The organism is Paraburkholderia sp. UCT70 (genome assembly GCF_050434085.1).
Lineage (GTDB): Bacteria > Pseudomonadota > Gammaproteobacteria > Burkholderiales > Burkholderiaceae > Paraburkholderia > Paraburkholderia tuberum.
On the sequence record NZ_JBNPVZ010000002.1, the window covers coordinates 2,922,994 to 3,153,679 of the forward strand.

Sequence of the window (230,686 nt, forward strand, 5' to 3'; positions counted from 1 at the left end):
CGCAACCCAGATTGTTGTGCGCATGAGCAAGCCCTGGCTGGCAGCGAATCGCGTCTCGGTAAGCCTGCTCGGCTTCCTCATAACGTTCCTGCCTGAACAGCGCCACGCCGAGGTTGTAATGCGCCTCCGCGTAGTCCGCCCGATGCGCGAGCGCTTCGCGGTACGCCGCCTCGGCCTCGCTGACCCGATCGAGGTCGACGAGCACCGCGCCAAGATTGAGATGCGCTTCCGCGTAGTCGGGCCGGATAGCGATCGCGAGCCGGCAAGCCAGCTCCGCTTCCGCGAGACGCCGCGTCGCCTTCAGCACACCGGCGAAATTATTGAGCGCCTCCGGATATTGCGGCTTCAGCGTCAGCGCTTCGCGATACGCGGCGTCCGCTTCCGCGAGACGCCCAAGCTCCATCAGCACGCTGCCGAGGTTGTTGTGCAATTCGGCATGGGCACGCAAGCCGCGCAGCGCATGACGATAAGCCACTTCTGCTTCCTGCGGGCGTCGCAGGTCGCGCAGCACGATGCCGTGGTTGTAATGCGCTTCGGCGTGGTCGGGCTGAAGCGTCACCGCCTGCCGATATGCCGCCTCCGCTTCGGCGCGGTAGCCGAGCCCGTAAAGCACGTTGCCGAGTTGATAATGCGCGTTCGCGTCGAGCGGGCGCAGCGACACCAGTTGCCGATACGTCGACTTCGCGGCCGACAGGCGGCCGAGCGATCGGAATAGCGAGCCGAGACTCGCGTAGACGTCCGCGTAATCGGGCTTCAGATACAGGCACTGGCGCCAACGATTCTCCGCGTCCGCCCACTGACCCAGCGCGAACGAACACGCACCGGCGATATTGAACGCATCGGCCCGCTGATCGTTCGGCAAGGCGGAATCTTCGAGCAGCGGCGCGACGAGGGGCAACGCGTCGGCGAACTGCCCGGCCGAACATAGCGCCACGGCTCGCTGGTTGATGTCGGCGATCGAAGAAGCAGGCGTCTGCGTGAGTGTCATGTGTCGTGGCGATGTTTCAGCGGCGGGGCCGTGCAGCGGGTGCGCCGCCGTTGCGCTATTGATTCGATACGCGCACCTCGCGCGATTTCACAGCATAAGTGATTCGCCTCGGCCTCAGCGCCCCGAAATAAGCGCTTTTTCACCGTCTAATCCGCCGTTATGCCCGTCATTGCGAATGAAAGGATCGCGCGGTGATGCTAGAATCGCGCCCGTCTTTTCTTCGACGATCATGACTCGACACTCGCGCAACCACCTGACCGCATGGCTTGGCCTCGTCGCCATGTGGCTCGTCGTGTTCGCACCGCTCATGAGTCAGTTGCTCGAATCGGGCCGCGCCCACGAGCCGATTGCCGCGCTATGTTCGGCGCTTCATCCGGCTGGTGCAAGCAACGTGAGCGATGCGAGCGTCGTCGCTCAAACCAGCCCCGCGCCCGTGCATCTGAGCCACGACGATGCATTCGGCGCCTGCGGCTACTGTCATCTGCTCGAACATCACGTCGCGATGCCGACGCTCGCCGCCGTCGAGCCGCCGGCCGCGCTGCCGCTGTCCGGCACCGCGCCGCCCACGCTGTCCACCCGCTTCACCCCGCTTGGCGCCTTCCCGTCGGGACGTCCGCGCGCCCCACCTGCCGTTTCCTGATCGCTACCGGTTCTGATCGCGCATTCGTCGCTCACATCGACGAGGCCTGCGATCGCCTGTTCAATGCATCGAGGAAACGCTCATGTTCAACTTCGCGCTGCGAAGGCTGTCTTTTTGCGTCCGTCGTGACGCTGTCTTTTCCGCTCATCGCGCGGTTCGTCGTTTCGTTCTTTGGCCCGCGCTCATGCCTGCCTTCGCGCCGGCTTTCGTGCCGGCTTTCGTCGCAACATCCGCGCAGGCCGCCGACGCAATCACCGACGCGACGCTGCCCGCCGTCAGCGTCAATGCGAGCGCAAGCACGAGCGCCGCACCGCGCGCCGTCGACCCGAGCCTGCCCGCCTCCGTCGAAACCGTGACGCGCGATCAGTTCGCGAACTGGAACGTCGTCAACACCGAGGACGTGCTCAAGTACATGCCGAACCTGGCGGTACGCAAGCGCTTTACCGGCGATCTGAATTCGATCATCGCGGTGCGCGGCACCAGCAATACGCAGAGCGCGCGCGGCCTCGTCTATGCGGACGGTTTGCTGCTGAGCAACCTGCTTGGCAATAGCTATTCGTTTCCGCCGCGCTGGTCGATGGTGTATCCCGACGAAATCCAGCAGGTCGACGTAATCTACGGGCCGTTTTCCGCGCTGTATCCGGGCAATTCGCTCGGCGCGACCGTGCTGATCAGCACGCGCATGCCCAAGCAGTTCGAGGCCAACGCCGACGTGAAGGCATTCACGCAGCACTTCAGCCTGTTCGGCGTGAACCAGAGCTTCAACGGCAGTGAAGCGAGCGCGTCGATCGGCGATCGGATCGGCAAGTTCTCGTACCTGCTCGGCGTCAATCATCTCGAGAACACGAGTCAGCCGCTGCAATTCGCAACACTCGCGCATTCGACCACGCCCGCCAAGGCCGGCGACACGCCCGTCACCGGCGCCTATTTCTACAACAACCAGACCAATGCGCCGACGGCCGTGCTCGGTGTGAACGGCGAAGGCATCGAGCACACGGTGCAGGACCAGTTCAAGCTGAAGATGCAGTACGACTTCACGCCGACGCTGCAGGGCGGCTTCACGCTCGGCTACTGGCACCAGACGTACAACAGCGAAACATCGACGTTCCTGCGCGACGCGGCCGGCAACCCCGTGTACAGCGGCAACGTATCGATCAACGGTTACCACTACGCGATTCCGGTGGCCGCGTTCGCGCCGGGTGTCGGGCACAGCGAGAACTGGCTCTACGGCGTGTCGCTGAAAACGCGCAACGCGACCGGCTGGAACGGCGAGGCGATCGCCTCGTATTACGACATCGGCAATGGCGTCGCACGCACCGCGAATGCCGGCGGCCCGGGCAATGGCCCCGGCACCGTGCTGTTCAACGACGGCACCGGCTGGAAGACGCTGGACCTGCGCGGCACCTATACGCCCGCGACGAACCAGCCAGGACTGGCCAATCACGCACTGAGCGTCGGCTACCACTACGACAACTACTTCGTCGACAACCAGACCTACAACACGCAGGACTGGCGCGACGGCGACGCGACCTCGTTCGCCAACGCGTTCACCGGCAAGACGCAGACGCAAGCTCTTTATGCGCAGGACGCGTGGCGCTTTCTGCCGCGCTGGAAGCTCGTCTATGGCGTGCGCTATGAAGACTGGCAAGCCTACGATGGCGCACAGTCGCTGCCCGGCACGACGATCGCGTACAGCGATGCCAGCCAGCGCCACCTTTCGCCGAAGGCGTCGTTATCGTTCGATGTCAGCGACGAGCTGACTTTGCGCGCGTCGATCGCTCGCGCGTATCGCTTTCCGACCGCGAGCGAACTGTTCCAGGGGCAAATCAATGGCTCCGCGATCGTCAACAACAATCCATATTTGCAGCCCGAAGACGATCTGTCGAAAGAGCTGAGCGCCGAATGGGCGCATTGGAATGGCGTGTTCCGCTTCTCGCTGTTTCAGGACGACGTGAAGAACACGATCTTCAGTCAGACCGACACCACCATGATTCCGAACGTGACGAACTTCCAGAACATCGGCAAGGTTCGCTCGCGCGGCGTCGAAGCAAGCTATTCGGGCGAGGACGTGTTCGTGCGCGGGCTCGATCTGCTCGCGAGCGTCGCGTACACGCAGTCGAAGATCCTCGAGAACGCACGGAATCCGGCCTCGGTCGGCAAGTACTTCTACCGCATTCCGCTGTGGCGCGCGAATCTTGCCGCGACGTATCACTTCGACGCGCGCGCGGCGCTGACGCTCGCCGCGCGTTACTCGGGTCGTCAGTACAACACGCTGACGAATACCGACACGAACCCCAACGTGTTCGGCGGCGCCAGCACCTACACGGTCGCCGACGCGAAGTTCACGTTCAAGCCGACGAAGCTCAGCGAACTCGGCATCGGCGTCGACAACCTGTTCGACGCGCGCTACTTCGTCTACCACCCATATCCGGGCCGCACGTTTTATGTCGAAGCGAAGCTGCATATCTAGGCCTGACGCAAGACGCGGCAAACCGCTTGTCGCACACGAACCATCGCCCCATTTGCCCGACGAGGATTTCATGTCCACGACTCAAACCGCTGCCGCAACGAGCGGCCCCGCATATCCAGGCTATAAAACACTGTGGCGCTGGCATTTTTATGCGGGCCTCTTCGTGATGCCTTTTCTACTCGTGCTCGCCATCACCGGCACGCTGTATTGCTTTCAGCCGCAGATCGAGCCGCTGCTTTATCGACAGCAACTGGTCGTCGCACCGCAAGCCGTCCCGAGGCTGGCCGACAACGCGCTGCTCGCGAAAGCGCGCGCGGCGATGCCGCCCGGCTCGATCGCGACGACCGCCGTGATCACGCGCGATCCGCAACGCAGCGCGGAATTCGTATTTCGTCTCGCGGACGGCACGCAGCAGAGCGTCTATCTGAATCCGTATAGCGGCGATGTGCTGGGCACGCTGAGCGTCGAGCATCGCTTGATGCAGGTGGATCGCATGCTTCATCGCAAGCTGCTGCTCGGCAAGCCCGGCGAACTGCTGATGGAACTGGCCGCATGCTGGACGCTCGTGATGATCGGCACCGGCGTCGCACTATGGTGGCCGCGCGGCAAAACGACCACGCGCGCTGTGCTGCTGCCGCGCCTGGCGCTGAAAGGACGTCCGCTATGGAAAAGTTTTCACGCGGTGATCGGCATCTGGCTCGCGCTTGGCGCACTTGCGTTCGTATTGACGGGGCTGCCGTGGACCGGCTCGTGGGGCAAGCAGTTCAAGGCGTTCGCGACCGCGACGAAGCTTGGCGCTCCGCCGGGCGCGTGGGGCGGTTTGCCGTTGCGCTCCATCGTGCCGGGAACGCACTCGGACCACCCGGACCACGCGAGCGCCACGGTCGCGCATGCCACGCACGCCGACATGGACTCGATGCCCGGCATGGTCATGGACGACCTGCCGTTGCCGCTGACGCCGTGGGCCGCGGGCAACGCGAGCGTGCCCTCTTCCGCGGTCACCGACGCGGCGCAGCCTCTGTCGCTCGGCCATATCGTCGCGCTCGCCGCGTCGCTCGGTATCGCGGACGGCTACAGCATCGTGCTGCCGAACTCCGCAGCCGGCGTCTACACGCTTTCCTGGTTCCCCGCGAATCCCAAAGACGAACGCACGCTGTACGTCGACCAATACAGCGGCGCGATCCTGAAGGACATTCGCTACGGCGATTACGGCGCGATCGCGAAGGCCGTGTCGTACGGCACCTCGCTGCATATGGGTCGCTACTTCGGCGTCGCGAATCAGATACTGTGCGCGGCCATTTCGCTCGGTCTTGGCGCGCTCGCTGTGACCGGCTTCGTGATGTGGTGGAAACGTCGGCCGCAACGCTCGCTCGGCGCGCCGTCGCGCGAGCGCGCCGCGCCGCCGATGCGTGGCTGGAAAACCGGCCTCGCGCTTCTTGGCGTCGTTTTCCCGCTGATGGGCGCAACGCTCGTCGCGGTGTGGCTGCTCGACCGGCTGGTTTTCGGCCGTGACTCACGACCCGAACCGCACGGCGTGGCGTGAGATCAAGATGAGCCGGGGCGCACCGCTTGTGTCTCACGAGCGTTTACGATATATTTTGCTCGCTTATGATCGATTCACACCGAAACGGAGACGAGACCCATGCAGCGCACCCGGGAAGATGCAATCAACGGGCTACTGCCCGAGCAGCGCGAAGCACTGATTCTGGAGCGATTGCGCACGCATGGTCGCGTGCTCGCGACCGAACTGGCCGCCGAGCTACAGATCTCCGAGCACACCGTGCGCCGTCATCTGCGCGATCTCGCGGATCAGGGGCACTGCAAGCGCGTGTACGGCGGTGCGCTACTGATGTCGCCCGCCGACAAACCCGCGGCGCTGCGCATGCATGAGGCCGTCGATCGCAAGGCACGCCTTGCCGCGGCGGCCGTATCGATCGTTCGTCCGAAGCAGATCGTGCTGCTCGACGCGGGCACGACGAACGTCGCGATCGCGTCGGCGCTGCCCGACAACGCCGGCCTGACCGTAGTCACGAATTCGCCCGAGGCCTGCGCGCGGCTGCTGAACCGCCCGGGTATCGACGTGATCCTGATCGGCGGCCGCATCGCCGGCGGCGCGGCGGGCTCGCTCGGCGCGACCGCGCTGCTGCAGATCCAGCAGATCCGCGCGGACCTCTGTTTTCTCGGCGCCTGCGCCTTCGACCCCGACGAAGGCGTCGCCGTATTCGACGCAGAGGACGCCGAACTGAAACGCGCGATGGTCAAAGCGAGTAGCCAGATCGCCATCGCACTGACCTCGGAAAAGCTCATGACAGCGGCGCCGTTCGCGGTAGCGCCTGTTTCGGCCGTCGATTATCTGTTCGTCGAAGCGGACGTGCCGGACGCGCGTGTCGCGAGCCTCCAGGCCGTCTGCGATAACGTGATGGCGGCACGCCCATGAACTCACTCGTCAGGGAACGCATCGCGACGCTCGCCGTCTTTCTCGCCAACGGTTTCGGCATCGGTGCATGGGCGGTCGAGGTGCCGCGCATCAAGGAAAGCCTGGCGCTCAGCGACACCTCGCTCGGCATCGCGCTGTTCTGCTTCGCGCTCGGCGCCATCGTTGCGATGCCGCTCGCGGGACAGCTCGCGCCGCGCCTCGGCAGCGGCCGCGCGACCGCGCTGCTCGGCGCGGCATTCGCGATCGCGCTGCCGTTGCCCGCGCTCGCGCCGGGCATGCTGACGTTGTGTGTGGTGCTGTTTGCGCTTGGCGCGTCGAACGGCGCGCTCGACGTGTCGATGAACGGACATGCGAGCGCGATCGAAACACGCTGGCGCGCGCCGATCATGTCGTCGTTTCATGCCGCGTGGAGCGCGGGCGGCCTGCTTGGCGCGGCGAGCGGCGCGATGCTGCAGAAAAGCGGCGTCGGCGTCGTGGGCGGGCTGTTCGCGCCCGATCTGTTCATCGCGGCCCTGATCATTTTCGCCGCGTCGTTTGCGTTGCGCGATATCGGTCCGCGCGCGGCCACCGCGTCAAGCGGCTTCGCATGGCCCGACAGCAGCGTGATGAAACTGGCGCTGCTCGCGTTCATGTGCATGCTCGTCGAAGGCGCGGTGGCCGACTGGAGCGCGGTGTACCTGCGCTCCACGTTGAACCAGGAAGCGAGCGTCGCCGCGATCGGCTACTCCGCGTTCGCGTTTTCGATGGCGGCCTGCCGGATCGCCGGCGATGCATCGGTGCGGCGCTTCGGTTCGAGCAAGGTCGTCGCGCTCGGCGGTCTGATCGCGCTCGCCGGACTCGCGCTCGTGCTGAGCTTGCCGACGGTGCTGACCGCGTGCGTCGGCTTCGCGATGGTCGGCATCGGTCTCGCGAATATCGTTCCGGTGATTTTCAGCGCGGCGGGTCGCTCGAGCGCGACGCCGGCGATCGGCGTGTCGATGGCGGCCACGTTCGGCTATGCGGGCTTTCTGGTCGGGCCGCCGCTGATTGGTTTCGGTGCCGGCGTGCTCGGCCTGCGCGCGGCGCTGGGCGTGCTCGTGATGGCCACGCTGATCGTGTCGCTGCTGGGCGGCAAGGCGGTGCGCGCCGCGCAACCCGCGTAGCCAGCGTTATTTCGCTTTCTTGTCGAGCACGGCAAGCGGCTTGCGAACGGGTAACGCATCGCGCGCCGCATGCTGACCCAATGGCCAGCTGAACGCGCCGAGCAGCGAGCTCGGCTGCGTACCAACGTCGAGACCAGTGGCGGGCCACTCGTGTTTCGCGGGCACCCAACGCGTGCCGAACACGTGATCCCACATCGGCAATAGCTGCGTGAAGTTGTGATTGAAATGCTCGGCGCGAATCGAGTGATGAAGCCGGTGATACTGCGGATTGTTGACCCACGTGACGTAGCGGCCAAGGTCCACGCGCAGATTCAGATGCGCGAAATAGTTGCCGAACATGAACACGATCGAGGTCGCACCGACGATCCACGGCTCGACCTTGAACAGTACGCCGACGAGCGGATAAAGCAGGCAGCCCTTGAGCAGCACTTCTATCCAATGATGCCGCAACGTGATCGTCACGTTGAAATCCACCGCGCTATGGTGCAGCGAATGCAGCTTCCACAGGATGGGCCATGTGTGCTGCAAGCGATGAAACGCGTATTCGAGGAAATCGATCGTCAGCAGCACGATCACGAACGAAGCGAGCGCGCCCCACCCGCGCGACACCAGCACCACCATCCCGCCGCCGAGTGCATTGACGATCGCGACGCTCGCGGCAGCCGTCAGCGGCTTCGTAGCTTCCGCCAACGCCAGATACAGGCCCGCATACGCCATGTTCAGACGCTGCCCCGCGCGCGATTGCAGCAATGCGGCTGGCCAGCGACGCTCGAGCAACGCACCGACGCCCATCATGACCAGCACGAGCGCATAGGCTTGCAGCCACAGGCTCGCGTGGTGCAGCAATGCGGGAAACGGGCTCGACGCTAACATGGAATTCCCGGATGCGGCGGTCGTTAGCGTGATCTTCGCAGCCCGCCGGCCCGCGCGCAAGCGCCCTTTAGCGGGGGCCCGCCGCGAATTCGGCTTCACCCGCAAGCACGGAAAAAAATGGCGGGGTCATCGCTTCACGCCGTCACGATCGCGAGCGGACGTTAGATGCAGCCGTATCGTCCGCTCGCGTCGTCGTTGTTTGTCGACATCCGTTTGGTATTGGCCCCGCCGCATCTCGCAAGTTGCGCCAAGCTCCCCGAGCGCGAACCGCGAAGACTTTTGCTGCCGTCGGCATTTGTTCACTGCGTGAAATCCCGGCTGCAACATGTGTAGTTCTTGTGCATTCGTCATTGCAATGGCTATGCCATGCTGGAATGAAGGCTTGCTACGTATGGAGAAATGCGTGCCGGGGCACTTCGAAGCGGGCCTGATCGCACGCAATGCATCGGAAATGAGACGCCGCGGGGATGCCCCGACGCCTTCGTGCTGGCTCGCACACGTCGTTCGACGCGCGCGGGAATACCCGAACGCGCATTGACGGACCAAGGTTTGCGACCCTTACCAGTCAATATGCCGACACGTCATGCGATGAAAGCGCGCCTGAATCATGCGGACCGGCGTGTCGCAAAGTTGAGACGGCAAGCAGCTTACAGCAGCGCGGTCAATTGCGCGACTCGCGACTCGAACTGCCGTAATTCATCGGCGGCAAGCGACCTCTTCTGCGGCAGGTCAACCTTGAGCGGATCCTGCGGCACATCGTTCACGTGGACCTCGAAATGCAGATGCGGTCCGGTTGCCCAACCGGTCTTGCCGACATAGCCGATCACCTGATCGCGCATGACGCGGCTGCCGGAGCGCAGTCCTTTCGCGAAGTGCGACAGATGCGCGAACGTCGTAGAAAACGGTGTGGGGTTCTGAATGACGACCACGTTGCCATAACCGGTCTGACGGCCGATAAAGCGGATTACGCCGCGCGCGGTGGCACGCACGGGCGTGCCGGCCGGCGCGGCAAGGTCCACACCGTCATGACTTTGCCAACGATGCAGCACCGGATCGAAGCGGCGCAACGAGAAAGCCGACGACACGCGCGTGAAGTCGAGCGGATAGCGCTCGAACGCAGGCCCTAGGCTGACGCCGTCTTTCGAGTAGTAGACCGGTTGGCCGTGAAGATTTTTCTGAAGGAACACGTCATGCGCGGTCGAGCCTCGCATGATGCGCACCGCGAGCGGTTCGCGCGATGCGTCTTTGCTGTTGTCGCTACCGGTGTCGAATACGGCGCTCACGCGGTCGCCAGGTTGCAGATCTCGCGACAGATCGAGTTCATCGTGAAACGCGCGCGACAGAATGGCTGTGGTGGCCCGCATCGACGCCGATGCTCTGCGCGGCGGCCGCGAATGTACGCTCGACCGGCGCTTCCCTCACGGTGTACGCGGGAGCTTGCGCAGCGGGCACGACCGGTGCGGGTGCCGACGCCGGTATCGGCACGCGGGCAACGGCCTGCGTCGAGTCCTTGCTCAGGAGCGAGACGTCGGGGTCGCCGTTGCGCGACCGGGTTACGACAACGAAGCAAGCATGTTCGACAGCCGTCGGACATGGGCCTTGAACGCGTCGCTCGTTTCGCGGTTCGTGGTGGAATTCAGATGCGAGCTTTCGACGAGTTGCGCCTGCTCGTGAAAGTCGTTGGCGATCCTGCGCTTGATATCGTCGGGCAGCGACCGCACGATGGAGACCAGCAAAGCCTCTTCGGCATGCAGCATGCCGAGAATCGAATGTGTGTCCATACGGGAACCTCCGTGGGGAACATCGTCGGTGCCGGCCGGCAGTGGCGCCGGCGCTCCTCATGTTACCCCGTTGGTTCCGCGTTGTTGGTCGTGCGCGTTACTCTGCGATCGAATAGCGCGACGGACGAGCACGCGGCTGCTCCGCCTCACGTTCGACGCGCGGACTCGCGCCGCGGATGAACAGGACCGCGCAAAACGCGACCATGGCCCAGATGCAAAGAATGACGGTCAAAGCGCTCATGTCAGTTTCCGGTACTTCGGGATAGTACGGTGATGCTGCCGCGCAGGCTGTCAATGCAGCGTGGACCGCTCGGGCGCACCGAACAGCAGCTCATCGATCAGGGCGGTCGTGAACGTCAGCTGCGTTTCGAGCGATTGGCGCGCGGCTTGCGCGCCGGCTTCGTCGCTTCGGGCGACGGCCGCGTGTGCCTGCGTGGCGAGACGCACGATGGCTTCGGAACCGCGTTGCAGTTCGCGCATCGCGGGCTCGTCCGGCCCCGGCGTCGGCTGATCCCGTTCCGAGGTGGTGAGTTCCGGCAGGTCGGCGTCGAACCGGCGGGGTTTGTTGTGACGGGAAGACATCCGGAGCTCCTGACGGAAAAGCGCGATATACGCGACGGGACGAACCCAGTGTGCGCCGCCCCCCCGCGTTTCAATTCACCGAACAGAAGCCGAATCTGAAGCCAATCCGGGGGCTTCGGGAAAAACGAGGGTTTTTACGGAGCAATTAGCGCAGGTGGGCCGCAAATCCCGTCGCCGGGGCGTTGGAATTCGCGGCAGCGGCAGGAAAACGTCTACCTTGCCGGCGCGGAAAAGACTTTGAGCGGCCTCAAACTGCCGGAACAACATCGATGCGCAATGCCTCGCCGCCAGCGGCAATCGCCAGCAGGTGATCGACGTTCGGATGCGCGCCCGGACGGTTGCGCGCGTCGGCCGTATGCTCGGCAAACAGCGCGAGGCCGTGTTCGGCCGCCTTCGCGTCGAGCGTGCCGAACGCGCCGCGCAGGTAGTTGTACACCGCGAGCGACCCCTGCTTGCCAGGTTTGTTCTCGATGCTAGCGACCACGGTACCGCTGCCATTGACCAGATCGATGCGTGCGATGCCGTCGATCGCCGGCATTCTGGCGAGATTTTCCTTGAAAACGTTGCTCGGTTCGATCATTGAAACCACTCCTTCCGTTCTAAAAAATGCATGGCGGGCCGTATCTTATCCGATGGGCGGCGAGCGGGCGAATTGGTGGCCACGACGGATCGGAACGCGCATCTGATACCTGGTATTCCTAGCAATTTTTCGCATGGATTCTGGTCTCGACAGATCAAAGAAAACGTTTAACTTGAAACGCACAACGCGCACGAATTCGGCCACCGTGTAATCACTTTCGAAGGAAGTCGGCATGGAGGCGAAAGCAATGCGTCGGCTCCACGACGAGGAATGCTTCGTCAACCTAACCAACTTTGACAAAATTAACCAAATCGATAATCAATGTGGATCACACATAAAATCAGCCTCAAAATCGAAACCTGGAAAGGCAGATCAATCAGAGAAAAATCGAACCATTCCCCGCCCCAAGTAACGAGATCACAGTCTGGTCGCGTTTTGGACCTCTTGCAAACAGCCTTGAGATATGATCTCCTATGACTTACAGAATATTTATGTAACGCAATCCAGCGGCGCCCGGAATCGCCATGCTGCAACACAGCGACGTTTGATTGGGGAGACAGCCAGGCAGCATAAGGAAAATGGCCCATCGCAAGACTAGCAACGAGGATGATTCATTCCTCGGCGTAAGGCGCCTCTGTGCTCATCAATCTATGTTATATGATGACTGATGTTTTAATCATGAGGCGTTATTTCTGGCGGACTGCCAGATTATTTTAAAATCACCAACTCTTGAAAAGGAGCCACAAAAAATAATCATCCAATATTGAAAAAATTAATCAGATATTCAATCAATTAAAATCTGGAGACGAAATGCTTTCCCCGAAGAAAACCACGCTTGCCTTTACCCTCAGCGCTGCCACCGCGCTTTTATTCACCGCCTGCGGCGGCGGTGTGAATGACGCTTCATCCTCTTCCGCCGGCAATCCGTCCACGAGCTCGCCGGCTCCCACGCCCGATCCGTCGAAAAACGGCGCGATTTCGCTGCACGGAATCGTCTACGGCGCGGCCGATACCAGCTTGCCGACCGGCGCGGGCGTTCCGATCACGATGATGGGGCAAATGCGAGCGCTGTTCGATCTGATCAGAAAATCGTCCGATTTCACCCAGGTGGTGATGGATCTCGGCGACGGCAGCCCGGTCCACGTGCTCGATACGAACACCGGCGACAAATTCCTGCCCGGCAAGCTCGCGCTTGGTTTGTCGTGGATCCTGATCGACATGAAAACGAAAGGCGATCCGGCCTACGCCGATTATCTGGCGACGTACCAGAAGATCACGACCGCGATGATGACGCAGATGACCGGCTCCAATTACACGTATGCGAATACGTCCTGGGGCGAGTACTACTATCTCGTCGCGCTCAACAATTTGCAGTCGCACGGCATGCTCAACGAAGTGTTCAGCGACGCGATGCTGAAGACGCTGCAGGCACGCCTGACCTTCTGCGACATGTTCGGCGCGGATGCGAGCGGCAAGACCGACACCTGCCCCGCCGCGGGCACGCCGATCGACGTCGCGTCGCTCAATACCGCGCAGAACTACTACGCGGTGTCGTATGGCATCGCGGGGCTGAGGCAGAAGCTCGGCTGGAGCAATCCGACGTTCTCGTCGTCCACCGACGCGACCGTGGCTACGATGAACGCGCGCGACGCGCTGCTGTACACGCTGACGAAGCACATCCGCAACGATTCGACGGGCGGCTTCTCCGACGAAGCGGCGAACACCCACACGACCTATTACGACCAGGCGCGCTACGACCGATACAGCACGCTGCTGATCGGCGAAGTGACCGAGCGCACGCTGGAAATGGGCAATCAGGCGAACCTGACGCCGGAACTGAAGTCGTATCTGCGCAAATCGGTCGACCTGATTCTTCCGCAGCTCAATACCCATGGCCAAGGCTTCAACTATGGCCGCTCGATCGGCCCATACGGCGACTCGGCATTCATGGAAGTGCTGACCGCGGCGGCCAATGCCGGCGTCCTGACCGATCAGGAAACGAAGGTCGCCTATACGTACATCTACAAGTCGGCTCTGCGCTTCAGCAACTTCTGGTACGACCCGACGCTGCCGACGCCGTCCGTCAACATGTGGGTCAAGGGCCGCGGCACCGATTCGTATCGCGGCAAGCCGCGCGTGATGGGCGAAAACTTCAGCCTGCTGCATCAGTACATGTACGTGAACGCGTGGTGGGACAAGCTCGGCTTCAACGGCAAGGCGCCGCTGTCCGACACCGACATGCAGTCTTACCTCGACGCGTTCCCGCACTACACGCTGACCTGGTACAACCAGCCGAGCGATACCGCGCATCCGTATAGCGCCGCGCTGATCACGGTGCGCGACGGCAAGCGCGTGATCAACCTGAACCTGAGCCAGGCGCCCGACTACAACTCGTACACGCCGTACTATCCGGCGCCGTTCTCGGACAATCTCGCGTATGGCACGACTGACCTCGGCTATGCGCTGATGATTCCGCAGGTCACGTACAACGGCAAAACCTATATCCCGGTCACGTACTACAAGAATCTGAACGTGCAGGAAACCAATGGTCAGGTGGTCGTCACGTTCGACACCGCGAAGTTCAGGCAAGCGGCCAAGAACGCGTTGTACACGACGGATCTCGATCTGCAGGTGCACACCGTGATGACGTTCGCCAAGGGCTCGATCACCCGCACCGATACGCTGAGCTCGGGCACGTTGACGGGCAATCTCGCGGTGGAAACGGACTACACGTCGTTCGCGGACTTCCAGAACACGACGGCGAATAGCGACGGCTACTCGGTCAGCTACACGAATAGCCCCGCCACGAACTACGCCGCCATGGGTTTCGATAGTTGCGCGCTGTCGCAGTTCGATACGGTGAACGGTGCGACGAACCCGCTGTCGACCACGCCGATTGGACAGTTGCACTCCAACTTCGCCTGTACGACCAACCCGTTCGCGTTGACTGGCGGCGCCAGCCGCACGCTGACGTGGACGCTGAAGTACGCCGATCCGGCCTGATAGCGGCAAGCGCCTTCCTTCCTGTTTTCAGGGAGGAAGGCCTCGTTCGATGGTTGATACGGGTAGCAGCCATACCGGTAGCACAAGTTGAACCTCGCGAGCGAAGTCGGCGAAGGCAAGCGGCCTCTCGATAGTGCGCGCGCGGCGCTGAATACCGTTATGCAGCGGGTCAACCCGGCGTCAGCTGAAAAGCGTTGATCGAGAAGTCAGCGTGCGAGCAGCAGTTCGCCACGCCGAAAAAAAGCCCGCTTCCGCGGGCAACCCTTCTCTACGCGGCGGCGCCACGCGTGAACAGAATCACCCCTTCGTCGCGCCAAACGTCAGGCCCGCGACGAAATGCTTCTGCATCGCAAAGAACATCATGACCGATGGCAGCGCCGCCAGAATCGATCCCGCCGAAACGAGATTCCACGCGGTCGTCCACTGCCCTTTCAGCGCGGCCACGCCGACCGTGATCGGCGCGGCGTCATCGCCTTGCGTCAGACACAAGGCCCAGAAATAGTCGTTCCACACGAACGTGAACACGAGGATCGCCAACGCCGCGAGCGCGGGACGAATCAGCGGCAGCACGATCCTGAAGAACACGGTCCACTCGTTCGCCCCTTCGATGCGCGCCGCCTCGACCAGCTCGAACGGCAGCTGCTTGATGAAGTTGCGCAGAAACAGCGCGCAAAAGCCGGTCTGGAACGACACATGAAACAGAATCAGCGCGCTCACGGTATTGAACAGACCGAGTTGCAACGACAGATCCCGCACCGGAATCATCAACACCTGAATCGGCACGAAGTTGCCCGCGACGAACGTCGCGAACAACGTCGAATTGCCGGGAAAGCGATAGATCGCCAGGGCAAAGCCCGCCATCGACGCGAGTGCGATCGAGCCCACTACGGAAGGAACCGTAATCAGCACGCTATTCCAGAAGTAATGCAGCATCGGCGACGTCGTCAATGCCTCGCGATAGTTATCGAACATCGCGAAGTGCTTCGGCCATCCCCAGTAGTTGCCCTCGCTCAGTTCTTCGGTCGAACGCACGGACGTGACCAGCACCGCGATCATCGGCAGCAGCCAGATCACGAGTGCAATCGGCAACGTCAGTTTGTATGCGCGGCGCGTGGCCGGCTTCCATTTGTCGATCGGAATCGGAAACATCAGCGGATCCTCATTGCTCGGCGCGCAGCATTCGCCGCAGGTGATAGACGATGTACACGAGCATGATGCCGAACAGCACCACCGCGATCGCCGCCGAATAGCCGATTCGGTAGTACTTGATCGCCTGGTCGTACATGAAATAGGCGAGCACCGTCGAGCTTTCGAACGGACCGCCGCCCGTCATTACCGAAATCAGATCGAAGCTGCGCAGCGCGCCGATGATCGTCACGACGATCGCCATGAACGTCGTAGGCCGCAACTGCGGCAAGATTACATGCCAGAGCATCGACCAGCCCTGCGCGCCTTCCATTCGCGCAGCTTCGATCTGCTCGGCGTTCAACGTGGTCAAGCCGGTCAGATAAAGAATCATGCAGTACGCGGTTTGCGGCCACAGCGCCGCGAACACGATGCCGAGCGTCGCATAGCGCGGATCGCCGAGCACCGGCACGCCGTGGCCGAGCATCATCGCGAGCAGGCCGAAGGTCGGATCGTAGAACCATGAAAAGATCAGTCCGACCACGACCCCCGACAACACGAATGGCGCGAAAAACAGCGACTTGACGATACGGATGCCCGCCACCGCCTGATTCAGATACAGCGCGACGGCGAGGCCCATCGGCGGCGCGAGCAAAAACAGCACGAGCCAGATCAGGTTGTTCTTGAGCGCCGTATAGAACGTGGGCGTATGGACCAGCTCGATATAGTTCGCGAGGCCGATGAAGGTCGGCTCGGTCATCCCATCCCAGTTGAAGAAGCTCAGACGGATCGTCGAGAGGATCGGCCACACCACGTACACGGCCACCATGAAGCAGGCCGGCGCGAGAAACAGGAACGCGGCGCGCCGCTGCCGCCGTGCGGTCGGCGTGGGGCCGCGCCGGCGCGACGCGACGGACGCGCCGCTCAGCGCACCGCTCGACGCCGGCAAGCCCGGGCCGCCGGGTTCAACAGGACCGTCGACGCTATGACGGCTGACGGAATGCGACACGATCAACCTCCCGATCCAATCCGATGCATCGGACAGCGGCCTTGCGGCCGCCGCCGCTCACTTCTTGTAGATACGCTGACGCGTCTGCTCGAGCTGCGCGAGGATGTTGTCCAGTTTCGACGGATCGGAGACGAACTGCTGCATCCCCTTCATCCCTTCGTCGGCCATTTCCTTCGTCATGTCGCGATCGTAGAACTGCGCAATGCCGCCCTTCGTGTTCGACAGGATCTGGAAGCCGATCTTCGAAATCGGATCTTCAGGTTCCGGCGATTTGCTGTTCGCCGACAACGAGCCGAGTCCCTTTGCGAGTTGCGCACCGATCTCTGGCGTCTCGACGAACGCAAGGAACGTGTGCGCATCGGACTTGTTCTTCGCTTTTGACGGAATATGCAGTGATTCGACCGGCCCGTCCTCGGCGGTCGGCACCTTGGAGTCGATGATCGGGAACTGGAAGTACCCCATTTGCGGCTTCACGTTGTCCGGGAAACCCGCCGCAATGAACGTCCCCATCAGCATCATGGCAGCCTTGCCCTGGAACAGGAACGGCTGCACCGCATCGAGATCGTAGGACAGTGAATTGTTGATGAAGTAGCCGTCGTCGATCAGTTGCTTCCACGTCGTATAGACCTTCTTCACGCGCGGATCGGTGTACGGAATTTCGCCGGCCATCAGCTTCTGGTGAAACGCATTGCCGTTCAGGCGCAGATCGAGATAATCGAACCAGCCGGCCAGCGTCCAGGCATCGCGGCCCGCCACCGCGATCGGCGCAATGCCGGCGGCCTTCAGCTTTTTCGCGGCGTCGAGAAACTCGTTCCACGTTTTCGGCTCGCCCTTGATGCCGGCCTTCTCGAACAGGTCCTTGCGATAGAACATCCCCCACGAGTAGTACACGGTCGGCGCGGCATACTGCTTGCCCTTGTACGACGATGCTTCCTTCGTCGACGCATACATGTCGTTCCAGCCGTTCTTCTGCCAGTCGCCGGTCAGATCCTCGAACAGGCCACGCTGCGCGTAATACGCCATACGCTCGCCGTCGTGCCAGTTGACGATATCTGGCGCGACAGTTGAAAGCCAACCCGGCAACTGAACCTTGTAGGCTTCCTCATCGATGAACGATACCTTCACGTCGACACCGGGATGCGCCTTCTTGAACTCGTCGACCACCTGCTGCCAAACCGCGCGCTGGCCCGCGCCCTTGTACGCGATGTTCAGCGCGAGCGTGCCCGCCTGCGCGGTGCCGACGACCGAGGTCCCCGCGGCAACCGCGGCCAGCGCGAGCGCCAACAGAATCTTGCGTGGTTTCAGTTTCATCCTGACTGTCTCCTTCATTCCATGGTTTTTACGTCGTTGTCGCTTCTATATCGAATGACCGCGTGGAATTGCCAAGGCCAGACTTCTATTGCGAGCGGTAGACCGCTACCCCTTGCGGCGCCACCTCCCAGGAGCCGATCACGAATGCGTCGTCGGAAATGTCGTCGAGCGTGTGGGTTCGATCGCCATAGTTGAACACATACGTCAGTCCGCCGCGACGGCTGATGCGCACGCTGTCGCCGAGTGCCTGCGTTTCGAGGCCCGCTTCCTGCGCAATCAGCGCGAACAGGCGCACGGTCAAGGTGTCGTCGAACAGGCTCGCGAGGTAGTGGAACGCGCCGCTTCGCACGTACGCGGGATGACCGTCCGCGAAACGCGCGCGCACGTCGAATGAAGATGCTGCATCGCTGTCGATGAAATCGCGCCAGTGTCGCGCGAAGCCCTCGGCGGCACCGCCCTGCTGTTCGAGCACCACCGCTTCGGTCACGTTCGGCCGCATCGATTCGACGCGCCACACGCGCAGCGGCAGCACCGAGGTCAATGCTCCAGGCGGCAGATTCGCCGGAATCCGCAGCTCGCGCGTCTTCGAGCCGGTGCGTGGACCGAGCACGACCTGCGCGCCCGAGCGCGCGAGACGTTCGGCGAAATCGTCGGGCACGACCGGCAGCGGCGGTACGACGACGAGGCTATAACCATCGAACGATGCATCGGCCGGCACGACATCGACGTCGAGTCCAAGCGCGCGCAAAGCCGAGTAGTACTCGAATGCGAACCGCGGATAGTGAAAGTCCGCGCCCTGCGGATGAATCTCGAACAACCACTTCGCTTCATAGTCGTAGACGAGCGCGACTTTCGAGCGGATCGACGCATTGGCATCGGCGTTCGCGGCGAGCACCGCGTGAATTTCGGACGCCACCCGCGATGCTTCATTGCCGCCGACGTCGAGCCGGTTGTCGGGCGTATTGAGCCCCGCATGCATCTGCTCCTGCGCGAACGGCGCCTGACGCCAGCGGAAATACGACACGCAGCCCGCGCCGTGGGCGAACGCTTCCCAGCTCCACAGCCGCACCATGCCCGGCAGCGGCGCCGGATTCCATTGCGCCCAGTTCACCGGTCCCGGCTGCTGCTCCATCACCCAGAACGGCAGCTTCGACATGCCGCGATACACGTCGTGATTGAACGACGCGAAGTCCGGATGACCAGTGCGCAACCAGCGCGCCTTGATGTCCGGCGCGAACCACTGCTCTTCTAGCGCGCCGAGCGGATAGCTGTCCCACGTTGCGACGTCGAGATCGGCCGCGACCTTGTAGTGATCGAACTCGGTGAAGAGCTGCATGAAGTTGTGCGCGACCGGCCGCCCCGGCGAATGCGCGCGAATGATCTCGACCTGCATGCGGTTGTAGCGCGCCACTTCGTCGGATGCGAAGCGCCGGTAGTCGAGACGATGCGAAGGATGCGCCTCGGTCACGCTGCCGACCGGCGCGTCGATTTCTTCGAAGCCGCGGTACTCCATGCTCCAGAACACCGTGCCCCACGTCTCGTTCAACGCCTGGATCGTGTGATAACGCGCCTTCAGCCACTCGCGAAAGCGCGCGACCGCGGCCGGCGAATAGCTGACCACCGTGTGATGACAGCCAAATTCGTTATCGGTCTGCCAGAAAGCGACCGCCGGATGCTTGCCGTAACGCTCCGCCACCGCCGTGCAAATACGACGCGAAGCCTCGAAATACGCGGGCGACGAGAAGTCGTAATGACGCCGCGAGCCGAACGCGCGCGGACGTCCATCGGTGCCGACCGGCAGGATCTCGGGATGACGATCGATCAGCCACTTCGGCGGCGTCGCGGTCGGCGTACACATGACGACCTTCAGGCCAGCCGCGCCGAGCACGTCGACGGCGCGATCGAGCCAGCCCCAGTCGTATTCGCCGGGAGTCGGCTCGATCCGGCTCCAGGCGAATTCCGCAATCCGCACCTGCTCGATGCCGAGCGCTTTCATCCGGCGCGCGTCGTCGTCCCACATCGACTCGGGCCAGTGCTCCGGGTAATAACAGACTCCAAGACGCATCCCTATGTCCCCAATGTTTTTCAAGCGTAGTGTTCGACGGATTCGAGCGACGCCGCCGCGAAACCGTCCTCGGTAAACAGATGACAGGCCGTGTGCGGCACCCGCAGGCTCGCGCGATCGCCTGGAGCGAGGCGCGTGTTGCCGGGCGCCTTGGCGATCAGAACGGCGCCGCCGGGTTGATCGAGGTGCACGTAGCTGTGTTCGCCAAGCTGCTCGACGAGCGATACGGTGCGCGCGAGCGCGCCGTCTTGCGACACGCCCGCATTCGTCGTGGCCGATGCATCGACGAACTCGAGATGCTCGGGACGCACGCCGAGTGTGACCGGCTGCGCTGGCTGCAGTCCGGCGCTGCTGACCGGCACACGCACGTTCTCGCCGGTGTGATCGAGCGTGACGAGCACGCCCTGCGCATCGAGTGACGCCACCTTGCCCGGCAGGAAATTCATTCGCGGCGAGCCGATAAAGCCGGCCACGAAGCGGCTTTTCGGGCGGTGATACAGCTCGAGCGGCGCGCCGATTTGCGCGATGCTGCCGTAACGCTCGGTGTCCTTGCCCGAATGCAGCAGCACGATCTTGTCGGCGAGCGTCATCGCTTCGATCTGATCGTGCGTCACGTAGACCACGCTCGCCTTCGCAAACTGCTTATGCAGACGCGCGATTTCGACGCGCGTTTGTCCGCGCAAGGTTGCATCGAGATTGGACAGCGGTTCGTCGAACAGAAACACGCCGGGCTCGCGAACGATCGCGCGGCCGATTGCGACGCGCTGCCGCTGCCCGCCCGACAGCGCCTTCGGCTTGCGCTCGAGCAGTGCCTCGAGTTGCAGGATGCGCGCGGCTTCACGCACCTTGCGCTCGATTTCATCCTTCGGGGTCTTCGCGAGTTTCAGGCCGAACGCCATGTTCTCGAACACGCTCATGTGCGGAAACAGCGCATAGCTCTGGAACACCATCGCTACGCCACGCTGCGCGGCCGGCACGTCGTTGACGATCTTCCCGCCGATCGACAGGTCGCCGTCGGTCAAATCCTCGAGCCCGGCGATCATGCGCAGCAGCGTGGACTTGCCGCAACCCGACGGGCCGAGAAACACGCAGAACTCGTTTTCGCCGATGTCCAGATCGACGTTGCGAATCACCGGCGCACCGTCGCCATACGCCTTCTGCACGCCTCGTAACGAAATGCTCGCCATTGCATCGACTCCGTGATTTAATCGGTGCGAAGTCGGAGATTAAGCGCTTAATCAGCATGACCGAAAAATCGATCGCAAGCGATCGTTGGTCTGTCTCCGATATCGTTTTGTACGTTGGTTCGATGACAGATGTTGCCGCGCCTCGCGCCGCGACGCAAATGTCGGACAGTCATCCCAAATACTGACCATATCATGCCCACCCTCAGCGAAGTCGCGCGTCATGCCGGCGTCACGCCAGCCACGGTGTCCAACGTGCTGCGCAATCGCGGCCGCGTTGGCGAAACGACCCGGCAACGTGTGCTCGAGGCAGTCGCGGCGCTCGGCTATCGCCCGCATCTCGCCGCGCGCGCGCTCGCCGAGGGCCGTGCGCCGACGCTCGCGCTGATGGTGTCGAGCATCGCGAATCCGTTCTATCCGGAGTTCGCGCTTGCGGTCGAGCGCGCTGCGCGTACGAGCGGCCACTTCGTGATCATCTGCAATACCAACGACGATCCGCTAAGCGGCCGCGCGTACCTCGACCAGATCGCCGGCACCTTGTCCGAAGGCGTGCTCGTGACCAACGCGAACCTCGATTTCGCCGATCTGCACAAGACCGAAGCGCGCGGCACGCCGGTCGTGCTGTGCATGTGGGAGCGGCCCACCGAGCCGCCCGGGCTGCCGTGCGTCGCGGTCGATTTCCGGCTGGCCGGCCAACTGGCCGGCGAGCATCTGCTCGAGCTCGGGCATCGGCGCTTTGGTGCGATCGTCGGCAGCAAGGCGTCGGGCATTCACGCGGCGCGCTTCGAAGGTTTCGTCGACGCGTTGTGCGCGGCCGGTGTGACGAGAAATCGCGTGCGGCACGCGGTCGATACGATCCACGGCGGCTACCTGGCGGCCCGCGCGCTGCTTGAAGCCGATCCGCAACTAAGCGCGATCTTCGCGACCAACGATTTGCCTGCGCTCGGCGCGATGCACGCGGCCGCGGATCTCGGCCTGCGCGTGCCGGACGATCTGTCCGTGATCGGCATCACCGACATCCAGCTCGCGCGCGAATCGCGCCCCGCACTGACGACGGTGGCGGTGCCGACGGTCGAGGTCGCCGGACTTGCAGTGGAACTGCTGCGCGAACTGATCGAGACTTCGTACGGACAGCCGGGACGCGTCGAGCGGGACATACCGGCGCCCGTGCCGATGCGGATTTCGTCCGAGCCGAAACTGGTCGTGCGCGCATCGACGGCCGCACCGCGTTCGCGTTGATGTGGCGGTTACAGCCGCGCCGCAACGTTGCAGTTCGTAGCAGTTGGACCAGGCTCGGCCAGCTTGCCGCGCGTCAACTCGCGTGACGAGGCCGGCGCGCACCGACCGCCAACGCAATGCAGGCCAATACCGCGGAAACCGTCGCGAATGCGACGTTCGCCCACAAATGTCCGACCCGGGTCGACAGCAGCGCTATGCCGACCGCCGGCAACGAGTTGCCGGTGTAACAGCAGAGCAGATACGCCGATAGCAATTCGGCGCGTTGGTCCGCGGGCGCGATCCGGTTGATCTCCTGCAAACTGCCGCGAAACCCGAGCGCGGCTGCGATGCCGCACAGCGCCGTCGCCGCACTCAGCACTACGAACGACGCGGCAACCTGCGCCCACAGCAGCAACGCGAGACTCGGCGGCAACAGCCACAGTCCGGCGAGCATCGCGGTGCGGGCGGCGAGTTTCGACGTGACCATCACGGTGATCGTGCTCGCGGCGAACAGTTCGGCGACGAGCGCCCCGCTCAGCGCGGGGCTGTGCAGATGCATGCTGTTCGCGATCAGATTGGGCAACAGCGCCGCGAAAAAGCCGAGCAGCGCGAAGGTCGCGAATGCGGTGACGGCAGGCACGACGAATGCCACGCGCAATTGCGCGGGCACGCCGATGCGTGGCGCGAACGACACCTGTGCAAACGTCCGGACGCGCGCCTGGACCGTTTCGCATGCGAGCGCCGCCAACGCCGCGGTGACCAGAAGCGTCAACAGATAAACGACGAACACCGTGCGCAATGGCCAGGGCGCGAATTCCGCGAGCAGACCAGTCAGCAGCGGTCCCACTCCGAGCCCAGCCAGATTGACCGCCGCGGCGAGACGGCTGGCGGGCGCCTTGTCGGCGCCGGCGTGCAATTCCGCGATCCACGCGGTCGCCGTCGCGGCACCGACGCCGATTGCAAGGCCGCTCGCCGCCCGGGCGACGAAAAGCCACGTCGCATGCGTGGCGAACAGAAAACACATCGTGCTCGCGATCGCGGCTGCGAGCACGAGCAGACTGACCGATCGGCGCCCGGCCTGGTCGGACACGCGACCGAATAGAAACAAAGCGCCGAGATTGCCGATCACGTAGGTCGCGTACACGAGCGTGATCGTCAGATCGGACAAGCCGAACCGGCGTTGATAGAGCGGATAAAGCGGCGTGACCATCGTGCTGCCCGCGTACAGAACGCCGATCGCGAGGGCGGCGGCGATCAGCGATGCGCGGGAGCCGAGTCGTCGCTGCCACCAGTGCGAAGGCATGGGTCTCTCCGAAAGGTTCGCATTCTGTCGACGCGAGCAAGCGCTGTTCCGCCGCAACCTCTCGCAAACATTCAGCGCCCACTGAAAAAGCGCGCTACGCACCGCGAATTGCGTTGAAAAACCATCGTTGACATTTCAACGCGCTTTCAAACGGGCCAGGACTTTCCCCAAGCCGAGAAGCGCCGCTTCGCACTGCAGCATAGCGCCAAAGCGTTACCACACAATGCTCTCAGCCTGCACGCGGTTCGCGGCGCGGCGAATTTCCGCGTTTCACATTTCCTTGACGAGCAGTCGCGCGCCTGCTGTACTAAATCAACCCAAGTGATTTAGGCGATTTCCTTCGGCCCACATTGCATCGAAGCGTCATCGCCAAACGTTAAGCCCGCAGCTTCGCAGTTTCGATCTATCTGCAGTCCCATACGTCGTTGCCAATAACCGGAGGAGCGTCTCATGAATCTGAATTTCCACAGGCGTCCTGTCGCCAGGACAATCGCGTCGATGTGCGCCGCGGCAGCGGCGCTGTGGTGCGCAAGCGCGAGTCAGGCCGCCGACCAGCCCGTCATCGGCCTGATCACGAAGACCGATACGAACCCGTTCTTCGTCAAGATGCGCCAGGGCGCGGACGCGGCCGCGTCGAAAGACGGCGCGAAACTGATCACGGCCGCCGGCAAGTTCGACGGCGACAACGCGAGTCAGGTCACCGCGATCGAAAACATGATGACGGCGGGCGCGAAAGCAATCCTGATCACGCCGAGCGACACCAAGGCGATCGTGCCGAGCATCAAGAAGGCGCGCGCGGCCGGTGTGATGGTCGTCGCCCTCGATACGCCGACCGATCCGCAGGACGCAACCGACGCCCTGTTCGCCACCGACAACTTCAAGGCCGGCGTGCTGATCGGCAAATATGCGAAGGCCGCGCTGAACGGCAAGCCCGCGAAGATCGCCACGCTCGATCTCGCGCCGGGCGTGTCGGTCGGCGTGCTGCGTCACAACGGCTTCCTCGAAGGCTTCGGCGTCAAGGAAGGCGATGCGTCGATCGTTTGCAGCCAGGACACCCGCGGCGATCAGGCGAAAGGCCAGACGGCGATGGAAAACTGCCTGCAGAAAGCGCCCGGCATCAACGTGGTCTACACGATCAACGAACCGGCCGCGGCCGGCGCGTATCGCGCGCTGAAGGCGGCGGGCAAGGACAAGGGCGTGATGATCGTGTCGATCGACGGCGGTTGCGAAGGCGTGCGCAACGTGAAGGCCGGCGCGATCGCGGCGACCTCGCAGCAGTATCCGCTGAAGATGGCCGCGCTCGGCGTCACCGCCGGCGTCGACTACGCGAAAACCGGCAAGAAGGTGTCCGGTTATCAGGACACCGGCGTCACGCTGATCACCGACAAGCCGATTTCCGGCATCGACAGCAAAGACACGAAGTTCGGCCTCGACAACTGCTGGGGCAACAAGTAACGCGCATTGCACAGCGGCCCGTTGCGCGTCGCACCGGGCCGCCAATTGATTTGCAGCGTGACCTTCATGTCACGCTCATGTACCGAGGACTGCCATCATGTCGACCCCTTCCGCGCCCGCCGGCCGGCCGCGCCCGTCTTTCACCGAGCACCTGCCGTCGCTGTCCGAAATCGGACCGCTGATCGCGCTGGTGCTGGCCTGCGCATTCTTTATCTCGCAGAGCACCCGCTTTCTATCGTTCCAGAACCTGTCGCTGATCCTGCAACAGACGATGGTCGTCGCGGTCATCGCGATCGGCCAGACACTGATCGTGCTGACCGGTGGCATCGATCTGTCCTGCGGCATGGTAATGGCCTTCGGCTCGATCATCATGACGAAGTTCGCGGTCGTGCTCGGCGTGCCGCCGATCCTCGCGATTCTGTGCGGCATCGGCGCCAGCACCTTGTTCGGCTTACTGAACGGTCTGTTGATCACGCGCATCAAGTTGCCGGCGTTCATCGTCACGCTGGGTACGCTGAACATCGCATTTGCGCTCACGCAGATCTACTCGAACGCGGAAAGCGTGTCGAACCTGCCCGATGCGATCATGTTCCTCGGCAGCACGTTCAGGCTCGGACCGGCGGAAGTCACGTACGGCACCGTGCTGACGCTGCTGATGTATCTGGCCACGTGGTTCGTGCTGCGCGACACGGTGCCCGGCCGGCATCTGTACGCGCTCGGCAACAACGCCGAGGCCGCGCGACTGATGGGCCTGTCGTCACAGCGGATTCTGCTGTCCGTCTACACGCTTGCCGGCGCGATCTACGGCATCGCCGCGCTGCTGTCGGTAGCGCGCACCGGTGTCGGCGATCCGCAGGCCGGGCAAACCGAGAACCTCGACAGCATCACCGCGGTCGTGCTCGGCGGCACGAGTCTGTTCGGTGGCCGCGGCTCGATCGTCGGCACCTTGCTTGGAGCGCTGATTGTCGGCGTATTCCGTAACGGCCTGACGCTGATCGGTGTTTCCTCGGTGTACCAGGTATTGATCACCGGCATCCTCGTGATTCTCGCGGTCGCCGCCGATAAACTCTCGCACCGCGGCCGTTGATCCCGCACAGGAGCCTTGTCATGTCGACCTCCACCTCCTCTTCCACGTCCGCTGCGATGCCGGTTCTGCAGGCACGCGGGCTCGTCAAACGTTACGGCAACGTGACCGCGCTCGACGGTTGCGATTTCGAAGTGCTGCCCGGCGAGATCCTCGCGGTGATCGGCGACAACGGCGCGGGCAAATCGTCGCTGATCAAGGCGCTCTCGGGCGCCACGGTGCCCGACGAAGGCGAGATTCTGCTCGACGGCAAACCGGTCAAGTTTCGCAGTCCGCTCGATGCGCGCGCACAAGGCATCGAGACCGTGTACCAGGAACTCGCCGTCGCGCCGGCGATGAGCATCGCCGAAAACCTGTTTCTCGCCCGCGAATTGCTGAAGCCCGGCTGGCGCGGCTCGTTGTTCAAGATGATCGACAAGCGCCGCATGCTCGACGAAGCGACCGCGGCCATGAAGGATCTGCAAATCGGCATCCGCTCGATGCGCCAGGCGGTCGAAACGTTGTCCGGCGGCCAGCGCCAGGGCGTCGCCGTTGCACGCAGCGCGGCATTCGCGCGCCACGTGGTGATTCTGGACGAGCCCACCGCCGCGCTCGGCGTGAAGGAAGGCAACATGGTGCTCGAACTGATCCGGCGCGTGCGCGATCGTGGCCTGCCGGTGATTCTGATCAGCCACAACATGCCGCATGTGTTCGAGATCGCGGACCGCATCCATATCCAGCGGCTCGGCCGGCGCGCGGCGCTCGTCAATACGAAGGATGTGCACATGTCGGAAGCGGTCGCGATCATGACCGGCGCGAAGACAGCCGACGTGAAGGCGATCGCATGACGCGCCACTCAATCCGCTGAGCCACGAGGCCGGTACACGACAATGGACACCCCCAGCACCAGCAGGCGTTCGCCGGTCAAACGCACGGTCGGTTCGAATCAGGTCGGCATGCGGCAATTCAACGAGCGCATCGTGCTGCAAACGATCCGCTTGCATGGACCACTGCCGAAGGCCGAGGTCGGCCGCCTCACGCGTCTTTCGATGCAGACGGTGTCGATGATCGTCGACCGGTTGATCGCCGACGGCCTGCTCGAAAAGCACGCACGCGTGCGCGGCAAGATCGGCCAGCCGTCGGTGCCGATCGCGTTGTGCGCGGACGGCGCGTACACGATCGGTATCAAGGTCGGACGCCGCAGTCTCGACGTGCTCGCGATGGACTTCGCCGGGCGCATCGTATGCCGCGACGTATTCGAGTATGCGTATCCCGATCCGCGCGCGCTGTTCCCCGCGCTCGAAAACAAACTCGCGCGCGTGAACCAGACGCTCGGCGCGAAGGCGGGCAAGGTGGTCGGCGTCGGTGTCGCGGCGCCGTTGTGGCTCGGCGGCTGGCGCGACTTTCTCGGCGCGCCGCCCGACGCGCTCGACGCCTGGACCGAGATCGATCTGCGCGCGCGCATCGCGACGATAACCGGCCTGCCCGTCGAGTTCGCCAAAGACACCACGGCCGCGTGCGCGGCCGAACTCGTGATGGGCCAGGGCCGCGGCATTCACAACTTCCTGTATCTGTTCGTCGGCACGTTCATCGGCGGGGGTCTCGTGATCGACGGACGTCTGCATGGCGGTCCGCACGACAACGCGGGCGCGGTCGGTTCGATCCCGCTGCGCGAAGGCGGCGCACGCAAACCCGCGCGGCAGTTGCTGCACGCGGCATCGGGCTTCGTGCTCGAACGACTGTTCAGCGATGCGGGCGCGCCGGCGGCCGCGGCGCATGATCATCGCGCGTTGTCGCCCGAGTTGTGGCGGCATACCGAGCGATGGCTCGACAGCGCGTGCCCGGCGATCGCGAACGCGCTAACCAATGCTGCCGCGTTGCTCGATCTCGAAGCCGTCGTGATCGACGGCGAGTTCGACCGGCTACTGCTGCGCGAGATCATTCGCCGGACCGAGCGCGTGCTCGATCGTTTCGAATGGGAAGGGATGGTGCGGCCGCAATTGCTCGAAGGCGCGATCGGCGCCGATGCCCGCGCGATGGGCGGAGCGATTCTGCCGCTATATGCGCATTTCGCGCCGGTGCATGAGCTGTTCCTGAAGCCGGCGGCGTCGGAGACGGGTTATGACGAGCGGTGAGCGATTCACTGCGCGGCAACTTTCGTCGCAGCAGGCGTCGATCCCGCCGGCGCCGCCGTCACGGTTTTCTGAACCGGCTTATCGAGCAACGGCTGCAACGCCGGTGCCATCGACTTCAGCAACTGCACCGCCAGCGCACTCGTGAAGTCGTAATGCGCGGCATACGGCTCGTGCACCCACGCGGTCAACGTGCCGTAGAAGCGGTCGCCGAGCGCGAACACGAAGGTCGCGCTGCGATTCACCTTGCGCGACTCGATCAACCGCGCGCCCTTCGCGTACACGTTCAAGCGCTGATCGCCGGTGCCGGTCTTGCCATAGACTTCGAGCGTTTCGCCGTTCGGGAACGTCATGCCTTGCGCTAGACGCCTCGCGGTGCCACCCGTCACGACGTCGCGCAACAGCATCCGCACCTCCCCGGCAATCTCCGGCGACACCTGCTGCTGCGGCGCGACCACCGCGCGCCTGAAATGCGTTTCGTACGGCGTATCTTTCGCGAAGTCGATTTGCGTCAGCGTTTCGGTCGGCACCTTGTTGCCGCCGTTCGCGATCACGCCGATCAGTTGCGCGAGCGCCGCCGGACGATCACCCGACGCGCCGATCGCCGCCGCATACGACGGCGTCAGCGACGCGAACGGATAGCCGAGCGCCTGCCAGGATTTGCCGATCGCGTCGAAGGCGCGCAGCTCGACCATGCGCTTGATGCGGTGATCCTGGGTCACGTGATAGCGCGTCTTGAAGAGCCACGAGTAAGTCGACAGGCGCACGTCCTGGCTCGCGGCTTCGATCTGCGCAAGCGTCGCATCCGGATGCGAGCGCAGATAGTTCAGCGTCCATAGTTCGAGCGGATGCACACTCGAAATATAGCCGCGGTCGTTCAGGTTGAAGCGGTTGATGCCGTACTTGTCGTACAGATTCGCGAGATCTTCGTCGTCGAGCATCGAAGCCGCCGGCGTGTTCTTCAGCGCCGCGTACATCATCCTGTTGAACCACGCGTTCGATTGATCCGGCGCGACGCTGCGCAACGCGGTCGCCACTTTCGGGGGCGACTTGCGCACCCCGAGCAGCAATAGCGTGATCTGCTGATCAGGCGTCTTGCCGTGGTACTTCGTGTAGAAACGCTTCATGTACACGCGGCTTTCCTGATCGGCGAAACGTGTCAGGTACATCTTGCGGGTCGCCGGATCGCCGAGCCATTGCGACGACGGCCCGGTGGTCTGCACCATTTCATAGTGCACGATATCGCGCATCAGTCGCACGAACACGAGGTTCACCGAATGCTGGAACGCGCGATGCACGGTCAGGATGCGGCTGTTGTCGTCGGACTCGAAGTTCGCGAAGGTCTGCGCGCCGCCGCCCGTAAAGAACGTTTCGCCCGGGCTCGCCGAGTATTTACGCTCGACGGCGGCGTCGAGCATAGGCTGCAGCGAATGGTCGCGCGTGTGCAGCAGATAGTCGATCGCCCAGCGCGTCAGCCGATCGTTCGGATCGGGCGTGATCGCCTTCAGCTCGACATTGCTCAGCGATGCGTACCGTGTGTGCAAATCGGTGACGATCTGCAGATACGTGATGACGGTGCGCAGTTTCGCGGTCGAGCCGAGGTTCAGGCGCGCGCCGGAATTGATGTCGAACGGCTGGTTCACGCTATCAGTCTGCACGCGCACGAGGTTCGCGTCGCCGTGCCGCTCGAACAGCGTGAAGCTGTAGGCGATCTGCGACGGATCGTCGGACCCGCGCAACATTTCGTAGCCGACGAGACCCGCGGCCTTCGCGCCGTCTTTCGTCGCGGCGGCGGCGAGGCGCTCGGCAACGGCTTGTTGCACGTCATTGTTCAGCGTGCCTGTCGCCTGCACGTCGAGGCGGTCCAGTTCATAGAAACTACGCACGCCGAGCGCGGCGAGCAGATGCGAGCGCATCGACGTGACGGCCTTGCGCGACACGAACGAACCGAGATCCGGTGTGCTGCGCGGCGCGCGATGCAGTTCGACTTGCGCCGCCAGCGCCGCGTCGCGCAACTGCGCAGTGATCACGCCGCCACTCGCGAGCAGCCGCAGATAGCTGTCGGTCAGCCGTTCGAGCTCGGGATAGCCGCGCTGCAGGAAAAACGACGGCGCGCGCTGCGCGATCATCAGCGACAGCACTTCGCGAAACGCCAGACCCTGGTCGGGCAGATTTGCATCGGTCGACGGCGACTTCAGCAGCCGGTTGGTCTCGCGGAAATCGCGCCCATACCAGGCGGCGAGCCCATCGCCGATACCGTTGATTTCGCCGACGCCGGGCTGCGCGGCAAGCGGCACCGAGTTCAGATAATGGACCACGATCTGTTCGCGCGCGGGCAGCGTTTGCGGTCCGTTCAGATAAGCGCGCACCGACGCCGACGCGATTTGCCGCAGCTTTTCTGGCGGCGTCGCGGTGCGGCCCCCCGCCGAGTGACGGAATTTCTCGATCTGCGTCGCGAGCGTGCTGCCGCCGGGCGTCTGCTGATGACGATTGAACATGCGCGCGCCCTGGTCGACGAGCGCGCGGCTGAAGCGCCCCCAGTCGATCGCCGGATTGCGGTTCGGCTGATCCGGATCGAGCAGATAGCGGTCTTCGATGAACAGCAGCGAGTTCACCACGAGCAGCGGAATCGCGCCAAAGCTGTCGTACACGCGACCGGGAAACTGAGCGCTGTATAGCGGCACGCCGGTGCCGTCGAACAATTGCAGGCCGGCCGTGTCTTTTTCGTCGTAAGGCAGGAACAGGCCGTCATCGGCTAGCGAAAGCATGCGTTCTGAATCGCGCGCCTGCGAGCTGATTTCGAAGCCATGTTGCAACAGACGCTGCTGGATAGCCGGCAACAGCGCGTAGCCGAGGCGCGCGTCGTACGGGCCCTTGTCGGCTTGCGGAAAGCGGAGGGAATGACTGGGACCGTCGTCGACCGAAAAAGCGACGTCGCGGGTCAGCTCGGAAAGGTACCGCGCCTGCAGTCGCGAGGTCTCGATCTCGATCTGCACGAGCCGCGCAATCAGCGCCACCGCGAGCAGCAAAAACGCGGCAAGCCCCCATTTGAGCCAACGCCAACTCCGCACGGGCACGGTGCTGGTCACGCGAAGCGGAAACCGAAGCGGTGGCCGATTCATGGCTGCTCTCCCCGAGCGATGGCCAGGGGTGTCGAGCCTGGCTCAGTTCATTCAAACCAGTGTAGCTCGGAACGAGAAACCCTCATCGGTTCGGATTGATGCGACAGTGTCGCGGCTACAACACCTGCTGGCGCCGGATGACAAAACGCGAACCGGCATGAGATATTGAAGCTCTTTTCACACGAATAACAAACCGCCTTTTCGGGCGGTTTTGCCGTTTCTGGCGGGCCTTGCCGAAAGAAAGTCGTTTTTTTGCTGGCATTCTTACCGGCAACCGGGCAGACGGCTGAGCAATTTGATTGCGCCGCGCCTAAATTCGCGCTTTCGTCTGTGCACGCAACAGCGCGATAAACCGTTCCGCCGGCGGCGACAGCACGCCGCCCTTGCGCGTGACGATGCCGAACGTCTGCGATGGCGATTTGAGCCTGACCGGCACGACGCGCAGCATCTTGTGCCGCACGAACGGCCCAGCAATTGCGCTCGGCAGCAGCGAAACGAGTTCGGCGCTGCTTTGCAGCAGTGCAACCGTCACGAACGTGGAAGCCGTGGAAATCGGATTGTCGGGCATGTCGAGGCCGGCGAGATCCATCTCGCGTTCGAGCAGCGCATGCAGCGGCATGTGTGACGGATACATGACCCAGCGATGCCCGGCGAGATCGCGCAACATCATCTCGCGGCGCGGCAACGGCGCATGCTGATAACCGACCACCACCGCCAACGGCTCGTCGCCGAGCGGACGATACTGATACTTCGACGGATCGGCCGCGACCGCCGCTCGGCCGACCACCAGATCGAGCCGCCCGTCGTCGAGCTGCGCGAGCATTCGTGCGCTGGTGTCCTCGACCACTTCGATCGACAGACCCGGTTGCGCCGCATGCAATTGATTCAGCGCGGGCACCACGCAGTCGGGAATCGCGCCCATGATCGCGCCGAGCGCGAGCCGCCCGCCACGCCCCGAACGAATTTCGGCGACGTCCTGGCAGAGCGCGGTGAGGTCCGACGTCACGACTCGCGCATATCGGATCACGCAATGACCGAGCTGGTTCGGGATCATGCCGCTTTTCGAGCGCTCGAAAAGCGGCGCGTCGAGCATCGATTCGAGCTCCTGCAGCGCCTTGCTCGCCGCCGATTGCGTCATCGACATCACGCCGGCGGCTTTGTGCAGCGATTTGTGATCGTCGAGCGCGATCAGCAGATGCAGCTGCTTCATGCGCAGCTTCGACAGCAGGACGTTGAGCGTGTCTTTCATCGGTCGGGTGAGTCGCAAAAGCGATCACGATATGGAAACAATTCAATATACCCGCGAGGCCCAGCGCCGTATAGTCGCCGAAGGAGACATTCATCCAGTTGCGCCGCCCGTTCGCGGGTTCGAGCGCAATCCTTCCATCCCCGTACGGACCGAATCGCCATGAGCCAAGCGTCACACTCTCCCGCCCTGCGCGGCGTCTTCCCCGTCGTGCCGACGATCTTCGACGACGCCGGGCGTCTCGACCTCGAAGGTCAGAAGCGCTGCCTCGATTTCATGATCGACGCCGGCTCGAACGGCCTGTGCATTCTCGCGAACTTCTCCGAGCAGTTCGCGCTGTCCGACGACGAGCGCAACACACTGATGCATCTCGCGCTCGAACACGTCGCGGGCCGCGTGCCGGTGATCGTGACGACCACGCACTTCAGCTCGTACCAGTGCGCGGAGCGCAGCCGCGCAGCGCAGGCCGCGGGCGCCGCGATGGTGATGGTCATGCCGCCGTATCACGGCGCGACGATCCGCATCGGCGAGCGCGGCATCTACGAGTTCTATCGTACGGTGTCCGATGCCATCCAGATTCCGATCATGATCCAGGACGCGCCGGTCAGCGGCACGCCGTTGTCCGCGCCGTTCCTCGCTCGCATGGCGCGCGAGATCGACAACGTGTCGTACTTCAAGATCGAAACGCCGCAGGCCGCGAACAAGCTGCGCGAGCTGATCGAACTGGGCGGCGACGCGATCGTCGGTCCGTGGGACGGCGAGGAAGCGATCACGCTGATGGCCGACCTCGATGCGGGCGCGACCGGCTCGATGACGGGCGGCGGTTATGCCGATGGCATCCGCCTGATCGTCGATGCCTATGCGGCCGGTGATACCGAGGCCGCCGCCGCGCACTATCAGCAGTGGCTGCCGCTGATCAACTACGAGAATCGCCAGGGCGGCCTCGCATCGTGCAAGGCGCTGATGAAAGAAGGCGGCGTGATCGGTTCGGACGCGGTGCGTCACCCGCTGCCGCAGATGCATCCGGCGACGCGCGAAGGACTGTTGAAGATCGCACGCCGGCTCGATCCGCTGGTGTTGCGCTGGGGTCGATAACGCAGAACGAAGCGCGGCGGGGCGCCTGTCGAGGTGCGGGCTCACGCGGGCTGGACGGGCACACGCGATTGCCGCTAACCTAGGGCCTGTTCACAAGCTCGCGCCCCATGCAAAGTTTCTACGAAGCCACCGTCACCCGCTCCTCCGCCTACGCGCCGCTCAACGGCCGACGCAGCGCGCACGTCTGCATCGTCGGCGGCGGACTTGCGGGACTCTCCACCGCGCTGGGACTCGCCGAACGCGGCGTCGAAGACGTCGTCGTGCTCGAAGCGGAGCAGGTCGGCTTCGGCGCATCGGGACGCAACGGCGGCTTCGTGTTCGGCGGCTACAGCCTCGATTGCGCCGACCTGCTGAAGACGCTCGGGCCGACTCGCGCGCGCGAACTCTATGCGCTGACCACCGACGCGGTCGAGCTGATGCGCAAGCGAATTGCGCGCTATCGGATCGATTGCGACGCGACCGATGCCGGCGTGATCCTCGCGAACTGGTTCGACGAACCTGCGCGTCTCGAAGCGCAACGGCGTCTGATGCGCGATTCGTTCGGCGTCGACTGGGAACCGATCGCTGCCAGCCAACTCGCCGCGCAACTGAAAACGAGCCGCTATCACGGCGGCCTGTTCGAGCGCAACGCGTTCCATTTTCATCCGCTCAAGTACGTTGTCGGCGTCGCCGCGGCGGCCGCGCAAGCGGGCGTGACGATACACGAGCGCTCGCCGGTCGTCAGCTTGCGGCGCGACGGCGCGGGCTTCGTCGTCGAGACGCCGCAAGGTGCGCTCGACGCGCGTCACGTCGTGATGGCGGGCGGCGGCTATGCACGCAACGTGTACGCGCGCGTCGAGCGCGCGGTGCTGCCTATCGCCACCTACGTGATGGCAACGGAGCCGCTCGGCGAACGCTTGCACGACGCAATCGCCACACGCGCCGCGATCTATGACACCCGCTTCGCGTTCGACTACTACCGCCCGTTGCCCGACACGCGCATCCTGTGGGGCGGCCGCATCTCCGTGCGCGACCGCGAGCCCGAGGCGATCGCGCGTCTGTTGCGACAGGACCTGCTGAAGGTCTATCCGCAGCTGCGCGACGTGCGCATCGAGCACGCATGGGGCGGCCTGATGAGCTACGCGCGACACAAGATGCCGCAGATCGGCCAAAGCACGGACGGAGTCTGGTACGCGGTCGGTTTCGGCGGACACGGCATGGCGCCGACCACGGTGTCTGGCGAACTGCTGGCCGCGGCTATCTCCGGTGAACGGCCGGTGCCCGATGCGTTCGCGACCTTCGGCCTCACGCGCACGTACGGCGCGCTCGGTCTCGCGGCCGCGCAGCTCACGTACACCGCGATGCAAACACGCGACGCACTCGCCGCGCGCCGCCGGCCCACGCGCCCGGTCGCGTAAGCGCCACGCAAGCTCCTTCGAGATGCCTTCTTCGATGCCCGGGACCCACGCCAGAGGCCCATTTCGCCATGCTAGAATGCGCCGTCACTGCCGCTCGAAACCACAATGAAAAAGGGAAGCAAGGCCGCCGAGCCTGATACCAACGGCATCGTGTCTGGCACGCCGCACGCCGACGCGCGACGTACCGGCGCCAGGCGTGTCGACGTCCGACGTACCGACGCCCGGCGTGTGGATGCCCCACGCAAATACGATCCCGAGCAGACTAAGCGCAACATCCTCGACGTCGCGACCCAGGAGTTCTCCGCGATGGGGCTGACGGGTGCCCGCGTCGACGCGATCGCGGAACGCACGAACACCACCAAGCGCATGCTGTACTACTACTTCGGCAGCAAGGAAGGGTTGTACCAGGCGGTGCTGGAAAAGGTGTATGGAGACATTCGCGCGCTCGAACAGGACCTGCACATCAGCGAACTCGATCCGGTCGAAGGCATGCGCGCGCTGGTCGAATTCACGTTCGACTACCACGACCGCCAGCGCGATTTCGTGCGCCTCGTGACGATCGAAAACATTCACGGCGCGAAGTACGTCGAGCAGGTCAAGACGTTCAAAGGACGCAACGTCACCGTGATTCACACGATCGAGGATCTGCTCGCGCGCGGCATCGCGGCGGGCCAGTTCCGCAGCGACATCGATCCGATCGATCTGCATCTGATGATCAGCTCGCTGTGTTTCCATCGCGTGGGCAACCGGCATACGTTCGGCACCGCGTTTGGGCGCGATCCGTCGCATCCGCGGCTGCGGGCGCGGCATCGGGCGATGATCGTCGATGCGATCTTGCGGTTCGTGAAGAAGGACGATTGACGCCGGTTGCGCGGCGACCGGCTGAAATGGAAACGGGATGTGGTGAAAGCCACATCCCGTTTTTTATCGCTTCGAGAAACGCAGCGCGTTCAGCGGCTTACTGCCCCGGCAAACCGGTGACGGCAGTCGACGTGGTTGCCGCCGCACCGCGACGGCTCTCCGGGGAAGACTCAATCCACCAGCACGATCCGCTTGATATCGCCGACGACGAAGATATACGACAGCGCGCCGATCAACGCGATGACACCGATAAACACCAGCGCGCCCACGAACGAACCGGTCGCCGCGACGATCAGGCCCACCACGAGCGGCGTCACGATCCCCGCCAGGTTCGCGGCGAAGTTGAAGATGCCGCCGGTCACGCCGAGCAGACCCTCGGGCGCGATATCCGACACCAGCGTCCAGCCGAGCGCGGCCATGCCCTGCGCGAAGAACGCCACCGACAGAATCGCGATCACCACGACGTTGCTCTCGACATAGTTGGCGAGAATGATCGTCGACGCGAGCAGCAGACCCGCGATGATCGGCAGCTTGCGCGCGACGTTCGGCGATTTGCCACGGCGCAGCAGCCAGTCGGAGAACACGCCGCCGAACATCACGCCGATCGAAGCCGCGATGAACGGCATGATCGCGAAGAAGCCGATCTTCAGCCAGGCCATATGACGTTCGGTGGCGAGATACGTCGGGAACCACGTGAGGAAGAACACCAGCGTCGAATTGCCCGCGAACTGGCCGAGGCAGATGCCGGTCAACTGGCGATGCTTGAGCAGCTGGCCAATCGTGCCCCATTGGAAGCCGCTCTTCTTCGATGCCGCCGCATCGGGTGTACCCGCGGCCGCACCCGCGACATCCTTGTTGCGTTGCGTGAGACCGCCGCCCGCCTCGATATAGTCGAGCTCTTCCTGATTCGCCGACGGATGATCGCGCGGCTCGCGATACAGCAGCCACCACACCACGCCAAACGCGATACCGACGCCGCCGACCACGAGGAACAGCGAGCGCCAGCCGAATGCGCCCATCAGCATGAACAGGAACGGACTGAAAAACGCGAGGCCGATATATTCGCCGACCGTGTAGGTGCCGGTCGCCATCGCGCGCTCGCTTTGCGGAAACCACGTGGCGACCACGCGGCTATTGGTCGGAAAGCATGGCGCCTCCGAAACGCCAAGGCCGAGACGGAAGGCGAACAGGCCGCCGATGCCCCCCACGAGCCCTTGCGCGAGCGTGCAGAGCGACCAGAACGTCATCGACAGGAAGTATGTGAGCTTGCTGCCGAAGCGGTCGAGAAACAGGCCGCCCGGAATCTGCGAGGCCACGTAGCTCCACGAAAACACGGAGAACAGCAGGCCCATCAGCGCGGCGTTGATGCCGAGTTCCTTCGTCAGCTGCGGTGCCGCGATGCCGAGCACGGTGCGGTCGAGATAGTTGATCATCGTGCCGACCGCGAGCAGCGCGAGGATCTTGTAACGGGCTTTCGAACGGCGCGCGGGGCTCGCCGCCTTGTTCTGCGCGGGCGAGCCCGCGGAGCTGGATTGGAACGATTGCGTCATGTCGTGCTTGTCTCCTCGATCAGCTTGGGTGCCGGTCTCTACGCGGCCGGTTAGCGTTGCAACAACGATTGAAAGTGGGTGTAGACGCGCTCGGCGTCCGGCTCGAGGCCCGTGAAAATACGCATGGCGTCGACCGCCTGGTAGACCGCCATGCCGCCGCCACTCAGCGTGCGGCAGCCAAGCGCCTCGGCCGCCTGCAGCAGCGCGGTGCGAATTGGGAAATAGACGATGTCGGCGACCCACAGGTCGCGGTGCAGCAATTCGGCCGGCAGCGGCAGGCCCGGCATTTTAGCCATACCGGTCGGCGTAGCGTGAATCAGGCCTTGCGCGGCGCAGAGCGAATCTTCGAGCGACGTGCCCGCGCTGACCTTGGCTTTCGGGAAACGCGCCAGCAACTCGTCGGCGAGCGACTGCGCGCGGGCGGCATCGACGTCGAACAGCGTCAGCGACTGCGCGCCCATGTTCAGCGCCGCGTGCGCGACCGCCGCGCCGGCGCCGCCGGCGCCAAGCTGCACGACGCGTTCCAGCGACACGTCCGGCAGGCCGCGCTGGAACGCACGCGCGAAGCCGGACCAGTCGGTGTTGTGACCGATGCGCTTGCCGTCCTTGAACAGCACGGTGTTGACCGCGCCGAGCGCGCGGGCGTCGTCGGACAGTTCGTCGAGCAGCGGAATCACCGCCTGCTTGCACGGATACGTGATGTTCAGGCCGTTGTAACCCATCCGTTCGGCCGCCGTCAGCAGCTCCGGCAGCGCGGCGGTGTCGAGCTTCTGCGCATCGAGATCGATGCGTCTATAGACATAGTGCAGTCCGAGCTTGCTGCCCTCTTCCTCGTGCATCGCGGGCGTGAGCGAACCGCTGATGCCCGAGCCGATCAGGCCGACCAGAAAGGAGTGGGGAGTGGCCCGCAAGCTCGCCTGCGCATTGGCCAACGCGGCGATCTGCGCGTCGGTCCGGGAATTTCCCCTAGTGTTCGCTTGAGTGTTCATTTCGCCGCCCTATTCTTAAGAATCGCCGCCATCCGTTCCAGCGCGAGCACATAGCCCTGCGTGCCGCAGCCGACGATGATCGCGTCCACCACCGCCGACACGTACGAGTGATGCCGGAACGCTTCGCGCCGATGCACGTTCGAGATATGCACCTCGATGACGGGCTTTTCGATCGCGCTCAATGCGTCGGCGATCGCGACCGACGTATGTGTGTAAGCGGCCGGATTGATCACGATGCCGTCGACCTTGGTGCGCGCCGCGTGCAGCCAGTCGATCAGCTGATGCTCGGCGTTCGACTGGCAGAAGTCGATCGCGAGCTCGAGGCGCTCGCCCGCGTCGCGGCACAGCTTCGCGACGTCGTCGAGCGTTTCCGCGCCATAGATGGCCGGCTCGCGCGTGCCGAGCAGATTGAGGTTCGGTCCGTTCAGGACCAGTACGGAGGCAAAGCTCATGACAACGACTCCCGCAAAATAAGGCGCGACTCGAACCGCGGCACCCGCGGCGGTTCTTCGACGCATGGCGAAGTGTGCGCGCATCGGCCGTCGTCGTCATTCGGGGTTTCTACGAATTTGTACCATCTAGTTAGTTTGTATAGACTATCGAAACTCCCGGATAGTGTGGGGTATTCTGGCCTGCGTCTTGCTTCAGTGCGTAACGAACTAGCTCATTTTTGCGCATTGCAGCAAGCCCGGCAGGCCGCGCCGCCAGGCGCGCCGCCGCGGTTTTTCTCTGAGTTTCCCCCTCGTTTGTCCGTTTTTGCAGGAGCCGTTCATGCAACGTTCGATTGCCACCGTGTCGATTAGCGGCACCCTCGTCGAGAAGCTGAGCGCGATCCGCGCGGCGGGTTTCGAAGGTGTCGAAATCTTCGAGAACGACCTGCTGTATTTCGACGGCTCGCCCGCCGACGTGCGCCGCATCGCCGACGACCTCGGCCTGAAGATCATGCTGTTCCAGCCGTTTCGCGATTTCGACGGCGTCAGTCCCGAACGGCTCGAGCGTAATCTCGACCGCGCGAAGCGCAAGTTCGACGTAATGCACGAGCTAGGCACGGACCGCATCCTCGTGTGCAGCAACGTGTCGCCGGACACGATCTGCGACGACTCGCTGATGATCGACCAGTTGGGCGCGCTCGCCCGCACGGCCGAAGCGGCTGGCGTGGTCGCCGGTTACGAAGCGCTCGCCTGGGGCAGGCACGTAAAGACCTATCGCCACGCGTGGAAGCTTGTCGACGCCGTGAATCATCCGAATCTCGGGCTCGTGCTCGACAGCTTTCATACGCTGTCGCTGAACGACACGCCCGACGCGATCGCCGACATTCCTGGCGAGCGCATCGCGTTCGTGCAGATCGCGGACGCGCCGAAGCTTGCGATGGACGTGCTCGAATGGAGCCGCCACTACCGCTGCTTCCCCGGCCAGGGCGACTTCGATCTCGCGAACTTCACCGCACAGGTCGTCAAAGCTGGCTACAAGGGCCCGCTTTCGCTGGAAATCTTCAACGACGGCTTTCGCGCCGCCCCCACCACGATCACGGCCGCCGATGGCCATCGCTCGTTGTTGTTCCTCGAAGAGCAAACTCGCGCGTTGCTCGAAGAGCAACAGCAGCCGCGCAAAACGACAGGCGGCCTGTACCGCTCGCCCGCCGCGCCCGCGCACGTCGGCTATCAGTTCCTCGAATTCGCGGTCGATCACACCACGCGCACGCAGCTAGCCGACTGGCTCGGCAAGCTGCGCTTTCGCCAGGCCGGCCAGCATCGCTCGAAGGACGTAACGCTGTATCAGCACGGCGCGGCCTCGATCGTGCTGAACGCCGAGCCCGATTCGTTCGCGAACGCGTTTTTTCAGCAGCATGGTTTGTCGCTGTGCGCATCGGCGTTTCGTGTCGATGACGCGAGCCACGCATTCGAGCGCGCGGCCGGCTTTGGCTACGCGCCGTTCTCCGGCCAGATCGGGCCGAACGAGCGCGTGCTGCCGGCCGTGCAGGCGCCGGATGGCAGTCTCAACTATTTCGTCGACGAAACGCCCGATCAGCCCACGCTGTTCGAGGCCGATTTCGTGCTGACCGACGTCAACGGCCCGACCGAGGTGGGACCGCTCGAGCGCATCGATCACGTGTGTCTGTCGGTGCCGGCGAGTGCGCTCGATACGTGGGTGCTGTTTCTGCGCACCGCGTTCGGCTTCCTGGCCGAGCCGGGGGTGCTCGTTCCCGATCCGTACGGCCTCGTGCGCAGCCGCGCGCTGCGCAGCCCCGACGGCTCGGTGCGGATCGCGCTGAATGCATCGGTGGATCGCCATACGGCGGTGGCCGAGGCGCTGCACACGTATCACGGCTCCGGACTAAACCACGTCGCGTTCAGTACCGGCGACATCTTCAGCGCTATCCCCGAGTTCGTCGCCGACGGCGTGCCGATCCTGCGCATTCCGCGCAATTACTACGACGACCTCGCGGCCCGCTACGCGCTGTCCGACACGCTGCTCGAAGCGATGCGCGCCAACAATATCCTGTACGACCGCGACGAACGCGGCGGCGAGTTTTTCCACGGTTATACGGAGCAACTCGACCAGCGCTTCTTCCTCGAGATCGTCGAGCGGCGCGGCGGCTATGACGGCTACGGCGCGGCCAATGCGGCGGTGCGGCTCGCGGCGCAGGCGCAGCGGCGCAAGTAACGGGCGGACACCGGAGGCACGACGGCGGCTTCGCCATTGGAAGTCGCCGCGTCGATACGGATTTCGTCTTTTCAGGCACGCGACCTGCGTCCCCGATTGGGACAGGCTCGCCGTCTCGATATAATGGCGCCTGCTCAGCCGAATCGCCGAATCAACGCCAGGAGAGATATGAAGAAGTTCGCTGCAGTCCTGTCCCTTTCGCTACTGCTCAGCGCTTGCGCGTATTTCCAGAAAGACCCCGATTCCGGCGAACCCATCACGGACACGACGACACAGCGTTCCGTCGACGACGTGGTCGCCTGTCTGACGCAGATAGCCAACCACCACAACGCCGCGTTCAAGTCGACCGGGATCCCGCAGGGTCAGATGCTCGACTTCGGCGACTCGAACATCGTCAAGGTACGCAGCGACAACGGCGCGACAACTTACCGTTTCTATGCGGGCAAGCGTCATGTAAGCAACCTGTGGATCGAATCGGCAAGCAAAACCTGCGCGCCATAAGGCTTTGTGGCGCATAAAGGCGAAGTTGCAGGCGCCGGAATCTGATCCATTGCAACGTTCATGTCACGGTGTTACAGGACAATGGAGTCTTAAGAATCGTTTAAGACTTCGTCCGCAAGATCCCCGGACATGTCCCCGTACCAGGTGCGCTCCATGAACCAGCCCGAACCGAACACCAACGAAACACCGGCCAAACGGCCTACTATCCTGCGCCGTCTGTTGAGCCATCACGAGCTCGCGACGCTGCTGCTGCTGCTGCACGCGCCGATCGATGCATCCGCAAAACCCGAAATTCCGCAGCTTTACGAAGCAGGTCTCGTCGAGACCGTTTCGAACGATGCGGGCACGCCGCATATCCGTCTGACGTCCGAGGGTAATGCGGTGTTGCGAGGGCTTGGGGTGAAGTAAGCAGATCGGCTCGCGACCCGGTCATCCGATGCCGCGTCAACGCTTTGCGTTGACGCGGCTTTTTTCTATTCAGGCACAGCCATTGAGCGTGGCCTACGTTTTTGGCGATAGATCAGACCGCCGCGCTTCCGCATCAGTTTCGTAGACATGCGAGGCATCTTTAAGAACGCTCCGATTGTCTGGCACCGACGTACACGCAATAGTCATTGCTCCGCCACCTCAGGGAATTCTGGAGCAAAAACCAATGACAGTAAGCTGTACCTTCGAACTCAATCGGAAAGAGACTTCACGATTCGTCTGTTCAGGCTTTGGCGCGGTCGAGGCCTATTCGGGTCAGAGAGCCGGCAGGGACAATCCCGACAATGTCGCGGATGTGGATGTCGGCCCGATACCTCCCGGCACGTACTACCTGATTGACCGCCAATCCGGCGGACGCATCGGGGGACTAAGGGACTTTATCGGTGAACACTTCGGAAGTAGTGATCGGCACAAATGGTTCACGCTGTGGAATCCTCACGGCGGCGACGTGACGATGATTCAAGGCATCCGGCGGGGTCAATTCCGCCTTCATCCCGAAGGGTCGAGGCATCTAAGCCAAGGTTGCATTACCGTAAAAGATCTGGCTGGCTTTGAGCGGCTGCAGCGCTATATCCGTCGGACTTCGCCAACGCTGCCAATACCAGGAACTAACATGCGAGCTTACGGGCGAGTGGAAGTGCGATGAGATACGCCCAATTGCTTCGATGGTGCATCAGTGCACTTGGGATATGGGTCGCATTGGGCACTGCACTCGCATGGGGCACGCAACAACTATCGTTCCAGATACCGTTATGGTTCGCCGGTTCCGTTCGATGGCTACTGCGTTGCCTATATCCCAATTGGGAGCCCGACGCCTACGATGTCGAGGCCTGGGGCAACTTTGTGCTGATCGTTTCGGGATATATCGTCGCCATCGCATTGGTAGTGCCGGCAAGCGTCATCGCATGGCGGCGAGCACATTGAGCACGATCGTCACAATGGAATTCGGCCGCATCAAGCCTTTCAAGCCTGCCACACCCCATACCCCGCCTCGCGCAGCCCGATCGCCAATTCCACTTCCATATCCTGCGCGCCGCGGTAAGGCATCGGGTTGAACACGTCGTACAGTTCAGGCATCAGACGCAGGCCGTAGTCGCGCACATAGCGATTCGCCTGAATGCCCGCCTTGTGCCGATCGAAGCGCAAGTCCGGGTCGAGCCCCGTCATGCCGACGTACACGCACGGCTTGTCGAAACGGTAACCGGGATTCGCGCGACGAAAGCGCGCCTCGTTCCACACCTTGTCGTCGAGCGCGACGACGTACACGTAGTAGTGATGCGCGCGACCCGCCATGACACGTGCGACGCCGTTCAGCCGCGCAGCGTACCGTGCAGCAACATCCGGTATTCGGTCGGTGTGACGCCGACGGTCGCCTTGAATTGCCGTGTGAACGCGCTGTGATCGGTGTAGCCGCAACGCGCGGCGACGTCGGTAACCTTGTCGTGCGACACCAGCAGCGCGGTCGCCGCATCGAGTCGCGTTTTCAGGAGCACCTGGCGCGGCGTCAGATGAAACACCTTGTGAAAGTACCGCTCCAGCTGCGCGACCGACATGTCCGCCATCGCCGCAAGCTGCTTCAGGTTCAGCGGCTGCACGTAATTCTCCTGGATCGACTGCACGACCGCGGCAAGCCGGCTGTAGGCCGGATGGCTGCTTTCGTCGGCTTTCAGATCGCGGGAGATGCCGGCGAGGCCGACCACCTTGCCCGTCGCATCGCGCAACGGCTGTTTGCAGGTCAGGCACCAGCCCGGTTGACGGCCCGGATACAGATGCAGTTCGAGCTGATCGAGCATCTGGTTGCCGACGCCGACGATCGCCTTGTCCTGCGCGGTATAGATGCGCCCGAAGCGGCGCGGAAACACGTCTTCCGCGGTCTTGCCGAGCAGCGCAGCCTTTTCCTTGAAGCCGCAACGCGAAGCGAGCGTGCGGTTGACGAGCGCATACCGCGCGTCGGCGTCCTTGACGAAGAACACGACATCCGGCATTGCATCGAATACCGGCTCGAGCAACCTGAAATGCGACAGCATGCCGGACAGCGTCGTATCGTCGGTTTCGAGCGGATGCGCCAGCGTGTTCATCGTGCGGTTCCGTGGGTGCGTGCCTGGTTGATTGCGTTAGGTTGCGTTCGCGGATCGCTGCGCCGGTGCGGCCGGGCAGCCTGCTCGTGCGGTTGATTGCGGTCGATTATAGAGCCGCGCGTCGCCCGCCAATATCTACCGAGGGTAAGCGCGGAGCCGTCATGGCGCCGCAGTCAGCGGTTCGGCGGCGCTCATCAGCGTGCCGATTTGCGCCGGACTGAACGGCGGACGCGCCGCGGCGGCCGGCCAGCCGAAGTACAGGCTCGCGGCCGCGCCGCAGATGCGCCCCTGGCAAGGGCCCATACCGCAGCGTGTCTGCAGTTTCGCGTCACGCCAGTCGGCGCAGCGGCGCACCTCGCCGACGCTCACGTCCTCGCAACGGCACAACAGCGTCGCGTCGGCGGGCGGCGTGCGCGCGGCCTCGCCCAATGCGAACGACGCCGCGACGCGCGCGCCAAAGCCCCGCCAGCGAGCGCGTTGCGCGACGAGCGCCGCCAGCGCGGCGCGTCGCGTGCTCGCCGCGCCGCTCGCCACGAGACCGGCGATCTCGCCTTCCGCGCCAGCGAGCTCAGCGCCGCCGACGCCCGTGCACTCGCCCGCTGCATAAACGCGTTCGAGCGAGGTGCGCTGTCCGTCGTCGATGACGATTTCGCCCGCGTCGTTGATCGCGCAGCCAAGCGCCTGGGCAAGCGTGACGTTCGGCAGCAGTCCGAAGCCGCACGCGACGCGGTCGCAATCGAGCGTCGCCTCGCGTTCACCGCGCCGGATCGTCACCTGTTGCACGCGCTGCGCGCCACGGGCTTCGCTCACGATGCTGCCGGTCCAGTAGCGCAGTCCCGCGAAGCCGCGCGTGAGGCTGATCGCCTGACGCAGCTTCGCGGGCTCGCGCAGCAGCGACACGCCGAAACGCGCGACCTCGGCCGCCGATGCCTGCTCGACCACCGCGATCACGCGCGCGCCGGCTTCTCGCGCAGTGGCGAGCGCGGCCATCAGCAGCGGGCCGCTGCCGGCGATCACGATCCGTTCGTCGCGCACCGGCATGCCGCCTTTGATCAGCGCCTGTAATGCGCCCGCGCCGGTCACGCCGGGCAAGGTCCAGCCGGGAAACGGCAGAAGACGCTCGCGCGCGCCGGTCGCAAGAATCAGTCTGTCATAGGTGATCGACACGCCGCCGTGTTCGGCGGATTCGAGCAGCAAGCCTTGCGCGCCGAGCGGCGCGATCACGCGCGTCGATGGCCAGTAGGTGAAGTTTTGCTGCGATTGCAACGCCGCGAGCAACGCATGCAACGCTGCTTGCGGCGGATAGGCGGGCCCCTGGCGCCAGACCTGGCCGCCGGCGCGCGGATTGTCATCGATCTGCGCGACCGTCGCGCCCGCCTGCGCCGCCGCCCGCGCGGCATTGAGCCCGGCCGGACCACCGCCGATCACCACGATGTCGAAGTGCTGCGTCATGCGTGTTCTGTCCCGTTTCGTGTCTGCACGCGCTGGCCGTCGCGGCATAGCGTCTGGCACGCAAGCGCGTGCGCGTGACCGTCGATCGTCACGCGGCACTCCTGGCACACGCCCATCCCGCACAAGGCTTCGCGCGGCTCGCCCTTGACCGACAGCCGCGAGCCGCGCACACCCGCGATCGCGAGCGCCGCGGCTATGGTCGTGCCGGGTTTCACTTCGATGCTGCGGCCGTCGACGGTCAAACGAATGCGGGCCGTGTCAGTGTCGGTCATGGGCCACCTGCTCTGCAAAACGCACCGGTAGATAAGGTTCGCACGGAATCGGCGCGGCATGGCCCGCGATCTGCGCCGCGAGTAGTTTCGCGGTCGCGAGCGAGGTCGTTACGCCAAGCCCTTCGTGGCCGACCGCGAGCCATAGGCGGGATGCGGAGCCAGAGCCGACGTCGGGCGCGAACTCGCCGGCCGGTCCGATCAGCGGCAGGCCGTCCGGCGACGCCGCGCGAAACCCCGTCCACGCGCGGATGCCGCTGAGCGCCGGCAACCGCGGCAGATACTGCGCGGCGCGTTGCAGCATCTGGGCGAGCACCGGCATCTCGACGGCGGAATCGGTTGTTTCGAACTGGCGCGACGAGCCGATCAGCAGTTGCCCGGTCGGACGCGGCTGTACGTTGAACGCGACCGACGTGCCGGTCGCGTGATGCGCGCTCTTGATATAGCCAAGTTCGAGCAGTTGATGACGGATCAGCCCCGGGTAGCGGTCGGTGATCAGCAGATGGCCTTTCTTCGGCTGCAACGGCAGCCACGGCAACAATTGCGCCGCCCCGAGGCCGTTCGCGACGACCACGTGCGCCGCGCTGGTGCACTCGCCGCACGTCAGGGTCACGCCACCTGCACCGAGCGACGCGACCGGCGCTCCAAGTCGCACGCTGATATTCGCCGCATGCGGCGACTGCGTGAGCAGCCATTCAGCGGCGGTCGGCGCATAAACGATGCTGTCGTGCTCGATGCGCAAGCCACCCGCCATCGATGGTGCGAGCGCCGGTTCGCAGGCGCGCAGTTCGGCCGAGTCCAGCAATTGCGCGGCGACGCCTTGGCTCCCAAACGCCGCCTGCATTGCGCGGGCGGCTCGCCGTTCTTCGTCGTCGGCTGCGACCCACAGCGTGCCGCAGCGCGCGAACGCGTCGCGCGCGCGCAGCTGCGGCGCGAGTTCGAGCCATAGCTCGCGCGAATAGCGGCTCAGCGCGAATTCGGCAGGCGAGTCGTTCATCACGACGATATGGCCCATGCCGGCCGCCGTCGCGCCGCCGCCGATGCGCTGCGCGTCGAGCACGTCGACGCGCATGCCGAGCGCGGCCAGTTCCGCCGCGCACGCGGCACCGACGATACCCGCTCCGATGATCAGCGCGTCCGGGCTCATGCGGTCCGGATACCCCACGCGAACGGATCGCGCTCGTCGAAACACAGACGCCCTTCGGCCATGATGTGCGCGTGACCGGTGATGGTCGGAATCACGTGGACGCCGTCGCCCGCCGCGCGATAGCTCGCCTCGAACACGCTGCCGATGATGCTCTCCTGGCGCCAAACCGCGCCTTCGGCGAGCTTGCCGTCGGCCGCGAGACACGCGACCTTCGCGCTCGTGCCGGTGCCACACGGCGAGCGGTCGTACGCATTGCCGGGACACAGCACGAAGCTGCGGCTGTCGAGGCCCTCGCGCGAACCCGGTCCGAACAGCTCGATATGGTCGATCAGCGCGCCGCTCGCGCCGGTGATGTTCTGCGCGATCAGCGCGTCGCGAATCGCCGAGCTGAAAGCCGTCAGGCTCGCGATGTTCGCGGCTTCGAGCGCGTGCCCATGCTCGGCGACGAGGAAAAACCAGTTGCCGCCCCAGCCGATGTCGCCGGTCAGCGCGCCATAACCTGGCACGTCGACCTTCACCGCCTTGTGGTGGCGATACGCGGGCACGTTGCGCACCGCGACGCCGCCGTCTTCGTTCAGCGTCGCCTCGACCATGCCGACCGGCGTTTCGATGCGGTGTCGTCCCGGCCCGATCCGCCCCATGTGCGCGAGCGACACGACGAGCCCGATGGTGCCGTGCCCACACATGCCGAGATAGCCGACGTTGTTGAAGAAGATCACGCCGGCCGCGCAAGTCGGATCGTCGGGCTCGCAGAGCAATGCGCCGACCACCACGTCCGAGCCCCGCGGTTCGGTGACGATGCCGGCCCGCCAGTCGTCGAAGCGGGTGCGGAAAACCTCGAGCCGTTGCGCGAGCGTGCCGCCGCCCAGATCCGGGCCACCCGACACCACGAGGCGGGTGGGCTCACCGCCGGTGTGCGAGTCGATGATGTTGAGGGTTTTCATGTCGCCCATGGTAGGAATCGCGGGCCGGTGGGTCTTGGTGCGCGTACGCGCGGATTGAGACGATTTCGGCATAGCGGCGCGATGCGCGAGCCGCCGCACGCGCGGCGCGCGAAACGTCCCGCTATTCGGTATCGGCGTCGACGACCATCAGTGCAAACACGGTAACCCGGCTAACCGATACGGACAGGTAAGGAGAATGAACACCGCTGGCGAGCGTGACCGGCTGCAACGCGGATTTCAGCATATACCTGGCCGTGGCGACCTCATGCCGTGCGCGCCGACTGCCAATTTTCACTCCCTGAGTACAGGGTCGTGAAGCCGCAGCAACCGGTAGCCGCTTCTGTATACCGGCTGCAGCCGGAAACCATTGTGCGGCTCGATCGCGAGCAGCAGACGCAGCCGTGACACGTGACTGTCGATGGTCCGCGTGAACTCGTGCAGTTCGCGGCCCCACACCGTCGCGAAGATATGGTCGCGCGACATCACGCGATCGACGTTGGAAAAGAACAGCGCCGCGATCCGGTACTGGGTGGGCGACAGCGACACCGGCTCGCCGCGCAGCGTGACCGCCCGGCGGATCGTGTCGAAGCAATAGGGGCCGATCTCGAAACAGGTCGCGGCGCTGAAACGCTCCGGATACGCGCGCCGCAGAAGCGCCGCGACTCGCGCGCGAAACTCGGCGTCTCGCAGCGGCAACGCGAGGTAATCGTCGGCACCGCCGGCGAGCGCGCGCACCATGCTTTCCTCCGAGCCGTCGTTCGACACGAACATGATCGGCACGTGCTCGCCTGCCACGCGGCGCACCGAGCGCAACAGGTCCGCGCCGGCGGACCGCATATCCTGCCAGTCGAGCACCAGCAGATCCATCGTGGAGCGCACGAGCGACCTCGACAACGCAACGCCGTCGTCATAGGCCGCGCAGAAATGGCCGGCTCTTACCAGACTTGATTCAATGGACTGACGCATGACCGGGTCACGCTGAAGAACTGCAACGCGCATGGGATGGGCTCTCGACAAGGACATGCAGTCCATTCTCCGAGCCGCACCCCGGTCCCTCCCTTCGGAGCATTCCGATTTTCCGCCGCTTTCTTCGCCCAACTGGGCGCTTCCGCAGGACTTCCGCTTTCATCCTGTAAAATCCGCGCCGGCCTCCGTCGTCAGCGCACCCGCCCTATCCGGACGGCGCGCCCGTGTCCCGTGCTCTACCCAGCGCCTGCCACACTTCTCGCCCGACGACCGCCGTATGTCCACGCGTCACCCGCCGCGTGGCTCACAATTCATCAAAAGACATGGCAATGCAAGCGACAAATCTGGGTGGAGCGCAGGCTGTCACCCCCCGCCCGCTTGGGCACAGCGATTACAAGACACTCGGTCTCGCCGCGCTCGGCGGAGCGCTCGAGTTCTACGACTTCATCATCTTCGTTTTCTTCGCGCCGGCGATCGGCCAGCTGTTCTTCCCGGCGGCGATGCCGGACTGGCTGCGTCAGGTGCAGACCTTCGGCATTTTCGCGGCTGGTTATCTGGCGCGGCCGCTCGGCGGCATCATCATGGCGCACTTCGGCGACCTGTTCGGCCGCAAGCGTATGTTCACGCTGAGCGTGCTGCTGATGTCGGTGCCGACGCTGCTGATGGGCCTGATGCCCACCTACGCGAGCATCGGCGTGCTCGCGCCGGTGCTGCTGTTGCTGTTCCGCGTGATGCAGGGCGCGGCGGTCGGCGGCGAAGTCCCGGGCGCATGGGTGTTCGTCGCAGAGCATGTGCCCGGGCGGCACGTCGGCTATGCGTGCGGCACGCTGACGGCCGGCCTCACGGCGGGCATTCTGCTCGGCTCGCTGATTGCGTCGGCGGTCAATCGCCATTTCACGCCGGCCGATATTTCCGAATATGCGTGGCGTGTTCCGTTCCTCATCGGCGGCGTGTTCGGCATGTTCTCGGTCTATCTGCGCCGCTGGCTGCACGAGACGCCGGTGTTCGCCGAACTGAAGCAACGCAAGGCGATCGCCGCGGAAGTGCCGCTGAAGGCCGTACTGCGCGATCACGGCCGCGCGGTGATCGTGTCGATGCTGCTCACCTGGATGCTGTCGGCGGCGATCGTCGTCGTGATCCTGATGACGCCGACGCTGCTGCAAAAGCAATTCCACATCGAGCCGGCCACTGCGCTGCTCGCGAACTGTGTCGCGACGCTGTGCCTGACGATCGGCTGCGTGGTGGCGGGTTCGATCGCCGGACGCATTGGCGCGGGTCGCACGATTTTCGTCGGCGGCGTTGCGCTTGCGATCACGTACTACGTGATGTTTCGCCAGTTGGCCGTCGATACCTCCCTGCTCGTGCCGCTGTATGCACTGGCCGGACTTTTCGTCGGCGTGATCGGCGCGATTCCGCTCGTGATGGTCCGCGGATTCCCGCCAGTGGTGCGCTTCTCGGGCATCTCGTTCTCGTACAACGTCGCGTATGCGGTGTTCGGCGGTCTGACGCCGATCGCCGTATCGCTGATGATGAAGTCGAACCCGCTGGCCGCGCCGCTGTACGTCGCGGCGATCTGCGTGCTGGGCGCGCTGACCACGCTGTTCATCAAGGATGCGCCGCGGGGCCATTGACCCGGTGGATCTCGCTTCGTCGATCCACATCTAGCGCGTCGACGCAACGCTCCGACGGCGCGGCTTTCGACGCGCCGTCGCTCGTTCAGGCGACATTCATACTTCACGCCACGCCGAAACGTGGCGCGCTGCATCGTGCTTACGATGCAGTCATGAACTCATCCACACCCTCCTTTTCGGCCGCCCTCGGTCGCGTTCTCGCGACCGTCAGCGTCGGCTTCGTGGTCACGCAACTCGACGTGACCATCGTCAACATCGCGTTGCCACGAATCGGCGCGGACCTGCACGCGAACGTCGCGGGCCTGCAATGGGTCGTCGATGCATACACGCTCGCGTTTGCGGTGCTGATGCTGTCGGCCGGCGCGCTCGGCGACCGCTTCGGCGCGCGGTGCATGTATGCGTGCGGAATCGTGCTGTTCGCGCTCGCGTCGCTGGCCTGCGGGCTCGCGCTCGACGCCCCGATGCTGATCGCCGCGCGCGCGGTGCAAGGCATCGGCGCGGCCGCGATGCTGCCGAATTCGCTCGCGCTGCTCAATCAGTCGTTCGGCCACGAACCGAAGCTGCGGGCACGCGCGGTCGGCCTGTGGACCGCCTCCGGCGCGATTTCGATCGCGGCCGGGCCGGTGGCTGGCGGTCTGCTGATCGCCGCCTTCGGCTGGCGCAGCATCTTTCTCGTCAATCTACCGATCTGCGCGGCCGGCCTGCTCGCGACACTGCTGTGGATTCCGCGTCCGCAAACCTCGCAACGCGGCGTGCCGGCCGCCGCTCGCGGCAACACCGGCGCGACGCCACGCGGCATCGATCTCGGCGGCCAGTGTCTCGCGATCGTCGCGCTAACCGCGTTCGTCGCCGCGGTGATCGAATGGCGGCCGCTCGGGCTCGCGCATCCGCTGGTCGCCGGCGGCTTCGTGCTGGCGCTGCTGGCGGCGGGTGCGTTCGTGTTCGTCGAAGCGCGCGTCGCGCGCCCGATGCTGCCGCTGTCGCTGTTCGGCACGCGCACGTTCAGCGCGGCGGTGCTGTTCGGCATCTGCGTGAATCTGACGTATTACGGCATGGTGTTCGTGCTGAGCCTTTACCTGCAGCGCGTGCGCGACTACACGCCGTTGCAGGCGGGCCTCGCGTTCCTGCCGCTGACGGGCGGCTTCCTGATTTCGAACGTCGCGAGCGGCTGGGTAATCGGCCGCCTGGGAGTGCGCGTGCCGATGATCCTCGGCGCGATCACGGCCGGTCTCGGCTATGGCCTGCTGCATCTCGTCGACGCGGAGACGCCGCTGATTGGCCTGCTGCTGCCGTTTTTGCTGATTCCGTCGGGCATGGGACTCGCGGTGCCGGCGATGACCACGGCGGTGCTCGCATCGACCGAAGCGCGGCGCGCGGGCACGGCGTCGGCGGTATTGAACACGGCGCGCCAGGCCGGCGGCGCGGTGGGTGTGGCGGCCTTCGGCGCGCTCGCGGGCGGTGCGGCCGCGACGCAGATCGTGCCGGGGATGCAAGCGGCGACGGCTATTTCGGTGGGACTGCTGGTGCTGGGTCTCGTGCTCGCGTGTTTCGTGCATCCGGAGCCGCACGCGGCGGCATCGTCTGCGCGCGGCGCGAGCGCCGCGAGTAAGTAAGCGGTGTGTAATGCAGGCGCCTACAGCGACGCCTCCTGAATCGTGCCGGTATCGATTGCGCGCTCGATCAGGCCTTCGTTGCGCGCCTTGGCGATCGCATCCGCGACCAGCTTTTCCGGGTCCTCGATCTCCGCCTTCAGCGTGCCGATGAATCCGGACGCATCCAGAACCACCAGCGTCTTCGCCGACTCGGCGAGGCTGATGATCACACGATGCGGCGTCGGCCCTTCGCCGAGACTCGCGCACAGTTGCGTGAGCTTGCCGCCGATCATTTGCTCGAAGTTCTGAATCATCATCTGCTCCCATGATTGGCGCGGATTGGAAATCCTGCTATGTAGCAGGATGCGGGCCGCGCCGACTGCGCGCGCTCACGCTTTACAGCCCGCTTTACAGGCCGCCGAGTCCGCTGCGCGGCGCGCGCGCATTGTCGATGCTCAGACGCCCCGCGCCGGTGACGAACAGCAGCAGGAAACCGCCCGCGATTCCGATGTTCTTCCAGAAATGAATCACCATGTCGTGCTGCAACGCAGGGTCCGTGATATTCCAGAAGTCGTGGCCGAGCACCGCCGTCGCGACCGTATACACCGCCATGACCAGCGCGAGCGGCCGTACCTTGAAGCCGACCACGAGCAGCAGGCCGCCGAGCACCTCGACCGCGGTTGCGATCGGCGCGGCGATCTGCACGAACGGCACGCCTTTCGAATGCAGGTAGCCGACGAAGCCCGCATAGCCCAGCAGTTTCATCACCCCGCTCCACAGGAACAGCACGGAAAGCGCAAGACGGGCGATGAAAATGATGCCGAAATCGACGGGACGCGACATGGGGGGACTCCTGTAATGAATAAGCAGCAGACCCGAATGCAAGGGCTCAGTTCCCCGCCTCGCTCCTGAGCATATGAGCAATGGCCGCGATTTCCAAGCCCGCTCACGCTGACGGATACGTGGCGACCTCGATCAGGTTGCCGTCCGGGTCGCGGCAATACACCGAGGTCATCTTGCCGCGCGCGCCGTCGCGCTCCACCGGCCCCGCCTCGATAGCGACGCCTTGCGCGAGCCAGTGCGCCTTGACGTCGTCCGGGCTTGCGGTGGTCACGAAGCACAGGTCCGCCGTGCCCGGCACCACCTCGCGCGACGTGAACCAGGCGACGGTATCGGCCGACGCGGGACGCAGGTTGATCTTCTGATTGCCGTAGTTCATCGCCACGCGCGTGCCGGTGCGCGACGCGAACTCGGTGCGTCGCATGCCGAGCATCCGCGCGTACCATGCCGCGCTCACTTCGACGTCGGCGACGTTCAGAACGAGATGATCGAGACTGGCTAGCTGGAAGCTCATGGGTTTGTCGTGATGAATCGAGAAAGGGGGTAGCGACTATGCGCGTGGCGCGTCCGGCGCGAGCAATACGCCCTTCGTGAATACGAAGCAGCCATAGCCGCGCTCCTCGCCCGTCGCGATCACACAGTATGCCTGGCGCGCACGCTCGTAAAACGCGAATCGCTCGATCGACACGAAGCGCACCTCGCGCCCCTCGCCCGCGTTGACCTCGGCTTGCGCTTCGCGCTGCACCGCGGGAATCGTTTGGGGCTCGCCAACCACTTCCATGCGCGACGCGGGATGCTCGATAAAGGTGTCGAGCGGCAGCACCGACAACACCGCGCGGATCGCGCGCGGCGAACTGACGCCGTCGAGACGCAGCGGCTTGCCGAGCACGGTATCGCGCGCGACGGCGTCGGCCGGGAAGTTGGCGTCGCAGATCACGAGCTCGTCGCCGTGGCCCATCGAGCGCAGCGCGTGCAGGATATCGGCGTTCAGTAGCGGGTCCAGATTTTTCAGCACGGGGTCTCCAGGTCGTTCGATTGGGAACATGCTGCGGGGGTAAGGTCGTGAGCTTTGCGCAAGATGACGCGTGTCACGCTTCATCCGCACGACGATCGATTGTAGCAAGCGCGCCGGACGTCTCGCGGCGCTGCGCTCGCACCGCATTGCCAGCGCAGCCATCCGACCAAAGCGAGCAGCACGAGCCCCGCGCCGCCGAGCACCGGCTCGCGCCAACCGAGCAGTGCGATGAACATGAACGCCCGCGCGCCGCCGAGCAGCGCGAAACCGGCGATCGCGCTCGATAACGCATCGAGCGCGGCCGCGGCGCGCAGCAACGCGAGATGGACTTGTGCGGGCTTGGCAGCGGCGGGCTCGTGCATGATCGTCTCCGTGAAAAACGCCTCAGGCGGCGCCGGGGGTTTCGTCGAGAAAACCGGTGACCGCTTGCAGACGCCCATGCGCGTCCACCACGCCGAAGTCCGAGCCCTTCACGATCGCCTCGCCCGCGGGGGTCGTCAGTGCCCACGAGAAGCGCAGGCGATTCGCGAAGCCGTCGACGTCGGTCGTACGGCGAAACGTGTGATGCGGAAAACGCTCATGCACCGCGCGGATCATGGCGTCGATGCCATCGTGGCCCGCGCCCGCCAGCAGCGGGTCGCGATAGTCGGCATCGGCGCTCCACGTTGCCGCGATCAACTCGCGACGCCGCGCGCCATCGGTCTCGTTCCAGGTATCGAAATAACGGTCGATCAAATCGGTATGCGCATTCATCTCAAACTCCTCGATTGACAGGACTGAGCACTTCGCGCGGCATGCGCATCGCATGCGGCGGGCTCGGAATGAAGATTGACTGCTCGCATGCATTGCGTCGATTACGTGAGAGGTAATCAAGCGGAAGCAGCCTTCGCTGTCACGCAGCGCTTTTCACTGTTTTTCTCGCCAAAAAGGCCATTCAGCCGAGTCGTCAAAAAACCTTCGCAGCGCTAACCTCAAGTGACTTATAGAAGCCCGCCGACGACATCGCGAGGCGGGCAATGCAATGAACAGGAGGACCGCTTGGACCGCTTCATCGAGACGCTTTTCTCGCTTGCACGACCGTATCCCCGGAGATACAATCGTCCGCAGATCGAAACACCGCGCGTGTACACGATCAACTGCACCGAAGAGTTCGACCGTTGGCTTCACGGCCTCACCGACCTCAAGGCGAAGGCGCAAATTCTCGTGCGGATCCGCCGCGCGGAACGCGGGCTTTTCGGCGACGCGAAGTTGCTGGAAAACGGCGTGTTCGAGATGCGCATCGATTGCGGGCCGGGTTACCGGGTCTACTACGCGCGCGAGGAACGCATGATGTATCTGCTGCTCTGCGGGGGTAACAAGCCCACGCAGCTGGCGGATATCAGGCATGCCGGAGCAATGTGGACAACCATCAGAAAGGAACGGTCATGAGCAAGATCAAAACGGCGCGCTTCGATGCATCGAAATACCTCGACAACGACGAAATGGTCGCGGCCTATCTGAACGCCGCCCTCGACGAAGGCGACTCCGATCTGCTGCTCGCCGCCATCGCGGATATCGCCAAGGCACGCGGCATCACGAAGATCGCCGCGGCAGCGGGCCTGGGCCGCGAAAGCCTCTACAAGACACTCGCACCCGGCTCCAAGCCACGCATGGACACGGTCCTCAAACTGGCGAGTGCGATCGGCGTCAAATTCACCGCCGTGCCGTTGCGCCTGGCTCCCGCCTGAGCCGGGCACGCGTCTCGTTGACTGAAATTGGCGGGGCATTACCTCTCAGGTAATCGATTGCTTGCACGCTTTGACTATGATCGGTGGCATGAACACACTCTCTATTGCACAAGCGGCTCCATCATCCGCGCCTATCGGCACTCGGGCGGTCGGCGAACTTCTCCGCGAATGGCGGCAGCGGCGGCGCATGAGTCAGTTGCTGCTCGCCACGGAGGCTGACATTTCGACCCGCCATCTGAGCTTTGTCGAATCGGGGCGCGCGCTACCGAGCCGGGAAATGGTCATGCATCTCGCCGAGCGCCTCGACGTGCCGTTGCGCGCGCGCAATGCTCTGCTCGTCGCGGCCGGTTACGCGCCGCTGTTTCGCGAACGTCCCCTCTCCGACCCGCAGCTCGCCGCCGCGCGCGAAGCCGTCGAACTGGTGCTCAAAGGACATGAGCCCTACCCGGCCCTCGCGATCGACCGGCACTGGACCATCGTCGCGACCAACAATGCGATTGCGCCGTTGTTGAGCGGCGCGAGTCCCGAACTGTTGAAGCCACCGGTCAACGCATTGCGCCTGAGTCTGCATCCGCAAGGCATTGCGGCGTCGATCGTCAACTGGCATGCGTGGCGCGAGCATGTGCTGGCCCGCCTGCAACGGCAGATCGATGTCAGCGGCGACGACACGCTGAGCGCACTGCGCGACGAACTGGCCGGCTACCCCGCGCCGCCGGATGCAGACGCCTCGACGCTGGACGATGCAGTCCTCAACCAGATCGCCGTGCCATTGAGGCTGCGTACGCCGCTTGGCGTGCTGTCGTTTTTCAGCACCACCACGGTGTTCGGCACGCCCGTGGACGTTACGCTGTCGGAACTCGCCATCGAGGCGTTCTTTCCGGCGGATCGGCAAACCGCGTCGGCGCTGCGCGAATTTGCCGAACACCAGCGCGGCTAGCCGCTCGCGTACCTCCACTCCACTCACCACGAATAAGTGAGATGTCCGTCAACGTCGACACCCTGTTGATCCGCCAACTCGGACCCGCCGACCGGGACGCCTATTTCCAGCTTCGTCTGCGCGGGCTGAAGGCGCACCCCGCTTCGTTCGGACAAAGCCACGACGAAGCGCTGGCGAAAGGCGCCGGGCAGCATGACGCGACACTGCAGGGCTCGGAGACGGAAGGCACGTTTCTGCTTGGCGCGTATGCGTCGGCCGACGCTCCGCTGATCGGCGTCGTCGGTCTGCTGCGCAATAAAGCCCAAAAGGAGCGGCACAAGGCGAACGTGGTCGGCATGTATGTCGCACAGGAAGCGGCTGGTCGTGGGGTCGGGCGCGCGCTGCTCGGCGAGTTGCTGACGCGCGCGGCGCGAGTCGACGGTTTGCGACAGGTGCAGCTAACCGTGGGTAGCCGCAACGACGCGGCGCGCAGGCTGTATGAATCGCTCGGCTTTCGCAAATATGGGTGCGAAGTCGGCGCCTTGAACGTCGACGGGGTGTTCCATGACGAGGATCTGATGGCGCGGTTCCTCGCGTAGCGCCCCCGGGAATCGCTGACAACGCCTCCTTGCGGCCATTTCCTGCGCCTCGTCAACGTTGTAATGTCGTCCTATTGCACCGACATCGTGTCAGGCAGCCTGCACGGCACTGGCTTCTCGCAGCCTCCGTCCGCAACGTGATCGGTACGCGTCTGCGCCCGCTTTCGGTCTCGGGGTCGAACGCGTGCGCCAGACCGGCTGCCCATCCTCATGGAGCCGTTACAAATCCGACACTCGTTTGCGTAGTTTGTAACGGGGGACGCTTCATACGGTTACAGGCTCCATCCGCCCCTCACACGCCACCCAGCACGAGTATTTATTACCGTCCATTCCATCGCTTTCTGTTCCTTTCTAATCCAAAACAAATTTACCGATCGCCGCGCGGTGCGGACGCACTTCTCGGCCAATCGCGTAGGATTCCCATCCAGCAAGGGTTTTCATGGAATAGAGGCCAGTGTCGAAAGGCTATAAATTCACTTGGCATCATTCATTACAATGGCGTGAAAAACTTACCGAAAAATGATGTAGTTTTTTGAGATATTTTTTTGAGAAGGGATTGATTTCTGGTTTTAGCCTTCATACAATTCGTCCCGAGCTGTTACGAAATGTAACGTCTTGTATCAAATGTTCGCTGTCTGTAGCAAGTAGCAACATGTAGCCGGAGGCCACGTTGCCGGCGAGGCAGAAAAGACATAACGGCGCAAAGCCGACATAGTAATTCGGGGCTTCGGAAACAGACAAAATGGACCGTAGCAGCGAGACGCTGGATTCAATCCGCGAGATCAACTTGTCTTACATCATGCTCGCGCAACGCATGTTGCGCGAGGACAAACCGGTCGGAATGTTCCGGCTGGGACTGTCGTCGGAACTGGCTGACTTGCTTGCCGGGCTGTCGCTCGCGCAAATCGTCAAGCTGGCCGCTTCCGACCAGCTTTTGTGCTTCTTCCGCTTCAACGACCACGCGATGCTGTCGGCATTGACGCAAACGACGAAGCACACCGCAGTTGCACCGACTCACACGGCGATCCTGCTTGCAGGCCAGCCCGCCGAGCAATTTGCCTGATCGAGGTGACTGCAATGCTCAAGCGAAGCCTGACCGAAGATGCACAGGAAGTATTTCGCGCGATCGCGCTGATCGAGCTCGGCGCCCGCATGCAGGTGCTCGAGAGCGAGCTGACGCTGTCGCGCGACCGTATGATCCGCCTGTATCGCGAGGTCAAGGGCGTATCGCCGCCCAAGGGCATGCTGCCGTTCTCGGCGGACTGGTACATGACGTGGCTCGCGAACATTCACGCGTCGCTGTTCTACAACACGTACCTGTTCCTCAAGAACGAAGCGCGCTGCTCGCATCTGGATGCGCTGACCAAGGGCTATCGGCTGTATCTCGAACACTGTCAGCACAGCGAAACCGAGCCGGTGCTCGATCTGACGCGCGCGTGGACGCTCGTGCGTTTCTTCGACGCCGACATCCTGCAGTTGACCAGATGCTGCCGCTGTACCGGCAAGTTCGTCGCGCACAAGCACGACCTGCAGCACAACGTCGTGTGCGGCGCCTGCCAGCCGCCGTCGCGTGCCGGCAAGACGAAGAAGGCAGCAGCCGCGCGCCGGGAAGCGCTCGATGCGGCGCAGGTCGCGCAGGCCGCTTGACCGATCGATTCGCCGTCGCGAGACGCGCTCGACCCGATTCAAACCGAAGCTCACATGATTCCGCGCAGTGATTGAACTGCGCGGATTTTTTTCGCCTTCGCGCCGGGCAAACCGGCGCGCCGAATACCGGTCGTTCAGATCAACCGGCCAGCCCCACCGTCTGGGCAACGAGCCACAGATTCGCCGCACTGATCGCAACAAACAGCGTCCACACGAGCAGGCGCGTCGGCAGCGTGTTGGCGAATTCGCCCATCAGCGATCGGTCGCTCGTCATGCGGATCAGTGGATACAGCGCGAACGGCAGTTGCAGGCTCAGCACGACCTGACTCGCGACGAGCAGTTGGCCAACCGCGCCATTGCCGAGCATCCGCACACCGATCAGCGCCGGGATCAGCGCGAGCGCTCGCGTGATGAAGCGCCGCTGCCAGCACGGAATCTTCATTTTCAGGAAGCCTTCCATGATGACCTGCCCCGCCACCGTGCCGGTGAACGTCGAGCTTTGTCCCGACGCGAGCAGCGTGATCGCGAACAGGAAGGCGGCGAAGCCGGTGCCGACGATCGGCGCTAGCAGCCGGTAGGCGTCCTCGATCTGCGTGACCTGGTCGTGGCCCGTCGCGTGAAACGCGGCGGCCGCGAGAATCAGGATCGCCATGTTGATCAGCGCCGCGATCACGAGCGATGCGATCGTGTCGATCCGTGACATGCCGATCGCCGAGCGGATGCTGGCCGGATCGCGCTTCACCGCGCGGGTCTGCACGATCGACGAGTGCAGATACAGGTTATGCGGCATCACCGTCGCGCCGAGAATGCCGATCGCGAGATACATCGGCTCGCGCGAACTCAACGCCTGCCACGACGGAATCAGCCCCTGCGCGACCGACGGCCAATGCGGCCTCACGAGCGCAAGCTCGATGATGTAGCCGACGCCGATCGTCGCGATCAGCGCGAGCATGATCGCTTCGAGGTCGCGAAAATTCTTGCCCTTCAGGCCGAGCACGATCAGCGTGTCGAACGCGGTCAGCAACACGCCGGTGGTCAGCGAGCAGTTGAACAGCAGATGGAACGCGAGCGCGCCGCCGAGCACTTCGGCGAGATCGCAGGCGATGATCGACAGCTCCGCGAGCAGCCACTGCGCACGCGCGACGCCCGGCGAATAGCGAGCGCTCGACAGTTGCGCGAGATCGCGCCCGGTCGCGATACCGAGGCGCATGCTCAGACATTGCAGTGCCATCGCCGCGAGGCTCGACAGCAGCACGACGAACAGCAGACTGTAGCCGAAGCGCGAACCGGCTTCGATCGCGGTGGCCCAGTTGCCCGGGTCCATATAGCCGATCGATACGAGCAGGCCGGGCCCCGCGAATTGCAGAATCTTCTTCCAGAACGGTGCGCCTGCGGAGACGGCGACCGAGCCCTGTACCTCGGACGGACAGAACGGCGCTGTGGCGGTTGTTGGTAGTTTGAACAGCAAGCCGGAAATCTCTCGAGAGGAATCGACACGACGCCTCGGGCGGGCGTCGCGAGCCGCCTCAAGTGTACAGAGAACCCTCCGGCAATGTCCCGCTGAGCGCCTAGCGGCCGACGTCATGCACGCGGTAGTCGAGCGGATCGTGCAGCGTATGCACTCGCGCGTTGCGCCAGAAACGATCGAGCGCGAGTGGCGCATGAGACGCACGGGCGCCGCAGGCGTCGAACAGTTTTTCGCCGATGTCGAGCGCCGCCCGGTATGCGACGATCTTCGCTTCCGAGGTCGCAAACGCGACCCGCGCACGGTTCCCGGCATCGAGCGATGCACGTCGCTGCCACGCGTCGTCGAACGCGCTGGCGGCGCGCGCGCCCTGCGCAATCCCGACGAACAGATTGGTCAGCACCTGTTGCGAGATCAGCGTGCGCAGGCTTCGCGCGCAATGCGGCGAGCAGTGGGGTGAGATCGAGCGCGGAATCCGTGTGTCGCTGCTCGCGAATCTGCTCGACGCCGTCATGCGCGAAAGTCACTGGCTTGCCCTAAGGTCGTCGTTGGCTGGATCGAACGACGATACGGAGCCGCTCCCACGTGGTCTACGAAGCGATTTGCACAAGGAAAGCGCGAAAAGCGATTTGCATGAAAAACGCCGGGGGCGCTTGCGCGCGACCCGGCGTCGTTGATGAGGTCGATGAAGCGCGTGCCAACAGGGTTAGGAATTCAGCGCTTCGCCACCTGCTGCTGCGCTGACACCGATGCGGCTCCGGCCGCAGAGTCGGAAGCCGCAGCCAGCGAAGCCGCCGCGCCGCCGGAAGCACCAACCGGCACCGGCGCCGCCCCCACCGCCGTATCCCCCGCCGTCACATCGCCCCAACCGCCACCGAGCGCGCGAATCAGATTCACGGTCGCGACCGCCTGCGTGCCCGCCAGATGGCTCGCCTGCAATTGCGACTGCAGCACCTGCCGCTCGCCATCGATCACGTCGAGATAGCTGACCGCGCCCTCCGTGTACTGCGTGCGCGACAGATGCGCGGCGCGCTGCGACGCATCGACCGCGTCGTTCTGCTCGCGCATCTGGTCGTCGAGCAAGCGCAGATCGGCAAGATTGTCCTCGACTTCACGGAACGCCACGAGCACCTGCTGGCGATATTGCGCGACGTCCTCGTCGTACTTCGAACGGGCCTGCGCGAGATTGGCCTTGCGGCGGCCGCCGTCGAAGATCGGCACCGTCAGCGCGGTACCCGCGAGCGGACCGAGGATGAACGCGCGGCTCGACCACATGAACAGATCGCCGAGCGTCGCCGATTCAAAGCCGAACGCGCCCGTGATGTCGAGCTTCGGGAAGAACGCCGACTTCGCGAGCCCGACGCGCGCATTCGCTGCCTGCATCGCGCGTTCGGCTGCCGCGATGTCCGGCCTGCGTTCGAGCAGCGCCGACGGCAAACCCGGCGGCACGCGCACCGCCACCGGCGCGAGCGGTTCTTCCGCGAACGAGAAATCCGCGGGCGGCTTGCCGAGCAGAATCGCGAGGCTATGCTCCGAGGCCGCCCGTTGCCGCGCGACGCCGACCGCATCGGCACGCGCGCTCGCGAGCTCGTTCCGCGAGCGCGACAGATCCAGCTCGCTGATATCGCCTTCCTTGAAGCGCCGCTCGACCAGCTTCAGCGTGTCCTCGCGCAACGCGACGGTGCGGCGATACAGATCCTGGTCGGTGTCGAGCTCGCGCAATTGGAAGTAGTTCTGCGCGACATCGGCCTGCAACGACAGCTGCACCGAGCGAAACAGCGCTTCGCCCTGCTGCTCGTCCGAGCGCGACGCGTTCACGTTCGAGCTGACCCGCCCGAACAGATCCGCTTCATACGACGCGCCGACCTGCGCGCGCCAGATCGTGCCCGTCGTGCCGCCCGCGCTGTCCGGCAGGAATTGCGAGGCCGCCGACGCGCGCTCCCGGGTCGGGCCGAAGCCCGCGTCGAGCTTCGGGAACCAGTCGGACTTCGCCGCCTGCGTGACCGCGCGTGCCTGCTGCACGCGCGCGGCTGCGGCCTTCAGGTCCTGGTTCGCGGCGGCGGCCTGCTCTTCGAGCGCGTTGAGCTGCGGGTCGCCGAACACCTTCCACCATTCGCCACGCAGGGCGTCGTCGGCGGGCTGGGCTGGCTTCCATGTGCCGGTGTTTTGCGCCGACGCGGCCGAACCAGCCGCCACTCCCGACGCCGCCGCAGCCGACGTCGCCATCGCGGGCGCTTCCTTGAACGCCGCCGGCGTATCGACGTCGGGACGCTTGTACGTCGGCTCGACCGAACAAGCGGCCAGCAGGGCAATCAGCAAACCGCTCGCGGCCGCGCGGCCCCATCCGCGCAAAGATACAAAGCGAGATTCAAAGCGTTTCATTGTTGTTTTCTCCTCAGGCGTCCGTAACGGGCGCGCCATAGCGCGGCGAATCTTTCTGCGCGACGTGAATCGTCCCGCCCGCGAGCGAACGCAGCACCACATAGAACACCGGCGTCAGCATCAGGCCGAACAGCGTGACGCCGAGCATGCCGAAGAACACGGCGATGCCCATCGCGTGACGCATCTCCGAGCCCGCGCCGCTCGACAACACCAGCGGCACCACGCCCATGATGAAGGCGATCGACGTCATCAGAATCGGCCGCAGACGCAGACGGCTCGCTTCGATCGCGGCCTGGAGCGGGCTGCGTCCGTCGTGTTCGAGCTCACGCGCAAACTCGACGATCAGGATCGCGTTCTTCGCGGACAAGCCCACCAGTACCATCAAACCGATCTGCGTGAAGATGTTGTTGTCGCCACCGGTGAGCCACACGCCGGTCAGCGCGGAAAGCACGCTCATCGGCACGATCAGGATCACCGCGAGCGGCAGCGTCAGGCTTTCGTACAGCGCGGCGAGCACGAGGAACACGAGCAGCACGCTGATCGGGAACACCCACATGCCCGCATTGCCGGCGAGGATCTGCTGATACGTGAGGTCGGTCCACTCGAGCTTCACGCCGCGCGGCAGCACCTCGGCGGCCACGCGTTCGGCCGCGGCCTGCGCCTGTCCCGACGAAAAGCCGGGTGCCGGGCCGCCGTTGATGTCGGCCGCCGTGTAGCCGTTGTAGCGCACCACCATCTCCGGTCCGTAGGTCGGCGTCACCGTGACGAGCGACGACAACGGCACCATCTCGCCCGCCGCGTTGCGCGTCTTCAGTTGCAGGATGTCGTCGGCGCGTTGACGGAAAGGCGCATCCGCCTGCACGCGCACCTGATACACGCGACCGAAGCGGTTGAAGTCGTTCACGTACAGCGAGCCCAGATAGATCTGCATCGTGTCGAACACGTCCGTGACCGGCACGCCGAGCTGCTTCGCCTTCACGCGATCGAGATCGACGTTCAGCTGCGGCACGTTGATCTGATAGCTGGAGAAGGTCGGCCCAAGTTCGGGCGTTTGCGCCGCGCGCTTCACGAATGCTTCGGCAGCCTTGTTGAGTTCCGCGTAACCGAGCGCGCCGTGATCTTCGAGCTGCATCTTGAAGCCGCCGAGTGTGCCGAGCCCGAGCACCGGCGGCGGCGGGAACACCGCGACGAACGAGTCCTTGATCGCGCCGTACTGCTGGTTCAGCGCACCGGCAATCGCGCCTGCCGAGAGCTTCTTGTCGCCGCGCTCCTTGAACGGCTTCAGCGTGACGAACACGATGCCCGCGCTCGAACTATTCGTGAAGCCATTCACCGACAAACCAGGGAAGGCCACCGCGCTTTCGACGCCCGGCTGCTTCAGCGCGATCGCGCTCATATCGCGGATCACCTTCTCCGTGCGGTCGAGTGACGCACCATTCGGCAACTGCGCGAACGCGATCAAATACTCCTTGTCCTGCGCGGGCACGAAGCCGCCCGGCACGACCCGCGCCACCAATACGGTTGCACCGATGAGGATTGCGTACACCGCGAGCATCGCGCCCTTGCGGCGCAGCACGCCGGTGACACCACGGCCGTACGCTTCGGAACCACGATGAAAAACCTTGTTGAAACGCTTGAAGAAGCCGCCGAGCACACGGTTCATCACACGCGTCAGCCAGTCTTCCTTCTCGCCGTGGCTGCGCAGCAGTAGCGCGGACAACGCCGGCGACAGCGTCAGCGAATTGAACGCCGAGATCACCGTCGAGATCGCGATGGTCATCGCGAACTGCTTGTAGAACTGGCCCGTGAGACCCGTCATGAACGCGAGCGGCACGAACACGGCGACGAGCGTCAGCGCGATCGCGATGATCGGCCCGCTCACTTCGCGCATCGCCTTGTAGGTCGCATCGCGCGCACTGAGCCCGCTTTCGATGTTGCGCTCGACGTTCTCCACCACGACGATCGCATCGTCGACGACGATACCGATCGCGAGCACCATGCCGAACAGCGACAACGCGTTGATCGAAAAGCCGAACGCAAGCAGCAGCGAGAACGTACCGACGATCGACACCGGCACCGCGATCAACGGAATGATCGACGCGCGCCACGTCTGCAGGAACACAATCACGACGATCACGACCAACGCGATCGCTTCGAGCAGCGTATGGATCACCGCCTCGATACTCGAACGCACGAACTGCGTCGGGTCGTAGACGATCCGGTATTCGACGCCGGCCGGCATGTCTTCGGCGAGTTCCTTCATCGCCGCGCGCACCTGCTCTGAAATCGCGAGCGAGTTCGCACCCGGCGCCTGATTGATCGCAAGCGCAACCGCGGGCTTATTGTCGAGCAGCGACCGCAGACCATATTCCGACGCCGCGAGCTCGATCCGGGCGATATCGCGCAGATAGGTCACGCCGCCGTCGGGCGCGGTCTTCACGATGATGTCGCCGAATTCGCCCTCGGTCTTCAAACGGCCGCGCGCATTCACCGACAACTGCAATTGCGTGCCCGGCACCGACGGCGACGCACCGATCACACCGGCCGCGACCTGGATGTTCTGCTCGCGGATCGCGTTGACGACTTCGGTCGCCGTGAGACCGCGTTGCGCGACTTTTTGCGGATCGAGCCAGATACGCATTGCGTAATCGCCCGAGCCCCACAGCTGCACTTCGCCGACGCCCTGAATCCGCGCGAGCCGATCCTTCACGTTGAGCAGCGCGTAATTGCGCAGATACGTCATGTCGTAGCGATCGTTCGGCGAGATCAGGTGCACGACCATCGTCAGCGTCGGCGAACTCTTGATCGTCGTCACGCCGAGCCGCTGCACGTCATCCGGCAGACGCGGCAGCGCCTGATTGACGCGGTTCTGCACGAGCTGCGTCGCGAGGTCGGGATTGGTGCCGAGCTTGAACGTGACGGTCAGCGTCAGATTGCCGTCGCTATTCGCCTGCGACTGCATGTACAACATGTTCTCGACACCATTGATCTGCTCTTCGAGCGGCGCGGCGACCGCTTCGGCGATCACCTTCGGATTCGCGCCCGGATACTGCGCGTGCACCACCACCGAAGGCGGCACCACTTCCGGATACTCGGAAATGGGCAGCTTGAACAGCGAGATGATGCCCCCGAGCAGGATCAATACCGATAGCACGCCTGCGAAGATCGGGCGATCGATGAAGAATTTGGATATGTTCATTGGAAGCTCTTAACGTTGGAGCATGCGCGTTGGAGCATGCGGCTCACGAATTGCCTTTCGCGCCGGCCTCGGCCTTGGCACGCGACTGCGCGAGCGCTGCGCTGTTCGGGTCGTCGTCGGTCATCATCGGCACCATGTGCGCGCGCACCATGTCGCCTGGACGCACGCGCTGAACGCCGTTGACGACGATCCGATCGCCCGGCTTCAGGCCGTCGTTGACGACGCGCAGATTGCCTTGCATCGAACCCGTCGTGATCCCGCGATAAACGACGTGGTTGCCCTGATCGACGACCAGCACGAACTTCTTGTCCTGGTCGGTGCCGACCGCGGCATCGTCGATCAATAGCGCCGGATGCGGTGCGCTGCCCCCCACCTTGACGCGCGCGTAGAGGCCCGGAATCAGCGCGCCGTCCGCGTTGTCGAACTTCGCGCGCACGCGGATCGTGCCCGACGACGTGTCGAGCCGGTTGTCGACCGACTCGATCGTGCCGCTGCGCGAGTAGCCGGATTCATCGGCGAGACCGAGTTCGACCGGCACCTTGCCGCCGTCCTTCGCGCGGCTCAGGTATTGCAGGTAGGTCTGCTCGTCCGCGTCGAACGACGCGTAGATCGGCGACACCGACACGAGCGTCGTCAGCGGCACCGAACTGGCGCCCGCCGACACCACGTTGCCGACCGTGATCTCCGCGCGCGACACGCGGCCCGACACCGGCGCGACGATCTTCGTGTAGCCGAGATTGATGCGCGCGGTTTCCAGCGCGGCTTGCGCGGCCTTCAGGTTCGCGCTCGCCTCACGCGCGGCGTTCTGCTTCTCGTCGTAGTCGCGTTTGGCAATCGCGTTGTCGACGATCAGCCGTTGCGCCCGTTCCCAGTCGCTTTGCGTGTAGCCGGTGCGTGCCTGCGCGGCCGCGAGCTGTGCTTCCGCGCGATCGACTTCGGCCGCGTACGGACGCGGATCGATCACGAACAGCGTGTCCCCCTGCTTCACGAGCGCGCCGTCCTTGAAGTTGACTGACACGATCGTGCCCGGCACCTGCGAACGCACGTCCACTTTCTGCACGGCTTCGAGACGTCCCGAATAGGACTGCCAGTCGGTGATCGTCTTCTGCATGACGGTCGCCACGTCCACTTCCGGCACGATGGTGGGTGCGGCCGGCGAGCTCGCATCGACACGAATTGCGCCGAAGGTGCCAAGCCCGGCAAGAACGACGACGACCACGGCGGCTAACGCCACGCGGCGGCGGGAAAGAGGAAGGATAGTCATGTGTAGCTCCCGGTATCGTTGATTGAATTTCTGTTTATCGATGAGCGCGCGCGTCGAAGCGCCACTGGAAAAAGCGCACCGCTTCCTGCAAAGCGGACGGATGATCGGCGAGCGCCGCGTGCGACACGCTCGGAAAGCGCACCACCTGGGTCTGCACGCCCGCGTCGATCAGATTGCTTGCATACTTCTCGGCCTCGACGTGCAGCACGTCGTTCTGCGCGGTCGCGATCAGCGTGGCCGGCAAGCCGGCGAGCCGCGACGATTCGAGCGGCGCTGCATACGGATGCATGCGCTGAGACGCTTGCGGCAGATACGCGCGATAACACGCGGCGCACTCGCGCGCGGTGATATCCGAACCGAGCCGCTGCTCGTCGCCGAGCCGCGTCAGGCTCGGATCCAGCATCGGGCCGAACAGCGCCTGCGCGCTGATCGGCACGTCGCCACGATCGCGCGCGATGAACGCGAGACAATTGGCGAGTTGGCCGCCCGAGTCATGGCCCGCCACGCCGATCTTTCTGCTATTGCCACCAAACGCCCGCGCCCGCGTCTGCACCCACAGCGCCGCGCGATGCGCGTCTTCCGGCGCGGCCGGAAACGGAAACCGCGGCGCGAGCGAATAGCCGACCGACACCACGAGCGCCGGTAAGTGTTCTGCGAAATACCGCGCGGCGAAGTCCGCGCACTCGATCGAACCCTTCGTAAAACCGCCGCCGTGAAAATAAAGCAGTACCGGCAATGCGGTTTTTTTCGTCAGCCGATACAGGCGCAATGTAATGGGTTGAGCGTACCCATCGATTCCCACGTCGGTGACTTCAAGTGTCGGGTCGTTGGCCTCAGCGCCAGTGTCTTCGGCGGAAACGCCGGTGGAAAAAGGCGGGTACGGCGATTTGAATGCATCCATGTCGAGCCGCGCAAATGCGCATAGAACTTCAATGGTGCGAATTGTGGGTTCGGCAGACTCGTAAATAAATGCCTATAATCCGGCAACACAATTCGGTGCCTTTGAACAATCCCGTTGTGATTGTTTTCGCGGACTCCATTCCCGCCTGTGCACCTGCCCCTTCTGGAGGTTTGCAATGGACCGGCTTCAGGCCATGCAAGTGTTCACGCGCGTCGTCGACACCAACAGCTTTACCCGCGCAGCGGAAACGCTCGACCTGCCGCGCGCATCGGTTACTACGATTATTCAGAACCTCGAAGCGTTTCTCGGCACGCGGCTGATGCACCGGACCACCCGCCGTCTGTCGCTGACGCCCGATGGCGCCGCGTACTACGAGCGCTGCGTGCGGATCCTCGCGGACGTCGAAGAGACCGAGGCGAGTTTCCAGAGCGGCAACAAGAAGCCGCACGGCAAGCTACGCATCGACATGCCGGGCTCGATTGGCCGTCTGCTCGTCATTCCGTCGCTGTGCGAATTCCACACGCGCTATCCGGACATCGATCTGCAACTGGGCCTGACCGACCGGCCCGTCGATCTGCTGCAAGAAGGTGTGGATTGCGTGGTGCGTGTTGGCGCGTTGCAGGATTCGTCGCTGGTCGCGCGCCGCATCGGTCTGTTCGAGGGCGTGACCTGCGCGTCGCCCGACTACATCAAGCGCGCGGGCGTGCCCGCTTCGCTCGAAGATCTCGACAATCACAAAGCCGTCAACTACTTCTCGAGCCGCACGGGACGCACGCTCGACTGGGCGTTCCTGGTGAACGGCAACGAAGTGGAAGTGAAGATGAAAAGCATCGTGTCGGTCAACGACGCGGATGCCTACGTGACCTGCGGACTCGAAGGCTTCGGCCTGATTCAGCCGGCGCGCTTCATGGTGCTGCCGCATCTGGGCTCGGGTCAGCTCGTCGAAGTACTGCCGGACTTGAAACCCTTGCCGATGCCGATTTCGGCAGTCTATCCGCACAGTCGTCATCTGTCGCCGAAAGTCCGCGTTTTCGTAGACTGGATCGCGGAGCTGTTCGATCGTTGCCCATTGCTGAGCGGACGCGGCACTCTCGACGCCACCTGCACGAAGCGCACGTTCGAGCAGCGCGAGTCCGCGCCGGCACTCGACACGCCGGTGATGACCGAATGGGTCGCATGAAGTACGGGAAGTGAAACAGTGAATTCCAGCCGCGGCGCCAATGCCGCGGCAACTGTGCAATCGCACGGCCCCGGTGAAGCCTCGTTCGCGATTGTTCCTGAATCGCGACAATTCATTTCGCAAAACCGCGATTTATCCACACCGCGTCGACGTCTACATTTCACCCTGTCGCAGCGCCATCGCGCTGCCAATGAATCGACAGGAGTGAATCATGAAACGCAATCTGTTGGCAGGCCTCGCTCTGTCGCTGCTCGTCAGCGTTCCGGCATTTGCGCAAGGCGGCGGCGGTATCGGCCGCGCGGGAACGTATGACACGCAACCGGCACCGACCGCGAGCACGAAGACACGCGCCGAGGTCAAGGCCGAACTGGTCGCCGCGTATCGTGACGGCTCGCTGCCCTCACTGAATCGCACCTCGTATCCGGACAAAGGCCTGATCGGCCAGACGCAAGCCGCGCGCATCGCGTTGCAGGAAGGAACGAACGTCGAAGTGACGCGCGTTGCGAAGGGCCAGTAACGAGTTAGAAGAAGTTGATTCAGAACCCGGCGCGCTTGCGGCGCAAAACTGCGCGCCTCTTCATCAAGGAGCACATCATGACACCATCGGAACTCGACAACTGGAATACCGACACGCCCGTGTGGACACCGTATCGCCCGGTACAACACTGAGCGTTGGCTGTCGCTCACGGCACTCGCCGTCATGCGCCCGCGAAGTGGCTTTGCGGGCGCATTTGCATTGAAGCGATCGAAAGCGGGTGCGGCCCGTGACGACGCGCTTGCCGTCGTTTCCCTATAATCGAACGTCCTTCCCTCGCAGCGGGTTTGTGCGCTTCACTATAGGAGCAACACGATGGATTATGTGAAACTCGGCCGCACCGGCCTCGATGTATCGCGTCTCTGTCTCGGCTGTATGAGTTATGGCGTACCCTCGCGCGGCACGCACCCCTGGTCGCTCGACGACGAAGCCGCGCGGCCCTTCATCAAGCAGGCGCTCGATCACGGCATCAACTTCTTCGACACGGCCAACGTCTATTCGGACGGCACCAGCGAGGAAATCGTCGGCCGTGCGCTGAAGGACTTTGCGAAGCGCGATGAGATCGTGCTCGCCACCAAGGTCAATAGCCGCATGCATCCGGGCCCGAACGGCGCGGGGCTGTCGCGCAAGGCGATCATGGCGGAGATCGATAACAGCCTGCGGCGGCTCGGTACCGACTATGTCGACCTGTATCAGATCCATCGCTGGGACTACGGCACGCCGATCGAAGAAACGATGGAAGCGCTGCACGATGTCGTGAAAGCCGGCAAGGCGCGCTATCTCGGCGCGTCGTCGATGTACGCATGGCAGTTTGCCAAGGCGCTGCAGGTGGCTGAGCGCAATGGCTGGACGCGCTTCGTGACGATGCAGAACTACGTGAATCTGCTGTACCGCGAGGAAGAGCGCGAAATGCTGCCGCTGTGCGAAAGCGAAGGCATCGGCGTGATTCCGTGGAGTCCGCTTGCCCGCGGACGCTTGACGCGCGACTGGGACACCGAAAGCGCGCGCTCCGAAACCGATGAATTCGGCCGCACGCTGTACGCGCACACGCAGGAAGCGGATCGGCGTATCGTCGAGCGGGTCAGCGAGATCGCGAAAGAGCGCGGCGTGCCTCGCGCGCAGGTTGCGCTAGCGTGGGTGCTGCAGAAGAAGCCGATTACCGCGCCGATTGTCGGTGCTACCAAACTGCATCATCTCGACGATGCGGTTGCGGCGCTCTCGTTGAAGCTCAGTGACGAAGAAGTTCACCGGCTCGAAGAACTGTATGTGCCGCATGCGGTGGCGGGGTTCGAATAAACGCTGTGAAGCGTACTGGCATCCAGTCGGGACGGGCGGAATGACCCGCGATCGCAGCGCAGGTCGCTTCGCCTGCGCTCGCCTCCTCTCGTCCGCGGGCTTCATGGACCCGATTCATGCCCGAGTGGAGAAGTCTTCTTTAATTGCGCGGCACATCCGGTTCGAAGAACACCCAGCGCACCTGAGGAAACGTGGCCTGCAGGTCGGCCTCGATGACGTTGATCGCATCGACCATCGCGCGGCCGCTCGCATAGTCGATCATTTCCGCCTGCACCGCCACCACCACGTGACGCCCCCACTGCAGCGTGATCATGTTGATGATGCCGCGAATCTCGGGACGCGCGCGCAGATGCGCGTCGATGGCGCTGCGCACTTCCGGGCTCGCCGATTCGCCGACGAGCATCGACTTCACTTCACGCGCGACGAGCCACGCGATCGTCATCAGCAGAAGACCGACCCCCACCGAGCCGAGCGCGTCATACACGGGGCTGCCGGTCACCATCGTCGATAGCACCGCGACGAAGGCGATCGCAAGACCGAATAGCGCGGCGATATCTTCGCCGGCCACGACCAGCAGATCCGATTCGCGCGTCTCGCGAAACCAGTGCCACAGATTTTTATCCGGATGCGTCTTGCGAATCTCCTTGACCGCGCCCCACAACGATAGCGATTCGAGCACCACCGACACACCGAGCACCGCCAACGCGACGAACGCATATTGCAACGGCTCGCGCGCAATCAGTCGATGTACGCCCTCATACACCGAAAACGCACCGCCGACAAAAAACAGCAGCAACGCAACCAGCAGCGAATAGAAGTTGATTTCGCGGCCGCTGCCCATCGGATGCAAAGGGCTCACCGGCTTGCGCGCTGCGCGCAGTCCGAATAGCAGCAGCAGTTGATTGCCGCAGTCGGCGGTGGAGTGAATCGCTTCGGCGAACATCGATCCGGAGCCGGTGAACGCCGCCGCGGCGAACTTGCAGACGGCGATGCCGAGGTTGGCGGCAAGTGCGTAGAAAATGGCTTTCGGCGATTCTTCTTTCATCTGCTGGCGGGGGTCGGTGAGTGGGCTGGGTATTTTTGGGTATTGCACGAGCGAAGTGATCGGCAAGTACTCGATATTATGGATGACAACGACACACCCGCTTGCAGGAATCGGACCTGATGTGCCGTCGTGCCGCCAGCTCCCCAGGCGTCCTTTGCACCGTTCGTGCGGCTCACGCCCTCTCGAGCGCCGCCATCTCCCGTACGACAACCAGCAGCACCGAAAGACTCGCGCCGCCCGTCGCGCGCAGATCGGTCAGCAGACGCGTATAACGCTCGAGCTGTGCCGCGCGATTGTCGCGCCACGCTTGCACCAGCGAATCGGGCGTCGACGCATCGGTCGCGCCGGCCAATGCGCTCGTGGTCAGCGCGCGCTTGAGCCGCGCGAGTTCGGCGAGCGCCGATGCGCGCGCGAGCATGTCCCAATGCGTCGGCGCCGGCAACGAGGCGGCGCGCTCGCTGATCCAGCTGTAATTCAGCAGCGTGCCGAGCGCGAAGTAGACGCCCGCGACCTGTTCGAGATTGCGCCCGCACGTCGACGCGACTTCGGCGATATCGAGCAGAGCGGCCGACACCTCGCCGCTCGCGATCCGCACCGCGAGATCGCTATCGACACCCGCATCGACGAACACCCGTTGCCGCTCCGACAACGCTTCGAGGTCCGCGCCAGGCAACAGCGCCGGCCATTGTGGCGCGAGACGCTGCGCGGCGTCGCGACAGCGCGCGAGCAGGCCGGTCACGTCGTCGCCGGCCGCGCCCGTTTGCAGATGCCGCAGGAACCACAGCGCCGAACGTTCGACGAGCCGCGCGACCTCCGCGAACATGCGTGCCTGCACGTCGTCGGGAACGCGGTTGTCGAGCGCGTCGATGCTGCGCCAGATCTGATCGAGATCGAACACGTCGCGCGCCATGATGCACGCGCGCACGATGTCGCCGGGCTGTGCATCGGTCTCCTCCATCAGCCGATGCACGAACTCGCAGCCGACGCGATTCACGAGCGCATTGGTCAGATGCGTCGCGAGGATTTCACGGCGCAGCGGATGGCGCTGCATCGGTTCGCGGAAACGCTGCCGCAGAGGTTTCGGAAAGTACTCGATCAACATATCGCTGACGAGCGGGTCTTCCGGCATCGACGATTCGAGCAGCGCGTCATAGAGCCACATCTTGCTGTACGCGAGCAGCACCGCGCGCTCGGGTGTCGTCAGTCCCTGCTTCGCGGCCGCGCGCTCAGCGATGTCCTCGTCGGTGGGCAGAAACTCGATCACGCGATTGAGCCGCCCCGCCTTCTCCAGATAGCGCATCAGGCGCGCTTCGGCATCGAGCAGCTCCACGCCAAAACGGCCCGCGATCGACAAAGCCTGGGTCTGATAGTAGTTGTCCGTCAGCACGAGCAGACCGACTTCATCGGTCATTTCGGCAAGCAACGCGTTGCGCTGCTTCTCCGTCATCTCGCCGTCGGCGACGACGAGGCCCAGCAGAATCTTGATGTTGACCTCGTGATCCGAGCAATCGACACCGGCCGAATTATCGATCGCATCGGTATTGATGCGGCCGCCGCGCTGCGCGAACTCGATGCGCCCGAGTTGCGTCAAGCCGAGATTGCCGCCTTCGGCAACGACCTTGCAGCGCAGATCCGCGCCGTTCACGCGGATCGCGTCGTTCGCGCGATCGCCCGCCTGCTGATTGGTCTCGCGGCTCGCCTTCGCATAGGTGCCGATGCCGCCGTTGTAAAGCAGATCGACCGGCGCCTGCAGAATCACGCGCATCAGCTCGGCCGGCGAGAGCGCCGCCGCGCTGATCCCGAGCGCCGCCTGCACCGCCGTCGACAGCGGAATCGCCTTCGCGCTGCGCGGGAACACGCCGCCGCCGGCCGAGATCAGCGACGGATCGTAATCGGCCCAGCTCGAACGGTCGAGCATGAAGAGCCGCGCGCGCTCCGCCATGCTCGCCGCGGGATCGGGATTCGGATCGAGAAAGATATGGCGGTGATCGAACGCGGCGAGCAGCTTGATATGCGGCGACAGCAGCATGCCGTTGCCGAACACGTCGCCCGACATGTCGCCGACACCGACCACCGTGAAGTCCTCGCTCTGCGTGTCGACGCCGATTTCGCGGAAGTGCCGCTTGACCGACTCCCACGCGCCGCGCGCGGTGATGCCCATCTTCTTGTGGTCATAGCCGACCGAGCCGCCCGACGCGAACGCGTCGTCGAGCCAGAAACCGTATTCCTGCGAGATCGCATTAGCGTAGTCGGAAAACGTGGCCGTGCCCTTGTCGGCGGCGACGACCAGATACGGGTCGTCGGGATCGTGGCGCACCACGTCAGGCGGTGGCACGACGTCGGTGCTCGCCAGATTGTCGGTCACGTCGAGCAGGCCGCGCAGGAAGGTCTGATAGCACGCGACGCCTTCGCGCATCCACGCATCGCGCTCGCTCTGCGGCGGCGGATTCTTGACGACGAAGCCGCCCTTCGAGCCGACCGGCACGATCACCACGTTCTTCACCATCTGCGCCTTCATCAGGCCGAGCACTTCCGTGCGGAAATCCTCGCGCCGATCAGACCAGCGCAGGCCGCCGCGCGCGACGCGCCCGCCTCGCAGATGGACGCCCTCGACGCGCGGCGAATAGACCCAGATCTCGAACATCGGTTTCGGCTCGGGCAAGCCGGGCACCTGGGCGGGATCGAACTTGAACGACAGATACGGCTTCGGTTGGCCCAGAGCGTCATGGCGGTAGTAGTTGGTGCGCTTGGTCGCCTTGATCACGCCGAGGAACTGCCGCAGGATGCGGTCTTCGTCGAGATTAGGCACCTGGTCGAGCGCGCTGTCGATCGTCTCCAGACAAGCGTTGATGCGGGCCTCGCGTACCGCGCCGAGCGCCGGATCGAAGCGCGCGATGAACAGGTCGACGAGCATGCGCGCAATCGCCGGATTGCCGGTCACCGCGCGTTCGATATACGCGTCGCTGAACGTCGAACCGACCTGTCGCAAGTACTTCGCGTAAGCGCGCAGAATCGTCACCTCGCGTGCATTGAGCTGCGCGCGCAGCACGAGGCGGTTGAAGTCGTCGCTTTCGATCGTGCCGGTCCACACCTGCTCGAATGCCTGTTCGAACAGATCCTTGACCCGCTCGATGTCGAACTCGGTATCGTCCGCGAGTTCGAGGCCGAAGTCGTGGATCCACGCGGGCATCGCACCGGGCGCCTCGATCAGATAAGGCCGCTCTTCGTCGACGCGCACCCCCAGATGTTCGAGCATCGGCAAGCTGCGCGACAGTGCGATCGGCAGCCCCGCGCGATACACCTTGAAACGGAACGCGCGCGGTCCCGATTCGATCGGCCTGTATAGGTTCATCGCGAGCCGCTCGCTGCCCTGCACGCGCTCGATCAGTTCGATATCGCGCACGGCCGTGCGCGCCGGATAGTCGTCGCGATAGCCGGCCGGGAACGAATCGGCGTAGTGCTGCAGCAAACGGTTGCCCTGTTCTTCTCCGTACGCGTCGAGCAATGCATCGGCCAGATCGTCCTGCCAGCGTCGCGCGACCTGCACGAGGCGCGCTTCGAGCTCGCGCGTGTCGACGCTCGGCATGCCGCCCGCCTTGGCATGGACGACGAAATGAATTCGCGCGAGCGTCGACTCCGACAGCAGCGGCGTGAATTCGACGTTCTCACCATTGAATGCGTCGGCGAGCAGGTTCGCGATGCGCTGCCGCAGATCGGTGTTGTACTTGTCGCGCGACACGAACACGAGGCACGATACGAAGCGATCGAAGCGATCGCGCCGCACGAACAGCCGCGTGCGCTGATGCTCCTGCAAACGCAGCACGCCGAGGGTGGTGTCGTACAGCTGGTCCTCGTCGGCCTGGAACAATTCGTCGCGCGGATAGGTCTCGAGCACCGTCACCAGCGATTTCGCCAGATGACCTTTCGGCAGGAATGCGGCGCGTCTGACGATATTTGCGCATTTGCGCCTCACGATCGGAATCTCCGCGGCCGACACGAAATAAGCGGTCGACGTATACAGGCCGATGAAGCGCCGCTCGCCCGTCACCTTGCCATCGGCGCCGCTCAGCTTGATGCCGACATAGTCGAGATAGCCGGGCCGGTGCACCGTGGCGCGCGAATTGGCCTTAGTCAGAAAGATCGGCAACGACCCGGAGATGATCTCCGTGGCCGCCGGCGGCAACGGCGTGACTTCCGCCGCGCCGCCCGGCTGCTGCGCATCGCGCAGAATGCCGAGACCGGAGCCCGCGACCGCCCGCAAACCGTAGCCGCCGTCGTGCTGCACCAGTTCGTAATCACGGTGGCCGAGGAACGTGAAATGATCGGCGACCATCCATTCGACGAACGCGCGCGCTTCGACGCCCTCGGGACCGGTTTCGCGCACCTTCATATCTTGAATGGTCTGCTTCGCGCGTTCGATGATCTTCGGCCAATCCTCGACCGCCGCGCGCACGTCGCCGAGCACGCGCGCGATGTCGTCGCGCAACGCGTCGAGTTTTGCGGCATCGCCACAACGATCGACCTCGAAATGGATGCACGAGGTCAGATGCGAGCGCGTATCGCCGGCTTCTTCGGCACCTTGGCTCACGCGCGCGATGCTGCCGTCCGGCGCGCGCCAGACCCGAAATACCGGATGGACGACCGAATGCAGCGCGAGCCGATGCCGGTTGACCGACATCGAGACCGAATCGACGAGGAACGGCATGTCGTCGTTGACGATTTCGATCACCGTGTGATCGGAATGCCAGCCATGCTGTTCGAGGATCGGGTTATACACGCGCAGCCGCTGCTCGCCCGGCACGAAGCGCTGCGCGGTCTGCCAGTGGGCCAGCGCCGCGCCGTACAGATCGGCGATCGAGCGGCTTTGCAGATCGCCCGCGTCGACGAAATCGTAGTAATGCCGCAGGAAGGGTTCGACGATATTGAAGGTCGGCTCCGGCAACCGCCCCCGCGCAAATTCGACAACATCGTTCAGCAGGTGTGTGACGGCTTCTTCGTTCTTTGCTTGCATGATCGACTCCCCTGGCTGGCGGCAATGGTGAGTATCGCGTGATTCGCAGGCAACGTCTGACTTGGAATTATGCGCCTGCCGTACGCGATACGGCCGTTTCGCGCAGTCAGGTAATACCCGCTGACCGGTCGTCGAAGAATCGCCAGGCTCTGCTCGCATCGCTGCGGCGCGGCAACGTCGTGCGTGGCTCAACGCGCGGGCTTTGCGGGCGCCGGTGCCGGCGCGGCCGCATCGCTATCCTCGGCGCGCTGGGTGAGCCACGCGCGAATCTGCGCGGCCGTCCACGCGGGATCGTCATGGGGTAGATCGTGGCCGGCCCACGAATGCTTGCGATGCGGCGCGCCCCACGCCGCCGCGAGCTTCGCCGAACAGACCGGGTTGACGAGCCCATCGGCTTCCGACGACAGAATCAGCAGTGCACACTCCGGCGTGGCGGGCGCCGCGCTAAAGCACGCGGCCGCCCACAATTGCCGCAGCGCATTCGCGCGGCTCACCGGCGCGCTGCGGCGAATCGCGGTCCAGGCAGCGAGATCCGCGCCCAAGGCGTGGAGGTTATTGCACGTGAGTCGATGGATGCCGCTCTCGGCATCGGCGGCATCGCTCCAATGCGCCGCGACGCCGAGCAGACCAGGCCACGCCGACGGCCGCAGCCGCTCGTGCATGCGGCTGAATGGCCGCATGCTCGTATTGATCAGCACGAGCCGTTCGATCTCGCCGGGATGACGCTGTGCCCAGTGGGTCGCGACCATGCCGCCGAGCGACATCGCGAGCACGTTGTAGGGGCCCGGCACGCCCGTTTCGAGCGCTGCCTGCCGCACGAATGCGACCATGCCCGCGACGCTCGCGGGCGCGCGCCGCCGCACGTATTCACCGTTGCCAGGCAGATCGAGCAGCAGCAAACGCAAGCCGGTCGTGCTCGTTGCGGCTGGGGTTGCATTGCGCAAGCGATCGCCCGAAATTTGACCCAGGGTTTCGCGCAACGCCGCCGGCAAGCGCCCCCAATGCCGCGTTTCCCGCGTCAGTCCGCGCAGCAGAATCCATGTGCTCATGCGCGATCCGGCCTGTACCAGTGATCGAGCGCGCTTTGCAGCAACTGCTCGCGACGGTTGCCTTGCGGCAGCCAGCGCTGCGCCGAAAACGCCGCGCGCGCGAGGAAGTCGAACAGGTTCGCATGGCGCCGCAGCACGCGCGCGGTGCGATGCTCCATGACCGGATTGAACATGCCCTGCCGCGAAAACAACTGCCGCGGGTTTTTCTTGATCCACAGCCACGAGCCGAGTTCGAGCGTCATCGGCAGAAAGACGTTCGGCGCCGGCGTGCGGTCATACGCGTAGTCCCACAGATCGCCGTGCACCAGATACTGATGGCTTTGCGGCTCGAACGTGTAGCCGTGATGCGGATGCGCGTGTTCGAACATGCTCTTCAACACGTACATTTCGGGCAGATGCGGCATTTGCCGGCGGGTTCGGGCGTACGGAAACCAGATGCTGTCGCTCCAGCCGTAGCCGGAATGGCAATCGAGCGCGATGCTCAGCGGCCGCGCGGCGAGCTGCGTCTCGACTACATGCAGCAGCGCGGCCGCCTCGACCTCCATCGGCTCGCCCGCGCGGCCGCGATACCAGGGCAACCACGCGCCGACGCGCTGGCCGCCCGCCAGCAGTGGCACGCGCGCGTCGGCGTCTTGCGGTGCGTTGCGCATCAGGTCGACGCCGTGCGGATTCGCGCGCGTCGCTGCCCACATGCCGCCGGGATTCGCGATCGGTAAAAAGATCAGCCGGATGGACTGCAATTGCCGCACCAGCAATTCGTCCCATTCGAGCCGAGAGAGCAGCGCGCGCATATAGTCGAGGACGAGTTGCGAGCCGATTCGCTCGAGCCCGTGAATCCCCCCGAAAAAGCCAATGGCTGGCGCGAGCGGATCGGATGAACCGATGCTCGCGGTGTAGATGGAAAAGCGCCGGCCGCGTACCTCGGTCTCGCAGACCGCGCGGATTTCGAAGCTCGCCCTGCCCTGGTCGAGTATCGACTTGAGATCTTCATATTCGGCAAAACTGTCCGGAAGAAAGCTCAAAGGAGTCGGCATGACGGCATGACCGGAGTGTCGGGATTATTAAGGACGGCCGGAAAACCCGCACTATAGCCTGGCTGTGTGTCAGCACGCGCGAGCGCGCACGTGTGCAGGCGAATCGTGTCATCCGTATGTCACTTTCCGTTCGAATCATTGACTTCGCTCTGACTTCGTTTTGCCATCCCGACGACACATGACACAGCGGAAAACGCGACGCACAAAGATGTAGTCGTCTAGACGTTGCGATGCCTTCACTCAACCGTCACAGTCGCTTCCTAGAATGAGCCCACACCTGCCGGCAGTGGCCGGATGCAAGAGGGAATACAGATGGAAGCGATCCGTGAAGCTATTCGAATCGAGCGTTTGAGCAAGACGTTCAGTAACGGCCGCAAAGCGCTCGACGAAATCGATCTGCGCGTCGCGCCCGGTGAAATGGTCGCGCTGATCGGCGCGTCCGGCTCGGGAAAATCGACGTTGCTGCGGCATATCGCGGGCTTTACCGCGTCGGACGCGCAGCCGTCGCAAATCGAGATTCTCGGCCGGCCGATCCAGCAGAACGGCCGCATCGTGCGCGAGGTGCGCAGCATTCGCCGCGACATCGGCTTCGTGTTCCAGCAGTTCAATCTGGTGAACCGGCTGTCGGTCGAAACCAACGTGCTGATCGGCGCGCTCGCGCGCCTGCCGTGGTGGCGGCGTCTCTCCGGCCGCTTCCCGCGCGCGGAACGCGCGCTGTCGCGGGCCGCGCTGCACGAGGTCGGGATCGGCGAATATGCGCGCGAGCGGGCCGCGAACCTGTCGGGCGGTCAACAGCAACGTGCCGCGCTCGCACGGGCGCTCGTGCAACGTGCGCAAATCGTGCTCGCCGACGAGCCGATTGCCTCGCTCGATCCCGAGTCGTCGCGCCGCGTGATGGACATGCTGCAAGCGCTGAACGTCGAGCACCAGATCACGGTGCTGGTGTCGCTGCATCAGGTCGACATCGCGATGCAGTACTGCCCGCGCACGGTCGCGCTGCGTCGCGGCAAGGTGGTCTACGACGGCCCTTCCAGTGCGCTGACACCGGCGCTGCTAAAGAAACTCTACGGCGGCGATGCGCGCGAACTGCTCGACGACGCGACGCACGACGCAGACGAAACTCACGACGAGCCTGACGCCCCCGACACCGCCGCCGCGCGCTACGCGTTCGCGTTGAACGCCGCGCCGTCGAACTGAACCGCGCACGCTGTCGCGCGCTTTTGATTCTCTCCGTCCACTCAACCGGATCTCAACCGATGAAATTCCTGCGCTCCCTGATCACGCTCGCGGCCGGCGCTGCCGCTTTCGCCTGCATCGCCGCGGCCCACGCCGAGGACATCAACCTCGGGATCATCTCGACCGATTCGTCGTCGGTGCTCAAGCAACGCTGGGAACCGCTGATCGATGACATGAAGAAACAGACCGGCCTGAACGTGAAGGCATTCTTCGCGACCGATTACGCGGGCATCATCGAAGGCATGCGCTTCAACAAGGTGCAGGTCGGCTATTTCGGCAACGCGTCGGCGATCGAAGCCGTCGATCGTTCGGGTGGCGAAGTATTCGCGAAAGCGCAGCACGCGAACGGCGACAGCGGCTACTACTCGCTGCTGATCACCAACGTGAACAGCCGCTTCAAGACGCTCGACGACGTGTTCAAGGACACGAAGAGCGTGACGCTCGGGTTCGGCGATCCGAACTCGACGTCGGGCACGCTGGTGCCTGGCTACTACCTGTTCGCGAAGCACAACGCGCCGGTCAACACGTCGTTCAAGAGCGTGCTGCCGTCGAGCCACGAAGCGAATCTGCTGGCCGTCGTCAACAACAAGATCGACATCGCGACCAACAACAGCATGATGATGGAAACGCTGAAGCGCGAGCATCCGGACAAGTTCGCGCAGGTGCGCGTGCTGTGGACCTCGCCGCTGATTCCTTCGGACCCGCTCGTGTGGCGCAAGGATCTGCCGGAAGCGACGAAGGACAAGCTGCGCAAGTTCTTCCTGAACTACGCGAAAACCGATTTGCACGAAAAAGCGGTGATGGCCGGCATCACCGAGTACAGCGGCTTCGAGGCATCGTCGGATCGGCAACTGCTGCCGATTCGCGAGATCGTGCTGTTCCAGCAGAAGCAGAAGATCGAGAACGATGCACATCTGTCCGATAGCGACCGCAAGACGCAATTGGCCGCTCTCGACGCGAAGCTGAGCGCGCTCAGCAACGCACAGTCGAAGCAATGAACTCCGCCGATCTGACCACGTCGCCCGCGCGCTCGAGCGAAGCGGCCGCCGCGCAGGCGGCGCAAGCGAAAGGTCGTGCCGGCAAGCGCAACTGGTGGTCGTTGCTCGGCTGGATCGCGGTGCTCGCGGTACTCGGCGGCGCGTGGCACGGCGCCGACATGCGGCCGCTCGATCTGCTCAGCGACTCGGCCAACATGGGCCAGTTCGCCGCGGACTTCTTCCCGCCCGACTTCACCGAGTGGCGCAGCTACGTGCACGAGATGTACGTGACACTGGCGGTCGCAATCTGGGGTACCGCGCTCTCCCTCGTCTGCGCGGTGCCTTTCGGCCTGATGTCAGCGCACAATCTCGCGCCGCAGTGGGTCGTGCAGCCGATGCGCCGCCTGATGGACGCATGCCGCGCGATCAACGAAATGGTCTTCGCGATGCTGTTCATCGTCGCGGTCGGCCTCGGGCCATTCGCCGGCGTGCTCGCGCTGTGGGTGCATACGACGGGCGTGCTCGCCAAACTGTTCGCAGAAGCGGTCGAGGCGATCGATCCGCGCCCGGCCGAAGGCGTGCGCGCAACCGGCGCGACGCGCCTCGACGAAATCGTCTATGCGGTGCTGCCGCAAGTGCTGCCGCTGTGGATCTCGTACGCGCTGTATCGCTTCGAGTCGAACGTGCGCTCGGCGATGGTGGTCGGCATGGTCGGCGCGGGCGGCATCGGCGTCGTGCTGTACGAAGCGATCCGCTCGTTCAACTACGCGCAGACGGCCGCGGTGATGATCATGGTGATCGTCGTCGTGACGGTGATCGATCTCGGCTCGGCGTGGCTGCGTGAACGGGTGATCTGAGGATGGCGCGCGTCGCGCGCGCGGCACTGAGCGGCCGAATTCAAAACGGACAGCACGGGCGAAGCGCACTGCCGCTCCTCCCGTTTTTTTCCGCGTCACCTGCACTCGGTGCTGCAGGGGGGTGATCTCGATCACCGGGCGATGCCAACACTTCTTCGGCGCCTCATACCGCCGCTTTCCACCGCACAAAGTCCCTTCGCTTCGATCATCCACTCCGCCATTCCGGCTTTGTTGCTGCCGCTGCCGGCGCTGGCCGCGTGGCCGTATATCGTTGCGTCGGCAGTGCTCGAATGGGGCTATCTGCTCGCGCTGATCCGCGCGTACAGAAGCGGCGATTTCGGTCAGGTCTATCCGATTGCGCGCGGTCTTTCGCCGATGCTCGTGCTCGTCGGCGCACTCGTGTTCGCGGGCGAGGTGCTGAAGCCGCTCGCCGCGCCCGGCATCGCGCTCGTGTCGTGCGGCATCGTCTCGCTCGCCTTTCGGCGCTGACGAGCAGGTTGACGAAGCCGAAATCGTAGGTCGCGCCCGCACCGAGGATGCGCTGCTGGTCGGTGTCCGCGCCCGTCGGGCTCACGACGAACGGTGAACTGAAGCCTCAGCCCGTGCTGTCGACCGCGCCGCTCGTCAGACTCGACGGCGTCGCGTTGCTGCACTTCGGAAGTGACGTTAGTTGTACACGCTGCAATCAACGCGTGTAATTCACCACCGGCACGGAATACGAAGTCGGCGCGAAATCGGTGCGGCCACTGCGCTGCGACGAGCCATTCGACGGCGCACCGTAGCCGCTATTCTGCGCAGCCTGGTTTTGCGCCGCGACCTTTGCTTCGGCCGCCTGGATATTGGCCGGATAGTCGATCACGTTCGCATTGGACGGATCATGACCGGCCTTTTCGAGTTGAATCAGTTCGGCGCGGACCTGGGCGCGCGAGAGCGGCTGATCGGCCGGATTCGACTGGGCAAACGCCGCGAGCGGCGCGGCAACGAGAGCGGCGATAGCCCCTGCTTCGATCAGTGACCTGATGGACTTCATGATTTCCAACCTCCCGAGATGGCTTCATGCGATTGCCGCGGAGCGTGGTGCGACCATCGGCCATCCGCAGCGGTTAAGCCAGTTTAGAAGCTGGTCGAGCCACGTAGTAAGCCCTGAACCATGAATTCACTGTTGCTATAGCGGCCACAATTCGAGGCCACCACGTTCCGGCGCAGCCTCAACGCGATGCACTACACTGATAACGCCCAACGACGCGCCGCAGCCATCGCATTCGATCGAGGAGGTAGACGCTCATGTCGCATCCCGTTGCCCTGCCCACTTACCGCGACAACGTGCGCGCCGAATGGGTCGATTACAACGGCCACATGCGCGACGCGTTCTACCTGCTGATCTTCAGTCTCGCGGTCGACGGGCTGATCGATCTGATCGGCCTGCCCGATGCGGTGCGCAAAGAGCGGCATCGATCGATCTACACGCTCGAGGCGCATCTCAACTATCTGCATGAAATCAAACAAGGCACGCAGGTGCGTGTCGACATGCGCGTGCTCGGCTACGACGCGAAACGTATTCACGTGTACGTCGAAATGTTTGCGCTGGACACGACGCAAAGCCAACGCACCGGCCCCGTCGCCGCGGGCGAGCAGATGCTGCTGCACGTTGATACCAGCGGACCGCGCGGCGTTGCTTTCGATCCGGACGTCAAAGCGCGCGTACACGAACTCGCGCAAGCCCATGCGGCATTGCCGCCGGCGCGTTTCGCGGGACGTGTGATCGCTTTGCCATGCGCAGCGCAAACGGGAAACACTACTCAAACGGAGTGACCATGCTCGAGCCGGAAATCGCCGCCTTTATCGAGCGAGCGCGCGCGCTCTATCCGTCGCATCATGCGGCGATGACGCCGCGCGAGCAGCGCGAGCTGTATGACCGCTACGCCGCGACGTTGACGCCGCCACTGCCCAGCGAACTCACCACACGGGACGCAAGCTTTCACACCGACGCGGGCCATGCGATCCCGCTACGGCTCTACCGGCATCCAGCGACGGCAAGCGAACACGGCACGATCCGCGGCACGGTGCTGTATTTTCATGGCGGCGGCTTCGTGCTCGGCTCGCTGAACAGTCATCAGATGGTGACGGCGCGCCTCGCCGCCGACACCGGCCTCGACGTGATCGCGGTCGACTACCGGCTCGCGCCTGAGCATCGCGTGCCGGCCGCGCACGACGACTGCCTCGAGATCACGCGTGCCGCGTTGAACCACCGCCTGCCGTTCGACCTCCCGGAGCGCGCCGCATTGCAACTCGCGGGCGATAGCGCCGGCGGCACGCTCGCGGCAAGCGTCGCGCTACGCCTGCGTGACGAATGTGCGAGCGGGGTGCGCGGCATCGCGCTCGTCTATCCGATGCTCGGCACCGAGCCGCAATTGCCCGCGCGCGACACCGAGTCCGATGCGCCGATGCTGACGCTCGCGGACGTGCATAAGTTTCGCGACGCTTACTGGGGAAAAGGAGAGGAAGCCGACCCAACGCCCGGCCCCGCGTGGACGATCCCCCTCGCCGCAACCCGCTTCGACGAATTGCCGCCGACGCTGGCCATCGGCGCCGAGCACGACCCCCTACGCGACGACGCGCGCGTGTTCGTCGAGCGGATTCGCGAAGCTGGTGGAGATGCCCGGCTGCTGGTCGGCACGGGGCTCGTGCATGGATGCTGGCGCGCGCTTGAAACAAGCCCCGGCGTGCAGGCCATGCACAGGGCTGTATGCGAATTTCTCCGCGAAAACGCACGCCATTAGCGCGGCGATATGCACCGCCGCGCCCGACGCGTTATCGCGGCTCAGCGATTGCGGTCGCTGCGCCACTGCGCGAACGTGACGAGATCGAGGCCGACGTCGGCCGGCTCTATGCGGGTCCAGCCGAAGAACGCGTCGTCCCAGCCAGGAATGCTTTGGGGCGTCAGCGACCGGAACTTCATGCCGCAACGATACGCGAGGTCCGGCCAGAACAGCGGCATCACCTCGCGCGTGGCGAGCTGGCGCAGCAGGTCGGACGGGCCACCCTCGTCGGCGACGATCTCGCCCTGGGAGACCCAGTCGTTCTCGGCCCACGCGACGAACACGCTCGGGTTGCCTGCGGCGTCGAACATCAGGATCACGTTCTGCTCGGGCCGCCAGTAATACTCGACGATGCCCTGAGCGGCCACCACTTCGTCGATCACCTTGCGCGTGCGCGGATCGCAGTAGGTCATGCCGTTTTCGCCGAGCGCGAGCCAGCCCGACTCCGCGCAATGGCGGCTTTTGGCGTCCTTCAGGAAATGCGTGAGGCGATTGGCCGAATCCGCGTCGGTCTTGCGCAGGTACAGGTCGACGATGCCGGCGTTGAAGGCCTTCACCGCGACGGTTTCATCGGCGACGCCGGTGAGCAATACCTTTGCGCAACGCAGGTGCGAGATCGACGACAAAAACTCGACGCCGCCGATGCCCGGCATGTCGTAGTCGACAACGACCGCCGCCACTTCCTCGAAGCGCGACGGCTGCGCGACGATGTCGCGCTCCGCCGAGGTCTCGACGAAGCGCTCGACGCCTGGTTCGCTCAGACACGCCGACGCTGCCGCGAATTCGAGCGAATTCTCGCGTGCGTGCTGGCGGATATAGTTGAGGGCCGCTTGCGGACGCGTGAAAAACAGGTTCGTGTAGGTGCCCGGGAAGAAACGGCGGAGCGCGTCGAGGTAGCTGTCGTTGTCGTCGACGAAAACCACTGTGGACGGATAAAAAACGGGAGGTCGAATAAAGTTGTTCATATCTTCACGTGTTTCCCACGCCGCCGCGAAGGTCCCCGACCGACCGGTCGGTCGATCTGACGTTTCGCCAGGCGACTGCCCAAGGAATGCCGGGCGATGCCTCGCCCGCGGGTCCGCATGATCAATGGGTTCTTGTCGCTACTACCGGTGACCGCCTGCCGTCGCTGTGCGCGCCGCTATCGACGCTGTTCGCGCGTCTCGGGTGGCGCGGCCCTGCCGGCATGTGCGCTGCGAGCCAGTCGCTGCAAGTCGCTTTCACACGCCGGATAATCGAACCGTGGCTGCCGGTCGTCTGCAACGGTTCGTATAGTACAGGCTCCGCGCATTGGCGGCACAACTTAAATCGCATTCCTGCAGGCGCCGGCCGCACAATTGCGGGGGACTAATTGGTCGAAAAAGAAAATCGCGGCACGCGGAAAAAATGTCCGCTTCCGTCGTGCCGGCGAATGACTTTAGCGGCAAGCGCGCGCCGTTCGTGCCAGGTCCGTTCGGACATCAATCATCGTGACGCGCCGCAATATGCCGACAAGAAGCGTCGATGTCGAAATGGTCGTTTATCATCAGTCAATCGCAGTTGCTTAATGGTTGTTGATTAGATATGACGAATACCGGCAAGATGATGATAGTCGGGCTGCTCGTGGTCGACGCGGGCGTCGCCGGTTATCTGCTGTACCCCAGGGACGATCAGGCGCCGGCCGTGACCGGCGCGGTGACCCGCAGCGTCACCGGCGCGGTGGAATCGGAACCGCAGACCGATGCGACGCGTGCCGCTGGCGCCAGCGTGAGGCCTGCGCAACCCGTGAGCCCGCCCGCGCCGCAATCGGCGCTGCCGCAGATGGAGTCGGCCACTCCGGCTCCGGGAGCCGCTCAGGCACCTGCTGCGGCGCCCGCCCCCGCCCCGTCCCTGTCCGCCACAGCGGCCGCGCCCGTGCCGAGCGTCACGCCCCAGTCGAGTCAGACCGCGAGCGGCCGCATCGATAACGCGGCGCCGCCCGCGGCCAATCCGGCCGCGGGCGCGCACACCCCCTCGAAGTCGGAGTCGTACGCACAGCAAAAAGCTCAACCGAGGCCGCAGTACGGGCCGCGCATCGACCAGACCCACGCGCGCCGGCGCGACGACACGCACCCGAATGGCGCCAACCCGGTCGCCGCGATGCTGACGGACCAACTGGTCAAGGAATCGGCGAAACCCGACCCGTCGCTGCCGATGCCGTCCGGCGTCACCGTGCCGTTGCAGTCTGCCAATCCCCCGGGGGCTGGCGCGGGTAGCGGCCGCGGCACGAATCCGGTCGCGTCGGCGATGACCGATCGGCTCGTCCGCGAATCGTCGAAGGTGGGACCGACGCAGCCCGCCGCGGAGCCGCCGATCATCAAACCCTGAGCGACGCGGGGCTCACGGCCGCGACGCCACCTCGTCGAGGTGCGCGAACAGATCGGCCGGATCGTCGTAGACGCGCAACGCCCCCGCGCGCTCCAGTTCCTCGGCGCCATAGCCACCCGACAGCAGGCCGACACCGAGCGAGCGGCAGCGGCGGGCCGCAAGCATGTCCCAGATGCTGTCGCCGACCACGACCGTGTGCTCGATCGACACGCCGAGCCGCTCGGCCGCGGCGAGGAACAGGTCGGGATCGGGCTTCGCGTATTTGACGTCGTCGCGCGTGACGACGACCGCCTTTGCCGGATCGACGCCGAGCGCCGCCAGATTCAGCGCGGCGGTTTCCATCCGCCCGCTCGTCGCGACGGCCCACGGCGTGCCGGCCTGTGTCAGCGCGTCGAGCAGTTCGCGCGCGCCCGGCAGCGGACAGACCTGGGCGCGCATCCGCTGATAGGCGGCCGCATGCGCGTGCCGCAGCCGTTCGGCGCGTTCGACGCTGATCTCGCCGTGTGTCTCACGCAGCAACTGGTCCGTGAACAGCCCACCGCTCATGCCAATCTTGCGATGGATACGCCAGACGGACAGCGGGATACCTTCGCTGTCGAGCGCCTCTTTCCACGCCAGCACGTGCTGATAGACGCTGTCGACGAGTGTGCCGTCGAGGTCGAAAAGAAAGGATGTCTGGATACGCATGCCGGCCTCCGGTGATGATGGGTTCAGTCACTATGCCATGTGTCGATGAAACGGCCAGGGCGGCCCGTCGCCCTTGACGACGCTCACGGCCTCTACGCGATGTGCGCAAATTCCCACAGAAGGGCGCGTATTTGCCCCGGTTTCGCTTTACCACGGTCTCACGTTTGAGACGATGAACTCGTTCGGCAACAAGGCCGGCAACTTCGCGAACAACCGCTCGTACGGCTTCGGCCTTTCGTACGCGCAGGGCCCGCCGGCCGATTCGGTGTTGTCGCACGCGATTCTCAACACGCTGCCGCCGTCGTCGACGAATGCGCGGGTCGCGGTCACGGTGGGCATGCGTCACGCGTTCTGATGCTGCGCGCCGCGACAGTGCGATGCCCTCACGACTGCGCCGCCGCGATCACCTGCGACGCGAGCGCATGATGCTGGCCGCGTCGCGAGCGGATTGCGTGAATCTCCTCGATCACGCCGTCCGCGCGGCCGAGCCAGCGCAAGCCCCTCGATAACGTGAGCTCTTCGGCGCCGAGCTCGGCGAGCGGAAACACGCCGAGCCCGCGCGCCGCGAACACAGCCATCAATGCGCTGTCCTCGAATTCGCCGACGACGCGCGGCCTGATTCCCTGGGACTCGAACCATCGGTCGAGCCGCGCGCGCAGCGCGCCGTGACGGGTTGGCAGCAGCACGGGCAGGTCACCGAGACAGAGCGGAAAGCCGTCGCGCGCCGACTTGCGCACGACCTGCGCGGGCCCGTACCAGTCGACCGGCGAGCCCGCGACGCGCTGGCTCAGCACGCGCAGATCCGCGCGGTGCGGCGCCGGCTGACAGGCGAGCACCAGATCGAGCCGATGCAGCGCAAGCTCCGACAACAGCTGCGCGGGCTCCCCCTCGTGACACAGCAGCCTTAGCGACGGCGTGGCGAGCACCGGCGCGAGCAACGCATGCGCGGCGAGCTTCGAAATCCCATCCGACAGCCCGACCGCGAGCCGCACCGAGTCCGCGCCGCTCGCTTCGCGCATCTCGTCGAGCAACGCCTCGCCCAGCAGGAAGATCTGCTCCGCGCGATCGAACGCCTGCTCGCCGGCCTCGGTCATCGCGACGCCACGCCCGGCCGGCTTCAACAGCTGGCGCCCAAGCGCTTTCTCGAGCTCGCGCACCTGCGCGCTGATCGTCTGCACGGCCATGTCGAGCCGCCCGGCCGCGCGCGCAAAACCGCCCTCCTTCACGACGAGCCAGAAGTAGTACAGGTGACGATAGTTGAACATGCTGATCCGATACTTCGAAAAAACCGAAACGTCGTTCAGGTTATCACTGGTTCATTCGAACCGCGAATAGGCCCATGATGGCTGTTCCGCCGCTCGCGGCGCACTCGATTCCGCCACCTCATGGACTCCCTGTTCGCACTCGTTGCCGATCCCGCCGCGTGGGCCGCGCTCGTCACGTTGATCGTGATGGAGATCGTGCTCGGCATCGATAACCTGATCTTCATTTCGATCCTCAGCAACCGCTTGCCGGAAGCGCAACGCGCGCGCACGCAGCGCATCGGGCTGCTGCTCGCGCTGGTGATGCGGCTGCTTCTGCTCGGCACCATCGCGTGGATCACGAAGCTGACCGCGGTCGCGTTCACGCTGTTCGATCATGGCTTTTCGTGGCGCGACCTGATCCTCGTCGGCGGCGGCCTGTTCCTCGTGTGGAAGGCGACCACCGAAATCCGTCAGCACATGATCCCCGATGACGAAGTCGCCGCGAAAACCAGCTCGACCGTACAGTTGACCGTGGCGGCCGCGATCGGCCAGATCATCCTGCTCGACCTCGTGTTTTCCGTCGACAGCATCATCACCGCGGTCGGCATGACCGAGCACCTGCCGATCATGTTCGTCGCGGTGATCGTGTCGATCATGGTGATGCTGTTCGCGGCGCAGCCGCTCGCGCGCTTCATCGATCGCAATCCGACCATCGTGATGCTGGCGCTGAGCTTCCTGCTCGTGATCGGCATGACACTGATCGCCGATGGTTTCGGCTCGCACGTTCCGAAGGCGTATATCTATGCGGCAATGGCGTTTTCCGCGTTCGTCGAGGCGATGAACACGCTCGCGCGGCGCGCGAAAACGAAACGTCTGGCAAGCAGCGAGGAGTGATGCCGTGATGAAATGCCCAGTCTGCAAAACGACCGATCTGTTGATGACCGAGCGCCGCTCGATCGAAATCGATTACTGTCCGGACTGCCCAGGCGTATGGCTCGATCGCGGCGAACTGGACAAGCTGATTGCGCAGGATGACGGCGACGGCTCGCGGCGCGGCGAGCGTGCCCTGGAAAGCGAGCGGCAGCGTTACGAGGAGCGTCGCGACGAACATCGCGGGTATCAAAAGAAGCGCTCGATTTTCGATGTGTTCGACTTCGACTGAACGCTTCGGCGGCTTGGCGCACGCAAATTCCAACCGCCGTTAGCGCATCAGCGCGCCTTCTTGCGAGCGCCCTTGCCGGTCGTCGCGGCGCGCGGCGCTTCCTTCTCGAGCGGTGCGCCGCCGTTCATCTGCTCGAGCCACGACAGCGTATCGACATACGACAGAAATTGCTTCAGATATTCCGGCGACAGCTCGCGCATCAACGACAGCGCGCGATGTACGAGGCTGCTCGAATTGAGCGGTCCCGCGTTGCCTGGCACCTGCGCGAGCGACTGGCGCAACTGCTTTTCGGTGCGGACTTTGGACCAGACTTCGCGGAAGTAGTCGACTGCGGGCAGATCGGGATAGGCGGCGGCGTGCGGAGCATCGGCGCGCGCGTGGTGGCGGGCGAGGCGTTCGATCAGCGCCGCGAGCGTGGCGTCGTTGGCCGCGTTGGCTTCACCGGACGTGGCTTGCGACGCGCTCTCGGCCGCAACGGCACGCTCGACCTCGGCCGTATATTCTGCCAGCAGTCCTGCCAATCGTTGCTCGAGCACTCGTCGCGGCTCGCCGCTGTGCTGTGCCGCGCGCCGCGTAAGCGCGTCGAGCAGATGAAAACGCACCGGATCGAGCCGAGCCGCGCCGCTCGCGCGCCATGCATCGAGCCTCGCGCGAGTCGCGTGGATCGCGTCGTCAAGCACCGGACTTCTCCGCTGCCGCCGTACTCGACGGCCGCGGCACCGGCGCGATTTCAACGCGGCGGTTTTTCGCGCGGCCGGGTTCGTCGGCATTCGAACTGACCGGCTGCTCCGAGCCGAACGCCGCCGCAAACACCGACGACGCCGGCACGCCCTCGTCGATCAGCGAGCGCGTGACCGTCAACGCGCGCTGCGCCGACAGCTCCCAGTTATCCGCAAAGCGTCGATTGCCTTCGCGCAGGCGTTGATCGTCGGTGAAGCCGCTGACCATCAGGATCCGATCGCTCGCGTGCAGATACGCGGACAGCGGCCCGGCGAGACTCTTCAGCAGCGCGCGACCCTCAGGCTGCAGCTGGGCGGAGTTCAGCGCGAACAGCACGTTGCCGCTAATGCCGATGCGCCCATTGACGAGCGTCACGCGCCCCGCCGCGAGCGGTCCCGCGAGTGCCTGTTCGAGCGTCTTGCGGCGCTGCGTTTCGGCCTGGCGCTGCTTGACCTCCTGCTCGAGCTTGCTCGACAGTTCGAGCTGCACGCCGATCACGCTGACCAGAATCAGCACGAACGCGCCGACCAGCACCGACATCAGATCGCCGAACGCGGCCCAGATCGGCGCGGAGGTTTCCACGCCACCGTCGATGTCCTCGCTCATACCGCGTCGGCTCCGGCGGTCGCGCGCTGCGCGGCCAGCAACTGCAGGTCTTCGACGATCTGCTTCTGCGACATCACGCTGAGGTCGACCACGTCACGCGCCTGCGCGACGTAGTAGGCGAGCTGTTCGTCGCTGCGCGCGAGCGATTTGTCGAGCGCTGCTTCGATGCGTTCGAGATGTGCGACGAGCTTGTCGTTCGCTTCGCCGAACGTGTGCACGGCCGCGCCGAATGCTTCGCCGAGGCTCGCGACTTCGACCGCGCTGCCGGTGACCTGCGCGGCGACCGTGCCGAGCTTGCCGGTCTCGTGCTCGAGGTGTTCGGTGAAGCGATTGCCGACGCGTTCGAGCAGACCCGCCGACGTCGAGACCAAGGCATCGACGGCCGTGCGTTGCTCGGTCGACGCATGGTTGACTGCGTCGAGCAGCGTCTCCAGCGTGGCGAGCAGACTACTGCGCTCTTCGAGCATCGCGGTGTCGCGGACCATGCTGTCGGAGAGCTTCTGGCGCAGCTCCGCGACGACTTCGGCAGCGACCTTCGGCGCTTCCGACGCCGCTTGCACGAGGCGCTCGATTTCGGCGATCGTCGCGCTGGCATGCGTTTGCGTCTGCGCGGAGATATCGCGCGCGGTTTGCTCGAGTGCGTCGCAGATTTGCTGCTGACGGGTCGCGGTTTGCGAACCCGTTTGCTGCCATTGTTCGTCGAGCTTTGCGGTCATCGCGGCGAGCGATTCGGTCCATGCGGCGAAGCGCTGTTCGTCGCGCGCGGCGAGTTCGGCTTGCAGGTTTGTCGCCGCCTTCGGTGCTTCAGCCGCGGCTTGAACCAGTCGATCGATTTCCGCGATCGTCGCGCTGGCATGCGTTTGCGTCTGCATGGAGATATCGCGTGCCGTTTGCGCAAGCGCGTCGCAGATCTGCTGCTGATGGCTGGCGGCTTGCGCACCGCTCTGCTGCCATTGTTCGCTGAGCTTCGCACCCATCGCGTCGAGCGCCTCGGCCCACGCGCCCAAACGCTGCTCGTCGCGCGCGCTCAGTTCGGTCTGCAAGTTCGCATGCGAGCTACCGACCGCGCTCAGCAACGCCGCGGCATGCTGCTCGAACGTCGCGGCGGCGCGCGCCAACGCCTGTTCGTTGTTGGCGGCGAGTTTGTCGCCCGCGCTTTGCTGCTGAGCCAACGCGTCGCCCCAGGCCTGCGACATGCCGCTCGCCGTCGCTTCGAGCCGCGCGGACACGCCGTCGAGCAGCGCGAGCGAGCGCTGTTCGAACGCTTCGGCAACGCGTTCGACCGAAGCGCGCTGTTGCGCGGCCAACTCGTCGCTCGCCTGCCGATGTCCGGCGAGCGCGCTGTGGCAAATCTCGGCGACGTTCGCGCTGGTCGCCGCGAAGCCGCTCGACATGCCGTCGAGCTGGCGCTGCACGGCCTGGGTCACCGCGTCGTGCAACGCGGCGGTTTCGCGCGAGAGGCCGGCCATCGTCGCTTCGACGACCGGCTGCAGGGCCTTGCCGGCGGCCTGCGCGCTGCCGGCCACGCTGTCCTTCAGCGACTGCTCGATCACACCGGCGAGACGCAGATAGGCGGCTTCGGTGCGGCCGTAAAACGCGTCGAGGCTCGCGATCTGCCGCTCGTTCGACGCCGCGCTCTGCTGTTCGAGCGCGCTCATCATCGTCTGCAGACGTTCGACCAGTAGCGGCGTCGCTTCGGCCTGGCGTTGCAGCAGCCGGAAGCTTTCTTCGCGCTGATGGCTCTGCGAGTAGACGCGCAAAGTCGTCGCGATCTTCGCGTCGAGCTGTTGCGCCGCTTCGAGCCGCTCGCGGCGGGACAGCGCGGACAGCAGCCCGAGCATCGCGGACGTCGCGACACCCGCGATCGACGTGCCGAACGCGAAGCCCAGCCCCTTGACCGGCGCGGCCAGCGATGCGCGGATCGCCTGCAGGTCGCTCGCGCTCTCCAGCGCAAGGCCGGTGCCGCGCAGCGTCATCACCATGCCGAGCAGCGTGCCGAGCATGCCGAGCAGCACCAGCAGACCGACCAGATACGGCGTCAGCGCGGGTCCCGGCAACGCGACGCGCTCGCCTTCGACGCGCAGCCGCACGCTATTGCGCAGACTCGGATGGACAGCTTCGAGAAACGCGCCGAGGCTCGGCGGTGGTCCGGACAACGCGGCGAGCGTGCCCGTCAGCGTGGCGGTCGCCTGACCATAGCGGCGCAATTCGAGCGCGCCTAGCACGTAGAAGACGCCGATCAGCAGCGTGACGGCGAACGCGAGCGGATTGGAAGCGGCATAACCGACGGCGATCCAGCACGCCGCGGAGAGCCCCGCGAGAAATACAACGAGATCGATACGATATCTGGACATGGGGTCCCAGTTAGCAGGCGCGAAGAGCCGCGAGCAGCCCTTCGACCGGTTGAAAACGAACCTCCAGCTCGGCCAGCAAAACGCTCTGCATGTCCTTGCGGAAGACGTCGAGCCACGCCTCGGACGCGAGCGGCACGGCAGCGTTGCCGCCATCGGTCCACCTGGCGAGTCGCGTGGCTGCGGTGCTTGCGTTGACGTGAGCCAAGGCTGATTCCAACTGCGTGGCTGCAGCGCCGGCTTCGACTTCGGCCGACTGCTGCCGCGTGGGATCGGCATCGGCGGCAACTTCGGCCGCTGCTTCCGCCTCCGCCAACCTCCGCTTCTCACCCTCGCGCAAGCGCTCGAAGTGCCCGCCGAGCAACCCGGGCACCGCGCCGAGCAAACTCCGCTCGCGCTCGCCGAGCGCACGCTCCATCACCGCATCGACGACCGCGAGCCGCGCGAGCGACGGCGCCTGCGTCGCCAGCAGCGCGCGCAGCCGGCCACGCAACGTGCCGATCGCCGTTTCCATCGACTGCTGAAGCGCGAGATAGCGCTGTCGGAACACCGCGTAGTCGGCCTGCGTGTCGACCGCCACGCGCGGCGCCGACATCCGGGCGGACGACGGCGGCGGGCCACGCCGCCGTGAGCCGGCGAGCACGCTATCGCTGGCGATTGCGCTCACCAGCGAGCGGCGCACGCGCGTGCACTCTTCCTCTTCCGCACGGCCGAACGCGCGCGCGCCGCCAGCGACGGACGGCGGCTTGCCATCCAGCGCCGACGACAACGCGATCGCGTCGGTCCAGCCGAGCCACTGGCTCAGCCGATCCGCCAGCGATTGTCGCGATTCGGCGACGTCGGCCTCGGCGAGACGGGCCAGTAAGCGAACGAGCGCAGGCCCAGTGAAGGCGCTGCGCTGAGGGGCTTGCAACATACCACCGGCCGCAAAAAAGTCAGCAGTTTACACGCTGACGCCAGCGAGTCCGAAGTCACCCGCTCGATCGTGCGTCGAAAGACACGGTTTTGCCCGATCGAACCTGGCATTCGGGCGTTTTCCCGAGCGCGGTTTTTTTGCCAATAGCGAAGTGGACCTATCCCTGTATAAGATGAAAGCTGGCGCCTCGCTGCGCACTGGAACACGGCGGAGCGTCGACAACACACAGAACACACGCAAGGCGGACAGGGAGCATGAAATTCGATACCGTGGTGCTCGGCGCCGGCATCGTCGGGGTGTGCGTCGCCGTGCATCTGCAGAAACGCGGCCGCGCGGTTGCGCTGATCGACCGTAAGCAGCCGGGCAACGAGACCTCGTTCGGCAACGCCGGGCTGATCCAGCGCGAAGGCGTCTATCCGTACGCGTTTCCGCGCGGGCTCGGCACCCTGCTGCGCTACGCGCGCAACCAGTCGCCCGACGTGCGCTATCACGCCGACGCGATGCTGCAGGTCGCGCCGTTCCTGTGGCGCTACTGGCGCAACTCACATCCGGCGAGGCACGCGGAAATCGCGAAGTCGTACGCGACGCTGATCGAGCATTGTGTCAGCGAACATCGCGCGCTTGCCGCGGACGCCGGTGCCAGCACGCTGCTGCGGCCGATCGGCTGGATCAAGGTGTTTCGCCATGCCGCCGCGCGCGACGCCGAAACCACCCTCGCCGAACAGTGGCATCGCGAGTACGGCGTCGAGTTCGAAACGCTCGACGCGCCGCGCCTGCAACAGCTCGAACCCGATCTCGACAAGCGTCTGCAAGGCGGGCTGCACTATCCGCAATCCGATTCGGTCAGCGATCCGAACGCGCTCGTCACCGCATACGCGCGGTACTTCGAAGCGCTCGGCGGACGGTTCTTCATCGGCGATGCCGATACGCTGCGTGAAGGCTGGCAGGTCGAGACGCGGGACGGGGCGATCACGGCCGAGTCGGCGGTGATCGCGCTCGGACCGTGGTCGGATCGCGCGAGCACGCGGCTCGGGTATCGGCTGCCGCTCGCGGTCAAGCGCGGCTATCACATGCACTACGCGCCGCGTCGGAGCGCGCGGCTCAACCATCCGATTCTCGACGTCGAACACGGCTATGTGCTCGCGCCGATGGCGCGCGGCATCCGTTTGACCACGGGCGCCGAAATCGCGCGCCCCGAGGCGGCCAAGACGCCGGTGCAACTCGACACGGTCGAGCCGATCGCGCGCACGCTGTTTCCGCTCGGCGAACGTCTGGATGCCGAACCGTGGATGGGACGCCGCCCGTGCACGCCGGACATGATGCCGATCATCGGGCCCGCGACGAAACATCAGGGACTGTGGTTCGCGTTCGGCCATGCGCATCATGGTCTGACGCTCGGACCGGTGACGGGGCGGCTGATCGCCGAGATGATGACCGGCGAGCAGACGCTGGTCGATCCGCGGCCGTTTCGAGTCGAGCGGTTTTAGCCGGATGGTCTGAGGCCTGCTCGAAATCCCCGCCTTCATCGCGCAATTATCGTCATCTCACGGTAAAGCCACCCTCACGGCACGCCTCCAACCAAGCCACCAGCCGTCGAAGCAATAAAAAACGCCGCGGGCCGACAGCCCCGCGGCGTTCTTCATCGAGCCGGACAACCGTCGATCAGGCCGTCACGGCAGCCCGTCGCGGCGACACTGCCGACACCGCGAAGCTCACGACGATATTCGCGACGAGCGCGATCAGGCCGATATACAGCGGATAGTTCTCGTGGCCGAAATGCAGGCCATACACCGGCTTGAGCCCTTGCGAAATCGCGAGGCCCGTGCCGAGCACGATACCGACGAGCCAGCCGACGAACAGACCCGGCGTGTTCAGACGGCGCGTGTACAGCGTGAACACGATGGCCGGGAAAATTTGCAGAATCCACACGCCGCCGAGCAGTTGCAGATCGATCGCATACTGCGTCGGCAGGAACACGATGAACAGCAGCGCCCCGAACTTGACGACCAGCGAAACGATCTTCGCATTGGCTGCCTCCGCCTTGGGCGAGATGTTCGGCGACACCAGCGGGCGCCACAGATTACGCGTGAACAGATTCGCCGCGCCGATCGACATGATCGCGGCCGGCACCAGCGCGCTGATCGCAATCGCGGCGGCCGCGAAACCGACGAACCACGACGGGAACAGCATGCCGAACAGGGTCGGCACCACGTCGCTTGCCGACTTCACGTTCACGCCAGCGGCGATCGCCATATAGCCGAGCAGCGCGATCAGGCCGAGCAGCACCGTGTAGGCCGGCAGGAAGATCGCGTTCTTGCGCACCGTCTTTGCCGACGCCGACGACAGCACCGCCGTCATCGTATGCGGATACATGAACGCGGCCAGCGCCGAGCCGAGCGCGAGCGATGCGAACGCCGTGTACTGATTCGGCTTCAGCAGGATACCGGTCGCGCCACCCTTCGCCTGGAAGTGCGCATCGGCCAGTTCGAACACGTGCCCATAGCCGCCGAGCTTCACCGGAATCAGCCATACCGCCGCGATCACGACGATATAGATCATGATGTCCTTGACGAACGCGATCATCGCCGGCGCGCGCAGGCCGCTTGCATACGTATAGAGCGCGAGGACCACGAACGCGACGATCAACGGCAATTCGCCGCTGACGCCGAGCCCCTTGATCACGACCTGCATGCCCACCAGCTGCAGCGCGATATACGGCATCGTCGCGACGATGCCGGTCAGCGCGATGGCCGCCGGGAACCACTTGCCGCCGTACTCGCCGTGCACGTAGTCGGCCGCGGTGATGTGGTTCTTGGCGTGCGCAACCTTCCACAGCTTCGGCATCACTGCGAACACGAACGGATAAACGATGATCGTGTACGGCAGCGCGAAGAAGCCATACGCGCCCACCGAATAAACGAGCGCGGGCACCGCGATCACCGTATAGGCGGTATAGAAATCGCCGCCGACGAGGAACCACGAAATGACCGTGCCGAACTGCCGTCCGCCGAGACCCCACTCGTGCAGCTGCGTCAGATCGCCGCGTTTCCAGCGCGCCGCGAAAAAGCCCATCACCGTGACGAGCACGAAGAACGCGATGAAGACCGTCATCGCAACCGGGTTCACAGGATTCAGATCGCTCATTTGAGACCTCGATACACGATGTAAATCAGCAGCGAGGTCAACGGCACCCACAGAAACTGATACCAGTAGAAGAACGGAAAGCCCGCGAGCGGCGGATGCGTATCGTTATAGAACGGCAGCCACAGCAGCGCGATATAAGGGATCAGCAAAATGAGCCAGAGCCATGAACGGCCGGCCGAGGGGGAGGTCTCCACGAACGTCTCCTGAGTATTATCGACAGCGCGCGCGATGGCTCGTGGCCCGACGCGCAAATGCCCGGTTGCCTGAGGTCAGGCGGAACATCGGGGAACGTCGCACACTCGAGCGCCAGGCCACGCGCGGCGCGGTATGCGACGGGCATGTAGTATTCGCCTTCGCGCGCTTGCTTTCAAGCGCGCAACTACGTAAGCCGTCTACGTAATATTACGTAGCCCGTTGACTGGCTTTTTTCAACGATGAAACTCAAAGCAAAGATAGTGCTGCTCGCGATCGTGCCCTTTCTGGTGGCGATCGCCAGCATCGAGACGGGCGTGCGCCGCGAAGCGACCGCACTCGCCGAGCGGCAGCACGCGGCCACCCAGGCCGCGTACATGGCGAGTAAGGAGATCGAGCTAAAGCACTACGTCGAACTCGCGACCACCGCGATCGCGCCGCTCTACGAAGCCGGCGGCGACAACGCACGCGACGACGCGCTGCTGCGCACGCGTGCGCTCGCGGTGCTCGAAAAGATGAATTTCGGCGAGGACGGCTACTTCTTCGTGTACGACCTGCACGGCCGCACGCTGATGCATCCGCGCGAGCCGGACCTGGTGGGTCGGGATCTGTGGTCGTTGCGCGATAGCCAGGGCACGCCGACGATCCAGCAGCTACTCGCCGCGGCCGCGCGCGGCGGCGGCTATGTGCGCTATCTGTGGCATCGGCCGTCGACCGGCAAGGAGGAGTCGAAACTCGGCTACGTGGTGCCGCTCGAACGCTGGGGCTGGATGCTCGGCACCGGCATCTATCTCGACGACGTCGACACGGCGCTCGCGCACATCGACGCGGAGGCCGCGGCCAATATCGATCGCACGATGAAGTGGATCGACGCGATCGCGGTGGCCGGCCTCGCGGTCATTGCGCTGTGCGCACTCGTGCTGAACGTGACTGAATATCGCAGCGCCGACGCGAAGCTGAAGCGGCTCGCGCAGCAGGTCGTCGAGTCGCAGGAAAACGAGCGAGCGCGCCTGTCGCGCGAATTGCACGACGGCATCAGCCAGATGATGGTGTCCGTGAAGCTGCTGCTCGAATCGGCGCTCGCGCGGCTCGAACGCGGCGACGCACGCGTGCCCGCCGCCGAGGCCGCCCTGTCGACCGGACTCACGCGGCTCGGCGATACGCTGCGCGAAGTCCGGCGCATTTCTCATGCGCTGCGTCCGTCGATGCTCGACGATCTCGGCGTCGCGGCCGCCCTCGAACAACTGACGCGCGAACTCGGCGACGAGTCCGGCATCGCGATTGGCTTCACGCAGATCGCGCATACGCATGCCGCCACGTTGCCCGACACGGTCAACACCGTGCTGTTTCGCATCGCCCAGGAAGGGCTGACGAACATCGTGCGACATGCGCAGGCGTCGAGCGCGGCGCTTGCGCTCGAGGTTTCGCGCGATGCGGTCGCGCTGACGATCTCCGACAACGGCCGCGGCTTCGACGTGACCGAAGCATTCGTCGGCGGTCGTGAAGGTGTCGGCCTGCGCAACATGCGCGAACGGCTCGAAGCGCTCGGCGGCACGCTGTCGCTGAACTCGCAGCCGGGGCACACCGTCGTCGCCGCGCGCGTGCCGCTGCCCACGACGCATGCAACGGTGCCGTCCCTGCAGGAACTCTCATCATGAACGACACGACCTCTCCTTCCATCGCGCGTTTGCTGCTCGTCGACGATCATCCGCTCGTGCGCGACGGTCTGCGCGCACGGCTCGAAGCAGTGCGCCACTTCGAAGTGGTCGGCGAAGCGGGCGACGCGCAGCAAGCGCTCGCGCTGGCCGAACGAAAGGCGCCGCATCTGGCGCTGATGGATGTCGGCATAAAAAGCGGCATGAACGGCATTGCGTTGGCGGGCCTCTTTCACGAGCGCTTTCCGGCGATTCGTGTGCTGATGCTGTCGATGCACGACAACCTCGAATACGTGACGCAGGCGGTGCGCGCGGGCGCGGGCGGCTACGTTCTGAAGGATTCGCCGGCGCTCGAAATCATTCAGGCGATCGGCGCGGTACTCGACGGCAAGACGTTCTTCAGCGCGGAGATCGGTGCTCGACTGATCCAGGCGTCGGCGACGCAATCGCCGGTCGAACGCTTGACGCCGCGCGAGCGCGACATTCTCGATGCGCTTGCCGAGGGACTGTCGAGCAAGCAGATCGCGCAGCGCAACGATCTGTCGGTGCGAACCGTGGAGACGCATCGGCTGAATCTGAAGCGCAAGCTCGATATCGAAGGACAGGCCGAGTTGATCAAGTTCGCGGTCGAGAACCGGCGCAACAAGCGTTGAAGTTCGCGGGCGCGCGATAATGAGCGGTCCACACCTGGAGCGACCACGACATGAAGCGCGTGTTCGAACGGAGTCTTGCCGGTCTGATGATTTGCGTGGCCACGGCTCGCGTTTATGGCGAACCGGCGCGCGTCAATCGCGGCCACGATCCATTCCTGCAGATATCCAAAGCGATCGCCGATTGCCCAACTCCGCTTGGCCCATTCGAAACCGAAAAGGAATGGCTCGACGATAGCCATTACAGAATCGAACGCGGCAATAGCTGCTGGATCGAAGGCCGTTGCCGTTTGCCGAACGCGTATCTGTACGACGCGGAGATCGCCGAGAGCGTGCAACGGCGTCTCGCGAATCTGAACGTCGCGACGCACTGGCGCGAGCAATCGACGCTATGGCTCACGCTGCAACGCCGCTTCATCTACGTCGAAGGCTGCGTCGCGCCGGGCTTCGACAAGAAGACTTTCCTCACCGAACTCGCCAAAACGGCGGACGTCGAGCGCGTGATCGACAACACGATCACCGATCCTCACGCCGCGCAGTTGCCTTACCGCACCCAGGCGGACCCGGACAAGCCCGTGCTCAATCCGGGCAATTAGCGCGGTAGATGGCGATGTCTTTGCCTCTGCCGTCTACTGCCTGCTATATCGACAAACATCGATAGCAACGCAGAAATCGTTCGTTTGGCCTTTATGACGTCATTGCTAACATCAGCGGCCCTACCTGACGGCCCGCAATAACAATGACAACACTTCGATTTCGCCGTACCAACTTTCGCCCTACTTTGCGTCTCGGCGTGATCGGCGCCGCCGTCGCGAGCCTCGTCACGCTCGCCTCGTGCGGCGAAGACAACCTGCCGAGCGCGTCCGCCGCGTCGAGCGCCGCGCCCGCGTCCACGCCGGTCGTCGCGCAGAAGCGGCCGAACATCCTCTACATCATGGCCGATGACCTCGGCTACTCCGACATCCACGCGTTCGGCGGCGAAATCAACACGCCCAATCTCGATGCGCTGGTGCAAAGCGGCCGCCTCCTGACGAATCACCACACGGGCACCGTCTGCGCGATCACGCGTTCGATGCTGATCTCGGGCACCGATCACCATCTGGTCGGCGAAGGCACGATGGGCGTGCCGACCGACGAGCGCAAAGGACTGCCGGGATACGAAGGCTATCTGAACGATCGCGCGCTATCGGTTGCGCAGTTGCTGAAAGACGGCGGCTATCACACGTACATGGCCGGCAAGTGGCACATCGGCTCGGGCATCGTCGGCAGCGCGACGGGCAGCGGACAGACGCCGGACCAATGGGGCTTCGAGCACAGCTACGCGCTGCTCGGCGGCGCCGCGACCAATCACTTCGCGCACGAACTGGCCGGCTCGAAGAACTACACCGAAGACGGCAAGTACGTGCAGCCCGGCCAGCCGGGACAACCGGGCGGCGTGGGCGGCAGCCCGGCGGTGTTCTATTCGACCGACTTCTACACGCAGCGCCTGATCTCCTACATCGATTCGAACAAGGGCGACGGCAAGCCGTTCTTCGCGTACGCGGCCTATACGTCACCGCACTGGCCGCTGCAGGTGCCCGATCCTTATCTTCACAACTACGTCGGCAAATACGATGCCGGTTATGACGCGATCCGCGATGCGCGTATCGCCCGGCAGAAAGCGCTCGGCATCATTCCGCAAGACTTCGTGCCGTTCGGCGGCGCGTCGGAGACGCTGGCCGCGAGCCCGGCCACGGCGAACAATGGCACCGCGAGCGCGAAATACGTGAGCGCCGTGCACAGCGCCGCGCAGGGCTACACCGATTACGGCCCCGGCTATGTGAACAAGAAGTGGGACAGCCTGTCGCCGGCCGAGAAGAAAGCGCAGGCTCGATACATGGAAATCTACGCGGGCATGGTCGAGAACCTCGATCACAACATTGGCCTGCTGATCCAGCATCTGAAGGACATCGGCGAATACGACAACACGCTCATCATGTTCCAGTCGGATAACGGCGCCGAGGGCTGGCCGATCGATTCCGGCGCGGACCCGACCGCTACCGACACGGCGAACGCGGCCGATCCGACCTACTCGCAACTCGGCACCGACAGCGGCAAGCAGAACGCGCAACGTCTGCAATACGGTTTGCGCTGGGCCGAAGTCAGCGCGACGCCGTTCCGCTTGACCAAGGGTTATTCGGGCGAAGGCGGCGTGTCCACACCGTTGATCGTGCATCTGCCGGGCCAGACTTCGCAGATGCCGACGCTGCGTGAATTCACGCACGTGACGGACAACACCGCGACGTTCCTCGCGGTCGCGCACATCGCGCCGCCGACCACGCCCGCGCCCGCGCTCATCAACACGCTGACCGGCGTCGATCAGAACAAGGGCAAGGTGGTCTACAACAACCGCTATGTGTATCCGATCACCGGACAATCGCTGCTGCCGCAGCTCGAAGATCAGAGCACGGCGCCGGTGCATAGCGCGTCGTTCGGCGACGAAGCCTATGGCCGCGGTTATCTGCGCAGCGCCGACGGCCGCTGGAAAGCCCTGTGGACCGAACCGCCGCTCGGCCCCGTCGACGGTCACTGGCAGTTGTACGACATGAGCGCCGATCGCGGCGAAACGCAGGACGTGTTGGCGCAGAACGAGTCGATCATCGATAGTCTCGTGCAGCAGTGGAACGACTACATGACCAGCGTCGGCGGCGTCGAGCCGTTGCGTCCGCGCGGCTACTACTGAGCACACGATGGCGTTTTCATTCAAGCTCAAAGGCGGCGTGGCGCTGTATGGCGCATACGCCGCGATCGCGGCGGTCGCATTCGCCGCCGCGTTTGCCGCGCCTTCCATCAGTGCGGCGAGCGCGGCGGTATTCGGCGGTGGCCCGTCCAGCGGATTCGACAGCCTGAACCGCTCGCGTCCACTCGTCGCGCTCGGCTCCGAACAGCAATGCGAGCGTTACTCGGGCCTGCCCGCGCGCTGGCGCGACGACCCGCAAGCCGGCATGGTGCATCTGCATGGTGGCGACTTCGTATTCGGCAGCAAGCTCGGCTACGAAGACGAGCGCCCCGGCGACGGCAAGACGCACGTTGCCGGTTTCTGGATCGACCAGACCGACGTCACGAACGCGCAGTTCGCCGCGTTCGTGCGGGCGACCGGCTACGTGAGCGATGCGGAGCGTCAGGGCGGCGCGGTGGTTTTTCACACGCCGACGCGCGAAGAAATGAACGCGCGCGATCTCGCGTGGTGGAGTTGGGTCAAAGGCGCCGCATGGAATCATCCGACCGGCCCCGGCAGCACGCTCGACGGCCGGATGAATCAACCGGTGACGATGGTCACGCAGGCCGATGCGCTCGCGTACGCACACTGGCTCGGCCGCGATCTGCCGACCGAAGCCGAATGGGAATACGCGGGCAAAGCCGGCCATGAAGGCGCGGACCTCGACACCGCGCCGCGCGACGCGCGCGGCAAGCCGAGCGCGAACTACTGGCAAGGCGTGTTTCCGGTGCTCGACACCGGCGAGGACGGCCATGTCGGCCTTTCACCGGTCGGCTGCTATGCGGCGAACGACTTCAGGCTTTACGACATGATCGGCAATGCGTGGGAGTGGACCAAGGACGTGTACAGCGGTCCGCACCAGTCGCATACGAACGGCGATACTGCCGCCGTGGCGCCAATCAGCCGCCGCCACGATACGCCGATGGTCATCAAAGGCGGCTCGTTCCTGTGCTCGCGCGACTACTGCGTCAGATATCGCGCGGCGTCGCGCGAGCAGCAGGAAGCCGATTTGCCGGCTTCGCATATCGGCTTTCGCACGGTGTCGAGGAATGCGTCATGAAGCGATATGCGATTGCCGCGCTTGCGCTCTCGGTGTTGCCTGCGTTGCTTCCTGTACCCTCGCACGCCGCCTCGCGGACGATCAGGGTCGGCGTGAGTTCGGGCCCGCAAGCCGAGATCATGAACGAAGTGCGCCGGGTCGCCGCGACCGAGGGTCTCGCGCTCGACGTCGTGGTGTTCGATCAGCCGTCGCGGATCGACGCGGCGCTCGTCGCGAAACAGATCGACGTCGCGAGCTTCGAAGACGAATCCGCACTCGACGCACAGCGCAAACTGCATGGCTACGCACTGACGAGTGTGGCCACGACCGTCACGTTTCCGGTCGCGCTGTACTCGCGCAAGCTGACGAACCTCGTGCAATTGCAGCGCGGCGCGACGATTGCGATTCCCGACGACCCCGCCGGCACGGCACGCGCGCTGATCCTTCTGCAAAACGAAACGCTGCTGACGTTCCGCGATAGCGCGGGCCTGCACGCGACGCTCGCCGACATCACGAGCAACCGCCTCCATCTGAAGATTCGCGGGGTACCGCGTGCGCGTCTGTACGACACGTTGAACAGCGTCGCGTTCGCGGTGATCGACAGCGACACAGCGGCGCGCTCAGGTCTTCGTCCCGCTCGCGATGGTCTCAGTCTCGAAGACGCGCGCTCGCCGTATGCGAACGTGCTGACCGTGCGCGACAGCGATCGCCACAACGCATGGGTCGCGCAACTGGTCGCCGCCTATCATTCGAACGACGTCGCGCACTTCATCCTCACGCGTTATCAGGACTCGGTACGTCGGCCGTGGTGAACACCTTTTCGTTTTCCTGCTCCGCGTGCGGTCGATGCTGCAACAGTCCCCCGTCGATGACGCTGGCGGAGTTGTTTCGCCATCCAAACCGGTTTATCGGCTGCATCGCAATTGGACGCGTGGCGCGCAGGCGGCCCGGCGAAAGGCTGCGTGTCGGTCGACATGAAGCCGTGCTCGACGAAGCCGATTGCGCGGGGTCCGAGGCGCTGGCCGATACGCTGCTGTATCGCGCGGGCGACACCTTCAGCATCGTCGCGCAGGGCTTCGACTATCCGTCGCTCGCGCGCTGCCCTGCGCTGGCGGACGACGGGCGCTGCGCGATTCATCTGCAAGGCAAGCCGCTGACGTGCGAAGTGGTACCGCTCGACCCGCTCCTCCCGAACAGTCTGCAACACCTGGTATTGGCGGAACGCGGCGACAGCGCCGTCTATGTCGGCAGTGCATGCATCCAGGAAGGCAAACGCGACGATGCGGCGTTGCTGGTCGACGAGGGCCGCCTTGCCGATCCGCATGCTGAAGATGCGCTCGCGCGACGGCGTCGCGCGCTCGAACAGGAGCGCGCGATCTGGACGCAAGCCGTGTTCGACGCATTGCGCGCCGACCTGTTCGATTCACCCGCCGCGCTCGCACGCATACCCGCGGGCGGTTTTCTGACGATCTCGCTCGTGCCCGCACTGCTTTGCGTCGCGGCGGTATCCTCGCGCTGCCGCGAACTGTGCATCGACTATATCGACAGCCAGTTGGCGCTGATCGAACGCAGCATCGCGCAAGCGCTCACACGACGCCGGCTCGACGATCGTCCGGTCACGCAACAACTGCGCGGCTTTGCCAATGCGTATCAACACGCAAAGGCGCGCCTCGTCGATGTGGCTGCCGTTGAGCGCCGCAACGGCAAGCGAGCAGCGCGCCCCGACGTCGAAGCGTATCTGAGCAGCTCCGTTGACTGATCCGTCGGCGCTTCGTCTCGTTCGCACCGGCATTCAAAGCTGCGTGTCCAGTAGCCGCACGAATTTTTCGACGAGCTTCTCGGTGAACGAACGCCGCGTCCATGCTTCGAGCGTGACGCGCTTCGACTTCGCGATGTCGTCGTCGAACACGGCGGTCTGCTGCGTGGCGAAATCGCGGTCGTAGATGTTCAGGTTCGCTTCGTCGTTCAGCTTGAACGAGCGGCTATCGAAGTTCGTCGAGCCGACCGACACCATATACTCGTCGACTACCAGCAACTTGCAATGGAACATGGTCGGTTGGTACTCGTAGATCTCGACGCCCGCTTTCAGTAGATCGCCCCAACATGCACGCGACGCTTCGCGCACCGTGTGCGTGTCGATGCGCTTGCCCGGCGTGACGATCTGTACTTTCACGCCGCGTTTCGCGGCTTCGACGATCGCGTTGATGGTGAGCTTGTCGGGCACGAAGTACGCGCTCGCAAGCTGCAAACTGCGCGTGGCGGCGGTGATGGCCATCAGATACATCAACTGCATGTCGTCACTGCCGCCCGACGGCGAACTGCTGAACATATGCGCGAGACCCTGGCCCGCTCCTTTCGGCTCGGCATCGATGTGCGGAAAATACTCGGTACCGTGCAATACGCTGCTGGTCGCCTTGATCCAGTTGTCCATGAACACGGCCTGCATATGGCCGACCACTGGACCCGTCACGCGAAAATGCGTATCGCGCCAATGCTTTTCGTCCTGCGCATTGCCAGTCCACTCCGGCGCTATCCCGACCCCGCCGGTAAAACCGATCCGGCCGTCGATCACCAATAGTTTGCGGTGCGTACGGTCGTTCATGCGACCGAGTCCGGTCCAATGCGGCTTGTGATACTTGACCACTTCGGCGCCGGCCTCCCGCAGCAGTTGCAGAGAATGCCGATCCATTTTCGACGAACCGACCCAGTCGAGCAGTACATGCACGGCGACACCTTCGCGCGCCTTATCGGCAAGCGCACGCGCAATCTGTCCGCCGATCTCGCCAGACCAGTAAATGAACGTTTCAAATGTGATGGTTTCGCGCGCCGACCGAATGCCCTCGAGCATCGACGGAAAGATCTGGTCGCCGTTGAGCAGCATCTCGAAGCGATTACCCGGCACCACGGGTGGACCGAGCAATAAACCCATCGAACGAAGGAATTGCGGATCTTCGCTCTTATAAAGCCGCTCGATTCTGTGTTCTATTTTCTTCTCGCCGCTCGACAGATTGGCGATCAGGAGAACGATCACGAGCGTGACGAACGCGGTAATAGAAATGGTCAGCATGCGTGGCCTCGATGGCAGGCGGCGGGTCACGGCATACGAGTCCCGCATCCGACGGGGGAATGCCGCACTCGTGCCTGGCTTTCACTATCAGCCCGTCATGCACGGCGCGTGCCCGGCTCAGGACCGCGCCTTGCTTTCTAGTTCCAACGCTTTATCTGACCAATGCAAACGCCTCGCGGCTTGCGATTTCGCCCGCGCCGAATACGCCGATGACCGTAAAGTCCGACGCCACGCATTCGAACGTCGATGCCTGAAACGTAATGACGAAATGCCGCCGCGCCGGTGCCTCGGGAGCAATGGCGACGGAGTCTGTCGCCACGGCGGCAATCTCGGCGCACAACGACGAATTGACGACTTCATGCACCGCGCAGCCGACGAGACCTTGGGCCGCGAGCGGATGAATGGCGAGATCGTCATCGCCCGGCGGCCCGAGACGGTGAAAGATGGCGTCGGCGAACAGCACCGCGCAAAAAGGATCGTCGTCGGGATCGAATGGCCCGAACCGTTCAAAGTCCGACTCCGCGAGCGGATAAGTGAGGATCACGCGGCGCTCGCTGGCGACGATGAATGGTTCGGCGGCATCGGCTGCCGGATGAGGAGCGGAGTCCAGCAGGAAGACCTGATCTTCCTGCCGGGGTGCATCGAAAGTGCTAACCATCTACTTCACGACTCCACGGCTATTACGCGCTTGCTTGCGTCTCTGGCGTTTGGGGAGCCGCCGCGACGGGTGCGGCCGTACTCTTTGCAGCAGCCTTGCGCGCCGGTGCTTTTCTTGCCGCCTTCACAACGCTTTTGCGGCCGGCGGTCTTCTTCACCGCGGCTTTCCGGCTTGCCGGAATTGCCTTTCTGGCTGCGGTCTTTTTCACGGCCGTCTTGCGCGTTGCTTTTTTCGCCGCGGTCTTCTTGCCTACTGCACTCGCGGTCGCTTTCGCCTGGCTGCTCTTTGCCGCCGTTTTCGCCGCTTTCGGAGCGGCAGCCATGCTCGCGCCATCGATCAGGAATTTGCTGCGGTCCTTGACGGCCGCGAGCCATGCCGGCGCCGGACCGCGGCCGCTCCAGGTCGCGCCGGTTTTCCGATTCAGGTACTTCGGCGGCTGGGCGCCTTTCGGCTGCCCTTTGCCGCGCTTCGCGGCGGGAGCAGCCGCGGGCTTGCTTGCGCTCGCAGCGTCGATCAGGAACGCCGTGCGGTCCTTCACGCCGGCGATCCAGCCAGGCGCGCGGCCGTGCCCCGTCCAGGTCGCGCCGGTTTTGTGGTCGCGATACTTCGCCGGGGTTGCCGACCTGGCGGCTTTGCTCGTGCCCGCAGGTCTTCCGCGACCCGCCGGATTGCCATTCAGACCTCGCGCGGCACGTCGTGCCTTCGCCTGTGCTTCGATATCGGCAGTCGTGAGACCGTGCTTGAGCATCAATTCGCGAATCTGGTCGACCGCGGCTTGTGCTTTTCTGGCAATGAGAACGTCAGCTTGCTCCTGGAGCTTCTTAAGCTTTGCTTGGATTTGCTCTAACGAAGGCATTTGATTGCTCCTTATGTGGTAATCGTCGAACTATGCCATGAATGACGGAAGAAAGGCAGTGTATTGACCTATCCCGAGCTTCAATACATCGATACGAGCACCGATGTGGCGTTCAAATAACGAAGCTTTCAGGTTTTCTACCGGGTCATCGAAGCTTTCTTCCTTTTCCTTGCCTCCTGATTCTTCTTTTTCATTTCGGTTCCACCACCACTCAGATCGGTGTAAAAACGACGACCTGGCGATCGGCAATGTACCTCACACTCCGTATGAAGCGGTAGTGTTGACCGTCCGCCGTTATCCGGTTCAGGCCCAGGCGGGTCAATACCAGCATTTCATCTGCCTGGAAAGCGTCGACGACGCCGGAATCCGTTAAATCCTCCAATGCCCCGGATGGATTTCCGACATAAACGCTGCGCGCCTGCTTGCCGATCCGCATCACGACCACGCTTTTTCCCTCGTCGAGCGCCAATTCGAGAAAGCTCGCGAGGGTGCGCAACGACTCCGGCGTGCAAGTCCTGGTCTGATAGATCGCTGCATTCGATGGCGTCATTTGTGTTTCCCCGTCATCCGCACCGGCGACAGAAAGGGGCGCCGCCGTGCTTTCTGGCATTAGTCGCTTCTACTATAGCCAGGCCTTTGGATATTCAAAGGAGAGTAGTCCACTTTTTATCTGAAAACGGTCTTTTTTCGTGGCCCGCTATAGCGAACGGATTCAAGCATGCGCGAAACGCCACTGACGACGCGTGCAAAGACACCGCCCCGGCTCCGGTAACGTGCCGTTACCGATCTTGCAGCACCCGTTGCTCCTGTACCGGCCAAGTCCATTTACACTTCGTATCCGTGCCCAGCGGCGGACGTATGGCCAATAGAGAGTCCTTTGTCAGCCGCCATGCTCGCGGCGGCTATTGAAATGGACGCCGGGCCACCCTAATTCCGATCCACTCAAACACGATGGTACTTGCAATGAAAGCTGGTTTTATTCGGACCGCCCTCGGGGCAATTGCAGTCTCGTTGGCAATGGCCGGCACCGCGAACGCGGCCGGTTGCCTGAAAGGAGCGGTAGTGGGCGGCGTCGCCGGGCACTACGCGGGACATCACGCGGTGGTCGGCGCGGTCGGCGGCTGTATCGTCGGACGGCATATGGCCAAAAAGCACGCCGAAGAACAGCAGGCGGCGACTCAGGCTGCGCCGCATCAGCAAGCCCGAATGCAGTGACTGGAGAATACGGGCGCCACCGCAAACGTTCGCACGAGCGACGCGGCAATGATCTTCGAATCTCCGTTCGCGGCGACGCGCCCTGCTCCGATCACTTAGGCAATGCGTAATCCGCGCGCGGGCAAGATCTCCTGAGTGGTCACGAAACGGTGCTGTTTGACCGCGTCGTGAAAGAGCCGGTAGTCGCTCTTCTCGAAGGCGGTCGTCCACTCCGGTCTGTCCCCGGTGTCGTCATCGCACAACAAACCGGTGGCCTGGTACTTCCACGAACCTTGTCCTTTGGCGATATAGCCGGGCACGGGTTCTTTCAAACCTGGAATACGGCCTGCATTCACCCATTCGCAAACGGTTCTCAGACGCAGGTTGTCGTCGGGTTCGCGGTTCGTATCGAGCAGCCGGGTCAGTGCGTCTTTAACGTCGTCCGGCATGCCTGGCTGGTTTTCGAAATCTTCGCGTCCCGCCAGATAAGCTCGCACGACACGACAACTCATGTCCGCCGCCTGCACGAAATCCGGCAAATTATGTCGTGAGATGAAGTGATTGCGGCCGTCGATGTAATGCCAGCGCGCCCATGGCTGGTCGGGATAATGCAACGCGGCGCCGTGGCCGACCGGCAACGCGATCGTCAGAACGTCCTCCTCGACATGCTCGATCAGATGCGCGACCGCTAGTTCGAGGCTCGCGAGCCAGCCTTTGCGCGTGCAATCCTGTGCCTCGAGAAGATGCACGCGATTCCACGGGCTTTCGATGCCCGCGAATCCCTGGTGCGCCCACGTATCGACATAGGTATGAAGCGTCACGCCGAGCCGGTGCAACGCGGTCTCCGAATCGCGCTGCCGGATCGCGCGCCGCACGACTTCGCGCGCAACTTCACTGTCGGGCCGGCAAACCGCCTTTTCCTCGAGACTTTCACCCTCGCCAGCCGGCAGAAAATGGAACGGCGTCCACACGAGCCGGTTCTGGTCGTTCTCGGTATTGACGTAATCGAATAACTTGTGCGCGGTCGCGAATCGTTCGAATGTCTCGCCGCCTTTGAACCGCAGTATTCCGCTCGTCGTTGCGTCGTCGACATACTGGCAGGCATGCGCGATGGTTTGCGCATCGCCGGCCGTCATGCCGCCGACGCGCGCGGCAATGTAGACCACGCCGTAATGAAAGTCGATGTTCATGGCAAGCGCTCCTGGCGCGCATAATCACGGCCGGTTGGTTCGTGGCCGGCGATGGGGCGAAACGAATACAGGGAGCTGCGCGTGAGTAGATAGTAGACGAGCGAGCGGCACACGCATTGAAAAAACATGCGTACTGGACGCGCTTTTCCACGTTTCGCACCACGCAACCATTCGGGCTACTGAAGGAAACGCGGGCGCGGCCGGCGAGATGTAACCTGCCGGCACGGAAAGCCGCCGGCCAATGAGGCGGAAAAACGTAACCTGGCCCGATCGGCGCCGGTCAGGTCAAATGTGTAACGGAAAGACGATTATTCCAGTGCTGGTTCAGATACTCGAGCGCAAACATCCGGTGGCAATGATGTGGTAAATGTTCACTGCAAAGCAGGCAACCCGATTCGAATAGCGCGATATCCAGATTACTTTCCACGCGGCGGCGCGCGATGAGGTCGAAATATTCCTCCCGAAAGTTCTCCCAGCTCAATTGCTTGCCCTGGTAGCGTTTGAGCAGGTCCGGCTCGGGAGCCAGCTCCGGTATTTCCACGTACGCCGCATTGCACAACTGGTCGAGAAAGTAAGGCAGATCTTGTTTTTTCGCAAAGCCCGCGAGTTGCGACGTGTTGTTGAGGCGAACGTCGAGCACCGTGCGCACATGGGCGTCCTTCAACAAACCGAAGAACTTCTGGGCGCTCTTGCCGGTAAAACCAATGCTGGCCACCTGCACGCTACTGTTGTCACGTTTCATGGTGAATCCCCTGGCAGGCCATTCGGCGCCCATAAAAAAGCCTCGCTGCGATTGGCGCAGCGAGGCTCGGGTGTCAGTGCATCTTTAGCGCCGCTCGCGTGCTTTATTTGACGATGTCGACCAGTTCGACTTCGAAGGTCAGATCGGTATTCGGCGGAATCGGGCCGACGCCGCGATCGCCGTATGCGGTCGCCGCCGGGCACGTGAGTCGCGCCTTGCCGCCGACTTTCATCTTCTGCACGCCTTGCGTCCAGCACGGAATCACGCGATTGAGCGGGAACGTGGCCGGCCCGCCATGCTTGGCCGAGCTATCGAATTCGGTGCCGTTGGGCAGCGTGCCGCGATAGTTGACCTTTACCACGTCGGTCGCGGACGGTTGCGGGCCCGTGCCTTGCGTCAGATGTTCGACGATGACGCCGGACGGCAGCTTCTCCGTGGTCGGCGCGGCAGCCATCGCGGTCGAGGACAGAACGGCTGCGGCCAGCAAAGCAACGAGTGATTTCAAAGCGAATCTCCAGTGGGGTAGTCCGTTTGATTGTAACGGATCGGGTGTCGGCCGAGGCTCCCACATATTGCCCGATGACGCGGGTCGTTGCGCGCCCATCAGGAACCTCGCTGAACCGTCGCGCGACCCCGCGGTCCACTTGAACGTCCGGCGCGAGTCGCCGGCAAGCGAATCTGCCACACTTGTTGAGAGCGCTTTCGATGACCGAGCCGGCCCATTCCGACGACCCCGCTTGCGATCCCTCCGCAGCGCCAGCCCCCTCCGACGAGCGCGTTCGCGCGCCAAGGCCGCGCCGGATTCCACGCAGCCGCGCACAACAGGCGCGGCTCGATGCGCGCGAACCCGCGTTCGAACCGCTACCGTTCCCCTCGTATTCACCTGACGACGCGCGCCGCCCGTTCGCCGACAAACTCGACGCATGGTTCGCCGCGCGTCGTTGGCAACCGTTCGAGTTTCAGCGCGAAATGTGGCGCAACATCGCCGCCGGCACGAGCGGCGTGTTGCACGCAAGCACCGGGGCCGGCAAGACCTGGGCCGTGTGGTTCGGCGCGCTCGCCGCGTTCACCAGTGCAGCGTCGACGCCGCGCAAGCATCCCGAACCGCTGACGGTACTGTGGATCACGCCGATGCGCGCGCTCGCGGCCGACACCGCGCGCGCGTTGCAAAGCTCCGCGACCGAACTCGCCGTACCCTGGAGCGTCGGTCTGCGCACTGGCGATACGTCGGCCGCCGAACGCGCGCGGCAGAACCGGCGCATGCCGTCCGCGCTCGTCACGACGCCCGAGAGTCTGACGTTGATCCTGACGCGCGCCGATGCGCGCGAAGTACTGGCTCAGGTTCGGCTCGTGATCGTCGACGAATGGCATGAATTGCTCGGCAACAAACGCGGCACGCAGACCCAACTCGCGCTCGCGCGTCTCACGCATTGGCGGCCCGGTTTGCAGGTGTGGGGGCTGTCGGCGACGCTCGGCAATCTGTCGTTCGCGACCGAGGTATTGCTCGCGCCGGTCGCGACGCCGCGCGTCAGCGTGCACGGCGCGCTGCCGAAAGCACTGATCGTCGACACGATCATTCCCGACACGATCGAGCGCTTTCCGTGGGGCGGTCATATGGGCATGCGGCAGGTCGATGCAGTCGCGCGCGCGATCGACGAAGCACATACGTCGCTCGTCTTCACGAACACGCGCTCGCAATGCGAGGTGTGGTACCAGGCGCTGCTCGAGGCGCGCCCCGAGTGGGCCGGAATGATCGCGCTGCATCACGGCTCGCTCGATCAGCAGGTACGCGAGTGGGTCGAACGTGGGTTGAAGAACGGCTTGCTAAAGGTTGTCGTGTGTACGTCTAGTCTCGACCTCGGCGTCGATTTTCTGCCGGTGGAACGCGTGTTCCAGATCGGCTCGCCAAAAGGCGTCGCGCGCTTGATGCAGCGCGCGGGCCGCTCGGGACATGCGCCCGGTTTGCCGTCTCGCGTGACGATCGGGCCGACGCATGCGCTCGAATTGATCGAAGCGGCGGCCGCGCGTGAAGCCGTCGACAAGCAGCAGATCGAAAGCCGCGATACGCCGCAAAAGCCGTTCGACGTGCTGGTGCAGCACCTCGTCACCGTTGCGATCGGCGGTGGCTTCGACGCGCTCGAGCTGTACGATGAACTTCTGCATACCTATGCATATCGTGATCTGACCCAGCAGGAGTTCGACTGGACGCTGGGTTTCGTCGAAGGCGGCGGCGCGACGCTGCGCGCATATCCCGACTACCATCGCGTCGCGCGCGATAGCGACGGTCTGTACCGCGTCCCGCGCAACGATCTCGCGCGCCGGCATCGCAACAACATCGGCACGATCGTCGCGAATGGCACGTTGAACGTTGCGTATCTATCGGGCGGGCGCATTGGTGCAATCGAGGAATCGTTCATTTCGCGGCTCAGGCCCGGCGATGTGTTCACGTTCGGCGGGCCGCGCGCTCGAACTGATCCGGGTTCAGGACATGACGGCGTGGGTGCGGCGCGCGAGCTCATCGCGTGGCGCAATGCCGCAATGGGCCGGTAGCCGCATGCCGCTATCGTCCGAGCTCGCCGACGCCACATTGACGATGCTCGCGCGCGCCGCCGACGGCATCTACGACGAACCGGAATTGCGCGCGGTGCGGCCGCTGCTCGAATTGCAGCAGAAGTGGTCGGCGTTGCCCGAGCCGGGGGTACTCGTCGTCGAGCTGCTCAAATCGCGCGAGGGTCATCACTTCTTCTGCTATCCGTTCGCGGGGCGCACCGCGCATATCGGACTTGGCGCTCTGCTCGCGTGGCGAGTCGCGCGCGACAAGCCCGGCACGTTTTCGATTTCGATGAACGACTACGGTTTCGAATTGCTGTGCGCGCAGGCTTTCGATTGGCCCGCGCAATTAGAGAATGGCCTGCTTTCACCTGACGAACTCGATCACGACATTCTTGCGAGCCTCAATTCGTCCGAACTCTCCTTGCGACGTTTTCGCGAGATTGCGCGAGTGTCGGGACTCGTGTTTCAGGCGCATCCGGGACAGCAGAAAAGCGCGCGGCAATTGCAGGCATCGAGCGGGCTTTTCTACGAGATCTTTCGTCAGCACGATCGCGGCAATCTGCTGCTGGGCCAGGCCGATACCGAAGTACTGCTGCAGGAACTCGACGTGCGGCGCATTCGTATTGCGCTCGAACGAATGAACGCGAACCGCGTCGTGCTCACGCGGCCCAAGAAGCCGACCCCGTTCGCGTTTCCGTTGATCGTCGGACGCCTGCGCGAAAAAGTCAGCACCGAGAAGCTCGCCGATCGCGTCGAGCGAATGCTGGCCGAGCTCGAACGGGCGGCGCAACGATGAAGCCGACCTCGCTCGCGATCGACGTCGGCGGACGACCTCTCGTGCTGTCGAGCTTGCGCGCGTGTTTCGATCCGGCGCTGCGCGCGCTTTTTATCGCCGATGCGCATTTCGGCAAGGATGCGGTGTTTCGCGCGCGCGGCATTCCAGTGCCGACTGGTTCGACCGCGGAGAATCTGCTGCGGATCGATCGTCTGATCACCGAGTTCGAGCCGGCGACGCTGGTGTTTCTCGGCGATCTGCTGCATGCGCGCGAGTCGCTGTCGACGCTCACGCTCGATGCGTTGCATGCGTGGCGCGCGCGGCATGCGTCGAGGCGCGTGGTGCTTGTCGAGGGCAATCACGATCGGCATGCCGGTGCGTTGCCGCTTACGTTAGATGTCGAGTCCGTGCGCGAGCCGTGGCATATCGGGGCGTGGGCGCTGTGCCATCACCCGCATGGGGTCGATCACGCGTATGTGCTCGCAGGGCACGTGCATCCGATCTATCGGATCGCGACGCGGACCGATTCAGTGCGCGTGCCGTGCTTTCGCTTTGGGATCGATCGGGGGGTGCTGCCGGCGTTCGGTAGTTTTACCGGAGGCGCGCGTGAGAGGGGGCGCGTTCTGGGGGAGAGGGTTTTTCTGGTGGTACAGCAGAGAGTGATCGAGTTGAGGAGTTGAGTGGACGGCGGGGGCCGTCCACTTTGTTGCCTGGTTGGTTTTTTTGCCGGTTGGTTTGCCGGTTCGCTGGCTGGGTTTTTTTGCTGGCTTTTTCGCTGGAAACTCCCTGCGGCGCGCGAGCGCGGTCGGTGTGGAGGCCGGGCGGCGCCGGCCTCCGCCCTTGGGAGCCCCGCAAGGTTCGCGGGACTCCTGCCACTGGTTAGTGGTTGCCGCCGCCGTGGCCGCCATTGCCGGAGCCACCGCCGCCGTAGCCGCCACCGTGGCCGCCGCTGCCTTGACCGCCGCCGTTGCCGCCGTTGCCGCCGTTGCCGCCACGGCCACCGTGGCCTCCGTTGCCGGAGCCGCCGTTGCCTTCGCCGCCACCGTTGCCGCCATGGCCGCCGTGGCCTCCGTTGCCGGAGCCGCCGTTGCCCTGGCCGCCGCCACCTTCACCGCCATGGCCGCCGTGTCCGGAGTTGCTGTTGCCCTGGCCGCCACCGCCTTCACCGCCATGGCCACCGTTGCCGGAACCGCCGTTACCCTGGCCGCCGCCTTCACCACCATGGCCGCCGTGTCCGGAGCCGCCGTTGCCCTGGCCGCCACCGCCTTCACCGCCATGGCCGCCGTTTCCGGAACCACCGTTGCCCTGGCCGCCACCGCCTTCACCGCCATGGCCACCGTTGCCGGAACGGCCGTTACCTTGGCCGCCGCCTTCACCACCATGGCCGCCGTGTCCGGAGCCGCCGTTGCCCTGGCCGCCACCGCCTTCACCGCCATGGCCACCGTTGCCGGAACCGCCTTTGCCCTGGCCGCCACCGCCTTCACCGCCACGGCCACCGTTGCCGGAACCGCCTTTGCCTTCGCCACCGCTGCTGCCGTGGCCGCCGTCACCGTGGCCGCCGTCGCCATGACCACCGTCGCCGTGACCGCCGTCGCCGTGACCGCTGGCGCCGTGGCCGCCATCGCCGCGGCCGCCGTCACCGTGGCCACGACCGCCATCACCATCTCCACCGTGCCCATGACCGTGACCGCCATCGCCGTCACCGTCGCCACCGTGCCCATGGCCATGGCCGCCATCGCCATCACCATCTCCAGCGTGCCCATGGCCATGGCCGCCATCGCCATCACCATCGCCAGCGTGACCATGACCGTGACCGCCATCGCCGTCACCATCGCCAGCGTGACCATGACCGTGACCGCCATCGCCGTCACCATCGCCAGCGTGACCATGACCGTGACCGCCATCGCCGTCACCGTCGCCACCGTGCCCATGACCGTGACCGCCATCGCCGTCACCGTCGCCACCGTGCCCATGACCGTCACCGCCATCGCCGTCACCGTCGCCACCGTGCCCATGGCCATGGCCGCCATCGCCATCACCGTCGCCAGCGTGCCCATGACCATGACCGCCATCGCCGTCACCATCGCCAGCGTGCCCATGACCATGACCGCCATCGCCGTCACCATCGCCAGCGTGACCATGACCGTGACCGCCATCGCCGTCACCATCGCCAGCGTGACCATGACCGTGACCGCCATCGCCGTCACCATCGCCATCGCCAGCGTGCCCATGACCATGACCGCCATCGCCATCACCATCGCCATCGCCAGCGTGCCCATGACCGTGACCGCCATCGCCGTCACCATCGCCAGCGTGACCATGACCGTGACCGCCATCGCCGTCACCATCGCCAGCGTGACCATGACCGTGACCGCCATCGCCGTCACCATCGCCAGCGTGACCATGACCGTGACCGCCATCGCCGTCACCATCGCCAGCGTGACCATGACCGTGACCGCCATCGCCGTCACCATCGCCAGCGTGACCATGACCGTGACCGCCATCGCCGTCACCGTCACCAGCGTGACCATGACCGTGACCGCCATCGCCGTCACCATCGCCAGCGTGGCCATGACCATGGCCGCCATCGCCGTCACCGTCACCACCGTGGCCATGGCCATGGCCGCCATCGCCGTCACCATCGCCACCGTGCCCATGACCATGACCATGACCATGACCACCATCCCCACCACCGTCCCCGCCGTTATCACCGCCGCCGCTATCACCGCCTCCGTTACCGCCGCCATCGCCGCCCGTGCCGCCATTCCCCGAGCCATTCCCGCCACCACCGCTACCCGCGCCGCCGTTACCGTTGTCGCCGGCACCGCCATTGCCGTTGTTGCCGCCGGTATTTCCCGAGCCCACCCCGCCCGGACCGGAATTAGCCGAGCTATTCCCGCCACCGCTTCCCGCGCCCGTACCCGTCGAGGACGTCCCGTTGCCCGCCGGCGAGCCGGTGGGCGATGTCGGGCCGGGCCCCGCCGCCGCGACGCCGAAGGCGCCCGCCCCGACCTGCCCGAAACCCTGCGACGTGCAGCCCGGCCCGCCGCCCGACGGACATCCGCCGTGCAAGCTAGCCTCGGCGAGCACCATCACTCCGGGATTCGTTGCCGGCGCAGCGGTGCTCCCCGAATTCGTCTGCGCACCCGCCATCGCCGCATAAAGACTGACCGCGACCGCCAAAGCCGCCCGTCGCGATCCCAATATCCACGCGTCCCCGTTTTGCTTTTTCATTTCACTCTCCGAATTATTTCACCAAAAAGACCGGTCCAATTAACGAGTGAATCTCCGCTCGTCAAAAAAAACGAAAAGTCAAAGCCTTTGCGCAGATTCGCTTTATGCGAATTGAAAATGCGTTCGCACTAAACACTTCTCTCACGGAAAATCCCCGGTTCGATTTGACGTGCTTCGAGAGAATCGGCTGGCCGTGCGCGCACGAGATCGTGAGAGCCGCACAGCGAGGCTTGATGGACGTTGAAGTTATTCGCAGCGCAATCGCTCGACCGTGCGCTAGACCACGCAATGCGATATTGCCGATACGGCCCGTCAGGCGGCGTTAAACGACGATCCGCCCGCTAAATCCGCTACTCCACATTCCTCAGACAGGAAGTTAAAAACTATCGCGCTCAATGCAATCTGATCAGAAAAAAGAAAATTAGCCTTTGGTTTTATCGGACAAATACGGATCATTTACACATCATTCGTTTTATTCATGTGGCCATTCGCACATAAAAATAAAATAGGAAAACCGAATGAGAGAAATCCAATAGACAACGCAATCAAAATCACCGAAACGCGCGTGCGAAACATTGCGCGTCGTCGGGCAACGCGCGTGCGTCGCGAAAATCGCTGTCGCGATGTGCGCTACCTCGCACAGTCGTCGAACGTCTGCCTCGATCGCACGCGATCACGAGCCACGCCCATATGCAAAGTGTCGTGGCACAACCACCAGCGCGTCGGATAACCAACACATCAGCGCGCACGCTTTTCCCGGAGCATTCCCACCATCTTCGGCGGTACCGCCGCGTATCGTCGTTGTCCTGGCCGCAAAGCCTGTCCCCGCGAGCCACCGCGCGGAATCGCCCACGAACGCGGGTAAACCTTTGTTTGACTTCGACTCGTCGCCCCGTTTACTGCACGCAGCCGAACCTCTCAATCCGCTTTCATTCACCGCCCGCATTTTTGTTTGGTCTGCGGAGCAGTGCTCTGCGAGCGCCTTCCCCTCTCCGACGAGGTACAACATGGTTACTATCTCCAGCAGCGCGGTCGACGAATTCAAATCCGGACTTCGCGGTCAGCTTCTGCTGCCCGACACGCCCGGCTTCGACACGGCGCGCAGCATCTGGAACGCAATGATCGACCGTTCTCCCGCGATGATCCTGCGCTGCGCGGGTGTTGCCGACGTGCGCCGCGGCGTCGCCTTCGCGCGTGACAACGGCCTGCCGCTCGCAATTCGCGGCGGCGGCCACAACATTGGCGGTAGCGCTGTGTGCGACGACGGCCTCGTGCTCGATCTGTCCACGATGAAATCGGTGCGCATCGACCCGGAAGCGCGGCGCGCCTATGTCGAACCGGGCGCGACGCTGCACGATCTCGATCACGAAGCGCAGGCATTCGGACTCGCGACGCCGCTCGGCATCAACTCGACGACCGGCGTCGCGGGTCTGACGCTCGGCGGCGGCTTCGGCTGGTTGAGCCGCCGCTACGGCATGACGGTCGACAACCTCGTCGCGGCCGACATAGTCACCGCGGACGGTGAATTGCGCCGCCTGAGCGCCACTTCGTACGACGATCTGTTCTGGGCGATTCGCGGCGGCGGCGGCAATTTCGGCGTCGTTACGCTATTCGAGTTCGCGCTGCATGAGGTCGGCCCGCTCGTGTATGGCGGCCTCGTCGTGTTGCGGCTCGCCGACGCGAAGGAAGCGCTGATTAAATACCGCGATGCCGCGCCCGCGATGCCCGACGAGCTGGCCGTCTGGGCCGTTGCGCGGCTCGCGCCACCGCTGCCGTTCCTGCCGCCCGACGTGCACGGCCAACCCGTGCTCGTGCTCGCGATGTGCTACAACGGGCCGGTCGAAAAAGGCCCAGCCGCGGTGGAAGCCGTGCGCGGCTTCGGCAAGCCGCTCGGCGAACATCTCGGTCCGATGCCTTATGAAGTGTGGCAACAGGCCTTCGATCCGCTGCTCACGCCGGGCGCGCGCAACTACTGGAAGTCGCACAACCTCGCCACCATCGACGATGGACTGATCGACGCGCTGATCCGCGCGATCGACACACTGCCGTCCGCGCAATGCGAAATTTTCTTCGGGTTGATCGGCGCGCAAACGCAGCGCGTGGCGGTCGACGCGACCGCTTACCCAAGTCGCGACACGCAATACGCGATGAACGTGCACGGCCGCTGGGACGATGCGCGCGACGACGAGCGCTGTGTCAAATGGGCGCGCGACTTTTTCGACGCGTCGCGCCCCTTTGCGCTAGGCAGCGTGTACGTCAACTTCATGACGCAGGAGGAAGGCGGCCGTATCGCGGATGCCTATGGGCCCAACTATGAGCGGCTCGTCGCCGTGAAGAACCGCTACGATCCGCGCAACCTGTTCCGCCATAACCAGAACATTCGCCCAACGGCGTAGCGACGACGCGTGACGGAAAGCGGCGCAAAAACCCGAACTGCAATGGCCGCGCCGCTCTCGCGCAAGGCGGCGCGGCCCTTGGGCACGCTACCTGCTTTTTGAGCGGTGGACGTCCGCGATGCGAACGTCGCGGCACGCCGCCGCCTGGCTGCGATGACCGCGCAAGGAACCTCCCGCGTGCAAATGAGAACAAAGCAAAGCAGGCGACTCGCCGCACTCCTCCAAAACGTACAACACGCGTGAGAAACGCAAAGGAAAACCGTCATGCGCAGACGACAATTCATCATGACCGGCAGCGCTGCATTGGCCGTCGCAGGCCTGAGCCTCACCGGTTGCACGACGACTTCGCCGTCCTCGAACGCATCGCTGTCTGCCAACGCCGGCAAGCGCGACACGATCAACGCCGGCGTCGACTCGACGCTCGCGCGTCTCTACGAAAACGTCGACGGTGCGCGTGAGCTCGTTGCGAAAGCGCGCGGCGTACTGGTGTTTCCATCGGTGATCTCGGCCGGCTTCTGGGTCGGCGGACAGTATGGTGAAGGGGCGATGCGTATCGGCGGCCGCACGGTCGGCTACTACAGCACGGTCGCGGGCTCGTTCGGATTGCAGATCGGCGCGCAGTCGAAGGCGCTCGTGTTTCTGTTCATGACGCAGGAAGCGCTCGACGAATTCATGCACAGCCAGGGCTGGGCAGTCGGCGCGAATGCGACCGTCGCCGTGCTGAAAGTCGGCGCGAACGGCGCGGTTGATTCGTCGACCGCGACGAGCCCGGTGCAGGCTTTCGTGCTGACCAACGGCGGCCTGATGGCCGGCGTGTCGCTCGAGGGCACGAAGGTGTCGCGGCTGATTATCTGAGTATCTGAGCGAAGCTTTCCCTCTTGCGGATTTGTGGCGCGAGCGCGCCGCGCGATTGCACGACAGATCCGCGCCGCGCGTTCGGGCCATAGCGTTCCCGCCCGCTTCGCCTGCGCCGTTCATCGCGCAACGGTAGAATTCACGCCTTTCGTCAACCGTCCGCGCCCAGCGGACGCAATCCTTCGCGCAGCCGCGCGTTGCCACGCCAGTTCAGCGCAGCCCATACAAGCCTCAGCATTGCGCTCGCGCGCCACCTCGTAGAACATGAACACCGCTAGTCCCGCTTCCGGTCGGCCCGCCTGGCTGTCCGGCATTCGCAGCAACGTGCTCGCAGGCTTGACCTCGTCGTTCGCGCTGGTGCCCGAATGCATCGCCTTTGCGCTCGTCGCCCATCTGAATCCGTTGCTGGGTCTGTACGGCGCATTCTTTATCTGCACCGTCACCGCGCTATTTGGCGGACGTCCCGGCATGATTTCGGGCGCGGCGGGCTCGATGGCCGTCTTGATCGTCGCGCTCGTCGTCGAGCACGGCGCGCAGTATCTGCTCGCGACCGTGATCCTGAGCGGCCTCCTGATGATGCTGTTCGGCATATTGCGGCTCGGCAAACTGATCCGCATGGTCCCGCATCCGGTCATGCTCGGCTTCGTCAACGGACTCGCGATCGTCATCGCGACCGCGCAGCTCGCTCACTTCAAAACGGTCACGCCGCACGGCGAAGCCTGGCTGCACGGCAGCGCGCTCGCGACGATGTGCGCGCTCGTCGTGCTGACGATGACGATCGTCTATCTGCTGCCGCGACTTACGCGAGCAGTGCCACCGGCGCTCGTGGCCATTCTCGGCATCTGCCTTTTCACGCAGCTGCTGCATCTGCCGACGCGCAGGCTCGGCGACATGGCGCATGTCGCCGGCAATCTGCCGACGCTGCATCTGCCCGACGTGCCGCTCGATCTCGAGACGCTTCGCATCATCCTGCCGTACGCCGTGCTGATCGCGATCGTCGGTCTGCTCGAAACGCTGCTGACGTTCAACCTGACCGACGAAATCACCGAAACACGCGGTCAGCCGAATCGCGAATGCGTCGCGCTCGGCGCGGCGAACCTCGCATCGGGGCTGTTCGGCGGCATGGGCGGTTGCGCGATGATCGGCCAGACCATGATCAACCTGAATTCGGGGGACGCTCGCGGCTGTCGGGAATCGTCAGCGGCGTGATGATCCTGCTGTACATCCTGTTCCTGTCGCCGCTGATCGAGCGAATTCCGCTCGCGGCGCTGGTGGGCGTGATGTTCGTGGTCGCGCAGCAAACCTTCGCGTGGGGATCGCTGCGCGTGCTCGGCAAGGTGCCGCGCAACGACGCGCTCGTGATCGTCGCGGTCACGATCATCACCGTGTTTGCCGATCTCGCGATCGGGGTGATGTGCGGCATCGTGATCGCCGCGCTCAACTTCGCGTGGCAGCACGCGCGCGAAATTCACACGCATGCCGAGGATCGAGCGGGCCATAAGACCTATGTGCCGCGCGGCACGCTGTTTTTCGCGTCGACGACGCGTTTTCACGAGCTGTTCGATCCGGCGCGCGACCCGGCGAGCGTGACCGTCGATTGCAGTCACCTGCTGCTCGCCGATCATTCGGCGCTCGCCGCGTTGCAGGGTCTGGCCGAGCGCTATCGCAAGGCGGGCAAGCAATTGCGCATGAAGAATCGGTCGGAGCGCAACCGCCAATTGTTGAGCCGCGCGGGGATCGGCTTGGCGTGAGACACGCACCGCGCTGCGAGCGCGCGTGCGGTGAATTCTCGCGCGCGTCGACAATGCGGCCTGGTGCTTTAGCGCTGCTCGGGCAACCGGAACACCGCGATCGCCGCCGACAACTGCCCGGTCTGCGTCTTCAGCACATCGGCCGCCGCGCTCGCTTCCTCGACGAGCGCCGCATTCTGCTGCGTCGCCTGATCCATGCTCGCGACCGCGATGTTGACCTGCTCGATGCCCGAGGTCTGCTCGGCCGACGCCGCGCTGATCTCGCCCATGATGTCGTTGACACGACGTACCGCCTGCACGACTTCCTGCATCGTGTCACCCGCGCGTCCGACGTGCTCCGAACCGCCCGCGATCTGCGCGGCCGATTCCTCGATCAGTGCCTTGATCTCCTTCGCGGCCGCCGCGCTGCGTTGCGCGAGCGTGCGCACTTCGCCCGCGACCACCGCGAAACCGCGGCCCTCCTCGCCCGCGCGCGCCGCCTCGACGGCCGCGTTCAACGCGAGAATATTGGTTTGAAACGCAATCCCTTCGATCACGCCGATGATGTCGCCGATCCGGTGCGACGACTGTGAAATCCCGCGCATCGTGTCGATCACCTGACCGACCACCGCGCCGCCGCGCGCCGCGGTCTCCGACGCGTTGTGCGCGAGCTGGCTCGCCTGCTTCGCGTTGTCGGCGTTCTGACGCACGGTCGCGGTGATCTGCTCCATGCTCGACGCGGTCTCGCCGAGCGCGGCCGCCTGCTGCTCGGTGCGGCGCGACAGGTCCGAATTGCCCGCGGCGATCTCGTTCGATACCGACGAAATCAGCGTCGCACCGCCGCGAATCTGTTCGATCGCCTGCGCGAGACGCTGCTGCATCCGTTTCATCGCGGCGAGCAGGCTCGTGCTGTCGCCGGCCTTCGCGTCGACGACCACGTCGAGGTCGCCGTCCGCGATACGCGATGCGATCTGCAGCGCGTACGCCGGTTCGCCGCCAAGCTGACGCAGAATGCTGCGCAGAATCACGCCGATCACCAGCGACACGAGTGCGCAAAGCACCACCGCCGCGATCACGTATTGCACGAGGGTGCGGTAGAACACGCCGTCGATGTCGTCCGTGAAGACGCCGGTGACGATGGTCCAGTCCCACGGCTTGTAAAGCCGCATGTAGTTGATCTTCGGCGCAAGCTTGTCGGTGCCGGGCTTCGGGAACTGCAGATGAACGAAGGCCTCGCCTTCGCGCTGCGTTTGCTCGGAACCTTCCTTGAACACGTGGCGGCCGTCCGGATCGGTGACGTTGGTCATGTCCTTGCCGACGAGGTCGGCGCGCGTGGCATGCATCAGCACGTGCGCCTGGCTGTCTTCGAGCACGAGATAGCCGCCGGCACCGTCGTAGCGCATTGCGCGCAGGTCGTCCATCGCGGCGCGCTGCGCGTCGGCGAGGGGCATCGTGCCGGCCGCGACGAGCGCGTTGTAGCGATCGAGCACGCTGTACGCGATGCTGACCACGTTTTTCAGCTCGCCCTCGCGATCGGCGATCATCGTGTCTCGTGTCTTGAACGCCCCACACAGGCCGATCGCCAGAATGCCCATGCACATCACCGCGAGCGCGAGCCACAGCCGCACTTTCAGGCGAAACCGTTCCATCTTCCGTATCCCTTGTCGTGGTCGGCGGCTGTCCGCGCGAACGGACGCCGCAAACGTTTCATGTCGTAGTCGGGATTAACGGCGCGACGGAAGAAAACTTCAGTGCGGCTTCAAGGTTGCGGGTTTCCGTCCGCAGGCAGCGTCAGCGCCGCCACCTCGCAGCGCGGCCATTGCCGCAGCACGTCGGGCGACATCAGCAGCTTGGCCGCGCGCACGCCGGCGCCCATCACGATCTGCGCACGCTCCATCACGGCGGCGTCGACGAGGATGCGCCAGTCGGCCGGCAGACCGAACGCGGTAATTCCGCCGAACTCCATCTGGCTATGCTCGACCGCCGCCTCGCGCTTCGCGAATGACAGCCGCTGTGCGCCGAGCGCGGCCTTCACCGCGCCGTTGATGTCGAGCCGCCGCGAGCCGAGCGACACGAGCGCCGCATAGTGCTCGCCACCCTCTTTCCTGTAGCGGATCACGATCGTGTTCGCGCAGTCTTCGAGACCGAAGCCGTAGCGAGCGCTGAATGCGGCGGTGTCGGAGGCGTCGTCGGTGACGGCGAACACCGTGATCCCGCGCGCCGGCAATTGTTCGATGACGTGCGCGGGCAGATGCGCGCTCCACTGGTCGCGCTCGATGACGTCCAGTTGCTGTACGAGTTCGTGCGAATGCATGATGAGCGGAAAGGTGACATTAACCCGCTGCATTCTAGCGGTACGCGCGGGCGGCCGCGAAACAGGCCGCGAAACAGGCCATGAAAGCAGGCCATGCAGCGCGCCGCTTAACTTGTATAGTGACGGGCACGAGGTTTGCGAAATGCAATGAAGCAAACACCCTGAAGGCGCCCTTACGATTCAGACACGATCATGGACATCGACACGCTCTCTCGCGAGAACCTCCAGCAGGCCGCGCGTCATCAGGCCAATTGGGCGATGGGCGCACTGCGGCAGTTCGCGGAGAACCGCTGTCCTGAGATGGCGGCGAGCATCGCGTTCTATGCGGCGTTTTCGCTCGCGCCGACGCTCGTGATGGTGATCGCGGTGGCCGGCTGGTTCTTCGGCCCGGCGGCCGCGCGCGGCGAGCTGTTCGGCCACATCAACGGCCTGATCGGCGACCAGGCCGCGGCCGGCGTGCAGACGATCGTCGAGAACGCGCATCACGCGGGCGCCAAAGGCGGCATCGCGACGATCATCTCGTTCTCGCTGCTGGCGATCGGCGCGTCGGCGACGTTCTCGTCGCTGAACAGCGCGCTCAATCTAGTGTGGCCGGACAGCGGGCCGCGCACTTCCAGCTGGCTCGCGCTGGTGCGGGTGCGACTGATTTCGTTCGGGCTCGTGCTCGGCGTCGCGTTCCTGCTGATCGTGTCGCTGGTGCTCGATACGGTGATCGTCTTTATCGGCAACTGGCTGTGGGGCGACTCGCCGTATGTCGTAATCGGCAATCTGCTGCAGCTCGGCGTCGGGCTGCTCGTGCTGATCTTCGCGTTCGCCGGACTGCTCAAGTTTCTGCCCGACGCTCGGGTGCTGTGGCGCGATGCGGTGGTGGGCGGCATCGTCGCGGCCGTGTTGTTTACGGCTGGCAAGAAGCTGTTCGCGCTCTATCTCGCGCATGCGGGAATGGCCAGCGCGTTCGGCGCGGCCGGCTCGCTCGCGGTGCTGCTGATGTGGCTGTACTTCTCGGCGCTGGTGCTGCTGCTCGGCGCGGAGTTTTCGGCGGCGCGCGGCCGGCTGCACGATCCGCGTGGCGGCTGGGGCATGCAGGGCGAGTCGCCGCCGGGCAGCCGCGCGAAGCTCGCGTCGGTACTGGCGGCATCGACCGTCGCGGCAAATGCCGCGCCGTCTGCTTCCGCTGCTGTGGGTGTTGCCGGCCAAACGGCTACGCCGCTGCTGCCCGCGGGAATCAACGCGGCGGCGCAAAGGCGCTCCGCGCATGAGACCGCGGTGGACGTTACGCGCAAGGTGCTCGACGCCGAAGCGCAAGCCACCCGTTTCGCGGCGTGCGCCATCGTCGAAGCGCGCCGCCAGGCGACGGCCGCCGACCGCTACGTGCGACGCAACCCGTGGACCTCGGTGCTGCTCGCGGCCGCCGCGGGGCTCACGGCCGCGGCCATGGCGCGCCGTGGCGCCGACCGGCGCTGAAGCGGGCGCTTCACACCACGCTACCGTCCATACCCTTATAGATGCACGTGTTGCGCCGTCAATCCAGTCGATTGCGCTTGGACACACAACGCGCCCCTTCTGTCCAGCCTGTCTAGTCCTTTCGTCAGCCGTCTCTTTTATGATTTCACTACAAAGACGAGTGGACGTGTAGACGACTAGATTACATTTAGCATGCAAATCGATGCTCATAGTGCGTTCATTCACTCAGCCACTATCAACAATTCAACAATAATGCGCATCAGACCAATAAATGTTGCGCAAATGGAAACAATCGTTGAGAGCTTTAAATACAAGGGTTTGCATCGATTGTCAGTTTTTGGCGACACTCTTTTTTTTCGTTTCTACCCCACCGAGCCACTGAGCTATTCTGCTTTCCGCAACAACGAACAATCATCTGCGTGGAGAAATGGATGAAACGAATCGCACTGTCTACCCTCTCGCTGGCGCTCCTCGGCGTTTCCGGCATGGCTCACGCGCAAAGCAGCGTGACTCTCTATGGCCTGATCGATGAATCGATCCAGTACGTGAACAACGCTACCCCCCATGGCGGTAGCCTCGTGCAACTGTTTGGCGGCAACCTGCAAGCCCCCCGTTTTGGCCTGAAGGGCACGGAAGACCTCGGCGGTGGCCTGAAGGCAATCTTCCAGTTGGAAAACGGCTTTGACGTCAACACCGGCAAGCTCGGACAGGGTGGCCTGATGTTCGGTCGTCAGGCTTATGTCGGTCTGACGGGCGATTCCTGGGGTACCGTGACGGCTGGTCGTCAGTACGACCCGCTGGTCGACATGGTCCAGCCGCTGACGGCCGACAACTACTTCGGCAGCACGTTCACTACGCCGGGTGACGTCGACAACAACGACAACAGCTTCCGCGTGAACAACTCAGTCAAGTACGTGTCGCCGGTCTGGTCGGGCTTCCAGTTCGAAGGCTTGTACGGGCTGGGCGGCGTCGCCGGTGCAACGGGTTCGGGCCAGACGTATGCGGGCGCGGCAACGTTTGCAACGGGTCCGATCAGCGTCGCCGCGGGCTACGTGCGTACGAAAAACGCAAGCAGCCCGACCCTACGGTCTGGCTGGAATAGCACCACCACGACCGGGACGTTCAACACGAACTTCCCGACGTTCGCCGGCATCAACTCCGCTTACGCTACGGCGAGTTCGATCGGCATCGCTTCGGTCGCGGTTCAGTACGTGACCGGTCCGTGGACGGGCAACCTGAGCTACAGCAATGCGCAGTACTACCGGGACGGCGCATCGACCTTCGGTCAGACCCAGAAGTACGAAGTGGGTCGCGCGTATTTGGGCTACCAGCTCACGCCGGCAGCGCTGGTGGGTGTTGGCTATGCCTACACGAAGGGTCACGGCGATGCGTCCGCAACGTATAACCAGGTGTCGCTGGGCGGGGATTACTCGCTCTCGAAGCGCACGGACTTGTACGCGGTCGGCGCATGGCAGCATGCAAGCGGCGAACAGCGTGTGCCGGGCGTCGGTGGTGGCCTTGTATCGTCCACGGCTTCGATCGGTTCGTACGGCAACCAGTCGAGCACCAACAACCAGGTCATGGTCAGCCTCGGTATCCGTCACAAGTTCTAATCGGACTTCGAATCGGACCTGCTACGCAGCTGACGCGCTGCGTAGCCAGAGACCAGAAACCAGCCAGAGGCGATGCCGATGGCTGGTTTTTTTTCGTCCTGAGGTTTTGGTGCGGGCCCGAGCGAGCCTGACGCGCGCTCCGAACCCAACGCAGCTAGCGCCGCTGCGCCTTGCCCTTGTCGGCCTGCGCGAGAATCTGCGCGGGCGACACATCGTGCTCATGCTCGACGCCATCGGCGCCGACCGGCGCGCGATATAGCACCAGCGCCCGCTCCGACTGCGGCGACGGCGCATCCAGCGACTGCTGCCAGTCCGGATCGGGAATCTCGGCGAACACCTGGCGCAGACGCTCGCCCCATGTGCGGTGAAGCATGTCGAAGTACGCGTTGTCGCGATCGATCGACACGAACCGCGTGACCCGCAGCGCATCCTTCTCGTACACGAGCAGATCGAGCGGCAAGCCCACTGACAGGTTCGAGCGCAGCGTCGAGTCCATCGAGATCAGCGCGGACTTCGCGGCCTCGTCGAGCGGTGTGGACGGCGTCAGCACCCGATCGATGATCGGCTTGCCATACTTCGCCTCGCCGATCTGGAAATACGGATTCACGGCCGACGCCTCGATGAAATTGCCCGCCGCGTAGATCATGAAAAGGCGCATCCGGTTGCCCGCGATCTGGCCGCCGAGAATGAAGCTGCAATTGAAGTCGACACCGAACTTCTGCATCGCCTCGGCCTCGCGCTCATGCACGCGACGCACCGCGCTGCCGACCACGCGGGCGGCGTCCGCCATGGTCGGCACGCTCCACAGCGTGGGCTCGCTGGCATCGGCGGGCTCGGATAGCTCGTGCAGCACCGCTTGCGTGATCGACAGATTGCCGGCGCCGAGCAGCACCAGCATGCGCTCGCCGGGTTGCTCGAACACCGACATCTTGCGCGCGGTACTGATGTGATCGACGCCCGCATTGGTACGCGTGTCGGACAAAAATACGAGGCCGTCGTTGACGGCCATCGCTACGCAGTAAGTCATAAGGAATCCGCGGATGGCAAAGGAACGGGGCTATTGTAATGCGGCGCACAGGCGCCTTTTATCCGTGTTTACGGCCCTTTTTTGCAGCCTTTTGGCAACTGATTCCGAACACGTGGCAGGAATGTTAAATGACGTCGCGCGCGTTGGCGTTGCAATGCGGCTACTGCGACATCTGCGCGCTGACCGCCACCGCCACGTGAAGCTCCTCTTCGAGTCCGCCGATGCGTCGGCCGCGCACCGGTGCCGCGGCCTCATAGTCACGGGCGACCGCGAGCCGGCAGTAGATCTCGCTGGCAAACCCGGCATGCGTAACGTCGATCGAAATCCACCCTTTGCCGTCGAGCCATACGTCGACCCACGCGTGACTCGCGCCATGCGGTACGTCGCCGGGTTCGATATATCCGCTCACGTAGCGCGCCGGCACGCCGCGCGCGCGGCAGCACGCGAGCATCAGATGCGCATGGTCCTGGCACACGCCGTTGCCGAGCGCGAGCGCCTCGGCGGCCGTGCTCGTGACCTCGGTCACGCCGGGCCGGTATTGCACGCGCTGCACGATCTGCTCGGACAGCGTGAGCAGGCTTGCCGGGCTCGCCAGATTCGCCACCGACTCCGCCAGTTCGCGGATCGCGCCGTCGGCTTCGGTCAGACGCGTCGCGCAGGTGAAATGCTCGAGCGGAATCGGGCCGGGCGGATCACGCAGCACGCCGTCGACGAGCGGCATCGTGTCCACCTCACCCGACACGCTCAGATGAATCTCGTTGTGCGGCTTGTTCATGACGAGCGTGTGCAGCACGTTGCCGTAGGCGTCGAGCGTCGCGTCGAGCTTGCCCGGCGCGTCGATGTTCCAGCGCCGCACGGTCTGTCCGGCGCCGCTCGCGGGCGTCAGGCGCAACTGCTGGATCGAATAGTGAACCGTCGCTTCGTAGCGGTAAGAGGTGTCGTGGCGGATCGTCAGGTACATGAGAAAACTCCGTCAGGCCACTGGCAGCATCAGATAAGTACGCGCCACCAGATTGCCCAGATCGAACACGCGAGCGAGGAACTGCGTCAGATAGGCATGGAGACCGCTTTCGAAAATCTGCCGGATGTCGGCATACAACAGCTCGGCGCGCAGCTTGCCGGCGAAGCGCTCGCACTGGTTCGAGCCCGACGTGCGCAGCATCGCGAGATTGCTGCACACGCCGTCGAGCGAGGCGAGCAGCGAGCGCGGCATCTGCTGATTGAGGATCATCAGCTCGACGACGCGCGCGGGCGTCACGACGTCGCGATATACCCTGCGGTAGATCTCGAGCGCCGACACCGAACTCAGGATCGAGGTCCAGTAATAGAAGTCCTCGAGCTGGCGCGCCGCGTCGCGTGAATTCGGTTCGACGTTCGCGAAACGCACATCGAGAATCCGCGCGGTGTTGTCGGCGCGCTCCAGATACGTGCCCAGCTGCGTGAAGAAGAACGCGTCGTCCTGCAGCGCGGTGCCGATCGTCACGCCGCGCGACAGATGCGATCGGAACTTGACCCACTCGAACAACGAGCCCGGATTGCTCGCGGCCTGCCCGCTCGCGAGCCGCTCGTTGAATTCGAGCCACGTGTCGTTGATGGTTTCCCACCACTCGGTCGTCAGCGTGCCGCGCACCGCGCGAGCGTTTTCACGCGCGGCCTGCAGGCACGAATGAATGCTCGACGGATTACTTGCGTCGGCGACCATGAAGTCGAGCATGTGGTCGCGCGTCGGTTCGTCGTAGCGCTGCGCGAAGGCGCTTTCGAGCTCGGAGATGCGCAGCACCGAGCGCTGCGCGCGAGCCTCCTGTTCGGCCGTCTGCGGCAGCAGTTGCGCCTTCAGGTTGATGTCGAGCATGCGGGCGGTGTTCTCCGCACGCTCCATATAGCGGGCCATCCAGAAGAGGTGATCGGCGGTTCGGCTAAGCATGACGACGTTCCATGTCTGTGATCTGAACGCGCGAGGCCTTCGTCAGCGACAAAGGTCCGCGCTGGTTATCCGTTGAGCGCCAGCGCGCATCAGGTTGCGAGTGTCGCGCCCTGCTCTGCTCTGTTGCGAGCGAGGCGAAAAGCGCGGCGGCAACCGCGTCAGTCGACCATCCAGGTATCCTTGGTCCCGCCACCCTGCGATGAATTGACGACGAGCGAGCCCTCCTGCAACGCGACCCGCGTGAGGCCGCCCGCCACCATCGTAGTGGTCTTGCCCGACAGCACGAACGGCCGCAGGTCGATATGGCGCGGCGCGATGCCCGATTCGACGAAAGTCGGACACGCGGACAGCGCCAGCGTGGGCTGTGCGATATAACCGGCCGGACGCGCGATCAGCCGCTCGCGGAAGGCCTCGACTTCGGCCTTTGTCGAGGCGGGGCCGACCAGCATCCCGTAGCCGCCCGCGCCATGCACTTCCTTGACCACCAGCTCCGGCAGATGCGCGAGCGTATAGGCGAGATCCTCGGGCTTACGGCACTGATAGGTCGGTACGTTGTTCAGAATCGGCTTTTCGCCAAGATAAAACGCGATCATGTCCGGCACGTACGGGTAGATCGATTTGTCGTCGGCGATGCCGGTGCCCATCGCGTTCGCGAGCGCGACGCGGCCGGCGCGATAGGCGGTGAGCAGACCCGGTACGCCGAGCGCGGAGTCGGGGCGAAACGCAAGCGGATCGAGAAAATCGTCGTCGACGCGCCGGTAGATCACGTCGACGCGCTTCGGTCCTTGCGTGGTGCGCATGAACACGTAGTTGTCGTCGACGAACAGATCCTTGCCTTCGACGAGCTCGACGCCCATCTGCTGCGCGAGGAACGTATGCTCGAAATACGCGGAGTTGTACATGCCCGGCGTCAGCACGACGACGACCGGATCGTCGACGCCCGCGGGCGCGACCGAGCGCAGCGTATCGAGCAGCAGGTCGGGATAATGCGCGACCGGCGCGATGCGGTTCTGCACGAACAGTTCGGGGAAGAGCCGCATCATCATCTTGCGGTTTTCGAGCATGTACGACACGCCCGACGGCACACGCAGATTGTCTTCGAGTACGTAGAATTCGCCTTCATCGCCGGCGCGCACCACGTCGACGCCCGCGATATGCGCGTAAACACCGAGCGGCACGTCGACGCCCTGCATCTCGGGACGATACTGTGCGTTGGTATAGACCTGGTCGGCCGGCACGATGCCCGCGCGCACGATGTTGCGATCGTGATAGACGTCGTGGATAAACAGATTGAGAGCCTGCACGCGCTGTCGCAAACCCGCTTCGAGCGTCTGCCATTCGCCGCGCGGGATGATGCGCGGAATCAGATCGAAGGGAATCAGCCGCTCGGTGCCTGACAGGTCGCCGTTTACTGCGAACGTGATGCCGACGCGCCGGAACAGCAGGTCCGCTTCCGCGCGCTTGCGTGCGATCGCTTCATCGCCCTGACTGTCCAACCATCGCTCAAAGCGCATGTAATGCGGCCGTACGCCATCGGCGTGATGGCGCATCTCGTCATAGCATCGCATGTCAGCCCCAGTCTTGTTGTCAAATGGAAGGCGAATGCGCTGCGCATTCGGTATTCGACCTTCGATCAAGCAAGCGTTATGCCATTGAATGTGTCGGGATAGAGCGCGTTGACGTGCCCGCTAACGGCGCATCCGCAGGGCGTCGGATTGCCTTGATCGTACTGTCGTGGATCATGATGCGCCAGTCAGGTGCGTGTGCGCCATCAGGGAGCACACTATGAGAGCCGCGCTTGCCGTTTCGCCCATGGACTCGACGCGCACTACGAAGCGAGCGCATAAAAAAAGTCCCCGTGAATCTTCATCCACGGGGACTTCGATCACCTGCATGCAGGCGCTTTTTCACGCACTCAAACGTCAGGCATGGTTAAACACAACAGCGCTATGCCGACGCCTGAGTCGTGCGAGCAACGCGTTCAGGCTGCCGCTGCGTCCTTCAGCTTCTTCAGCGCGCGTGTCTTGATGCGCACGCTGGCCGGCTTGGCCGGGAACCAGCGCTCTTCACCCGTGAACGGGTCCTTGCCGAAGCGCTTCTTCTTCGCCGGCACAGCCTGCACGACGATCTTCAGCAGACCCGACAGCGTGAATTCGCCAGCACCTTTCTTGTGCACCGTGCCGAGGATCGTGTCTTCGAGCGCGGCCAGCACGGCCTTGGCGGTCTTCGGTTCCACTGCAGCGCGTTCAGCGATGTGAGCTGCCAACGAGGCCTTCGTGAAGGTGTCCTTGATCGGCGACGGTGCGCCAGACGCCTTCACGGCGACCTTCTTGGCTGCGACGGCTTTCTTCGCAGGAACTTTCTTTGCAGCAACCTTCTTGGTCGGTACCGGGGCAGCAGCCTTCTTGGCCACCTTTTTTGCGGAAGTCGGCATGTTTCTCCTACCTGTTGTGGTCAGTGAATTGCTCGAAGCGCACACCGTATGTGCACGCTTCAACGCCGGATTCTACAAGCGCTAAAGCGATTTGCGCGACTCTTTTATGTATTGCGATGAAGTTTTTTGCGCGGCGCCGACGGTGCAATACGTTTTAGTACCTGTTTTAGCGGCTAAAACGTGCGTGGCGAGCTCTTTAACATGCAGGAGTAACGCTCGTTACAGTTCGTTTCGGCCGTGGTTTCGAGGCGGTTGCGTCGGGGCGAGCCGGTGTTTTCGCCCCTTGAAACAGGGCATTTTCTTCGTTTGACGCGTCAAGCAACGCACCCCCAACGTTTCGACGATGCCTACGCCTCGCTTGCGGCGAGCTCCGTTTCAGCGTGCGATGCGCTGCAGGATGTCGGCGAGCGTCGTCAGCGCCGTGTCGATATGTTCGGCCGCGATGCTGCCATAGCCGAAGATCAACCCAGGCTGCGGTGTCACGCGATGGTGAAATGGCGCGAGTCCATAGAGGCCGATCGACGCTTCACGCGCGGCGGCAACGAGCACCTCTTCGCCGAGCGACGCCAACGGCCCCTTGAGCCGCGCCGCCAGATGGATGCCGGCGGTCGGCACGATCGGCTCGAACCAGCGCGCGAGACCGCCTTGCAGATGCTCGAGCAGCATCGCGCGGCGGGCCGCGTAAGCCTTGTGCATGCGCCGCAGATGGCGCGCGAAGTCGCCATTGAGCATGAACGACGCGAGCGCCGCTTGCGTCAGCGTGCAGCCGTGACAATCGGCGATCTGCCGCGCCTTCAGCAGCGGGCCATGCAACGACGCGGGCGGCACCAGGTAGCCGATGCGCAGCTCGGGGAAGATCGTCTTCGAAAACGTGCCGACGTAGGCGACGAGGCCGGCGCGATCGAGGCTCTTCAGCGGCTCCATCGGCCGGCCTTCGAAACGGTACTCGCAGTCGTAGTCGTCCTCGATGATGACCGCGCCGCGCTTTTGCGCCCATTCGAGCAGTTCGACGCGACGCTCGAGGCTCATCGGCATACCGAGCGGAAACTGATGCGAAGGCGTCACGTAGACGAGCCGTGCCTTGTCCGGCAGCTTGCCGACGATCAGGCCTTCGCGATCGACCGGTACCGGCACCACGCGCGCGCCGGTCACCTTGAAGCATGCATGCGCGGGCGAGTAGCCGGGGTCTTCGATGGCCGCGATTTCACCGGGCCGCAGCGTGATGCGCGCCATCAGATCGAGCGCGTGCTGCGCGCCCTGCGTGACGATCACGTCTTCCCAGTTGCTCGACACCGCACGGTTGAAAGCGAGGTAGCGCGAGATCGCGAGCCGCAGCTGCTGCTCCCCTGCGGCGTCGCGATAGGTGCCGGGGCTGCGCGCCTGGCCGCGTAGCGCATGATTCACGCAGCGGCGCCAGACGTCGAAGGGAAACAGCGTCTTGTCGGTCGCGCCGCCGATGAAGTCGAGCGGCGACGGCACCGACGGCCGCGGCAACGGCAGACTGTCGGGCATCTGCTCCCACAGCGGCTGCGCGCGCGCGGCGGCCTTCGCTTGCGCGGCGGCTCGTTCGCGCGAGCGGGCCGCCGCGCGCGCGTGGGCGGAACGCTCAACCGGCAACCGTTCGAGTCCGTCGGCGACGAAGGTGCCCGAACCGGCGCGGGCGCTCAGATAACCTTCTGACAGCAGCCGCTCGAATACGTCGAGCGTGGTCTTGCGCGACACACCGAGCTGCGTCGCGAGATCGCGCGTGGACGGCAGACGCGTGCCGCCGGCAAGGCGCCCTTCGAGAATGCCCCCGCGCAACTGCCGATAAATCTGTCCGGACAGATCGTGATGGCCTTCGACCGCGATGTGAATGTCCATTCGGGTGGTTACCTCAAATAACGGCGAAATGGTTATTCGACCGACCAGTGGCGAACGTAAGCTTACCGCCACGGACGCCCGACGCGCACAAGCACGGCGCTCGAATCGGCGGAGGCGGTGACGCTGGTCGCGCAAACGCGCGTGCCGGATACGGTATGGGACGCGGTGAAGCCGCATTTTAGCGAGCAGGAAATCAGCGACCTGACGCTGCTGATCGTTGCGATCAACGGCTGGAACCGCATTGCGGTGTCGTTCAGGAAGATGCCGGAGTAAGCGGCGGCGCATCTTCGCGGAGCTTCAGAAGATCACGGAAACCGCCACCGCGAGCCAAATCGCGGTCACGCCCGAGAGAAACAGATGCCGCGCGATACGCACGCGTGAGTCGCTGTTCTCCGGCTCGACGGGACTCGTCGCCATCCATGGCACGAGGCCCAGGCACGCGAAGCCGGCCAGCGCGAGCACAAAGACCACGACGTCGGCCTTGTGCCAGGCAGTCGGCTCATACATACCCCAGTAGCCGAGAAACACGATGCCGATCGAGAACACGGTCGCGGAAGCGGCGCTGAGCGCGGGCACCGATCCAGTTGGAGCCGGCATGCTTGACCTCCGATCGTCAGGTTGCGGCGGCGCTCGCGTGCGTCGCGCCATCGGCCCGATCCGCGTTCGCGTCGGCCGCGGCGAGCCGTCAGGAAGTGCGGGTCTGGCGAGCTTCGTACGTCTTCAGATGACTATAGGCGATGCGCAGCAGCGACACGCCGTGTTCGCCCTTTTGCGCGTCGCCGCCGCGCGAGATCAGGTCGCCGAGGATATGATCCGCCTCGGTGTGCGAGTGGTTTTCGACGTCGCGCAGCATCGACGCGGTCAGAGGCGACGGCGTCAGCAGCACCTGGGTGGCGCGCACGTCGAAGTCCGCGGCCATCGTGAAGCCGTTGTGCTCGGCCGCCGCGCGGCATTCGCCGAGCAGATTCTCAATCACGCGCTTGCCGTCCGGCGCAGCCAGAATATCGCCGACCGAACCGCGCATCAAGCACGTACTCGCGGCCAATGTGGCGAGGAACACCCATTTTTCCCACATGCGCAGCAGGATGTTGTCGCTGACCGCGACGTCGAAGTTCGCGCCGGACATTGCATCGGCAATCGCCTCGGTGCGCTCCGAGGTGCCGCCCACGAGTTCGCCGAACGTGATCGCGTGCATGTCGTTCAGATGCGCGATGTGCTGCTCGGCATCGAGCGTCGCGGCGATCACGCACTGACCGCCGAGCACGCGCTCCTTGCCGAAGCTCGCGGTCAGCACGTCGATATGGCGCATGCCGTTGAGCATCGGTAGGATCAGCGTGTCTTCGCCGACGAACGGCGTGAACGAATCGATCGCGTCGTCGAGACTGTAGGCCTTGCAGCTCAGCAGCACGAGGTCGAACGGCTCGGCGGCGACACCGGCCAGTATCGTCTTCACGTCGGGCAACTGGAGATTGCCGCGCGGGCTGTTGATGACGAGGCCGTCGCTCCGTAGCTTTTCCGCGCGACCGGCGCGTACGAGGAAGGTCACGTCCTGCCCGGCCGCGGCCAGACGTCCGCCGAAATAACCGCCTACCGCGCCCGCTCCTACTACCAGAATTCGCATCTTGAGCCTCTTGAAAGATTTCGATTTGCCGATCATGCGCGTCGCTGGCGGACGCATCTTCATGGTGCCGCGTATTCGGTGCTTGTGCAGGAATGTAGCAAAGATTGGGGGATCGGTTCCGGGGAGCGTTGCCAGCAGGCGCCCACGACACACCAACTCGTGACGATTGCGAAACGCTTGATCGGACTTCAACCCTCCTATACGCTCTCATGTCGCTGCCTTCACTGCGCCGCCACCGTTTCCCCCTGCTCCCACCCGCCCCCCAGCGACCGGTACAGCGCGATCGCCGAAAGCGCGTGCTCGCGACGGGCCTGGTTGAGCGACTCCGAGTCGCGCAGATACGCTTCCTGCGCGTCGAGCACATCGAGGAAGCTCGACGCACCGCCCTTATACAGCTCGGTCGACAAACGCAGCGCGTGATTCGACGCATCGAGCGCACCGGCCAGGCGCTGCACCTGCACCGCGCCGCTGACGAGATCGCTGCGATTGTCCTCGACTTCCTTCAGCGCCTGCAACATCGTCTGTTGCAAGCCGAGCTGCGATTCGCGCATGCGGCTCTCGCTCGCGTCGATGTTCGCGGTGATGCGCCCGGCGTTGAAGATCGGGCTCGTCGCATTCAACGCAGCGCTGAACAGATTGTCGGTCAGCGTCGGCAAGCCAAGGTACGACGATGCGAGCAGCCCATTCGTCAGGTTGATCTTGAACTGCGGATAGCGCTGCGCCTTCGATACCCCCACTTCCGCCGCACGCTGTTCGACGAGCGCATAGGCGGTGCGCACGTCGGGTCGATGCAGCAACGCGTCGGACGGCAACACCTGCGGCGCGCTTTGCGCAGGCACCGGAATCTCGCGCGCGTTGGAAAGCAGCAGCGTATCGAGGCTTTCCGGCGTACGCCCCGAATACACGGCGATCAGACTCAGTTGATGCTGCACCACCGATTGCATGCGCGGAATCTGCGCCTGCAAGTCCTGCAACTGATTCTGCGCGCGGGCGACGTCGAGCTGCGTCGACAGGCCGTAATGCAGACGCTCCTGCGTGAGCTTCAGCGCGCGGCTGCGAATCTGCTCGTTGTCGTCGAGGATCTGCAATTGCGCCTGCGCCCAGCGTAGATCGATATACGCAGCCGCCGTGTTCGCGGCGAGCGCGAGCCGCAACTGGTTCAGCGCCGCAACGCTACCCGACACCTGCGCCTCCGAGGCGAGCACCGCGAGACGTTCGCCGCCGAACACGTCCGGCGTCCAGCTGGCGGCGAGGCCGAAGCCGGCCTGGCGCACATAGCCGAGCGGCGGCGGCGTGTTCTGCCGCTCGGTCGACGCGCGCGCGTTCGCATTCAGCTCCGGCAGCAGCGCCGCGCGATTCTGCGTCACCAGGTCCTGCGCCTGCTTCACGCGTTCGGCCGCGGCCTGCACGTCGAGGTTGCCGGTCAACACCGACTCGATCAGTTGATGCATGACCGGGTCGCCGAATTGCGCCCACCAGGCATCGGTGTTCACGCTGTCTTGCGGCGCGTCGACGTTCCACGCGGCCGGCGCGAGCGTCTGCACCGTATGCGGCAAATCCGCGTGCGTCGCGGGTTGCACCGCGCAGGCCGCGAGCGTCAGGAACGCCGCGCTCGCCAGTAACTTCATCACGATTCGTTTCATGTTGGTCTCCTAATGGGCATCGGGCGGTGGCGCGGTGTTGCCGAACGGGCGCGAAAACAGTACGCTCAGCAAGCCGACCACGAAGCACAGCGCAACCGCCAGAAAGGCGTCCGAGAATGCGAGCACCAGCGCTTCGCGCATCAATGCCGCGTGCAATTCGGCGAGCCCCGCACTCGCGGCGTTCAAGACATCACCACCAACGGCCGACAGATACTCGGCCTGCTTCTGCAAGATCGATTCGACGACCGGACGGCCCGCATTCAGATGTTCGTCGAGCCGTTCGTAGTGCAGATTCAGGCGGTCGTTCAACATCGTGCTGCTGACCGCGATGCCAATCGCACCGCCGAGATTGCGCATCAGATTGAACAGCCCGCTCGCGGAGCGCAGCCGCGACGGCGGCAACGCACCCAGCGCCATCGTCACGATCGGCGGAATACAGAATTGCTGGCCAATTCCGCGCAACGCTTGTGGAATCAGCAACTGCTGCCAGCCCCATTGGTTCGTCAACGGCACGTACAGATAGCAGCCGATACCAAACAGCGCGAGTCCGAACACCATCAGCATGCGCATATCGACGAAGCGCGCGAGCGTCGAGTAGGCGGCCAGCGCGAGCAACTGAAAACAGCCAACGGACAGCAACGCGAGACCAATCTGCAACGAATCGAAGCCGCGCACGCGCGCAAGAAACACCGGCGTCAGAAACACGGTGCAGAAGATTCCGATCCCGGTAATGAACGACAGCAGACTGCCGATACCGAAATTGCGCAACGCCAGTGCGCGCAGATCGACGATCGGTTCCTTCCCGGTGAACGCATGCACGAGGAACAGAAACCCGCAGATCGCCGCGACCCACGCGCACAGCACGATCACGTCGTCGCCGAACCAGTTTTTGCGCGGTCCCTCTTCGAGCACGTATTCGAGGCAACCGAGAAAACCCGACATCAGCAAGATGCCGAAGTAGTCGCCCTTTTTCAGCAAGGACAGATCGACCTTGTCGATATGCACGTACTTCGGCACCAACAGCGTGACGGCGACGCCCGGTACCAGGTTCAGATAGAACAGCCAGTGCCACGACCATTGCGACGTGATCCAGCCGCCGATCACCGGGCCGATCGTCGGCGCAAGCGACGCAAGCGCGCCGATCGTCGTCGACGCGATCAAACGCTGCTTGCCGGGAAACAGTACGAACGCGGTCGTGAACACGGTCGGGATCATTGCGGCACCGAGCGCGCCTTGCAGACCGCGAAACAGGATCATCGAGTTGATGTCCCACGCGAGACCACACAGCATGCTGGTGACCGTGAAGCCGAACGCGGAGAAGGTGAAGACCCAGCGCGTCGAGAACACGCGCGTGAGCCACCCCGACATCGGAATCACGATGATCTCCGCGATCAGATACGAGGTCTGCACCCAGGAGAGTTCATCCTGACTGGCGGACAGTCCGCCGCCGATATCTCGCAGCGACGATGCAACGATCTGGATATCGAGCGTCGCCATGAAAAAACCGACGCACATCAGCGCGAATGCGAAGACCTTGGTGCGGGTCGGCTGGTCGGCGGGGTTGTCAAAAGCGTGAGTCATGATCGGTTCATCCCTGCGCGGCCGGATGGCCCGCATCGAGGTGCACTTTCACGGTCGCGGACAGGCCCGGACGCAGCACGCCCTGCATGTTCTTCGGCACGTCGAGGCGCACGCGCACCGGCACGCGCTGCACGATCTTCGTGAAGTTGCCGGTCGCGTTTTCCGCGGGCAAGACGCTGAAGGTCGCACCGGTCGCCGGTGCAAGACTGTCGACCACGCCGTGCAGCTTTGTGCTCGACGCATCGAGTTCGACGTCGACGCTGTCGCCCGAATGCATTTTGCGCAGCTGATCTTCCTTGAAGTTCGCGTCGATCCATAAACCGCTCGCCGGCACGACGGTCAGCAGCGACACGCCCGTGTTGGCGAGCAGCCCAACGCGAGCGGTGCGATTGCCGACATAGCCATCGATCGGCGAGCGGATCGTCGTGTACTCGACGTTCAACGCGGCGACGCGTTGCGCGGCCTGCGCGGTCGCGATGCGCGCTTTCGCGTCGCCGATCTGAGCGTCGAGCACCGCGATCTGGCGTTGCGCCGCGAGCAGCGCCGCGCTGCTGCGATCGACCGCGGCGCGCGCTTTGGTCAGATCGGCGTCGGCCTTCTCGACGACCTGGTTCGACACCGCGTCGTCTTTCACGAGCTCGCGGTAGCGCGTCTGGTCGGCGGCGCTGCGTGTGAGCTCGGCGCCCGAAGCGCGGACCTCGGCGGCCTGCTCGTTGATCGCCGCGAGTTGCAGTGATTTCTTCGCTTCGAGTTCGGTGACGGCGGCCTGCGCGCTCTCCACTTCAGCACTGGCCTGGGCGAGGCGCGCGTCGTAGTCGCGGGCATCGAGACGCACGAGCACCTGGTTGGCGTGCACGAACTCGTTGTCGTGCACGAGCACGTCGGTGACGAAGCCGTTGACCTTCGGCGCCATCACCGTGACGTCGCCGCCGACGTACGCATCGTCGGTGCTCTCGACGAAGCGGCCGACGAAGAACCAGTACGAAGTGGCAAGCGCCAACACGACGAGAACGGAGAGGATCGCGAGCAGCATCCACGGGATACGCCGCGCCTGTCTGACGGGTTGTACCGCGCTTGGCGGCGCGACGGTCGAAGGAGTTGTGGACATGGTGTCGATATGTGCGTATGCACTCTTCAGATTGAAAAAAACGGCGCAGTGCGCCGGCCTCCGCGATCTTCAGCGTTGATGTCAAAGCGTATCCCGGGTGATCGCAAACAGCTCGGTGCGCAGTGCAGCCGCGCGCTCCTCGCCGAAGCGGTGCTCGAACTCGGCCTGTGCGGCATACCAATGAGCGCGGCCTGCGTCTTGCCGCTCTTCGCCCGCGGCGGTCAGCGAGATCAGCAGCGCGCGCGCATCCGCGCCCATCGCCTCGCTCGACACCAGCCCGTCGCGTCGCAGCGGTTGAATCGTACGGACCAGCGTGGTGCGCTGCATGCGCATGGCCTCGGCAATCTGCTTCATCGTCATCGGACCGGTGCGCTTCAGGCGCCCCAGCAGCGAAAACTGCGTGATGGTCAGCCCGACATTCGACAGGTGCCGGTCGTAGATCTGCGATACGTGACGCGCGGCCTGGCGGATCGCAAAGCAGTCGTCGTCGAAAAGCGCTTCCATTCGCTTCACTTCCTTTGCTCCTTAGTGCATATGCACATCAAGCGGCGTTATAAAACCCGCCGAAGCAGGTTCCTACGCGCGATCTAACCGGTGATGCTGAACAGCTCGGTACGCAGCGTCTTTGCGCGGGCGCGGCCAAACTTCTTTTCGAATTCATCCTGCGCGGCGCGCCATGCGACGGAGGCCTGATCGAACGTCGTCTCGCCCTTTTCCGTCAGGCTGAACAGCAACGTGCGGTTGTCGTGGTCCGCCGCCTCGGCCAGCACGAGGCCGTCGCGCTGCAGGGGCTTCATCGCGCGGACCAGCGTGGTGCGCTCCATCACCATCGCGTCCGCGAGCTCCGCCATAGGCAGGTTCGGTGTGCGCGCGAGCTTCGCGAGGATCGTGAACTGCGCAGCGGTCAGCCCGACGCTGCCGAGATGGCGCTCGTACATCTGCGTGACGTGCCGCGCCGCCTGGCGCAGCGCGAAGCAGTTGCATTCGTCGTAGGAGAGAGGACGGTTCATGGAGCGAAGTTTATGTGTGCATATGCACTGTGTCAAGTTTTTCGAATGGCGACGGGCAAATGCCTCACCCGTTGCGCTACGGCGGCCTTCATCTTGCGACTTGCCAGCTGTAATTGTTATGTTATAACATGACCAAAAATTGGCGCTCCAGCCCTGCCGTTTTTCACACGGGCCCACTGCGACGTCCAACAAAATCCGTCCGACCTATGAGCGGACAGTCCATGCTCAACGACCACTTATGACCGTCATCGCCATTACCGTTCTCATCGAAAAGTGGTCCTGATCGACGGGCCTGCTATCGCGCGTCGTCAACCTCCAGTTCGCCTGTCCTTCCCCTGCCGGCCAGGGGCGAGGTGGGTGAGCTTTTGCCGAATGCTTCTGTTCATCAACCCATCGTCCATAGCGCGAGCAACAACAATGAAAAAACGCACACTGACCGCACAGGCGGCGATCGTGTTCTGTACCGCCATCTCGAACGCATGGGGCGCGCCAAGCGACGCCATATTGACGGGCACGGTCTCCGATCCCGCGGGCCATCCCGTCGCTCACGCGAAAGTGGAGGTACAGGACGCGAGCGGCGCCTCCATTGGCGCGTCGAACACTGACACGTCGGGCCACTTCTCGATCGACGGCGTGGCGCCCGGCACGTATGCGGTCGTCGTCACCGCGCCCGGTTTTGCAAGCGGCAGCAGCATCGCGACCGCCCAGTCCGGCGCCCCGGCGAGCGTCAGCGTACAACTGCAAAAGAGCGACACACTCGACGTGCAGGTCAACGCACAACGTCTGAACGCTGCCCGCAACGGCTTGCTGCCCGAAACGGGCAGCAGCGTCTATCGCTTCACGCAGGCGGACATCGACACGATGCCGGCGGGCGCGAACACGCCGCTCAATCAGGTGCTGCTGCAAGCGCCCGGCGTCGCCAACGACTCGTACGGCCAGTTGCACGTGCGCGGCGAGCACGCCAATTTGCAATACCGGATCAACGGCATCATCATTCCGGAGCCGATCAGCGGCTTCGGCCAGTCGCTCGACACGCGCATCATCGATCAAATGAACCTGCTCACGGGCGCCCTGCCCGCGCAGTACGGCTACCGCACGGCCGGTATCGTCGACATCCGCACCAAATCGGGCGACATGGGCAGCGGCGGCTCGATCGACGTATTCGGCGGCAGCCATCAGACCGTCAAAACGAGCGCCGACGTGTTCGGCAGCGAGGGACCGTTCAGCTACTACCTGAGCGGCTCGCTCGGCATGAACAATCTCGGCATCGAGAATCCGACGGCGAGCGCCAATGCGATTCACGATCACACGCGCCAGGGCAATGCATTCGGCTATCTGTCGTATCTGATCAATCCGCTCACGCGTGTGAGTCTGTTGTTCGGCGCGACCAGCAACCAGTTCGAGATTCCGAACACGCCGGGGCTCACGCCGAACTTCGCGCTCAACGGCCGCAGCACGTTCGATTCGTCGCAACTGAACGAAACGCAATCGGAGCTGAACAATTTCGCGGCGCTCGCGCTTCAAGGCACCAACGGCGGCGCGCTCGATTACCAGGTCGCCTTCTTTACGCGCTATACGCGCACGAAGTTCAACCCCGATCCGATCGGCGACCTGATGTTCAACGGCGTAGCATCGGAGGACTTCCATAGCAACACAGCCAACGGCGTGCAGGTCGATACGACCTGGCGCATCAACGACAGTCACACGGTTCGCGCGGGCGTCTTCTTCCAGCAGGAACACGCGGTATTCGACAATAACGTGTCTGTGTTCCCCGCCGACGCGGACGGCAACCAGCTCTCCGACGTGCCCTTCAACATCCAGGACAGCAGCAGCAAGACCGGCTATCTGTACAGCCTCTACGCGCAGGACGAATGGAAGCTGACCGACCGGCTCACGCTGAACTATGGCTTGCGCTACGACCGCATGGACGAGTACACGAGCGCGAGCCAGTTGAGCCCGCGCGTCGGCCTCGTCTACACGCTCACGCCGTCGACGACGCTGCACGCCGGCTACGCGCGCTACTTCACGCCGCCGCCGTTCGAACTCGTGTCCGGCTCGACGATATCGAAGTTCGACGGCACGACGAATCAGAGTTCGGTAACGCAGAACGATCCCGTAAAGCCGGAACGCAGCCACTATTTCGATCTCGGCATCACGCAGAAACTCGGCCCTGCCGTTACGCTCGGACTCGACGCGTACTACAAGAAATCGACCGACCTGCTCGACGAAGGACAGTTCGGTTCCGCTCTGATCTACGTGCCGTTCAACTACCAGTACGGCAGAACGTATGGCGTCGAATTCACCGCCAACTACAAACAGGACAATCTCTCCGCTTATCTGAACCTCGCGTATAGCCGCGCGCAAGGCAAGAACATCAACTCCGCGCAGTTCAATTTCGGTGCGGACGAACTGGCGTACATCTCGAACAACTGGGTGTACCTCGATCACGACCAGCGCGTGACCGCATCGTTCGGCGGGGCATACGACTTCCATCAAACCACCTTCACGTTCGACGGAATCGTCGGCTCCGGCCTGCGCAGCGGTTTTGCGAACACCGATCGCCTGCCCGTCTATGCGCAGTTCAACCTCGGCGTAATCCAGCACTTCAACGAGCCGATGATCGGCAAGTTCGACGCGCGTATGGTGGTGATCAACGCATTCAACCGCGTGTACGAGTTGCGTGACGGCTCGGGCATCGGCGTCGGCGCGCCGCAGTACGGTCCGCATTTCGCGGTCTATGCGGGCGTGACCAAGTACTTCTGATCGACGGCAGGGAGAACCATCATGCAGGAATGGACAGGCTTTATCGCGGCGATGCGCACCGGCGGGTGGATCATGTATCCGCTCAGCGTGCTCGGCGTGCTCGCATTGACCATCATCATCGAGCGGGCGTATGTGTTTGCCCGCTTCGCAAGCGCACCGGCGCGCGTTTTGCAACCCACGTCGTCAGCCGATGACAACCGTCTCGACCGTCTCGCCCCCCACCACGCGTTTCGGCGTATGGCCGCGCCGTGGCTGTCGGAATCCGACTCGCCGCTGTGGCTGCGCGAGGCGTCGGCGCAATCGATCGCGTCACAGATCGAGCGCGACATGGGCCGCGGTCTGTGGCTACTGGAGACGATCGTCACGGCGGCGCCGCTGCTCGGCTTGCTCGGCACGATCGTCGGGATGATGAAGTCATTCCAGCTGTTCGGCGGCAATGGGCTCGTCGATCCGGGCGGCGTCACGGGCGGGGTGGCGCAGTCGCTGGTGGCGACCGCGATCGGACTCATCGTCGCGGTCTTCGCACTGTTCGCGTTCAACTATTTTTCACGGCGGCTCGAGCGTCTGATGGATGAACTCGAACTGTTCGCCAACGCGCGACTCAGCGCGCTGCGCCTGCAACAAGAGGCGCGAGGAGAGCGCTGATGAAACTCAAACGCTCGCGCGCCTCGCGGCGCGGCCGCATCGAAATCATTCCGATGATCGACGTGATGTTCTTTCTGCTCGCGACCTTCATGCTCGCCTCGCTGGCGATGCAACGTCTTGACGCGGTGCGGATCAACCTGCCTTCGGGACGCGCGCAGCCGATCAGCACGAGCGAGCCGCTGACGATATCGGTGAACGGCAACGACGAGGTCTCGGTCAATCGCCACGTCGTTCGCGCGGATCAGATCGAGCCTGAAGTGAAGCGCCTGCTGCGCGCGGACGGCAACGTCGTCATCGCGGCCGACGATCACGCGGGTCACGGCGCGGTCGTGCAGGCCATGCTCGCGGCGCGACGTGCGGGCGCCGAACACTTTCTGATTGCCGTGCATCGTGATTAAAGCCTGCCGCGAGCTGTTCGGGGGGCACGTTGTGGGACCGCTGCGTACCGCCGTCGCTTGTCTGATCTCGCTGGGTATCTGGCTTCTGGTGCTGGCTGCGCTGTCGTCCGGGTTGCTGAAGTCGAGTCAGCCAGCCCCACCGCCTGCTCCACTGGATATGCGCGTGGTCGTGCTCGACGAGCCTGCGCCGCCTGAATCCCGTCCGTCGCAAACTCCCGTTGCGGTTCCAGCGGAACAGGCGCCACGGCACGCGCAGACGCAATCGCGTACCTCAGCGCATAGCGCGGTGCCGCCTGTGCCAACCAGGCCGCAGACGCTGAAGACGCCCGCTGCCGCGGCGCCGTCGGCACCGGTTGCTAGTCAGGCACAACGCCCGTCGCAAGACGAGCAGCCGGAACAAACGGCCGCCGCGGGATCGCAGCAATCATCCGCACAGCGCGACGCCGCTCCAGCCGCCTCGGCAAGCTCCAACACCGCCGCCCGCTCCATATCGCAACCGCTACCGACGCTGCCCGACGACTTGCGCGAGCAGGCCTATCAGACGATCGCGACAGCCCGCTTCACGATCCACGCCGACGGCTCGGTCGATGTCGAGCTCATTCACGCGACGCCGAACCCCCGTCTCAATCAGCTGCTGCTCGACACGTTGCGGCGCTGGCGCTTTTTTCCCGCGCTGCGCGATGGCCGGCCCGTCGAAAGCACGCAAAACATCCGCGTGCATTTCAACGTCAGTTGAACAGCGCCTACTGGCTTGCGCAGGTGAAATTCGCCGCGACGTTCACGTCGCCCGAGCCGTTATAGCGCGGAAAGGTCGGATATTGGCACAGCGGCCGTGTGCGTCCGGGCACGCCCGCCGTATCGGCGACGATCTGCGCGGGCGGCACCACGCCGTTTTCGACCCAGTTTTCGAGCGTCGTCAGCGAATCCCACGAGGCGTTGAACACGGTGCTGACCGCATGGCCATAGCCGGGAATCTCGTAGAAGCGCACGAAGTTCGCCACGGTGGACACGCCCATCGTCGCTTGCAGACGCTGATAGTACTGCTCGGTCGAACGCGTGCTGACGAGCGCGTCGGTCATGCCGTGCGCCATCAGGATCTTGCCGCCCTTCGCATTGAAGGCCGACAGATCCGTCTTGTTGACGTCGTGCAGGCCCGTCAGCTGACTGATGCGCGCCTGCAGACTGCCCGGATTCTGCGGATCGACGGCGAGCGGGTTGTAGTTCGGGTCGCGCGTGACGAAGTAGCGGATCCACTGGTCCCAGAACACGCTCAGATACGGCGCGGTCGTGGGCATCGACGATGCGGGCTGTGACATGCCGAGCGCGAGCGTGGTCACTGTCGGCTGCAACGCCGAAGGATTCGCGATACCGAGATCGGCGCCATACACGTTGAAGCCCGGATACTGCGTCTCGCCGCTCGCGAGGGTGTAGCCGAACGTGACCGGCGTGTTGTACACGTTCAGCGCCGCGATCTGCGCGTCGGACAGACAGGTGTTGCCGGTATCCGCGCCGCCCGCGCAACGCAGCGGCGTGCCGTTCAGCGTCGCCGTCGCGGGATTGAAGGTCGCGTTTCACGCAACGACGTTGCTGATCAGACCGTCGGCAACGCCGTCGAGCGCGTCGCAACTCGCGAGTACCGTGTCGAGCAGCACCGTGCGCTTCGCCTGGTCGAGATAGGCACCCGGCGCCGCCAGTGCGCGCGTGATGCGGCCGAACTGCAGATCGAGGCTCGCGGCCGCCTATGCCGGATACAGCACGATCGAGCCGTCCCAATCCTGCGGCCAGCGTTGCACCACCGCCAGCGCCTCGCGTCCGCCCGACGAGCCGCCCGCGAAATACGCCCGCTTCGGCGCCTTCACCGCGTAGCGCGCGTCGATCAGATAGACGGCCGCGTCGCGGGTTTTCTTCAGTGCGTCGCCGTTGAAGTTCTGCATCGCTTCGTCGTTCACGCCGAACGACGCGTCCTCGCTGCCGAGCGCATTGGCCTCGTGTCCCGAGTCACTCGCGAACACCGCGTAGCCGCGGCCAAGCGGAGTCAGTTGCGCGGTCGGGCCGGCCGGCACGTTACCTGTCGGCGCGGGAATCGTGCCGTCGTAGCCGCCGCCGGGATATGAGGCGCGAAGGTATACGGCAATGCGGTGCATGGCAAGCGGCGTGCCGCGAGCCGCCGGCGGGCCACGGCATGCATTGCAGGTCTCCGCGAAAGGATCTCAACCAACGGCGACGCGCTCTCCGGATCGCAACCGACGATTGAATGTGCTGGCCGCCTGGCAAATAGTGTCAGGCGAGTAAAGAAGAAAGAGTCGACTTTGCAATCGGCTTCGCTGCCGCGCTCGCTATAGCCTTCAACGCAGATCCGCACGAAGATCGCGCACGCCTTTGCCGAGCCGTTGGCGCAACAGCGTGCGCAACGTGGCACCGTCGACATAGCCGACCTCGGCCGCAATCGCGTCGATGCCGAGGCCGCTGCCATGCAGCAGCGACTGCGCATACTCGACACGCAGGTCCTGAAAGTAAGCCAATGGCGATTTGCCGAGCACGTCCTGGCAACGACGCTGCAGCGTACGCGCGCTCGTCGCCAATGCGGCCGCAGCATGCTGCAGCGAGAACCCTTCCTTCAGATGATCGCGCGCCCATCGCTCGAAACGCTGAATCAGCGGATCGGCCTGAGCCAGATGGTTCGGGATGATGTACGGCGCCTGCGATGAGCGTAGGTCGGCGAGCAGGTAGCGCGACACGAGCGTAGCCAGCTCGGGGCTCGCGCGGCGGATCAACCACAGCGCGAGATCGAGATGCCCCATCGCCGCGCCCGCAGTCACACCGACGTCCGATGGCACCAGCATGCGCGACTCGTCGAGCAACACGGCCGGATAGCGTTGCCGGAACAATGGACCCAGCCACCAGGTCGTGGTCGCTTCGCGATGATCGAGGAGTCCGGTTTCCGCGACGAGGAACGTGCCGATGCACGACGCGGCGATCAACGTGCCCTGTGCATGCCATGCCAGCATTTGCACCCTGGCGTCGCGCACGTCCGGCCGCTCGAGCGCGGGTACCAGCTGCTCCGGCGTACCGGTACTGAGCGCGGGAATGATCACCCAGTCCGGCTTCAGGTCCGCGGTGATCGCTTGCACGGGGATGGTCAGCCCCTGCCCTGAGCGAACCTTCTTGCGCACGCCGACGACCGACAGTTCGAAGTGCGGCCGCCCGCCCATCTTCGCGGCCGCGAACCGGTTGGCGAGCGAGAACGCGTCGAGCATGACGGTGAGACCGGTGTCGAACAGCCCCTGCAAGGCGAGCACGGCGATGCGCATGGCGTAAATGACCCTAAAGTTGTCATTTGCGACGATACAGCTTTTCCCGGCCGAGGGCTACAGTGAGCCTCGTTGTACATCGCAACCAACGTCGACCCAGGAGGTCACTGATGAAAGTTTTCGCCATCGCAACCGCACAACCGACCCTCACCCCGGACAAGCTCCAGCAGCACATGCCCCACGAGGTGCCGGCCACGCTCCAGCTTTATCTCGACGGCAAGGTCGAGCAGTTCTGGTTCCGCGACAAGGTCGGACCGATTTTCCTGATGAACGTCGGGTCGGTCGACGAGGCCAAGGCAATACTCAACGCGTTGCCGCTCGTGGCTGACGGGCTGATGAAGTATGAATACCTGCCGGTGGGACCGCTCGCGCCGCTGGGGCGGCTGATTCAGAAGGTGTGAAGTCACGCTGGTGGGGAGCCGTGCCGCCAATGTGCCTGGCGGCACGTTTGAAGAAGCATTACTGCCCGACCTTCTCCGATTCGACGACCAGGTCCAGCACATAAGCGGCCGACGGCCCATCGGCAGGCGGGTTCCTGACTGTGAAACGCTTCACGCGCACGACGTTACGGATGCCCGGCGTGTGCGTATAGCCTTCGATATCCTGATTCAACGGGTGCCACGGACCAGGCGTGCCGGTCGCCAGGCCCTGCTCGTCGAAGAAGCGACCGCGCACGAGCAGACATTGCGCGTTCGGCATCAACGGATGGTTGCACGGCACGGACTGCGCCGCCACTTCAAGGAACGCTATTTGACCGGGGCCGCCGTAGCGCGTCTCGGCCGTGGGCACACCGGTAAAGCTCAGCGTGTCGCCGCTATCGGTGACCAGTTGCAGGCTCGGCGCGTTGTCCCGCGCGAGCAGGGTCACGTTGACGCTGCCGCGCACACGCTGCGAGATCGCATCGTCGAGTGCGGCAAGCGCGGCATCGTGGCAGGCCATCATCGTGCTGACCATCGGGCCGATCTGCAAATACCCTTTCCTGACGGTGTAACCCGCTCCCATGCTGTTGCAGCTATTGACGACGGTGATCCGGTACGGACTGAAGTCGAGCTGCACTGGCCTGTCTGGGCGGGCGAACAGGGCATCGATGTGCGTGCCATTGCGATCGATCGCGTTGTTCAGTTGCCAGTGGTATCGGGTCAACAGATCGGTGCCGGTCGGCGACGCCGGGTTGGCGGCCGCCGTGGTTGCCGATGGCGCCGGCGCTGTCACTTCCGGTGCCTGTGCGCAGGCGGCGAGAAAAAGCGGCAGCAATAGCATGCGGTATTTCACGTCGGCACCTCGCTGAGTTCAGTGGCCGTTCCGGGCGTTTGCTCGCGTCGTCGGGCCAAGGGACGCGAGAATCAGGTCGCATGCACAAAAGCCGGAAGTGCCAGTGAAGGGTACCACCCGGCCGCATCAGGCCGGTTTTGCGCACCTGCTTAGTTCAGGCCGCGAGCATCGACTCGACGACCGACAGCATAACGCAGGTGGAAGGCGTAAAAACGTCGCTCGATGCTGATCGGATTCCTCGTTACGTGGCCGAACTGCGGCCAGTGCAACAGGCTACGCCTGGGAAATGTCACGGCCGACGGAAGGACGGGCGTGACGCCGCTTCAGCCGAGGGCGCAACATCAGATAGAAGGCGGCAACATGCGTGATCGCCAGCGTCGGCACATAGATGATCGGAATCGCGTACAAGGCGCCCAGCTCGCCTGCATGCGCGGGCAGATCGGCCGCGGTTGCGTGGTAGTAGTCGATGATCAGGTCGGCCATACCAACAAGGTTGAAAGCGACGACGAACGACCAGAAAAGCGGACGTATCCGGGCCGTCAGCAACGCCAGCATCGCCAGCACTCCCGTGGCGAAATCCCCATAGGCGGCGAACACGGCGAAGCTCGCGGACAGTTGCGGACTGACGACACCAGGCAACAGAAAGGCGAGCCCGAAGAAGCGGAAGCTGTGCAACGTGGCGATCGCGCGTTGCGCGTCGAATGGAGCCATCGACTTGAGCTTCGGCCACACGTAGGTGCCGAAGCACAGCAGCCAGGCGAGATAGCCCAAAACGAGGTGCGACTGGAACAGAAGCCGCGATGACATGGTGCCTCCTTGTCAAGTGTTGGATGCGCAGATGTTAGGTGTACCATCGTCTCGCGCGGGTGACTATTCCTCACAATGTTGACAGGCTATGAAGCAGAACTTCACAGTCAGGCAGGGCGCGCTCGACGGCGTCGAAGTCTTCCTCAGCGTTGCCGAGCATCGCAGTTTTCGCGGGGCCGCCGCACAACTGGGCGTGACGCCGTCGGCCGTCAGTCAGGCGGTGCGTGTGCTCGAAGCCCGCCTCGGTGCGACGCTCTTCATCCGCACCACGCGCAGCGTCGGCTTGACCGAAGCCGGCGAGCGCTTTCTCGCTCGGGCCAAGCCCGCCTTCGAGGAACTCGTCGCCGCCAGCGAGGTGGCGCGCGGACTCGGCGAGCGACCGTCCGGCCTGTTGCGTCTTTCCGTGCCGCGTGCAGTCGTGCCGATCCTGCTGGAGCCGCTGATCGCGTCATTCTGCAAGGCCAATCCCGAGGTCGAGGTGGAAATAGCGGCCAGCAAGGAGCTGATCGATCTCGCGACGGAAGGCTTCGACGCCGGCATCCGACTCGGTCAGTTCGTCGCCGCCGACATGGTCGCGGTGCCGCTCACGGCACCGTTCCGTTTTGTCGTCGTGGGAAGTCCTGCCTATTTCGCGGCGCGCGGCCGCCCCGAGCAAATGGACGATCTGCGCGAGCATGCATGCATTCGCTGGCGGCGCTCCAGCGGCGCGCTCGCGTTGTGGTCGTTCAACGATAACGGTCAGCCGATCGAGATCGCCGTCTCCGGTCCTTTCATCGCCAGCGATTTTCCGAGCGTGCTGGGCGCGGCGATCGAAGGCGTTGGCCTTGCCCAGCTACCCGAGCCGATGGCCGCCGAGGGGTTGCGAACGGGAAAGCTGGTGCACGTTCTGCAGGCGTACGCGCCGATGGTCCCGGGCGTGTTTCTCTACTATCCGAGCCGCCGCCAGATCATGCCGAAGCTGCGTGCGTTCATCGATCATGTCAAGAGCCGCGCGACGCGCTCGATGCCTGGCGACAGTTGACGAAGTTGATGATGTCGTCGAGGAAGCTCAAAGGTCTTCGCATAGCCGTCGCTCGGACCGGACACCGAAGCAGTAACCCACGATCAGCATGCGAATCATGAGCCCCGGCGTTTCGCAGCGAGCTGATAGGCGCGGCCATGCGAGCCTTTGCTCGTCAACGCAAGCGTTCTCAGCGTCTCTACGCTCAAGCCGCTTCCAGCTTGCGAGATCGGTCGCGTTTGTCCTGAGCCCATCATCTGCAGCAGTTTCCCAGCTTCGATCTTTTGCAATTTCATGATTCTTCAGTGTTGCCCTAACGGCCCGCAAATGACCGGAGAGAGATCGGGTGAGCGCTCGATGAGCGCTGGCCGGAAGACGCCATAGGCGCTACGTGGTCGCAATCGCGCAAGCCGTGTGCGTGATTGGCCAGGTGCGGATTTTATGCCGATGGTGCTTCGCTCTCATGCCGCGATTTTTTCATCGTCGCCGGATCGCGCACGATGGTGACCGCGCACGGCGCGTAGGCGAGCACCTGGCGGGCGACCGAACCGATCAGCCAGCGATCGAACGGCGTATGTCCGCGATGCCCCACCACGAGATGGTCGATAGCATGCCGCTCCGCGTACAGCACGATCTCCTTTGCCGGCGGGCCGACCACGAGATCGAACTCCACGGCCCCGATCGAAGCGGCGAGCTTCGCCTTGATGTCGTCGAGGATCTCGGTGGCATGGCGCACTTCCAGATCGATCAGGTTTTTTCGCTCAACTTCTATCGCACCCCAGTCCGGCGTGCGCGCGACGACGAGCACATGCAAGCGCGCGTCGAAACGCTTCGCGAGATCGACCGCGAAAGCAACGGCATATTGCGCGGACGCCGATCCGTCATAACCTACCAGCACGTTCTGCATGATCTGCTCCTGTGCGGTTCAAACTGGGCCGTGACTTTGTTGGACGAAATGCGTCGAGCCATTTGCGTGAACCGCGAGCGCTCCCCGACTTCACGGCGTCGGCGCGAAAGCATGCGCGATCCACTCGCGAACCCACCGCGCGGATTGTCATGCGGACGACGTCGGCACCGGCGGTGTTGAATCAGTTGTCGTCGCTTCTGGACGGGAGGTGCTCGTGAGGCTCGGGCTCTGCCGCGTCGGCGTTAGGAAGGTCGTCTGGGGCCGGATTTTTCAGGCCCTTCGGACGGGGCTGGCGAGTCTTGCCGGCGGAAGTTTGCGCGGGGTCGAGAGAGGTGCCGGTCGGCTCAGCGGATGGATTGGAGGTCATGATGTGCTCCTGCGCTGATGAATGCTTCTACCATGATAGTTCACCTAGCCGATTTGAGTCATCCGCGCTGTCACGACAGCACTACTGTCACGCCCGCCCGCTGTTTCTGGCCACGCTAACCACAGGATCGCCCCGCGCGCCTTTTGTTGCCGCTGGCGGTGCGCGCAAGCGTGCATACCGAGGAAAATTCCGCGTTCCGAACCACACCGAAAAGGACAGGAAGAAACGCCCAACGGCCTTCGTGAGGACGCGGGCGGGAGTCGTAGGTTGATGGAATCCTTGCACATAGCCTACTGCGGGCCGGCGCCCTGCTTGAAAGCACCGCACGGCAACTGCCAGTCAATGGGCAACATCTGGATCGACTCGGGGTAGTCCGATGACAGCGCCAAATGGGCCACCGTCTCGTCGTACTCGTAAGCCTTACCCTCGTTGGCCAACTGATGCACCGTCCGACACACGCGCCCGATGATTGGCGTAGTTCGGCCCAGTTCCAGCCGTTCGACACGGCCATTCAAAATCGTTTAAAACACCTTCGGGGTTCCTTCGCCTATCCACCAGACTAGCGATAGTTGACGAAGTTGATGATGTCGTTGAGAAACCACGGCAGAATCAGTTGCGTGTCGGAATAGCTGGTGCCGACGGTGAGTCGCGGTGGTCTCGACGCGGAGTCGGCGGGCGACGCGCCGTCAGGCGTGTGCAGCATGTAGGCGTCCGTATTGGCTGCCGTCTGATTGTCCGCCGGCGCCGAGGTCGAAGTGCAGCCGGCGGTGAGAAAGACCAGCGCTGCTGCGAACCAAAGGGACTTCATGAGGATGTGAACTCCGGCGACGTTTTCGACATTATCGCAGTGAAGGTTGCATTCGCCATAGCCCGCACGTAGCGGACACCCGCTACTCGCCGCCCAGCAAAGTATCCAGCATGCGCCGCGGGTTCATCAGAAAGGAGCGCATAACCTGGTAGTGCTCCGTTTCCTCGTAGGCCACTTGCGACACGCCGTCCGCATGAAAGTGATAGATCGCCGCCTCGGGATAAGCCATCAGGATCGGCGAGTGCGTCGCGATGACAAACTGCGAGTCGTCGCTCGCCAGAGCGTGGATTCGGGCAAGCGCGGCAAGCTGCCGTTGCGGTGACAACGCGGCTTCCGGTTCGTCGAGCAGATAAAGTCCTTTGCCGCCGAACCGGTTCATCAGCAGAGCCAGGAACGATTCCCCGTGCGACTGCTCATGCAGCGAGCGGCCGCCATACGAATTGATGACCGGCGGCCCGAGTCCCGCCTCCGCATCGAGGTTTTCGATTTCGGTTGCGACGTTGAAAAAACTTTCGGCGCGAAGAAAGAAGCCATCCTTAGGATGCCTGACACCCTTCGCGATACGCAGATAGTCCGCCAGATTCGAATGCGAATGGCGCGTTCCGAAGTGGAAGTTCTTTGTGCCGCCCTCCGGATTGAATCCCATCGACACCGCGATCGCTTCAAGAAATGTCGATTTTCCCGAGCCGTTTTCACCGATCAGAAACGTGACCTTCGGGTGCGGGACCAGCGATTCGAACGCCCGGATGGCGGGTAGACAAAACGGATAGCGGTCGAACGAGTCGACCTTCTCGCGTAAAAGGGAAATCCGGCTGATGTACTGGTTGGAAATCATCGCAGGCGCGTTGACAGGGGCCGCGTCATTCTAACCCCAACACCGTCACCCCCACTTCCATCCGATGCGCGCCGCCGCCGAGAATCGTCCCACGCAGTAACGACACATCGCTGTAATCGCGCCCGATCGCAAGCGTTACATGATCGAGATCGGCAAGCACGTCATTGGTCGGATCGAGATCGATCCAGCCGCTAGCCGGACAATGCACCGACACCCACGCATGCGAAGCATCCGCGCCGATCAGCCGCGGCTGGCCCGGCGGCGGATCGTTGCGCAGATAGCCGCTGACGTAGCGCGCGGGCAAACCGAGCGAGCGCAAACAGCCGATCATCACCTGCGCGAAATCCTGACACACGCCGCTCCTCAGTTCGAACGCGCGCTCGGCCGGCGTATCGAACAGCGTCGCCGATGGCTTGTACGTGAAGTCCTCGTGAATACGATGCATCAGATCGATCGCGCCCGCGACGAGCGACCGGCCGGGCGTGAAGCTCGGCAACGCATAGGCGCGCAGCGTCGGCCGTAGCGCAATATTCGGCGAAGCGAAGCAGTACTCCGCCTCGGCACGGAACGCGCCGCCCAAGCGAAACCGCAGCGCCTCGGCCACCGTTTCCCAGCCGGGGGTAGCCTCGGCGTCGAGGTCGGTCCAGCGCGGCGTCAGCGCGACCGTGGTTTCGCTGACGAGTTGCAGGCGCTCGTGCGGTGTATCGAGCGCGAAGTACAGCACGTCGTTGCCGAATGCGTCGATGCGGCTATGCTGATACGACGGCTGCGGCTCGATCCGCTCGCTGCGTGAGATCACACGCTGCCACGGACACGCGAGCGGCCGGATCGTCGCCAGATGCTGCGCGGTTTCGACATACGTCGAGTAATGGTAAACAGTGCGATGCGAAACAGACAGCACCGTCGACGCGTTCTTCATGCCCACACCTGCGAGGCGACCGTGGTCGCGTGACTGAAATAGCGCGCGCTGATCTCATGCGCGGCCGCGTTGGCGAAGCCGCCGATCTGATCGCACAACGCGATGAGCGTGACATACGCACCGTGTTCGTCGACCTCGCACAGCGATTCGAGCGACGGCAGCACCTCGACGGGCGGCAGCAACTCTGCGAACGGCCGATGCCGCACGCTGCCCGCCGCGATGGCGATCTCGTCAAGCTTGTTACGCAGCCGCTCGTACACGCCATAAATACCGCGCGGATTGTGCGGCTCGATCACGAGCAGATCGAGCAGCGCGGGCACCTCGAAACGCCCCGGATACAACGAGCGATACGTGAGCGTGCTGTCGAACATTTGCAGCAGCAGATCGAAGCCGGCCGGCGTCGCGAGTTGGCCGTTCACGGCAACACCGCGCATGAACGCGGCCATCGTCGCGACGCGCTCGATATGACGTCCGACGAACAGCAGCCGCCACGCTTCATCGCGCGTCATGCGGTCGCCTTGCGCGCCGCTGATCGCCGATAGTTGCACCGACAGATGCTCGAGCGCATTTGCGAGCGTCACGCGGTCGTAGCGATCGAACGCATTGCCGCTGTTCGTGGCACCCGCGCCGCCGTTGCCCGCGCCCACGGCTGGCGACAACACCTGCAACGCGTCCTGAAAGTCGTTGCGCGCCGCGAGGATCATGCGCCAATGATCATTCGACAAACGCCCGCGCACCTCGCCGTTCGCGCGCGCCTGGCAATTGAGGTTCTGGCTGATGCTGACGCTGCCCGCGCTCTCGCCGAGATTCGCGACGAGCGCGCGCTCGAACGTCTGCGGCGACGGCAGCCCGTGCGGCGACGCGAAGTCGCCCGACTGCACGAGGCCGCACCACGTCGCGAGTTCGACCAGCGTCGCGAACATCGAATCGGCGTCGTTGCTTTCGAGCGAGCCGAGAATCAGCCGCAGCAGACGCACGTTGTTTTCCGCCCGCTCGCCGTAACGGCCCGCCCAGAACAGGTTCTCCGCGGCACGGCTCGATACCGTACGATGCTTGCGCGTGAGATCGGCGGGCTGCATCGGCGAAGGCAGCAGCGTGAACGTCGAGCTTGGCTGGCTCGACAGCACCCAGGTATCGACGCTGCTGCCGCCGTGCTGCATCGATACCGTGGTCTGACGCTCCGCGGCCATGCGCGTGAAACCGCCCGGCATCACGTGCCAGCCGCCGTTGACGTCGGCGATCGCATAGACGCGCAGCACCGACGGCCTTCCGCCGATCGTGCCCTCCTCGAAGCGCGGCGTGCAGGAAAAGCGCTGCTCCTGCTGGATCGTGAACGCGTCGGGCAACGCGTCGATGCGCTCGCGCCATGCCGCGAGGGGCTGCCTGCCCCCTTCGATGCCGGGCGGCGCATCGCGTCCCGTGAGCGGCCAGGTCGGCACGATGAACGCGTCGTCGAGATGCGCGAACGCATGCTCGCGCGCGGGCCGTTCGCCGCACCACCAGGTCGGCACGCCGGGCAGCAGCAGCTCTTCGCCGAGCAACGCTTCGGCGATACCCGGCATGAAACCGTGCAACGCCGGCGACTCGGCGAACCCCGAGCCCGGCACGTTCGACACGATCACATTGCCCGCGCGCATCACCTGCAACAACCCCGGCACGCCGATCGTCGAATCGGCGCGCAGTTCGATCGGGTCGCAGAATGCGTCGTCGAGACGGCGCAGCACGACGTGCACGCGTTCGAGGCCGGCCAGGGTCTTCAGATAGAGCCGGTCGCCGCGCACGGTCAGATCCTTGCCTTCGACCAGCGTGACGCCGAGATAGCGCGCCAGAAACACATGCTCGAAATAGGTTTCGCTGTACGGCCCAGGCGTGAGCAGCGCGATATGCGGTGACGCGTCAGCGCTTTCCTCGTTGCGCATCGTCGCTTGCGCGGCCTGCACGAGCGTCGCGATCAGTTGCGAATAGAGCGGCGCGAGCCGGCTCACGCGCAGCGAGCGGAACGGCTCCGCGAGGAGCGTCGACACGATCAGGCGGTTTTCGAGCGCGTAGCCGAGGCCGGACGGCGCCTCGGTGCGATGCGCGATCACGCTCCACTCGCCGCCCGGCGTACGCGCGAGATCGAGCGCGACGACCTGCAGATACTGACCGCCGGGCGGCGTAAAGCCCTTCACCGAACGCAGATAGCCCGGATGGCCGAACACCAGCGCGGGCGGCAGTTGGCCATGTTCGAGCAGCGTCCGCGGTCCGTAGATGTCGGCAACGATCGCGTTGAGCAGATGCGCGCGCTGCGCGACGCCGCGCTCGAGGTGCGCCCACTCGGCCTCGCTGATCAGGAACGGCAGGAGGTCGAGCGCCCATGGCCGTGACTTGCCGTTGTCCGCGTAGACGTTGTAGCTGATGTCGTTGTCGCGGATCTGCTGCGCGATCGACGCGTGATGGTCCGCGAGCCGCGCCACGCCGTCTTCGTCGAGCAGTGCGAAGAACTGCCGCCACGGCTCGCGAAGCGCGCCCGACGCGTCGCGCAGCTCGTCCCAATGTCCGTCATGACCCGGCAGCAATCGCAACAGGGACGAAGCGTCCGCCGGCATGGCGGACGCTTCGAAGGGCAAAGTCGATTGAAAGGCCAAGGTCGTTTGCTGTCAGTGATGCGTGTTTTTCAACGGTGGCGCAGATCGAGTGTGAACGGAAACTCGCGGCTGCGCTGCGGTCCGCCCACGACGAGCGGCCCGGGCGTATGACCCGACGCGAAGAAGCGCGCGCGTCGCCGGCTTTCCGCCTCGTAGGCGTTCACCGGGAAGGTCTGATAGTTGCGCCCGCCCGGATGAGCGACATGATACTGGCATCCGCCGAGCGAGCGGCCGCTCCATGTGTCGACGAGGTCGAACGTGAGCGGCGCGTGTACGCCGATCGTCGGATGCAGCGCCGACGACTGCGACCACGCGCGAAAACGCACGCCGGCCACGTACTCGCTGACGCGGCCGGTCGGCTGCAAAGGCACCGGCACGCCGTTGACGCTCAGCACGTGACGATTGCCGTTCAACCCGAGCGCGCGCACCTCGAGCCGCTCGACCGACGAATCGACATAGCGCACCGTGGCGCCGCTCGCGCCCTCCTCGCCCATCACGTGCCATGGTTCGAGCGCATTGCGGATCGTCAGGTCGATGCCGCTCAGCGTCATCTCGCCGACGAGCGGGAAGCGGAATTCGAAGTGCGGCGCGAACCAGGCGCTATCGAAGGCGAAGCCGGCTTCGCCGAGCTCGGCGAGCACGTCGTCGAAATCCATCTTCACGAAGGTGCCGAGCAGGAAGCGATCGTGCAACTCGGTGCCCCAGCGGGTGAGCCGCTGCGTGTACGGCATGCGCCAGAATCGCGCGACCAGTGCGCGCAGCAGCAGTTGCTGCACGAGACTCATGCGCGCGTGCGGCGGCATCTCGAAGCCGCGCAGCTCCAGCAGGCCGAGGCGGCCGGTCGGGCCGTCGGGCGAATACAGCTTGTCGATGCAGAACTCGGCGCGGTGCGTGTTGCCGGTCACGTCGATCAGGATGTTGCGCAGCGCGCGGTCGATCGTCCACGGCGGCAGGTTGCCGCTGTCGCGGCCGCCGAGCAGATCGACCTGGCGTTGCAGTTCGGAGAACGCGATCTCGAGTTCGTAGACCTGATCGTTGCGCGCTTCGTCGACGCGCGGTGCCTGGCTCGTCGGTCCGATGAACAGTCCCGAGAACAGATACGACAGCGACGGATGGTTGTGCCAGTACGCGATCAGGCTCGCGAGCAGATCGGGCCGGCGCAGGAACGGGCTGTCGGCCGGCGTCGCGCCGCCGAGCACGAAGTGATTGCCGCCGCCGGTGCCAGTGTGGCGCCCGTCGAGCATGAACTTCTCGCTGCTCAGATAGCTGTGCGCGGCCGACTGATATAGGTACTCGGTGTGATCGACGAGCTCGTCCCAGTTCGCGGCCGGATGAATGTTGACTTCGATCACGCCGGGGTCCGGTGTCACCTGCAGCACTTTCAGACGCGGATCGCGCGGCGGCGGATAGCCTTCGAGCACGATCTGCATCTTCAGCTCCGCGGCCGTCGCTTCGACTGCGGCGAGCAGGTCGAGATAGTCGTCGAGATCGGTCAGCGGCGGCACGAATACGTGCAGCAGCGTACGGCCGCTGCCGAACGAATCGGCTTCGGCTTCCGGGCCGGCCGCGCGTTTCGGGTCGCGCACCTCCACGCACACCGCGGTACGCAGCGTGTCCTTCGACGATTCGCCAAGCGCGGGCAGCGATTCGTCATGGCGCTGCGACGCATACGCGAGCACGCCGCCGTGCGGCATGCCGCTCAGCAGATCGGCCGCCGGCAGCGACAGCGCGGCCGCCTGCCGCGCGCTCGTCTGTTCCTCGGTGATCTGCCGGCCCTCGCGCCCGCCTTCGTACTGCACGCGCAACTGCGCGGCCGTGCGCAGCGGCTGCGGCGGTGCGAACGGATCGTGCGCGTGCTGATACGGATAGTCGGTCTTCGACACCCACGGCAGCGATTCGAGCGGCAGCCGGTAGCCCATCGGCGAATCGCCGGGAATCAGATACATGCGGTCGTCGCGGAAGAACCAGCGGCCCGTGATCCACGTCGGCGTGATGCCCGGCGCGCCGCGCTCGCGGCCGATCGGCAGCACGTAGCCCGCCGGGCTCGCGAGCCCGGCGTCGAATACGCGCCGCAGTCGCGCGCGTTCGAGCTCGTCGTCGAGCCGCGAGTCGAACGGATCGACGTTGACTGGCAGGCGACGCTCGCGCCACAGGTAGTACCAGGTGTCTTCGTAGCCGGGCTGGATGCAGTCGGGGTCGAGCGACAACTTCGCGGCCAGATGCGCGATGAAGCGTTGCGCGTCGGCGGCCGTGTAGCGGCCCGGCTCGCGTTCGTCGGCGAACAGGGCCGGGTTGTGCCAGCATGGCTCGCCGTCGGCGCGCCAGTACAGCGACATCGCCCAGCGCGGCAACTGCTCGCCCGGATACCACTTGCCCTGGCCGATATGCAGGAAGCCGTTCGCGCCGTAGCGGTCGCGCAGCCGGTCCATCAGCGCGACCGCGTAGCCGCGCTTGGTGGGTCCAAGCGCGTCGGTGTTCCATTCGGCGGCGTCGCGATCGCGCACCGATACGAAGGTCGGCTCGCCGCCCATCGTCAGTCGCACGTCCATGTCGGCGAGTTCGTAGTCGACCCGCGCGCCCATCTTCAGCACGTCGTGCCACGCGGCTTCGCTATACGGCTTCGTGACGCGCGGCGACTCGAGCACGCGTTCGATCGACATCGTGTGTCCGAACTCGACCTCGCTTTCGTCGACCGCACCCGAGATCGGCGCCGCGCTGCCCGGCTCCGGCGTGCACGCGACCGGTATGTGCCCTTCCCCCGCAAGCAGCCCCGAGGTCGGATCGAGCCCGATCCAGCCCGCCCCTGGCAGATAGACCTCGCACCACGCGTGCAGGTCGGTGAAGTCGACCTCGGTGCCGCTCGGGCCGTCGATCGATCTGACGTCGGGCGCGAGCTGCAGCAGATAGCCCGACACGAAGCGCGCCGCGAAGCCCAGCTGCCGCAGCGTCTCGACGAGCAGCCAGCCCGAATCGCGGCACGAGCCCGCCGCGTTGGTCAAGGTTTCCTCCGGCGTCTGCACGCCCGGCTCCATCCGGATCAGGTAGCGGATCTCGCGTTGCAGCCGCTGGTTCAGCGCCACCAGGAAGTTCGCGGTGCCGGCCGGCGTGCGGTCGATGCTCGCGACGAACTCGGCGAAGCGCGGCGTCATCGGCCGCTTCACGCGGTAGGGCGCGAGTTCGGCCGCCAGCTCCGGCGCGTAGTCGAATGGAAATTGCTCGGCCGATGGTTCGAGAAAGAAGTCGAACGGGTTGTAGACGGCCATTTCGGCGACCAGATCGACGCTCACCTTGAACTCACGGGTCTGCTCGGGAAACACGAGCCGCGCCTGATAGTTGGCGAACGCGTCCTGCTGCCAGTTGATGAAGTGCCTCGCGGGTTCGACGCGCATCGAGTACGACAGGATCGGCGTACGACAATGCGGCGCGGGCCGCAGCCGCACGACCTGGGGTGACAGCGTGACCAGCCTGTCGTAGCGGTAATGAGTAACGTGATGCAACGCGACGCGTATGGACACTCCGGACTCCTCGACGAAGGGGGGCAGCCCGCCAAAAAAGCAAGCTCTATGCCGTTGCTGGACAAACCCGTATGAATCGTTTGGTGTTGTCTGAACTGCGTTTGCGTTGCGTACCGCGCGCCCTGCCGCGGGCTCGCGTCGGACCGTGCACCAAAGCGGCGCAGCGCCGATGCACGATCATGACCGTACTGTGCGTTAAAGCGGTGACGTCTGGCAATCGCGGCATGAAGATTGCGACCGGCTTTCGTCCGCTATCGCGTTGATGATGCCGCTTACCATGGCTCATCACCGCAAACGACATAGCACCGATCACGAGGCCCGCCAGATGAAAACCTTCCACTGCAATCGCTGCGCGCAACTCGTGTTCTACGAGAACGTCCGCTGCGAGCGCTGCGAGTCGCTGCTCGGCTATCTGCCTGAACTGCGGGAAATCAGCGCGTTCGGGGACGCCGGCGACGGCCGCTGGCGCAGCCTGCATCCCGAGGCGAATGGCGCACTGTTCCGACAATGCCACAACTACGCGGTCGAAAACGTCTGCAACTGGATGATCCCAGCCGATTCGCCCGACACGCTGTGCCACGCCTGCCAGTTGACCCGCACGATTCCGAATCTGAGCGAACCGGAAAACCGGCTCTACTGGTACCGGCTCGAAGTCGCGAAGCGGCGTCTGCTGTACACGCTGGGCGAGCTTGGCCTCGACGTGCGATCGCGCGACGCGGACCCCGAGCGCGGTCTCGCCTTCGAGTTTCTCGCCGACGGCGGCGCCGGCAAGCCCGTGATGACCGGTCACGACAACGGGCTGATCACGCTGAACATCGCCGAGGCGGACGACGCGCATCGCGAGAAAGTGCGCACCGCGATGGGCGAGCCGTACCGCACGCTGCTCGGCCACTTCCGCCACGAGACGGGCCACTACTTTTTCCGCCACCTGATCGAAACCGAGCCGCGCTGGCTCGAACCGTTTCGCAAGCTGTTCGGCGACGAGCAGGCCGACTACGGCGAAGCGCTGGACGCCTACTATCGCGACGGCGCGCCGGCCGACTGGCAGGCGTCGTACATCAGCGCTTACGCGACGATGCATCCGTGGGAAGACTGGGCGGAGACATGGGCGCACTATCTGCTGATCGTCGACGTGCTCGACACGTCGACGTCTTACGGCCTCGCGCTGCTGCCCGACGATCCGAGCGAGCCGACGCTGACCGACCGCACGCCGGTCGAGGACGCGAGCTTCGGCAATCTGATGAAGCGCTGGTTTCCGCTCACCTATGCGCTGAACAGTCTGAATCGCAGTCTCGGCATGCCCGACGGCTATCCGTTCACGCTCGCCGCGCCGGTGGTCGACAAGCTGCGCTTTGTGCATCGCGTGATCGCGGCAGCGGGTGACAAGCGCGACAAGCGGGGCGACCGCGAGCCAACAAGCGCATAAAAAAGCCCGCCGCCGGACCAGCCGGCAGCGGGCGCATATGACGCGCATCATCGAGCCGCGAGCAACCGGCTACACGCGCTCGGCTCGCCACTTCAATACGCGACTTCAGTACGCCACATAAGGCCCCTTCCCACCCGGCGTCGACTGCTGCTCGATCGCCGCATAGACATTGCGACCGTAGAAGAACGGCAGCCCCCAGTCGAACACCGTCGACGTGACGAACGCCGGGCCCGCGAGCAGCGGCAATGCCGAGTCGCCGCTATAAGTCTGCGCGATCGACATCGCATTGCCGACGTTGAACGTCACCGCGCTCGTCGTGCCATTCACGCCTTCGATCATCGCGCTCAACTGCTGCGTCGAGCTCGGGCAGTAATAAGCGCTGTTCGGGCTCGCGCAGGCCGGCATCAAGGTGGTCTGGAAGAAGAGTCCCGTCGAGCCGCTGTCCATAATGCTGCGCGTATACGTGGTGCCGTTCTGCACCGTCGTGAACGTGCCGTTCGACGGGCTCACACCGACCACCTGCGCCCCGCCGAGCGCATTGTTGCTCTGCGTGCCGATGCCGAACACGAGTTGCCCCGACACCGATGGCGCGCCGCCCGACACGGTCGGCAGACTGAGCATCGAGCCGTTGTTGTCGATCGCGAAGTACGGCACCGGATTGGCGACCTGGCACGTCTCCGCGAGCGGTATCGATGTGCAGCTGGTGCCGCTGCACCCGTAGTAGGTCGCGGGGATCGCCTGTTGCACGCAGTTCGCGCCGCAGTCGTGCTTGAACACACCGATGCCGAGAATGCCGTTCGCCTGCAAGGCGGCCGGCGTATTGCGCGCCGCGCCGACGGCCGCGCAATCGCCCGGCAGCGACGCATAGCCCGGATCGATCACCTGGATCGGCAGCGCAGCGGCTTTCTCGCCCGCGATCTGCACATCGGCGAGCTTCACCGCGCCCCACGTGTAGCCGTCGAAGAACTGCATGCATTCGGCAACAAGGTTGCCCGAGCCGTCCTTCTGCTGCGGCAGGCTCATCGACGCGGGCAATTGCGACGCGAACACGCGCACGCCCCACGAGCCGGTATCGACGAGCACGTGATCGATCGTCTGGCAGTTGCTGGTGCCGGGCGCGCAGACCGTGATGCTGACGAACGGCATGTTCGGCACGTTGCTGACGCCCGAGTCGACCGTCACGCGCACCGCGTTGGCGGCCAGCACCTGCGGCGACGGCGACGTGTTGGTCACGGTCGAACCCGACGAGCTGGTCGAGCTGCCCGAACCGTTCGAGTTGCTGGAGGTGCTCGAATTGGCCGTGGTGCTCGCGCTGCCGCCCCCGCCGCCGCCGCCGCCGCACGCGCTCAACAGCAGCGCGAGAACCACGATGGGCGCCGCACCCAGCAGAGTCATCCACGAAGACCTGGATCGCATGATTCGCTCCGTTATTGAATAACGCTGACGTCGACGCCCGCGGGCACCGCCTGCGGCAGATAGGCGTAGCCGGTGAACGCGCGCAGATGGCCGCTCGAGAACACCACGAGATCACTGTTCGAGACCGCGAGCGGCGCGCCGCGCCGCGCCGTGCTGGCGGCGACGTAGGCATCGAAGGACGCGCCGAGCATCGCCTTCAGATCGGGCAGCGTCGGGCCATCCCACGCGACGCCGAACACGATGCCGTTGGCCGCCACGTATTCGCGCACCTGGGTGCCGGACGGCAGCGTCAGCGCATGCACCGAAAACGCGCCCTGTGCGCTGGCCGCGCGAGCAACCGCATGCAGGCGCGTCTGATCGCCGTCGACGGTGCTGGCGTTCTGGCCGAGCGTCGCGTGCGCGCCGAACGGCAACGCGCAGCTTGCCCCGAGCATTGCGCAGGCAATGCGGGTAAGAAGCATCGGTTTCAAGAGATTTCCTTCGAGGTGAAACGCCGCGACCTGCATGTAGCCGATCACAAACGCGAGACTAGGGGCGCACACCTGACCGGCAAAGCCGGTTGCCTTCACGCCGGTTGGGCTGCGTGAATGCGTCTACGGAAAGGGGAGGCGAAACTTTAGTCAGGGGAATGGCGCGCGGCAATCGTTTGCGGCGCGATCGAAACTGTTCGGAGTTGTTGAATCGATCGACCGGGTTTGATCAGCGTGGGCAAAGCCTTTTGGCGACAATGCTTTGACGCTTATTCGGTTTCCGTCTGACGTTTAGAACTGACCGACTGCGAAAATTACGGCCGCCACGCGTAAAAGTTGCGAACGTGAGCAGCGTTTGTTCATCGATGTAAGCGTCTGCCGAATAACGAGCGGGCGGAGTCCACATTCCTCTGACTACGTGAGGCTTGCGACGCAAATCCCGACGGGCAAAAAAAGCGGAGGGCCTGGCGGCCCTCCGCGTCATAGATCGTCCGGAACTCGCGGCGTGCGCTACTTCTTCTGTTGCTGAAGAAGCGACTTCAACTCCTGCACGTTCTCCTCGACGCGTTTCGCGATCACCCCATACGACTCCGCCTGCGTCTGATACGCGGCTTGTGCGAGCTGTTGCATGTCGGCGAGCGATTTGTGCAGGCTCTGCTGGATCAGCTCCGCGGTTTTGCTCGACGGCGCGGTGCCGGCCGCCGTGAGCTGCGCAGTCAGCGCCTGTAGCTCGCCCAGCGTGGTGCGCAGCATGTCGGCCTGTTTCTGCGCGAGCGACTGCATCCCCTGGAATGCTGTCTGATTCGCCTGAACCAGCGCTTCCATGTCCTTTCGGCGCGCTTCCATGATGGCGGGCACGTCGAAGCCGGGGAGCTTGAACTGCTCCAGCATTTTGGTTAGATCGCCAAACGGATTGGCTGCATCGGGTCGGTCCATGCGAAATCCTCCTTGCGGTTGAAGACTCATCGCCTCTGCGTCGCCCGCACCAGGCGCGACGCCGATGCCGGCGGCTGCGTGTGCCGCGCGTGCCGCCACAGCAAGGTGCTTTTGGGGTCGCACGGCACATCGGAGCAATCATGCGCTATCTGGCTGGGTTGCGCCAGCGGGCTCACCCTGGCGAAAACCGGTTCACGGCAACTTGCGTCGCTTCGAGGTCCGCGCCGCTAAGCCGCGCGCCGCGAAAGGCTCGGAAAGTTACTGAATGGCTTTCGTAACCCGACGAATCAGCGGGTCGACTATCGTTGCGAGGAGCCGGTCCATCGTGGCGCCGGCGCTGTTTTCGATGGGAGCGACATCATGAGAAAAGCATTCTTCGGCACGGCCGTGGCCGCGGTTCTTGGCATCATCGCGACGGCCGCGCTCGCCGACGACGGCATGCCGCCGCCCCCGCCCGCCGCTATGCACGACGGCGGCCCGCGCGGCGACGGGCCGCCGGGGCATGGTCCGATGATGGGTCATCCGAGCCCAGCTTTCGCGGTGATCAATGATCTCGAACAACTGCGCCGTCTATACGCGCTAAACGGTCATGAAGGCGAGATCATCGCCGTCTACCACGACGTGCTGAACAAGACCCAGGACCCGATGCTGCGTCACTACGTGTACGACTCGCTCGCGCGCGAGCAACTGAAGCCCGCCAATCCCGAGCAGGCGATCGCGACGCTACGCACGAGTCTCGCCGAAGATCTCGTGGCGGCGAACAAGGCGCCGCATGGTCCGCCGCCGGGTCAGCCAGCGGCACAACCGCAATAAATTTTCATCGCGAATTGCGAATAAAGCGCCGCCCCACGTGGCGCCTTTTCTTTGCGCCGGAAGCGCTCCCGCCGCCCCGCCCCGCGCAGCTTTCCGGGACTACGTTACCTGTCCCACATTGGCGCTTCACTGACGCTTTTCATCTTCCGTCAGGTGATTACGATAGGAGCTCCGCAACGTCAGGGCAGGGTGAAGGAATGCGCTATCCGCTTGACATGGCCATTGCCGCCGCCCTGCTAGTTTTCGTCCTGTGCTGCATCGTCAAGCTCGCTTTGAACTGATCGGCGGCTCGACGTCCGCGCGCTCTTCTTCGTTTCGCCGTGACATCGCTCGAAATAATTGTTGAATGGAGTTCGGCGAGCCGCTCACCCATACTTCGTTCGCTGCCGGTGCGTGACGAATCACAGACGCATGAGATCGAAAGGCTTCACGTGCGAATCCCTTCGCCGATGATCGACGATCCCACGGTTGCCCGATCATCGGCGATGGACTCGAACAGACTGGCACCGCGTGCCGACCACAGGATCATCATGTTGACTTCAGTGAACTTCATCAAAAAGAACGCCGCCCGTTTCACCTGCATGGCACTCGTGTGCGGCGGCGCGCTGCTGAGCGGCTGCGCCGGCGCCAGCGTCACGAATCTGAGCGCGACGAGCACGTCCGCGACGGCCGACGCAGGCACGCAATCGACGATGCATCCGGACACGATCTACGTCTACACGTTCGATGCCGATCCGCAGCAGGTCAAGCTCGACAACGGCGGCATGCTGCAAAAACTGAAGATGCAGATGTCGGGCTCGTCGGACGCGCAGAAGCAGGTTGCCGATGCCGCCCAGGTGCGCGAGCAGGTCGCCGACGAGATCGTCCATCAGCTGCAGGCGATGGGTCTGCACGCGGTGCGCACCGACGCGCCGGTGCCCGCCGGCCAGAACGTGCTGCTCGTGCAAGGCAGCTTCGAGACGATCGACGCTGGCAATCGCCGTCGCCGCACGCTGATCGGCTTGGGCGCGGGCAAGAGCGAGGTGAGCAGCGCGGTGCGGATCGTCTACCAGCCCGCGGGCGGCACGCCGCGTGTCGTGCAGAGCTTCACGGCCAACGCGGACAGCGGCAAGATGCCCGGCATGGTCGAAACCGCCGGGGTCGGCGCGGCGGCCGGCACCGTCGCGACCGCGGCAGCGGCCGGCGCGGGCCTGCACGGCGTGACCGAAACGAAGCGCGCGGGCGTGTCGGACGATGCAAAGCGCCTCGCCGATGCAGTCGCGAAACAGATCGCGCAGTTCGGCGTGCAAGCCGGCTGGATGCAGACCGCGCGAAAGAGCTGAGCAGTTGAGCGCGGCGGGTTGCGCGTCCGACTAAAGAGCGCGGTTGAAAAGCGCGGCGGTGTGGAGCGATGCCCACGCCGCCGCGCTTTTTTATCGACGCGCGCCCCGTCGCTAGCCGCGCCACAACCCTCGCAGCAGTGCGAGCAGCGCGGCCGGCGCCGTGCCCTTCTGGCAATAACCGTCGAAGTTGTGGCGCTCGCGGCCGGTTTGCCTCACGTGGTCCTCGTCCAGCGACGTAAACGCGACGATGCCGAGGCTGTGCGTCGGCAGATAGCGGCGCAGCGCGCTCGCCGTTTCGTAGCCGTCGCGCTCCGGCATCATGATGTCGAGCACGACGACGTCGGGCACCCAGTTGCGCACGCAGTGCAGCGCCGCCGTGCAGCCGGTCGCGGCGCGCGCCTCGACGCCCTCGTAGGAAAGCCAGGTGGCAAGCGCTTCGCCGGCGTTCTCGTTGTCGTCGATGACGAGCACGCGCGGCACGTCGTGCAATAGCTGGACCTCTCGGGCGCTCCACCTCTGGCAGGTAGTCGGATTTCGTGGCATGTATGGCGGCCTGCGAGTAAACCTTTGGGCGGGTAGCAAGCGCTGTACCGCGCCTGCGTCGGCGTCAAACCGGTGCGTCGCGGCGGCTCGACGTCATCGAAAACCTCCACTTTTGCCATCAGTTCTGTAAAACGTTGCGCCTCTACAATAGGAATGATTCCTATTTGCACTATAATTCCGCCGAACCTTTCGTTCCGCGCTCGGACTGCTTACATAAACGGCATCATCCGCGCGTGCAACCAGGAAAAATGCCGCCCGGATTCCAACTAGCGCCCCGGGACGGAAGATCGACGAGCACGCCTACTTTCCAATTCATGTCCGTTTCACGCTGGAATCGCCCGCAGGCCACGCCTGCTCAAGCCACTCTGCATCGCGCCACCATCCTTGCCGCCATCGCCGTCGCTTTCAGTGTCCCGGCCAGCGCGTTCGCTCAATCCACCGACTCCGCCCCCGCCGCCGACGGCACGCTGCCCGCCATCAAGGTTCAGGCGGCCGCCGTCGAAGAGTTGCCCGGCGACCTGTCGCCGACATACGCAGGCGGCCAGGTCGCACGCGGCGCCGACTACGGCGTGCTCGGCAAGCAGCGCAACATCGACATGCCGTTCAGCATGACGACCTACACGGCCAAGCTGATCAAGGATCAGCAGGCGCGCACGCTCGCCGACGTGGTCGAAAACGACCCGTCGGTGCGAACCGCGTACGGCTATGGCAACTTCTCGGAAGTGTTCGTGATTCGCGGCTTCCAGCTCAATGCCGACGACATCTCGATCAACGGTCTGTACGGCGTTACGCCGCGCCAGTTGGTCTCGACCGCGGCGGTCGAGCGGGTCGACGTGTTCAAGGGCGCCAACGCGTTCCTGAACGGTGCTTCGCCGACGGGCTCGGCGATCGGCGGCGGCGTGAACGTGCAGCTGAAGCGAGCGGAGGACACGCCGACCACCAACGTGACACTCGCAACCAGCGGCTCCGGCGAGTTCGGCGCGCAGGTGGACGTCGGCCGACGCTTCGGCAGCGAAGGCCAGTTCGGGATCCGCGTGAACCAGGCGAATCGTGACGGCGAGACGAGCATCGACGGCGAACACCGCCGCGACAACACCACGGCCGTCGCGCTCGACTGGCGCGGCGACAAGCTGCGTCTGTCCGGCGACTTCCTGTATCAGCGCGAGCACGTCAGCGACGGCCGCCCGGTCGTCTACTTCACCGACGCGATTCCCGCCGTGCCGCCGGCAACGTACAACTACGCGCAGAACTGGTCGTACACGAACCTCGAAGACACCGTCGGCATCCTGAAGGCCGAATACGACTTCCTGCCGGGCTGGACCGCTTATGCGGCCGGTGGTGTGCGCCGCACGGTCGAGCAAGGTGAGTACTACTCGCCGACCTATTCGTCGACCGGCGTCACCGGTGCCCGTCTCGGCGTGCCGTACAACCAGAATTCGACCTCCGCCGAAGTCGGCGTGCGCGGCCGCTTCGACACTGGCCCGGTGTCGCATATGGTTGCGGCGGGCGGCGCCATCACGAGCGAGAACACCAACTCCGCGTGGACCTACGCCTTCATGGGGCCGGTCTCGCTCTACAACACGGTGCAGACGCCTTACCCGGCCACGACGATGTCAGGCGGCAACCTGGCCGATCCGGGCATGACGGCCACCACGGTGATCCGCAGCGTGTCCGCGTCCGACACGCTCGGCTTCCTGCATGACCGGGTGCTGTTCACCGTCGGCGCGCGTCGCCAGCAGATCGCGACGGCCAACTACGACAACACGGGCATCGGCAGCGGCAACTACAGCGACGGCATCACGACGCCGCTGTTCGGCGTCGTTCTGCGCCCGACGCAGAAGGTGTCGATCTTCGCGAACCGCAGCGAAGCGCTGGCCGCGGGCAGCATCGCCCCGGCGGGCACGCTGAACTACGGTCAACAACTGGCGCCGGTCCGCACGAAGCAGTGGGAAGTGGGTGTCAAGTACGACACCGAAAGGCTCGGTGCGTCGTTTGCCGCTTTCCAGATCGAACAGCCGTCGGCGTTCACCGACCCGGCCACGCATATCTATGGCCTGAACGGCAACGAACGCCATCGCGGTCTCGGAGCCGAAGTGCACGGCGAGCCGCTCAAGGGCCTGCGTCTGCTGGCCGGCGCTTCGCTGATGGACGCGACGCTCGAGAACACACAAGGCGGAACGTACGACGGCAACCGTCCGGTGGGCGTGCCGACTTTCCTGTTCAACCTGGGCGCCGATTACGACATTCCGATGGTGCCGGGGCTCGCGGTCAACGCGCGCTGGATCCATACCGGTGCGCAGGAAGCGAACGCGGCCAACACGCTGTCGATCCCGTCGTGGAGCCGCTTCGACCTGGGGGCGCGTTACGAGACGTCCATCTACGGCAAGAGGACGACGTTGCGCGCCACCGTGCAGAACGTGACGAACAAGGCGTACTGGTCAGCCGTGTCGGCCTACGGCGCGACGACGTACCTGACCCAGGGCGCACCGCGTACGTTCCTGTTGTCGGTCAGCACCGACTTCTGATTGTCTGACGTGATGTCGGTCGCCTGTGCCAGCGGTTTGCATGCATGACAAAACGCTGCCACGCTTTCGGGCTGGCAGCGTTTTAGTGTTTCCGCGCGAACTGAACGGCGTGGCGCCGCCCCTCGTCACTCGACCGGCGGCTCGCCTTCGGGTTTTTTCTTCGGCCGCTGCGCATCGGCGGCGCGCTGCGGCAGCTTGCTCTGTTCGTTATCGCTGTGCCTGACGGGCTGAGGATGATTGAACGGTTCGTCGACGTCTTTCATGGTGTGCCTCCGTGCCAACGCAACACAACTCAACACACAAAACGACGCTCATGAATGTTCGGCGGACCGCGCGATCTCGCCCGTGCCTGCGACTGCGGCCGGCGCATCGGTTGCCGCGCCCATCGTCACCAGCACGCTGCACGTCACGCGATCGAGCAGCAGTCCGTCGTGCCGGCCACCCCACCATCGCGCGAGTCCATGACTGCGACGATGACCGACGACGACCAGATCGGCCTTCAGATCGTTAGCGAAAAACGGAATCTCATCGAGTGGTTCGCCGATCGCGAGATGACCGGTCGCGCGAATTCCGCGTGCGGCGAGCTTCTGTAAGCCCTCGTCGAGCAGCGTTTTGGCGGATTCGTTGATGAAATCGACCGGCACCGCGGACGTGATGTCCGCGCCCTGCATCCACGCCGTATTGTTGAGCACGGAAAGCAGATGCACTTCAGCGTTCAGGTCTTGCGCGAGAGCGGCACCGTCCTTCAACGCGTGTTGTCCTTCGCGAGTTCCGTCGTAGCAGAGAAGAATGCGCTTGAAGCTCGACATGAGAACCTCCTTGCGCCGCGCGGCACGTGGTCAATTAATTATATGTCAATTCGTGATACATACCGCGCAACACCGATGCACGCAAATACCTACAGAAACGCCGTCAGACAGGCGCTATTTGCGAGTTTCGGTTACCACCGAATCCCTGCCCTGAAATAGCGGTTGCTCGGCGCGGCGGTCAGGAACGCCGCGCTACGACTCAGGCCACAGAAAGAAAACATGAGCAGCGTTTGCCGCGGGATCGACGGGCAAACCATAGCCATGCGACCGAGCGGTCCATGCCTCGTGCGGCGAACCGTTCGGCCATTTCACGAGCACCACCGCTCCGCTGGACAACTGGTCGACAAGGGTGCCGCCATACACGCCGATCACACTGCTTCGCACTCCGGTGCCGCACGATGCGGTGCAAGAGCCGCGCACCGGCTGCGGGTATCGGCCGGTCTGCTGCGCGGGTGAGAACGCATAGGCAAGCGGAACGGCGCAAACCGAAATAAGGAGGATTGTGAAACCTCGACGCGACGCAAGTTGTTTCATCGCGATTCCCTCGACGAACTACAGCCCCCAGATGATGTCCGCGTCCGAGTCGCGCGCCGCACGCATCATGTCCAGAAACGGCCACGCGCGCTGCGACAGCCGGTTGCGCGACTCGCGTTGATTACTGGTTGAGCAGTGCAACGCTTCGAGGGTCGTTTCCGCGGCCGTGTCTTCGGTGATGGCGGCTTCGAGCCGATCGATCGCGCGGTGCAGCTCGTCGTGGCTGATAACGCCCCGCTCGCCGAGCCGCTTGCCGATCAGACCAAGCAGATATTGCGCGAGATCCCTGAGCATGACGACATCCGGCGACGCCGTCGATTGAAACGTGATCATCATGATGGCTCCTTTATCGGTCTATCAGGCAACGGGCCAACCGGTCCTCCCAATCCGTCTGCTCTCATTTTATATCACGACGTGATAAACAAGAACGCGCCGAGGGGTGATTTAGGGCCATGCTGAAGCACGTCGGCCGTGTTCTCGACTGTCTGCGATATGCGACAGATTCCGCGCGCCGCGCAAGGGGCGGAGAACTTTTTATATCATATTGAAATATAATCATGACCAGACTGTATTCGCGTTGCCAGGGTCTCCCCGGTAATGTCGGGCCCGGCATCATCGACTACTTTCTGCTCCTATCTTGTCCCGCTCTCCTGCTCTCGGCTGGCTTGCCAGCTTTCTCCCTGCACCGGTCACCGTGAAATGGCACGAGCGTGCGCGTTCGTGCCTCGGCGCGCTGCTCGGCATCGCGTTCACCGGCGGTCTGATGTATCTGCTGCTCGGCCCCGTCGCAAATATTCCGCTGCTCGTCGCGCCGATGGGCGCTTCCGCCGTGTTGCTGTTCGCGGTGCCCGCGAGCCCGCTCGCGCAGCCATGGTCGTTCATCGGCGGCAACCTCGTGTCCGCGACGGTCGGCGTAACCTGCGCGATGCTGATCGGCGATCCGACGCTGGCGGCCGCCCTCGCGGTGGCGCTGTCGATCTCCGGCATGTTCGCGCTGCGCTGCGTGCACCCGCCGTCGGGCGCGGTCGCGTTGACCGCGGTGCTGGGCGGCCCGGTCATTCATGCGCTCGGCTACCGCTTCGTGCTCGAACCGATCGCGATCCAGTCGGCCGCGCTGCTGTTCGCGGCGCTCGTCTATCACGCGGCAACCGGCCACCGTTATCCGCATGCGGGATGCCAGCACCGCGCGTCGCCGAGCCAGGCCGCCGACGAAGCCGCGCGCGTCGGCTTCACGCGCGAAGACGTCAAAGCCGTGCTCGGGCGCCGTGACGAACTGCTCGACATCGACACCGACGACCTCTATTCACTGCTGCGCGAAACCCAGCTTCAGGCGTTCTCGCGCAGCTTCGACGAACTGCGCTGCGAAGACGTGATGTCGCGCCACGTCGTGTCGGTGTCGCCGGGCACGCGCGCCGCCGCCGCATGGCAGTTGTTCAAGCGCCACAACGTGAAGGCGCTGCCGGTCGTCGACGCGGCGCAGAAACTGCTAGGCATCGTCACGCGCGCCGATTTCGTCGACAGAAGGAGCTTCGGCGCGCTCAGTCCGATCCTGAACTACTTCGACGGCTGGCTGCGCGGCGATGCGCTTCGCACGTCGAACGTCGGCAGCGTGATGACCACCGACGTCTGCACCGTCGCCGTCACCGATCCGATCACGGAACTCGTGCCGATGTTCGCGAACTTCGGCCATCACCACATCCCGGTGCTCGACCGCGCGGGCCGCGCGGTCGGCATGATCACGCAGGTGGACCTGATCTCCGGCCTGTATCGGCAAACCGCCACCCGAGCCCGCGAGGCGGCCTGATTTTCAATTAAAAGACCGAGGAGACCTGCCGCGCAATGCCGTTGCGACGGCCGCAATTCGCTTATATACGTCATGACGTGATATATTTTCGGTTTTCTTCGCATCGGCGGATTTGCCATGAAAGTACGGACTCGCAAGCTCCTTAAGAGCGATTTCGAGCAGTTGTCGCAGTTTCGCTACCAGATGCGGCGCTTCGAGCGCTTCTCGGAGCAGGCCGCGCAAAGCGAGGGCATCACGCCGTTGCAATACCTGTTGTTGCTGCACATCAAGGGCTATCCGGAGCGCGACTGGGCGACCGTCGGCGAACTCGCGGAGCGTCTGCAGGCGCAACATCACGGCGTCGTCGCGCTGGTATCGCGCTGCGAGGCACTGAATCTCGTGCGCCGCCAGGTCAGCGAGACCGATCGCCGCCAGGTTGAAGTACACATCGAAAGAGCGGGAGAACGGGTACTCGAACGGCTTGCGGAACTGCATCGCGCCGAATTGAGATCGCTCGAAGGCTCCTTCCAGGTTCCACGGATCGACCTCGACTAACCATGAGCATGGATTCCCACAAACGCGACTTCGCGACGAATGCACGGCTGCCCGGCATCTTCGCGCTCGCCGCAGGCATCGGCTTCGTCAGCACGATTGCCGCCTTTGTTCTGCTGAACCTGATTCGCCTGTTCACCAATCTGTTTTTCTTCGGCACGCTGTCGTTCGTCGACCGCTCGCCCGCCACCAATACGCTTGGCATTTGGGTGATCGGCGTGCCGGTGATCGGTGGTTTGATCGTCGGGCTGATGGCGCGCTTCGGCTCCGAAAAGATTCGCGGCCACGGCATTCCCGAGGCGATCGAGGCGATCCTGTTCGGTAAGAGCAGGATGTCGCCGAAAGTGGCGGTGCTCAAGCCGTTGTCGTCGGGCATCGTGATCGGCAGCGGCGGGCCGTTCGGCGCGGAAGGCCCGATCATCATGACCGGCGGCGCGCTCGGCTCGCTGATCGCGCAGTGCGTGAAGGTCACGTCGGCGGAACGCAAGACGCTGCTCGTAGCGGGCGCGGCGGCCGGCATGACCGCGGTGTTCGGCACGCCGCTCGCGGCCGTGCTGCTCGCGGTCGAACTGCTGCTGTTCGAATGGCGGCCGCGCAGCTTCCTGCCAGTCGCGGTGGCGTGCGCGGTCGCTGGCTTCGCCCGCGTTATTTTCTTCGGTACAGGTCCGCTGTTTCCGCTACAGACTGCCGCGCCCGATGGCTGGTCGCTGCTGTCGTGCGCGGTCGCGGGCGTGTTGTCGGGCGCGCTGGCGTCCGGCCTGTCCGCCGCGCTCTACAAGGTGGAAGACCTGTTCGGCAAGCTGCCGATCCACTGGATGTGGTGGCCTGCGCTCGGCGGCATCGTCGTCGGCATCGGCGGCTGGCTCGAACCGCGCGCGCTCGGCGTCGGTTACGACGTGATCGGCGATCTGCTGCATCAGCACATTGCGGTGCAGGTCGCCCTTTTGCTGCTCGCCGTGAAGGCGGTGATGTGGGTCATCGCGCTCGGCTCGGGCACGTCGGGCGGTGTGCTCGCACCGCTCCTGATGCTCGGTGCCGGACTCGGCGCGGTGCTCGGGCATTGGCTCCCGGGCAGCGAACCGGCGCTGTGGCCGCTCGTCTGCATGGCCGCGACGCTTGGTGCCACGCTCGGCGCGCCGCTGACGGCCATCGTGTTCGCGTTCGGCCTCACGCACGACGCCAACGCGCTATTGCCGCTACTGACGGCAACGCTGATCGCGCACGGCTTCTCCACGGTCGTGATGCGGCGCTCGATCATGACCGAAAAAATCGCGCGACGCGGCTATCACATCTATCGCGAGTACGGCGTCGATCCGCTCGAGCGCCACTATGTCGACGAAGTGATGACCGCCTCGGTCGAATCGGTCGATGCCGCCACGACGGTCGGCGCAACGCTGCAGACGCTGTTCGGCGCGAACCAGCTGCGCCGCGCGTATCCGGTGGTGCGCGACGGCGCGGTGATCGGCGTGGCCGACCGCATGTTGCTCGAACGCTTCTGCGCCGAGGACACGGAACGCAAGCGCGCGATGACGCTCGCCGACGTGTTCGCGCAACACAACACCGCGTTTGCTTTGTCATCCGAAACCTGCCGGCTGGTGGCGACGCGGCTCGCCGTGCTGGGGCTCGAACGCCTCCCGGTGGTCGCCGATCGCAACAGCATGCGTCTGGTGGGGATCGTGTCGCGCAGCGATCTGGTCAAGCCGTCGCTCGCGCACTTCGAAGAAGAACACAAACGGGAACGATTCCGTCGTATCGGGCCGTCGCTCAGCAAGCGGCGCTTCGCGCCGGTTCGTAAAGCCAGCTAAAAAGACCGCAGTAAAAATCAAAGGCCGAGCCCCGTTAGGGCCTCGGCCTTTTTATTCGCGCATGGAGCTATTTGCCCGCGCCACGCGACTCGACGCAACCCAGCACGAGCGTGTCGCCCGATTTCGCGCCGGGACCCAGCGCCGCAGTGTGGAAGTCCGCGTGGTCGCAATGCCATTCGGCGTGGAAGTCGCGTGGGCATGCCATCGTCGTGCCACCTTTGTGCAGACCGGGCAGCGCGTAATCGCAAGTTTCCCGTCCGTTGCAATGACGCTCGAGCTCACGAGTCAGGTTGCCGCGCGGCGCGCCGCAATTCTCGCCATAGGTGCCCGATATGATCGTAATCGCGCGCATTTGTGCGTCGGCGTTTGCGGACACCATGAATACGCCGCTTGCCAACGCCAGCGCAGCACGAAGAATTCCACTGGGGAAAATCCGTCCGCGCCGCGAAGATTCCATCGGCCTCTTCACTTTGCACCTCCGTTCCAGCTATAGGCGACGTTCAACCGAAACGCGCCGCCTATAGCCAGGTATAGAGGAAAGAGCAAAAGTCTGCCACAAGAAACCATTCCTACGCGCAATAGCGGCCAAAGCCGTTATTCGAGCGCCTTGTCGTTTGGCGTCGCGTAAAGCTGTTGCAGCGAATCGCTCATCGGAAAGTCGAAGCTGATGTTTTTCGGCGGCACCGGCTTGATGAACCATCGGTCGTACATCGTGTGGATTTCCGGTCCTTTCATCACCTGTTCGAGCGTGTCGTCGACGAGCTTTCTGAACTCCGGATCGTCGCGGCGCAACATGAAGCCATACGCTTCCGACGATTGTGGCGTGCCGGTGATGATCCAGTCCGACGGCTTCGCGGTCAGCGTGCGCGTGCCGGCAAGCAACACGTCATCCATCATGTACGCGACGGCGCGGCCGCTTTCGAGCGTGAGACGCCCTTCGCCGTAATCTTTCGCGCTGATGATCTGCATGTTCATCTTCTTGTCCTCGTTCATCTTGCGCAGGATGCGCTCGGACGTCGTGCCCTGATTCGTCACGACCGTCTTGCCCGCGAGATCCGGAAAGTCCTTGATGCCCGAGTCCTTGCGTGTCAGAAGACGCGTCGTCGCGATGAAGAACGTGTCGGCGAACGTCACCTGGCTTTGGCGCGCGACGAGATTGGTCGTCACGCCGCATTCGAGATCGACCGTGCCGTTCTGCACGAGCGGAATGCGATTCTGCGAGGTGACCGGGATGAAGCGCACCTTGAGGTCCGGACGCTTCGTTTTCGCCTTGACCGCATCGATGACCTTGTTGCACAGGTCCTGCGAAAAGCCGACCACCTCGTTGTTCGTGTCGACGTACGAGAACGGTACCGACGTCTCGCGATGGCCAATCGCGATCACGCCGCTTCGCTGGATCTTCGCGAGCGTGGGCGTCGCGTCCTGCGCGAACGCGCCCGGACTCGCCAACGTTGCCGCCATGAGCATGGCAACAGTGGACCAATTCATCACTTTCATGGGTATCTCCAATCGTGCGGCAGGTTCCTGATGGATGGCGGGCTGCTGCGCCAGCCGTCTACATATGTTGCCATTAAAAAAATAAATGCAACATATGTTAACTACCGAGTGTTGAAACGCCGCGTGGCTTAAGACGACCGGATAACTGAGATCACAAGCGCGGCTTTCGCTGCCGCGGATCGGCTCAGCGCCAACTCAAATGAGACTGCCCGACACGCCAGATGAGATTTTCCGCCTTCCACGTCAAACTTGATGAGATTTTGGAAGTTCACGGCGACTTCTCGTATCATTGTTGACGATAAAACTTATTAATTGAAAAGCAATTAAAATAGCTTAAAACCCCTCGCGACGCTCGGGGCCAAACATACGGATCGCCTGTAGTGCGCGGAGCCGGGCCACTGATCCGTATCTCATCAGAGGACGGAGCGTCCGTTGCGGAGTTTCCGCACTGCTGTTGCGACGCAGCAAAGCGGCAAGCCCGTCAATCGACCGTCTATCATTCAGTGAGAGGGCGGCGGCCGTATTTGACCAATCAAAATCTTCTTCGCTACGCGTAAAGTCAATATCTTCGAGAAGGAGAAAAAGACGTACGAGATCTCCAACGAGTCCATGATCTCTTCGGGCGAATGCACGTTCAATAGACATCGCGAAAGGCGACGCTGACTGGGGTTTTGCCTTCCGCAAATCAAATCCGCAAGAACAGACAGAGGGGGCACCACGGTCCAACCCGAGCGTTTGTCTGCACTCAGGACATTCGAAAAGCAACGCCTGCATATGAATAACGCACGAACATATAAGTCGGTTGGACCACCGACGGCGAAGATAATCGCATTCGCAAAGACATGAAACGCAGACAGGTGTCGCGTATGCTCGGAGCAACGAAGCCCGTGGTCGTGCTGCATAACTCAGAAAGAAATCCCTTTCGCCGTTAAAAACGACCGTGGACGCCAGTGACGATATGCCCAATGTGTCAAATATCTCCTGAAGCACCTTTGGGTCAGTCAGTACTGGTCGACGAAACCGCAGTTGAAAGGCGAGCAACATCTCTAACGGTGATCGCCATCCGTTCAATAAAGCGGCCCTGAGGAGGACGCCTTGCGGCGATTCATCCGCAAATGGATTTGGACGAGCCAATAGGTGATCGTTCATCCCTCAACTGCTCCATGTATGCCTCCTTCACACGCGCATCTGACAGCCGAAATGGATTAACACCTGGCGGAGTTAGCGCGACCGACGAGGTTATCCCTTTATCGAAGGCCGCCGCCAGATCCTCCATCGTCAGCGAATCTCGCCCTGAACTAAACGCTTTTAGACACGCCTCTTTGATGAGCAAAGTGATAAAGCCAGGGATACCTCGTGTAGCAAGGCACATTCGCCATACATTCAAATAGTTTGAGAAATCAAGCATTTCAGAGATTCCGATCTTTTTTTTACACTCATCAATGTATTCAATCAGATATGAATCCAGCGATTTTCCTAATTTTTCATCTCCCGCCACAAGCATCCCTAGCGAAAATCTCCGTGCGAAACGCCGAGCAAGCTGCTCATCACTTTCCAACAAATCCAAACAATCAGGCGTTCCCACCAAACATATCGCTATAGAAGTTGCATCGATCAACGTCTTAATCCACTTGCACACATTCTTCCCAAAAGTCGAGCCCTTAAGCTTGAGATGATTAAATTCATCAAGAAATATTATTTCCGTTTCACAAGTCTCAAGTATTTTCACGAATCGCTCGGCGGTTTCAAGAGTGAAGCGCAACAGCGGGTTTAATGTTTAGAGCCTTGAGGTTGACTTGCTGAAGCAAGGGTCGCGGCGAAGACCTCGAACGGCGAATGGAAGGCATGACTTGCACGAGGTCGGCTGTTCAGACTGTCGGCGATAGCGTCAAGTTCGTCCTGACTGTAGACCGAAAGGTCCGTGCCTTTGGGCAGATACTGGCGCAGCAGCCCGTTGGTGTTTTCGCAAGTGCCGCGTTGCCAGGGACTGTGCGGGTCGCAGAAGTACACCTTCACGCCGGTTGCGGCGGTGAGTTCTTGATGCCGCGACATTTCTTTGCCCTGGTCGTAGGTGAAGCTCTGCCGTAATGGCGCGACAATCGAATTGAGTTTGGCGGAGAAGCCGGCCAGCGCTGAAGCGGCGGTGGCATCTTCCATCCTGGCAAGCAGCACCAGACGGCTGGTCCGTTCGACCAGCACGCCTACCGAGGACTGGTTGCCGGCACCCTTGATGAAGTCGCCTTCCCAGTGCCCAGGCAGCAGTCGGTCTTCGATTTCGGGCGGCCGCACATGAATACTGACCATGTCGGGAAACAGCGAACCCCTCCCTCCAGGTTTCCCCATTCTTGGTTTTCGACGTCCCCTTATAACGCCGTCGTGCCCTGCTATCGCTGCTCGGGCAGCAGCAATTTGCAAATCTATGCTCATAGCTATGCTCCAGTTTCGGGCTACCTCAGCTGAGGTGCACGATTCTTTGGACGAGCGCTCACCTCAGATCGAAAAAAATCTGATTGGGCGATTGACCTGAGGAGCGGGCTGAGTAGAATGAGCTGCATCGGATGTGAGATTCGACGCAGTACACATTCGCACATGTTTTTCAGCCGTATCTGACTCTCGTTCAAAGACTTGAACCAGAAAGCATTCGGGCACTTTCACCAGTTTGGCCTCCAGAGGGTGAATCGTCCGCAAATATGCGACCATTAAGAATCTACCGCCTTTATCCGCAGATAGACGGGGATGAGTTGAGGAAGCGTAATTTAAAGCCTGGCTTCGCCGACATCTGGGATCCGTGGTGAATTGTCCAACGCACACAGTTAGCGTTGCGACTAGCGAACTGACGGTCGCTCGAAAGTGGTTCGCCGTGGGATCGGTTCGTCAAGCGATTCGCGTATGGACAACGGTTAGCTGGGGTCGTATCCGTCCTTCGGCACCCTTAGCAGTGAGGGACTAATAGCCGGCGTTTTCGTCCGCTATTAGTTAGGCGCCTGATTTTCTTTATTGAATGTGACGCGGATGTTCTATCACAAAAGCCAGTTGCCTACATCCGCAATTCGGCCATTGCAGACATTGGCACGGCTGGTGTTCTACGTCAGCAATGTGGCGGACCGCTGACGGTGACGTCATCGAGCAACCCTACGGCAGCTTTCCGCATCAGCGAACTCACACTCTCGACCCGGAACGGACGTATGCCGTTGCGAGAGATCAAAGACCGCTCTCAATGGCTCTCCGGCCATTCGGTTTCCTGTTTGCTCGGCATTGGGCGAATCCCATGCGAGGTCCAATAGTCGTTCGGCGCTTTGAGTGTTACAACAGATCTCTTCTGTTAGACCGGCGGGTCTTTCTTGACGTCGGAAGTTGCGCAGAGCTCGCAGCGATGATGTCTGACACGCGGCAAGCGCTACACTCCGGCACTCACGGGTGTCGAAGTTTTTCGTTGTGAAGCGATGCGCTCGCGCATTCCGGAATCAAGGCCATTGCATCGTTAATGCGACGGTTAATGCGACGCTCGCTGGTAGCCACTTCCATGCGGTGAAGTGGCCCGAGCCGGGCATCCTCATTCAGACGTCAGTCAGCTGTATCAGCGCATGCCGCCGCCATTGGGCGACGAGCTCGGGGGCTGCGCCTGACACGCGGCGGGCCGGGCGCGCCCTGTCCGACCGCGCGTGCGCGGGCGTAGAATTGCAGCACGTCAGGCAACAGGGGCGGCACGGTGAAACCAGTCATGCTGCGCTGGCTGCGCACCCTGATTCCAGCAATTGCTCTGGTGTGGATGTCTTGCGGCATTCACGCGGCCGACGATTTTGCGCCCCTTCGTGCGAAAATGATCAACGACATCGCGGATCTCACGGCCGAAACCTTCGCCGCAACCGGCAGACCCGCCATCGATCCGCGCGTGCTCGACGCGATGGACCAGGTGCCCCGCCACCAGTTCGTCCGGCCTGGCGAGGAGCGCGACGCCTACGAGAACCGGCCGCTTCCCATCGGCTATGGCCAGACCATTTCGCAGCCGTACATTGTCGCGCTGATGACCGACCTGATGATGATCAAGCCCACTGATGTCGTGCTGGAGGTCGGCACCGGCTCCGGGTACCAGGCGGCGATCCTCTCGACACTCGCGCGAGCAGTATATACGATCGAAATCATCGAGCCTTTGGGCAAGGTGGCACAGGAGCGCCTGCAGCGGCTCGCGTACAAGCGGGTGAACACCACGGTGGGAGACGGCTATTACGGGTGGGAAGCCCACGCACCCTACGACGCCATCATCGTCACGGCCGCCGCGAGCCATGTCCCTCCTCCTCTCGTGCGGCAGTTGAAGCCGGGCGGCAGGATTGTCATTCCGGTAGGCGCGCCGTTTCTGACACAGTATCTGCTGCTGATCACGAAGGCGAACGACGGGACCGTCTCCACGCGACAGATTCTGCCCGTCAGCTTCGTGCCGCTCGTCGGGCACTGATTCTGCGCGGGAATCAGGCGACGCAAAGGGACAACGCGCCCCCCATCAGCATGGGCTAAGCGTCCCCGTCCTCCACCCCCTTCAGGTACACGCAATCATGCCCGCCGCGCCGTTGTTCGCCCTCTCCCTGCTCTCGGCCGCAGTGCTTGGTTACGAGATCCTGTTGATGCGACTCTTTTCGATCATTCAATGGCATCACTTCGCGTACATGATGATCAGCGTCGCCCTGCTGGGTTACGGAGCAGCCGGCGCGATGGTTGCGCTGGCGCAACGCTGGCTCGCGCCCCGGTTCGCAGCCGTGTTCGTCGGCAGCGCATTTCTGTTCGGCGTTCTTTCGGTTGCCTCGTTCGCTTTCGCTCAGCGTGTCGCGTTCAACCCGCTGGAGATTCTGTGGGATCCGCGCGAACCTTTGCGCCTGCTCCTGATCTATCTGCTCCTCTTCGTTCCTTTCTTTTGCGCCGCGACCAGCGTCTGTCTCACGTTCACGCGGTTCAACGATCAGATTCCCCGCATTTACAGTTTCGACATCGGCGGGGCGGGCTTGGGCAGCATCGCAATCATTGGCGTGCTATTCGCGCTCCGGCCACTGGATGCGCTACGGTTACTGGGTGCTGCGGGCATTGCGGCAGCGGCGCTGGCATGTGTCGAATGCCGCTGGCACCGGCCGTGGTTGCCGGCCCTGTTGCTCGGCGCCGCGACCGTATTGGCCGTCGGCCTGCCGCGCGACTGGCTCGCATTGCGGCCGTCGGAGTACAAGGAATTGAGCCAGGCCCTGCGCATCAAGGACGCGCACGTGGTCGCCGAAAGCTCAAGCCCGCTGGGTCTCGTCACGGTGGTGGAGAGCCCCTTGATTCCTTTCCGGCATGCGCCCGGGCTGAGCCTCAACGCGACGATGGAGCCGCCGCCGCAACTCGGCGTGTTTACCGACGGCGACGGACTGTCCGCGCTCAATCGCTATGACGGACGGCGGGAACCGCTCGGTTACCTTGACTATCTGACCTCCGCGCTTCCTTATCATTTGCTGCGGCGGCCCAAAGTCCTCGTGCTTGGCAGCGGCGCTGGAGTCGACGTATTGCAGGCGCTGTACCACGAAGCGAGCGCGATCGACGCGGTAGAACTGAATCCGCAGATAGTCGACGCGGTGCAGCGCCGCTTCGCCGATTTTTCTGGCAAGCCTTACAGCGCACCCAACGTTCGCATGTTGATCGGCGAAGCGCGGGGTTTCGTCGCCGCGAGCAGCGAGCGCTACGATCTCATCCAGGTCGCTTTGCTGGATTCGTTCAGCGCCTCCTCGGCCGGCCTTTACGCACTTTCCGAGAGCTACCTGTACACCGTGCAGGCGTTTCAGGACTATCTGCGCCATCTCAACCCGGGTGGCATGCTGGCGATCACGCGCTGGGTCACGCTGCCCCCGCGCGACGTCCTGAAGCTGTTTGCGACGGGCGTCCTGGCGATGGAGAGCACCGGCGTGACGCAACCGTTTCGTCGGCTCGTGCTGATCCGCGGCTGGAATACCGCGACGCTGCTGGTCAAGAACGGCGAGTTCGATGACGCGGACATCGCCGCGCTGGGCACCTTCTGCCGCGCCCGTTCGTTCGACGTCGGATACTACCCGGGGATGCAGGCCGACGAAGCGAATCGCTACAATGTGCTTGAAAGACCCTACTTCTTCGAAGCCGCGCGCGCTCTGCTGAGCCCCGGGCGGGACACGTTCTGGGCACGCTACAAGTTCGACGTCCGCCCCGCCACGGACGACAAGCCGTACTTCTTTCACTTCTTCAAATGGCGGTCGCTGCCTGAGTTTCTCGCGTTGAAGGGGCGAGGTGGCCTGCCCTTGCTGGAATGGGGCTATCCGGTACTGATCGCGACGCTGCTTCAGGCCACGTTGACGGCCATGGCATTGATCCTCTTTCCTCTCTGGGTAATGACGCGCCGCCAGCGCACGGCGCATGGTTCGCCGCTCTTAAAGGCTACCTCCCGCGGTAACGCCGCTGCTTCGGTGGCGGCGATATCCGGATGTAGGGTCGCGATATATTTCGTCGCGATCGGCTTCGCCTTCATGTTCATCGAAATCGCGTTCATCCAGAAGTTCATCCTGCTCCTGAGTCACCCGCTCTACGCTGTCGCCGTCGTGCTATGCGCGTTCCTTTCGTTCGCGGGACTTGGAAGCCGGTACACGCAGCACCTGCAGGGCCGCGAGCCGCTCCTGGCCGGCTACGCGCCGCAGCCGTGCAGGAACACGAATCGCTGGTCGGTCGCGGCGACGGCCATCGGTGCGATCTCCGCCATCTCGTCCTTCTACCTGCTTGTGCTCCCCGCTCTGTTCCCGTTGCTGATCCCGCTATCCGATCCGGCCAGGATCGTGATCGCCGTGCTGCTCGTCGCGCCGCTCGCGTTTGCGATGGGGATGCCCTTTCCGCTGGGGCTCAGCCGCGTTGCTGCCGGCGCCGAAATGCTCGTGCCGTGGGCCTGGGGCGTCAACGCGTGCACTTCCGTGATGGCTGCAGTTCTGGCGACGGTACTGGCAATTCATCTGGGCTTTACCGCAGTGGTCGTGATAGCGGTCTTGCTCTATCTTGCCGCGGCGGCTGCCTATCCTTGATCCGGCATGATCCGGTTTGATTCGGCGTGGTTTCCAACGGGCCCGCGTGCTCCCGAGCAGGATTGGACTCACCGCATGCCGGGTCCGGCGGGCGTGGGCGTGAGCGACGCGACGCTCGCTGCGAGCCCGAGCGTCACGGCAGCCATGCGGCCATAGTCGAGCGTCGCGGGGACGTCGTGCGCGGTATGGTAGTGTGGGTTGCGCAGGTACGCGGTGTCCGTGACCATCACAGCCGGAAAGCCTTCGCGCCAAAAAGATGAGTGATCGCTCAGCGCGACGCCCGGCACCCACCACGACAACGCCGCGCGTTGCAGCGGAAAATCCGACGAGGCCTGAAACGCGTTGGTTAGCCATCCCAGTCGCTGCGCCGAGCGAAGGTTGGAAACGAAGCCGATGAAATTGCCGCTTGACGGATAGAAGCAACGCAGCAGCGGCGGATACGCCTGGGTGCCTGGCTCGTCCCGGTAGTAGCCCAGCATCTCGAGCGACAGCATCAGGCGAATGCGATCCCCGCGCAGACGTGCCGCCCTCGCATACCGCAGGCTTCCCATGTCGCGGCGGAAGAAGAACGGCGCCTCCTCATTCACGAACGCGACACAGCGCATGGAGTACTGGGGCGCAAACGCCCGAAGCAGGAACATCGTCTCGAGCAGCGCCGCGACGCCGCTGGCGTTGTCGTCGGCCCCCGGACTGCCGGGCACCGTGTCGTAATGCGTACCCAGTACGATGATTTCGTCAGGTTCAAGACAGCTTGGCAGCGCCGCCTCGACGTTCGCGCACTGGACGCCCCGTACCAGATACTTTTGGCGCGTCACCGCACAGCCACGTATCGCCCATTGCCGTTCGATATAGTCGGCAGCAGCGTGCAGCGCAGCGGGGCGGAGCACGTTGCGCTCGCCAATGTCTCCAGCAAGGATGTTCACATGGCGTTGCAACGCCGCAGTCAGGTCGGACACGCTCGCAGTCCGCATACGACTTCCTCCGCACACGTCGTGATCGACTCGAAGCTGGACCGGTTGCAGCTGGGCGGTTCGGTGTGTGTCGACGCGTGCGATGCGCGGATTTCCGCTCGCCCGCCCACGCTCACGGTCACAGTAAAAGCGTCGTGTCGCCGCTCGATGGTTTCAGCCTAGCCGTCAGCCGCGAGAATTCAAGGCTCAATGCGTGCGTGGATGCGGACCGGTAACGTTTTTCAATCGAGACTGGCGACGGATATTCTGGCTGACGGGATCTCTCGCCCACCGTCACGCTGAAGCGGAAGTGCTCAATTCAGGTTCCGCGAGCGTCTGGTGCCGCCCGTGAATGAGCCGATGCCTATATCACGCAATGGTTAAGGGAGCCGATTCGATGCCTGAACAAATTACCAAGTATCCAGACGTGACGCTCCGGGTGCTGAAAGGTGTGGGTGCGGTGTGCGGTGAGGGAGCCGCCCAGAAGCTCCTGACGCAATGCCCTGCTGAGCGGTTCTGCGCGCTCCCGACTGGCGAGATCTGCGTCTATGGGATCAACGAGATCTCGAACATGACGCAAATCACTGCGCGCGAAATCGCCGCTATCGTTGCCGCGAAGTGCCAATCCGACGCAATGCCGCTACCGGCGACGTGGTGGGTAGGAAGTGTCCTTCTTGGGACCGGCTTACTGGCGGGCTTTGTGCTGGGGAAATACATGAAAAGGCGGTAGGCGATCAAAGGCGAACCGAATTCGCCGACATCGACTCGACCAATCCCGTCATTCGAGCCTTCCGTCATAGAGCGAAGCGCGCAGCATATGTCGCTCAAGCGCAAACAACTTGGCGAACGCTTTGCCATGTGGCATCGCTTTGCTGGGTTGGCCCAAACTCCGTCTGCTTTCTGAGCAGTCTCGCGTGAGCTGCACTTTTGCGCCGTCAGCGATTTAACGTGACAAAGCCCTTCACTGGTAGGGCGTATGCGACGTCACTGGAGATTATCAGGCAGGACTGGGGCTGTCGCGTTGCGCTAACCGCTTGGCGAGTGCATGATTGATCAAGCCTGTGTGCGCAGGACGAATTCCTGTTGGCAGCAACAGCCCAGAAACTTTGGACGAATGGTCCGGAGGCTCGCTCCGCGCGACGCAGCGATGACTGCGATGGCGGTCTAAAGTGAAAAGAGGAGCGAAAGTCCTCGTCATCTGGATGCTCCAGGATCCAACCGCGCCGCACCACAAACTGAGAAGTGCTGCGCTCCACGTCCACGCCGAGTTTTTCAACACCATCGGCCGACAACGGAACAACGACCACCGCCTATGCCCGCGCCCATCTGCGGATGCATAGGGAAAACACGCGCATTCGCTATGCTTTAGTTATGTAGACGGCATTCGCAAGCATATCCTTCCGACCACGGGGCAGATGATCCGCCCGACTCAGGGACCGAATGTTGCGTTGATCGATTTATGTACGGGAGACAACCATGGTCAGGCTTTTCTGCATATTGGCTCTAGGGGCTGGCATCGCGGGGTGTGTCATCGCCCAGCCGTACGGCTATCCGGGGTATGGATATGGTCCCGGCTACTACGCGCCTAGCACCAGCATCGGTGTGGGCGTGGGAGGCGGCAGCTTCGGCGGGGGCGTAGGCGTCGGTGTCGGGGTTGGTTTCTGACATCCCCGAATGAACCCGTGCGCACCACGAGCGTACTCAGGCACCCGTACGCGAGATCGGCGTCCGAAATCAGCGTCATCGGCATCCGAGCAACTCACGCGTGAATCAACTCGTGCCCCGCGTCTCTATGCATATGCTAACCGTGGAACTGACGCCCTGCCCGTCTGTGGGAATTGGCTCGAAAATTCGAGCTCTGGATGAGCAGGTGAAGATTGACGATGTCGCGTACGCTGCAGGCACGATTGGATACAAACTCATGTGCGCATTGGCGCTTCGCGTGCCGGTAACGGTGCCTAGTTTCATCAGGCTGATCCGGACGGATTGATGTCAATTCATTTCTGCTACGCCAATGAGATGCTCGATGTACTCGTCAATGCGAGCACGTGCCTCTTCGGCAGCTTGTGCACCGGTTCGCGAAATAAGCGGATATGTGGCGCCGTTGCCTTTGAATAAACCCCCGTGGTGCACCCAGGCGGCGTAGGCAAATACACCAGATTCACGTCGCGTTAGATTGAATGTCACGTCGTACGTTCGTCGCATTCCCTCGGTTCGCGTATAGGGGCATCTGTACAGCTGTGATCGAATCATAAATCGCCTCCCAAATCTGGCCCTCACTTCAATTCATGACCGAGCCACGAAAGATGTCTTTTGGCATCGGTGACGAAGAATCGGTGGCAATGCGTACACGGCGTATGCAACAGTGCGACTCACATCAAATTGATCTGGCCGAAGACTGGTTTTGCTCAGCCGATACCGATGCTGCTATGACGGATTGAGCACGGAGGCTTCGGCAGGGGCTCATCGTCGACGAACGCGCTTCCACATCACACGGCAAACGCGAACGCCGATTCACGATTCGCAAAATGCCCACGATCACCGAGTGAGGTGGCCTCGCCGTCCTCCTCCAGTATCGACACTCGAGCGGCGAAAATGTTGCCGTTCCGTGCAACTGACGGTTGTATCGCTATGCCCTGCTGATAAAAAAGATGACGCCTCCAACGTTATGTTCGCCTGTCGATCAACCTCTTTTGTCTCTGCGGATTCCAAGCACAGTTAGTGCCGTGAGGTCGATTGCAACGGATTGCAGGCAGGAGCCCTTTGGAAACGTGAACTAGCGAGGGTTTCTGGCATCGCAGGGTGAACAGCACCATCCGTCTCGACGCCACTTTCCTGTGGAGGCAGTCTCGAGGACCATCGAATGAATCGGTACGACCAACGAGGAAAGCGCCGAATTCGTGAGGGAGGGCGGCTCCATGTCAGCCTGAAGCGGTGAGCCGAAAGTGCGGCCCGATCGGCTCCTCCGGCCGACGTTGGGACGATCGTCTCCGACGCTCGGATGTCTCTTACCAAGGTGGACGAGACGTTCGAGCGTCCATATCAAGGCGCCAGCCAAACGGCCGTAGATGGCCGAGATGGGAAGCTGGCGATCGGCCGATCGACCCAGCCTCGCAAAAGCGGGCAACGGGAAGCATGATTGGAGGTAATCTCGCTCCCGCCGCATCTAGAAATCAACTCGCGCGTTCTCTGCAAAGGAGGATGGCCATACAGAGGACGCGAGCCGGGCTAACAGCATCTCGGTCCGTTGCGACAGTATTTCCGATCGACGGCCCAAGTGAAGAACTCGCCGCGCGACATCAGCGGATCGCACGGATGACGGGAGGCCATGTGCTCGACATAGCGTTCATAGTCAGGCATGCCGAACATCTGCATGCACGCTCCGCGCATGGTGCGCGCAAGTTCCGAGAGCCGTGTCGCAAGTGCAGTGCTGCCGGGACGGTTGTACGTGCCCTTTCCCGGCATCGCCACAAGTTTGCCATTGAAGATCGTTTTCATGGTCAGGTCCCCTGAGCGCGCACAACAGCAGGCGTCTCGACGACGGTGGGCTGCGCCTGCCTCCGCGCCTGCAAGCAGATCTTGACAGCGAAGACGCACATTGCGATTACCAGCACGACAAAGAAGCCGCAGACAATTGCGTCCAGGTAGTTGTTGAAGGCCACCCGCTCCATTTCCGCAAGCGACTTCGCGGGAGCAAGCACGGTCCGCTGTGCGGCGGCGTCGCTGAACTTGTGCGCCAGCGCAAGGAAGCCGATGCGCGGATCGCTGTGGAAGATCTTCTGGATGCCGGCGGTGAGCGTTGTAATCAGGAGCCACATAGTGGGCACCAGTGTCACCCAGATGTAGCGCTCGCGCTTCATCTTGACCAGCACGCTGGTGCAGAGCAGCAGAGCGATGCCAGCGAGCATCTGATTGCCCACGCCGAAAAGCTGCCAAAGGGTGTTGATGCCACCCAGCGGGTCGACTACGCCCTGATAGAGAAAGTAGCCCCAGGCCGCCACGCAGATACCGGTGCCCAGCAGGTTCGCGGGCAGTAACTGGGTGTTGCCCAGCGGCCGATAGACGTGGCCTAGCATGTCCTGAATCATGAAGCGGCCGACCCGCGTGCCGGCGTCCACGGCGGTCAGGATAAACAGCGCCTCGAACAGGATGGCGAAGTGATACCAGAAGGCCTCCATGGCCTGGCCGCCGAGGGCCTGGCCCAGAATCTGCGCCATGCCTACGGCGAGCGTCGGGGCACCGCCAGCGCGCGACAGGATGCTGGTTTCGCCGATGTTCGCGGCTGTCTGGTTGATCAGTTCCGGCGCGATGACGAATCCCCACCCGGACACGACTTGCGCCGCCTGTGCGGCGGTGGTGCCGATAATTGCCGCTGGGGCGTTCATGGCGAAGTAGATGCCCGGGTGCAATACGCAGGCCGCCGTCAGCGCCATGACTGCGACGAATGACTCGGCGAGCATGCCACCGAACCCGATTAGGCGCATATGCGACTCGCGCTCGATCATCTTCGGTGTGGTGCCGGAAGATATCAGCGCGTGAAACCCCGAGACCGCTCCGCAGGCGATCGTAATGAACAGAAACGGAAAGAGCGCGCCGGAGAAGACCGGCCCGGTGCCGTCGATGAAGCGTGTGGTCTGCGGCATCGAAAGAGCCGGGGCGACGACGTAAATGCCCACCGCGAGAGCCACGATCGTGCCGATCTTCAGGAACGTGCTGAGGTAGTCGCGCGGAGCGAGCATCAGCCACACCGGCAAGCTGGAGGCGATGGCGCCGTACAGAATCAGGGCCCACGCCAGTTGCGGGCCAGTCAACGTAAAGATCGGTGCCCAGGTGGGATCGTTGGCTACCGTCTTGCCCAGGACGATCGAGACGAGCAAAAGCACGACACCGAACAGGGAGGCTTCGCCCACGCGCCCCGGACGAATGAAGCGCATGTAGACGCCCATCAGCAGCGCGATCGGTATCGTCGCCGCGATGGTGAACAGGCCCCACGGGCTGGCCGTGAGCGCCTTGACCACCACCAGGCTCAGGACAGCAAGAATGATGATCATGATCGCGAGCACGCCGACCAGAGCCAGCGAGCCTGGAATCGGGCCCAGTTCCATCTTGATCATTTCGCCAAGGGATTTGCCGTCCCGGCGCACCGACGCGAAGAGCACGATGAAATCCTGCACCGCACCGGCTACCACGACGCCTGCGAGGATCCACAGCGTGCCGGGCAGGTAGCCCATCTGCGCTGCCAGCACCGGACCGACCAGAGGACCGGCGCCAGCGATTGCGGCGAAATGATGGCCGAACAGCACCCACCTGTTAGTCGGCACGTAATCCATACCATCGTCGTGGCGTTCGGCCGGGGTCTGGCGAGTATCGTCGAGCCGCAGCACGCGTTCGGCAATGAACTTGCTATAAAAGCGGTATGCGATGAAATAAACGATGAGGGCTGCGGTCACCAGCCACACCGCGTTCACACTTTCACCGCGCCCAAGCGCGAGCCTGGCGAAAGCGAAAGCGCCGACAGCGGCCAGCACACCCCACACGAGAATGGACGCAAGCTTGTTCATGACGTTTCCCTCTTTCGAACAATGCGTGGCGAAACCGATGACGCGCAACTTTATGTATCGGCGCGCTTCAATGTTCCGCCGCTGAGCAGCAGGCCTGCTTCCCCGTTTTACCGGAAAACAGACTACACCCAGCCCCGAGGTGGCCGCAATGCGCGATTCCCCGCTCGTGCCACGCCGTGCGGCACCGCGGGTGCGTCGCTCATATCGTTGTGGCCAGATCTGTTACCGCGATTTCCCAGCGTTTGTCCAAACATCCGCTCATCCGCCGCCCACGGCCTATCGTGATTGGCAACGACTAAACTGCAACGGTCATCCTGAATCTTGACCTCGCAAGTCTGCGGTGCATAGGCGACGAAATGCGCAGTACGTTTGCGCCATAACCATTCCCGAATGGCGACCGCCACTTCACTTTCTTCGAACATCATGTATAAGGTCCGGTCTGGATGAACTCGGCAAGAAGTGTGCGTGAGCAGCAGCCGGTGAGGCCGCTTCCGTGCTTCGCAATCCGCCCGCTGAACTCACGCGCTGCCAGTCGCGAGGCGAAGTTACTTCAGGTGAATGAGGACTGATCCCTCCGATATTTCCGGCGCGGCCGCGCCAGTGTTTCCAGCGTTCTTCGCGATCCAGTCCTTCGCCTTTTGCACGCTTTCATCGATGCCGGCCTTGTCCTGGCAGACAGTAACCGAGAATCCGCCATCGCCGCTGCGTGCGAGGGTGTAGCCGACGAAGCCTTTGACCGAACGCAGCAGTTCCTCGACGTCAGCCGCTCTTTTCTCCAGTAGATCGAATAACTCCTTTGCACCCTTTCCGGAATATGTCCTTATTACGGTTTGCATGATTGTCTCCTCCTATTTCATGGACCAACGACACGAGCACGCCGCACAAACCATGTGTGCAGCCTCCTCGAACTGCTCTTTCGGACGGCGTGGAGTGTGCGCAACGAATTGAGAAGGCCACGCACCTGATATCCGCGAGCCTTACCAAGTGTAGTCACTGTGCCGCCACAGTAAACCTGGGAAGCGATGCAAAATCTTGGTGCCTTCACCGAACGTCGGCAATTGGACCGTACTCCGCGCGATCCCTTGCCGGCGGCTGGCTGTATGAAGGGCATATACCGACCCACAACAGCCCGTTGACGCCCTTAGGAACGGACACTCGCGACGGGCAACGCAGGCTTAGATTTTCGGGGTAGAACAACCGATTAGTCGTGACATGCGCAAAGTTCGAACTCATGGCCATCAGGGCTAACCAACACAATGCTCTTCATGGCTTCATTGTTTAGCCCGTCGAGAGCGACTGTTGCCCCAAAAGCCTTGGCGCGATCCAGAAATATATGCAAGGCGGATACGTCAAATTCGAACACAGGAACGCATCCGCTCCCGACGAACTCATCGCCAAAATCATTTAGCAGCAATCCGAAGCGGACTTCACCGAGCGAGAATTCGGTCCACCTATCCGACCTGCGGTTCGGCGCGCGTTCCAACAGGTTTTCCCAGAAAGCAGAACTGCGTTCCATGTCCGACACTTTCAAATAGGTGGTTCTAATCCGCATTGACTGCTCCAAGAACGTTTTCGGAAAGACGCAACAGATAATAGAGGTTTCAAAAGTTTCACGTGAACAATTAATTGTCGACGATCTATGCACGAATATGGACTGACCGTTCGTGGCCGGCTGCTGCCGATCACGCGTAGCTGGCTTGTCATCAGCTCTTAGAACTTGCGGAACAAATCGTCGATCGAATACGGTAATGCCAGTTCGGGCATTTCGTGCCTTTTGAAATACCTGGTGGACTTGGTTTCGGTGTCGGTAGGAATTCCGGAACCGCCAGTGATCTTGCACTGAAACAACGTCGCAACGTATTCAACCTGATCGCCATTGGGATACGTGTACCGGAATGCTCGGCCGCCGAAGACGCCAAGAATGCCATGAATGCGGATGGCGTATCCGGTCTCTTCCATCACCTCCCGGGCAATTGCTTCTTGGGGGCTTTCACCCAGTTCAATTTCCCCAGCTGGCAAACTCCAAGCCTCATCCGAAGATTTCTCTTGCAAGAGAAGTCTGCTCTCGTGATCGTGAATCACGGCCCCAACTGACGGGCTCAGTATCAAACCATTACCGACCTTCTGTCTTAACCAACCGATGTAGCTCTCGTCATTCAAACTGCCACCCGCATAGGAAAGTCGAACCGTTGAGATAGAAAACCGAACCTCGGCATCGGAGGCGATTGTCGCGGATCTGAACGGCCTTGTCGAACGGCCGAAAGTGGCCGAGAGATGGCCTCACTCGTTCGGACAGTCTTCTGAGATTTTTAAGTGGAACGTCCGGGGCAGTCATGCTGCCAATTTGATCGCAGGCAGCGTCGCGAAGTATGCCTCATCCGGCGTGCGGTCTTCCAGGCTCGAATGAGGTCGTCTCTGGTTGTACAAGCCGTCAACACAACGCCCATATCGGCGAATCAAAGGAGGTTCTCTACCGCTGGCACCCGTGGTACGGGCACACGGTATGGATTTTCACCACGATAGAGAGGAAGAACGCCGAGTCAGTGCTGCGCTGTGGGCGAGAGCCGTTCGACACGGCGGGCTTGCTGGAGGTGCCGCAATGGATGTTCGATCCCGTTGCCTGCTGTCGCATTACCTCGGCAACGTCTCCCGCCGTCAGCTGTGAAGCATTGAGGGAACTGAAGTACCTGTTGGCGCAGGCGCCTGCTGCCACGCCGCGCGGTATGGTACAAGCCGAGCACCATCCTTTGCTCCGTACAGGAGGTGCTGATGCGACGCCAGACAAACCCCCAACCGGGCGGTCAACTCGACCTGTTCCGTCTCTTTCCGAAGACACCACAATGGGAGCACCTGCCGCAAGAGGTCCGGCAGCAGACGGTGCGTTTGCTGGCGCAGCTGCTGCGGCAACACCGTCGCGGGCTGCTCGCCGCCGTACACGAGCCGGAGGTGCGCGATGAGTGACAAGATTCGGGCGCAGCATCTGGCGCGCAAGGCCATGCTGTACGTGCGCCAGTCGTCGGCCTACCAGGTCAGCCACAATCTGGAGAGCCAGAAGCTGCAGTATGCGATGCAGGATCGTCTGCATCAGTTGGGCTGGAACGAGATCGAGGTGATCGACGAGGATCTGGGACGCTCTGCGGCCGGAACGCAAACGCGCACGGGCTTCGAACGGATGGTCGCAGAGGTCTGTCTTGGGCACGTCGGCGCAGTTGCCGCTCGCGAGGTTTCACGATTCGCGCGCAACAGTCGCGAGTGGCAGCAACTGGTTGAGGTGTGCCGCGTCGTCGACACGGTGCTCGTCGATCAGGAGACCGTCTACTCACCGCGGCAGAGCAACGATCGTTTGCTGCTCGGCTTGAAGGGCAGCCTGAACGAATACGAGCTGGATCTGTTGCGTCAGCGTTCGCTCGAAGCTCGTCGGGAGAAGGCCAAACGCGGCGAACTCATTGTCGCGGCGCCGGTGGGTTACTGCAAGACCGAAGACCAGCGCCTGGAGAAGGATCCGGATTTGCGCGTGCAGGACGCCATCCGCTCAGTATTCCGCCAGTTCGGCGCGATTGGTTCGGTGCGTCAGACGTTGTTATGGTTCCTGGAGCACGGCCTGCAGTTGCCGGCATGCATGCCGCGCGGCGAAATCCAATGGAAACGGCCGAGCTACGGCACGGTGTACCGGATCCTGACCAACCCGATCTACGGTGGCACGTATGCCTATGGCAAAACCGAATGCGCGATCCATTACGAGGCTGGGGAACCACGCAAACGTGATCGCCGCAAACCACGGGATCAGTGGCTTGCGCTCATTCCGAATGCCCACGAAGGGTACGTTGACTGGGACGAATTCGAACGGATCCAGTGTGCCATTAGCGGCAACCTGCGTCTGGCCGGACACGCTGGCGCCCCGAAGAACGGTGAGGCCCTGCTGGCGGGACTATTGCGCTGCAGGCGCTGCGCGAGCAAGCTGACGCTACACTACACGGGTAACAGGCACGACGCCTTGCGCTATAGCTGTCATCGCGGCTGGATGGACAAGGGGCAACCGCGTTGTATTGCGTTCGGTGGCACACGCGCGGACGCGGCCATCGCCGAGGCGGTCTTGCAGGTCGTTCAACCGGCGGCAATTGAGGCAGCAATCGTGGCGCGCGAAGAAGAGACCCTGAAGCAGGACGAAGTGCTGGCCGCGTTGCAGCGGGATCTTCAGGCTGCACGCTACGCCGCGCAACGCGCGCAGAAACAGTACGATGCTGCTGACCCCGAGAACCGGCTCGTCGCCGACGAACTGGAGCGGCGCTGGAATCATGCGCTACTACGCGTCGAGGAACTGGAATCGCGTATCGAGCAACAGTCGCGCACATCCGGCCAGATACCGCCTACCCAGCCAGAGGAGTTTGCCGATCTTGCCACTGCATTGGAATCGATCTGGCCGCAGGCCGACGCCCGCCTGAAGAAGCGCATAGTGCGCACCCTGATCCACGAAGTCGTCGTTGACGTTGACGACGCAACGAGCGAAATCGTGCTCGTCATTCACTGGAAGGGCGGAGTACATACCGAGATTCGCGTGCCGCGGCGGCGCCGCGGAGAGAACACTACGCATACGTCACGTGAAGCAATTGATGCCGTGCGCCAGCTTGTCCGTATCTGTCCGGATCTGGTGATCGCCGGCGTACTCAATCGCAATGACCTGCGAACCGGCCGGGGTAACTTCTGGACCCAGGAGCGAGTCACCGCGTTGCGCAGCCACCATCAGATCCCGGTCTATTCGAGCGAACGACGTGCTGCTGAAGGATGGATGACGTTGACCGAGGCATCGGCGTTCATCGGTGTGAGCCCCGGAACGCTCAGGCTCGCAGTTGAGCGCAACAAGATCCCAGCCGAACATCCGTTACCCAACGGGCCATGGATCTTCAATCGCAATTCGCTGACCGGGGACGCAGTTACCGAACTCGTCGGACGGGCTCGCGCACGGCGTGGACACCCCACAATACCAACGACACAACAGGGCTCTCTAGATTTATCAACAACATAGCGAGGTTGGGCAGTATGAAACGCACTTGTACAGATTGATGTAGTCGCCGATTGAGCGCCGGGCGTGGCCGACCGATTCATAGGCTTTCAGATACACCTCTTCATATTTCACGCTGCGCCACACGCGTTCGACGAACACGTTGTCGCGCCAGGCGCCTTTGCCATCCATGGACAGGCGGATGCCCCTGCCGAGCACGGCCCCGGTGAACACTGTCGCGGTGAACTGGCTGCCCTGGTCGGTATTGACGATCTCAGGTTGCCCGTACTTTGCGAACGCTTCTTCCAACGCCTCGACAGCGTGCATCGCCTCCATCGTGATCGCTACGCGGTGGGCCAGTACCTTCCTGCTGGCCCAGTCCACCACGGCGGTCAGATACACGAAGCCGCGCGCCATCGGGATATAACTCGTATCCAGTGCCCAGACCTGGTTTGCCCGATTGATCGTCATGCCCCGCAGCAGATACGGCCAGATCTTGTGCTGAGCATTGCGTCGGCTCGTGTTCGGCTTGCAGTACAGCGCCTCGATACCCATGCGCTTCATCAGCGTGCGCACGCGCCGGCGGCCAATCTCGTGTGCCTCGCGACGCAGCAGTCGCGCCAGCATCCGCGCTCCGGCAAACGGAATCTATGGTCACCCCCGTTTTTGCAACCTTGATTTTTGACGGCGTGGTTGGCTTGCCAAAATCTATCCGGCGTCGTGTAGGGATAGCTCCCCGCGCCACGATGAGAATCGCGCCTGACGGTCCCAAAAAACTCCATCGGCTTCAAGAGCCATTCCCGTTTTCGGGTTTTCCGTCAGGCCGGTGTGCCGTTCACGTCATCAAATTTCAGCGGTCGCAAAACCAGATAGGTACTCGGTAAAACAGTGTGGGATCGGCTGGTCAGGCAGGCATGACGGCCGCCTTCGCATCGAAGACAGTATTTCGAGTGACCAGCGCCCAGGCCGTGCGCGCCAGCTTATTCGCGAGAGCACACGCCACGACATTGGAGTGGCGCCGCGCCAGCAAGGCACGAACCCAATCGGCAAGTGGGCCGCTCTGGCGCCCGAGTCGCTGCATGTAAGCTCTAGCGCACTGAACCAGCAGGCGCGGATGTTTTTATCGCCCCGCTGATATGACTCGGCGGTTTCAAGAGTGAAGCGCAACAGCGGGTTTAATGTTTAGAGCCTTGAGGTTGACTTGCTGAAGCAAGGGTCGCGGCGAAGACCTCGAACGGCGAATGGAAGGCATGACTTGCACGAGGTCGGCTGTTCAGACTGTCGGCGATAGCGTCAAGTTCGTCCTGACTGTAGACCGAAAGGTCCGTGCCTTTGGGCAGATACTGGCGCAGCAGCCCGTTGGTGTTTTCGCAAGTGCCGCGTTGCCAGGGACTGTGCGGGTCGCAGAAGTACACCTTCACGCCGGTTGCGGCGGTGAGTTCTTGATGCCGCGACATTTCTTTGCCCTGGTCGTAGGTGAAGCTCTGCCGTAATGGCGCGACAATCGAATTGAGTTTGGCGGAGAAGCCGGCCAGCGCTGAAGCGGCGGTGGCATCTTCCATCCTGGCAAGCAGCACCAGACGGCTGGTCCGTTCGACCAGCACGCCTACCGAGGACTGGTTGCCGGCACCCTTGATGAAGTCGCCTTCCCAGTGCCCAGGCAGCAGTCGGTCTTCGATTTCGGGCGGCCGCACATGTACTGACCATGTCGGGAATCTGTCCGCGCCGGTCTGTGCCCCGTGTACGCGGCATGCGCGTGCTGTGGCCATGGCGCAAGCACGCAATGAGCTGACGGCGCAGTTCGCCGCGCGGCTGGGCGTAGATAGCCGTGTAGATGGTTTCGTGCGAAACCTGCTGGGTTGGGTCGGTCGGATACATACGCTTCAGTGTGCCCGATATCTGCTGAGGTGACCATTTCCACTCGAGCAGAGTGAGAACGATGCGCCAGCAGACGCTTTGCAGGCAAAGCTTTGGGGGGCGGCGACCCGCGCTGCGGCGTGCGGCACTGAGCGCTTCAGCCGACACGGACGCGTAGCCAGCAGGCAAGCTGTTTCGCGCCAGTTCACGGCTAACGGTGGCTGGCGAGCGACCGAGTATCCGGGCCATGGCCCGGATACTCGAACCCTGCAGATGCAGACTTGCAATGATCAGGCGCTCTTCAGGCTGAAGTTGTTGATATTGAGTTCTTTCGTGCATCGCAACACCTTATACGAAACAGGTGTTGCACTTCAGATTTGAGGCCGCCCTCCCAGTGTCAATCTGGATCGGTTTTCACCATTTACTCCATGGTCAAAGCAAATTTCCTGAAGGCGGCGTAGCAGTAAAACTCGACGGTGGATCACGCTGACATTCGCGGGTTGGTTGCCGCATTACAGAGGTCCGTCTCATGAGCCTGCCGCTTCCTTACTACGCAAGTCGACTGATGCCGTTGCCAAACGTGGTCGCGGGTTACTCGAATACCGGGCTGCGCCGCCTTCAGGAAACTCTTGATACTGGTTGGTCTTTTTACGTACAGCCCTTTGTTCATGCGGATTGCGCGCTTGGCGGTAAAGCCAGCGTCATTCCCAATCGGCCGACGTCCCAGATCAAGCCCGCCAGCTCGCGTGCAATAGCGATGATGGCCACGTGCGCGGTCTTCCCTCTGGCGACGAGCTTGCGATATCGCCTGCACAGTCTTAGTTGCGCGTCCCAGGCACGGTCGATTATCGGCTTGGGTAGCCCTTCATGCCGGCGCTGGATGTCAATGCTCACGCGGGCAGGATGGCGGTAACTCCAGGCGGATTCGACCAATAGCTTGCGCGCATAACTGTTGCCTGTTTTGGTAATGCTTCCTTGGCGTCGCTTTCCGCCTGAGGAGTGCTCAGAAGGCGTCACGCCGAGCCACGCCATCAGCTGTCGCGGATGCTCGAAGCGCGACAGGTCACCCAGCTCGGAGACCAGGCCGATCGCCGACGTGAAGTTAATCCCGCGCATAGCCTGCAACGCGAGTACGACCGGGTAAAACCGCCAGCTGGTGACAGATTCACGCAATGCCAGTTCCAGCCTTTCACATTGCGCGAGCCGGTCTTCGATCGTGCGCCGGTGTTCATTGAACGCCAGTTGTTGCCATGCGCTGTCGAACGAGAACGTACTTATCCAGCGTCGGTGGGTGGGCCCCCAGTTGGGGTGACCAAGGTAACGAACGCCGTGGGCAAGCAGAAACGATTTGAGCCTGCAGCGTGCGGCCTTCAGATCTTCCCTGGCAGCTGACCAGGCGCGTGCCAGGTCTCGGAACGCTTCGTCTTCAACCGATGGCACATGTACGGCCGAGAGGTCGCCGGCGCGTAGCGAACGCACTAGCTTGATCGCGTCGCGACGGTCTGTTTTGACGCGATCTCCCGGTTTCCGTGGAATGAGTGACGGTGCGCAGACCATGCAGTCGAAGCCTTTATCGATCAGCCTCCTGTACAACCCATATCCGCAGGGCCCCGCTTCATAGACAAAGCAGATGTGCCGCGCCTTTGTTTGCAACTTCTTGCACAACCGGTCGATATCAATATGCATGGCGCCGACCTTGCCAAACAGTTCAACTTCGCTCATGCCGATCGCGTACGCAACCGTGATCGAATCCTTATGGACATCCAGTCCTACGTACAACGTGCTATCGTTTTCCACGCTGGCCTCCGTGTCGGAACAGACCGTTGAGCAGTGGCTCCGTCCCCACTCAATGCGGCTCTGGCAGCAATGCTAACCCGCGCTTAATTCCCCTCGGCGGCCAGCCTTGCCGAACGGGAGTCATACTGACTTGCTGATCCCCAGCAGGTTGGCTCTGCCGCCGGTGCTGTATTGGCGTGGCACGAGACCAAGCGATGCCGCGAAGTCCCGGCTGCATCCGTACTGCTTGCCGTCGCCCATCTCGGCGCTCAACACGCTCGCCGTTATCGGGCCGACTCCGGGAATCGTCAGCAGACGCTGACCGAATTCATCGTCGGCAAGTTGGCGCGTCATCTCCTTGTCGATCTCGCCGATCTGCTCGCTCAGGTACTTGAAGTGCGCATGCAGGCGTTCGAGGATGGCGACGAGGTGCGGCGGCAGTGAATGTTCGGCGAGCACCGCCGGCAAGCGTTTGATAACGGCGTTGCCGATCGGCAGGCTGATGCCGAACTCAAGCAGAAAGCCGTGCATCTGATTGACGGCTTTAACCCGATCACGGACCAGCGAATCGCGGACCCGATGCAGGGCTGATAGCGTCTGCTGTGATTCCGTCTTTGGTGTCACAAATCGCATGGCGGGGCGCGAGGCCGCCTCGCAGATCGCCTCGGCGTGCACGAAGTCGTTCTTGTTGCTCTTGACGAAAGGCCGCACGAACTGCGGCGAGATCAGCTTGACCCGGTGCCCCAAGCTGACCAGCTTGCGAGCCATGTGATGTGCACCGGCGCACGCTTCCATGACCACCGTGCAGGCGTGGAACTTGGCAAAAAACTCCAGGAGCTGCTTGCGCCCCACCTTCTTGCGAAACACGGCTTTGCCGCGCCGATCCTGACCGTGGAGATGAAACGAATGTTTGCCAAGATCAATTCCTACCAGTGTCACGTCTTGCATGATGGGCCTCTCCACAAAGGAAACCCCTACAGCGTAGTCCGCTCATAGGGTGGGGGTGACCATCTCATTACTCCATGTGCAGTTCGTCGATCCGGCGCATCAGCAACAGGTCTGCCTCGCTCACCGGTTGCGCCCGGTAATACACGCTCGATCTTGCGATACCAACGAGTCGCGCCTGCTGCGAGACCGGCAATGCGTGCGTACGATCGATCATCGCTTTGCGCTCAGCAATCCCGCCTTGTTGAGCGCGCCGCTTAAAAAATCGTTCTCCAGCGTGAGCTGGCCGATCTTCGCATGTAGCTCCTTCAAATCGACTTGCGGCTCGCTCGACGCCGTGCCGCCTGCGCCAAACACGTCGGCGGCACGTTCCTGCAACTGCCGCTTCCATTCGGTGATCTGGTTCGGGTGCACATCGAACTGCTGCGCCAGTTCGGCTAGCGTCCGCTCGCCCTTGACCGCCGCCATCGCCACTTTCGCTTTGAACGCGGCTGAGTGCGTCCGTCGGGTTCTCTTCGTCATCTTCCTGGTTCCTTTTTCGGCATTATCGCCGGCTCAGGCCCCGAGCATTCCACTTATCCGACTGTCCGAATTTGCGCGCCCACCTCTCCGCGTCAGGACTTATCACACATTCTGCCGCAATCACCGTGGCTCTCAAATATCGACCAGGCCTATTCATTTATTGTCACCGCACTGAAGCGTCTTTTACCGTTTGCTCGAAGCAAGCTGCTGGTTCCGCTCAGTGAGAAACTGGATCAGACCGTCCATGCCGCTTTGCTTGATCTTGTCGCTGAACTGCTGCCGATAGGTTTGGATCAGCCAAACGCCGAGGACGTTCAGATCATATAGACGCCACCCTTCCGGCGTCTTGTACAAACGGTAGTCAATCTCCGCCGGCTGTCCGTTCCTGTCCGCAACTGTGCGCACCACCACATCCTCATCGGTCGGCGCGAAGTGGGAAGGCGGATAGTCGATCCGTTGATCCGCACGAAGCTGACCCACGGCGCCTGAATACGTGTAAATCAAAAGCATCTTGAACTGCTTGACCACCTCTTGCTGCTGCGCAGGCGTCGCCGTTCCCCAGTAACGCCCCATCGCGAGCGAGGTCGTGCGTCGAAAATCGGTGTAAGGAAGAATGTCCCGGTTCACGATATCCATGATGCGGGGGATATCGTTCGGCTGGATCGCCCGGTCCCGCACCTCGTCGAGTATCTGCTGCGTCGCAGTCTTGATCAGCGCTCGCGGATCTGACTGGTCGACTTCGGCATACGCCACGCCGAGCAAGAAAAACGCCGCGCAAAGAGGCAACAGAAAAAGATTCTTCATATGCGCAAACCTTCTGATCCTTCACTGCACGCAATTCATAGGTGCTCTGCCTATGTCCAGGCATGTCGCGCCGCGTCGTGTCAATTTCGTGCCGCTAGCCGATCGGACGCCGCGCAGAATTATGTCCGTGCTTCCGCCCGACAGATGCGGTAGACCGCCATCGACAACAACAGAGAGGTGTGGAGACTGTGATTTTATTCGCTATCGAGGAACGCCATAGATGCCATAGATGCCATTGACCAGCCAATCGTATGCATTTTGAAGGTAGGCATCCGTCGCGATGGCTGGACAATTGCTGTAGGAACCCCAAGTCCCGCCTCCAGCCGTAATCACGTCTTCGCAGAAAGCAACGCAGTTGTGCGGAAGCACCCACCAGGTCCAGGACTTTGACATTAGTTCTTCAAGTTTGAGTAGTGCTCCGTTTGGGTCCGGAATGTCAACGGGTCGGCGAATCAACTCGACCTTTCCGCTCTCTTTCAGATAACGACCGTAGCCGCCCAAATCAAGGTAACGTGGATAATCCTTCAAACCGGCGACCTGGAAATAAAACCCGCCACGGCTGTCAGCATATAAAAGCAGATGCCCGCACACGTTCGGACCGTCTCCGCTCACCGCGACAACGCTCGTTTTTGAGAAATCGACGTTGACCACACCACAGGCATCCAAAACTTCGCCCTCATACGACATACGCCCTCCGTCTGATCGGAACATCCTGGCTGAATAAACTAGGCCGCCTGTTACCAAGGATAGGTAAATGCTCAGCATCTTCAACGAGCAGGATGGACCCCGAACAGGGCCGAGGCATCTAGGGAAGCGTTGTTCCAATCAATGGAGAACTCCGTCTGCGAGGCGGCGTAGAGCGCAAAAACTGGGGCGAAAGCGCCGCAGAAGTGAAAATTCTCAGTGGCTACCGTCACCAGTTTTCCCAGAAGGCCGCCGCAGACGAAGCTGGGTCATCGGAATGGCAGCGCAAAAAACAGGGACGACACCGGGCCGGAACTTCGGGAGGGCACCGTCCTAATCGCAAAGACCGGCGGCACCGACCTTGAGCCGGAACCAGAAGCGGGTCCCCCCAAGTCTCACAAGGCCGCCGCGAAAGACACGGCGGTTGCCGCGCTCGTTTGAGTGAAATCGCGATATGGCATGCTCATGCCATAGTTTTTTTCCTCACCTGGGCGGTTTTCGCCACGGTCCCGCCGGTGAAGGTCATGCTTTGATGGTTTATGCGTTCGGGCCGACGCCTTGAACGACGACGGGCAGCAGCGACACGGCAAAAGCGGATGTAGCCTATCAGTCGCGAAGGGCAGCAGGCGACCGATACTGTTGAAAAAGTCGCCGCGTGGTTTTCTCAGTTCTCCTGCGCGAAAATCGACCTCTTAGATCGGCCTACAAACCGCTCGCGCGTGCCGGCCAAGGGTAAGAAGACCCCTGAAGTGCGACGCGTGTCGCCGTCCGCCGGACGTAAATCGGCAACGTAGTGGATGGCAAAGCTCTTCTCTGCCTTGTCACATTCAACGACCTGAACATCGGAGATTGAAGCCGTGACCTGCTGTACGACCAGCAGTTGCCTACCTGGACGTGCGCGACCAGTAACGGTCGGGTTCGAAGCTCCGGGGACAACGTACCCACCCTATGGGCGATTCACCCGGGCGACCGGGCAGGGATCGACGCTGCCAGCAGCCGTGCGGTGTGGGGGCCAGGCAAGTTCCGCATGCACAACGTACGTGAACTGTCGATGGAATCCTCGTTATCTTCAAAGAGCCAAAGCTGCTGAGAGGCTCTGACCAAAATGGTAAATGGCCGGTTGCATCTTTTTCAAGTGGGTGCACGTCGTCACGAGGCCATCGGGGAATAGACAGGTGCTAAACGGACAGGCCCGGAAGTGCTCGGGTCGGCAGGGATGGGAACGCGGGAACCCCGATTTCTCGCCCTCGCTCCGGTTCAATGGAGCGGTGGCAGGTGGACCGTGAGGAACACTGTTGGGGAAGCGGAAGTGAGAACGCGCAAGAAGCGAAGGGTTGCCCGTAACGGGTGACATAGGGGTTCGAGATTTGCCCCGACCTGAAAGGGTGCTGACGTGCGCGTGGTGCGGCTGTCGTTGGCGCACGTCAGAGATTCACCAAAGGGAAGCTTGTGAGAGACCGATCGGGCTACGGTTCAGCGCCCTTGTCCCGGCGACGGGATGAATCGACGATGTGACGTTTGCGAAGGTTGTGTGTGCACAAACCGCAACCGGCATCGACATGATGCTTAATGCCGTGCGCGAGCCGTATGCGGGAAAACTCGCACGTGCGGTTCTTCGGGGGCCGCGTTTCCGGGAGGGGGCGCGGCTACCTCTAACTCGCGACAGAGACGGTCAGCGACTTTTTCAACAGTATCGACCCGCTGCCGTCGTTCGAAGCTCCGTCACCTCAACGGCAGCTTACTCTGGAACAGCGATCATCCGACATCCCGCGCTGAGGGACATGAACGGCCATCGCGGTCGTTGGTTGCACGGCCGTAACAACCCATGTCGAGCGTCCGCTCTGGCGGTGCGACGAAAATGAATCGCGGGACAAGCAAGTCCGGATTTCACCGCGCGCGCAAATGCGCTATTGGACGCCATCGGCCTTCCTGCCGAGGGCGGCGTGGCGCGATCAAACGACGGCGATGCCGTTACGCCTGCAACTTGACGCAGCTTTGCTGCTGCGGCGACGACGAACGGCGACTTCTTTAGCCTGCCTTAAGGTAGTGCGCGCATACACCAGATGTTGCGGCTAGTACGGGAAGCGCTTCATACGCGCTTGCTTCGTAAGCTTGCTCTGTCATGGAACCCACCCCATACGTAGCTGAACAATCCGGGTGCGATAACGACGCAGTGGTATCGCCGATTTGTGAATCTCCGGTCGCCTGTCGCGACGCAATCCGTTTGCGAGGCATGGATCCTGTACAGGTTGCGGCGACGAACTCGGAGCGCCCGTGAGCACGGTTACCGCCGGTTGCCGGCCTCGAAAAGCTTTCCACGGGCGCGCAATGGATCCGACAGGCATGACTGCCGCTGCATTCTTTAGCTGCGCCCGGAATATCTCTTCCTCCAACCCGAATAACTCGACCATCTTCGAACTGAAGATCTATCCAGCCTCGGAGGGTGAAAATAAACTGCGTTTCGCAAACATGGTAATGCCAACCGGTCTGCTGCATCACGCCTGTCGCCATGGTCACCTGCGCCCTCATTCGACCGTCTGTGGCGTCGGAAACACCGAGGTCCCGATAATTGAAGAATGTTCGGCGACCTGCTACTAGTGGGGCTGTTTCCGTCGTAGCGTATGCAAGTCTCTCTAAAAGATCAGCGGAGACGTTTGCGGCCTCGGGGGAAAGGGTACCCCTGTAGTGTTCCATTGAATGTTCCTTGATTTAGCCGGTGGGTGCCCAGGTGTTCTCGTCAAAGCGAGGTCAAGCTTTCGCGACTCTAAAGCCAGCGCAAGAGTGTGAGTGGCTCACAGGGCAGCGCGTGTCTCTTCATTGCGCCTCCATCGAATTTACTGGCCTGGGTGGAAGGCAAACAGCCGCAGAATTACATCAGGGAAAACCCTATTAATTCTTGCGTTATCGGCTACAGGCAAATCGGTGTACTTCTTCGGAACGCCGAATGAATGTGTGACGGAAGGGCATTTGCTGTTGAGGAAGGGACGTAACATTGGACGCATGAGCGCTCGAAGGTAGCCTGGGCGACGGCGTCCTCTAAGCGTTGACGAAGGGGATTCGGGGAATCAACTCTTGGAGTATCGGTTCCGCCTTCGGGCATTTCTGCCGATCCCGTCGCTGCGTCTGGACACGCGATCGACTGCTGAACCTTGGGAAACGGGCGTCCGGGTTGAGAGACGGTGGATGGCGGCTCATCCGCTATTCCGCTCGCGGCGCCACCTAGGCTATTGCCGTGATAAGGCGCGGGTTATCGCGCCCTGCCCGCGGAGCTGCCGGGCACTGGATCCTGTCTTTCCGCAACAGGACTGCATCGGCCAGTTCAGCGCTGAATCTGTCAAGTATGGAGGTAGCGATCAGAAACTCGTGCATCTCGTCGGGTACCAGACTTTCATTGACTCAGACTTCTCCCGCGGTTCCGTCGCGTAGAACCGAAGATACTCAGCGGCCGCAAAGTCTGTCGCTGTTGCGCCGCCTGGAGAGAGCGTGGATCGGGGATCCGATTGGTCGTACAGCGTCGGCCCAAAATCCGCATAACGCTCACGCACCAGCGCCATGGCACGCGAGCGGACATCCACCGGCAGTTCGCGGTTGCTGGGTTGGCCACGCTGTGCCGAAACGAGCCCGCCCGGTCCAGCGGACTCGTAGCGTCGCACCAGCCGGCTGACCTGACGCTCACACAGCTGCAGCCGTTCAGCCGCCAGTACGATCGTCAGGCGATGCTGGACGACCGCCTCGATGATCTTCACGCGCTCGAGCTCGTGCATGCTGATCGTGATGAATCCACGTCCGTTCATGGTCTGGCTCCGGGCTGGCTGTGATGCCGCAGCATGCGCCACAGCAGCCAGCCCGGAGCAGGAAACCGGACATTTCTAATGAGCCAGAACCGGACATTTCTAAAAAGCTCTGACACCACTGCGAACGACAACTTAAATTATGTCAAATTAGTGCGTGGGCAGAGTGCAAGCGGTCTCATTTTTGCGATCGTGGCCGCCGCGTTCATGCGTCGATACAAGCGAGCCGAATCGCTTCACCGGCTCGCGCAAGGAATTCTGCGAGCTGAACAGCGGCGCGTGGATATGGACGGTCGACCGTTTCCTGGCGCAGCAGTCCGCCGCGCCGGATGGAAAAAGCGTCGACGGTACAAACCGGACGACGCCCGACGACGAATCAGACGGCGGTCAACTGGGTGATCGGAACGGATTGACCACAGTCAGCCGGTCGAAGATGACCTGGCCGTGTTGCATGTCTTCGCTGTAGAGCACTTCGCAATCTTCAAGCAACGCGAAGGCGATGATGCACGAATCGTAGAACCTGAATCCGTAGTGTTCGGCGATACGGCGTGCTTCCTTGTGGACGTCAAGCGTCAGTGGCACGATCTCGCAGAACTCCTCCACATCGCCCAGGAGGACGTTGATCTCCGGCCACGAGAGCCCCATTTTCCGGCTCATGACGAGCGTAACCTCGTTCATTACCTGCGTGCTGATGACGGGCATCGGAGCCCCCCGCACCACCAGCGCCTCGGCCCGGTCAGCCTTCGCGGCGTCGCCGGAGAACAGATAGGCAATCACATTGCTATCGACGGCAAATCGCGTCGGTGCCTCAACCGTCATTCAGCGTTTCCCCTTTCGCTGAGCGATTCCCGATCGAACTTGAAGTCGGCAGGCAGTCGTCCGCGGTACTTGCGCAGGCGCTCGATCCGCTCAGCGACTGTCGGCTTTTTGCTGACCGAGAACGCGCCGGATTGCTCGGCATAGATCTCAATGTCGTCGCCCTCCTTCAAACCGAGTGCATCGACGACGCTCGCGGGCAGCCGGACGGCAAGGCTGTTGCCCCATTTAGCGACTTGCATCATTATCTCCGATAGATACACATAAATCGTATTGTATATCCAACCCAATGCTTTTCAAGTCCGAGGGCGGTTTTGATGATTGCCTCGCGGGCGACTATCCGTGCAGGTCACTCTCAAGGGCAGGCCCATGCTTTGGCGAGCCCAACGGCATACCGACCCGCCCGAGGGGTCTTTTTGGTCTCAGGTGCAAGAAGCGCCCCGCCTGATCGGCGCCTATCTACCCTGGCTGCCCATCCCGCCAGACTGTCGCTTCGCTTCAGCAACCAGTTCCTTGAGCGCCTCGATCCCGGCATTCGTGAACGCGGTTACCGTGGCCAACTGCTCAGCGGGGACATCGAAATCGTCGATGATCCCGAGACACCCGTCCTCTGGCTCCAGGTTCCTACTCGCCAGTTCCTCCAGCCAATACTCCGGCTCTCCGAGCATCTTTGCGACACAGGAGATGGTATAGACAAAACTCGGCGCTGCCATATCGTATTAGAGCCCTCCCTGAATTCATGGGCATCCAGCCCTGTTCTCCCGTTTTTCCCCAATCCCCGACATCCACGTGGGTCCTAGTTGCTGTCGCGTGCTGCAGGCGGCAGGTGGAAGTGCTTTGCCTGATCATCGCCTTCGTGCCGGAAATTGAATCGACGCTATATTTCAGCTTCGGTGTTGATCTGCCTCAATCCTCGACGCGATACTCGCCCGCGCCCTCTCGCCTCCGATTGCCGAGTAGCGCGCTCTGCAGCGCGCGGATCCTGGATGCGGCCGCGTCCTGAACCCGTCATTACGGCGCACACCGCTTTGCGATGCATCGCCAGCCATTGCGCGCGCGAACTGCCTCCGCCAGGATCGCCAGGTATGTTCCGTGATCGACCCGCTCATCCGGCGGCAACTGCGACCGTTCCGAAGCCGCGCAACAGCTCCGCCTTGACTCGCGAGGACAGAGATCGGATCGCGCGCCCCGCCGTGTTGAACGGATAGTCGGCGAATGTCAGGCCGATTTGCCGGCACTCCTGCAAGAATCTCTGATGCAACGCTCGAAGACCGTGCAGTCTGATCCGCATGCCATCGTCGGCAGGCATCTGCCTGACTGCCACCCGGCGCTGTCTGATCTGAAGGATGAGCCAGCCAGCGAGCGCGGGATACCGGTCAAGCAGCAGGGAAAACGCACCGACGGCACCGCCCTTTCCATCATGGAGAGTCACGGGAAGCAGGCGTGTATATTCCGTCACGCGGGCATGAACGATAAGCGCACGATAGCCGTATGGCCGCCCGTCCGCATGAACAGAAAGCGCCCTTTCGAGAAACCGGTAAAGCTGCCTGCGGTTAATTCCGGTCGTGTTCTCGATACTGCCTACCGATTCACCGTTCGCGTAACGTTCAACAGCGTCGATATGTCTCTGCACGCGCTCGCGCGCGGCGGTGCCAAGTTCTGTCCATGCGAGCGTCGGCCACGAGGCAAGGTCCAGTGTCTGGAATTCTGGTCTGCGGCGGCTCATGACATCGCCTGGCTCGCAACAAAGGACGTCAGAAACGAAAGGCTCTCGGTGTGTAAGCTGGGCGCCTGGATGCGACCGCGATGCAGTAGTTCAAAGACAGCTGCGCGGACGAGCACTGGGTCGCCCGTAGAGAACTCACGCTCAATAGCCATCAGCGATTGAGGTGTCGCGAGGAAGCGCTCGATCGCGCCGGACAGCGAACGCTTGACGAGGCCTCGTGCAGCGACAAGCACGGGCAACATGCGCTGCCAGTTTCCAGTCCAGACACGCGCAGCTGCCCTTTCGGCGGCATCGATGTGCCTCATGGCAAACGATTCCATGTCGAAGTCACGACAACTTTGCGGGAGACAGGCCGGTATCGCGTCACATAGCAAGACCAGGGATTCGCGTTCATCAGATCGTGCCCAGAAATCGACGACGCAGCGTTGACCGTCGACTGCCATGAAGCCCGGCCGCTCACAGAATTCGTTTATAGCCGCGTCCGCCTCCAGCATCAGCCATGCTTCGAAGGCGCTGCGCCTGTACAGAGTCAGGCGTCGCCCCAGCTTTGGACTGAACACGTCATACCGCTGCGCGCCGGGAGGACGCGGCAGCGTGAGCGGCTCAAAACTTCGCAGAATGTCGACCATATGCACGCCCTGCCCGAGGATGTCGTGATCTAGGACGAACGTAAGTTGACGAATTTAATGCGCACTCATGCGAAGTGACAACTTTACTTCGTTGACAAGCGAAGTAAAGTCGTCAACTCGAAGGACTTCCGCCTTGCCCGGGCGGGCCTCGACCGGTGACAACTTTCCTTCGCTCTACGATTTGCGCATGCGCGCCAGCGCATTGCTGACGGCGGGTTGCGTGATGAAGAGCATCTCCGCGGCGCGCGTGATATTGCGCGTCCTGTAGATCGCCTCGAAGACGACGAAGATTCAGATCGATCTTTGACAAAGGCACGATGACATTTCCTTATCGGCGCTGCCGGACCGTGGTGGCCCGGTACGCGACCACCTTTCTCTTGCAGTCCTGTACCCGCGCAACAACCTGTCGTACAGCGCGAACTTCATGCACCTGATGTTCTCGAATCCGTGCGAGGACTACGAGGTCAACGACGTGCTCGTGCGCGCGCTGGACCGTATCCTGATCCTGCACGCGGATCACGAACGATCTCCGCGCCGGCGGCGGTAAAGGCATCGATCACCGTGCGCGCCTTGTACGCCTCGATAATCGGCATGCCCGCGCCCTGGCACCCAGAGGAATTGGGCGTCGCATCTCAGAATGACCGACCAACCGTGCATAATTCCGGGGCGTCCATAAAACGTAGCCTCCACGACTCTCCTTGAAGCTCATCCCTGTGTGGCTCGAGCGCAGCCATAATCAGCTGCAAATCGTTGGTGAGCCGCTTGCAGTAAAGCACCCGATCCTGGTCGTCGATCACAGCGACCACGGCATTGTTCGAGTGCAGATCGATGCCGCCTCCTGACAGGTCGGTTGGTGGTTCGCACCGCAACTGTAGACCTTTGCCGCCCCTTACCTTGGGGGCGGCAAAGGAGGCCTTCCAGACGATTATCAACTCCAGGCTCCCGCCCTTCCTAGCGGGCATTGGCGAGTGACAAGCACCTCGAATTTTCTTTCACGTTCTAATCATATTTCCATGACGAGCAATATTGGCCGATGCTGACAGCTCTCAAAATCAGTGGTTTAGGAGAAAACAATCCCCCGGCAAGCGCTCGACAATGACCAGATATGGATGCAGGCACAGCACAATGTACAAAATTAACTGCGTTCGCAATCAAAATTTCAAATTACGCCTCTCATTCTCCGCACTGTTTTAAACGTCGTCAGCCCGCACATTGACATGATGGCTTCATCGGATAACCCTCGCAATATTTGTCTTCGCATAAACGTATAACGAAGTACCCACGGCCCCATATCTTTCGCTTGAAACCCGATCTCATGCAGACAAATATTTACACTGAAATAAACAGCTACGCTCGACAATTTCCCACCAGCTTCCCTTCGCGGAAAAGCAAGGTATGCATGCGTTTGGTCATCGCAATCTGGATCAGCCAGATAGGTGCGTCTCTCGTCGAGCCAGTCTCGTAGTGGCTCATAGCAAAACATTGGAATAGGCACTCGATAACGCACTATACGACGCTTAGTCAATGGATCACCTCCAACTGCGCAAAAATAAAGAGTGTCGTTATCCATCATAAAATCGTCGATCGCCGCGGCAGTGGCTTCGCCCACGTTAACTCCTGTAGCCAAAATAAAAAGCAACATGACCCGTTGTCGTTTTTGCCACCATGCCGACATGTCGAGCCGATTCAATAGGTAGTCTTGTAACAGCAGATCTTCAGACTCACTTAAAAAGGTTATTGTCGATTCGAGATCGTAACCCGTCACAATCGGCACATCCTCGTGAAAAGGATTTAGTTGGCGGCAACCAATTTCTATTAGATGAACCATAAGCTTGGAAAGCAAGAAGGTGTATCGGCGCTTTGTTTTTATTTGAATAGCACGCTGAACTATTGTTGCTTGAGGAGGTTTTTTCTCCCGCCCTCTGCGTGGAGGAGTACGTCCACGGCCTTCCAAACTTTCCAGAAACCGCCTTATCTGATCAGCGTTGACGGTCAATACATTTTGCTTCGGACAACACTCACTGAGGAATCTTTGAAACGCACGCAACATTGATCCGTACATCGCAATCGAATTCCGAGCAAATTCACGGTCACCACTCGAGAGAGAATGTGTGATCCAAAATTCAAACGCCGCATCAGGATCTTTAATCCACTCCTCCCTAGATATTGCTACGCCTGACCATTCGGGGTCTGCAGGTAAATCGAAGCGCTCTGCCATTTTGCCTTGCTGCATGATCACCTCACTGTGCCGTATTCGCGTGATCGATTCTCACACAGCATTTTCCGAATCATCAAATATCGTGCAAGCGGAAATTCGTCGCACGATTGCAATCTCATTTAAATTGTCGGAAATCTCATTTAAAGCGGCGGGAATCTCAACTCTAATGTCGTCTTATGCGTGGCGACGCTTTCCGGCCAATCAGGTCATCATCGATCCGTACCGGACATCATTTTCAAAACCGTACAGGTACTGTACCGGCACCTGTCGCTAGAATGAGCCTCACCGTTTTCTGTTGGCGACACCGGAGCCCTCATGTCTTTCGTCACTCTCAGCGCGCTGCCCGCCGGCATCCTGTTCGCGCTCGTCACCTCGATCACGCCCGGTCCGAACAACACGATGCTGCTCGCGTCGGGCGTCAATTTCGGCTTTCGCCGCACGCTGCCCCATCTGTCCGGCATCAGCGTCGGCGTGGTGCTGTTGATGTTGTCGGTCGGCATCGGCCTCGGCGAGGCGTTCGTGCATTTTCCCGTGCTGTACACGGTGCTCGAAGTCGTCAGCGTCGCTTATCTGCTGTATCTGGCGTGGAAAATCGGCACGTCGGGCGAACTGAAGCTCAGGAACGGCGAGCGTCGCCCGATGCGCTTTCACGAGGCGATCGCGTTTCAGTGGGTCAATCCGAAGGCGTGGATGATGGTGCTGACCGCCGCGACGACGATTCACCTGAGCAACAGCTTCGGCATGAACGCCGTCGCGATGGCTGCGGTGTTCTATGTGATCGGCTTTCCGTGCATCTGCGTGTGGGCCGGTTTCGGCACCGCGATGCGCGAGGTGCTGTCGAACCCGAAGCGGCTGCGCGTCTTCAACATCGCGATGGCGCTGCTGCTGGTCGCGTCGCTGTATCCGATCGCGCTGAAGCTGTTCGGGCACGGCGGCTGAGCTTTCGACGCGCGCCGCCGCGTCTACCACGCCCCCTGCCCGACCCGCTCGATGAAGCGCCACAACGCGTCGTCGCTCGAATACGGCGCGTTGAAGCGGAACCACGCGCTCGGCGCGTCGTCGGGACGGAAGTAGGAGCCCGGTGCGAGCCAGATGCCGTGCGCGAGCGCGGCGGTCGCGACCTCGGCGGCGCGCTCCGCTTCGATCGGCAGACGCGCCAGCATGAAGAGCCCCGCGCGCGGCCGGTGAAACACCTCGAGTCCGAGCGCGTCCAGCCGTTCTTCGAGTGCCACGTGCGCGAGCTTGAGCCGTTCGTTGACCGTCTCGACGTGGCGCGCGTAACGCCCTTCCACCAGCACCTTGTCGACGATCCGCTCGATCGTTTCCGACGACGTCAGCCCCACCGCCATCTTCGTGCGCGCGAGTTCGCGCAGCACCGCCTGCTCGGCCACCACATAGCCGCAGCGCAGCGACGGCGTCACCGTCTTCGAAAAGCCACCGACGTGCAACACGCGCTGCAAGCCTTCCATCGCCGCCAGTAGCGGCGCGCCGGCCGGCGCGAGTTCGCGGCTCACGTCGTCCTCGATCACCCAGATGCGCTCGCGCTCGGCGATCTGCAGCAAGCGGAACGCGGCTGACATGCCGAAGGTCGCGCCGGTCGGATTCTGGAGCGTGGTGTTGACGAAGATCGCCTTCGGCTTGTGCCGCGCGACCAGCGTTGCGAGAACGTCCGTATCGACGCCGGCCGGCGTGCGCGGCACGCCATACACGAGCAGCCCGGCGAGCTTCAGGATCTGCAGCAGATTGCAGTAGCCGGGATCTTCGACGATCACCGCATCGCCCGCGCGCAGCAGCGTGCGTACGATCAGATCGAGCCCCTGCGTCGCGCCCTGCGTGAGCAGCACGTTCGCGACGTCGACGGGCAGCCCGCGCCGGTCGAGTTGTTCGGCGATGCGCTCGCGCAGCGGCGCGAAGCCGTACGGATGGCCATAGTCGCCGAGGCGCGCGGCCGGCACCCGGCTCAGCGCGCGCAACGAGTGCTGCAGGCCGCTCTCGTTGGTCCATTCGCTCGGCAGCCAGCCGCAGCCCGCCTTGATCGGCACCGAGTGATCGGCGAACACGTCGGAGAGCAGCCATGTCGCGGTCAGGCTCGGCGGCGTCCAGTCGGCGACAGCCGCCCGCGTGGACGGCGAGCGCGCCGCCACCCGATAGCCGGAGCCGCGCCGCGCGACCACGAGGCCCATCGACACGAGCCGGTTGTACGCCTCGGTCACGGTGAAGGTGCTCAGCGCGTGGCTTTGGGCAAGCTGCCGCACCGACGGCAGCAGTGCGCCGGCGCGCAGCGATTGCGAGTCGATCGCGCGCGCGAAGCTCTGCACGACCTGTTCGACGAGCGTCGGCGCCGCGCGCCGGTCGCGTTGAAGGTCCAGTTCGATCATGTTTCGGGCGAAAAACGAGGGGCAAAAAGACGGACCGCGGACCGCTCGCCTACCGGAACAGTTCGCGCGAATCCACCAGCACAGTTGACACCACACTTGGTCAACTGTTTATGCCGCCATTAAACCGCGAGGGCTACAGTTTGGCTACGCTTAAAGCCCCAACCGCGCCACTTCGAGGAGATGCCATGACTTCGCGCCCCGTCATCGACGATCTGTCGTCCTTCTGGATGCCCTTCACCGCCAACCGCCAGTTCAAGGCCGCGCCGCGCCTGCTGGAATCGGCGAAGGGCATGTACTACCGAAGCACCGACGGGCGCGAGATTCTCGACGGTTGCGCCGGGCTGTGGTGCGTGAACGCCGGCCATGGCCGCGATGAAATCATCGCCGCGATCACGCAGCAGCTGTCGACGCTCGACTTCGCGCCGACCTTCCAGATGGGCCACCCGCTTGCGTTCGAAGCGGCGAAGAAGGTTGCCGAGCTGATGCCGGAAGGGCTCGATCGCATCTTCTTCACGAACTCGGGCTCCGAATCGGTCGACACCGCGCTGAAAATCGCGCTCGCCTACCATCGCGCGCGCGGCGAAGGCCAGCGCACGCGTCTGATCGGCCGCGAGCGCGGCTATCACGGCGTCGGTTTCGGCGGGATTTCGGTCGGCGGTATCGCGCCGAATCGCAAGACGTTTTCGGGGGCGCTGTTGCCGGCGGTCGATCATCTGCCGCACACGCACAACCTCGAACACAACGCGTTCTCGAAGGGCCAGCCCGCATGGGGCGCGCATCTGGCAGAGGAGCTGGAGCGCATCGTCGCGCTGCACGACGCTTCGACGATCGCCGCGGTGATCGTCGAACCGGTGGCCGGTTCGACCGGCGTGCTGGTTCCGCCGCAAGGCTATCTGCAGAAGCTGCGCGAGATCTGCACGAAGCACGGCATCCTGCTGATCTTCGACGAGGTGATCACGGGCTTTGGCCGCCTCGGCAAGGCGACCGCGAGCGAACACTTCGGCGTCACGCCGGACCTGATCACGCTGGCGAAGGCGATCAACAACGCGTCGATTCCGATGGGCGCGGTCGCGGCGAGCCGCACGATCCACGACACGGTCGTGGGTAGCGGCGCGCCGGGCGCGATCGAGCTGTTTCACGGCTACACGTACTCGGCGCATCCGGCGGCTGCCGCGGCCGCGATCGCGACGCTCGATCTGTACCGCCGCGATCAGCTGTTCGAGCGCGCGGCCAGCCTCGCGCCGACGTTCGAAGCCGGCGCGCATGGGCTGCGCAGCGCGAAGCACGTGAAGGACGTGCGCAACCTCGGCCTCGTCGCGGGCATCGAGCTCGAATCGCGCGACGGAGCGCCGGGCGCGCGCGCCTACGAGGCGTTCGTCAAATGCTTCGAGGCAGGCGTGCTGATCCGTTTCACCGGCGACATCCTCGCGTTCTCGCCGCCGCTGATCATCGACGAAGAGCAGATCGCGCGGCTCTTCCGCATCGTTGGCGAGGTGCTGGCGACGGTGCAGTAAAAAGGCGCGCAAGCGCGCCACCAGGCGACGACGAAAGAGCGGCGGCACGCGCATGCGTGCGCCGCTCTTTTTTATTGCTGCCGCTTTGCGAGCCGCAAGCTCAGTGATGCGTGCGCGACGCCCGCGTTTGCGCGGCCTTCTTCGCGGCAGCGGAGCGTCCAGCCGCGCCCTTCGTCGCAGCGGCCTTTTTGGCTGCGGCCGAGCGGCTCGCAGCTGGCCGCTTTGCCGCCGCCGACTTCGCCTGCTTCGACATCGCCGCCGACGACGCCCCGGCCGTGCTCTCGCGCTTGAGCACGCTCTCCGACACACGCGAGCGTTTCGCGCTCGACTCCTTGCTCGCACTCTTCTTCGCGGCGCCTTCGTGCTTGCCCGCCGCGCTGTCCTTCTGCGCTTTCTTGCGGGTCGCCTCGCTCGTGGCGCCCTTCTTCGGCGGCTTTACGTCGACGCCCGCGCGCCGCGCCTCGGACAGCCCGATCGCGATCGCCTGCTTCGGCGAGCGCACGCCGTGCTTGCCGGCGCGGACCTTGTCCACCTGTTCCTTGACGAACTCTCCCGCTTGAGTACTCGCTGATTTGCCGGCGCGTTTATCGGCCTCGGCACGCTTCAAGGTTTTCTGCTCTGGCATGACGGTTCTCCGGTTGTGGGTGAGTCTCTATCATTGAGCAACGAGCGTGCCGGAGCGCCCATCCGCGCCATGGTCCGGCGGCGGTTGCGCGGCGGGACTCGCGTGCGTCGCCGGGACGGCGTATGGTTGTGGACATGGGACGGGAGTAAGCGCCGAAGCGCTAACTCAAATCGGCCGCCTTGCATGGAGACAGCCATGAAGATAGTTACGGTTCGAGCTGGCACACATATCGAGGGCGTGCACTGGATCGCCGAGTACGTCGAAGACGTCCACGAAATTCGCGTGTTCCGCGAGGGGCAGGAAGTGGACGTGCACAACGCGCCGTCCACACTGTTCGGCGATGAAGAAAACGCGGGCTCGAAAAACACCGCCGATCATCGCGCGATGGAAGCGGCCGTGCTCGCTTATCTGAAGCGCTTCGTCACGGAGCACGACGCGGAAGAGTAGGTTTCGCCGACGCCAACCGCCGTTTTCAAAGCCGCCCGCTCGTGGCAAAAGCCGCTGCGAACGTGCATTCACCAACTCTCGCGCGACCATTGCGCGGCAGTCACGACGGACCGCCGCGCGCCACGTCCTCAATCCGCCGGACGCAGTTTCTTCACCTCGGCGTCCGATGGCTGCACGCTCGCGCCATCCACATAGCGGTACGACGTCATCACACCCTTGCCGTCCTTCACGCCGGTCACGCCGACATACGCGCCCATCGTCGACTGATTGTCCTGCGCGCGGTACATGATCGGGCCGAATGGCGTCTGCACGTTGAGCCCCTTGAACGCGGCGGCGAGTTTGTCCGGATCGGTCGAACCCGCCTTCTTGATTCCGTCCACGATCGACATCAGCGCCGAATAGCCGACCACCGAGCCCAGCCGCGGATAGTCGTGATATTTCGCCTGATACGCGTCGACGAACTGCTTGTTCGCGGCCGTATCGATCGAATACCACGGGTAGCCGGTCACGATCCAGCCGGTCGGCGCTTCGGCGCCGAGCGGATCGAGGTAGTCGGGCTCGCCGGTCAGCAGCGACACCACCGCGCGATCCTTGAAGAGCCCGCGCGTATTGCCCTCGCGCACGAACTTGCCGAGGTCGGCGCCGAACAGCACGTTGAAGATCGCGTCGGGCTTCGCGTCGGCGATCGCCTGGGTCACGGCGCCCGCGTCGACGTTGCCGAGCGGCGTCGCCTGTTCGACGACGAATTGCACGTCCGGCTGCGCGGCCGTCAGCAGCTTCTTGAAGGTCGCCACTGCCGATTGCCCGTACTCGTAGTTCGGATACACGATCGCCCAGCGCTTCTTCTTCAGCTTCGCGGCCTCGGGCACCAGCATAGCGACCTGCATGTAGGTCGAAGGACGCAGACGGTACGTGTATTTATTGCCATCGGCCCAGACGATCTTGTCGGTCAGCGGTTCGGCCGCGAGGAAGAAGATCTTCTTCTGCTTCGCGAAGTCGGCGAGCGCGAGGCCGGTGTTCGACAGGAAGCCGCCGAACAGCAGCTGCACCTGCTCACGCGCGATCAGTTCCTGGGCGACGCGGATCGCGTCGCCGGGGTTGCCGCTGTCGTCGCGCGAAATAACTTCGAGCTGCTTGCCGAGCACGCCACCCGCCGCGTTCACCTGCTCGAGTGCGAGATTCCAGCCTTGCTTGTAAGGCCCGAGAAAGGCGGGCTGCGCCTTGTAGCTATTGATCTCACCGATCTTGATGGTCTGCTGTGCGCTCGCGCCGAGCGCGGCAAACGAGCACACGGTCGACACCATGAGGCGAGAGATCCATCCTGCGCGCGTGGTCATGCGTTTCTCCGTTATCAGAAGGAATGGTGGTTTTAGTCAGACATGCGAACGTGCGGACGTGCAAGCGCGTGGACCTGCACACCTTCGGACGACGGCTGGCGGCTCATTGCTCGCGCGGTTCCGCGCGGATTCTGGCCACGTTCGCGGCGACGTCCTGCCATGCCGGCTTGCCGCCCGCGAACTGCGCGCGCAGGAACGACACGAGCTCGGCGACCTGGGCGTCGTTGAAACTGTCGCGGTAAGCCGGCATCGTACCGAGTTCGGGCCGCGCAGGCGAGCCGATGCCGTCGAGAATCACGCGAATCAGGTTGTCCGGCGTCGCGCCGTGCAGGTTCGTGTTCAGCGCAAGCGACGGATGTGCGCCGAACAACCGAGGTCCGCTGCCGGTGTGATGGCACGCGGCGCACGCGCCGTCGAAAAGCCGCGCACCCGCCGTGACCGGCGCGCCCGTCATCGCGCTGACCTGTTCGTATTCGCGCGCGGTCGCGGCCGGATCGGCGTTCGGCTCCAGCGGATTGAGCGACGCGAGATAGACGGCCATCGCGCGGATATCGCTGTCGGGCAGCGCCGCGAGATCGCCGATCACCGGCGCCATCGGCCCGGCCGCGACGCCGTGCAACGGCGCGTGACCGTCGCGCAGATAGCGGAACAGTTCGTCCTCGCTCCACGGCACCGGCGCATTCGACAACGCCGACAGCGCGGGCGCTTCCCAGCCCTCGGCGCTGCCTCCGCCCATGAACGCCGCGCCGGTTTTCTCGGCGCCGAACGCGTTGCGCGGCGTGTGGCACGCGCTGCAATGGCCAAGGCCGTTCACCAGATACGCGCCGCGATTCCATTGCGCGCTCTGCGCGGGGTTGGCGGTAAGCGCGGTGCGGCCGAGAAACAGGCCGTTCCATGCAGCCATCAGCGGACGCACGCTGAAAGGAAACGCGAGCTTCGTTTCGGGCGGCCGGCTGCGCATCGGCGTTTGCGACATCAGATACGCGTAGAGCGCGTGCAGATCGTCATCGGAAATGTTCTGGAAAGACGTGTACGGAAACGCCGGATACAGCCGATGACCGTCACGGCTGATGCCGTGCCGCATCGCGCGCACGAACGCTTCGAGCGACCAGTGGCCGATCCCGGTCTGGCCGTCGGGCGTGAGGTTGGTGCTGTAGACGATGCCGAACGGGGTCGCGAGCGGCTTGCCGCCGGCGTTCGGCACGCCGTTGTGGGCGGTATGGCAAACCGCGCAATTACCGAGCGACGCGAGCAGCTTGCCGCGCGCGATCAGTTCCGGCGCGAACGCGCTCGCGAGCGGCGGCGTGATCGGCGCAAGCGGCACGCTGGAAACCGATGCGAACGACAGCGCACCAAGCCAGCCGACCACGCCCGCGGCCAACAAGCCGAAAAAGCCGCGCCGCCAGCGCTTTTTCCTGCGCGCCGCCGCCGCGTCTTCCGCCTGCGCGTCGGCGAGCGCGGCGCGGATCTTTTCCGGCGTGAACGGCGGGCGACGGAAACGCACCCCCGTCGCGTCGTAAAGCGCATTGGCGATGGCGGCCGCGCCGGGCAGCGACGCCGACTCGCCCGCGCCCATCGGCGGCTCGCCGTGGCGCGGCATCATCACGACGTCGATCACCGGCACTTCGCGGAACGTCAGGATCGGATACGCGCCCCACTCCTGGCTCGTCACCGCGTTGTCGCCGAACCTGACCTGCTCCTTCAGCGCGCGGCTCGTCGTCTGGATCACGTTGCCGTGAATCTGGTGACGCACGCCATCGGGATTGACCATCGTGCCGGTGTCCTGGCCGACCACGACGCGCGTGACCGCCAGTTCGCCGCTGTTGCGATTGACTTCGACGTCGGCGACCCACGCGGACCATGCGGCGCCGAATCCCGGGAATTTGCTGTGCACGTAGCGCGCGTACGCGATGCCGCGGCCGCGCGCGATATTGCCGTCTTCGTCGTCCTCGCCGCGCGTTTTGAACGCGGGTTCGCGCGGTTCCCACCCGGCTTTCGCCGCGACCGCCTTGACGAGGTCGATCGCGCGCGGATCGGTCAGATGCCTGAGGCGGAATTCGACCGGATCGACGCCGGCCTGCTCGGCCAGTTCGTCGATGAACGACTCGTGCGCGAACGTGTTCGGCAACGCGGACACACCGCGCAGCCACGCGGCGCGCACGATCGGCGGCGTGTCGTCGCAGACGATGCGCATGCTGCGATAGTCGTACGGCGGCACGGCCGTGCGGTCGCCCATCTCGAACACCTGCGGCTGCGCGGGAATCGTGCCGGTCAGCAGCAGCGCGAGCGTGGGGGCGTCGTTCGACGGATAGCGCGTCGCAAAGTCGTAGGCGGCCAGTTCGCCTTCGGCGGTGAGCGCGCCGCGCACGTCCATCAGTTGCGCGGCGCCCTTCGGTTCCCACGCGTGTTCGTCCTCGCGCGAGAGCTGCACGCGCACCGGCGCGCCGACCGCGCGCGACAGCAGCGCGGCGTCGGCGGCGACGTCGTCCGCGCAATTGCGTCCGTAGCAGCCCGCCGCATCCATCCGCACGATGTCGATGCGCGCTTCGTCGAGCGTCAGCAATAAGGCGAGGTCGGCGCGCAGCGAATGCGGGTTCTGCGTGCCGGACCAGATTTTCAGCTGCGTGTCGTCGCCGTCTCCGTTGCGATAGTCCGCGACCGCGCACGACGGGCCGATCGATGCGTGCATCTGGAACGGCCACACGTAAGTGCGTTCCAACGTGCGCGACGGGTCTTGCGCGAGCGCCGCATCCACGTCGCCTTCGATCACCAGATCGCGCCGCGTCGCCGGATTCGCGCGCAACGCCGCTTCGACCTGCTCGCTCGTGTCGAGCGGCGGCAGGCCATCGACCGTTTTCCATCGCACGTCGAGCCGCTGCGCCGCCTGTTGCGCAATCTCCTCACGCTCGGCGACGATACCGACGAAATCGCAAATCACGACCACCTTGACGATGCCAGGCAAATCGCGAATCGCCGCTTCGTTCACTTCCAGCAGGCTATGCCCGATGAACTCACCCTGCGCGACGCCCCCATAAGGCGGCCGCACCACGCGTCCATGCAGCATGCCGGGCACGCGCACGTCGTGCACGAAGCTCAGCTCACCGGTCGCCTTCGCGGGAATGTCGACACGCGGCGCGCTTTTACCGACGACGCGATACGCGTGCGGCGGTTTCAAAGGTGCATCGTTCGACAGCAGCAGTTCGACACGCTGGCCTTTGATCAGCTCGCCATAGTGAATGCCCTGCGCCGGGTCGCCATCGCGTGGAAACACGCGGCTGTCCTGCACGTCGAGATCGTTCGCGTCTACATTCAGGCGCGCGGCCGCTTGCGCGACCAGATACTGACGCGCTTGCGCCGCCGCCTGCCGCAGCGGCACCGCCGAAATCTGGATCGTCGCGCTCGCGATCGTCGGTCCCTGGTTCGGCGTTTCGCCGGTATGGCCGAGCACGATCGACACACGCGTCAGCGGCACATCGAGTTCTTCCGCGACGATCTGCGCGAGCGCGGTGCCGATGCCGGTGCCCAGGTCGACATGACCGTTGAACGCGACCACGCTGCCATCGTCTCGCACGACCAGAAACAGATCCGCCTCGGTCGGCACGAACGAAGAACGCGAACCCGGCTGGCCGCGCGCGGCCTTGACCGGTGCATGCGGCGGCCGCGCGACGAGCAGCACGCTGTGCGCGTCGTACAACTGCCTGCGCGACGGCGTCGCGCCACGACGATCGACGCTGAAGTCCGGCCCGGTCATACGCGCGCTCCGTCGTCCACGTCCGTTTGCGCGTCGAGCAATTGCGCCGCGCGCTGCACCGCGCGCACGATCTCGACATGCGTGCCGCAGCGACACAGATTGCGCGACAGCTCGCGCTGGATCGTCGCGACGGTCGGATGCGGATCGCGATCGAGCAGCGCCTTCGCGGTCATGATCATGCCGTTCAGGCAGTAGCCGCATTGCGCGGCCTGTTCGTCGATGAACGCCTGCTGCACCGGATGCAAGGCGGTGCGCGTGCCGAGCCCTTCGAGCGTCGTGATCTCGCGGCCCAGCGCGACTTCGGCGGTCGTCACGCAGGCGCGCGTCGGCATGCCGTCGAGCAGCACGGTGCAGGCGCCGCATTCGCCGAGACCGCAACCGAACTTCGGCCCGTTCAGCGCGAGATCATTGCGCAACAAGTAGAGCAGCGGTGTCTGCGCCGCCGCGCTGACCACATGCGTCGCGCCGTTCACCTTCAGCACGAGCTGAGCGGCGCGGTTCATCATGATGCGAGCACCCTGTCGCGCCGCGCGTTCACAGCACCACCGGCACTTCGGTCGCGGGCGGCGTATTGCGGCTGCGCCGGCAACGGATCAGGCCATCGATCATCACCATCCCCACACCCGGAATATCCCCGAGTTGCACGCTTTCGAGCAGCGTGTCGGCGGCCGTATGCTGCGCGCGGTCCATGAACACGAGATCGGCGGGACGGCCCACCTCGATCAGCCCCTGGCGCAGGTGGCGCTGCCGCGCGGTATTGCCGGTCGCAAAGCAGAACGCGATTTCGGCGGGGACGTCGGCGAGGCTCGAGATCAGCGCGATCATGCGCAGAATACCGAGCGGTTGCACGCCGGAGCCGGCCGGGCTATCGGTGCCGAGAATGATCCGATGCGGGCATTTCAGTTCGATCGCATGGCGCGCGGTCAGCAACGCGATCCGCTCGTTGCCGTTGTGGACGATTTCGAGCGCGCGGCTCGACTGCTCGCACAGATCGCACACGTGCCGGTACGACAGCGACGTGTGGCCGCCGTTGACGTGGCCGATCACATCGGCATCGGCGGCGAGCACCACGTCCCGATCGATCAGGCCGGAGCCCGGAATCGACGGACCGCCCGTGTGAATCGTGCTCTGAATACCGTACTTGCGCGCCCACGCGACCATCTGTTGCGCTTCCTCGCCACCCTTCACGCTGCCGAGGCCGACTTCGCCAAGCAGCTTCACACCGGCTTCGGACAGCTCCTTGAAGTCCTGCTCGACCATGCCCTTCTCGATCACGGGCGCGCCTGCCAGCACCTTGACGCCGCCACCGACGCCGGCCGCGCGCATGCCGTCGAACGAGCGCTGCGCGGTGATCGCGAGCGCCTTCACGCCGAGCACGTCTTTCGGACGGCCAGGCAAATGCACTTCGCCGGCCGAGATCATCGTCGTCACACCGCCGTTCAGATTCGACTCGATCCAGCCGAGCTGATTCTGGCGCGGCGTCCAGTCACCGAACACCGGATGCACGTGCGAGTCGATCAGGCCCGGCGCGACCGTCGTGCCCTTGCAGTCGACCGTCGTGCGCGCGCCTTCGAGATCGCAGTCTTTCTCGCGGCCGACCGCGACGATCACGCCGTCGTCGATCACCAGCGTGTCCGCGTCGAGAATCGGCTGATCGATATCGCCCGACAGCAGCAGCCCGATGTTCGTTACCGCGACCTTGCCCGACAAACCTGTCAACGTCTCTGCCGCCATCTGCCTCTCCTTTCGCCGACACTACCCGATGAATTCACACGCTCAGATAAGCGCGCCTCACTGTTTCGTTCCGTGCGAGTTCGCCGATCGTGCCGCTGAAACGGATCTGCCCTTTTTCGAGCACATACGCGCGGTCGCTGACCAGCTCGGCGAAGTGCAGATTCTGTTCGGATAACAGAATGGATAGCCCTTCGCGTTTCAGTTCGAGAATCATGTTCGCCATCTGCTCGACGATCACCGGCGCGACGCCTTCGGACGGTTCGTCGAGCAGCACCAGATACGGATTACCCATTAGCGTGCGCGACACGGTCAGCATCTGCTGCTCGCCGCCGCTCATCTGGCCGCCGGGGCGCTTCGGCATTTCGCCGAGATTCGGAAACAGGCGGAACAGCTTGTCGGGCGTCCATTGCGGCGCGCCTTCGCGCGGCGGCTGGCGGCCCGTATCGAGGTTTTCCGTCACCGTCAGGTCCGCGAACACGCGGCGGTCCTCGGGCACGAAACCGACGCCCATGCGCGCGATCTTGTACGGCGCGAGCGCGCTGATGTTCTGGCCGCGAAACGTCACTTCACCGTGGCGGCGCGGCAGCAGTCCCATCACCGCTTTCATCGTCGTCGATTTGCCGGCGCCGTTGCGGCCCATCAGCGCGACCACCTCGCCGCGGCCGACTTCGAGGCCGACGTCGAACAGGATGTGGGCGCGACCGTAGAACGCATTGAGGCCGGAGACTTTCAGCATCGGTTCGCTCATTGCAATGCTCCACGATCCCGCGCGCTGCCTGACGCGTCTTGCAGTGGCGCGTGCGGCCGGAACGTCTTGCCGGTGCCGAAATAGACCTCCTGCACGCGCGCGTCGTTGCGGATCGTGTCGGCGTCGCCTTCGGCGATCAGCTTGCCGCGCGCGAGCACGATCATCCGGTCGGCGTACGCGAATACGACGTCCATGCTGTGTTCGGTGAACAGCACGCCGATCTCGTGTTCGGTCACCAGACGCTTGGTCAACGCCATCAATTCGTTGCGCTCCTTCGGCGCCATGCCGGCGGTCGGTTCGTCCATCAACAGCAGCTTTGGCCGGTTCGCGAGCGCGATCGCAAGCTCGACGCGCTTCACGTCGCCATACGCGAGCACGCCGCACGCGCGCTTCGCGTGCGCGCCCATACCGACCTGTTCGAGCAGCGCGAACGCTTCGTCGGCATGGTGCGAGCCCGCTGGCTTCCAGAGGCCGAAAGTCTTTTTCTCGCGCGAAACCAGCGCCATTTGCACGTTTTCGAGCACCGTCATCGAGTTGAACGTCGCGGCAATCTGGAACGTGCGGCCGACGCCGCGCCGCCAGATATCGCGCGGCCGCATGCCGACGAGTTCATGACCGTCGAGCAGAATCGAACCCGACGACGGCTGCAACTGGCCGTTGACCATGTTGAAACAAGTCGATTTGCCCGCGCCGTTGGGGCCGAGCAGCGCCAGCAGTTGGCCCGCTTCGAGATCGAATGAAACGTTATCGACCGCCTTCAGACCTCCGAACGATCTCGACAGACCGCTTACGCGCAGCAGGCTCATAGCCCCTCCTTGACCGCGGCGGCCCGTTGCGACGGCGACGCGGCGCCGCCGTTGGTCTTGTCGGCCTGATCGCCGTTCGCATCGCCGAAACGCTCGCGAATGAAGCCGACGATACCCTGCGGAAACGCGATCACCAGCAGCAGGATCGCGAGGCCGAGCATCGCCTGCCAGTAGTCGGTCTGTCGCGCGACCGTGTCCTGCAGCCACGTAAACACGGCCGCGCCGACGATCGGCCCGCTCAACGTCTGCAAGCCGCCGAGCAGCACCATCACGAGGCCATCGACCGAGCGGCTCACGCTGATCACTTCGGGCGAGATGTTGCCTTTCGAAAACGCGTACAGCGATCCGGCGAGTCCGCAGAACAACGCCGCGATCACGAACGACGCCCACTGAACCCGCTTCACGTCGATGCCGATCGCCTCGGCGCGTAGCGCGGAATCGCGCGACGCGCGCATCGCATAGCCGAGCGGCGAGAACAGCATGCGGCGCAGCAGCCACACGCCGAGCACCGCGCACGCGAGCGTCAGGTAGTAGAACGCGACCGGCGAAGACAGCCAGTTCGACGGCCAAAGACCGAGAATGCCGTTGCTGCCGCCCGTCACGTCGTCCCACTGGAACACGACCGACCAGACGATCTGCGCGAACGCGAGCGTCAGCATCGCCAGATAGACACCAGACAGTCGCACGCAGAACCAGCCGAACACGAGCGCGCCCACCACCGCGAGCAGCGGCCCGAGCAGCAACGCGGCTTCCATCGGCAGATTCAGCACCTTCAGAAACAGCGCCGCGCCGTAAGCGCCAAGTCCAAAGTACGCGGCATGGCCAAACGAATGCAGGCCGCCCGGACCCATGATGAAATGCAGACTCGCCGCGAACAGCACCGCAATCATGATTTCAACCAGCAGCACCGGCATGTACGGGAACGCGTTGGCCGCGAGCGGCGCCAGAACCAGCACCAGCAACATGAAGGCGGCCAGCCCCTTCAGACGCCTGCCCGCCGGACGCAATGGCGTTTCCGGCGTACCCATCGCGCGCACCGCGGCGCTCGCGCGGCCGAGCAGACCCCAAGGCCGCACCACCAGCACGACCGCCATCACGACGAACTCGGCCACCAGCGTGAAGCGGCTCAGCGATAAACCGACGCCGAAGATCGTCACGTGCCCGATACCGATGCACAGCGCCTTGATCTCGGCGATCAGCAACGCCGCGACGAATGCGCCCGGAATCGAACCCATGCCACCGACCACGACGACCACGAACGCATTGCCGATCGTCTCGAGGTCGAGCGACAGGTTCGCCGACATGCGCGGCCCTTGCAGCGCGCCGCCGAGTCCCGCGAGAAACGCGCCGACGAAGAACACGCCGGTAAACAACCACGCCTGATTGATCCCGAGCGCGCCGAGCATCTCGCGATCCTGCGTCGCGGCGCGCACGAGCGTGCCCCAACGCGTGCGCGTCAACGCGTACCACAGCAGCAGCAAGACGACCGGACCGATCACGATCAGCGCAATGTCGTACGTGGGCAGCGGATGACCGAGAAAGTCGACCGCGCCCGCGAGATGCGGCGCGCGCGGGCCGAACAGATCGTCGGGGCCCCAAAGCCATAGCGCGGCGTCGCGAAAGATCAGCACGAGCGCAAACGTGGCGAGCAGATGGAATAACTCCGGCGCCTGATAGATCCGCCGCAACACGACGATTTCGACGAGCGCGCCCAACACCGCGACCGCGAGCGCGGCGGCGAGCACCGACAGCCAGAAGCCGCCCGCCGTGTGGCCAAAGCGGCTCGCGATGCTATACGCGACGTAAATGCCGAACATATAGAACGAGCCGTGCGCAAAGTTGACGATGCGCGTCACGCCGAAGATCAACGACAATCCGGCGGCGACCAGAAACAGCGTCGACGCGTCGGCGAGTCCATTGACCAGTTGTACCAGCAGATTCGAAAGCATCGCGACCCTCGGCAGCTCGCCGAACGGCGCGCGCGCAACATGCGCAGCGGCCCGATCGGCGGACGTTGCAGCGCGGGCGGCACCATGCGCGCCCGCGTCAACGGCAGGACACTACCAGCGAAACAACCCGCAAAACAAGCGCAGGCAAAAAGCGGCGAAAAAAGCGATTGTTCAGCGCAAACCGTCTTCGCCCTTGATCTCGCTCGCCTGCAAGCCGCCGATGCGCGGCAGCGGCCGGCCCGATGCGGTCACCGCGACCGCCACGACGATTTCGTTCGCGCGCGGCGCATCGGCCACGCGCGCTTCGATCGCGTCGAAATGGCTGCGCACGTAGGCGGCGTCCTTGTGGCCGAGCGGCACGTCGATCGCGGTGCCCAGGGTGCCGATCTTCTTCGCCGACGGCACCAGCGCCGCGCCCTTCTCGACCGCCGCGCGCAGCGGCGCGCCGAGCTTCGGATGCAGGATCGCGGCGGCATGTTCGAGCTCGCCCGCCTCTCCGACGATCGCCGCCTTGCCGTAGCTTTGCGCCTCCCCGGGCGCGATGCCCAACGCCTCGACGCAGCGCTTGCCGAGCAGCGCGCCGAGTTCCTCGCCAGCTTCGATCAGCTGGTCGAGCTTCGCCTCATAGCGGCCCGCATACGGATTATCGATCACCGCGATCGCGACCGCGCGGCGCGCGGGCGGCTCGACGGTCTGGCCCATTTCGATGCGTGTTTCGTCCACCTGCACGACCAGCTTGCGAAGCCTGATTGCCATTTGCGCTCTCCGAGTTTCGTTGCCTTGCTGTCTGGT

Annotated in this window: 197 protein-coding genes and 18 pseudogenes (1 of these 215 cut by a window edge); 82 read left to right on the forward strand and 133 right to left on the reverse strand. The window is 63.5% G+C overall.

The window, feature by feature from the left end:
• On the reverse strand, window positions 1-988 hold the beginning of the coding sequence (locus tag OKW41_RS15760; RefSeq protein ID WP_429573093.1) for a tetratricopeptide repeat protein. The gene continues 1,148 nt to the left of window position 1, outside the view; the window shows 988 of its 2,136 coding nt (coding positions 1-988); it begins with the start codon at window positions 986-988; the stop codon falls past the left edge of the window.
• A gap of 229 nt (window positions 989-1,217) precedes the next feature.
• Between OKW41_RS15760 and OKW41_RS15765 the strand changes: the two genes are divergently transcribed.
• The 5 genes from OKW41_RS15765 to OKW41_RS15785 all read left to right on the forward strand — a co-directional run bounded on the left by OKW41_RS15765 (window position 1,218) and on the right by OKW41_RS15785 (window position 7,677).
• The gene (locus tag OKW41_RS15765) at window positions 1,218-1,628 is read left to right on the forward strand and encodes a DUF2946 domain-containing protein (protein WP_429444046.1); all 411 of its coding nucleotides are present in this window, start codon (window positions 1,218-1,220) and stop codon (window positions 1,626-1,628) included.
• A gap of 82 nt (window positions 1,629-1,710) precedes the next feature.
• Complete coding sequence (locus tag OKW41_RS15770; protein ID WP_429573094.1) at window positions 1,711-4,098, forward strand: TonB-dependent receptor; 2,388 nt, start codon at window positions 1,711-1,713, stop codon at window positions 4,096-4,098.
• Between the two features lie 70 nt (window positions 4,099-4,168).
• A complete protein-coding gene (locus tag OKW41_RS15775) occupies window positions 4,169-5,641 on the forward strand; it encodes a PepSY-associated TM helix domain-containing protein (RefSeq protein WP_429573095.1) in 1,473 nt (490 codons plus the stop codon).
• Between the two features lie 99 nt (window positions 5,642-5,740).
• Entirely contained in the window at window positions 5,741-6,535 is a 795-nt protein-coding gene (locus OKW41_RS15780; protein ID WP_429444049.1) for a DeoR/GlpR family DNA-binding transcription regulator, read from the forward strand.
• Complete coding sequence (locus OKW41_RS15785; protein ID WP_429573096.1) at window positions 6,532-7,677, forward strand: MFS transporter; 1,146 nt, start codon at window positions 6,532-6,534, stop codon at window positions 7,675-7,677. The genes OKW41_RS15780 and OKW41_RS15785 overlap by 4 nt, the downstream gene beginning before the upstream one ends.
• Window positions 7,678-7,860: 183 nt before the next feature.
• On the opposite strand, the pseudogene OKW41_RS15790 reads toward OKW41_RS15785, so the two are convergent.
• The 6 genes and pseudogenes from OKW41_RS15790 to OKW41_RS15815 form a co-directional block, all read right to left on the reverse strand.
• Window positions 7,861-8,550 (reverse strand): annotated as a pseudogene (locus OKW41_RS15790) (sterol desaturase family protein); the annotation flags it as partial.
• A 647-nt stretch (window positions 8,551-9,197) separates the two neighbouring features.
• Window positions 9,198-9,914, reverse strand: coding sequence for a peptidoglycan DD-metalloendopeptidase family protein (locus OKW41_RS15795; RefSeq protein ID WP_429573097.1), 717 nt, complete (start codon window positions 9,912-9,914; stop codon window positions 9,198-9,200).
• Between the two features lie 189 nt (window positions 9,915-10,103).
• Complete coding sequence (locus OKW41_RS15800; RefSeq protein ID WP_429573098.1) at window positions 10,104-10,331, reverse strand: hypothetical protein; 228 nt, start codon at window positions 10,329-10,331, stop codon at window positions 10,104-10,106.
• Window positions 10,332-10,428: 97 nt separating this feature from the next.
• Window positions 10,429-10,572, reverse strand: a complete 144-nt coding sequence (locus OKW41_RS15805) for a hypothetical protein (protein WP_167368704.1) — start codon at window positions 10,570-10,572, stop codon at window positions 10,429-10,431.
• Window positions 10,573-10,622: 50 nt separating this feature from the next.
• Complete coding sequence (locus OKW41_RS15810; protein ID WP_429573099.1) at window positions 10,623-10,913, reverse strand: hypothetical protein; 291 nt, start codon at window positions 10,911-10,913, stop codon at window positions 10,623-10,625.
• A gap of 247 nt (window positions 10,914-11,160) precedes the next feature.
• On the reverse strand, window positions 11,161-11,493 hold the full coding sequence (locus OKW41_RS15815) for a DUF2322 family protein (protein ID WP_429573100.1): 333 nt from the start codon (window positions 11,491-11,493) through the stop codon (window positions 11,161-11,163).
• Between the two features lie 810 nt (window positions 11,494-12,303).
• Here OKW41_RS15815 and OKW41_RS15820 point away from each other — a divergent pair.
• Window positions 12,304-14,496 (forward strand): hypothetical protein, encoded by a 2,193-nt coding sequence (locus OKW41_RS15820; protein ID WP_429573101.1) that lies wholly within the window; start codon window positions 12,304-12,306, stop codon window positions 14,494-14,496.
• A 297-nt stretch (window positions 14,497-14,793) separates the two neighbouring features.
• Here the strand turns inward: OKW41_RS15820 and OKW41_RS15825 are convergent, their stop codons facing one another.
• The 5 genes from OKW41_RS15825 to OKW41_RS15845 form a co-directional block, all read right to left on the reverse strand.
• The gene (locus tag OKW41_RS15825) at window positions 14,794-15,645 is read right to left on the reverse strand and encodes a carbohydrate ABC transporter permease (protein WP_429573102.1); all 852 of its coding nucleotides are present in this window, start codon (window positions 15,643-15,645) and stop codon (window positions 14,794-14,796) included.
• A 10-nt stretch (window positions 15,646-15,655) separates the two neighbouring features.
• A complete protein-coding gene (locus OKW41_RS15830; protein WP_429573103.1) occupies window positions 15,656-16,630 on the reverse strand; it encodes a carbohydrate ABC transporter permease in 975 nt (324 codons plus the stop codon).
• A gap of 57 nt (window positions 16,631-16,687) precedes the next feature.
• Window positions 16,688-17,941 carry an ABC transporter substrate-binding protein gene (locus tag OKW41_RS15835; protein WP_429573104.1) on the reverse strand — a complete coding sequence of 418 codons (1,254 nt, stop codon included), beginning with the start codon at window positions 17,939-17,941 and terminating at the stop codon, window positions 16,688-16,690.
• A gap of 85 nt (window positions 17,942-18,026) precedes the next feature.
• A complete protein-coding gene (locus tag OKW41_RS15840) occupies window positions 18,027-20,006 on the reverse strand; it encodes a beta-galactosidase (RefSeq protein ID WP_429573105.1) in 1,980 nt (659 codons plus the stop codon).
• 20 nt (window positions 20,007-20,026) lie between these two features.
• Window positions 20,027-21,193, reverse strand: a complete 1,167-nt coding sequence (locus OKW41_RS15845; protein WP_429573106.1) for an ABC transporter ATP-binding protein — start codon at window positions 21,191-21,193, stop codon at window positions 20,027-20,029.
• Between the two features lie 192 nt (window positions 21,194-21,385).
• On the opposite strand from OKW41_RS15845, the gene OKW41_RS15850 reads away from it, so the two are divergent.
• Window positions 21,386-22,429 carry a LacI family DNA-binding transcriptional regulator gene (locus OKW41_RS15850; protein WP_429573107.1) on the forward strand — a complete coding sequence of 348 codons (1,044 nt, stop codon included), beginning with the start codon at window positions 21,386-21,388 and terminating at the stop codon, window positions 22,427-22,429.
• A 73-nt stretch (window positions 22,430-22,502) separates the two neighbouring features.
• On the opposite strand, the gene OKW41_RS15855 is transcribed toward OKW41_RS15850, so the two are convergent.
• Window positions 22,503-23,711 carry an MFS transporter gene (locus OKW41_RS15855; RefSeq protein WP_429573108.1) on the reverse strand — a complete coding sequence of 403 codons (1,209 nt, stop codon included), beginning with the start codon at window positions 23,709-23,711 and terminating at the stop codon, window positions 22,503-22,505.
• Between the two features lie 450 nt (window positions 23,712-24,161).
• Here OKW41_RS15855 and OKW41_RS15860 point away from each other — a divergent pair, with 450 nt between their 5' ends.
• From OKW41_RS15860 to OKW41_RS15875, 4 genes are all read left to right on the forward strand, one after another.
• A complete protein-coding gene (locus tag OKW41_RS15860; RefSeq protein WP_429573109.1) occupies window positions 24,162-25,166 on the forward strand; it encodes a sugar ABC transporter substrate-binding protein in 1,005 nt (334 codons plus the stop codon).
• Between the two features lie 97 nt (window positions 25,167-25,263).
• Window positions 25,264-26,253 (forward strand): ABC transporter permease, encoded by a 990-nt coding sequence (locus tag OKW41_RS15865; protein ID WP_429444060.1) that lies wholly within the window; start codon window positions 25,264-25,266, stop codon window positions 26,251-26,253.
• Between the two features lie 20 nt (window positions 26,254-26,273).
• Window positions 26,274-27,077 carry an ATP-binding cassette domain-containing protein gene (locus OKW41_RS15870; RefSeq protein WP_429573110.1) on the forward strand — a complete coding sequence of 268 codons (804 nt, stop codon included), beginning with the start codon at window positions 26,274-26,276 and terminating at the stop codon, window positions 27,075-27,077.
• A gap of 42 nt (window positions 27,078-27,119) precedes the next feature.
• Window positions 27,120-28,364, forward strand: a complete 1,245-nt coding sequence (locus tag OKW41_RS15875; RefSeq protein WP_429573111.1) for an ROK family transcriptional regulator — start codon at window positions 27,120-27,122, stop codon at window positions 28,362-28,364.
• A gap of 5 nt (window positions 28,365-28,369) precedes the next feature.
• On the opposite strand, the gene OKW41_RS15880 is transcribed toward OKW41_RS15875, so the two are convergent.
• Both OKW41_RS15880 and OKW41_RS15885 read right to left on the reverse strand, forming a co-directional pair.
• Complete coding sequence (locus tag OKW41_RS15880) at window positions 28,370-31,483, reverse strand: transglycosylase domain-containing protein (RefSeq protein WP_429573112.1); 3,114 nt, start codon at window positions 31,481-31,483, stop codon at window positions 28,370-28,372.
• A 310-nt stretch (window positions 31,484-31,793) separates the two neighbouring features.
• The gene (locus tag OKW41_RS15885; RefSeq protein ID WP_429573113.1) at window positions 31,794-32,732 is read right to left on the reverse strand and encodes a LysR family transcriptional regulator; all 939 of its coding nucleotides are present in this window, start codon (window positions 32,730-32,732) and stop codon (window positions 31,794-31,796) included.
• 159 nt (window positions 32,733-32,891) lie between these two features.
• On the opposite strand from OKW41_RS15885, the gene OKW41_RS15890 reads away from it, so the two are divergent.
• From OKW41_RS15890 to OKW41_RS15900, 3 genes are all read left to right on the forward strand, one after another.
• Window positions 32,892-33,824, forward strand: coding sequence for a dihydrodipicolinate synthase family protein (locus OKW41_RS15890; RefSeq protein WP_184025420.1), 933 nt, complete (start codon window positions 32,892-32,894; stop codon window positions 33,822-33,824).
• A 107-nt stretch (window positions 33,825-33,931) separates the two neighbouring features.
• Window positions 33,932-35,221 carry an NAD(P)/FAD-dependent oxidoreductase gene (locus tag OKW41_RS15895; RefSeq protein ID WP_429573114.1) on the forward strand — a complete coding sequence of 430 codons (1,290 nt, stop codon included), beginning with the start codon at window positions 33,932-33,934 and terminating at the stop codon, window positions 35,219-35,221.
• Between the two features lie 105 nt (window positions 35,222-35,326).
• Complete coding sequence (locus OKW41_RS15900) at window positions 35,327-36,082, forward strand: TetR/AcrR family transcriptional regulator (protein WP_429444066.1); 756 nt, start codon at window positions 35,327-35,329, stop codon at window positions 36,080-36,082.
• Window positions 36,083-36,252: 170 nt separating this feature from the next.
• Here OKW41_RS15900 and OKW41_RS15905 read toward each other — a convergent pair whose 3' ends face one another.
• Genes OKW41_RS15905 through aroQ form a run of 3 tightly spaced genes read right to left on the reverse strand, consistent with a single transcriptional unit; the run spans window position 36,253 to window position 39,073 of the window.
• Window positions 36,253-37,632: an MFS transporter gene (locus OKW41_RS15905; RefSeq protein WP_429444067.1), complete on the reverse strand. Its 1,380-nt coding sequence runs from the start codon at window positions 37,630-37,632 to the stop codon at window positions 36,253-36,255.
• Window positions 37,633-37,682: 50 nt separating this feature from the next.
• Window positions 37,683-38,621 carry a shikimate dehydrogenase gene (locus tag OKW41_RS15910; protein WP_429573115.1) on the reverse strand — a complete coding sequence of 313 codons (939 nt, stop codon included), beginning with the start codon at window positions 38,619-38,621 and terminating at the stop codon, window positions 37,683-37,685.
• Window positions 38,618-39,073: a type II 3-dehydroquinate dehydratase gene (gene aroQ / locus OKW41_RS15915; RefSeq protein ID WP_429573116.1), complete on the reverse strand. Its 456-nt coding sequence runs from the start codon at window positions 39,071-39,073 to the stop codon at window positions 38,618-38,620. Before aroQ ends, OKW41_RS15910 begins: the two co-directional genes overlap by 4 nt.
• Window positions 39,074-39,392: 319 nt before the next feature.
• Here aroQ and OKW41_RS15920 point away from each other — a divergent pair, with 319 nt between their 5' ends.
• The 4 genes from OKW41_RS15920 (at window position 39,393) to OKW41_RS15935 (ending at window position 42,918) form a co-directional block, all read left to right on the forward strand.
• On the forward strand, window positions 39,393-41,285 hold the full coding sequence (locus OKW41_RS15920; RefSeq protein ID WP_429573117.1) for a bifunctional sugar phosphate isomerase/epimerase/4-hydroxyphenylpyruvate dioxygenase family protein: 1,893 nt from the start codon (window positions 39,393-39,395) through the stop codon (window positions 41,283-41,285).
• Window positions 41,286-41,453: 168 nt separating this feature from the next.
• Window positions 41,454-41,786 (forward strand): hypothetical protein, encoded by a 333-nt coding sequence (locus OKW41_RS15925; protein WP_429444071.1) that lies wholly within the window; start codon window positions 41,454-41,456, stop codon window positions 41,784-41,786.
• Window positions 41,787-41,939: 153 nt separating this feature from the next.
• A complete protein-coding gene (locus OKW41_RS15930) occupies window positions 41,940-42,194 on the forward strand; it encodes a hypothetical protein (RefSeq protein WP_429444072.1) in 255 nt (84 codons plus the stop codon).
• Window positions 42,195-42,438: 244 nt separating this feature from the next.
• Window positions 42,439-42,918, forward strand: a complete 480-nt coding sequence (locus tag OKW41_RS15935) for a DUF2778 domain-containing protein (protein ID WP_429353266.1) — start codon at window positions 42,439-42,441, stop codon at window positions 42,916-42,918.
• Between the two features lie 317 nt (window positions 42,919-43,235).
• On the opposite strand, the gene OKW41_RS15940 is transcribed toward OKW41_RS15935, so the two are convergent.
• The 8 genes from OKW41_RS15940 to OKW41_RS15975 all read right to left on the reverse strand — a co-directional run bounded on the left by OKW41_RS15940 (window position 43,236) and on the right by OKW41_RS15975 (window position 49,161).
• Complete coding sequence (locus OKW41_RS15940) at window positions 43,236-43,565, reverse strand: hypothetical protein (RefSeq protein WP_187611238.1); 330 nt, start codon at window positions 43,563-43,565, stop codon at window positions 43,236-43,238.
• Between the two features lie 17 nt (window positions 43,566-43,582).
• Window positions 43,583-44,350 carry a helix-turn-helix domain-containing protein gene (locus tag OKW41_RS15945; RefSeq protein ID WP_429444075.1) on the reverse strand — a complete coding sequence of 256 codons (768 nt, stop codon included), beginning with the start codon at window positions 44,348-44,350 and terminating at the stop codon, window positions 43,583-43,585.
• Between the two features lie 159 nt (window positions 44,351-44,509).
• Window positions 44,510-45,802 carry an NAD(P)/FAD-dependent oxidoreductase gene (locus tag OKW41_RS15950; RefSeq protein ID WP_429573118.1) on the reverse strand — a complete coding sequence of 431 codons (1,293 nt, stop codon included), beginning with the start codon at window positions 45,800-45,802 and terminating at the stop codon, window positions 44,510-44,512.
• A complete protein-coding gene (locus tag OKW41_RS15955; RefSeq protein WP_429444077.1) occupies window positions 45,799-46,074 on the reverse strand; it encodes a 2Fe-2S iron-sulfur cluster-binding protein in 276 nt (91 codons plus the stop codon). Before OKW41_RS15955 ends, OKW41_RS15950 begins: the two co-directional genes overlap by 4 nt.
• Entirely contained in the window at window positions 46,061-47,218 is a 1,158-nt protein-coding gene (locus tag OKW41_RS15960) for an NAD(P)/FAD-dependent oxidoreductase (protein WP_429573119.1), read from the reverse strand. The genes OKW41_RS15955 and OKW41_RS15960 overlap by 14 nt, the downstream gene beginning before the upstream one ends.
• Window positions 47,215-48,171 carry a 4-hydroxyproline epimerase gene (locus tag OKW41_RS15965; RefSeq protein WP_429573120.1) on the reverse strand — a complete coding sequence of 319 codons (957 nt, stop codon included), beginning with the start codon at window positions 48,169-48,171 and terminating at the stop codon, window positions 47,215-47,217. The genes OKW41_RS15960 and OKW41_RS15965 overlap by 4 nt, the downstream gene beginning before the upstream one ends.
• 112 nt (window positions 48,172-48,283) lie before the next feature.
• Window positions 48,284-48,406, reverse strand: coding sequence for a hypothetical protein (locus tag OKW41_RS15970; protein ID WP_429573121.1), 123 nt, complete (start codon window positions 48,404-48,406; stop codon window positions 48,284-48,286).
• A gap of 47 nt (window positions 48,407-48,453) precedes the next feature.
• Window positions 48,454-49,161 (reverse strand): response regulator transcription factor, encoded by a 708-nt coding sequence (locus OKW41_RS15975; RefSeq protein ID WP_429573122.1) that lies wholly within the window; start codon window positions 49,159-49,161, stop codon window positions 48,454-48,456.
• Between the two features lie 296 nt (window positions 49,162-49,457).
• Between OKW41_RS15975 and OKW41_RS15980 the strand changes: the two genes are divergently transcribed.
• On the forward strand, window positions 49,458-50,759 hold the full coding sequence (locus OKW41_RS15980) for an MFS transporter (protein ID WP_429573123.1): 1,302 nt from the start codon (window positions 49,458-49,460) through the stop codon (window positions 50,757-50,759).
• Between the two features lie 152 nt (window positions 50,760-50,911).
• Window positions 50,912-52,372: an MFS transporter gene (locus tag OKW41_RS15985; RefSeq protein WP_429573124.1), complete on the forward strand. Its 1,461-nt coding sequence runs from the start codon at window positions 50,912-50,914 to the stop codon at window positions 52,370-52,372.
• Between the two features lie 20 nt (window positions 52,373-52,392).
• Here OKW41_RS15985 and OKW41_RS15990 read toward each other — a convergent pair whose 3' ends face one another.
• The 6 genes from OKW41_RS15990 to OKW41_RS16015 all read right to left on the reverse strand — a co-directional run bounded on the left by OKW41_RS15990 (window position 52,393) and on the right by OKW41_RS16015 (window position 54,959).
• Window positions 52,393-52,665, reverse strand: a complete 273-nt coding sequence (locus OKW41_RS15990) for a hypothetical protein (protein WP_429446858.1) — start codon at window positions 52,663-52,665, stop codon at window positions 52,393-52,395.
• Between the two features lie 94 nt (window positions 52,666-52,759).
• Window positions 52,760-53,194, reverse strand: coding sequence for a DoxX family protein (locus OKW41_RS15995; RefSeq protein ID WP_429573125.1), 435 nt, complete (start codon window positions 53,192-53,194; stop codon window positions 52,760-52,762).
• A 103-nt stretch (window positions 53,195-53,297) separates the two neighbouring features.
• Complete coding sequence (locus tag OKW41_RS16000; protein WP_018423431.1) at window positions 53,298-53,705, reverse strand: VOC family protein; 408 nt, start codon at window positions 53,703-53,705, stop codon at window positions 53,298-53,300.
• A gap of 36 nt (window positions 53,706-53,741) precedes the next feature.
• Entirely contained in the window at window positions 53,742-54,206 is a 465-nt protein-coding gene (locus OKW41_RS16005; RefSeq protein WP_429444084.1) for an RbsD/FucU family protein, read from the reverse strand.
• Between the two features lie 80 nt (window positions 54,207-54,286).
• Entirely contained in the window at window positions 54,287-54,568 is a 282-nt protein-coding gene (locus OKW41_RS16010; RefSeq protein ID WP_429444085.1) for a hypothetical protein, read from the reverse strand.
• Window positions 54,569-54,590: 22 nt separating this feature from the next.
• Complete coding sequence (locus OKW41_RS16015) at window positions 54,591-54,959, reverse strand: nuclear transport factor 2 family protein (protein WP_176379337.1); 369 nt, start codon at window positions 54,957-54,959, stop codon at window positions 54,591-54,593.
• 285 nt (window positions 54,960-55,244) lie between these two features.
• Between OKW41_RS16015 and OKW41_RS16020 the strand changes: the two genes are divergently transcribed.
• The 6 genes from OKW41_RS16020 (at window position 55,245) to flhC (ending at window position 59,095) form a co-directional block, all read left to right on the forward strand.
• Window positions 55,245-55,634: a type II toxin-antitoxin system RelE/ParE family toxin gene (locus OKW41_RS16020; RefSeq protein ID WP_429444086.1), complete on the forward strand. Its 390-nt coding sequence runs from the start codon at window positions 55,245-55,247 to the stop codon at window positions 55,632-55,634.
• Window positions 55,631-55,933: an addiction module antidote protein gene (locus OKW41_RS16025; RefSeq protein ID WP_090807042.1), complete on the forward strand. Its 303-nt coding sequence runs from the start codon at window positions 55,631-55,633 to the stop codon at window positions 55,931-55,933. Before OKW41_RS16020 ends, OKW41_RS16025 begins: the two co-directional genes overlap by 4 nt.
• 88 nt (window positions 55,934-56,021) lie before the next feature.
• A complete protein-coding gene (locus tag OKW41_RS16030) occupies window positions 56,022-56,870 on the forward strand; it encodes a helix-turn-helix domain-containing protein (RefSeq protein WP_429467780.1) in 849 nt (282 codons plus the stop codon).
• 41 nt (window positions 56,871-56,911) lie between these two features.
• The gene (locus tag OKW41_RS16035) at window positions 56,912-57,448 is read left to right on the forward strand and encodes a GNAT family N-acetyltransferase (RefSeq protein WP_429573126.1); all 537 of its coding nucleotides are present in this window, start codon (window positions 56,912-56,914) and stop codon (window positions 57,446-57,448) included.
• Window positions 57,449-58,190: 742 nt separating this feature from the next.
• Window positions 58,191-58,511, forward strand: a complete 321-nt coding sequence (gene flhD / locus OKW41_RS16040; protein WP_184007179.1) for a flagellar transcriptional regulator FlhD — start codon at window positions 58,191-58,193, stop codon at window positions 58,509-58,511.
• A 14-nt stretch (window positions 58,512-58,525) separates the two neighbouring features.
• Window positions 58,526-59,095 carry a flagellar transcriptional regulator FlhC gene (gene flhC, locus OKW41_RS16045; protein WP_018423439.1) on the forward strand — a complete coding sequence of 190 codons (570 nt, stop codon included), beginning with the start codon at window positions 58,526-58,528 and terminating at the stop codon, window positions 59,093-59,095.
• Window positions 59,096-59,234: 139 nt separating this feature from the next.
• Here the strand turns inward: flhC and OKW41_RS16050 are convergent, their stop codons facing one another.
• The 6 genes and pseudogenes from OKW41_RS16050 to OKW41_RS16075 form a co-directional block, all read right to left on the reverse strand.
• Window positions 59,235-60,563: an Nramp family divalent metal transporter gene (locus tag OKW41_RS16050; RefSeq protein ID WP_429573127.1), complete on the reverse strand. Its 1,329-nt coding sequence runs from the start codon at window positions 60,561-60,563 to the stop codon at window positions 59,235-59,237.
• A gap of 100 nt (window positions 60,564-60,663) precedes the next feature.
• Window positions 60,664-61,044 (reverse strand): annotated as a pseudogene (locus OKW41_RS16055) (acyl-CoA dehydrogenase family protein); the annotation flags it as partial.
• Between the two features lie 230 nt (window positions 61,045-61,274).
• Complete coding sequence (locus OKW41_RS16060) at window positions 61,275-62,942, reverse strand: efflux transporter outer membrane subunit (protein WP_429573128.1); 1,668 nt, start codon at window positions 62,940-62,942, stop codon at window positions 61,275-61,277.
• 13 nt (window positions 62,943-62,955) lie between these two features.
• Window positions 62,956-66,141, reverse strand: coding sequence for an efflux RND transporter permease subunit (locus tag OKW41_RS16065; protein WP_429573129.1), 3,186 nt, complete (start codon window positions 66,139-66,141; stop codon window positions 62,956-62,958).
• Between the two features lie 43 nt (window positions 66,142-66,184).
• Complete coding sequence (locus tag OKW41_RS16070) at window positions 66,185-67,405, reverse strand: efflux RND transporter periplasmic adaptor subunit (RefSeq protein WP_429573130.1); 1,221 nt, start codon at window positions 67,403-67,405, stop codon at window positions 66,185-66,187.
• A gap of 34 nt (window positions 67,406-67,439) precedes the next feature.
• Window positions 67,440-68,306 (reverse strand): alpha/beta hydrolase, encoded by an 867-nt coding sequence (locus OKW41_RS16075; protein ID WP_429573131.1) that lies wholly within the window; start codon window positions 68,304-68,306, stop codon window positions 67,440-67,442.
• Window positions 68,307-68,481: 175 nt separating this feature from the next.
• Between OKW41_RS16075 and OKW41_RS16080 the strand changes: the two genes are divergently transcribed.
• From OKW41_RS16080 to OKW41_RS16095, 4 genes are all read left to right on the forward strand, one after another.
• Window positions 68,482-69,486, forward strand: a complete 1,005-nt coding sequence (locus tag OKW41_RS16080) for a LysR family transcriptional regulator (protein WP_018423444.1) — start codon at window positions 68,482-68,484, stop codon at window positions 69,484-69,486.
• Window positions 69,487-69,697: 211 nt separating this feature from the next.
• Window positions 69,698-70,003 carry a DUF4148 domain-containing protein gene (locus OKW41_RS16085; protein ID WP_429573132.1) on the forward strand — a complete coding sequence of 102 codons (306 nt, stop codon included), beginning with the start codon at window positions 69,698-69,700 and terminating at the stop codon, window positions 70,001-70,003.
• Window positions 70,004-70,017: 14 nt separating this feature from the next.
• Window positions 70,018-70,155: a hypothetical protein gene (locus tag OKW41_RS16090; protein WP_429573133.1), complete on the forward strand. Its 138-nt coding sequence runs from the start codon at window positions 70,018-70,020 to the stop codon at window positions 70,153-70,155.
• Between the two features lie 181 nt (window positions 70,156-70,336).
• A complete protein-coding gene (locus tag OKW41_RS16095) occupies window positions 70,337-71,317 on the forward strand; it encodes an aldo/keto reductase (RefSeq protein WP_429573134.1) in 981 nt (326 codons plus the stop codon).
• 139 nt (window positions 71,318-71,456) lie between these two features.
• On the opposite strand, the gene OKW41_RS16100 is transcribed toward OKW41_RS16095, so the two are convergent.
• The 4 genes from OKW41_RS16100 to OKW41_RS16115 form a co-directional block, all read right to left on the reverse strand.
• Window positions 71,457-72,362, reverse strand: a complete 906-nt coding sequence (locus OKW41_RS16100) for a cation diffusion facilitator family transporter (protein WP_429444095.1) — start codon at window positions 72,360-72,362, stop codon at window positions 71,457-71,459.
• Between the two features lie 172 nt (window positions 72,363-72,534).
• Complete coding sequence (locus OKW41_RS16105; RefSeq protein WP_429573135.1) at window positions 72,535-77,373, reverse strand: NAD-glutamate dehydrogenase; 4,839 nt, start codon at window positions 77,371-77,373, stop codon at window positions 72,535-72,537.
• 188 nt (window positions 77,374-77,561) lie between these two features.
• A complete protein-coding gene (locus tag OKW41_RS16110; protein ID WP_429573136.1) occupies window positions 77,562-78,422 on the reverse strand; it encodes an alpha/beta fold hydrolase in 861 nt (286 codons plus the stop codon).
• Entirely contained in the window at window positions 78,419-79,456 is a 1,038-nt protein-coding gene (locus tag OKW41_RS16115) for a M14 family zinc carboxypeptidase (protein WP_429573137.1), read from the reverse strand. The genes OKW41_RS16110 and OKW41_RS16115 overlap by 4 nt, the downstream gene beginning before the upstream one ends.
• 312 nt (window positions 79,457-79,768) lie before the next feature.
• On the opposite strand from OKW41_RS16115, the gene phnC reads away from it, so the two are divergent.
• The 4 genes and pseudogenes from phnC to OKW41_RS16135 form a co-directional block, all read left to right on the forward strand.
• The gene (phnC, locus tag OKW41_RS16120; protein ID WP_429573138.1) at window positions 79,769-80,653 is read left to right on the forward strand and encodes a phosphonate ABC transporter ATP-binding protein; all 885 of its coding nucleotides are present in this window, start codon (window positions 79,769-79,771) and stop codon (window positions 80,651-80,653) included.
• Window positions 80,654-80,712: 59 nt separating this feature from the next.
• Window positions 80,713-81,690 (forward strand): phosphonate ABC transporter substrate-binding protein, encoded by a 978-nt coding sequence (gene phnD, locus OKW41_RS16125; protein ID WP_429573139.1) that lies wholly within the window; start codon window positions 80,713-80,715, stop codon window positions 81,688-81,690.
• Window positions 81,687-82,526 carry a phosphonate ABC transporter, permease protein PhnE gene (gene phnE / locus OKW41_RS16130; protein ID WP_429573140.1) on the forward strand — a complete coding sequence of 280 codons (840 nt, stop codon included), beginning with the start codon at window positions 81,687-81,689 and terminating at the stop codon, window positions 82,524-82,526. The genes phnD and phnE overlap by 4 nt, the downstream gene beginning before the upstream one ends.
• Window positions 82,527-82,757: 231 nt before the next feature.
• Window positions 82,758-83,012 (forward strand): annotated as a pseudogene (locus OKW41_RS16135) (EamA family transporter); the annotation flags it as partial.
• A 199-nt stretch (window positions 83,013-83,211) separates the two neighbouring features.
• Here OKW41_RS16135 and OKW41_RS16140 read toward each other — a convergent pair.
• The gene (locus OKW41_RS16140; protein ID WP_429573141.1) at window positions 83,212-83,556 is read right to left on the reverse strand and encodes a DUF4148 domain-containing protein; all 345 of its coding nucleotides are present in this window, start codon (window positions 83,554-83,556) and stop codon (window positions 83,212-83,214) included.
• Between the two features lie 254 nt (window positions 83,557-83,810).
• Between OKW41_RS16140 and OKW41_RS16145 the strand changes: the two genes are divergently transcribed.
• Window positions 83,811-84,338: a thioesterase family protein gene (locus OKW41_RS16145; protein WP_429573142.1), complete on the forward strand. Its 528-nt coding sequence runs from the start codon at window positions 83,811-83,813 to the stop codon at window positions 84,336-84,338.
• A 2-nt stretch (window positions 84,339-84,340) separates the two neighbouring features.
• Window positions 84,341-85,306 (forward strand): alpha/beta hydrolase, encoded by a 966-nt coding sequence (locus OKW41_RS16150; RefSeq protein ID WP_429573143.1) that lies wholly within the window; start codon window positions 84,341-84,343, stop codon window positions 85,304-85,306.
• Between the two features lie 41 nt (window positions 85,307-85,347).
• Here the strand turns inward: OKW41_RS16150 and OKW41_RS16155 are convergent, their stop codons facing one another.
• Window positions 85,348-86,310, reverse strand: a complete 963-nt coding sequence (locus OKW41_RS16155) for a response regulator (RefSeq protein ID WP_429573144.1) — start codon at window positions 86,308-86,310, stop codon at window positions 85,348-85,350.
• A 598-nt stretch (window positions 86,311-86,908) separates the two neighbouring features.
• On the opposite strand from OKW41_RS16155, the gene OKW41_RS16160 reads away from it, so the two are divergent.
• The gene (locus tag OKW41_RS16160; RefSeq protein ID WP_429573145.1) at window positions 86,909-87,691 is read left to right on the forward strand and encodes a hypothetical protein; all 783 of its coding nucleotides are present in this window, start codon (window positions 86,909-86,911) and stop codon (window positions 87,689-87,691) included.
• A 12-nt stretch (window positions 87,692-87,703) separates the two neighbouring features.
• Here OKW41_RS16160 and OKW41_RS16165 read toward each other — a convergent pair whose 3' ends face one another.
• Window positions 87,704-88,378, reverse strand: coding sequence for an HAD family hydrolase (locus OKW41_RS16165; protein ID WP_429573146.1), 675 nt, complete (start codon window positions 88,376-88,378; stop codon window positions 87,704-87,706).
• A gap of 148 nt (window positions 88,379-88,526) precedes the next feature.
• Between OKW41_RS16165 and OKW41_RS16170 the strand changes: the two are divergent.
• Window positions 88,527-88,733 (forward strand): annotated as a pseudogene (locus tag OKW41_RS16170) (hypothetical protein); the annotation flags it as partial.
• 28 nt (window positions 88,734-88,761) lie between these two features.
• On the opposite strand, the gene OKW41_RS16175 reads toward OKW41_RS16170, so the two are convergent.
• The gene (locus tag OKW41_RS16175; protein WP_429573147.1) at window positions 88,762-89,643 is read right to left on the reverse strand and encodes a LysR family transcriptional regulator; all 882 of its coding nucleotides are present in this window, start codon (window positions 89,641-89,643) and stop codon (window positions 88,762-88,764) included.
• 120 nt (window positions 89,644-89,763) lie between these two features.
• Between OKW41_RS16175 and OKW41_RS16180 the strand changes: the two genes are divergently transcribed.
• Window positions 89,764-90,516 carry a TerC family protein gene (locus OKW41_RS16180; protein WP_429444108.1) on the forward strand — a complete coding sequence of 251 codons (753 nt, stop codon included), beginning with the start codon at window positions 89,764-89,766 and terminating at the stop codon, window positions 90,514-90,516.
• 7 nt (window positions 90,517-90,523) lie between these two features.
• Window positions 90,524-90,784: a zf-TFIIB domain-containing protein gene (locus OKW41_RS16185; RefSeq protein WP_429573425.1), complete on the forward strand. Its 261-nt coding sequence runs from the start codon at window positions 90,524-90,526 to the stop codon at window positions 90,782-90,784.
• Window positions 90,785-90,831: 47 nt separating this feature from the next.
• Here the strand turns inward: OKW41_RS16185 and OKW41_RS16190 are convergent, their stop codons facing one another.
• The 4 genes from OKW41_RS16190 to OKW41_RS16205 are packed head-to-tail and all read right to left on the reverse strand — an operon-like array spanning window position 90,832 to window position 95,377.
• Entirely contained in the window at window positions 90,832-91,464 is a 633-nt protein-coding gene (locus tag OKW41_RS16190; RefSeq protein ID WP_429444109.1) for a DUF2894 domain-containing protein, read from the reverse strand.
• The gene (locus OKW41_RS16195; protein ID WP_429573148.1) at window positions 91,457-92,110 is read right to left on the reverse strand and encodes an OmpA family protein; all 654 of its coding nucleotides are present in this window, start codon (window positions 92,108-92,110) and stop codon (window positions 91,457-91,459) included. Before OKW41_RS16195 ends, OKW41_RS16190 begins: the two co-directional genes overlap by 8 nt.
• Complete coding sequence (locus OKW41_RS16200; RefSeq protein ID WP_429573149.1) at window positions 92,107-94,464, reverse strand: DUF802 domain-containing protein; 2,358 nt, start codon at window positions 94,462-94,464, stop codon at window positions 92,107-92,109. The genes OKW41_RS16195 and OKW41_RS16200 overlap by 4 nt, the downstream gene beginning before the upstream one ends.
• A gap of 10 nt (window positions 94,465-94,474) precedes the next feature.
• Complete coding sequence (locus OKW41_RS16205) at window positions 94,475-95,377, reverse strand: DUF3348 domain-containing protein (protein WP_429573150.1); 903 nt, start codon at window positions 95,375-95,377, stop codon at window positions 94,475-94,477.
• A gap of 254 nt (window positions 95,378-95,631) precedes the next feature.
• Between OKW41_RS16205 and OKW41_RS16210 the strand changes: the two genes are divergently transcribed.
• A complete protein-coding gene (locus tag OKW41_RS16210; protein WP_429573151.1) occupies window positions 95,632-96,864 on the forward strand; it encodes an NAD(P)/FAD-dependent oxidoreductase in 1,233 nt (410 codons plus the stop codon).
• Window positions 96,865-97,039: 175 nt separating this feature from the next.
• Here OKW41_RS16210 and mctP read toward each other — a convergent pair whose 3' ends face one another.
• A complete protein-coding gene (gene mctP / locus OKW41_RS16215; protein ID WP_429444114.1) occupies window positions 97,040-98,521 on the reverse strand; it encodes a monocarboxylate uptake permease MctP in 1,482 nt (493 codons plus the stop codon).
• Window positions 98,518-98,715: a DUF3311 domain-containing protein gene (locus OKW41_RS16220; protein WP_090807102.1), complete on the reverse strand. Its 198-nt coding sequence runs from the start codon at window positions 98,713-98,715 to the stop codon at window positions 98,518-98,520. The genes mctP and OKW41_RS16220 overlap by 4 nt, the downstream gene beginning before the upstream one ends.
• Before the next feature lie 240 nt (window positions 98,716-98,955).
• Here OKW41_RS16220 and OKW41_RS16225 point away from each other — a divergent pair, with 240 nt between their 5' ends.
• The 7 genes from OKW41_RS16225 to OKW41_RS16255 all read left to right on the forward strand — a co-directional run bounded on the left by OKW41_RS16225 (window position 98,956) and on the right by OKW41_RS16255 (window position 106,574).
• Window positions 98,956-100,371 (forward strand): cache domain-containing protein, encoded by a 1,416-nt coding sequence (locus OKW41_RS16225; protein ID WP_429573152.1) that lies wholly within the window; start codon window positions 98,956-98,958, stop codon window positions 100,369-100,371.
• Complete coding sequence (locus OKW41_RS16230) at window positions 100,368-101,021, forward strand: response regulator (RefSeq protein ID WP_429573153.1); 654 nt, start codon at window positions 100,368-100,370, stop codon at window positions 101,019-101,021. Before OKW41_RS16225 ends, OKW41_RS16230 begins: the two co-directional genes overlap by 4 nt.
• A gap of 50 nt (window positions 101,022-101,071) precedes the next feature.
• On the forward strand, window positions 101,072-101,614 hold the full coding sequence (locus tag OKW41_RS16235; RefSeq protein ID WP_429573154.1) for a hypothetical protein: 543 nt from the start codon (window positions 101,072-101,074) through the stop codon (window positions 101,612-101,614).
• Window positions 101,615-101,757: 143 nt separating this feature from the next.
• Window positions 101,758-103,740, forward strand: a complete 1,983-nt coding sequence (locus OKW41_RS16240) for an arylsulfatase (RefSeq protein ID WP_429573155.1) — start codon at window positions 101,758-101,760, stop codon at window positions 103,738-103,740.
• Window positions 103,741-103,747: 7 nt separating this feature from the next.
• Window positions 103,748-104,836, forward strand: a complete 1,089-nt coding sequence (locus tag OKW41_RS16245; RefSeq protein WP_429573156.1) for a formylglycine-generating enzyme family protein — start codon at window positions 103,748-103,750, stop codon at window positions 104,834-104,836.
• A complete protein-coding gene (locus OKW41_RS16250) occupies window positions 104,833-105,627 on the forward strand; it encodes a MetQ/NlpA family lipoprotein (RefSeq protein WP_429573157.1) in 795 nt (264 codons plus the stop codon). Before OKW41_RS16245 ends, OKW41_RS16250 begins: the two co-directional genes overlap by 4 nt.
• Before the next feature lie 170 nt (window positions 105,628-105,797).
• Window positions 105,798-106,574 (forward strand): hypothetical protein, encoded by a 777-nt coding sequence (locus tag OKW41_RS16255; RefSeq protein WP_429573158.1) that lies wholly within the window; start codon window positions 105,798-105,800, stop codon window positions 106,572-106,574.
• A 33-nt stretch (window positions 106,575-106,607) separates the two neighbouring features.
• On the opposite strand, the gene cls is transcribed toward OKW41_RS16255, so the two are convergent.
• The 4 genes from cls to OKW41_RS16275 all read right to left on the reverse strand — a co-directional run bounded on the left by cls (window position 106,608) and on the right by OKW41_RS16275 (window position 109,946).
• Window positions 106,608-107,882 carry a cardiolipin synthase gene (gene cls / locus OKW41_RS16260; RefSeq protein WP_429573159.1) on the reverse strand — a complete coding sequence of 425 codons (1,275 nt, stop codon included), beginning with the start codon at window positions 107,880-107,882 and terminating at the stop codon, window positions 106,608-106,610.
• 151 nt (window positions 107,883-108,033) lie between these two features.
• On the reverse strand, window positions 108,034-108,540 hold the full coding sequence (locus OKW41_RS16265; protein WP_429444123.1) for a hypothetical protein: 507 nt from the start codon (window positions 108,538-108,540) through the stop codon (window positions 108,034-108,036).
• Between the two features lie 22 nt (window positions 108,541-108,562).
• Entirely contained in the window at window positions 108,563-109,396 is an 834-nt protein-coding gene (locus tag OKW41_RS16270) for an H-NS family nucleoid-associated regulatory protein (RefSeq protein ID WP_429573160.1), read from the reverse strand.
• 211 nt (window positions 109,397-109,607) lie between these two features.
• Entirely contained in the window at window positions 109,608-109,946 is a 339-nt protein-coding gene (locus tag OKW41_RS16275; protein ID WP_090807114.1) for a hypothetical protein, read from the reverse strand.
• Window positions 109,947-110,359: 413 nt separating this feature from the next.
• Between OKW41_RS16275 and OKW41_RS16280 the strand changes: the two genes are divergently transcribed.
• The gene (locus OKW41_RS16280; RefSeq protein WP_429573161.1) at window positions 110,360-110,611 is read left to right on the forward strand and encodes a hypothetical protein; all 252 of its coding nucleotides are present in this window, start codon (window positions 110,360-110,362) and stop codon (window positions 110,609-110,611) included.
• A gap of 95 nt (window positions 110,612-110,706) precedes the next feature.
• On the opposite strand, the gene OKW41_RS16285 is transcribed toward OKW41_RS16280, so the two are convergent.
• From OKW41_RS16285 to OKW41_RS16295, 3 genes are all read right to left on the reverse strand, one after another.
• Entirely contained in the window at window positions 110,707-111,780 is a 1,074-nt protein-coding gene (locus OKW41_RS16285; protein WP_429573162.1) for a DUF6765 family protein, read from the reverse strand.
• 280 nt (window positions 111,781-112,060) lie between these two features.
• The gene (locus OKW41_RS16290; RefSeq protein ID WP_429573426.1) at window positions 112,061-112,522 is read right to left on the reverse strand and encodes a DUF488 family protein; all 462 of its coding nucleotides are present in this window, start codon (window positions 112,520-112,522) and stop codon (window positions 112,061-112,063) included.
• 103 nt (window positions 112,523-112,625) lie between these two features.
• On the reverse strand, window positions 112,626-112,976 hold the full coding sequence (locus tag OKW41_RS16295) for an FKBP-type peptidyl-prolyl cis-trans isomerase (protein ID WP_373685682.1): 351 nt from the start codon (window positions 112,974-112,976) through the stop codon (window positions 112,626-112,628).
• Between the two features lie 251 nt (window positions 112,977-113,227).
• Between OKW41_RS16295 and OKW41_RS16300 the strand changes: the two are divergent.
• From OKW41_RS16300 to OKW41_RS16325, 6 genes and pseudogenes are all read left to right on the forward strand, one after another.
• Window positions 113,228-115,871: pseudogene (locus OKW41_RS16300) on the forward strand (ligase-associated DNA damage response DEXH box helicase).
• Complete coding sequence (pdeM, locus tag OKW41_RS16305) at window positions 115,868-116,530, forward strand: ligase-associated DNA damage response endonuclease PdeM (RefSeq protein ID WP_429573163.1); 663 nt, start codon at window positions 115,868-115,870, stop codon at window positions 116,528-116,530. The pseudogene OKW41_RS16300 and the gene pdeM overlap by 4 nt, the downstream one beginning before the upstream one ends.
• Before the next feature lie 217 nt (window positions 116,531-116,747).
• Window positions 116,748-119,216: a hypothetical protein gene (locus OKW41_RS16310; protein WP_429573164.1), complete on the forward strand. Its 2,469-nt coding sequence runs from the start codon at window positions 116,748-116,750 to the stop codon at window positions 119,214-119,216.
• Between the two features lie 875 nt (window positions 119,217-120,091).
• Window positions 120,092-121,480, forward strand: coding sequence for an FAD-binding oxidoreductase (locus tag OKW41_RS16315; protein WP_429573165.1), 1,389 nt, complete (start codon window positions 120,092-120,094; stop codon window positions 121,478-121,480).
• 264 nt (window positions 121,481-121,744) lie between these two features.
• Window positions 121,745-122,335, forward strand: a complete 591-nt coding sequence (locus tag OKW41_RS16320) for a BPSL1445 family SYLF domain-containing lipoprotein (protein WP_429444132.1) — start codon at window positions 121,745-121,747, stop codon at window positions 122,333-122,335.
• A 264-nt stretch (window positions 122,336-122,599) separates the two neighbouring features.
• Window positions 122,600-124,086: pseudogene (locus tag OKW41_RS16325) on the forward strand (SulP family inorganic anion transporter).
• A 68-nt stretch (window positions 124,087-124,154) separates the two neighbouring features.
• Here OKW41_RS16325 and OKW41_RS16330 read toward each other — a convergent pair.
• Both OKW41_RS16330 and OKW41_RS16335 read right to left on the reverse strand, forming a co-directional pair.
• Window positions 124,155-125,714 (reverse strand): methyl-accepting chemotaxis protein, encoded by a 1,560-nt coding sequence (locus OKW41_RS16330; RefSeq protein ID WP_429573166.1) that lies wholly within the window; start codon window positions 125,712-125,714, stop codon window positions 124,155-124,157.
• 110 nt (window positions 125,715-125,824) lie between these two features.
• On the reverse strand, window positions 125,825-126,379 hold the full coding sequence (locus OKW41_RS16335) for a YbaK/EbsC family protein (RefSeq protein WP_429573427.1): 555 nt from the start codon (window positions 126,377-126,379) through the stop codon (window positions 125,825-125,827).
• 192 nt (window positions 126,380-126,571) lie between these two features.
• Here OKW41_RS16335 and OKW41_RS16340 point away from each other — a divergent pair, with 192 nt between their 5' ends.
• Window positions 126,572-127,843 (forward strand): YhjD/YihY/BrkB family envelope integrity protein, encoded by a 1,272-nt coding sequence (locus OKW41_RS16340; protein ID WP_429573167.1) that lies wholly within the window; start codon window positions 126,572-126,574, stop codon window positions 127,841-127,843.
• A gap of 431 nt (window positions 127,844-128,274) precedes the next feature.
• Window positions 128,275-129,456 carry a porin gene (locus tag OKW41_RS16345; RefSeq protein ID WP_429573168.1) on the forward strand — a complete coding sequence of 394 codons (1,182 nt, stop codon included), beginning with the start codon at window positions 128,275-128,277 and terminating at the stop codon, window positions 129,454-129,456.
• A 154-nt stretch (window positions 129,457-129,610) separates the two neighbouring features.
• Here the strand turns inward: OKW41_RS16345 and OKW41_RS16350 are convergent, their stop codons facing one another.
• From OKW41_RS16350 to OKW41_RS16375, 6 genes are all read right to left on the reverse strand, one after another.
• Window positions 129,611-130,483, reverse strand: coding sequence for a proteasome-type protease (locus tag OKW41_RS16350; protein ID WP_187631536.1), 873 nt, complete (start codon window positions 130,481-130,483; stop codon window positions 129,611-129,613).
• Window positions 130,484-130,643: 160 nt separating this feature from the next.
• Entirely contained in the window at window positions 130,644-131,444 is an 801-nt protein-coding gene (locus OKW41_RS16355) for a transglutaminase family protein (protein ID WP_429573169.1), read from the reverse strand.
• A gap of 12 nt (window positions 131,445-131,456) precedes the next feature.
• On the reverse strand, window positions 131,457-132,407 hold the full coding sequence (locus tag OKW41_RS16360; RefSeq protein ID WP_429291600.1) for an alpha-E domain-containing protein: 951 nt from the start codon (window positions 132,405-132,407) through the stop codon (window positions 131,457-131,459).
• Window positions 132,408-132,565: 158 nt separating this feature from the next.
• Window positions 132,566-133,975 carry a circularly permuted type 2 ATP-grasp protein gene (locus tag OKW41_RS16365; protein ID WP_429573170.1) on the reverse strand — a complete coding sequence of 470 codons (1,410 nt, stop codon included), beginning with the start codon at window positions 133,973-133,975 and terminating at the stop codon, window positions 132,566-132,568.
• 413 nt (window positions 133,976-134,388) lie between these two features.
• On the reverse strand, window positions 134,389-134,841 hold the full coding sequence (locus OKW41_RS16370) for an HU family DNA-binding protein (protein WP_090807144.1): 453 nt from the start codon (window positions 134,839-134,841) through the stop codon (window positions 134,389-134,391).
• Window positions 134,842-135,216: 375 nt separating this feature from the next.
• The gene (locus tag OKW41_RS16375) at window positions 135,217-136,704 is read right to left on the reverse strand and encodes a PLP-dependent aminotransferase family protein (RefSeq protein ID WP_429573171.1); all 1,488 of its coding nucleotides are present in this window, start codon (window positions 136,702-136,704) and stop codon (window positions 135,217-135,219) included.
• An 84-nt stretch (window positions 136,705-136,788) separates the two neighbouring features.
• On the opposite strand from OKW41_RS16375, the pseudogene OKW41_RS16380 reads away from it, so the two are divergent.
• A pseudogene (locus OKW41_RS16380) lies at window positions 136,789-136,977 on the forward strand (carboxymuconolactone decarboxylase family protein); the annotation flags it as partial.
• A gap of 24 nt (window positions 136,978-137,001) precedes the next feature.
• Here OKW41_RS16380 and OKW41_RS16385 read toward each other — a convergent pair.
• The 7 genes from OKW41_RS16385 to OKW41_RS16415 all read right to left on the reverse strand — a co-directional run bounded on the left by OKW41_RS16385 (window position 137,002) and on the right by OKW41_RS16415 (window position 143,667).
• A complete protein-coding gene (locus OKW41_RS16385; RefSeq protein WP_429444141.1) occupies window positions 137,002-137,301 on the reverse strand; it encodes a hypothetical protein in 300 nt (99 codons plus the stop codon).
• A gap of 88 nt (window positions 137,302-137,389) precedes the next feature.
• On the reverse strand, window positions 137,390-138,325 hold the full coding sequence (gene panE / locus OKW41_RS16390; protein ID WP_429573172.1) for a 2-dehydropantoate 2-reductase: 936 nt from the start codon (window positions 138,323-138,325) through the stop codon (window positions 137,390-137,392).
• 221 nt (window positions 138,326-138,546) lie between these two features.
• Entirely contained in the window at window positions 138,547-139,968 is a 1,422-nt protein-coding gene (locus tag OKW41_RS16395; protein WP_429573173.1) for an efflux transporter outer membrane subunit, read from the reverse strand.
• Window positions 139,969-139,977: 9 nt separating this feature from the next.
• On the reverse strand, window positions 139,978-141,549 hold the full coding sequence (locus OKW41_RS16400) for a DHA2 family efflux MFS transporter permease subunit (protein ID WP_429573174.1): 1,572 nt from the start codon (window positions 141,547-141,549) through the stop codon (window positions 139,978-139,980).
• Window positions 141,550-141,556: 7 nt separating this feature from the next.
• On the reverse strand, window positions 141,557-142,657 hold the full coding sequence (locus OKW41_RS16405; protein ID WP_429573175.1) for an HlyD family secretion protein: 1,101 nt from the start codon (window positions 142,655-142,657) through the stop codon (window positions 141,557-141,559).
• An 81-nt stretch (window positions 142,658-142,738) separates the two neighbouring features.
• Complete coding sequence (locus tag OKW41_RS16410) at window positions 142,739-143,161, reverse strand: MarR family winged helix-turn-helix transcriptional regulator (RefSeq protein ID WP_184025155.1); 423 nt, start codon at window positions 143,159-143,161, stop codon at window positions 142,739-142,741.
• 83 nt (window positions 143,162-143,244) lie between these two features.
• Window positions 143,245-143,667, reverse strand: a complete 423-nt coding sequence (locus tag OKW41_RS16415; RefSeq protein ID WP_090807156.1) for a MarR family winged helix-turn-helix transcriptional regulator — start codon at window positions 143,665-143,667, stop codon at window positions 143,245-143,247.
• 417 nt (window positions 143,668-144,084) lie between these two features.
• On the opposite strand from OKW41_RS16415, the gene OKW41_RS16420 reads away from it, so the two are divergent.
• From OKW41_RS16420 to OKW41_RS16435, 4 genes are read left to right on the forward strand one after another with little or no spacing between them, the layout of a single operon-like run.
• Entirely contained in the window at window positions 144,085-146,430 is a 2,346-nt protein-coding gene (locus tag OKW41_RS16420; protein WP_429573176.1) for a TonB-dependent receptor, read from the forward strand.
• 21 nt (window positions 146,431-146,451) lie between these two features.
• Complete coding sequence (locus tag OKW41_RS16425) at window positions 146,452-147,075, forward strand: MotA/TolQ/ExbB proton channel family protein (RefSeq protein ID WP_090807159.1); 624 nt, start codon at window positions 146,452-146,454, stop codon at window positions 147,073-147,075.
• The gene (locus OKW41_RS16430) at window positions 147,075-147,473 is read left to right on the forward strand and encodes an ExbD/TolR family protein (RefSeq protein ID WP_184007118.1); all 399 of its coding nucleotides are present in this window, start codon (window positions 147,075-147,077) and stop codon (window positions 147,471-147,473) included. The genes OKW41_RS16425 and OKW41_RS16430 overlap by 1 nt, the downstream gene beginning before the upstream one ends.
• On the forward strand, window positions 147,466-148,209 hold the full coding sequence (locus OKW41_RS16435; RefSeq protein WP_429573177.1) for an energy transducer TonB: 744 nt from the start codon (window positions 147,466-147,468) through the stop codon (window positions 148,207-148,209). The genes OKW41_RS16430 and OKW41_RS16435 overlap by 8 nt, the downstream gene beginning before the upstream one ends.
• Before the next feature lie 7 nt (window positions 148,210-148,216).
• Here the strand turns inward: OKW41_RS16435 and OKW41_RS16440 are convergent.
• Together OKW41_RS16440 and OKW41_RS16445 are read right to left on the reverse strand one after the other, a co-directional pair.
• Window positions 148,217-149,584: pseudogene (locus OKW41_RS16440) on the reverse strand (tannase/feruloyl esterase family alpha/beta hydrolase); the annotation flags it as partial.
• A gap of 234 nt (window positions 149,585-149,818) precedes the next feature.
• Complete coding sequence (locus OKW41_RS16445; RefSeq protein WP_184025144.1) at window positions 149,819-150,784, reverse strand: GlxA family transcriptional regulator; 966 nt, start codon at window positions 150,782-150,784, stop codon at window positions 149,819-149,821.
• Window positions 150,785-150,894: 110 nt separating this feature from the next.
• Between OKW41_RS16445 and OKW41_RS16450 the strand changes: the two genes are divergently transcribed.
• Window positions 150,895-151,185: a hypothetical protein gene (locus tag OKW41_RS16450; protein ID WP_429573178.1), complete on the forward strand. Its 291-nt coding sequence runs from the start codon at window positions 150,895-150,897 to the stop codon at window positions 151,183-151,185.
• Window positions 151,186-151,243: 58 nt separating this feature from the next.
• Here the strand turns inward: OKW41_RS16450 and OKW41_RS16455 are convergent, their stop codons facing one another.
• On the reverse strand, window positions 151,244-152,056 hold the full coding sequence (locus OKW41_RS16455; RefSeq protein ID WP_429573179.1) for a DUF4377 domain-containing protein: 813 nt from the start codon (window positions 152,054-152,056) through the stop codon (window positions 151,244-151,246).
• A gap of 273 nt (window positions 152,057-152,329) precedes the next feature.
• Entirely contained in the window at window positions 152,330-152,863 is a 534-nt protein-coding gene (locus tag OKW41_RS16460; protein WP_429573180.1) for a hypothetical protein, read from the reverse strand.
• A gap of 88 nt (window positions 152,864-152,951) precedes the next feature.
• Between OKW41_RS16460 and OKW41_RS16465 the strand changes: the two genes are divergently transcribed.
• A complete protein-coding gene (locus OKW41_RS16465; protein ID WP_429573181.1) occupies window positions 152,952-153,884 on the forward strand; it encodes a LysR family transcriptional regulator in 933 nt (310 codons plus the stop codon).
• 30 nt (window positions 153,885-153,914) lie between these two features.
• Here the strand turns inward: OKW41_RS16465 and OKW41_RS16470 are convergent.
• The 9 genes and pseudogenes from OKW41_RS16470 to OKW41_RS16510 all read right to left on the reverse strand — a co-directional run.
• Window positions 153,915-153,992: pseudogene (locus tag OKW41_RS16470) on the reverse strand (transposase); the annotation flags it as partial.
• 310 nt (window positions 153,993-154,302) lie between these two features.
• Complete coding sequence (locus OKW41_RS16475) at window positions 154,303-154,770, reverse strand: universal stress protein (RefSeq protein ID WP_184025129.1); 468 nt, start codon at window positions 154,768-154,770, stop codon at window positions 154,303-154,305.
• Between the two features lie 181 nt (window positions 154,771-154,951).
• Window positions 154,952-155,137, reverse strand: a complete 186-nt coding sequence (locus OKW41_RS16480; RefSeq protein ID WP_429573182.1) for a hypothetical protein — start codon at window positions 155,135-155,137, stop codon at window positions 154,952-154,954.
• 290 nt (window positions 155,138-155,427) lie between these two features.
• The gene (locus tag OKW41_RS16485) at window positions 155,428-155,574 is read right to left on the reverse strand and encodes a hypothetical protein (RefSeq protein WP_429573183.1); all 147 of its coding nucleotides are present in this window, start codon (window positions 155,572-155,574) and stop codon (window positions 155,428-155,430) included.
• 122 nt (window positions 155,575-155,696) lie between these two features.
• On the reverse strand, window positions 155,697-155,945 hold the full coding sequence (locus tag OKW41_RS16490; protein ID WP_429573184.1) for a hypothetical protein: 249 nt from the start codon (window positions 155,943-155,945) through the stop codon (window positions 155,697-155,699).
• 82 nt (window positions 155,946-156,027) lie between these two features.
• A complete protein-coding gene (locus tag OKW41_RS16495; RefSeq protein ID WP_429573185.1) occupies window positions 156,028-156,780 on the reverse strand; it encodes an AAA family ATPase in 753 nt (250 codons plus the stop codon).
• Between the two features lie 25 nt (window positions 156,781-156,805).
• Window positions 156,806-157,699 carry a transglutaminase family protein gene (locus tag OKW41_RS16500; RefSeq protein WP_429573186.1) on the reverse strand — a complete coding sequence of 298 codons (894 nt, stop codon included), beginning with the start codon at window positions 157,697-157,699 and terminating at the stop codon, window positions 156,806-156,808.
• Window positions 157,696-160,287 (reverse strand): circularly permuted type 2 ATP-grasp protein, encoded by a 2,592-nt coding sequence (locus OKW41_RS16505; protein WP_429573187.1) that lies wholly within the window; start codon window positions 160,285-160,287, stop codon window positions 157,696-157,698. Before OKW41_RS16505 ends, OKW41_RS16500 begins: the two co-directional genes overlap by 4 nt.
• 68 nt (window positions 160,288-160,355) lie before the next feature.
• On the reverse strand, window positions 160,356-163,841 hold the full coding sequence (locus OKW41_RS16510; RefSeq protein WP_429573188.1) for a DUF2126 domain-containing protein: 3,486 nt from the start codon (window positions 163,839-163,841) through the stop codon (window positions 160,356-160,358).
• A 325-nt stretch (window positions 163,842-164,166) separates the two neighbouring features.
• Here OKW41_RS16510 and OKW41_RS16515 point away from each other — a divergent pair, with 325 nt between their 5' ends.
• The gene (locus OKW41_RS16515; protein ID WP_429573189.1) at window positions 164,167-165,267 is read left to right on the forward strand and encodes a zinc-binding metallopeptidase family protein; all 1,101 of its coding nucleotides are present in this window, start codon (window positions 164,167-164,169) and stop codon (window positions 165,265-165,267) included.
• A 105-nt stretch (window positions 165,268-165,372) separates the two neighbouring features.
• Here the strand turns inward: OKW41_RS16515 and OKW41_RS16520 are convergent, their stop codons facing one another.
• The 3 genes from OKW41_RS16520 to OKW41_RS16530 form a co-directional block, all read right to left on the reverse strand.
• Window positions 165,373-166,683, reverse strand: coding sequence for a DUF3443 domain-containing protein (locus OKW41_RS16520; RefSeq protein WP_429573190.1), 1,311 nt, complete (start codon window positions 166,681-166,683; stop codon window positions 165,373-165,375).
• 11 nt (window positions 166,684-166,694) lie between these two features.
• The gene (locus tag OKW41_RS16525; RefSeq protein WP_429573428.1) at window positions 166,695-167,144 is read right to left on the reverse strand and encodes a DUF2844 domain-containing protein; all 450 of its coding nucleotides are present in this window, start codon (window positions 167,142-167,144) and stop codon (window positions 166,695-166,697) included.
• Window positions 167,145-167,663: 519 nt separating this feature from the next.
• Window positions 167,664-168,089 (reverse strand): phasin family protein, encoded by a 426-nt coding sequence (locus tag OKW41_RS16530; protein ID WP_184063446.1) that lies wholly within the window; start codon window positions 168,087-168,089, stop codon window positions 167,664-167,666.
• A gap of 360 nt (window positions 168,090-168,449) precedes the next feature.
• Between OKW41_RS16530 and OKW41_RS16535 the strand changes: the two genes are divergently transcribed.
• A complete protein-coding gene (locus OKW41_RS16535) occupies window positions 168,450-168,902 on the forward strand; it encodes a hypothetical protein (protein ID WP_429573191.1) in 453 nt (150 codons plus the stop codon).
• A gap of 427 nt (window positions 168,903-169,329) precedes the next feature.
• Here the strand turns inward: OKW41_RS16535 and OKW41_RS16540 are convergent, their stop codons facing one another.
• Window positions 169,330-169,455 (reverse strand): hypothetical protein, encoded by a 126-nt coding sequence (locus OKW41_RS16540; RefSeq protein ID WP_429447002.1) that lies wholly within the window; start codon window positions 169,453-169,455, stop codon window positions 169,330-169,332.
• On the opposite strand from OKW41_RS16540, the gene OKW41_RS16545 reads away from it, so the two are divergent.
• The gene (locus tag OKW41_RS16545) at window positions 169,433-170,224 is read left to right on the forward strand and encodes a DUF4410 domain-containing protein (RefSeq protein WP_187618695.1); all 792 of its coding nucleotides are present in this window, start codon (window positions 169,433-169,435) and stop codon (window positions 170,222-170,224) included. The genes OKW41_RS16540 and OKW41_RS16545 overlap by 23 nt on opposite strands.
• 111 nt (window positions 170,225-170,335) lie before the next feature.
• On the opposite strand, the gene OKW41_RS16550 is transcribed toward OKW41_RS16545, so the two are convergent.
• Window positions 170,336-170,767, reverse strand: a complete 432-nt coding sequence (locus OKW41_RS16550) for a response regulator (RefSeq protein WP_429291618.1) — start codon at window positions 170,765-170,767, stop codon at window positions 170,336-170,338.
• A 314-nt stretch (window positions 170,768-171,081) separates the two neighbouring features.
• On the opposite strand from OKW41_RS16550, the gene OKW41_RS16555 reads away from it, so the two are divergent.
• Window positions 171,082-173,292 (forward strand): TonB-dependent receptor, encoded by a 2,211-nt coding sequence (locus tag OKW41_RS16555; RefSeq protein WP_429573192.1) that lies wholly within the window; start codon window positions 171,082-171,084, stop codon window positions 173,290-173,292.
• A 125-nt stretch (window positions 173,293-173,417) separates the two neighbouring features.
• On the opposite strand, the gene OKW41_RS16560 is transcribed toward OKW41_RS16555, so the two are convergent.
• From OKW41_RS16560 to OKW41_RS16570, 3 genes are all read right to left on the reverse strand, one after another.
• Window positions 173,418-173,555: a hypothetical protein gene (locus tag OKW41_RS16560; protein WP_429444164.1), complete on the reverse strand. Its 138-nt coding sequence runs from the start codon at window positions 173,553-173,555 to the stop codon at window positions 173,418-173,420.
• A 48-nt stretch (window positions 173,556-173,603) separates the two neighbouring features.
• Window positions 173,604-174,101, reverse strand: coding sequence for a universal stress protein (locus OKW41_RS16565; RefSeq protein WP_429444165.1), 498 nt, complete (start codon window positions 174,099-174,101; stop codon window positions 173,604-173,606).
• Window positions 174,102-174,653: 552 nt separating this feature from the next.
• Window positions 174,654-174,971: a DUF1840 domain-containing protein gene (locus tag OKW41_RS16570; protein ID WP_429444166.1), complete on the reverse strand. Its 318-nt coding sequence runs from the start codon at window positions 174,969-174,971 to the stop codon at window positions 174,654-174,656.
• A gap of 301 nt (window positions 174,972-175,272) precedes the next feature.
• On the opposite strand from OKW41_RS16570, the gene OKW41_RS16575 reads away from it, so the two are divergent.
• The 3 genes from OKW41_RS16575 to OKW41_RS16585 all read left to right on the forward strand — a co-directional run bounded on the left by OKW41_RS16575 (window position 175,273) and on the right by OKW41_RS16585 (window position 178,775).
• On the forward strand, window positions 175,273-176,439 hold the full coding sequence (locus OKW41_RS16575) for an HPP family protein (protein ID WP_429573193.1): 1,167 nt from the start codon (window positions 175,273-175,275) through the stop codon (window positions 176,437-176,439).
• Between the two features lie 117 nt (window positions 176,440-176,556).
• The gene (locus OKW41_RS16580) at window positions 176,557-176,973 is read left to right on the forward strand and encodes a MarR family winged helix-turn-helix transcriptional regulator (RefSeq protein WP_429444168.1); all 417 of its coding nucleotides are present in this window, start codon (window positions 176,557-176,559) and stop codon (window positions 176,971-176,973) included.
• A 2-nt stretch (window positions 176,974-176,975) separates the two neighbouring features.
• A complete protein-coding gene (locus OKW41_RS16585; RefSeq protein WP_429573194.1) occupies window positions 176,976-178,775 on the forward strand; it encodes a chloride channel protein in 1,800 nt (599 codons plus the stop codon).
• Window positions 178,776-178,842: 67 nt separating this feature from the next.
• Here OKW41_RS16585 and OKW41_RS16590 read toward each other — a convergent pair whose 3' ends face one another.
• The 4 genes and pseudogenes from OKW41_RS16590 to OKW41_RS16605 all read right to left on the reverse strand — a co-directional run.
• The gene (locus OKW41_RS16590) at window positions 178,843-179,154 is read right to left on the reverse strand and encodes a hypothetical protein (RefSeq protein ID WP_429444170.1); all 312 of its coding nucleotides are present in this window, start codon (window positions 179,152-179,154) and stop codon (window positions 178,843-178,845) included.
• Between the two features lie 215 nt (window positions 179,155-179,369).
• Complete coding sequence (locus OKW41_RS16595; protein ID WP_429573195.1) at window positions 179,370-180,272, reverse strand: glutamate/aspartate ABC transporter substrate-binding protein; 903 nt, start codon at window positions 180,270-180,272, stop codon at window positions 179,370-179,372.
• A gap of 1,105 nt (window positions 180,273-181,377) precedes the next feature.
• Window positions 181,378-182,001, reverse strand: coding sequence for a TniB family NTP-binding protein (locus tag OKW41_RS16600; RefSeq protein ID WP_429573196.1), 624 nt, complete (start codon window positions 181,999-182,001; stop codon window positions 181,378-181,380).
• A 41-nt stretch (window positions 182,002-182,042) separates the two neighbouring features.
• A pseudogene (locus tag OKW41_RS16605) lies at window positions 182,043-182,627 on the reverse strand (IS30 family transposase); the annotation flags it as partial.
• Window positions 182,628-183,993: 1,366 nt separating this feature from the next.
• Here OKW41_RS16605 and OKW41_RS16610 point away from each other — a divergent pair.
• Together OKW41_RS16610 and OKW41_RS16615 are read left to right on the forward strand one after the other, a co-directional pair.
• On the forward strand, window positions 183,994-184,725 hold the full coding sequence (locus OKW41_RS16610; protein WP_429444172.1) for a protein-L-isoaspartate(D-aspartate) O-methyltransferase: 732 nt from the start codon (window positions 183,994-183,996) through the stop codon (window positions 184,723-184,725).
• A 97-nt stretch (window positions 184,726-184,822) separates the two neighbouring features.
• Entirely contained in the window at window positions 184,823-187,327 is a 2,505-nt protein-coding gene (locus OKW41_RS16615) for a spermidine synthase (protein ID WP_429573197.1), read from the forward strand.
• A gap of 68 nt (window positions 187,328-187,395) precedes the next feature.
• On the opposite strand, the gene OKW41_RS16620 is transcribed toward OKW41_RS16615, so the two are convergent.
• Window positions 187,396-188,283 carry a M28 family peptidase gene (locus OKW41_RS16620; protein ID WP_429573198.1) on the reverse strand — a complete coding sequence of 296 codons (888 nt, stop codon included), beginning with the start codon at window positions 188,281-188,283 and terminating at the stop codon, window positions 187,396-187,398.
• Between the two features lie 391 nt (window positions 188,284-188,674).
• On the opposite strand from OKW41_RS16620, the gene OKW41_RS16625 reads away from it, so the two are divergent.
• Window positions 188,675-189,007 (forward strand): hypothetical protein, encoded by a 333-nt coding sequence (locus OKW41_RS16625; RefSeq protein ID WP_429444175.1) that lies wholly within the window; start codon window positions 188,675-188,677, stop codon window positions 189,005-189,007.
• Window positions 189,008-190,048: 1,041 nt separating this feature from the next.
• Window positions 190,049-190,267, forward strand: a pseudogene (locus tag OKW41_RS16630) (alanine racemase C-terminal domain-containing protein); the annotation flags it as partial.
• Window positions 190,268-190,269: 2 nt separating this feature from the next.
• Here the strand turns inward: OKW41_RS16630 and OKW41_RS16635 are convergent.
• The 7 genes from OKW41_RS16635 to OKW41_RS16665 form a co-directional block, all read right to left on the reverse strand.
• The gene (locus OKW41_RS16635; protein ID WP_429444176.1) at window positions 190,270-190,464 is read right to left on the reverse strand and encodes a hypothetical protein; all 195 of its coding nucleotides are present in this window, start codon (window positions 190,462-190,464) and stop codon (window positions 190,270-190,272) included.
• Between the two features lie 1,041 nt (window positions 190,465-191,505).
• Window positions 191,506-191,775: a YbdD/YjiX family protein gene (locus OKW41_RS16640; RefSeq protein ID WP_187639504.1), complete on the reverse strand. Its 270-nt coding sequence runs from the start codon at window positions 191,773-191,775 to the stop codon at window positions 191,506-191,508.
• Window positions 191,776-191,777: 2 nt separating this feature from the next.
• Complete coding sequence (locus OKW41_RS16645; protein ID WP_429573199.1) at window positions 191,778-193,838, reverse strand: carbon starvation CstA family protein; 2,061 nt, start codon at window positions 193,836-193,838, stop codon at window positions 191,778-191,780.
• Window positions 193,839-193,960: 122 nt separating this feature from the next.
• Window positions 193,961-194,263, reverse strand: a complete 303-nt coding sequence (locus OKW41_RS16650; RefSeq protein WP_429444178.1) for a hypothetical protein — start codon at window positions 194,261-194,263, stop codon at window positions 193,961-193,963.
• Window positions 194,264-194,383: 120 nt separating this feature from the next.
• A complete protein-coding gene (locus tag OKW41_RS16655) occupies window positions 194,384-194,674 on the reverse strand; it encodes a hypothetical protein (protein WP_429443994.1) in 291 nt (96 codons plus the stop codon).
• 365 nt (window positions 194,675-195,039) lie between these two features.
• Window positions 195,040-195,390 (reverse strand): VOC family protein, encoded by a 351-nt coding sequence (locus OKW41_RS16660; protein ID WP_429573200.1) that lies wholly within the window; start codon window positions 195,388-195,390, stop codon window positions 195,040-195,042.
• A 158-nt stretch (window positions 195,391-195,548) separates the two neighbouring features.
• Window positions 195,549-195,998 (reverse strand): NUDIX domain-containing protein, encoded by a 450-nt coding sequence (locus tag OKW41_RS16665; RefSeq protein WP_429573201.1) that lies wholly within the window; start codon window positions 195,996-195,998, stop codon window positions 195,549-195,551.
• A 609-nt stretch (window positions 195,999-196,607) separates the two neighbouring features.
• Between OKW41_RS16665 and OKW41_RS16670 the strand changes: the two genes are divergently transcribed.
• Entirely contained in the window at window positions 196,608-196,799 is a 192-nt protein-coding gene (locus OKW41_RS16670) for a hypothetical protein (RefSeq protein ID WP_187639681.1), read from the forward strand.
• Entirely contained in the window at window positions 196,792-198,861 is a 2,070-nt protein-coding gene (locus tag OKW41_RS16675) for a recombinase family protein (protein ID WP_187639680.1), read from the forward strand. Before OKW41_RS16670 ends, OKW41_RS16675 begins: the two co-directional genes overlap by 8 nt.
• 27 nt (window positions 198,862-198,888) lie before the next feature.
• On the opposite strand, the pseudogene OKW41_RS16680 reads toward OKW41_RS16675, so the two are convergent.
• From OKW41_RS16680 to OKW41_RS16750, 15 genes and pseudogenes are all read right to left on the reverse strand, one after another.
• Window positions 198,889-199,482 (reverse strand): annotated as a pseudogene (locus OKW41_RS16680) (IS3 family transposase); the annotation flags it as partial.
• A 259-nt stretch (window positions 199,483-199,741) separates the two neighbouring features.
• A pseudogene (locus OKW41_RS16685) lies at window positions 199,742-199,971 on the reverse strand (IS110 family transposase); the annotation flags it as partial.
• A gap of 41 nt (window positions 199,972-200,012) precedes the next feature.
• A pseudogene (locus OKW41_RS16690) lies at window positions 200,013-201,033 on the reverse strand (IS30 family transposase).
• A gap of 327 nt (window positions 201,034-201,360) precedes the next feature.
• The gene (locus OKW41_RS16695; RefSeq protein WP_429573202.1) at window positions 201,361-202,491 is read right to left on the reverse strand and encodes an IS110 family transposase; all 1,131 of its coding nucleotides are present in this window, start codon (window positions 202,489-202,491) and stop codon (window positions 201,361-201,363) included.
• A 129-nt stretch (window positions 202,492-202,620) separates the two neighbouring features.
• Window positions 202,621-203,418, reverse strand: a pseudogene (locus OKW41_RS16700) (IS110 family transposase); the annotation flags it as partial.
• Window positions 203,419-203,488: 70 nt separating this feature from the next.
• Window positions 203,489-203,937 (reverse strand): annotated as a pseudogene (locus OKW41_RS16705) (transposase); the annotation flags it as partial.
• 183 nt (window positions 203,938-204,120) lie between these two features.
• Window positions 204,121-204,741 carry an MlaC/ttg2D family ABC transporter substrate-binding protein gene (locus tag OKW41_RS16710; protein ID WP_429573203.1) on the reverse strand — a complete coding sequence of 207 codons (621 nt, stop codon included), beginning with the start codon at window positions 204,739-204,741 and terminating at the stop codon, window positions 204,121-204,123.
• Window positions 204,742-204,942: 201 nt separating this feature from the next.
• A complete protein-coding gene (locus OKW41_RS16715) occupies window positions 204,943-205,428 on the reverse strand; it encodes a hypothetical protein (protein WP_429573204.1) in 486 nt (161 codons plus the stop codon).
• A 3,350-nt stretch (window positions 205,429-208,778) separates the two neighbouring features.
• Window positions 208,779-209,171 carry a helix-turn-helix domain-containing protein gene (locus tag OKW41_RS16720; protein ID WP_429573205.1) on the reverse strand — a complete coding sequence of 131 codons (393 nt, stop codon included), beginning with the start codon at window positions 209,169-209,171 and terminating at the stop codon, window positions 208,779-208,781.
• 432 nt (window positions 209,172-209,603) lie between these two features.
• The gene (locus OKW41_RS16725; protein ID WP_429573206.1) at window positions 209,604-210,035 is read right to left on the reverse strand and encodes a PIN domain-containing protein; all 432 of its coding nucleotides are present in this window, start codon (window positions 210,033-210,035) and stop codon (window positions 209,604-209,606) included.
• The gene (locus OKW41_RS16730) at window positions 210,032-210,274 is read right to left on the reverse strand and encodes an AbrB/MazE/SpoVT family DNA-binding domain-containing protein (RefSeq protein WP_131321899.1); all 243 of its coding nucleotides are present in this window, start codon (window positions 210,272-210,274) and stop codon (window positions 210,032-210,034) included. Before OKW41_RS16730 ends, OKW41_RS16725 begins: the two co-directional genes overlap by 4 nt.
• Window positions 210,275-210,487: 213 nt before the next feature.
• Complete coding sequence (locus OKW41_RS16735; RefSeq protein ID WP_429573207.1) at window positions 210,488-210,745, reverse strand: hypothetical protein; 258 nt, start codon at window positions 210,743-210,745, stop codon at window positions 210,488-210,490.
• Between the two features lie 392 nt (window positions 210,746-211,137).
• Window positions 211,138-211,758 carry a hypothetical protein gene (locus OKW41_RS16740; RefSeq protein ID WP_429573208.1) on the reverse strand — a complete coding sequence of 207 codons (621 nt, stop codon included), beginning with the start codon at window positions 211,756-211,758 and terminating at the stop codon, window positions 211,138-211,140.
• Window positions 211,755-212,387, reverse strand: a complete 633-nt coding sequence (locus tag OKW41_RS16745; protein WP_429573209.1) for a hypothetical protein — start codon at window positions 212,385-212,387, stop codon at window positions 211,755-211,757. The genes OKW41_RS16740 and OKW41_RS16745 overlap by 4 nt, the downstream gene beginning before the upstream one ends.
• A gap of 177 nt (window positions 212,388-212,564) precedes the next feature.
• Window positions 212,565-212,703, reverse strand: a pseudogene (locus OKW41_RS16750) (LysR family transcriptional regulator); the annotation flags it as partial.
• A 69-nt stretch (window positions 212,704-212,772) separates the two neighbouring features.
• Here OKW41_RS16750 and OKW41_RS16755 point away from each other — a divergent pair.
• A pseudogene (locus OKW41_RS16755) lies at window positions 212,773-212,916 on the forward strand (citrate/2-methylcitrate synthase); the annotation flags it as partial.
• Between the two features lie 169 nt (window positions 212,917-213,085).
• On the forward strand, window positions 213,086-213,229 hold the full coding sequence (locus tag OKW41_RS16760; protein ID WP_429573210.1) for a hypothetical protein: 144 nt from the start codon (window positions 213,086-213,088) through the stop codon (window positions 213,227-213,229).
• Between the two features lie 317 nt (window positions 213,230-213,546).
• Here OKW41_RS16760 and OKW41_RS16765 read toward each other — a convergent pair whose 3' ends face one another.
• Window positions 213,547-214,620 (reverse strand): tyrosine-type recombinase/integrase, encoded by a 1,074-nt coding sequence (locus OKW41_RS16765; protein ID WP_429573211.1) that lies wholly within the window; start codon window positions 214,618-214,620, stop codon window positions 213,547-213,549.
• Window positions 214,621-214,920: 300 nt separating this feature from the next.
• On the opposite strand from OKW41_RS16765, the gene OKW41_RS16770 reads away from it, so the two are divergent.
• Window positions 214,921-215,544: a LysE family translocator gene (locus OKW41_RS16770; RefSeq protein ID WP_429444206.1), complete on the forward strand. Its 624-nt coding sequence runs from the start codon at window positions 214,921-214,923 to the stop codon at window positions 215,542-215,544.
• Between the two features lie 23 nt (window positions 215,545-215,567).
• On the opposite strand, the gene OKW41_RS16775 is transcribed toward OKW41_RS16770, so the two are convergent.
• A complete protein-coding gene (locus OKW41_RS16775; protein WP_429573212.1) occupies window positions 215,568-216,983 on the reverse strand; it encodes a PLP-dependent aminotransferase family protein in 1,416 nt (471 codons plus the stop codon).
• Window positions 216,984-217,168: 185 nt separating this feature from the next.
• Here OKW41_RS16775 and OKW41_RS16780 point away from each other — a divergent pair, with 185 nt between their 5' ends.
• Window positions 217,169-218,497 (forward strand): aspartate aminotransferase family protein, encoded by a 1,329-nt coding sequence (locus tag OKW41_RS16780; protein ID WP_429444208.1) that lies wholly within the window; start codon window positions 217,169-217,171, stop codon window positions 218,495-218,497.
• Window positions 218,498-218,597: 100 nt separating this feature from the next.
• On the opposite strand, the gene OKW41_RS16785 is transcribed toward OKW41_RS16780, so the two are convergent.
• Complete coding sequence (locus tag OKW41_RS16785) at window positions 218,598-219,122, reverse strand: DUF6496 domain-containing protein (RefSeq protein ID WP_429573213.1); 525 nt, start codon at window positions 219,120-219,122, stop codon at window positions 218,598-218,600.
• A 195-nt stretch (window positions 219,123-219,317) separates the two neighbouring features.
• On the opposite strand from OKW41_RS16785, the gene OKW41_RS16790 reads away from it, so the two are divergent.
• Complete coding sequence (locus OKW41_RS16790; protein ID WP_018423554.1) at window positions 219,318-219,569, forward strand: hypothetical protein; 252 nt, start codon at window positions 219,318-219,320, stop codon at window positions 219,567-219,569.
• A 128-nt stretch (window positions 219,570-219,697) separates the two neighbouring features.
• Here OKW41_RS16790 and OKW41_RS16795 read toward each other — a convergent pair whose 3' ends face one another.
• The 8 genes from OKW41_RS16795 to OKW41_RS16830 form a co-directional block, all read right to left on the reverse strand.
• Window positions 219,698-220,906, reverse strand: coding sequence for an ABC transporter substrate-binding protein (locus OKW41_RS16795; protein ID WP_429573214.1), 1,209 nt, complete (start codon window positions 220,904-220,906; stop codon window positions 219,698-219,700).
• 103 nt (window positions 220,907-221,009) lie between these two features.
• Entirely contained in the window at window positions 221,010-224,657 is a 3,648-nt protein-coding gene (locus tag OKW41_RS16800) for a molybdopterin cofactor-binding domain-containing protein (RefSeq protein WP_429573215.1), read from the reverse strand.
• A complete protein-coding gene (locus OKW41_RS16805; protein WP_429573429.1) occupies window positions 224,654-225,160 on the reverse strand; it encodes a (2Fe-2S)-binding protein in 507 nt (168 codons plus the stop codon). The genes OKW41_RS16800 and OKW41_RS16805 overlap by 4 nt, the downstream gene beginning before the upstream one ends.
• A 31-nt stretch (window positions 225,161-225,191) precedes the next feature.
• On the reverse strand, window positions 225,192-226,391 hold the full coding sequence (locus OKW41_RS16810; protein WP_184007085.1) for an amidohydrolase family protein: 1,200 nt from the start codon (window positions 226,389-226,391) through the stop codon (window positions 225,192-225,194).
• Between the two features lie 34 nt (window positions 226,392-226,425).
• Window positions 226,426-227,139 (reverse strand): ABC transporter ATP-binding protein, encoded by a 714-nt coding sequence (locus tag OKW41_RS16815; RefSeq protein WP_429444213.1) that lies wholly within the window; start codon window positions 227,137-227,139, stop codon window positions 226,426-226,428.
• A complete protein-coding gene (locus tag OKW41_RS16820) occupies window positions 227,136-227,945 on the reverse strand; it encodes an ABC transporter ATP-binding protein (RefSeq protein WP_429444214.1) in 810 nt (269 codons plus the stop codon). The genes OKW41_RS16815 and OKW41_RS16820 overlap by 4 nt, the downstream gene beginning before the upstream one ends.
• Window positions 227,942-229,894 (reverse strand): ABC transporter permease, encoded by a 1,953-nt coding sequence (locus tag OKW41_RS16825; protein ID WP_429573216.1) that lies wholly within the window; start codon window positions 229,892-229,894, stop codon window positions 227,942-227,944. Before OKW41_RS16825 ends, OKW41_RS16820 begins: the two co-directional genes overlap by 4 nt.
• Window positions 229,895-230,065: 171 nt before the next feature.
• Window positions 230,066-230,650 carry an amino acid synthesis family protein gene (locus tag OKW41_RS16830; protein WP_429573217.1) on the reverse strand — a complete coding sequence of 195 codons (585 nt, stop codon included), beginning with the start codon at window positions 230,648-230,650 and terminating at the stop codon, window positions 230,066-230,068.
• Window positions 230,651-230,686: the final 36 nt, after the last annotated feature.

Excerpts from the sequence above, each read along its gene's own strand:
- OKW41_RS15765 (WP_429444046.1), top strand. The coding sequence starts at position 1,218 with ATGACTCGACACTCGCGCAACCACCTGACCGCATGGCTTGGCCTCGTC.
- OKW41_RS15770 (WP_429573094.1), top strand. The coding sequence starts at position 1,711 with ATGTTCAACTTCGCGCTGCGAAGGCTGTCTTTTTGCGTCCGTCGTGAC.
- OKW41_RS15775 (WP_429573095.1), top strand. The coding sequence starts at position 4,169 with ATGTCCACGACTCAAACCGCTGCCGCAACGAGCGGCCCCGCATATCCA.
- OKW41_RS15780 (WP_429444049.1), top strand. The coding sequence starts at position 5,741 with ATGCAGCGCACCCGGGAAGATGCAATCAACGGGCTACTGCCCGAGCAG.
- OKW41_RS15785 (WP_429573096.1), top strand. The coding sequence starts at position 6,532 with ATGAACTCACTCGTCAGGGAACGCATCGCGACGCTCGCCGTCTTTCTC.
- OKW41_RS15795 (WP_429573097.1), bottom strand. The coding sequence starts at position 9,914 with ATGCGGGCCACCACAGCCATTCTGTCGCGCGCGTTTCACGATGAACTC.
- OKW41_RS15800 (WP_429573098.1), bottom strand. The coding sequence starts at position 10,331 with ATGGACACACATTCGATTCTCGGCATGCTGCATGCCGAAGAGGCTTTG.
- OKW41_RS15805 (WP_167368704.1), bottom strand. The coding sequence starts at position 10,572 with ATGAGCGCTTTGACCGTCATTCTTTGCATCTGGGCCATGGTCGCGTTT.
- OKW41_RS15810 (WP_429573099.1), bottom strand. The coding sequence starts at position 10,913 with ATGTCTTCCCGTCACAACAAACCCCGCCGGTTCGACGCCGACCTGCCG.
- OKW41_RS15815 (WP_429573100.1), bottom strand. The coding sequence starts at position 11,493 with ATGATCGAACCGAGCAACGTTTTCAAGGAAAATCTCGCCAGAATGCCG.
- OKW41_RS15820 (WP_429573101.1), top strand. The coding sequence starts at position 12,304 with ATGCTTTCCCCGAAGAAAACCACGCTTGCCTTTACCCTCAGCGCTGCC.
- OKW41_RS15825 (WP_429573102.1), bottom strand. The coding sequence starts at position 15,645 with ATGTTTCCGATTCCGATCGACAAATGGAAGCCGGCCACGCGCCGCGCA.
- OKW41_RS15835 (WP_429573104.1), bottom strand. The coding sequence starts at position 17,941 with ATGAAACTGAAACCACGCAAGATTCTGTTGGCGCTCGCGCTGGCCGCG.
- OKW41_RS15840 (WP_429573105.1), bottom strand. The coding sequence starts at position 20,006 with ATGCGTCTTGGAGTCTGTTATTACCCGGAGCACTGGCCCGAGTCGATG.
- OKW41_RS15845 (WP_429573106.1), bottom strand. The coding sequence starts at position 21,193 with ATGGCGAGCATTTCGTTACGAGGCGTGCAGAAGGCGTATGGCGACGGT.
- OKW41_RS15850 (WP_429573107.1), top strand. The coding sequence starts at position 21,386 with ATGCCCACCCTCAGCGAAGTCGCGCGTCATGCCGGCGTCACGCCAGCC.
- OKW41_RS15855 (WP_429573108.1), bottom strand. The coding sequence starts at position 23,711 with ATGCCTTCGCACTGGTGGCAGCGACGACTCGGCTCCCGCGCATCGCTG.
- OKW41_RS15860 (WP_429573109.1), top strand. The coding sequence starts at position 24,162 with ATGAATCTGAATTTCCACAGGCGTCCTGTCGCCAGGACAATCGCGTCG.
- OKW41_RS15865 (WP_429444060.1), top strand. The coding sequence starts at position 25,264 with ATGTCGACCCCTTCCGCGCCCGCCGGCCGGCCGCGCCCGTCTTTCACC.
- OKW41_RS15870 (WP_429573110.1), top strand. The coding sequence starts at position 26,274 with ATGTCGACCTCCACCTCCTCTTCCACGTCCGCTGCGATGCCGGTTCTG.
- OKW41_RS15875 (WP_429573111.1), top strand. The coding sequence starts at position 27,120 with ATGGACACCCCCAGCACCAGCAGGCGTTCGCCGGTCAAACGCACGGTC.
- OKW41_RS15880 (WP_429573112.1), bottom strand. The coding sequence starts at position 31,483 with ATGAATCGGCCACCGCTTCGGTTTCCGCTTCGCGTGACCAGCACCGTG.
- OKW41_RS15885 (WP_429573113.1), bottom strand. The coding sequence starts at position 32,732 with ATGAAAGACACGCTCAACGTCCTGCTGTCGAAGCTGCGCATGAAGCAG.
- OKW41_RS15890 (WP_184025420.1), top strand. The coding sequence starts at position 32,892 with ATGAGCCAAGCGTCACACTCTCCCGCCCTGCGCGGCGTCTTCCCCGTC.
- OKW41_RS15895 (WP_429573114.1), top strand. The coding sequence starts at position 33,932 with ATGCAAAGTTTCTACGAAGCCACCGTCACCCGCTCCTCCGCCTACGCG.
- OKW41_RS15900 (WP_429444066.1), top strand. The coding sequence starts at position 35,327 with ATGAAAAAGGGAAGCAAGGCCGCCGAGCCTGATACCAACGGCATCGTG.
- OKW41_RS15905 (WP_429444067.1), bottom strand. The coding sequence starts at position 37,632 with ATGACGCAATCGTTCCAATCCAGCTCCGCGGGCTCGCCCGCGCAGAAC.
- OKW41_RS15910 (WP_429573115.1), bottom strand. The coding sequence starts at position 38,621 with ATGAACACTCAAGCGAACACTAGGGGAAATTCCCGGACCGACGCGCAG.
- aroQ (WP_429573116.1), bottom strand. The coding sequence starts at position 39,073 with ATGAGCTTTGCCTCCGTACTGGTCCTGAACGGACCGAACCTCAATCTG.
- OKW41_RS15920 (WP_429573117.1), top strand. The coding sequence starts at position 39,393 with ATGCAACGTTCGATTGCCACCGTGTCGATTAGCGGCACCCTCGTCGAG.
- OKW41_RS15925 (WP_429444071.1), top strand. The coding sequence starts at position 41,454 with ATGAAGAAGTTCGCTGCAGTCCTGTCCCTTTCGCTACTGCTCAGCGCT.
- OKW41_RS15930 (WP_429444072.1), top strand. The coding sequence starts at position 41,940 with ATGAACCAGCCCGAACCGAACACCAACGAAACACCGGCCAAACGGCCT.
- OKW41_RS15935 (WP_429353266.1), top strand. The coding sequence starts at position 42,439 with ATGACAGTAAGCTGTACCTTCGAACTCAATCGGAAAGAGACTTCACGA.
- OKW41_RS15940 (WP_187611238.1), bottom strand. The coding sequence starts at position 43,565 with ATGGCGGGTCGCGCGCATCACTACTACGTGTACGTCGTCGCGCTCGAC.
- OKW41_RS15945 (WP_429444075.1), bottom strand. The coding sequence starts at position 44,350 with ATGAACACGCTGGCGCATCCGCTCGAAACCGACGATACGACGCTGTCC.
- OKW41_RS15950 (WP_429573118.1), bottom strand. The coding sequence starts at position 45,802 with ATGACGCAGCACTTCGACATCGTGGTGATCGGCGGTGGTCCGGCCGGG.
- OKW41_RS15955 (WP_429444077.1), bottom strand. The coding sequence starts at position 46,074 with ATGACCGACACTGACACGGCCCGCATTCGTTTGACCGTCGACGGCCGC.
- OKW41_RS15960 (WP_429573119.1), bottom strand. The coding sequence starts at position 47,218 with ATGAGCCCGGACGCGCTGATCATCGGAGCGGGTATCGTCGGTGCCGCG.
- OKW41_RS15965 (WP_429573120.1), bottom strand. The coding sequence starts at position 48,171 with ATGGGCGACATGAAAACCCTCAACATCATCGACTCGCACACCGGCGGT.
- OKW41_RS15970 (WP_429573121.1), bottom strand. The coding sequence starts at position 48,406 with ATGCTGAAATCCGCGTTGCAGCCGGTCACGCTCGCCAGCGGTGTTCAT.
- OKW41_RS15975 (WP_429573122.1), bottom strand. The coding sequence starts at position 49,161 with ATGCGCGTTGCAGTTCTTCAGCGTGACCCGGTCATGCGTCAGTCCATT.
- OKW41_RS15980 (WP_429573123.1), top strand. The coding sequence starts at position 49,458 with ATGCAAGCGACAAATCTGGGTGGAGCGCAGGCTGTCACCCCCCGCCCG.
- OKW41_RS15985 (WP_429573124.1), top strand. The coding sequence starts at position 50,912 with ATGAACTCATCCACACCCTCCTTTTCGGCCGCCCTCGGTCGCGTTCTC.
- OKW41_RS15990 (WP_429446858.1), bottom strand. The coding sequence starts at position 52,665 with ATGATTCAGAACTTCGAGCAAATGATCGGCGGCAAGCTCACGCAACTG.
- OKW41_RS15995 (WP_429573125.1), bottom strand. The coding sequence starts at position 53,194 with ATGTCGCGTCCCGTCGATTTCGGCATCATTTTCATCGCCCGTCTTGCG.
- OKW41_RS16000 (WP_018423431.1), bottom strand. The coding sequence starts at position 53,705 with ATGAGCTTCCAGCTAGCCAGTCTCGATCATCTCGTTCTGAACGTCGCC.
- OKW41_RS16010 (WP_429444085.1), bottom strand. The coding sequence starts at position 54,568 with ATGCACGAGCCCGCCGCTGCCAAGCCCGCACAAGTCCATCTCGCGTTG.
- OKW41_RS16015 (WP_176379337.1), bottom strand. The coding sequence starts at position 54,959 with ATGAATGCGCATACCGATTTGATCGACCGTTATTTCGATACCTGGAAC.
- OKW41_RS16025 (WP_090807042.1), top strand. The coding sequence starts at position 55,631 with ATGAGCAAGATCAAAACGGCGCGCTTCGATGCATCGAAATACCTCGAC.
- OKW41_RS16030 (WP_429467780.1), top strand. The coding sequence starts at position 56,022 with ATGAACACACTCTCTATTGCACAAGCGGCTCCATCATCCGCGCCTATC.
- OKW41_RS16035 (WP_429573126.1), top strand. The coding sequence starts at position 56,912 with ATGTCCGTCAACGTCGACACCCTGTTGATCCGCCAACTCGGACCCGCC.
- flhD (WP_184007179.1), top strand. The coding sequence starts at position 58,191 with ATGGACCGTAGCAGCGAGACGCTGGATTCAATCCGCGAGATCAACTTG.
- flhC (WP_018423439.1), top strand. The coding sequence starts at position 58,526 with ATGCTCAAGCGAAGCCTGACCGAAGATGCACAGGAAGTATTTCGCGCG.
- OKW41_RS16060 (WP_429573128.1), bottom strand. The coding sequence starts at position 62,942 with ATGAAACGCTTTGAATCTCGCTTTGTATCTTTGCGCGGATGGGGCCGC.
- OKW41_RS16065 (WP_429573129.1), bottom strand. The coding sequence starts at position 66,141 with ATGAACATATCCAAATTCTTCATCGATCGCCCGATCTTCGCAGGCGTG.
- OKW41_RS16070 (WP_429573130.1), bottom strand. The coding sequence starts at position 67,405 with ATGACTATCCTTCCTCTTTCCCGCCGCCGCGTGGCGTTAGCCGCCGTG.
- OKW41_RS16075 (WP_429573131.1), bottom strand. The coding sequence starts at position 68,306 with ATGGATGCATTCAAATCGCCGTACCCGCCTTTTTCCACCGGCGTTTCC.
- OKW41_RS16080 (WP_018423444.1), top strand. The coding sequence starts at position 68,482 with ATGGACCGGCTTCAGGCCATGCAAGTGTTCACGCGCGTCGTCGACACC.
- OKW41_RS16085 (WP_429573132.1), top strand. The coding sequence starts at position 69,698 with ATGAAACGCAATCTGTTGGCAGGCCTCGCTCTGTCGCTGCTCGTCAGC.
- OKW41_RS16095 (WP_429573134.1), top strand. The coding sequence starts at position 70,337 with ATGGATTATGTGAAACTCGGCCGCACCGGCCTCGATGTATCGCGTCTC.
- OKW41_RS16100 (WP_429444095.1), bottom strand. The coding sequence starts at position 72,362 with ATGAAAGAAGAATCGCCGAAAGCCATTTTCTACGCACTTGCCGCCAAC.
- OKW41_RS16105 (WP_429573135.1), bottom strand. The coding sequence starts at position 77,373 with ATGCAAGCAAAGAACGAAGAAGCCGTCACACACCTGCTGAACGATGTT.
- OKW41_RS16110 (WP_429573136.1), bottom strand. The coding sequence starts at position 78,422 with ATGAGCACATGGATTCTGCTGCGCGGACTGACGCGGGAAACGCGGCAT.
- OKW41_RS16115 (WP_429573137.1), bottom strand. The coding sequence starts at position 79,456 with ATGCCGACTCCTTTGAGCTTTCTTCCGGACAGTTTTGCCGAATATGAA.
- phnC (WP_429573138.1), top strand. The coding sequence starts at position 79,769 with ATGGAAGCGATCCGTGAAGCTATTCGAATCGAGCGTTTGAGCAAGACG.
- phnD (WP_429573139.1), top strand. The coding sequence starts at position 80,713 with ATGAAATTCCTGCGCTCCCTGATCACGCTCGCGGCCGGCGCTGCCGCT.
- phnE (WP_429573140.1), top strand. The coding sequence starts at position 81,687 with ATGAACTCCGCCGATCTGACCACGTCGCCCGCGCGCTCGAGCGAAGCG.
- OKW41_RS16140 (WP_429573141.1), bottom strand. The coding sequence starts at position 83,556 with ATGAAGTCCATCAGGTCACTGATCGAAGCAGGGGCTATCGCCGCTCTC.
- OKW41_RS16145 (WP_429573142.1), top strand. The coding sequence starts at position 83,811 with ATGTCGCATCCCGTTGCCCTGCCCACTTACCGCGACAACGTGCGCGCC.
- OKW41_RS16150 (WP_429573143.1), top strand. The coding sequence starts at position 84,341 with ATGCTCGAGCCGGAAATCGCCGCCTTTATCGAGCGAGCGCGCGCGCTC.
- OKW41_RS16155 (WP_429573144.1), bottom strand. The coding sequence starts at position 86,310 with ATGAACAACTTTATTCGACCTCCCGTTTTTTATCCGTCCACAGTGGTT.
- OKW41_RS16160 (WP_429573145.1), top strand. The coding sequence starts at position 86,909 with ATGACGAATACCGGCAAGATGATGATAGTCGGGCTGCTCGTGGTCGAC.
- OKW41_RS16165 (WP_429573146.1), bottom strand. The coding sequence starts at position 88,378 with ATGCGTATCCAGACATCCTTTCTTTTCGACCTCGACGGCACACTCGTC.
- OKW41_RS16175 (WP_429573147.1), bottom strand. The coding sequence starts at position 89,643 with ATGTTCAACTATCGTCACCTGTACTACTTCTGGCTCGTCGTGAAGGAG.
- OKW41_RS16180 (WP_429444108.1), top strand. The coding sequence starts at position 89,764 with ATGGACTCCCTGTTCGCACTCGTTGCCGATCCCGCCGCGTGGGCCGCG.
- OKW41_RS16185 (WP_429573425.1), top strand. The coding sequence starts at position 90,524 with ATGAAATGCCCAGTCTGCAAAACGACCGATCTGTTGATGACCGAGCGC.
- OKW41_RS16195 (WP_429573148.1), bottom strand. The coding sequence starts at position 92,110 with ATGAGCGAGGACATCGACGGTGGCGTGGAAACCTCCGCGCCGATCTGG.
- OKW41_RS16200 (WP_429573149.1), bottom strand. The coding sequence starts at position 94,464 with ATGTCCAGATATCGTATCGATCTCGTTGTATTTCTCGCGGGGCTCTCC.
- OKW41_RS16205 (WP_429573150.1), bottom strand. The coding sequence starts at position 95,377 with ATGTTGCAAGCCCCTCAGCGCAGCGCCTTCACTGGGCCTGCGCTCGTT.
- OKW41_RS16210 (WP_429573151.1), top strand. The coding sequence starts at position 95,632 with ATGAAATTCGATACCGTGGTGCTCGGCGCCGGCATCGTCGGGGTGTGC.
- mctP (WP_429444114.1), bottom strand. The coding sequence starts at position 98,521 with ATGAGCGATCTGAATCCTGTGAACCCGGTTGCGATGACGGTCTTCATC.
- OKW41_RS16225 (WP_429573152.1), top strand. The coding sequence starts at position 98,956 with ATGAAACTCAAAGCAAAGATAGTGCTGCTCGCGATCGTGCCCTTTCTG.
- OKW41_RS16230 (WP_429573153.1), top strand. The coding sequence starts at position 100,368 with ATGAACGACACGACCTCTCCTTCCATCGCGCGTTTGCTGCTCGTCGAC.
- OKW41_RS16235 (WP_429573154.1), top strand. The coding sequence starts at position 101,072 with ATGAAGCGCGTGTTCGAACGGAGTCTTGCCGGTCTGATGATTTGCGTG.
- OKW41_RS16240 (WP_429573155.1), top strand. The coding sequence starts at position 101,758 with ATGACAACACTTCGATTTCGCCGTACCAACTTTCGCCCTACTTTGCGT.
- OKW41_RS16245 (WP_429573156.1), top strand. The coding sequence starts at position 103,748 with ATGGCGTTTTCATTCAAGCTCAAAGGCGGCGTGGCGCTGTATGGCGCA.
- OKW41_RS16250 (WP_429573157.1), top strand. The coding sequence starts at position 104,833 with ATGAAGCGATATGCGATTGCCGCGCTTGCGCTCTCGGTGTTGCCTGCG.
- cls (WP_429573159.1), bottom strand. The coding sequence starts at position 107,882 with ATGCTGACCATTTCTATTACCGCGTTCGTCACGCTCGTGATCGTTCTC.
- OKW41_RS16265 (WP_429444123.1), bottom strand. The coding sequence starts at position 108,540 with ATGGTTAGCACTTTCGATGCACCCCGGCAGGAAGATCAGGTCTTCCTG.
- OKW41_RS16270 (WP_429573160.1), bottom strand. The coding sequence starts at position 109,396 with ATGCCTTCGTTAGAGCAAATCCAAGCAAAGCTTAAGAAGCTCCAGGAG.
- OKW41_RS16275 (WP_090807114.1), bottom strand. The coding sequence starts at position 109,946 with ATGACGCCATCGAATGCAGCGATCTATCAGACCAGGACTTGCACGCCG.
- OKW41_RS16280 (WP_429573161.1), top strand. The coding sequence starts at position 110,360 with ATGAAAGCTGGTTTTATTCGGACCGCCCTCGGGGCAATTGCAGTCTCG.
- OKW41_RS16285 (WP_429573162.1), bottom strand. The coding sequence starts at position 111,780 with ATGAACATCGACTTTCATTACGGCGTGGTCTACATTGCCGCGCGCGTC.
- OKW41_RS16290 (WP_429573426.1), bottom strand. The coding sequence starts at position 112,522 with ATGAAACGTGACAACAGTAGCGTGCAGGTGGCCAGCATTGGTTTTACC.
- OKW41_RS16295 (WP_373685682.1), bottom strand. The coding sequence starts at position 112,976 with ATGGCTGCCGCGCCGACCACGGAGAAGCTGCCGTCCGGCGTCATCGTC.
- pdeM (WP_429573163.1), top strand. The coding sequence starts at position 115,868 with ATGAAGCCGACCTCGCTCGCGATCGACGTCGGCGGACGACCTCTCGTG.
- OKW41_RS16315 (WP_429573165.1), top strand. The coding sequence starts at position 120,092 with ATGGTTACTATCTCCAGCAGCGCGGTCGACGAATTCAAATCCGGACTT.
- OKW41_RS16320 (WP_429444132.1), top strand. The coding sequence starts at position 121,745 with ATGCGCAGACGACAATTCATCATGACCGGCAGCGCTGCATTGGCCGTC.
- OKW41_RS16330 (WP_429573166.1), bottom strand. The coding sequence starts at position 125,714 with ATGGAACGGTTTCGCCTGAAAGTGCGGCTGTGGCTCGCGCTCGCGGTG.
- OKW41_RS16335 (WP_429573427.1), bottom strand. The coding sequence starts at position 126,379 with ATGCATTCGCACGAACTCGTACAGCAACTGGACGTCATCGAGCGCGAC.
- OKW41_RS16340 (WP_429573167.1), top strand. The coding sequence starts at position 126,572 with ATGGACATCGACACGCTCTCTCGCGAGAACCTCCAGCAGGCCGCGCGT.
- OKW41_RS16345 (WP_429573168.1), top strand. The coding sequence starts at position 128,275 with ATGAAACGAATCGCACTGTCTACCCTCTCGCTGGCGCTCCTCGGCGTT.
- OKW41_RS16350 (WP_187631536.1), bottom strand. The coding sequence starts at position 130,483 with ATGACTTACTGCGTAGCGATGGCCGTCAACGACGGCCTCGTATTTTTG.
- OKW41_RS16355 (WP_429573169.1), bottom strand. The coding sequence starts at position 131,444 with ATGTACCTGACGATCCGCCACGACACCTCTTACCGCTACGAAGCGACG.
- OKW41_RS16360 (WP_429291600.1), bottom strand. The coding sequence starts at position 132,407 with ATGCTTAGCCGAACCGCCGATCACCTCTTCTGGATGGCCCGCTATATG.
- OKW41_RS16365 (WP_429573170.1), bottom strand. The coding sequence starts at position 133,975 with ATGCGATGCTATGACGAGATGCGCCATCACGCCGATGGCGTACGGCCG.
- OKW41_RS16370 (WP_090807144.1), bottom strand. The coding sequence starts at position 134,841 with ATGCCGACTTCCGCAAAAAAGGTGGCCAAGAAGGCTGCTGCCCCGGTA.
- OKW41_RS16375 (WP_429573171.1), bottom strand. The coding sequence starts at position 136,704 with ATGGACATTCACATCGCGGTCGAAGGCCATCACGATCTGTCCGGACAG.
- OKW41_RS16385 (WP_429444141.1), bottom strand. The coding sequence starts at position 137,301 with ATGCCGGCTCCAACTGGATCGGTGCCCGCGCTCAGCGCCGCTTCCGCG.
- panE (WP_429573172.1), bottom strand. The coding sequence starts at position 138,325 with ATGCGAATTCTGGTAGTAGGAGCGGGCGCGGTAGGCGGTTATTTCGGC.
- OKW41_RS16395 (WP_429573173.1), bottom strand. The coding sequence starts at position 139,968 with ATGAAACGAATCGTGATGAAGTTACTGGCGAGCGCGGCGTTCCTGACG.
- OKW41_RS16400 (WP_429573174.1), bottom strand. The coding sequence starts at position 141,549 with ATGACTCACGCTTTTGACAACCCCGCCGACCAGCCGACCCGCACCAAG.
- OKW41_RS16405 (WP_429573175.1), bottom strand. The coding sequence starts at position 142,657 with ATGTCCACAACTCCTTCGACCGTCGCGCCGCCAAGCGCGGTACAACCC.
- OKW41_RS16410 (WP_184025155.1), bottom strand. The coding sequence starts at position 143,161 with ATGGAAGCGCTTTTCGACGACGACTGCTTTGCGATCCGCCAGGCCGCG.
- OKW41_RS16415 (WP_090807156.1), bottom strand. The coding sequence starts at position 143,667 with ATGAACCGTCCTCTCTCCTACGACGAATGCAACTGCTTCGCGCTGCGC.
- OKW41_RS16420 (WP_429573176.1), top strand. The coding sequence starts at position 144,085 with ATGAAAAAACGCACACTGACCGCACAGGCGGCGATCGTGTTCTGTACC.
- OKW41_RS16425 (WP_090807159.1), top strand. The coding sequence starts at position 146,452 with ATGCAGGAATGGACAGGCTTTATCGCGGCGATGCGCACCGGCGGGTGG.
- OKW41_RS16430 (WP_184007118.1), top strand. The coding sequence starts at position 147,075 with ATGAAACTCAAACGCTCGCGCGCCTCGCGGCGCGGCCGCATCGAAATC.
- OKW41_RS16445 (WP_184025144.1), bottom strand. The coding sequence starts at position 150,784 with ATGCGCATCGCCGTGCTCGCCTTGCAGGGGCTGTTCGACACCGGTCTC.
- OKW41_RS16450 (WP_429573178.1), top strand. The coding sequence starts at position 150,895 with ATGAAAGTTTTCGCCATCGCAACCGCACAACCGACCCTCACCCCGGAC.
- OKW41_RS16460 (WP_429573180.1), bottom strand. The coding sequence starts at position 152,863 with ATGTCATCGCGGCTTCTGTTCCAGTCGCACCTCGTTTTGGGCTATCTC.
- OKW41_RS16465 (WP_429573181.1), top strand. The coding sequence starts at position 152,952 with ATGAAGCAGAACTTCACAGTCAGGCAGGGCGCGCTCGACGGCGTCGAA.
- OKW41_RS16475 (WP_184025129.1), bottom strand. The coding sequence starts at position 154,770 with ATGCAGAACGTGCTGGTAGGTTATGACGGATCGGCGTCCGCGCAATAT.
- OKW41_RS16480 (WP_429573182.1), bottom strand. The coding sequence starts at position 155,137 with ATGACCTCCAATCCATCCGCTGAGCCGACCGGCACCTCTCTCGACCCC.
- OKW41_RS16490 (WP_429573184.1), bottom strand. The coding sequence starts at position 155,945 with ATGAAGTCCCTTTGGTTCGCAGCAGCGCTGGTCTTTCTCACCGCCGGC.
- OKW41_RS16495 (WP_429573185.1), bottom strand. The coding sequence starts at position 156,780 with ATGATTTCCAACCAGTACATCAGCCGGATTTCCCTTTTACGCGAGAAG.
- OKW41_RS16500 (WP_429573186.1), bottom strand. The coding sequence starts at position 157,699 with ATGAAGAACGCGTCGACGGTGCTGTCTGTTTCGCATCGCACTGTTTAC.
- OKW41_RS16505 (WP_429573187.1), bottom strand. The coding sequence starts at position 160,287 with ATGCCGGCGGACGCTTCGTCCCTGTTGCGATTGCTGCCGGGTCATGAC.
- OKW41_RS16515 (WP_429573189.1), top strand. The coding sequence starts at position 164,167 with ATGAAAACCTTCCACTGCAATCGCTGCGCGCAACTCGTGTTCTACGAG.
- OKW41_RS16520 (WP_429573190.1), bottom strand. The coding sequence starts at position 166,683 with ATGCGATCCAGGTCTTCGTGGATGACTCTGCTGGGTGCGGCGCCCATC.
- OKW41_RS16525 (WP_429573428.1), bottom strand. The coding sequence starts at position 167,144 with ATGCTTCTTACCCGCATTGCCTGCGCAATGCTCGGGGCAAGCTGCGCG.
- OKW41_RS16530 (WP_184063446.1), bottom strand. The coding sequence starts at position 168,089 with ATGGACCGACCCGATGCAGCCAATCCGTTTGGCGATCTAACCAAAATG.
- OKW41_RS16535 (WP_429573191.1), top strand. The coding sequence starts at position 168,450 with ATGAGAAAAGCATTCTTCGGCACGGCCGTGGCCGCGGTTCTTGGCATC.
- OKW41_RS16545 (WP_187618695.1), top strand. The coding sequence starts at position 169,433 with ATGTTGACTTCAGTGAACTTCATCAAAAAGAACGCCGCCCGTTTCACC.
- OKW41_RS16540 (WP_429447002.1), bottom strand. The coding sequence starts at position 169,455 with ATGAAGTTCACTGAAGTCAACATGATGATCCTGTGGTCGGCACGCGGT.
- OKW41_RS16550 (WP_429291618.1), bottom strand. The coding sequence starts at position 170,767 with ATGCCACGAAATCCGACTACCTGCCAGAGGTGGAGCGCCCGAGAGGTC.
- OKW41_RS16555 (WP_429573192.1), top strand. The coding sequence starts at position 171,082 with ATGTCCGTTTCACGCTGGAATCGCCCGCAGGCCACGCCTGCTCAAGCC.
- OKW41_RS16560 (WP_429444164.1), bottom strand. The coding sequence starts at position 173,555 with ATGAAAGACGTCGACGAACCGTTCAATCATCCTCAGCCCGTCAGGCAC.
- OKW41_RS16565 (WP_429444165.1), bottom strand. The coding sequence starts at position 174,101 with ATGTCGAGCTTCAAGCGCATTCTTCTCTGCTACGACGGAACTCGCGAA.
- OKW41_RS16570 (WP_429444166.1), bottom strand. The coding sequence starts at position 174,971 with ATGATGATCACGTTTCAATCGACGGCGTCGCCGGATGTCGTCATGCTC.
- OKW41_RS16580 (WP_429444168.1), top strand. The coding sequence starts at position 176,557 with ATGAAAGTACGGACTCGCAAGCTCCTTAAGAGCGATTTCGAGCAGTTG.
- OKW41_RS16585 (WP_429573194.1), top strand. The coding sequence starts at position 176,976 with ATGAGCATGGATTCCCACAAACGCGACTTCGCGACGAATGCACGGCTG.
- OKW41_RS16590 (WP_429444170.1), bottom strand. The coding sequence starts at position 179,154 with ATGGTGTCCGCAAACGCCGACGCACAAATGCGCGCGATTACGATCATA.
- OKW41_RS16595 (WP_429573195.1), bottom strand. The coding sequence starts at position 180,272 with ATGAAAGTGATGAATTGGTCCACTGTTGCCATGCTCATGGCGGCAACG.
- OKW41_RS16610 (WP_429444172.1), top strand. The coding sequence starts at position 183,994 with ATGCTGCGCTGGCTGCGCACCCTGATTCCAGCAATTGCTCTGGTGTGG.
- OKW41_RS16615 (WP_429573197.1), top strand. The coding sequence starts at position 184,823 with ATGCCCGCCGCGCCGTTGTTCGCCCTCTCCCTGCTCTCGGCCGCAGTG.
- OKW41_RS16625 (WP_429444175.1), top strand. The coding sequence starts at position 188,675 with ATGCCTGAACAAATTACCAAGTATCCAGACGTGACGCTCCGGGTGCTG.
- OKW41_RS16640 (WP_187639504.1), bottom strand. The coding sequence starts at position 191,775 with ATGAAAACGATCTTCAATGGCAAACTTGTGGCGATGCCGGGAAAGGGC.
- OKW41_RS16645 (WP_429573199.1), bottom strand. The coding sequence starts at position 193,838 with ATGAACAAGCTTGCGTCCATTCTCGTGTGGGGTGTGCTGGCCGCTGTC.
- OKW41_RS16650 (WP_429444178.1), bottom strand. The coding sequence starts at position 194,263 with ATGATGTTCGAAGAAAGTGAAGTGGCGGTCGCCATTCGGGAATGGTTA.
- OKW41_RS16655 (WP_429443994.1), bottom strand. The coding sequence starts at position 194,674 with ATGCAAACCGTAATAAGGACATATTCCGGAAAGGGTGCAAAGGAGTTA.
- OKW41_RS16660 (WP_429573200.1), bottom strand. The coding sequence starts at position 195,390 with ATGCGGATTAGAACCACCTATTTGAAAGTGTCGGACATGGAACGCAGT.
- OKW41_RS16670 (WP_187639681.1), top strand. The coding sequence starts at position 196,608 with ATGCGACGCCAGACAAACCCCCAACCGGGCGGTCAACTCGACCTGTTC.
- OKW41_RS16675 (WP_187639680.1), top strand. The coding sequence starts at position 196,792 with ATGAGTGACAAGATTCGGGCGCAGCATCTGGCGCGCAAGGCCATGCTG.
- OKW41_RS16710 (WP_429573203.1), bottom strand. The coding sequence starts at position 204,741 with ATGAAGAATCTTTTTCTGTTGCCTCTTTGCGCGGCGTTTTTCTTGCTC.
- OKW41_RS16715 (WP_429573204.1), bottom strand. The coding sequence starts at position 205,428 with ATGTCGTATGAGGGCGAAGTTTTGGATGCCTGTGGTGTGGTCAACGTC.
- OKW41_RS16725 (WP_429573206.1), bottom strand. The coding sequence starts at position 210,035 with ATGACGGTTGAGGCACCGACGCGATTTGCCGTCGATAGCAATGTGATT.
- OKW41_RS16730 (WP_131321899.1), bottom strand. The coding sequence starts at position 210,274 with ATGCAAGTCGCTAAATGGGGCAACAGCCTTGCCGTCCGGCTGCCCGCG.
- OKW41_RS16735 (WP_429573207.1), bottom strand. The coding sequence starts at position 210,745 with ATGGCAGCGCCGAGTTTTGTCTATACCATCTCCTGTGTCGCAAAGATG.
- OKW41_RS16740 (WP_429573208.1), bottom strand. The coding sequence starts at position 211,758 with ATGAGCCGCCGCAGACCAGAATTCCAGACACTGGACCTTGCCTCGTGG.
- OKW41_RS16745 (WP_429573209.1), bottom strand. The coding sequence starts at position 212,387 with ATGGTCGACATTCTGCGAAGTTTTGAGCCGCTCACGCTGCCGCGTCCT.
- OKW41_RS16765 (WP_429573211.1), bottom strand. The coding sequence starts at position 214,620 with ATGCAGCAAGGCAAAATGGCAGAGCGCTTCGATTTACCTGCAGACCCC.
- OKW41_RS16770 (WP_429444206.1), top strand. The coding sequence starts at position 214,921 with ATGTCTTTCGTCACTCTCAGCGCGCTGCCCGCCGGCATCCTGTTCGCG.
- OKW41_RS16775 (WP_429573212.1), bottom strand. The coding sequence starts at position 216,983 with ATGATCGAACTGGACCTTCAACGCGACCGGCGCGCGGCGCCGACGCTC.
- OKW41_RS16780 (WP_429444208.1), top strand. The coding sequence starts at position 217,169 with ATGACTTCGCGCCCCGTCATCGACGATCTGTCGTCCTTCTGGATGCCC.
- OKW41_RS16785 (WP_429573213.1), bottom strand. The coding sequence starts at position 219,122 with ATGCCAGAGCAGAAAACCTTGAAGCGTGCCGAGGCCGATAAACGCGCC.
- OKW41_RS16790 (WP_018423554.1), top strand. The coding sequence starts at position 219,318 with ATGAAGATAGTTACGGTTCGAGCTGGCACACATATCGAGGGCGTGCAC.
- OKW41_RS16795 (WP_429573214.1), bottom strand. The coding sequence starts at position 220,906 with ATGACCACGCGCGCAGGATGGATCTCTCGCCTCATGGTGTCGACCGTG.
- OKW41_RS16800 (WP_429573215.1), bottom strand. The coding sequence starts at position 224,657 with ATGACCGGGCCGGACTTCAGCGTCGATCGTCGTGGCGCGACGCCGTCG.
- OKW41_RS16805 (WP_429573429.1), bottom strand. The coding sequence starts at position 225,160 with ATGAACCGCGCCGCTCAGCTCGTGCTGAAGGTGAACGGCGCGACGCAT.
- OKW41_RS16810 (WP_184007085.1), bottom strand. The coding sequence starts at position 226,391 with ATGGCGGCAGAGACGTTGACAGGTTTGTCGGGCAAGGTCGCGGTAACG.
- OKW41_RS16815 (WP_429444213.1), bottom strand. The coding sequence starts at position 227,139 with ATGAGCGAACCGATGCTGAAAGTCTCCGGCCTCAATGCGTTCTACGGT.
- OKW41_RS16820 (WP_429444214.1), bottom strand. The coding sequence starts at position 227,945 with ATGAGCCTGCTGCGCGTAAGCGGTCTGTCGAGATCGTTCGGAGGTCTG.
- OKW41_RS16825 (WP_429573216.1), bottom strand. The coding sequence starts at position 229,894 with ATGCTTTCGAATCTGCTGGTACAACTGGTCAATGGACTCGCCGACGCG.
- OKW41_RS16830 (WP_429573217.1), bottom strand. The coding sequence starts at position 230,650 with ATGGCAATCAGGCTTCGCAAGCTGGTCGTGCAGGTGGACGAAACACGC.